Below are 230,686 nucleotides of genomic sequence, written 5' to 3'. Positions count from 1 at the left end.
AGGTAACGAGAAACCACATCGAAAGAAACGAAAGTACGACCGTGACCGATATGACAGAGATCGTAGATGGTAACTCCACAGACATACATGCCAACTTTGCCGGCTGTAATTGGTTTGAATTCCTCTTTCTGTCTTGTGAGTGTGTTATATATCTTTAACATGATCTCTATCTATGATTGTGAGTGGATAACAAGAACGCCGAGTATAACAACTCAGACCTTATTAGGTAATAGCATTTCACGGATAAAACGATAATCGGCTAAACTTCAAGCACAAAACGTTTATTTTCATTGTCCTGAGTTTTCCATGCGTATTAACTTAGGCTAGAATCCCAGTTTCAATACAACACAGTAAAGGAAAGTAGCATGATCACCCTTCACACTAATTTTGGTGACATCAAGATTCAACTAAACGAAGAGAAAGCGCCAGAGACAAGCGCAAACTTTCTTCAGTACTGCCGAGACGGTTTCTACGACAACACTCTTTTCCACCGTGTTATTGACGGCTTCATGATCCAAGGTGGTGGTATGGAGTCTGGTCTACGTGAAAAAGCATCACGTGCGCCAATCAAGAACGAAGCAAACAACGGCCTTAGCAACAAAGTGGGTACACTTGCTATGGCTCGTACTATGGAGCCGCATTCAGCAAGCTCTCAGTTCTTCATCAACGTAAACAACAACACATTCCTAGACTTCCGTAGCGAAAGCCTAGACGGTTGGGGTTACTGTGTATTCGGTGAAGTAGTAGAAGGCATGGACATCGTTAACAAGATCAAAGGCGTTAGCACTGGTTCTTACGGCATGCACCAAGACGTACCTCTAGAAGACGTACTGATCACTGGTACGACAATCGAAGAGTAATTCTTTAGAATTACAATCAAGAGATAAGCTAGTGGGGAGGCATTGCTTCCCCTTATTTCTATGACAACATTATTTATATCTGATCTTCATCTTGCCCCGTCACGACCGGACATCACTGAATGTTTCGTGACTTTTATGCGAACAGAAGCGATTCAATCTGAGGCTCTTTATGTACTCGGCGATCTCTTCGAATTCTGGATTGGCGATGATGATGACACCCCTTTTGCTGACCAAATCCGCGCAGAATTTAAAACTCTCACGGATGCTGGTATCCCCGTATTTTTCATCCAAGGCAATCGAGATTTTCTACTTGGCAAACGCTTTTGCAAAGAAACTGGCGTAACACTACTCGATGACGTTTGCACTATTGATCTCTATGGCCAAAAAGCCGTAATACTTCATGGTGATACACTTTGTATCGATGATGTGAAGTATCAAGAGTTTCGCAAAACGGTTCATCAGCCTTGGCTTCAGTGGTTATTTAATCGTATTCCTTGGTTCGTTAAGAAACGAATTGTTACGAAGGTTCAATCTGACATTAGAGACGACAAAAAAAATAAGTCACTCGATATCATGGACGTAAACCAAAGCGAAGTTGAACGAGTCATGTCTCAAAATTGCGTCAATCTTATGATTCATGGTCACACTCATCGCCCAAACACACATATTTTTGACCTAAATGGTGTTAAAAACACTCGTATAGTTCTTGGGGACTGGTATACGCAAGGCTCGGTTTTATCAATAAATTCTGAAGAATTCACCCTACAAAATCGGCCTTTTCGCACGTAATTTCAACAATGTGCCAGTTTGATGTTTAAGATTGACGTATAACCCATAGATCTTTTGTGAAAACTCGTTATTATCATTACTAATAGATTTAACAGAATAAAGTACCGCATTGAAGTATTCGTATGTAGCTCGCCAACCTATTCTTGATAGAGAAAAGAAAACTATCGGTTATGAACTTCTCTTTCGTGATGGGCCAAAAAATACCTTTCCAGAAGTAGAACCAGAGCTGGCTACTAGTCGTTTACTGTCTGATCATTTCTTATCAACTCATTACAGCACTTTAGGCGACAAACTTGGCTTTGTGAACTTCCCTTATCAAAGTCTAGTGAACCTTGTTCCGACTCTTTTCCCGAAAGAATCTTTAGTTGTTGAAGTCCTTGAAGATTGCGAACCAAGTGACGAGCTACTAAAAGCGATAAAGCATTTGCACTCTTCTGGATATCGCGTTGCTTTAGACGATTTTGTTCCCACTAAAGCTTGGAAGCGCTTCTTACCTTTTGTTTCGATCATTAAATTTGATATCAGGGTTGTACCTATTGAAAAAGCATCGATATTTATTCGTGCGCTCAATCACCTAGATATTGAGTTTCTCGCTGAAAAAGTAGAAACCTACGAGGAATTTGAACAAGCGCTAGATGCCGGATTCAATTACTTTCAAGGCTACTTCTTTAGCAAACCGGAAATGATTCAGAAAAAGCGTTTGAATCCTGCTTTTTTGACGGTAATTCAACTGTGTAAAGAGATTGCTGATAAGCCAATTGATTTCAATGAAGTGGAGCGACTGTTTTCTATCGATGTGACCTTGTCCTACAAGCTAATGACTTACGTCAACTCAGGCTACACACTGACGACTAAATTGAAGTCGTTTAGACAAGCGTTAGTGTATTTAGGAGAAGACCGTTTAAGACGATTTATATCGCTCGTCGCCATTGCTTCTGTACATGAAGACAAACCAGATTCCCTCTACTCTTTAGCCATTCAGCGTGCACGTATGTGCGAGATACTGCTGAGCCAAATGAACACTAAGTACGATCCCGGTCAAGCATTCCTAACTGGTATGTTTTCATTGCTGGACTCGTTACTAGACCAACCTCTAGTGGATGTAATTGAAGACATTCCTGTCGATGAGGACATCAAAACGGCTTTGACAAGTAGAAAAGGCATACTTGGCTATCTGCTGTCGATGATCATCGCCTACGAAAAAGCGGATTGGGAAACGACAGAGAAATACTGTAGCGCACTCAAACTGACGGAACCCCAGTTAGCCAAAGCGTTCAACCAATCAACAGCATGGGCTCAAGAACTGCTGTCTCAAACGCCCTAAATAGCTATAATACCCCACCAGCCTCACTCATGTGAGGCTGTTTGTTTTTACCGCTTAATTAATCGAGATTTCATTCTATGGCTTCTTCTTGTCCTTGCGGCTCTAACCGCACCTACCAACAGTGTTGTGAAATTGCCCACAACAACCATGCAGACGTCACCACACCAGAGCAGTTGATGCGCTCTCGCTACAGTGCGCATGTATTAGGTTTAGTGGATTACGTGGTAAACACGTATCACCCAAGCTGTAACGCAGAAGAGCAACGCGAGGGTATTGCCCAGTCCATCGACAGTGATTGGTGCAAACTTGAAGTAGTAAAAGCAGAGTCTGGCACTAACGAGAATGAAGGCTTTGTCGAGTTTAGCGCTTACTTTGATGAAGACGGCAAACGCTACTGTATGACAGAACGTTCTCGTTTCCTGAAAGAAGACGGGCTTTGGTACTATATTGACGGCACATTCCCAGAAGAAGAACCGGAACAAGATCCACGCTTAAGCCAACCAGTGAGCAGTCTAAAGGTCGGTCGTAACGATCCGTGTATCTGTGGAAGCGGTAAGAAGTTTAAGAAGTGTTGTGGGTAGAGCATCCACACCTAGCTTGTTGAGCTCGCTTTAATAAGGTTCCTGATCTCACCTAAGCTCGTCGGAATAACGTGAATATGTACTTTCGTTTGAAATAGATAACTCTACTTCAAATACCGTTAGAAAATATACCGTCATTCTCAACAGCGAGGGACGAGCGTGATTCAGAATCTAATCGCCACTAGCACCGTTTTCGGGTTTTCCCTCGAATCAAGAACACTAAATTAAAAAAGCCCCTAGACTCGAGAGCATAGGGGCTTTCATTTATCTATAACAGGCTTATTTATGACGCTCTTTCAACTTGTTCACCACGTCATTCATCGATAGCCCTTGGTCTTGAAGCAATACCATTAAGTGGTAAATCAAATCTGCTGATTCACACACTAACTCCGCCTTATCGCCCGACGTCGCCGCAAGCGCGACTTCAACGCCTTCTTCGCCCACTTTTTGCGAAATACGCTTGGTGCCACGGGCATAAAGACTGGCAGTATAAGAGGAATCTGGGTCGGCACTCTTGCGGGCAGCCAGTAGCTGCTCAAGTTGATGAAGCCACACCATTTGCGACTCCTCTTTCGGATCTCCATCCCAACAAGTTGTTGTTCCAGTATGGCAAGTTGGACCAATTGGATTCACCTTAACTAGCAGTGTGTCATTGTCGCAATCGAGCTGCATGTTCACCAATTGTAATACATTGCCTGAGGTTTCCCCCTTGGTCCAAAGGCGCTCTTTGGTACGAGAAAAAAACGTCACTTGACCAGTCTCGCCCGTTTTTACCAACGCATCTTGGTTCATGTAACCCATCATCAGCACTTGGCTTGATTGGAAATCTTGTACGATGGCAGGTACCAGACCGTCCACCTTTTCCCAGTTGATTCGCTCAGCTAGCGAACTTACTTCGGCGGCTTTCACACTCATAGTCGTACCTCAATGCCTTGTTGTTTCAAATACTGCTTTAACTCACCAATATTGATGACTTGTTTGTGGAACACCGAGGCGGCAAGCGCCCCGTCCACATTTGCTTTTTGGTAGGCTTCTGCAAAGTGCTCCATGGCACCTGCACCACCCGATGCAATCAATGGTACGTTACATACTTCGCGCACCATATTCAGTTGTTCGATGTCGTAGCCATTACGCACGCCGTCTTGGTTCATCATGTTCAGTACGATTTCACCAGCGCCGCGTTTTTGTACTTCTTGCACCCAATCACGCGTTTCCCATTGGGTCGCTTTGGTGCGTTCTTCATCACCAGTAAACTGGTAAACCTGATACTTGCCCGTCTCTTTGTCGTAGTATGAATCGATACCAACGACAATACATTGCACACCAAATTTATCAGCAAGGTCAGTAATCAACTGAGGGTTCGCCAGTGCAGGTGAGTTGATAGACACCTTGTCTGCACCAAACTCAAGAATGCGTGCTGCGTCTTCCGCTGATTTAATACCACCAGCGACACAAAAAGGAATATCAATCACTTCAGCAACGCGAGCGACCCAGCTTTTATCGACAACACGCCCATCACTTGAAGCGGTAATATCGTAAAACACAAGCTCGTCAGCGCCTTCTTCCGCATAACGCTGTGCCAGAGGAACAATGTCGCCAATGATTTCGTGGTTACGGAACTGAACGCCCTTCACCACTTGCCCATCACGAACATCAAGACATGGAATTATTCGCTTTGCCAACATGCAAATGCCTCCTCTGCTGTGAACTTACCATCTAACAGTGCACGACCGACAATCACGCCAGCAACACCGCTACCTTTTAGTGCTTCGATATCCGCTAACGAGCCGATGCCACCTGAAGATTGGAATTGCACTTGTGGGTATTGTTTACATAGGTCGACGTAAAGCTCAACGTTTGAACCTTCTAGCGTACCGTCACGAGAAATGTCCGTGCACAGCACGTGCTGTAGACCTACCGTTAGATAATCGTTGATCAGAGCTTCGATAGTCACGCCTGAATCTTCTTGCCAACCAGAGATCGCTACCTTACGCGTGCCGTCTTGATCGATGTTGATGTCTAGCGCTAAAACGATTTTTTCAGCACCGTATTTTTCCATCCAACCTTTCACAAGCTCTGGCTGTTTTACTGCTGTAGAACCAACGACAACACGTTGAGCACCGGCTTCTAACAGATCAATCACGTCTTGCTCTGTACGCACACCACCACCGATTTGGATGTTAGCTGGCGTACTTGCTAATAGCTTTGCTATCAAATCAAGCTGGCGTGCTGTCGTGTCTTTCGCGCCAGTTAAATCCACTAAGTGTAGCCAGTTGGCACCTGCTTGGTGGTACAAGTTGAACTGCTCTGCTGGGTCAACTTTGTATTCGGTTACTTGGCCGTAATCACCTTGATAAAGGCGAACCACCTGTCCTTCAATTAAATCAAGAGCTGGAATAATCACACTAAATCCCTTTTATAATTCTAAGAAGTTTTGAATAAGCTTCGCGCCCGCTTTTGAAGAACGCTCAGGGTGGAACTGCACACCGTAGTAGTTGCCGCTTTGTACTGCTGCTGTGAACGGGGTGCCGTATTCACATTCAGCAATCGTGTAATCCCCAACTGGCATTGCAAAGCTGTGTACGAAGTAGAAGTACTCACCTTCTTCAATACCTTTGAACAGTGGGTCACCTGCTTTTGCTGACACCGTGTTCCAACCCATATGCGGCAGCGGCAAATCACCAGTTTGTAGCAACTTCACTTCACCGTCACAAAGTCCAAGACACTCGACTAACTCGTCTGCTTTCTGCCCTTTCTCTTGAGACATTTTGCCTAACAGTTGCATACCTAAACAGATACCTAGCAGCGGCTTCTCTACTTGTTTTACCAAGCTGATCAGATCACGCTCTTCTAGATTCTTCATCGCTTCGCTGGCGGTGCCCACGCCAGGAAGGAATAACTTGTCAGCCGACAATACCACTTGTGGATCTTTTGAAATAGTTACGTCATAGCCTAGGCGTTCAATGGCAAACTTCACCGAAGAGACGTTGGCACAGCCAGTATCGATAATGACAACTTTCTGTTCTGTCACTGTTTTTCTCCTTGCTAACGTTAGCCTTAAAGCACGCCTTTACTACTTGGTAGCTCAGTGCCTTCTACTTTGATTGCTTGGCGCAGAGTACGACCAAACGCTTTAAACAAACTTTCAATGATGTGGTGATCATTGTTGCCCGCAGAAGAAAGATGCAGCGTACACGCTAGAGTGTCAGTCAGAGAACGGAAGAAGTGAACCACCATCTCTGTTGAAAGGTCACCCACTTGCTCACGGCTGAACTGCGCGTCGAACTTAAGGTAAGGACGACCAGATAGGTCTAGTGCACATTGTGCCAAACACTCATCCATAGGAAGACTGAAGCCAAAGCGACCAATACCACGTTTGTCACCCAGTGCTTCTTTCAATGCTTGACCCAAAGCAAGAGCGGTATCTTCTACCGTATGGTGGTCATCAATGTGAAGATCACCTTCCACTTTGCACACCATCTGGAATCCGCCGTGCGTCGCGATTTGATCCAGCATGTGGTCAAAGAAGCCAAGACCTGTAGAGATGTCATTGCCGCCTTGCTCATCAAGGTTCACCGCAACTTTGATGTCCGTTTCTTTCGTGGTACGAATCACTTCAGCAACGCGTGCCTTCACAGTTAGATCTTTCAAGATCTGTTTCCAACCCATGGTTTCTGGGTTGTATTGAATGCCACGAATTGCCATGTTTTCTGCAAGTTGAAGATCGGTTTGACGGTCACCAATCACAACAGAGTTTTGGAAATCAACCTTGCCACCTTGAAGATACTCTTTCACCATCCCCAACTTAGGTTTACGGCAAGAACAGTTATCTTCATCGAAGTGAGGACAAATCAGCACGTCATCAAACTTCACACCTTGAGATTCAAAGATCTCCATCATCATGTTGTGTGGTGCATCAAAGTCTGCTTGTGGGTAGCTGTCGGTACCTAAACCATCTTGGTTAGTGACCATCACTAGGCGGTATCCTGCATCCTGCAACGACAACAGGCTTGGGATAACAAATGGCTCTAGTTTTAGCTTATCTAATCGGTCTACTTGAAAATCAACTGGCGGCTCAACAATTAAGGTGCCATCACGGTCGATAAAAAGGATTTTTTGTTGTTTGCTCACTCGAACTTCCTTATTGCTATTCTTTTTGGCGCTCCCGCTATTGAGCGAGAGCGATAAATACTTTTTATACTTATGAGTAGTAGTTTCTGATAAACCCGAGTGTTTTTTCGCACTCGTCGCGGTTACCCACACTGATACGCACACAGTTTTCGATTGGCGAGTTACGCAAAATAATACCCGTCTCCCAAGCGGCTTTGAAAAGCCCATCGCCATCTGGGAATTTCACCAATAGGTAGTTGCCCCATCCTTCAAAGACTTCCAAACCCGGAATCATTGACAAACCAACTTGTAAGTAAGCTCGGTTTGCATTCAAGTCGAGAACTTGGAATTTCGCTCGCGCTAGACCTGCTTCAGACAGCGCTTGAGTAGCAATTTCTGCCACTGGAACCGGTACTGGATATGGTGCGATAACTTTAAGAAGTACATTAATCAGCTCTTCGTTCGCAAGCGTAAATCCACAACGCAGACCAGCAAGCGCAAAAGCTTTCGACAGAGTACGAAGAATTGCGAGATTCGGATACTGCGCCAGTAAATCTACCGTTGACGCTTCTGGACAAAAATCAATGTACGCTTCATCCATCACCACGATTGCTCGGTCTTTTGTCATCTCAAGTAGAGAGACAATATCTTCACGCTTAACCAAATTCCCTGTTGGATTGTTTGGCGAACATACAAAAACCAGTTTCACGTTATCCAGATTGGCTTCGATGCCTGCAAGGTCTAGTTGCCAATCTGACGTTAACGGCACGGTTTTACGCTCTACACCAATGGTTTCTGCGCTGATGGCGTACATACCGTAAGTCGGTGGACAGTATAGAATCGCATCTTCACCCGGCTCACAGAAAGCACGAATCAGTAGCTCAATACCTTCATCTGCGCCGCGAGAAGTCAGCGTTTGTTCTGGTTCCACACCCGCATAGGCTGCATAAGCAGAAATCAGTTCTTTTGGCTGGCATTCGCTGTAACGATTAAGACGAGCAAAGTCTGTTTTGTATTCATTGTTGAATGGTGATTCGTTGGCATTTAGCCATACGTCACCGGTACCACCAATTCGGCGAGCCGATAAATAAGGGGTAAGTTGTTGGACTTGTTTACGCGCTAGCTTTTCCATCTCATTGTCCTCTTACTTAGCGGCCAGTTTTTCTACACGGGTTAATTTCTCAGTACGAATTGTCACTGCACGTTTGTGTGCATCCAAGCCCTCCGCTTCAGCCATGGTTACCACTGTAGGTGCAAGGTTCTTTAGACCATCAGCAGACAGCTCTTGAACCGTCATACGCTTAGAAAAGTCCGCTAAACCTAAGCTTGAATAAGTACGAGTGTAACCATAAGTAGGAAGAACGTGGTTCGTACCCGATGCGTAATCACCGGCTGATTCAGGCGACCAATCACCGAGGAAGATAGAACCTGCGTTATCTAATAGAGGTAGAAGCTCGCGTGGGTTCTTAGTCTGAACAATCAAGTGCTCAGGACCGTAGTAATTTGAAATCGAAATAGATTGAGTGAGAGACTCAGCAATGATGATCAAGCTTGACGCCAATGCTTGTTCAGCGATGTCCGCACGAGATAACTCTTTAAGCTGACGTTGAACCGCATCCGTCACTTGATCCGCAATCACCGGAGAAGGGGTCACCAAAACCACTTGAGAGTCTGGTCCGTGCTCTGCTTGGCTTAGAAGATCTGCTGCAATGAAATCTGGGTCTGCCGTTTCATCGGCAATCACTAGCACTTCCGATGGGCCTGCTGGCATATCAATCGCTGCGCCACGAAAATCGTTGCTTACCTGACGCTTCGCTTCTGTTACGTAAGCATTACCAGGGCCAAAGATCTTATCAACTTTAGATACGGTTTCTGTTCCATAAGCCATTGCAGCAACGGCTTGACCACCACCGACGTTGTACACTTCATCAATGCCACACAGTTTTGCTACATAAAGGATCTCGTCAGCTATTGGTGGTGGAGAACAAAGCACCACTTTACGACAGCCTGCAATTTTTGCAGGGACACCAAGCATCAAAACAGTCGATGGCAATGGCGCACTACCGCCGGGAATGTACAAACCCACTTTTTGAATTGGGCGTGTTACCTGCTCACACACTACACCCGGTTGAGTTTCAACTTTGATTGGTTGTGGCTTCTGCGCTTTGTGAAACTTAGTGATGTTTTCATACGCTTGCTCTAATGCGCTCTTCATATTTTCTGAAAGGCGCGATGACGCTTCATCGATTTCTTGAGCCGATACACGAATGGACTCCGGCTTCACACGGTCAAACTTCTCAGTCAGCTCCAATAACGCAGCATCACCCTCTTTGCGGACTTTTGCGATTACTTCAGAAACCGCAGCAGTGATGTTAGCACCTTCTGCGATTGCAGGACGTTCTAGAATCGAGTCTTGTTGAGTTTCACTCAGCGATTGCCATACAACTGTTCTCATTGCGATTACTCCATCATTTTTTCAATTGGTAGTACTAGAATTGAGCTTGCACCCAGTTCTTTTAGTTGTTCCATGGTTTCCCAGAACAGGTTTTCAGTACTTACCAAATGAACCGCAACTTTTTGCTTGTCAGCAGACAGAGGTAATACAGTCGGGTCTTCCGCACCAGGAAGCAGAGATTTAATTTGGTCTAGCTTCTCAGCTGGTGCATGTAGCATGATGTATTTAGACTCTTTCGCTTGCTGCACGCCTTGCATACGCGTCAGCAGCTTTTCGATTAGCGCGACTTTGTCTGCATCAAACTCGCCTTTGCGTTGAATTAGAGTCGCTTTGGATTTGAAAATAACTTCAGCTTCCTTCAACCCATTCGCCTCTAATGTTGCCCCCGTAGAAACCAAGTCAGCGATAGCATCAGCCAGACCCGCACGAGGTGCGACTTCTACAGAGCCTGTCAGCATACAAGTTGAAAATGGAACACCTACTTCATCCATGTAAGCTTTTAAAAGTTGAGGATAAGTAGTGGCGATACGTTTGCCAGCTAAGTCTTGAGGACCGTTGTACTCTTCGTCTTTGTCAATCGCGATAGACAAACGGCAACCACCGAAATCAAGACGTCGAAGTTGAACAAATTCATATGGTTCACCCAACGCTTTACGATCTAAACGAACTTCTTCTAATTCATTTTCACCGATAAAGCCTAGGTCAACTACGCCATCCATAATCAGACCAGGGATGTCGTCGTCACGAACCAAAAGCAAATCAATTGGCATGTTCTCTGAGTGAACCACTAGACGCTCACCCATTACGTTGAATTTCACGCCACACTTCTTCAGTAGAGCTTGGCTCTCTTTACTTAGGCGGCCTTTTTTCTGAATTGCGATTCTTAAGCGTTGTGTTTGCATTGCTTTGTCCCTGTGCAAGATTCGATAATTTGAATAATTTATAAATCAGTAAAACTAAAAAACCCTCGGAAGAATCTGGTCTCCCGAGGGTTTGAAATCTGTTTTCACTTTGATTTTCACCTCCGGGAGTTTCCTATCTCCCGGGTATGCGTGCATCTCCCGAAAGACTAGGCTGGGTGATGATGGTGATGAATGTTCATTACAAAATTACGCATACTTATTTAAACTCGATTGAATTGCTTCGTTAACAACCACACTAACTAAGCTTCCTATATTTTTCAATACATAAATTACACTTTTGGTAAAATACATTTTAAAGCACTGTTTTTAAAGCAATTAATTTCAACATAACTTTTAGAGTGATATCAAATTACGTCATAACACTACGAACTTATGGAATCATGTAGGCCTGCGCCCCAAAAGCCAGCATTCTAAATTTGAACCGAAGAACCACACATCAATCTCACATTTGAGAACAAGAATCATCCCTGAGACAGTTAATCCTGACTATCCTTCTTATGGGGCATCGGAAGAAATAATATTAATGAAAATTCGCAAAGTGGGAGTTAAGCAGACCACTGCTGACCAGCATCCACAACTTCAGCTTTTGATCGGAGAAAGCTCATGCATTAACGAGTTACGCACCAACATCGCTAAATACGCCAAAAGCGATGCTGAGGTGCTGATTCACGGCGAGACAGGCGTCGGTAAAGGACTCTGTGCGCACATAATTCACGAACTTTCGTCACGACATAAACACCCTTTTGTCTCGGTCAACTGCGGGGCTATACCTTCAGGTCTTGTAGCTTCGGAGCTGTTCGGACACACGAAAGGCGCCTTCACTGGCGCAATCCATGATCGCACTGGATTTGTCGAAAGAGCAAATAAGGGAACGCTTTTTCTAGACGAAATAGGCGATATGCCACCTGATTCGCAAATACATTTATTGCACTTTTTGGAAAGTAAGCAAATTCAAAAGTTAGGTGGGGACAAATGCTTAAACGTTGATTGTCGTATTATCGCTGCTAGCCACGTGGATTTAAAAAGTGAAGTGGTAAGGGGGAACTTTCGAGAGGATCTCTTTTATCGTCTAAACATCCTTCCGCTCTCCGTCCCTCCTGTCAGACGTCGTGGTCATGACATTTTGTTATTAGCACAGCATTTTTTAAATCAGCTGCAAAATGGAGAAGAATTCGAGATATCAAAAAAAGCTGAAGATAAATTAATGGCGCATTCATGGCCAGGTAATGTACGCGAACTGAGAAATGTCATTCAGCGAGCTATTGTAATGAGTGAAGATGGCACAATCTTAGAAGCTGATCTGGGATTAAATAGCAAAGATAGAGAAATCCTGCCGAATAGCGAACAAATTGACTTAGAGTTCCTGCTTCAAGCTATTGAAGATAACAAACATAATATGAGCGCTGCTGCAAGGCAACTTGGTATTTCCAGAACCACCTTATATCGTCTCATCAAGAAATATAACTTACACGTATAAAGTGTAACGTAACACTGTGTAACACACGTAATCCACACTTTCAGTTACTTAGCAAAAAGCCAAGATAACTGCCATTCTAGCTATAATAAAATCATAGACTTAAATCCGGCATAGCCCTTGCTTAATAACCAATATTGTTTAAGTAAGTTGAGGTGTATTTTACAGCACTACTTTTCTCTAACTGTTACCCCAAAAACGCGATAGCCCCCCTCACCTATATATCGCGTTAAAAAAAAGCTCCGCCTGACCTCGGCGGAGCTTCCTCTTTTAATAAGCTACATTCAATGCGCTAAGCGTTTTGGCATGACGCCATTTTAGACTTAGAGATCCAAGATAGTACTGCACATACAATCACAAACGTAATTGATGCTGCAATAAACGAGAACGCAATAGACGCTGTCATACCCAGAACAATAAAGCCCACACATGAAACAAGTGCTACCGAAAGCGCATAAGGCAACTGCGTTGATACGTGATCAATGTGGTTACAACGTGCGCCAGTCGATGACAGAATTGTGGTATCTGAGATAGGTGAACAGTGGTCACCGAATACAGCACCAGCCAGAACAGCACTTAACATTGGCAGCATTAGTGCTACGTCTGTTGCGCCAGCCATATCACCCGCAATTGGAAGCATGATCCCGAACGTACCCCATGAAGTACCTGTTGAGAATGCCATTAGACCAGAAAGCAAGAATAGGATAACCGGCAGCCAATGAGGGTTAATGTTACCTTGCGCCATTGTCGATAGGTAAGAACCCGTCTTCATGTCACCGATAACAGAGCCGATAGTCCATGCGAATACAAGAATTAGGATCGCACCAAACATCGATTTAGCACCAATCCAAAGTGTGCGACCAATCTCTACCATTGGAATGCCTTGTTTAAACACAGTAAACAGTGCTACAGCCAGGCCAAGCAAGCTACCGTAGATTAAAGACATACCAACATCGGTGTTCTCAAACGCACCTAGAAGAGCAAACTCTTTACCGTCCGCAGCTAGTGCTTGACCACCGGTGTAAAGCATAGATGCGATAGTAGCAACGATAAGCGTTACGATTGGAAGCACTAGATCAGAAACTTTGCCCTTCTCGCTTTCACGAATATCTAGCTCTTCGTTAAGCTCGTGAGCTTCTTGAGTATCGTTTTCTTTATCTTTGTCAAAACCACGGCCTTGAGATGCTGCGATTTCATGGTCACGCATCTTGCCAATATCAAGACCAAACCACGCAACTGCAAATACCATTAGTAGCGCAAAGACAGCGTAGAAGTTCATTGGGATAAGGCGTACATAAGCACCAAGCGCTGAGTACTCCGTGATACCGTGTGACACCAAGATACCACCGATAATCGTAATAATGTACGCACCCCAGCTAGAAGCTGGCATGATCACACACATTGGTGCAGCGGTTGAGTCAAGGATGTACGCAAGCTTGGCGCGAGAGACGTAGAAACGGTCGGTCACTGGGCGAGAGATCGCACCAACGGCAAGACTATTAAAGTAATCGTCGACAAAAATGAATACGCCAAGGAAGGCTGCAAGAAGTTTAGAGCCGCGTTTACTTTTTACTCGAGTTTGCGCCCATTCCGCAAAAGCGCGCGTACCACCAGAAAGTGTTAACAGTGCTGTTGTCATACCTAAAAGGATTAGGAAGCCAACAATGCTCATGTTCCAAGTATTAATACCACCGTCTTCAATAAAGACAGAAGAAACTTGAGAGCTAACATAACCTACCGTGTTACCGATAGACCAATCATTAAGTAGAATCGCACCAAGTACGATACCTACACCAAGAGAAACTAATACGCGTCGAGTTAGAATCGCCAGTGTCAAAGCAACAATAGGCGGTAATAACGAAACAGGAGAATGTGCAAAATCTATTAAATTCATGATCTTCAAAAACCAAAGTTTGGCTAGAGATCTACTGCAGACAAGTCACGTAGCATACGGTACGTGCTCATGTTGAACTTAGCGACAGGGAAGCGAACACTCCACCCAACCCTACAGTAGCGCTCCATAGTTTAATGTTTATATACTATGGCAGTGTTGTTCCTTTCGGATACAACCCCAGCAAGTGGTTTCGATAGGCCACTTACTTCGGCAATCTTCGCCTTCCACTATTATTCATTGGTATCACCCCAATAATAGCTACTCTTCGAGACTGCGCCTCTACGGCAACAACAAACAATTAACCATTAATTGTACAAATTAACAACATATTGTCTGCAATATTGCATCAGGTAATTGCCATTGTACTCATGAAGACCACCAATGCAACACATCAAACTAAATTAAATCGATAAATAATCGTCACAATGATTTATAAATGAAATGTAACTGAAACATGGATTACGCAACTGCAATCACATTAATTAAATAAATTAAAGTTAGCCTATACAGACTAGCCTCTACGCTCTGCATTTAAGTTCATAATATTTATCAGTAAGCAAGATCCCAAATAAGAGTAACTCTCATATCCCATATTTAAATTCTATCGGTCATATAGCGCACCTTCACCCAAGGAATAGATACACGACTTTAAGATTAGAGCCATTTCTGCTTAGTATTACAGCCAATAATGCTTACCTGACCAAATAAGTTTGAACTTATATTAAACAGTACGCTCCAATATTGAACTTTGATTGAAAAAAACTATTTATTGTTTGCCAACGTCGGTAAGATGACGTTAAATATTAGAGTTTAATATTTCTATTATTTTGTTTGTTTTAATTAATCACTAGCATTATTATTACCAAACACCCTACTTAAAGAATAGGAACAGTTATGTCTGAGCTGACAAAAACACTTCTAAATATTCGTAGCCTTCGTGCATTTTCACGTGAGCTAACTCTAGAGCAACTTGAAGAAGCACTAGATAAACTAACTACCGTAGTTCAAGAACGCAAAGAAGCAGAAGAAGCTGATCGCGCTGCACAAGCAGAGCAAGAAGCAAAACTAGCAGCAATTGCAGAACAAATTGCCCAAGATGGTATCGACGTTAATGCACTAATTAGCGCGCTATCAGGCGAAACAAAAACAAAAACTAAATCTAAGCGCGCTCCTCGCCCAGCTAAATACAAATATGTAGATACAACTGGCGAAGAGAAAACTTGGACAGGCCAAGGTCGTACACCTTCTGCAATTCAAGAGCAATTAGACGCTGGTAAATCACTAGATGATTTCCTAATCTAATCTAGACATTAAGTCATACTTAAAAGGCTCCATTCAGGAGCCTTTTTTTTATCTCGTATACATCAGATCTCTTCGATAGGCTCAAATAAAAAAGACGCATAAAAACATGCGCCTTTATAAATTCACCGTGAAATGCCTGGGTTAACGCTCCCAGTAAGCCTCTTCAAGACTGTCTTCTCGCTCAGGTAGTCCGCGAGATAAACGAGGAGAATGCTGTACTAGCACTTCATAGCTTGCTCGGTTAGCGTATTTACACACTTGAGAAAACGAAGAATATGTTAAAAACTGATGAGCATGCTTGCTTGAGTTTGGCACATTCTCTTTGTGGTACTTATTTGCCGCCATATCATGAAGCACAGCAGACAATGCAGCATCACCAGCACCATTGGTGTTTTTAATTTTCTCAGGACCGCCCATATAAGGGGAAATATGAGAATAAACTTTAATTGGGTTTACACTCGCATCCTTTTTCGCTGGGCGACTAAATTCGTAACGGTTAAATTCAGCAATAGAACCCGGAAGTAATGGCAAAGAAGTTTCTCGCTTAGCGTCATCTTCTGTATAACCCGCCATAAATAACCCAACTGGACCTGCTGTACATAATACTAGATCTGCCCAATCCAACGTTTTATCAGACGCTGCCAATGGATCAGATTCACCAGTTAGAGCTTCTGCTTCATCTTCATTCATTGCTACAACAGATACGTTATCGCGAATAAACTCTTGCCAGAATGTTGGGTCATCTTGAATTACGAACTTAGTACCTAGTGTTAATACCACTGGTACATCATGTTTCTTCGCGTATTCAATAGCACGCATGGTTGCTTCAGGCATTGGATCACCTTCTTTGCAACGAACTAGATACGCAGTAAGAACAAGCGCTGAGGCACTCTTGAAGATCTTCTCTGGAATATTATCTGGATGAAGTTGGTTCATCTGACCTTCGCTAATTGCGAAAGTACGCTCACCGTCTTCAGTAATAAGAGCAAAACAACGGCCAATTGCACCTTCTACCCCTTGTAGGTAGTTTAAGTCCATGCGGCTAGATGTATTACATAGGTAGCGGTAACCATAGCTACCAATTTTAATATCCTGACTCATCACGCCTAAAAGTGTAGAACGGTCATCCGCTAACACAGAATAGTTGTGTAGTGTGTTGCCGATCGTGCCACCTGCATACTCATTAGTAATCAGGTTCTCTTCTTTTAGTTGCTGGTAAAGCGCTTCTGCAGTTGCATCATCAATTACCAGTGAGTGTCCCTTACTCAAACCATATTTTTCGATTACATCCGTGGTAACTTTAGCTTCGATATCTACCAACGTCTGATCAATACCGATAATGTGAGTACGCGTCATTTTCTTGCTTTCTTGTGCTTGACTGACCAAAGGGTCGCGAGCATGAACCGGAAAATAATGCTTCGATTTGCGTTGTCCAGGAAATTTCATATTGTTTGTCTGAATAAGGGATGAAAAGGAGAACGGATTCTATACCGCTGTTATAAAAGCAGCAATAAAAGCAATTATAGCAAACGTTTGCAGTCTATTTTTTTCTTTCAGGCTACTTATTCACCTTCCATAAAGCTTAGATCCGGTAATTGATCCAGATGCTCACTATAACGCTTTAAGTTGAACTCCCCTTCATTTTTCATCACGTCAAAAATCTCAATCGACATTGCGCACGCCATCATTGCAATCGCGTCTTCACGTGGTGTGCCTGTCATCATTAAGCGCATAAGCGTTTCTTTTACTTTAAGTGGGTTACCATCTTCGAGTTGATTTTCAACAATCTCAATCAACTCAGGTTCTTGCATAAATTGGTTTTCTTCGGTCATTTGATTTTTCCTCTTGGATTTTTGCCAACTATGCCATATATAACTTCTCTATACTTATGAAATTACCGACTTGCGATTTTGTTGGAGAAAAGTGCAGCAAATCGAAGTGTGATTTCGATCTCGGATCTGTCACCGGCCTGTGGATTCTGGTAGAATCTGCGTCCCGTTTATTTAAGTGGTGTTTAGTAATGTCTGATAACAGCCAAAAGAAAGTCATCGTCGGTATGTCCGGCGGCGTTGATTCATCTGTTTCTGCGTATCTTCTCAAGCAACAAGGCTATCAAGTAGAAGGCCTGTTCATGAAGAACTGGGAAGAAGATGACAACGAAGAATATTGTACAGCAGCAGAAGATCTTGCTGATGCTCAGGCAGTATGTGACAAGCTAGGCATTCACCTACACACCATCAACTTTGCTGCTGAGTACTGGGATAATGTATTTGAGTACTTCCTTGCTGAATACAAAGCAGGCCGTACACCAAACCCAGACATTCTTTGTAACAAAGAAATCAAGTTCAAAGCATTCCTAGAATTCGCTGATGAAGTACTTGATGCTGACTACATTGCAATGGGTCACTACGTGCGTCGATCTTTTCCAGAAAACGGTGAAAAGCCACAGATGCTACGCGGCCTAGATGGCAATAAAGACCAAAGCTACTTCTTATACACGTTAAGCCACGAGCAAGTTGCGCGTAGCCTATTCCCTGTAGGTGATCTAGAGAAACCTGAAGTGCGCCGCATCGCGGAAGAGCAAGATCTGATCACAGCTAAGAAGAAAGACTCAACCGGTATCTGTTTCATCGGTGAACGCAAGTTCACAGAGTTCCTTGGTAAATATCTTCCGGCTCAACCAGGTGATATTGAAACACCTGAAGGCGAAGTGATTGGTCAGCACCAAGGCCTTATGTACCACACACTAGGTCAGCGTAAAGGTCTACACATCGGTGGCCGTAAAGGCGGCGGTGGTAACGAAGACCCATGGTTCGTTGGCGAGAAAGATCTTAAACGTAACGTTTTGATAGCGGTACAAGGTAAAGACCACCCAATGCTGAAATCAGAAGGTCTACTTGCATCACAACTTCACTGGGTAGATCGTGAGCCAATTCGCGATGTTATGAAGTGCACAGTGAAAACTCGTTACCGTCAGGAAGATATTCCTTGTACAATCATCCCTATCGATGATGAAAACATTAAAGTGATCTTTGACGAGCCACAAATTGCTGTAACCCCAGGTCAATCAGCTGTGTTCTACAAAGATGACGTATGCCTAGGTGGCGGCATCATCGAGCAACGCATTAAATATTCTCAAGCTTAGGAGTCGTTACGTGGCGAATACACTTTATGACCGTACTATCGCTTTTGCAGGTATCTGCCAAGCTGTTGCTTTGGTTCAACAGGTAGCGAGAGACGGGCATTGTGATCAAGATGCCTTTGAAACGTCAATTAACGCCATTTTGAATACGAGCCCAGCCAACACCATTGGTGTTTTCGGTCGTGAAGCTGATCTTAAGCTGGGTCTTGAATGCTTGGTGAAAGGGATTGATAGCACTCCATCCGGAAGTGAAGTCACTCGCTACATCATCAGCCTAATGGCATTAGAGCGCAAGCTATCGAGCCGCAATGATGCAATGTCACAACTTGGTGACCGCATCCAAATGGCTCAGCGTCAAACGGAACATTTTGAATTGCTAGATGATCAAATGATCAGCAACCTAGCAAGCATTTACTTGGACGTTGTGAGCCCAATTGGCCCTCGCATTCAAGTAACTGGTACTCCATCTGTACTGCAACAGACCTCTAACCAGCACAAAGTTCGTGCGCTGTTGTTATCCGGTATTCGTAGTGCGGTACTCTGGCGTCAAGTTGGCGGTAAACGTCGTCATCTAATCTTCGGACGCAAGAAGATGATCGAGCAAGCACAAATCCTTCTTGCTCGCATGTAATAAGGTATAACATAAGCAGCTCGCGTTTATCGCGAGCTCATTTTTTTGAACAAAACAAATCTCGCGCAAACGTTTGCGCAATATTCGTGACAATTGCCACAGTTATTGGTATAAAGCTCACGAAATTTAGAAACCCAATTCAGGAGAACATCATGGAACTGTCAGCATTGACTGCTGTTTCACCAGTAGACGGTCGTTACGGAAGCAAGACAATTGCGTTACGCGAAATTTTCAGTGAATACGGTCTACTAAAATACCGTACTATCGTTGAAATCCGCTGGCTTCAAAAGCTTGCTGCTACTGCTGAAATTGCAGAAGTGCCAGCGTTTAGCGCAGAAGCAAACCAATTCCTAGACGACCTTGCTGCAAACTTCTCTGAAGAAGATGCACGCCGTATCAAAGAGATCGAGCGTACAACTAACCACGACGTTAAAGCCGTTGAGTACTTCCTAAAAGAGAAAGTAGCAGACGTTCCTGAGCTGCACGCAGTAAACGAGTTCTTCCACTTTGCATGTACTTCTGAAGATATCAACAACACGTCACACGCTCTAATGCTTAAAGAAGCGCGTGAGACTGTGATTCTTCCAGAAATTCGCAACCTAATCGACGCAATCAAAGCGCTTGCTGTTGAATACCGCGATATTCCTCTCCTATCTCGTACACACGGTCAGCCGGCTTCTCCATCAACAATGGGTAAAGAAATGGCAAACGTGGCGTACCGTATGGAGCGTCAATTCAAGCAAATCGAAAACGTTGAGATCCTAGCGAAAATCAACGGTGCAGTAGGTAACTACAACGCACACCTTTCTGCTTACCCAGAGCTAGATTGGCACAAGTTCTCTGAAGAGTTCATCACTGAGTCTCTTGGTGTTACTTGGAACCCTTACACTACGCAAATCGAGCCACACGATTACATTGCTGAACTATTCGATGCAGTAGCTCGTTTCAACACTATCCTGATCGACTTCGACCGTGATGTTTGGGGTTACATTGCACTAGGCCACTTCAAGCAAAAGACCATTGCCGGTGAAATTGGCTCTTCAACAATGCCTCACAAAGTTAACCCAATCGACTTTGAAAACTCTGAAGGTAACCTAGGCCTTGCGAACGCTGTGTTCGGCCACCTAGCACAGAAACTGCCTGTTTCTCGCTGGCAACGTGACCTAACTGACTCAACGGTTCTTCGTAACCTTGGTGTTGGTGTTGGCTACGCAATCATCGCTTACACTTCTACGCTTAAAGGCATCAGCAAGCTAGAAGTAAACCGTGAAGCACTTCTTGCTGAACTAGACAAGAACTGGGAAGTACTAGCAGAGCCAGTACAAACAGTAATGCGTCGTTACGGCATCGAGAAGCCATACGAGAAGCTAAAAGAGCTAACTCGTGGTAAACGTGTAGACGGCGAAGCAATGCGTAACTTCATTGACGGTCTTGAGCTTCCTGACCACGAGAAAGCACGTCTGAAAGAGATGACGCCAGCGAACTACATCGGTCAAGCAATCGAGCTAACAGATAAGCTGTAAGAGAATCGAGAATCGGATAATTTTGAGGGTTGACGTGAGAGCGTCAACCCTTTCTTTTTAGGGGAACGGGCTTCGCCCGATGGAACACTGCCCTTTAGGATAACGCTCTTTTATATCAATCTGGATGGCAAGTGCATTCAATACTTTCTCAATTCAACTTCCCTTTGCTAAACTTACAGCTCCCCACTCTCGACTCCTATAGCGAAGCGCTCTCGAATCTCGAATCTCGAAGCGTTCTAAACTCTTTTATTGCCTCTGAAAGAAAAGAGTAATCGTCCCTACTTCGACACCAAACTTCTTAATCTTGGTGAGATTAAACGCGTGCATGTCATCTTGGCGGTAGAGCCAGTCATCAAATGAGACCGTGATGGTTGAGCCATCCATTTTTAGCTCAAAATCGTATTGCCATTGCAGCGTATTACCCATCTCTTTACCGGTGGCAACACCAATAATGTCATCCGCTTTACCTTGATAAGTACCGTCTTCGAGTTTAGTAATGACCCATATACGCTGGTCGAGCTCGCCATCATCAAAGACAAAGTCTTCCACCAGAGTTAGTTCATTGCCTTCCACTGTGCCGACGATGTCGACTTCAAATCGACGGGTCTGTTTCTCGGTGTAGTCTTGCACCATCCCCCACGCCTTTACATCACCTTCAAAATAGCCAAATAAATCAAAGGCAGGCGATGCCGCTTGATAGTTATCGATGTCCGCAGAGCACGCACTGAGTAGCGTTACCGCTGCAATCACTGGTGCTTTGAGCATTCGTTGTAATAATTTCACTACCTTACCTGCCCTATCAGTTGTTTACGGAGTTTAGGAAACGCCGTTTGAGGTGATAACCAAATAGAAAGAAACGCGTCATTGAGATGCTCATCCCTCACATAACCCACGGTTTGATAAGGCTCTCTCCCAGCTTTGCGATAAATAAGCTGACCGTTTGTACCATCAGTGAGATAAGTCAACTCATCGCCTTTCTTAATATCAGGGAACATCGTGTTCAATTCAGAAATCCACTGCTGACGATAGGCCTGAGTAAACCCCAATTTCTGCCACTGTTCATCCGTCACATCGAGCAGCTGCTCTTTGCTAATATCACGCTGATAGTTAATCTCTAAAGCAAAGGGATGGGGAGAGACGTCACTAGACACCAAGTACTGCCCACCGGGCGCTTTGAGGCGAGACTTGTAGATATCAAAAACAAACCAAGTGAGTTGAGCCTCACCGACCGTTTGCCATTGTAGCCAGTTGCCTGTGGTCGTTGCCGCACTCGAACCCACCACGTTTTGAGCTTGCAAAGGCAACGCATAGAATAAAGAGACTGCCATAACACTACTAGTCAGTTTCCGTTTCCAATTTCTCTTCAAGCCTTTCATTTCCGTACACCTTGAGTATCAAAAGCATCATTGCGCACCATTCGACAAATAAGATCGTGAGTGTGGTGCCAACGCTAAATCCAAATTCAACGGCTTGGAATTTGTAGCCAGCAAAATAGCTCGCTGTTCCTCCGAGACCGCCTACTATTGATACGTAGGTTTTTGGGAAACGGTACAAAATTGACTTGAGTTGGTAGGCATACCATGAGAATAAAACCCACAAGCAAACAAGCCAGATCGGCAACCAAGTGGATGGGAATATAAAGACGGAAAATTGCTTATTGAAAGTATCTAGCACCAAACCAATGGATACAATCATAGTGATATTCTTGAGAGAGGTAGGCTCTACTCTCCAGCAGTACACCAAGGTAAGTAACGTTAGTATTAACGTCAGCCACTGCCATTGTTCGGTCCCAAGCACCGCTACAAACCAGCAGAGTTGGAACCATGTAGAAGCGATAAATACTCTCATAACGAACTACGGACGCTGAAACGTCATGTGAATGGCACTGATCGTGCGAGCTAAGAAGCCCCCCTCACAGTAGCTCATGTAGTAACGCCACATGCGTACGAAGCGATCGTCGTAACCAAACGATCGCACTTCACTCTCGGCTTGATTAAAGCGATGATGCCACTCATTAAGCGTTTTGGCGTAATCAAGCCCAATATCAAACAGGTCTCTGGTAACCAAGTCACTGTACTTTGTGGTCGCTTGAGTAAGCGATGTGACCGAAGGTAAAAATCCTCCCGGGAAAATGTACTTCTGAATAAAATCGACATTGTTGCTGTAGTAATCGTAGCGCTGGTCGGCAATCGTAATCGCTTGAATCGCCATCAAGCCTCCCGACTTCAACAAGGATTCGCACTTCTTGATGTAAGAAGGCAGAAACTGCTTACCCACCGCTTCAATCATCTCTATAGAAACAAGCTTGTCGTAAGTTCCGGTTAGGTTGCGGTAATCTTCTTTGAGCAGTGTAATTTTTCCCTCTAATCCATGCTCTTTAATCTTCTGTTCCGCGTAAGCATGCTGCTCTTCAGAAATGGTTGTCGTCGTCACCTGACAGCCATATTGTTCTGCCATATAAATCGCCATTGCCCCCCACCCAGTACCAATTTCGATAACATGGTCGCTGGGTTTGAGCTCAAGTTGCTGGCACAGCCGATCCATTTTGTTGATTTGAGCTTGCTCTAAAGAGTCATCAGGTTGGTTATACAATGCTGACGAATACAGCATGTTGGTATCAAGAAAAGCTTGGTAAAGGTTATTGCCCAAGTCATAGTGGGCATGGATATTCTTACGAGAGTTTTCCTGCGAGTTACGGTTTGTCCAATGGCTGAATTTATAAAGCAGCCTTGTTAGCCAACTGCCCTGCTCTTCAAGTTTGTCCAATGCACGCATGTTGAGAGCCATCAACTTCATCAATGCCGTCAAATCTGGGCTATCCCACCAGCCATCCATGTAAGCTTCACCTGCGGCAATGCTGCCGCCTTGTAAAATACGTGAATAAAAGCCCGGATGTTTGACCTCAATCGTCGCCGCAACTGGCTCACCATTATATTCCCCATTCGGAGTTGAGAATCTCTCACTGCGCTCCGTCGTTTCTGTTTTGAAGCTCTCAATTACCGTTAAGCATCCGATCTCCATCTTTTGCAGACACTGAAATAGAACTCCACGAGCCGCTTTTTGCGTCGTCGTTAATTCACGCGGCATTGCCATAGAAGTTGTGTTTAACATGCAGAGTTCTCCTTGTGCTTATTATTCTTTTCGTCTTTACTCACCGGCTCGGTTTCCGTCTTTTTTGGTTGAGCATATTTAGGGTGTGAGTAAAAAGGCGCACCTTTAATCCAAAGTTTTAGGGCATGCCAGTAAATACCAGCAATGACTTTTACCGTTTGAATAGGCGTAACGATCAAGCACTTCAATAAGGTTTTACTTGAAAGTGGCTGCGCTTTCATCGCCATGGTGGCATCAAAATGTTTTTCACCTTTGTGGCATTCAAGATGGATATTTAACTTGTCTGTCAAAGGTTTGATCTTCCAATGGTAGCGTTGGTCGATTGGGTTAAAAGGCGAGACATGGAACGCTTTGTCTTGCTCCCAACCAAAATTTTCATCCTGCGCGTTTGCCGCTATCGCATAATAATGACGTTCATTCCAAGGGGTGTTGCTGACTTCTGCCAGCAGGTACTTCCACTCGCCCTCCTTGTTATAAACGTAGTAGAAATTGACCGGACTGAAATAGAGCCCTAAGTAACGCAGGTGACAAACGGCAATCACTTTACCCGTCAAACGAACGCCAGTTAACGATTCCAATTTATCTTGAACGGCTGATTTAATGCATCCGTCACCACCAATATAGTCACTGCGCTTAAAGCGTGCCCAATGCCACCAGCGCAGTCCAAAACCCCAGACATTTTTTTCCAGCGCCTCAAGTTCGTCTACGTCGATGGCAGGCATAAATAGTGAGTAATTCAACTCATGACTCACAGGCGTGAATCGACGGTGGCGAACATTGCCTATAAACAATCGGCTGTTCATCTGGCTACTCATATCACGCCGCGCCTTTTTCAAAAGGCACCACATTTTGCTCGCGGTATTTTTCTTCTAGACCTTGAACAACATCAAGCGCGCTACGAACACCATCTTCATGGAAGCCGTTGTACCAATAAGCACCACAGAACCATGTACTCTGTTTGTCTTGGACTTCGTCTTTACGTTGCTGTGCGGCAATAGACTCCGTGGTAAATACAGGATGATGGTAAGTGAATGAGCGTAGAATCTTGTTTGGGTTGATTTTTTTTGCACTGTTCAACGTGACACAGAAAGTATGCTCAGACTGAATGTGTTGCAATATGTTCATGTTATAAGTCAAAGAAGGAAGACGCTCTTGCTCTTCTTGACTGCCATCGAGTAGGTAGTTCCACGCCGCCCATGCCGCCTTGCGTTTAGGCAACAGGCCAATATCCGTATGCAACACGACTTCGTTTGCTTGGTACGCCATATCGCCTAAGATTTCTTGCTCGGTGGAGCTTATGTCGCCCAGCATTCGCATTGCTTGATCACTGTGGCAAGCGAAGATAACGTCATCAAACCAGTGCGTCTCACCATGAACTTCAATACCAACACCGTTATCAGTACGGATGACTTTTTCAACCGGACTATTAAGGTGTATACGCTCGGCAAAGCCTTTAGTTAATGGTGAAATATAAGAGCGAGAGCCACCTTTAATCACATACCACTGTGGACGATTGGTGATATCTAACAGACCATGATTAAGGAAGAAACGTAAGAAGAACATTAACGGGAATGCGCGCATGTCCGCCAAAGTCGACGACCAAATCGCAGCGCCCATCGGCAAGACGTAGTTATCGGTGAAGAACGCACTGAAGTTGTGATCATCGAGAAAGTCACCTAGCGTTTGTGAATTGCTCGACTGCTCATTAGCAAAGCGCTTCGCCAGTTTGTTGAAGCGAAGAATCTCGAAGATAAAGCGGTAGAATTTGGGATTCGCCCAATTTCGTTTTTGAGCAAATAGCGTCGACACTGTATGACCGTTGTACTCCAAGCTATTACCGTCATTTCTGACACTAAAGCTCATTTGAGTCGGAATACCTTCAACACCAACCTCTTTCATCATCTTGATGAAGTTTGGATACGTGCGGTCGTTGTAGACAATAAAACCGGTATCAATGGCGTACGCTTTGCCGTTTAAGCTCACGTCGACGGTCGCCGTATGCCCACCAATGTAGTCGTTCGCTTCAAACAATGTTACGTCATGTTCTTTATGCAAGTAATAGCCACAAGTGAGGCCAGAAATCCCGGTACCAACGATGGCGACTTTCTTTTTTCCTGCAATGTTCATGCTTCTTCCTTCTTATGATACGAGTTTTGCGGTCAGCCGAGCTTGCCAGCTGTAGGGAAGCAGCGAGATAAAGCGTAAAATGCCAGTGAATCTCGCTGGGAAATAGATATGGCTTTTGTTTGCATCCAACTGTTTTCGGATCGCAGCAGAAGCCTGATTCACCGAAACAATCATCGGCATATCAAAGGTGTTTTTGTCAGTGAGAGGCGTGTCGACAAAGCCAGGAAAGACCGTGACGACTTTGATACCTTTCTTCTTCAAGTCGACCGCCAGCGTGCGCGCGAAATAACTCACGGCCGCTTTTGATGCGCCATAGGCTTCAGCTCTTGGGAGTGCAACTTCAGAGGCAATTGATCCAACAATGACAACTCGATGTCCACGTTCAAATCGAGGCTGACAAGCTTCAATACAATTGGCTACTCCAACCACATTAACGCTCATGACTCGTGCCATAAGCTTCGCATCCACAACGCCATCGTCCATGTATTCACAATCGCCTGCGTTGAAAATCCAGGTTTCAGGAACAAAAGGCAATTCAGTCAGTGTTTGAAGGGTTTCCTCATACTGCGTTACATCAAAGCGTAAGGTTGAGATGTTCTTAGACGCGTCCTCAAGCTCTGCCAACACCGCCTCATTGCGTCCGCAGGCAATCACCTTCCAACCTGCATTTGCGTAGTCCAAAGCGAGTTGTCTACCGATACCTGAGGTCGCACCTGTAATCAGTACCGAGCCGCTCATTGTCCTAGCCTCTGTTTGATGGTTTTAACCACAGAGCCAAGCAGTGGCAGATTTTCGTAGAGCATTTCACCCAAATCGAAATAGTCTCGATGATAAATAACCTGCCCATCGCGGAACTTAAGGTGCGAGACGCCATTCACTGAGATAGGCGCGCCTTTCTGAAGTTTTGGGTGCTGTAAGTCCATCGTCCAAGTGAGGAACCCGGTTTCCCCAACTTGTTGATGGTCATGAATGATGAAGTCACAACGAATAACATTGGTGTAAAGCGATTGAAAATAATCCGACAGCGCAGGCCACCCTTCTAAGCGATGAGCGGCATCTTCAAACACCACATCTTGGTGGTAAACCTCTTCAAGCAAGTGCAAATTTGCCTTGCTCAACTTTTGATAAATGTTGCCAACTGACTGAATGTCCATTCTCTCGCTCCCATATCACTTTCAACAGTTGTACAAAATTATTATATGTACAAGATAGACCAATCATAAAAAGTTGTACAAAAATATTTTTGTATAACTTTGTTTCTGTAAAGTGATACGTGACGAGTTCCACTAGCGATCAATAGACACAAAAAAAGGCTTGGTTAAAAAACCAAGCCTTTTCAGAATATTAACTAGCAGCTAATTCAACTGTTAGCGGAATTAGTATTGTTGACTACGTAGCGCTGCAATACGTTTATCTAATGGTGGGTGGCTCATTAGAAGCTCAGTCATAGAGCGCTTACCGTTGATACCAAACGCCATCATAGTACCATCCAGTTGAGATTCGTGGCTCATTTTCAAACGCTCAAGCGCAGCGATCATCTTCTCTTTTCCCACTAGCTGTGCCGCACCTGCGTCAGCATGAAATTCACGATGACGACTGTACCACATGGTTAGGAAGCTTGCTAAGAAGCCGAACACCAGCTCCAGTACCATAGACACACCGAAGTAAACCATCATGTTTGAGCCTTGACCTTCTTCATCGTCATTCGAAGCAACGATGTTGGCAATAAAGCGAGATAAGAAGATAACAAATGTGTTCACCACACCTTGCATTAGCGTCATGGTTACCATGTCACCATTCTCAATATGGCTCACCTCGTGCGCAAGTACCGCTTCCGCTTCATCACGCGTCATGTTGTGCAGAAGACCCGTTGATACCGCAACCAGTGAATCATCACGTTTCGCACCCGTTGCGAACGCGTTAATGTCAGCCGCATCATAAATCGCTACCGTTGGCATGCCAATACCAGCTTGTTGAGCCTGACGGCTAACGGTTTCTAGAAGCCAATGCTCTGTCTCATTACGTGGGCTTTCGATGACCATACCGCCAACAGAACGCAGCGCCATGCCTTTCGACATCATTAGTGAGATAAATGCACCACCAAAGCCAAACACAGCAGCCATAATAAGTAGACCAGATAGACTACCTGGCTGCATTCCAGTTACAGCGTAAACAATATTCAGAACAATACTAAGCACCAGCACGACTGCTAGGTTAGTTGCTAGGAATAACATAATTCGCTTCATTACTTTTCTCCGAGGAAGCTTATTGTTTTAAATAAAACTATTCTAAAGCTGATTATTATAAAAGCCGATTCCGCTTGGTTTCTGGCTTCGTTGCGTTATAGATATAGTCTATCGCCATTAAAAACAAGGTTAAGCAATAAATTGCAACATTTGTTTTCGAGATTGAAATATTTACACAAACTGTAAAATTTAACTCCCCAAGAAACAGGGTCTTAGCCTAGGTATAGACTTTGGTCTTATTGTACGACTACCTGAGCGTGCTAGATTCGAGTTAGATGAACAAAAACGGGGTAAGCTTTAAACACAACTAAGCACCCTAAACTTCCATGTCTTGAGGGAAAAATCATGGTAGAAACTAACGACTATCAAATGGCTATCGATCTACTTTGTTGTCATCTAGGTATCTCAGAGGATGAGGCAAAACAACAACTTGGTATTTCAACTGACGCTCACATGTCAAAGCGCGTTGCTGAAACACAGCAAGCTTTGATGGGGCTTAGCCAAGAGAAATAAACTGAGCGTCGGATCTTACGATTAGACACAAAAGTTTACATGAGAAAAGGGCTGCATTGTGCAGCCCTTTTTGTATTTATCGAATCGCGAAGCCTTTATGCGTTTAGCAACGGCTCAACGTTAATGTATTTGCCTAGATCTTTACGCTTCGCACTTGGAATGTATGGGATCTCACCAAGTTTTGGAGCATCTAAACGATCTTCCAGCATATCGATGATCTCTGCATAGTGCTCTGTGCCTGGGTTAACACGGTTCGCTACCCAGCCAACGAGATTCAAACCATCCGCTTTGATGATCTCTGCCGTTAACAGCGCGTGGCTCAAACAACCCAGCTTGATACCGACAACCAGAACTACCGGAAGCTGCTCTTGCTGTACCCATGTCGACAGGCTGTCTGTATCAGATACAGGCACACGCCAACCACCAGCACCTTCCACAAGAACAATGTCAGATTGTTCTTTATGGTGAGCCAATTTTTCGCTCAGTACTTCGTATTTAATTTCTACATGTTCGTGCTTAGCGGCGATGTGAGGAGAAGCGGGTAATTCCAAAGCGTATGGGTTTACATCGTCGTACGCGATATCTAGTGTTGCCGCTTTCTGCAGATGCAATGCATCCGAGTTACGCCAACCTTCCGCCGTCTTGTCGCTTCCCGCAGCCACTGGCTTGTAACCAATGGTGTCAAGCCCTTTCGCGCCAAGTGCTTGTAAAATAGCTTTAGACGCTACCGTTTTTCCTACATCAGTATCCGTACCAGCAATAAAAAATGCATCAATCATTTAACTATGACTCCAAAACAAACCTGATAACTTGCAGGTAGAAGACCTTGATCGTTTCTAAATGCTTGGTACTCGCGCTCAACTTGCAACAAGGTGCGACGACTCGTCAGACCATGTGAGCGCCCGCTTACGTGATTTGCACCAATGCCTTTGAGATCACGCATGACAGAAAACGCTGAATCGTACCAAACTGTGATGGGGGTCAAGTCTAGATGATGGTTGTGGCACCAAGATTGCGCTAACGCAATTTTTACCTGATTGTGGGTAATAAAGTTATTCACGTGTTGATATGTATCAATTTTTGACCACGCCTCTCGCAACTCATAAAGTGAGCCATCGGCTAATGTTGAGAACCCCCCCGTCCCTCCTACCTTTAAGACGCGACGAATCTCTCTTAACGGGTAACTTAAATCCACACACCATTGCAAAGCCAAACTTGAAAAAACGTAATCGAAGCTCTCATCATCAAATGGCAAGTTTTCGGCATCAGCTATTTGGTACTGCATTTGCTGTGTACCACAACGCTGCTGCGCTTTATCTAACATCGCTTGAGAGATATCGCCGCAAACCACTTCTGCACCACGTTGTTGGAGAAGTTGAGAGAAGTAGCCTGTACCACACCCCAAATCTAAGACGCGTTTTCCCGTTAAGTTTTCAGGAAGTTTATCAAGCAAGCGATGTCCAACATCACGCTGAAACGCCGCGTGTTTGTCGTACGTTTCTGCTGCTTTTCCAAACGAAGAGGCAATCGCTTCTTTGTCTTGGTAAAAGCTTTCCAATGTCATATTTTCTGCATTATCCATTACAGCGCTCCTAATGCTTGCTTCAATGCCATTGAAAGCGTTTTAACTTGCTCATTGGTGTGATTGGCTGTGAGCGTAATTCGAAGACGAGATGTTCCTTTAGGTACCGTCGGTGGACGAATAGCAGTCACCCAAATGCCGTTCTGTCGACAAGCATTTGCAACCTGCAAAGCCAGTTCAGATTCACCAATCATAAAGGGCTTAATCGAGGTTTGGGTTTCGACAAAACCGTCGAGATCTTGAAGACCATCTCGATATACTTCATTTAATTCCGTAAGCTTTTCGCGTCGCCAAGACTGCTCTTGAATCATCGAGACTGCATGAGTCAACGCATACGCTTGTGCTGGCGGTATCGCTGTGGAATACACATGGTGACGAGCAAACTGAGTTAAAAAGTCCCCCGTTGCGTGGTCACATAAGATAGCCGCGCCAGACATACCAAAAGCTTTGCCAAAAGTAACGATCAACAACTCAGGCTTAACTGTTGCCAGCTCGCAAGAACCACCACCGGATTCACCAAGAACGCCAATACCGTGTGCATCATCGACGGCGAACCAAGCATCGTGGCTTCTTGTAACTTCAGCGATATCAGCAAGCGGTGCACAATCCCCGTCCATACTGAATACCCCTTCAGTTACGACCAGATGATTGTCTTCGCTACTCAGCAGCGATTTTAGATGCGCGATGTCGTTGTGCTTGAAGCGCTTCATTTTAGCTGGCGACAACATCCCTGCCTCCATCAAAGAAGCATGGTTCAAACGGTCTTGAATGAGTACATCTGATTTTTCTAGCAAGGTGAATAACAACGCTTGATTGGCACTGAATCCAGAACCAAACAGGATTGCCCGTTCATAACCCAGCCATTCGGTCAATGCAGCTTCTAAATTACTGTGCGCCGCACTAAAGCCTGTCACCATTGGAGAGGCGCCGCTACCACTGCCGTATACACTCAAGCCTTGTTGCCAAGCACGAACAAGCGCTTGGTCATTGGCCAAGCCTAAGTAGTCGTTACTTGAGAAGTTGATGTAGCGTCTGCCTTCGTATTCCAAAATCGATTGGTTGCCGGAAAACACCACATTCATCGAACGATTCAGCCCCTGCGCTTTACGGTCGGCAAGGGCGGACTCGATACGAGATTTAAACGCTGGCATCGTAGAAAAGGTCGTCTTTTGTTGGACGAGCAGCAACACGCTCTACAACGCGATCCAGCAACTCGTTTTCTTCGATTTCATCGGGTTTTTGAGACACTTCTTGGCTGTTAATGCCGAGCTTATTGAACAGCATCATGTCTTTATCTTCAGAAGGGTTTGGAGTCGTCAGAAGTTTGCAGCCATAGAAGACTGAGTTCGCACCCGCCATAAAACACAGCGCTTGCATTTGTTCGTTCATGTTTTCACGGCCAGCCGATAGACGAACCGCTGATTGAGGCATCATGATGCGTGCAATCGCAATCAAGCGAATGAAATCGAATGGCTCAACATCGTCTACCTCTTCCAGTGGTGTACCTTTCACCTTAACCAGCATATTGATTGGCACGCTTTCAGGGTGCACTGGCAAGTTAGCTAATTCAACCAACAAGCCCGCTCGGTCATTGGCACTCTCACCCATGCCAATGATGCCACCAGAACAAATCTTCATGCCGGCATCACGAACGTGAGAAAGCGTATCTAAACGGTCTTGATAAGTACGTGTGGTAATGATGTTGCCGTAGAACTCAGGTGAAGTATCTAGATTGTGGTTGTAGTAATCCAGACCTGCAGTTGCCAGTTGCTTTGCTTGATCTGGCGTCAGCATGCCTAATGTCATACACGTTTCTAAACCCATGTCTTTCACGCCTTTGATCATGTCGGTCAAGTGCGGCATATCACGCTCTTTAGGGTTCTTCCACGCTGCGCCCATACAGAATCGAGTAGAACCCGCGTTTTTTGCTTTTTGCGCAGCGTCGAGTACGCGTTCTACTTCCATCAGACGCTCTTTTTCTATGTCTGTGGTGTAACGAGCACTCTGAGGACAGTACTTACAATCTTCCGGACAAGCACCTGTCTTAATCGAAAGAAGCGTGCTTACTTGAACATGATTGGTTTGTTGGTATTGACGATGAACAAGCTGTGCTTCGAATAGCAGATCCATGAACGGTTTTTCCATGAGATCGCGCACTTCAGCATGCGTCCAGTTATGACGAACTTCCACGTGTATTCCTTTAGTCACTTTTTTTGTTGTGTTGACAGTCTACTGAGTCTCGATAAACTGTCAACACAACACTAAACCACAAAGTTTACACCTGTTTATTTTTTAAACTCAATTACTATTGGAATAGCACATGGATCTCGCCTTCGACCGCCAGCACATCTGGCATCCCTACACTTCGACGTTGACACCTCTGACCTGCTACCCAGTGGCATCAGCAAGTGGTGTCCACATTAAATTGGAAGACGGGACAGAGCTTGTCGATGGTATGTCTTCTTGGTGGTCAACGATCCACGGCTACAACCACCCGCACTTAAATCAAGCGGCTCACCAGCAAATCGACCAAGTCTCTCACGTAATGTTTGGCGGAATTACCCACCAGCCAGCAATCAGTTTATGTAAGAAGTTGCTATCCCTAGCCCCAAGTAATCTTGAACATGTATTCCTTGCCGATTCAGGTTCCGTTGCCGTAGAAGTCAGCTTAAAAATGGCACTGCAATATTGGCATGCAAAAGGCGAACGCCGACCAAAGTTTCTTACTTTGCGACACGGTTATCACGGCGATACGTTTGCGGCGATGTCGGTCACCGATCCTGATAATTCCATGCACTCTCTCTACAAAGGTTTTTTGCCTGAGCATATCTTTGCCCAGTCACCTACTTGTGGGTATTGGGATGAATGGAAGCCGGAAGATCTTGCAGACTTTGAGCGCAAGATTGAAACGCATCACCAAGAACTCGCTGCGGTGATCCTAGAGCCTATCGTTCAGGGTGCGGGCGGTATGCGTATCTACCATCCAGAATTTCTCAAAGGTGTGCGTAGGCTTTGCGACAAATACGGTTTGTTATTGATTGCAGATGAAATCGCAACCGGATTTGGGCGTACCGGTAAACTGTTTGCTTGCGAACACGCAGATATTCAGCCAGACATTTTGTGTGTCGGTAAAGCACTCACCGGCGGCTACATGACACTCTCTGCGACCCTAGCGAGCAAACACGTCGCGGATACTGTTTGTGGTGGTGATGCTGGTTGTTTCATGCATGGCCCAACCTTTATGGGTAACCCGCTCGCCTGCGCCGTTGCCACCGCAAGTTTAGAATTGATAGAACAAGGCAACTGGCAGCAGCAAACCCAACAAATCGAAACACTGTTTTCTGAGTTACTACCAAAACTTGAAAAATACGACTTGGTGAAAAACACCCGTTGGTTGGGTGCCATTGGCGTAGTGGAGACGCATCGCCCTGTTAATATGGAAACCATCCAGGCTCTCTTTGTTGAGCACGGTGTTTGGATTCGTCCATTTGGTAAACTGATTTATATGATGCCGCCATTCATCAGCAAGCCGGAAGATATTGAGAAGCTAGTTAACGCGATTGATGCTGCTTTGCAACGTAAAGATTGCTTCGCTTCATAGTTCAACTCAACACGAAAACGGTTTGAGTATGAGGCTCAAACCGTCTCTTTATTTGCCTGAACAGTAAAGCTATCGAAGTTGACTGTCTTTACTGGCTCGTCGATTAAATAATGCTTGGCGTTGAGACATCAATTCGATTGTTGACTGACATTCGATACACAAACGAACGCCTTTCATCGCAAGACGACGCGCTTCCGGAATCTCATCGCCACACTCATCGCAGTAATGGGCGCTTTCACCCTTTGTGATACTGCCACGAACACGGGAAATCTCGTCGTCTATTGTGTTTTGAATTTGTTGGCTGACGCTATCGTCGTTTGCCCACCCTACGGCCATAAGCCCTCCTCGTTACTTGAATGAGAAAATCTACTTACCGTGGTAAGGTGGATGATTATATCGGTTACAAATAACAAGATAATTAGGGCGTATAAGAAAACACTATTACGTATTGGTAATAATTGTTATATCATCGGTTAATCGCTACTCTCTTGAAAAAGCAATGCAAGGTTACTCATACTCCCTTCCTCACACTCATAATATTGCGTTTGCTCTGGCTCTCTCAAAGTAACACTGAGTATCTTCTCTACCTCATTAAACTCCTCGCTAAAGTACTCACTGACTAATATGAAGCGCTCACCAATACTAAATTCCAGTGACTTCTCATCTACCAACGCTCGATGGTAATGTTCGACACGATAATCTTGAGGTTTTATCCGCTGAAAAACTGGGCTTTGATTCACAATGGACTTATTAAAGAGAAGCTCGCCTTTGCCTTGTTCTATCGAAATACTAAAGTTCATAGTTTGGTTTACTGAACATTCAAAGACTTTTCTAGGCGAGGTATCAGCGACAGCAAACGTACTCACCATGGCAACACCTAAAAAACAAATAACCACCAATCGTTTCATTACCATTCAGCCAACACAGTAAATAGCGCTTGCTCAGACATGCGAGTTAATACATAGCCGTGTGAAGAAGAATACGAGCCACTGAGTACACTATTCTCTTTCTCAATAACGATATCCTCGATTCCGTCAGCGTTGTAATCCCCTTTTGCCACAATCGTAATGACTTGAAAACCATCGGTCGCGTCGAAGTACTCTGCTCTCACTGGACTGGCGACCTGAGTTCTTTGGATACGATCCGCTTCATCCCACGTTGATAGTGTTTTTGCTTTCTCAGCGCTTTCGTTAGAAATAACAAAAGCAAGCGTACTTGGGGCTAAACTAGGAAAGCTATTATCTAACTTAAATTTCGATATATATGAGCGCTTAGAGGCCGCTAACTTTGCCATCTCACTCCATGTTTGGCACTGCGTTAAATACGCCTTAAACGCACCGTATTCATAAGCTTTAGCCGCAGTAAAACCCGCCGAGCTTGCATTAGCTAAGTCTTGGCAATTAGATACCAATTTTTCTTTGTCAGGCGCACGTCTCAATTCAAGTTCATAGCCCCAATCGAGCGAGTTACGAAGTTGCATATTTTCTTTGGAAGGTTTCGCGACTTCACGTGCGAAAAAGCGGTTGGTTCGCTCACTATCTAAGTATTGAGGCTGGATAAGTTCGCTTGCGACAACCCTACCGAAAACGAGCAAGGTAAGCGCAAAAATAACACGTAATAAAAGATGATTTACTGGCATAACATTTCACAACAAAGACAGATGAGGGCGTTAGCTTGTCACGTGAAAAACCGCTAAGAAAAATATCATTTATCTCGTACTACCAGATTCTGGGCGAGCTCGTCACTAATGCGTGTGCTAATTACATAACAACGTATTTTCACTCGACGCAGATAACAAAAAACCCAGCACTAAGGCTGGGTTTGGGTGTTCTAGTGGTTAATGCATTAACCGATGTGCGTTGCGCCCGCCATGTACTTCTGAAGTACTGTAGGGATTGCAATGCGGCCGTCTGCTTCTTGGTTGTTTTCTAGGATAGCAACCATGGTACGACCTACCGCTAGACCAGAACCGTTTAGCGTGTGCACAAGTTCAGGTTTCTTCTCGCCTTTACGACGGAAACGCGCTTGCATACGACGAGCTTGGAAGTCCCACATGTTAGAACATGAAGAGATTTCACGGTAAGTTTCTTGAGCAGGAACCCAAACTTCTAAGTCGTAAGTTTTACGAGCGCCGAAGCCCATGTCACCTGTACAAAGAACCACTTTACGGTAAGGAAGCTCTAGAAGTTGTAGAACTTTCTCAGCGTGACCTGTTAGCTCTTCTAGCGCGTTCATTGAATCTTCTGGCTTAGTGATTTGTACTAGCTCAACTTTGTCGAACTGGTGCATACGAATCAGACCACGAGTATCACGACCATAAGAACCTGCTTCTGAACGGAAACATGGCGTGTGAGCTGTCATCTTAAGCGGTAGATCCGCTTCGTCAGAAATTGTGTCACGAACTAGGTTCGTTACCGGTACTTCTGCCGTAGGGATTAGAGACAGTTTACGTGGCTCTTCGTCGTTTACTTTTTCTACTAGCGGCTCAGTGTGGAAAAGATCTTTACCGAACTTAGGAAGCTGACCAGTGCCAAATAGGCTGTCAGAGTTTACTAGGTAAGGTACGTACATTTCTGTATAGCCGTGCTCTTCAGTGTGAAGATCCAGCATGAACTGAGCGATTGCACGGTGTAGACGAGCAAATTGGCCTTTCATCACGATGAAACGCGCGCCAGTGATCTTAACTGCGCTTGCGAAATCTAGACCGTCACCCATTTCGCCTAGGTCAACGTGGTCTTTCAGTTCGAAGTCGTAAGTCTTTGGCTCACCCCAACGTGAGATTTCTACGTTGTCGTTCTCGTCTTTGCCATCTGGCACTTCATCCGCTGGGATGTTTGGAACAGAAAGCGTGAATTCGTCTAGTTGAGCCATTACTTGCTCAAGTTCAACTTTCTTCGCATCAAGATCGCTACCTAGAGTACCGATTTGTTTCTTGATCTCTTCTGCACCTTCTTTGTCGCCAGCTGCCATTTTTTGGCCGATTTGCTTGGAGATGGAGTTACGCGTGGATTGTAAATTTTCTACTTCTACTTGAATGGACTTACGTTGTTCTTCAAGTTTACGAATAGTATCTACGTCTAGCTTAAAGCCACGACGCGCCAGTTTAGCAGCTGTTTCATCCAGCTCTGTACGAAGTAATTTAGAATCCAGCATTGTTAATCCTATGCTTTGTGTTGTGAAATCACGCGCACTTTCCAAGCGTACGCGTTAAAAAAATTTACTGAACAAATGTATCCAAAAACGCCTACTTTTCATAGCGCTTTTGTGGGCTATTTGCGTCTAAAGTAGCCAAGTAATCTAACTTTTCGCCGATTTTGGTCTCTAGACCACGGTTTGTAGGCTGATAGTACCTACGATCGCCCATTTCAGGTGGCAAATATTGCTCACCCGCGGCGTAAGCGCCAGGCTCATCGTGAGCATAACGATACTCTGCACCGTAACCCATGTCTTTCATCAAACTGGTAGGTGCATTTCGAAGGTGATGCGGCACTTCATATTCAGGTAAGTTATGAGCATCAGTCAGCGCTTGTTTCCATGCTACGTACACCGCATTACTTTTTGGCGCGCATGCTAAATACACAATTGCCTGTGCTATCGCACGTTCACCTTCTGCCGGACCAACACGGGTGAAGCAATCCCAAGCGGACAGTGCTACTTGCATTGCACGTGGATCCGCGTTACCCACATCTTCAGAAGCAATCGCCAGCAATCGACGGGCAATATACAAAGGATCACAACCTGCTGCGATCATACGTGCAGCCCAGTAAAGTGCGGCATCAGGGTTTGAGCCACGAATCGACTTGTGTACCGCAGAGATTAAGTCGTACCAGATATCGCCTTTGTTATCGAAGCGAGAGACCTTCTCGCCTGCTACTTCAGCAAGCAGCCTCAAGGTTATCTCTTTTTCGCCTTGCTCGTTGTCCTCTGCCATATCGTAAAGCAGCTCAAGATAGTTGAGCGACATGCGAGCATCACCGTTTACCAGTTCCGCTAGGCGATCTAATACGTTATCAGCGAAGTGTGCGGGTGTATTTCCCAAGCCACGCTCTTTGTCACTGATCGCTTGATTCAGCGCCAATGAAATTTCATCTTTGTCGAGAGACGTTAGCTTGTACACACGTGCACGTGACAGTAGTGCGTTGTTTAACTCAAACGATGGGTTTTCTGTCGTCGCACCAATAAAGGTAACGGTGCCATCTTCAATATGCGGTAAAAACGCGTCTTGTTGAGATTTGTTGAAGCGATGCACCTCGTCCACAAATAAGATGGTGCGGCGACCGGCCATTTTGTTCTCACGCGCTTTCTCAATAGCAGCTCGGATTTCCTTCACGCCAGATGTTACCGCAGAGACACGTTCAACTTCAGCGTTGGCGTAGTTTGCTGCCACTTCCGCTAACGTTGTCTTACCAGTGCCTGGTGGTCCCCAAAGAATCATCGAGTGAATATGACCCGCCTCCAGCGCGCGGCGTAGTGGCTTACCGGGACCTAAAATATGCTGCTGACCGATGTATTGTTCGATCGTTTCTGGTCTCATACGAGCAGCAAGGGGACGAAAATCTTCGTCCCCCGAGAAATCTAATGTGTAATTGCTCACTGCCAATTAATTCCTTTGGTCATCCACTTCCACGCCATCTGGAATTGTGAATGTGAATCTATCTGCCTTAGGTTTACCAAGCTTCACGTTGTTAAAGGTAAACAAGCCTTTCTGACCGTCTTGCTCAACCACATTAAAGCCTTTCACCACACCTTTAGCATCAATATTAATCTGGAATTGGCCTTGTGTGGAGTCTACCGCAGTAGGAATAAGAGTGAACTGATCACCTTTTTGAGAGATCTGGTAGTTATCCCAATCACTTGCGCGGTTCCGCGTTAACAAAACAAATGGTGTCTGCTCGGTTGCTTGCTCTTGCCAGTAGATACTCACTTGTTCAATGAACGGGCTGTAGTACCAAAGTGTCTTACCATCAGAAACCAACAAGTTCTCATCAGGGAATGTTGTGCTCCAACGGAACAGACTTGGACGAGCGATCTCAACCGTGCCTTCTCCTTCCATTACCGTTTCACCCTCAGGGCTGATCACTTGCTGAGAGAAGTCCGCACTAAAGCCATCATTCATAGAAAGGCGTTTGTTTAGTTCATCTTTAGGAGACGCTGCATGTGCAGTAGAGAAGAGAGAAAAGCTTAAAACAAGCGCAGAGAAAAGTTTCGCTGAAAATAGTTTTTTCATTCAAATACCTATCAGAGGGTCAAAGACCTAAAATTACTCACCTCAGTTTGACTGAGGTGAGTAACACAAGTTCATTAATCTTTTGGTGGTGCAGGAGCCAGTACTTCACGGTTACCGTTGTGGCCCGGAGCACTCACGATGCCTTGCGCTTCAAGCTGCTCAACGATTCGAGCTGCTCGGTTGTAACCGATCTTGAATCGACGCTGTACGCCAGAAACCGAACCACGTCGCGACTGAACCACGTGCTCTACCACTTGGTCAAACAATGGATCGACTTCTTCATCCGAGTCCATCTGCTCGCCTGGAAGTAAGCTTTCTGGGCCTTGGTCGCCACTGATGATTTCATCGATGTAGTTTGGTTTACCACGCGCTTTCCAGTTGTTCACAACAGCATGAACATCATCATCTGATGCAAACGCACCATGAACGCGGGTCGTATGGCTTGAGCCCGGAGGAAGGTAAAGCATGTCACCCATACCTAGAAGCGATTCAGCACCACCTTGGTCAAGGATAGTTCGTGAGTCCGTCTTAGTTGATACCGTGAACGCCACACGTGTTGGAATGTTCGCTTTAATTAGGCCGGTGATAACGTCAACCGATGGACGCTGCGTCGCGAGGATCAAGTGAATACCTGCCGCACGCGCTTTTTGCGCCAAGCGAGCAATCAGTTCTTCAACCTTCTTACCAACGACCATCATTAGGTCGGCAAATTCATCGACAACCACAACAATGTACGGCAATTTCTCTAGCAATGGCGGCTCAGTGTCCATGCTGTCGCCTTCCTGCCAGAATGGATCGTGAATTGGATGCCCTGCTTCTGCTGCCATCTTCAGCTTCTCGTTGAAGCCTTTCACGTTACGTACACCCAATGCCGACATCAGTTTGTAACGACGTTCCATCTCGCCCACACACCAACGTAGTGCGTTAGACGCGTCTTTCATGTCCGTTACAACTTCTGAAAGAAGATGAGGAATACCTTCGTAAATAGAAAGCTCCAACATTTTCGGGTCGATCATGATGAAACGCAGATCTTCTGGCGATGCTTTGTAAAGCATACTCAAGATCATCACGTTCACACCTACTGACTTACCAGAACCGGTTGTACCCGCTACTAACACGTGAGGCATTTTCGCAATGTCAGCAATAACCGCTTCACCAGCGATATCTTGACCAAGAACTACCGTTGTCGGTGAGGTTGCTTGTTCAAATTGAGGGCTGTTGATTACATCAGATAGGAACACCGTTTGGCGGCTCATGTTAGGCAACTCTAGACCCACATACGGTTTGCCAGGAATCACTTCAACAACACGAACTGCCATTGCTGACAATGCACGAGCCAAGTCCATTGACAGACCAGAGATTCGGCTTACTTTTACGCCCGGAGCCAAATCAAGTTCGAATCGAGTAATAACAGGACCTGGGTAAATGCCTACTACGTCCGCTTTGATCTTGTAATCTGCAAGTTTAGTTTCAACCAGACGAGCCACCTCTTCCAAAGCATCACGATCAATAAAGTTGTCGCGCTTCTCTGGGTGATAAAGCAGCTCTAATGTTGGTAGTGGCTCTGCTGGTACTGGCAAGTTTTGCTCTTGCTGTACCAAGAATGGGTTTTGCTGAGCAACCACTTTCGCCTGAGCGCTCGATACCATATTTTGGAACGCGGCCACATCTTGATCGCCTTCTTGAACTTCTTCTACCTCAACCTCTTGAGGTACAGGTTCAAACGTAGCTGAAGGTTCTGGCGATGCCGATTGTGGTTGAGACGCAACGTGTTGCTGCACAGGTTGCTCTTGAACAGCCTGCATAGTCACTTGTGGCTGAACAGCGGCTTGTTGCGGCTCCATATGAGTTGGTTGAGCCTGCTGCTCTTGGTACTCATCTTCTTCATCCAAAACATCGAGGTTCGAAATCGTTGGTTCGATGTGATGGTTTAGCTCAGTTTGGTCAACGATGCTATCCAGCGCTACTGTGTTAATGACAGGCTCCTCGTGTTGAGGCTGCTCTGTGTTTTCATGCTCAAACGATGCGTGAGTTGGAGGCTGTTCTTGCTGAGTTTGCTCTGCTGCAAACTGAGCGTATTCCTCATAGCTTGGCTCGTTATCGTACTGTTCTGATACAGCCGGTTCAGGCTGAACAAAGGGTTCTTGCGGTGTTCCTTGTTGATGAATAGCTTGTTGATGAACAGCTTGCTGCAGAACTGAATCTTGAGAAACAGGTTGTGAGACTTCAGGCTGAGTAACAACGGTATCAATAACTGGCTGTTGAACTTGTGCCACTTCGTCAGCCCAGTCGTCGGCTTGTTGCGCCGCCGCTTCTAACTCTTCAATGGTGACATTTAGCTGCTTAGTTCGCTCAACTTCTGGATCAACATTATCCGTGCTGACCATTACCGCCGGCGTAGCAGGAGTTGGTGCCTCTTCTGACGGTTGAGACGGTTTTGCTACCGATTGAGGCATGTAGATTGGATATTCATGTACAGGCTCTGGCTCTTTACTGTCATCAATATCATAAGCAGTAAGATGCGGAAGTACTTCGTCCTCAGTCTCTTGTTCATTGCGGCGTTGAGGTACACTATCAGCAACAACTTCATCTAGCTGAGGCTCGATAGTTTCTTTTTCTGTTCCGCGCACTTTGTTCAAAATAGCAGAAAGTAAACTTAGAGACTTATCTCCAAGCCATTCAACTATCGAAAGCCATGAAATACCAGTAAACAAGGTAAAACCAGCACCCCATAAGAACAATAGAACCAGAGTGGTACCTAACACATTCAGAGTGGGCAGCGATAAGCTTGTCAGAACATCACCGACCACACCACCTGATGAAAAGTACCAAATATCATCGAAGTTAATATCCGCAAGGCCGCTACTGGTTAAGATCAAGATAACCAAACCAAGCAGGCGGGTTCCCCATAACATTAAATCTATAGGGTCATCCTCGCCGCGTTTACGAAAAGCAATCCACGCGCCAATGATCAATAGAAAAGGAATAGGGTAAGCGAGGGATCCAAACGTAAAAAATAAGGTATCAGCAAGCCAAGCTCCAAACACACCACCAGCATTATTAATCTCCCCTCCCCAAGCCGTTTGTGACCATGAAGGATCGGCAGGACTAAAAGTAAATAGTGCTACAGCGAGTAAAACTGAACTGAGAACGCCAACAATCAGGCAGCATTCTTTTAAGCGTTGGAAGCCATTGAGTCGTGAAGACTGAGGCTCTTCACTGGTTTTGATAATAGTTTCGACTTTCTTAGCGTTCTCTTTGAACATAAATCAACTTGAATACGATATGAATAATAAATAAGCAAAACAATCCGAGCGGCAAAAGCCGCTCGGTAAATTGATTTAACCATATCAAAGAGAAAAACCCAATTATTCAATGGTGAAAGCGGAAGCATATACCGCTTTCTTTGCAATAATTTAACGAGTTTTAATCACTAGCTGGTTAGTTTGTTTCACTTCTTCCATAACTACATAGGTACGAGTGTCATTTACGCCAGGAAGACGCAGTAACGTATCGCCTAGTAGTCGACGGTATGCACCCATGTCAGATACACGGGTTTTTAGAAGATAGTCGAAATCACCTGATACTAGATGACACTCTTGAATGTCGTCTAGTTTTTGAACAGCGGCATTAAACTGCTCAAATACATCTGGTGCACCACGGTTTAGAGTGATTTCTACAAATACAAGTAGAGATGCATCTAGATACTGCGGGTTTAGCAACGCAGTGTAACCTGTGATGTAGCCTTGACGCTCCAATCGACGTACACGCTCCAGACATGGAGTCGGAGAAAGTCCTACACGTTTTGAAAGCTCTACGTTTGAAATACGACCGTCTTTCTGCAATTCATTAAGAATGTTGCGGTCGATACGGTCTAGTTCCTTGGACGGCTTTTTATAGTTGTCTGCCATTTTTTATTCCACCTTATTACTTCCTTGCAAAAAAATATACTACAACTTTTTAATATTTAGGGCCAAATTTTGTAAAACAATATCTATACTAGATATTAATTCGACAATAACACCCTACAAACAGTTAATACAACCATTATAGAAAGAGGACACAGGATGATCATTGGCGTACCTAAGGAAATCAAGAACCACGAATACCGTGTGGGCATGATCCCAGCTAGCGTGAGAGAACTCATCTCACATGGTCACCAAGTTTTTGTTGAGACCAATGCAGGTGCCGGCATCGGTTTTTCAGACGATGACTACATCGCTGTAGGCGCATCCATTCTTCCTACTGCTGCTGACGTGTTTGCGAAAGCAGACATGATTGTCAAAGTAAAAGAACCCCAAGCTATCGAGAGAGCAATGCTCCGCGAAGGGCAGATTTTATTTACTTATTTACACCTAGCACCAGATTTTCCACAAACTGATGAGCTAATCAAGAGCAAAGCTGTCTGTATAGCCTATGAGACTGTAACAGATAATATGGGTCGTTTGCCACTATTAGCACCAATGTCAGAAGTTGCTGGTCGTATGTCTATCCAAGCTGGAGCCCAAACTCTAGAAAAATCACACGGGGGTCGTGGTTTACTTCTAGGTGGCGTTCCTGGTGTTGAACCAGCGAAAGTCGTTGTTGTGGGCGGTGGTGTCGTTGGCGCAAACGCAGCTCGTATGGCTGTTGGTCTTCGCGCAGACGTCACAATCCTAGACCGTAACGTAGATACACTACGTAAACTAGACGAGGAATTCCAAGGTCGCGCTAAAGTGGTTTATTCTACAGAAGACGCTATTGAGAAGCATGTTCTAGAAGCAGACTTAGTTATCGGTGCGGTTCTTATCCCTGGTGCAGCAGCGCCTAAACTGGTAACAAAAGAGCACATTGCTAAGATGAAGCCAGGCGCAGCGGTCGTTGACGTAGCAATCGATCAAGGCGGTTGTTTTGAGACTTCTCACGCAACAACACACGCAGACCCAACTTACATCGTTGACGAGGTGGTTCACTACTGCGTTGCAAACATGCCAGGTGCAGTTGCCCGCACTTCAACATTCGCACTGAATAATGCAACGCTTCCATACATCGTGAAGCTAGCAAACAAAGGCTACCGTGAAGCACTCCTAGAAGACAAAGGCTTCCTTGAAGGTCTAAACGTTATCCACGGTAAAGTAACTTGTAAAGAAGTTGCTGAGAGCTTTGACCTAGAATACGTTGAACCAACGCAAGCTATCGCAATGTTTAACTAATGACAAAATAACGCATAAGTTGTCACGTTTTATTTACAAAAGCCCACTCTAAAGTGGGCTTTTTCGTATAGAGCATTTAATTATAAAAAATAACTAAACCTTATAAGCACAAATTAAAATGTTTCTAGGTGTGACTGACTTAGCGCAAAACTCTGCCAATCTAACACGATAACCACGTTCTTCAAGATAAAGTGCTTTGTCCAAAGCAAGCCAAATTTCCAACGGTCGTTGAAACACCAACTGAACCAGACTCAAACGCTCCATTTGCCAAAAGCGTTGCTCGCCTAACTTTTCAAAATAATCGAAGTTGATTTCTTGAGAAAGATCGATGCCCTTCTGGTCCGCCGCCCAGCGACACAAAGCCTCAAAACCATCACTTAATTGCGACTTCCGCACGCTCGGCACTGGCTGATACTCCGACATACCTAAAGCTTGTTTCGTGATCAAATCAAACCCGAGCCTAAAGACCATTTCTTGCTGACGATGGCGACGAACACGTTCACCACCAGTGACGGTCTGCTGTAAAGGGATACGCAATTCTTGCCTAGATAAAGAAAGCGAAGAAGCCCTGCCCTGTTCCGACATTGGCTGATATTGCTCGGACTGAATCAAATGGTAACAGCAAGGCGAAATAGTCATTGCTGCAACACCATTTTCGCTGCCGTACTGCATTAATCGAACATGGAGATCGCCACACGCATGCAGCGCCACTGCGTGTTGCGTTGGCTTAAATACCGCTTTAGCTTGGCAATTGAAAGCATCACCTTGAATAAACGTCATCTTCCAATGGTGTTCATTCGCTGATTGTTGCCCCGAATCACACAGCGCTTGTTGGTATTCGAAACTGGTGACAGGCTGATCGGTTTGCGTGGTCAGAATTCGTCCCAAGTAGCCTTTGCCGGAGCACCACTCTAGCCATTCTTCACCGTGATGATGTTGAATCGCCGCTTCCCCCATCGAGCTAATTTGCTCTAATTTACGACCGGGAATGCCGCTGTCTAATCCGCGAGTAAGTTCTAATCCGTTTAACGCAAGAGGTTCTAAATGAGTAAGTTCAGCGAGACTTTCAAGTTCTGGCAAAAAAGAACTAAGCGCCTTTAAAGCGAGTTCAGGTTCTGCTTTGTATTCTTCGATTTGAGAGGGACTAAGAGACGCTAACCACTGGCACAGCTGAGGATGTTCTGCTTGCCATGATAATGATGTGTGAATGCTGCTTTTAAATGGCTCGAATCGCCACAACGATTGGTTTTCGATTAAACAGTCATTAATAAATTGAAATTGCGTTTTCATAGCTCCCCCTACAACGAGCGCATTGTAGAGGGAATCGAAACAGCAATGAAGTGTTATCTGACCGGAAGTTCGATGTCTTTAAACATCTCTTCAATTTCTGAGTTCGACTTCAGTGAAATCGCTTGTTCAACCACAGGACGCGTTAAGTGCGGTGCAAAACGCTCCATAAAATCGAACATGTAAGAACGTAGGAAGGTACCTCGACGGAAGCCGATGCTTGTAGTACTTGCACCAAATAAGTGGCTTGCATCAATCGCAACCAAATCGCCGTCTTGGTCCTCATCCACCGCCATGCTCGCAATCACACCAACCCCGATACCCATACGAACGTAAGTTTTGATTACGTCTGCATCCGTTGCCGTAAACACAACGCGTGGCGTTAAACCTTCACGGTTAAATGCGGTATCCAGCTCAGAACGACCAGTAAAGCCAAACACGTAAGTCACTAGCGGGTAAGCGGCCAAATCATGAATAGTGACAACGTCTTTCTTCGCCAATGGGTGATCTTTTGGTACCACGATAGAACGATTCCAGTGGTAACAAGGCAGCATGATGGCATCTTGGTAGAGATGAAGCGCTTCCGTTGCAATCGCAAAGTTCGCCGTGCCCTTCGCAATCGCTTCAGACATTTGTGATGGCGTACCTTGGTGCATGTGTAGCGATACTTTCGGGTAACGTGCCGTAAAACCTTTGATCACGTCAGGAAGTGCGTAACGTGCTTGAGTGTGAGTGGTAGAAATGTTCAGCGTGCCCATTTCTGGGTGGGTGTGCTCACCCGCCACCGCTTTAATGCTTTCCACGCGAGCAAGAATCTCTTGAGAAATTCGAATGATTTCCTCGCCTGCCGGCGTCACTTGAGTGAGATGTTTTCCGCTACGCTCAAATATTTGAATACCAAGCTCATCCTCAAGCAAACGAACTTGCTTACTGATGCCAGGCTGGGACGTATATAGGCTTTCCGCCGTCGCAGAAACATTTAAATTATGGTTAACAACCTCAACAATGTACTTCAGTTGCTGCAGTTTCATAGTAATCCCTTACTCAAATGGAAATGAACATTGCACATCGTGTCACCCTGTCGAGCGCATAAGCGCATCAAGCTATTCACTGGCACGATATAATCTTTAGTTATAACGTGTTAACCATTAAATTAACAGATCTTTCTAACTTATACCCATATATACCCAAGTAACCTCGAGATGCTAGGTTCAGCGAGAATGACTTGGTTTGTAGACGCACGGCGATTTAAAGGTCTAGTGGGTCTAAATCAAGAATCGACAACAAAGTATACAAGCCAAGACCCTTACTATTTGCAAAGAGTGCCGCAAGTACATCCTCCAAGTACTACTATTTAAGGCTACAAGGCCGTACAACGGCGCATTCAAGTTTCATAAACCCTTGCGTATAGAACGCTTTATTTGTTCTTTAGGCCGCATTCTTTGTTCAATTCATCATCAAAATGTGCCTAATGCAAAATAATCAAACAAATGGGGTGCCGAGTAAGATAAGATTCATGTATTCTTGAACGCTAGCCATCAAAAAAATATAAGCAGACACAGAAGATATGAATATTGGTTTAATCATTGCCTTAGTTGCCATCTTATTGGTGTTGGTGCTCGGCTATAACATCATGCTGCAGTATAAAGTTAAAGTTGAAACTGCGAGAAGACAGGAGTCTGCTCGATATGTGGCACTCATCGATGGGACTGAAGAACTCATTGGGCATGCGCACCATATTCCTTTTAGTAAAGAGCTTTTAGTGTGTCTTAATAACCGCATTCTCGATGCACTTGAAAGCATGCGAGATCTAGATCCCAAGAATAAACAGCTTGTTCAACGAATCGAAAATATGAAACAACAAATCGAGCAGTTGAAAGCTAATTATAACGGCGGAGAAAGCACAAGCTTCAAACTACCAACAAGTGATAAGCAAGCAATTGTAATGCTTAAATTGGTCAAACGCCTACGTGATACGATCCGTAATGAGCACAACAAAGGTCGCTTAGACACTCAGACGTACGTGACTGAAAATGCGCGCCTAGAAACTATGCAAATCCGCATCAACATCGAAAACGTGATTAAACGTGCAAATGATTCTATTGCTCGTGGTCAGCCAGGCACTGCACTGCAATTGCTTCGTAAAGGCATTGATGCGCTAAGCACAAAAAATGATGCTTACTCTGTTCAAGCTAAGCAAAAACTTGAAGAAATGCTTGGTGACCTAGATAAGAAACGCCAAGATAAGAACGATGCTGAAGTCCAGCAAATTGCCGATAAAGAGCGCGACAACGATATGGAAGCACTCTTCGGTGAAAAGAAAAAGTGGTAAACTCCACAATAGCTTTCCACCCTATTCGATTAAAGGCTGCGTTTGCAGCCTTTTTTACGTCTTGTCGTTTTGAATAGGTAAAGCCGGATAAATAAAATTTGAATGTAAAGTGCTAAAAATTAAAATGATTAATCTCGACGCCTATCAGGACCTTCTTGCTCCAATTAACCAGTTCTTACAATGCAACACACCAGATGAATGGGTTGAGGAAGCAAAAAAGCCAGAAAACCTTCAAACTATTTTGTTGGATCATCTACTGTGTGAGCTTAAGGCTGGCCAGTCAGCGATGTTCTTGATCCGTAAATACGCAGTAGACCAAACTAGTTCCCACACCCTACTCGATTGGTTCAAACCCTACGAAGACTTCGCTTATCGCAAAACGGGCTCACTTGCGACATTGAAGGGTAAAAGTAATATCTCTAAAGCGATCATCGCAAAATCAGATTCACCATATAGCCAAGATCTAATTGATAAGATGGTTTTGCTGATCAAAGAAGAATTGCACCACTTCTATCAAGTATTGGAAATCATGGAGAGCCGTGGGGTGGAATACAAAAACATTCCAGCTAGTCGCTATGCAAAAACACTAATTTCGCACATGAAAACACACGAACCAGAAACTTTGATTGATAAGCTAATCATTGGTGCGTACATCGAAGCTCGCTCTTGTGAACGTTTTGCAAAACTAGCTCCACACATGGATGACGATATCGCAAAATTCTACGTCTCTCTACTACGTTCAGAAGCGCGTCACTATCAAGATTACTTGATACTCGCAGAGCAAATTGCTGGTAAAGATATTAGTGAGCGTGTGGCGTATTTTGGCCAAATCGAAGCGGAACTAATTAGCACTCTAGACGACGACTTTAAGTTTCATAGTGGAGTGCCTAGCTCCAAAGTTGCTTAAAATACAAAGCCCACCTTATGGTGGGCTCTTTATTTTCTGGCCAATTACAGCTTGTATCGCTCATCAATGAAAGTGACTTCTGGGAAGGCTTTCCCCTCTTTCATTGCTTTTTCTGTTTCTTTCTTCGCCGTCTTATCAATCCAGAAGTTACCGACATCCATTGGGTGGAACATCCACTCTGTACTCTTCGTCATACCATCTTTTGGTACTTTAACCCAACGCCAGTGTGCTTCACGCGTGTAAGGAACCATGTATCCAGGAACAATGATATTCGCTTCAGATACATACTTTTGGATCTGGCGTGATAAGTCGTAGCGTTTCTGCTGCTCAAACTCATTGTCATACGCTTCAATCAATTTATCTAGCTCAGGACTGCTGTAATTCGTATGCGCGTTAGTTTGTGGTTTGTTCGCGTTATCAGAGTGCAAGTATTCCCAGTACGCAGGAATCTCACCAGAGCCCATATTCAAGAAGGCTAATTGGTGTTTCTTTTCAAGGATATACTTAAATGCCGATGAACCATCAACAAGGTTCAGTGTGTATTCCAAGCCAGCCAGTTTTGCTTGCTCTTTCAAATAAGCGATACGTGGAGTCCATGAGTTGTAACCATAGGTAATTGCAAAGCTTAAGCGCTGTCCCTTATCGTTAACGCGCACGCCATCAGAACCAACTTCATCAAAACCTGCTTTTTCAAAGTGCTTAATTGCAGCCGCTGCATCAAACTTTGGCGGTGTGTTGTTAGGGTCATCATAGTTACCATGACCAAAGCCAAGACCATGAGGCTTACGTGAGTAGTCTCCACGCATGATGTTTTCAATCATACCGTCATAATCGGTGGCAGCCATAACACCTTTACGTACTTCTAAGTTGTCTAGCATTGGCATTGCAGTATTCATCCATAGGCCACCAGCGCCTTGAGGTGCTTGGTTGAATCCCCAATACTTCTGCACGTAACCATTCTTGTAGACATCGCCGCTTGTTTTGTCATGCCAAAGATTTGGTAATACCATATCAAAGTAATCTAGATTACCTTTTTCAAAGTGCTTCATCGCAATGTCTTGATCACGAATCACTGTGATACGTACTTTATCTACATTGTAACGATTCTTGTAATAACGGTTGTTGTAGCCCCACCAATCGTCACCAACATGCTTGAACGTTACGCTCTTGCCTTTCTTAACTTTATCTAAGTAGTATGGCGCAGCCGTAGGTTCAGCCTTAAAGTTAAACTTACGGACAAAGTTGTCCGGCATACCATCATTATTTTCATCTTTTTCTTTAGCAAAGAAATGCTCTGGACGAGGTTGAAAACCATTACTTGGCATGTTGATCATTACCATCAATGAGTCATGGCTTTGCGCAACGGCGAGATCAACTTTAATGGTATACTCGTCGATCTTTTCGACGCTCAGGATGCTGTTTTTGAAGAAGTCGTTATACCAAGGGTCAATAATGTCTTTAGATGTGTAGTATTTCATCATAAACACGTAATCGTCCGCGGTGATTTTTTCACCATCCGACCATTTCGCTGTGTCATCAAGCTTGAAGTAAACGGTTTTATTGTCATCACCAAACGCCCACTCTTTAGCAAGCTGAGGAATCCATTTACCCGTATTTGGGTGACGCTGAGCCAGTTTTGGAGCACCATCCATAAAGTACTGACGAAGACCAGAGTTAGCATCAGGACCAACACTACGAAGAGTCTGAGGAAAACTCAGCATATAAGTACGCAGCGTCCCACCTCTTACTGCTTCTTCTGAAGCAAATAATGGTTCGTTATTATTTGAAATCCATTCGATATCAGCTGGCAATTCCGTCGCATTAATTTGAAAGCTCGTAGCGACCAAGGTTGCCAGTGCCGTAAGTGGCAGGTTTCTTATCATTGTATTCTTCCTTGTTGTGTTTACGTCGTAAACTAGGAAAAAACAAGTGAACCCCAAAGAAAATGCGGTGAACGCAGTTCAAGAAATCATGAAGGAGATAATACTAAGCAAGTTCCAATCTATTTCAGTATTAAAATCAGAGAGTTTCACTAGGTCATCCTAGACCTTACAACGCAGTGAATGCATCTATTGCATAGTATTCGTTACGTATTTGTAACGCAACCCATCAATAACACATGGTTGCACATTTCCCTCATCACAACCAATTATGTTACTAAAGTGTGATCGTTATAGTTAGAAGCCCTAGCTTCTTCGTGAATATCAAGACTCTAGCCTTTCGACTTTTTGAGGAAAGCAGTAAACAAAAAAGCGAAGTGTTACCACCCCGCCCTCTTAATTCTGTGTTGTTCAAACTTACATGTTTAATAAGCTTGCATTGATTGTAGCTAGTACTGCTGAAGGGTCAGCAGCTTGAGTAATAGGACGACCAATCACTAGGTAATCAGAACCCGCTTGGATTGCATCTACTGGCGTCATGATGCGGCGTTGATCACCTTGCTCTGAGCCTGCTGGACGAATACCCGGAGTCACTAACTTAAACTCTTTGCCAAGTTCATTCTTCAGTAGCGATGATTCTTGCGCAGAACATACTACGCCATCAAGACCTGAATTCTTTGTCAGCGTTGCTAGGCGAATCACTTGCTCTTGAGGCGCAATGTTCAAGCCAATACCTGCCAAATCACTTTGCTCCATGCTTGTAAGCACAGTCACGCCGATCAGCAGTGGACGGTCTTTACCGTAAGGTTCAAGAATCTCACGAGATGCCGTCATCATACGTTCACCACCACTCGCATGAACGTTCACCATCCATACACCTAGCTCAGCCGCAGCGCGAACTGCTTTTGAACACGTATTCGGGATATCGTGAAACTTCAGGTCTAGGAACACAGAGAAACCACGTTTATGAAGCTCACGTACGAAATCAGGACCAAATAGCGTAAACATTTCCTTGCCTACTTTTAGGCGACATGACGCAGGATCAATTCTATCTATGAACGCAAGTGCATCTGCTTGGTTGTCATAATCCAGTGCGACAATAACTTTTTGGTCGATCATTTCATCTCCTAACTAGTTTTGGTTCTTATTAAATAAAAGGTTAAAAAAATGCAGCGGACAGAAACTCTGCCAGCTGCATTAAAATTATTCACCGTCCAATCCTCGGATTGGCTTGATCGTCCCCCATCCTTTACAAGATGGACAATGCCAGTAAAGGGAATGAGTGGAGAAACCACATTTCCTGCATCGGTAATGTGGTTTAACTTTTAACTGTTCACCAACCATTGCTTGAAGCGTCGACAAACTGTCTTTTGCACGGCCATCCTCCGCCTCTGCAATATGGTAGTCGATAAGGCGATAAAAGCCCTTCATGGTAGGATTTTTCAATAACTGTTTAGTCAACAGTTCTTGAGCAGCACCGACACTGTCATGATGAGCAACAAGCTGAGCCAACATTAACTCGGCCGACACGCCCGCTTTTTTACCTATACAGGTACGCAGAAATTCAACCAACTCTTCTTCTTGACCAAGATGATGGTAACACTCCGCAATGGTAGGCAGTACATCACTGACGAAGTCTTTGTCTTGCTCTAGTACACCAGTCAAATACTTAATAGTGTGCTTATAGTCTTCAGACTCTAAATACAGTCGTCCCAGCGAAATACTGGCGCGGACGCATTTCGGATCTTCCGAGAGTGCTTTCTTGAAGTGTTGAATGGCTTTATTGGTATTACCGTCAGCTTGGTCAAGCATGGCAAGCTCACACCAGAAATGGGCGATATTGGCACGAATTCGAGTGCGCTTTTTACCCAGTTTGGAGAGTTGATTGGCATAGAAAATTGCTTTATCCCACTCTCGGGTCTGTTGATAAATGGTGACAAGCTGCTGCAAAGCGCCTTCTTTATGATCGGGTTCTTCAACTAACTGCTCGAATATCTTTTCAGCACGGTCGAGAAAGCCCGAAGCCATATAATCTTTAGCTAGCTGCTGAAGAGCGAGATTTTTCTGATCCAAGGTCAGGCCAGAACGTGAGATGAGATTTTGGTGAATACGAATTGCGCGATCCACCTCACCTCGAGAACGGAAAAGATTACCCAGCGCTAGATGGGTATCTATCGTTTCATTATCGACTTGGAGCAATTCAATAAAGTGATCAACCGCTTTGTCTGACTGGTCAGACAAAAGCAGGTTTAAACCCGTCACGTATTGACGGGATATTTGATGAGATTGCTTCTGCTTGTCTTGCTGAGCGCTGCGATGCCCCATGTACCAGCCATACGCGGCGGCTATCGGCAATAACAAGAAGAGTAGTTCAAGCATTAAAGTTGGGCCTTATCCTTATGCCTGTTTTTCTACTGCAGGTTTTGCAGGTTTCGCTGTTTCTGTCGGCTCGTATTTTTTCAGTTTCTTTTTCAAACGACGAACTTGAAGCTGCGTCTTAAACTGAATGCTAGCAAAGATTAACCATGCCAACGCAAAGCCAGCCACAAATACAACACCTAACAATGTTGAAAGGTGGAAGTCACCTTTTGCAATTAAGTAGTTGAAAGCGACTATCTCTTGGTTTTGAGAACCTAAAGCCAGTGCGATTAAAAAGAGAGCTAGTACAGCGATAATTTTTATAATTTTCATATTACATCACCCTTAGAGGAGTAAGTAGGTAAGATTATGCAGGAAAATGTTTCTTCAGACCACGTATATTATACCGAAGTCACTTCTAGGTGCTAGATTCAACTCTACTTGCTCACTTTTTGGCTATAAAAAAGCGGCATACTGTAGAGTATGCCGCTTTTTCAAACCGTTAGTTGACAATTAACTGCCAATATTTACGCGTTCCCGCAATTCTTTACCTGGTTTAAAGTGAGGAACGTACTTACCCTCTAATTCCACTTTGTCGCCAGTTTTAGGGTTGCGACCTACGCGAGGCTCGCGGTAATGAAGAGAAAAACTACCAAAGCCACGGATCTCAATACGGTCACCGGTCTCTAGTGTAGAGGCCATATGCTCCAAAATATCTTTTACAGCATCTTCTACCTCTTTCGCTGACAAGTGTGTTTGCTCAGCGCAGAGTCTTTCAATCAGTTCTGACTTAGTCATAGTTGCCCTCTTAGAGTATTTTTATCACTCATTATAGTAAGTAATACTAATTCCAACAAACACTTGCTATCAATTCTAGACAAATTTTATGCAAAATGCGTAATGAAAAAATGCCTTTTACCAAGATAGTTTATCGACATTAGTATTACTACTTAGTTTATAACAAGCATAAAAAAGGAGCCTTGCGGCTCCTTTTTAGCTTAAGCGAGTAAATTATTCGCCTTTAGCAGCTTTGAAAGCGTCAGCCATTGCATTACCAAAAGCAGCTTCGTCTTGCTTGTTGATAGATGCCATTGCTTCTTGCTCATCAGCTTCATCTTTAGCTTTGATAGATAGGTTGATTACGCGGTTCTTACGGTCAACACCTGTGAACTTCGCTTCAACAACATCACCAGCGCTTAGGATTAGAGAAGCATCTTCTACGCGATCGCGAGATACTTCAGAAGCACGGATGTAGCCTTCAACGCCTTCTGCGATTTCAACTGTAGCGCCTTTAGCGTCAACAGCAGTTACAGTAGCGTTAACTAGAACACCTTTCTTGTTATCAGCAACGTAAGCATTGAATGGGTCGTTTTCCATTTGCTTAACGCCTAGAGAGATGCGCTCACGCTCAGCGTCTACTGCTAGAACAACTGCAGAGATCTCGTCGCCTTTCTTGTACTCACGTACAGCTTCTTCGCCAGCAACATTCCAAGAAATGTCAGATAGGTGAACTAGACCGTCGATGCCGCCTTCTAGACCGATGAAGATACCGAAGTCAGTGATAGACTTGATCTTACCAGTAACTTTGTCGCCTTTAGCTTGTGCTTCAGCGAATGACTGCCATGGGTTAGCTTTACACTGTTTCAGACCTAGAGAGATACGACGACGTTCTTCGTCGATCTCAAGAACCATAACCTCAACTTCGTCGCCAACATTAACAACTTTAGATGGGTGGATGTTCTTGTTAGTCCAATCCATTTCTGAAACGTGTACTAGACCTTCAACGCCTTCTTCGATTTCAACGAAGCAGCCGTAGTCAGTTAGGTTAGTTACGCGACCAGTTAGTTTGTGACCTTCTGGGTAACGCTTAGCGATTGCTACCCATGGATCTTCGCCTAGTTGCTTAAGACCTAGTGATACGCGAGTACGCTCACGGTCGAACTTAAGAACTTTAACTTGGATCTCGTCACCAACGTTAACGATTTCAGATGGGTGCTTAACGCGCTTCCAAGCCATATCAGTGATATGTAGAAGACCGTCAACGCCACCTAGGTCAACGAACGCACCGTAGTCAGTAAGGTTCTTAACGATACCTTTAACTTCAGAACCTTCTTGTAGAGTTTCTAGAAGCTCGTCACGTTCAACGCTGTTCTCAGATTCGATAACTGCACGACGTGAAACAACTACGTTGTTACGTTTTTGGTCAAGTTTGATAACTTTGAACTCTAGCTCTTTGTTTTCTAGGTGAGCAGTGTCGCGGATTGGACGTACGTCTACTAGAGAGCCAGGAAGGAAAGCACGGATACCGTTTAGTTCAACAGTGAAACCGCCTTTAACTTTACCGTTGATGATACCAACAACAGTTTCAGCTTCTTCGTAAGCTTTCTCAAGAACGATCCAAGCTTCGTGACGCTTAGCTTTCTCACGAGAAAGTTGAGTTTCACCGAAACCATCTTCAACAGCGTCTAGAGCTACGTCTACTTCAGCGCCAACTTCAACTTCAAGTTCGCCAGCAGCGTTCTTGAACTGTTCAGCAGGGATAGCAGATTCAGACTTAAGACCAGCGTCAACAAGAACGTAACCGTTCTCGATAGCTACTACAGTACCTTTAACGATGCTGCCTTGTTGGAATTCTGTTTCGTTTAGAAACTCTTCAAAGAGTTGAGCAAAAGATTCAGTCATTTATTTAATCTTCAATAAATTAAACGTCCACGGGTATCCTACCGCATGGGGTTATTAAATTCGCCAGTCATCATCCTTGCGACCAACGCTCTTAGTCTAGCCGAGTATCATTACTCAGCTAGCTTCGATTCGATATATTGTAGTGCCTTTTCTACCACTTCGTCGATAGTCATCGACGTAGAATCTAGCACAAGCGCATCCTCTGCAGGGCGTAGTGGCGCCACTGGGCGGTTACGATCTCGATCGTCACGCTCTTGGATCTCGCTCAAAAGGTCAGCAAATCTAACATCTAACCCTTTATCTTGCAACTGTTTAAGGCGTCGATTTGCACGCTCTTCTGCACTTGCATCAAGGAAAATTTTCGCTTGCGCACCCGTGAATACAACCGTACCCATGTCACGACCATCAGCAACAAGACCCGGAGCGGCCTCAAATGCACGCTGACGACGCAATAATGCTTCACGAACGCGTGGCAGTGCTGCCACTTTAGACGCAGCCATACCGGTTTCTTCTTTACGAAGTTCACCAGAAACGTCTTCGCCTTCTAGAATCACTTTTACTAGATCACCTTCAGCAACAAACTGAACGTCTAGGTGAGTAGCTAGTGGGACAAGCGCATCTTCTGACTCTGTGTCTACACCGTGGTGAATCGCTGCAAGTGCAAGTACACGATAAATTGCGCCAGAATCAAGAAGGTGAAAGCCCAACTTCTTTGCTAGCAACATACATAAAGTGCCTTTACCTGCACCACTAGGTCCATCTACGGTAACAACCGGAGTTTGAGAGGACATGTTCTTCTCCACCTATAATTTCTTTTTCAGCAATTTGCTCGGTTTTCGAGGCGCGTATTATACGGGTAATTGCCCTCTTGGGCGAGGAAAAATGTCGTGTAAAGCATTACACCCAATGCGCATTTGGATTCTCCCTACGGGGGAAAGTTCCAATAAAAACGGCAAGAGTTTTCACCCTCGCCGTTTTTATTTTAAATAGCCGTATTATTGATTAAACAATCGGCTTTTGGCCGCGTTCTGCAAGTTTAAGCACGACACTGTCTGCTACTTTACCTGCAACACCAGCAAGCTTGTCTGCCAGTTTCTTCTTCTGCACGTAATGCACCTCTAATACGGTTTTCTCTTTGCATGCTGCAACTACCAGATCGTCGGAAGTGCTGATTTCATCCACCAGCCCTAACTCTTTCGCTTGCGTACCAAACCAGTGCTCACCCGTTGCCACTTTTTCAAGCTCTAGCGCTGGACGACGCTCACGGATAAAGTCTTTAAACAGTACGTGTGTTTCTTCAAGCTCTTGCTTGAACTTATCACGCGCCTTGTCGGTATTCTCACCAAACATGGTCAGTGTGCGTTTGTACTCACCTGCCGTTAGTTGCTCGTACTCAATATCATGCTTTTTCAACAACTTGTTGAAGTTAGGAATCTGCGCGATAACGCCGATAGAGCCAACAATCGCAAACGGCGCAGACACAATCTTGTCTGCCACACACGCCATCATGTAGCCACCACTTGCTGCAACTTTGTCGACCGAAATCGTCAGAGGCAGACCGGCTGCTTTGATTCGATCAAGTTGAGAAGATGCCAAGCCATAGCCATGAACCATGCCACCGCCTGACTCTAGGCGGAGAAGGACTTCATCTCCTTCGCGAGCAACGGCTAATACTGCTGTCACCTCTTCACGTAGTGACGCGACTTCTTTAGCATCGATACTGCCGTTAAAGTCCAGAACGAACAGGTGTGGTTCACGTTTGCTATCGAGAGAACCTTCTTTGCTCGCTTGTTTGATTTCCTTCTCGCGAGATTTGTTCTTTTCTTTTTCTTCTTTCTTAACCGCTTTATCACGCGCTTTGATGAAAGCGTCATCATGCAAATAATGCTCTAGTTGTTCTACCGCATCTTTGTGGCGCTCGGAAAGATTGGTGACTTCCAATTCGCCTTTCGCAGCACCCGATTTACCACCCGCCGATTTTGCAATAATCAGCAACAGAACTACTGCCGCAACAACAGTGACGATCTTGGCTAAAAACAGACCGTAATCTAATAAAAATTCCAATGAGAGTTCCTCTATCTCATACCAGTAATGGTCATCTGCATGTTACATAGAAAAATCAGAAGGAAGGCAAGAAAATCGGTAACCTCTCGTTCTGATTGATAGCGTTCAAATAACATACCTAACAACCGTTCTGGAATTGGTATAACACATGAATTGGTGTATTGTAACCAACTTGTCACGATTACCAAGATTTTCCATTGAGAAACAGGCGCATTTCTCCACGAACATGATGTCTGTACATAGGAACTAGATACAATAATAAGGATTAAACACCGTGAACTACTCTGTTTCATCAGATGCCCTAAAAGATAAAGTCATTCTTGTCACAGGCGCTGGCAATGGTATTGGCCGCCAAGCTGCACTTTCTTATGCTCAGCACGGTGCGACTGTGATTCTACTTGGTCGAAATGTTCAGAACCTTGAATCCATTTACGATGAAATCGAATCTGCGGGCTATCCTCAGCCAGCGATCATCCCACTTGACCTGAAAGGTGCGACAAAGCAGCACTACATTGATATGGCAGAAACCATTGAAGGCCAGTTCGGTCGTTTGGATGGCCTGCTACACAACGCAGGCGTTCTCAGCACGCTATGCCCGTTTGAGCAAATCAATGAAGAAGATTTCGACGACATCATGCAGATCAACGTGAAATCCGAAGTGCTGATGACTCAAGCTCTGCTACCTATCATGCGAAAATCAGACGCGGGGCGTATTGTTTTTACCTCTTCAACTGTGGGTCACTCTGGTCGTGCTTTCTGGGGTTCATACGCTATTTCTAAGTTTGCCGTAGAAGGCATGATGCAGGTATTGGCAGATGAGTTGAGCGACACGCCAATGCGTGTTAATGCGATTAACCCTGGTGCAACTCGTACTCGTATGCGTGAAAAAGCCTACCCAGGTGAAGATGCGAATACACTAAAAACACCACTGGATATCATGCCGCTGTACCTTCATTTAATGGACCCTGCAGTCACTGATGTAAACGGCCAATGTATCAACGCGCAACCAAAGCGTAAGTAACCAACTCAGGTTAGCTCACATAATCGATTGAAAAGGCAGCAAACGCTGCCTTTTTTCGTATTTCTTCCTATAAAAATCTTGCGACTTTTTCCTACAGAAATATACTGTATATACATACAGGTATTTTATTTATGCAAGACATCATCCAACACTTAAAAAGCCAACATCTTGTTTGGCAAGCAAATTTAACCAAAGCAGACGACCATCAGTTCCTCCATAGTTCTGGTTTTCCTGAGCTAGATGCCCTGCTTGGCGGCGGCTTTCCTCCTCACGGTGTGGTAGAAATGGAATCCGTAGGCAGCATTGGTGAGCTGCGTTTGCTTGCGCCTTACTTAAAAGCATCTCTTTCGAGAGGGGTAACAGCATTCATTCAGCCACCAGCGTTGATAAATTCATTGTTCCTCCACTGCATTGGCTTGGACATCAACCAGGTGTGGGTGATCACACCTGAACATCAGCGTGATGCATTATGGGCAGCGGAGCAATGCCTCAAGAGCGGTGTGTGTACCAACGTTTTGCTATGGCAAGATGAGCTAGAGATCCACCAAGTAAAACGCCTGCAAGTGGCGAGCGAGCAAGGTTCTTGCCCTCTGTTTATGCTCAAACCCAACATGACCAATCGTTTGTCTTTACCTGTTTCATTGAGTCTGAAATTGCAAGGCCATGAACAAGGCGTCAGCGTGGAGGTTCTCAAACGAAAAGGCGGCTGGAGTAAAGGCAGTGTCAATATCAACTTCCAGCACCACTACCCGCAATTAGTAATGCCAAGTACAACTCATATTCCATCGACCGTGGTCAATTTCCCATTAGCGAGCCAAGGTTAGCGATATGGCTTTGTGGATTTACTTGCACTTCCCTCGCCTACAGTTAGATGCCCTCTTTGGTGATAACCAAGAGCAAGCAGTGGTAATTGTAGAAAGCCAACGTTGTCGGATCATTCAATACAATGAGATTGCTGAGCAACAAGGTATTAAGACCAACATGGGTTTAGGCAGTGCCGCGTCCTTGTGCCGAGATTTGCAAGTGCATCCTTATCATCCGCAAACCGAACTGAGCAAGTTACAAGAAATTGCTCAATGGCTGTATTTGATCACGTCTGACGTTGTGTTGATGCCAAGCCAAGGCATTTTGCTACGCGCAACCCCGATGCTTAATCTGTATGAAGGGCTACAAAACTATTGGACTAAAGTCAGTGCTCATTTATCGGAGCTGAGACTGAGTTTTCAATTCGGGTGTGGCTTTTCGCCTTTTTCTGCCAAATTGATGGCATTAGCAGGAGCGAATTTCATCAGTGAAGATAAATCTGTCATGCAGCAAGCCTTATCACCGCAGCCGCTCACATTAACGGATTTATCAAGCACTACCGTAGAGAAGCTACAACGTGTAGGTGTCACCACACTACAAGGGTTACTTGAACTGCCACTGCAAGACATCGCGCGTCGATTCGACATTGATTTGGTGAACTATGTTGGTCGCCTGACAGGGCAATTTAAACATCCTGTCGACTTTTATCATCCAACCGAATCTTTCCAAGTCTATTTGGAACTGTTGTTTGAGATTGAAAACGTCCAATGGGTGGAGAAGCCACTCGCTAAATTGCTTCGTCAACTCGAAACCTTTCTCAAACTGCGCGATAAAGTCGCGTTTGAGCTGTGTTTAACCCTGCATCAGCGGGACAAACAAGCGCAACATCTTCAGCTCACATCCGCACAAGGCGATTACTTGTGTCAACGTTGGCAACAATTGGCGAGTTTGAGTTTGGAATCCGTCACGTTAAACGGTCCTGTTATCGGCCTGACGTTAAAAGTAGAGCGCCAAGGTGAACCTTTAAGCTCTGCACGCGATTTCTTTGCTGGGCAAAAAGGGCAAATGAACGCGTTAGAGCTGCTCTCTTTACTGCAAGCTAAATTAGGCAAAAGCGCGGTACTCAAACCCAATATAGCCTGCGATCCAAGGCCAGAAAAAGCCAGTCAATATCGCCCAGCCGATGAGCCGGATGTGCCGATTAACACCATCCCTGCTCTGCTGCGCCCAGCGATGCAATTACCCGCCCCAATCGCGCTACAAGAGCAAGTTTCTCTAGTGCATGGGCCTGAACGGATTGTCTCTGGATGGTGGGATGGTGACGAGATCATGCGTGATTACTACATTGCACACACCAAGCAAGGTCGATGGCTATGGGTGTTTCGCGATCAGCACAAGCATTGGTTTCTTCATGGCTATTTTTGTTAGGTCGGTATGAGTTACGCAGAACTGTTTTGTCAGTCCAATTTCTCCTTTCTCACCGGCGCTTCTCATGCAGAAGAGCTGGTGTTGCAGGCGGCGTTTTATCGCTATCAAGCCATTGCGATCACGGACGAGTGCTCGGTTGCGGGCGTAGTGAAAGCGCACGCGACCATCGAGCAACATAAACTCGACATCAAACAAATTGTCGGCAGCATGTTTTGGCTCAATGACGAATGCCAAGTGGTACTACTTTGCCCCTGCCGTAAAGCTTACGCTGAGCTGTGCCGGATAATCACCAATGCGAGACGCCGCAGCGAGAAAGGCAGCTATCAGTTATCTGAATGGGACTTAATGTCAATTCGTCACTGCTTCGTACTATGGCTTCCGACTCATAAGGAGAATGACCATTATTGGGGACGTTGGCTCCAGCAGCATCACGCTCATCGCTTGTGGGTCGCGATTCAACGCCATTTAGGTGGCGGTGATGATGCCTACACCACACACTGTGAGTTACTGGCAAACGAGTTTCAATTGCCGATTACCGCTTGTGGTGGCGTCTTGATGCATGCTGTTGAGCGTTTACCATTGCAACATGTCCTGACAGCAGTTAAGCATGGTTGTAGCGTCGACAAGTTGGGCTTTGGCCGTTTATCCAATGCCGAACGAGCATTGCGTCCATTGAACAAACTCTCTCGAATTTACAAATCCGAATGGTTAGTTGAAAGCGCCCACATTGCGGACTTGTGCGACTTCAACCTCTCAGATCTAAAATACGAATACCCAACAGAACTGATTCCAAACGGTTACACCCCTACCTCTTATCTGCGAATGTTGGTCGAGCATGGTAAAAAACTGCGCTTTCCTGAAGGCGTACCCGCAGATATTCATCAAACCATCGAGAATGAATTAGCCCTTATTGAAGAGCTGCAATATCACTATTACTTTCTCACCATTCACGACATTGTAATGTTCGCTAAGCAGCAAGGCATTCTCTATCAAGGACGAGGCTCTGCGGCAAACTCGGTGGTGTGTTACTGCTTAGAAATCACCGCCGTCGATCCTAGACAAATCTCAGTTCTGTTCGAACGCTTTATTAGCCGGGAGCGAAAAGAGCCGCCAGACATTGATGTCGACTTTGAACACGAGCGCCGTGAAGAAGTCATTCAATATATCTACAAAAAGTACGGGCGCGAGCGTGCCGCTTTGGCAGCCACCGTGATCAGCTATCGCTTTAAAAGTGCTGTGCGTGAAGTGGGCAAAGCGTTGGGGATTGAAGAAACGCAACTGGACTTCTTCATCAAAAACGTTAATCGCCGGGATCGCAGCCAAGGTTGGCAAGCACAAATCATCGAATTAGGACTGCAACCAGAGTCATTAAAAGGTCAGCAGTTTATCCAGCTAGTGAACGAGATCATCGGCTTTCCGCGCCATTTATCTCAACACGTAGGTGGCTTTGTGATTTCGTCTGGCCCTTTGTATGAGCTGGTGCCTGTCGAGAATGCCTCAATGGAAGATCGTACGATTATTCAATGGGATAAAGATGATTTAGAAAGCTTAAAGCTACTGAAAGTCGATGTGCTGGCACTGGGCATGTTGAACGCGATCCGTAAATGCTTTCAATTGGTCGAAAAGCACCACCAGCGATCACTGTCGATTGCCGAGATCACGCGCTTACAAGACGATCCACACGTATACCGCATGATCCAAAAAGCCGATACCGTTGGCGTGTTCCAAATTGAGTCTCGCGCGCAAATGAGCATGCTGCCACGCTTAAAGCCTGCACGTTACTATGACTTAGTGGTTCAGATTGCCATTGTTCGCCCAGGACCAATTCAAGGAGATATGGTGCATCCGTTTCTAAAACGGCGAAATGGTGAAGAACCAATCAGCTACCCATCAGAAGAAGTAAAAGGCGTACTAGAGCGCACTATGGGTGTGCCGATTTTCCAAGAACAAGTGATCAAACTCGCGATGGTTGCGGCAGGGTTTAGTGGTGGAGAAGCCGATCAGTTACGCCGTGCGATGGCAGCGTGGAAAAAGAACGGCGATCTTGCCAAGTTCAAACCGAAGTTAATCGACGGGATGCATGAGCGCGGTTATAACTTGGAATTTGCTGAACGAGTCTTCGATCAAATCTGTGGCTTTGGTGAGTATGGCTTCCCAGAAAGTCACTCAGCCTCTTTTGCGGTGCTGGCTTACTGCTCTGCATGGTTAAAGTTCTATTACCCTGCTGAGTTCTATACAGCCCTACTTAATAGCCAACCGATGGGGTTTTATAGCCCTTCGCAACTGGTTCAAGATGCGCGCCGACACGGTGTCGAAGTGCTGCCTGTTTGCATCAATCACTCTTCGTATCAGCACCATTTGGTTAAACGGCCGAATGGTCGCTTTGGTGTTCAACTGGGGTTTCGCTTAGTGAAAGGTTTTAATCAAGAGAACGCTTCTCGGCTGGTGGAGCGACGGACAAGCACTGGCTATCGCTCTATTCAAGAGGTGAAACAGATCTTAAGAAACCGACGCGATATTGAATTACTTGCTTCTGCCAACGCGTTTCAAATTCTTTCTGGAAATCGTTATAACGCGCGCTGGGCAGCAATGGACTCACTATCCGACTTACCCTTGTTCAACCACATGGAAGAGCCAATGGCGAATTACCAAGCTCAGCCTTCTGAATACGAAAACTTGATTGAAGATTATGCCAGTACTGGGCTATCGCTTAACCGCCACCCAATTACTTTACTTGAAGAAGCAGGCAAGTTACCGCGCTTTACTCGGATGAAGCAGCTGGTAGAAAAAGAGCATAAATCCTTGGTGACGGTTGTGGGCGTCGTCACAGGTAGGCAATCTCCTGGTACCGCGGCGGGCGTGACCTTTTTCACTTTAGAAGACGATACTGGCAACATTAATGTGGTGGTCTGGCGAGCAACAGCTCGTGCTCAAAAACAAGCTTATCTCACATCAAAGGTACTGATGGTAAAAGGAATTTTAGAGAGAGAAGGAGAAGTCACGCACATCATTGCGGGCAGACTGATTGACTGCACTTCGCACCTTACCGAGCTACAAAGTAAATCGCGCGATTTTCGTTAGGGGGAAAAATTGGTTGGAACAGCAAATTCCGAATAAAACAAAGGGAGGTAACCCCTCCCTTCTAAAATCCACTGAATTACTTATCAGCTTCCGCTTCCGTACGCTTTTTCTTGTATTCCCTATACAGTAACAAAGATAAAGTCATGACGACTTTAGATGTCAGCCATATCATGAAAAGGAACACCCCTATGTTAGTAGGTGAAAAGTGACGTGATATAACTTACATATTTAACTGTAGAAAATATGTAACTAAAGCATAGCAAAGGCTGAGTAATTAATCATTACAACCTATACGGTAAAAATGTAAATATAAGTTATCCTTCTGGATAAACGACCTGACGCAAACGCTCCTGGGCAACTTCTACCAACAAATCAGGCTGAAACTTTGAAATGAAACGATCACAGCCTACTTTTTGTACCATTGCTTCATTAAAGCTACCGCTCAATGACGTATTCAAGGTTACATATAGATCGGACATGCGCGGATCGGTACGAACTTCGTGTGTTAATTTGTATCCATCCATTTCTGGCATTTCGGCGTCCGTAATCATCATCAGTAACTCTTTAGAGACTTCTTTTCCTTCATCACACCAGCGCTTTAGCAAGGTTAATGCTTCGAGACCATCGCAACATTCAATGATATTTAAGCCTAGTTGAGACAAAGTATCTCTAACTTGGTTTCGAGCTGTCGACGAGTCATCCACTATAAGAATATTACGACCCACCATTTCCTGAACAAGATTTTGATCCAAAATACCTTCAGAGATAGTCACATCATAATGAATGATTTCAGCCAAAACTTTTTCAACATCGATGATTTCAACGATCTGAGAACCATCCCCTTCTTTCACTTGCGTGATTGCTGTTAGGTAGTTCGAACGTCCAGAAGTCTTAGGCGGTGGTTGAATTTCAGTCCAAGCAGTATTGATGATGTTACGTACAGGACCAACTAAAAAGCCCTGAATAGAACGGTTGTACTCAGTAATAATCAAGTTCTCTTCCTCAACGTCACCACGTAAAGGAGGAAAACCAATAGATTGGCGTAAATCGATAACCGGTACCGCCTCTCCACGTAAAGAAGCAACACCACGAATGTTGTAATGTGAACCAGGAAGCTTAGTGAGTGGAGGCAGCTTAATCACTTCTTTTACTTTAAAGACGTTAATAGCAAACAATTGTCGACTGTTTAAAGTAAACAATAATAACTCCAGTCGGTTTTCACCTACTAAATTTGTACGCTGATCAACGGTATTTAAAACTCCAGACATACGACTTCCTACAACCTTAAAAAATGACAAGCAACTTTCTTACGATATCGGCTCAAATGAGCAAAAGTTAAGTTGCCTTAATGATTAGAGGAAATTACATGAATGGAGGGAATATAGCAATGAACACGGTTTCGTAGGTGTAGATATCTCACTAAACCTACGAAAAAAGGATTAACCTTCAATCACCTTCATCAGTAATTGACCGTCATATAGCGCTTGTTTGATTAGCGCAGCACCAGGCATTGTTGCCTGTTTGTAGAAGCGAGACTCAACCAATTCAAGATCTTGGTGGTAAACGGGAAGGCTTTGCTCTTCAATACAGCGACGAACTGAAGGGTAAAGTACGTCTTTTGCTTGGTTGATTACCCCACCAATCAAAATTTTCTCTGGGTTGAACAGGTTAATCACAATCGCGATGGCAGAGCCTAAGTAACGGCCAAGCTTCTCTATAACATCAACGGCTAGCGGATCTCCGTTTGCTGCCGCCTCACAGATACTTTCTATACTCATCTCTTCCTGCTCGGCAAGAATAGAAGCTTCACCGTTAGCAATACGAGTAACCACCTCTTCGCGGATTGCCTGCGAGCTCGCCACCGTCTCAAGACAACCAATGTTGCCACAATGACAGCGCTTGCCGTTTGGATCGATTTGGATATGGCCAAGTTCGCCGATGTTACCGTGACGACCTTGCAGCACGCGACCATCTAAGATGATACCCGCGCCTAAACCGTGGTGGATGGAGATAAGAACCGAGTTATCGTTCTCTTGCGAGTGACCAAACAGCTTTTCTGCCAGCGCCCAAGCTCGCGTATCGTTAGCAATAAAGACGGGTAAGCCCGTTGCTTTGTAGATTTCTGGGCCTAGCGCCAAGTTCTCAACATTGTAATGCGGCATTTGCAATACGATACCCTGCTCTGAGTTCACCAGACCGGGCAAAGTAATAGCAATACTGGTAACACGATCGAGTTGATCAGCGTAGGTTTGGAAGAATTCATCAATTTCGTAGAGTAAGCGTTCAAGCACATCGTCTTGGTCGCGTTCATGGATATCGATTTTGGTATCGATAAGAACGTCACCACCGAGTTCGTGCAGCGCAATCGTCAGATAGCCGCGTCCTAAACGCATCGACAAGAACTGCCAACCTTCGTTATTAACCTGCAAACCTACCGCTGGACGTCCACGGCTTGTTGCTTCTTGTACCGTCGTCTCATGGATAAGGTGGGCTTCAATTAGCTCTCGAGTGATCTTTGTGATACTCGCAGGCGCAAGCTCACTTTGCTTGGATAAATCGATTCGAGAAATTGGACCCTTTAGGTCAATTAGTTTGTATACACGACCAGCATTGACCTGTTTGATATGATCAATATGGCCCGGTTGAGCCATGTACATCTTGCACTCCGAAATTCTATAACTTGGTAATTTTTTTACTTTGCGAAGTAATTGTGAAGTGAATTGATAGATCCCCGTGACAAGCGTCACGTATAAACATGTTTGTTTGTGTATTCAATCAAATAACAGAAAATCAACTGCTGATAAATTGGATGGCAAGACACTTATTTTTTTCCTCAAACTAGGAATCAAAGTCTGAAGTATCGTGTTTATACCTAAGTAAGCTCGAGATGCTTGGGTACTCATAGTGCTTTGCGCTAAAAATGAACAATAGCTAAAGACTGTGCATATACTTATCTCGTCCCTACATCGCATTCCTCGGAGAATTTATGACTTCAACACTAAGAAGAACGAAAATCGTCACAACACTTGGCCCTTCTACAGATAAAGACAACGTCCTTGAGGAAATCATCAAAGCTGGTGCAAACGTCGTCCGTATGAACTTTTCTCATGGCACCAGTGAGGACCACAAACTCAGAGCAGAAAAAGTAAGAGCAATAGCAGCAAGACTGGGGAGACAAGTTGCTATTTTAGGAGATCTTCAAGGCCCTAAGATTCGGGTATCCACATTCAAAGACGGGAAAATTACCCTCGCAATTGGCGACAAATTTACCTTAGATAGCGATCTCCCTAGAGGAGAAGGTAATCATGAGGCAGTTGGACTCGACTATAAAGAACTTCCACAGGACGTCACAACCAACGACATTCTGCTACTCGACGACGGACGAGTTCAGCTCCAAGTAACAAAGGTTGAAGGTAATAAAGTCCATACTCGAGTGACCGTAGGTGGCCCTCTTTCGAATAACAAGGGAATCAACAAAAAAGGCGGTGGTTTATCTGCAGATGCTCTCACCGAGAAAGATAAAGCCGATATTTTGACCGCTGCAGAAATCAAAGTCGATTACTTGGCAATATCTTTCCCTCGTAACGGAGAGGATATGCACTATGCTCGTCGACTTGCCCGAGACGCAGGTTTGGAAGCAAAATTGGTCGCTAAGGTAGAGCGTGCCGAGACCGTTGCTAGCAACGACTCTATTGATGACATCATAAATGCTTCCGATGTCGTCATGGTGGCACGTGGTGACCTAGGGGTAGAAATCGGCGACCCAGAGCTAATTGGCGTTCAGAAAAAACTGATTCGCCGTGCTCGTAGTCTCAACCGAGTGGTCATAACAGCAACCCAAATGATGGAATCGATGATGGCAAACCCAATGCCAACACGTGCTGAGGTTATGGACGTCGCAAACGCAGTATTGGATGGAACAGACGCTGTGATGCTATCTGGTGAGACAGCGGCAGGTCTCTACCCGGTAGAAACTGTTAAATCAATGGCAGAAGTGTGTATTGGTGCAGAAAAAATGTCAGAAGCCAACCACTCTAGTTACCGTCTAGATAGAACTTTTGAGACAGCAGAAGAAACCATTTCAATGTCGACTATGTACGCCGCTAACCACATGGAAGGCATCAAAGCCATGATCGCACTAACTGAGTCTGGCCGAACAGCATTGATGATGTCACGATTAAGCTCCGGTCTACCGATTTTTGCCTTATCACGCAATGAATCGACTCTGAATAGAGCCGCACTATACCGTGGTGTAACACCTGTATACTTTGATTCAAAAGGCGGTGCTGGCTTAACAACCGCACATGCCGCGATTGAAACGCTCAAAGAGCAAGGTCTGCTACACGAAGGGGACTTAGTAATAATAACCCAGGGTGATGTGATGGACGTGGTAGGTTCGACAAACTGTATGAGAATCTTATCTGCTTAGGGCCTAACAAGCCTTCAGCTAGGCTCAATACCCCTCGCGAGTGTTGAGCCTATTTTAAGCTCTTTCTAGACCATCCGATTTGAGTTCATCATAGAGGCTAATTAAATTAAAACCAGCTTGCAGGCCTAGTTGGTAATCGTGTTCCAGATCATCAGGCTCACTTAACAGTGAAGAAGCCCTCAACTCCTCTTTTGGCGCAACTTGTAAGATAAACGTATCATCAGGTGGACTCGTTAAAAATTCTTGAGTCAACTCGTATGTCTGATAATGAATCATCAGCATGTCTGCGAGGCCAGAGTCAAAGTGTTCACCAATCAAGTGGCTAAGACGGTATAGATTATCCGCACCGAACAACCAACGCCCACCATTTAATAACTGATGCCCCGACATTTTAGTTTGATGGGCAGCTGCTACTTTCTGTTGTAAAAAGCTGCTCCAATCTTCTTTCCATTGTTCCACTCGCTGCTGCCAACTATCTTGAACGGAGTTGAGTGATTCTCGATACCACTCAACATGCTGGCTTTTTGCAATATCTTTATCTTGAATCGGAGAGAATGGCTCAGTCCTGATCACAATAATATTACGAGCATTTTGCCTCCAAGCCTCTTGCACAGGGATGGAAGCGGAGACTCCACCGTCCACATACTGTGAGCCATCAATATTAACGATGCCTTGATATAGCTTTGGAATCGCACAAGTGGCAATCATGGTTTCAAACCACCGATTTCCTAGCATGGGCAAATAACAGTCAGATAAGGAATGCGTATCCGTCACTGCAGCGAATGCCTTTCGATGGCCAAGGGAACGATGCCCCAAATCGAGGTCAAGTTTATACGGGTATTCTTGGATGCGCTCTAAGGCCCATTCAAGCCCTAGATACTGTTTCTTGCGGATATAGCCAAATAAGTTGAAGAACTCTGTTGAAGTCGTAAGCTCGGTAATAAACGCTTTCCCCATGCCGTGCTGGCGACATAAAAACGCACACAAGTTAAGGGCACCCGCGGAAGTACCATAAAATTCATCGAAAGGGTCGAAATTGGAAAGTAGAAATGCATCCAACACACCAGCGGTAAAAATCCCTCTCTGGCCGCCACCTTGAGCGACCAAAGCTGTTTTCCCTTGCCAATAGTGCTCATAAACTGAGAATTCAAGCTCTATATGGCTGTCTGTGATAATACCGCTGTTGCGTATCATAGGCTCAACCTCTTAGGCTAAGCTGTCGTAATCGCTATGATGCCAAATGTAAGTAAGACAGCAAAGACTGTTACGACAATGAGTAGGGCAGATTTGAGATCGTGTTCCATAGACGCCTCCTGTTGTTGTAACAAATTAATAACACCGGTGTGAATTATGTTCAAGAAATGGCTAATTTAGTCGCACAATTTTGGCTAAGGCATCACAATTAATCTAGTTACTATAGGGAGATAGCAAGATGAAGAACAATATCAAGTGGCTAATTGGGAGTGCATTATTGCTGGGCAGTATTAGCAGCCATGCAGAAGTTATCATTACTCCCTATATAGGTTTTACCGGCGGCGGAAATGTTGAAGATGAGGATGGCGCAAAATTTGACATTGAACCATCGCCAAACTACGCACTTGCTGTTGAAACGCCATTTGAGAGCGGGCGATTGGGCCTATTCTACTCTTACCAGTCTACAGAATTAGAGCGAGTCAATAATAATTCTGATTTTCACTATCTCCATTTTCAGAGCAGCATCTTGTACCCTATCAGCCAGGGTTGGTCTTCACAGCTAGGTATTGGTTTAGGCGCCGCTTATACCGATGTTGACTGGGCAGATACGAAATATGGGTTTTCTGCCACGGCTTTTGTAGGCATGGAATACGCGATATCACCGGACTTCGCACTGACAGCACAAGTTCGCTGGCTTGGCACTGTCGTCGATAACGATACGTCCGGAGCGTGCGTGTTGCCAGATGATGGTTCCAACTGTGTGATAAAATTTGAAACAGATTGGATGAACCAATTTCAATCTAATATTGGTTTTACCTTCCGCTTCTAGTTAGTGGTTTTGGCGAAAAATCCTCTATCGGGTGTATCAAACATAGCGATACGCCCTAATATTTAAAAACAGATTATTTGACCAAAATCACACCTAGTAAACATGATTTTGTTTCAAACCTACCCTTCCTCTTCGTTCTAATAGCCTACCAAACGACTTATTAACAACATTTAAACCATATAAAATATCGCCATTAACATTTAGAATCTATTGCGATAAATAATGTAAAAAGTTAGTCTGAAGATAGAAAGCAGAAGAATATTTCAGCTTTTGCAAATACACATCGAAATATAAAGCATTTAATTCTAATTCTTTTTGGCACACACAAAATAAAGCACCAGAATTTTATAGCGATACCGAATATCGGGCAGAAAACTGATGGATAACAGTTGGCCTTTATTCTTTTGGTTTGCGCCTTGCCAAGAAGAGCTTCATTCCTTAGGGAGTAGTACAGGAGTCAAATATGAAGCGAGAACAATGGGGATCCCGTGCGGGATTCATCTTAGCCGCAGTCGGTTCAGCCATCGGTTTGGGTAACATCTGGCGTTTCCCATACATGGCTTATGAAAATGGTGGCGGTGCCTTTTTTATTCCTTATCTTTTCGCCATGATTACCGCAGGTATTCCATTCATGATCCTAGAGTTCAGCATGGGTCAAAAATACCGTGGTTCTGCGCCTAAAACACTGGCAAAAATCCATTCTAAGTTTGAATGGCTTGGCTGGTTCCAAGTTGGTGTAGCCGCTGTGATCGCCGTTTATTACGTGGCAGTTATTGGCTGGGCAATCTCTTACTTTGGCATGTCGTTTACCCAAAGTTGGGGTTCAGATACTAACGCTTTCTTCTTCAGTGAATACCTAAAGCTTGGCGATAACTCCCCTACCGACTTAGGTAGTATTCAATGGAAGATCGCACTGTCTATGCTGATTGCATGGGCTATTACCTACACCGCTATTGTTAGTGGTGTAAAATCAGGAATAGAACGCGCATCTAAGATTATGATGCCTGTTCTGTTTCTCATGGTGCTCTTCCTGATCGGCCGAATGATTTTCCTTCCAGGTGCACTAGATGGTGTGAACTACATGTTCGAGCCTGATTTCAGTAAGATTTGGGACGTGAAGGTATGGGCAGCTGCGTATGGACAGATTTTCTTTACGCTAAGTATCGGCTTTGCAATCATGCTGGCTTACTCAAGCTATTTGCCTGAGAAGTCAGATATCACCAATAATGCATTCATGACAGTTTTGATTAACTGCGGCTTCTCTATCCTTGCCGGTATCATGATTTTCTCTGTTTTAGGCTATATGGCCCAAGAGCAAGGTAAACCGCTTACAGAAGTGGTATCAGCAGGCGTAGGCTTAGCGTTTGTAACGTTACCTGCGGCAATTAATCTGTTACCTGCACCTTATATCCTTGGCCCATTGTTTTTCTTTGCTTTGGTTATTGCCGGCTTGAGTTCGCATATTTCGATTATGGAAGCGGTAACATCTGCGGTTATTGACAAACTGAAGTGGAGCCGCAAGAAAGCCGCGAACGTGGTCATTGGCAGCGGTTTTATTGTCTCAATGGCATTTGCAACCAATGGTGGCCTGCTTCTATTAGACTTAGTCGACCACTTTGCCAACAACATCGGCATCATGGCGGGTGGTCTAGTCGAAATCGTGTTAATGACTTGGCTACTAAAACGAGTACCTGAAGTTCACAACTATGTGAATGAGCGCTCTGATTTCTCAGTTGGTCAATGGTTTGAGATCTGTCTACGCTTCATCACCCCAATCATGTTGGCGGTTATTTTAACAACGAAGCTGTATGCACTACTAACAGAAGGCTATGGTGGCTATGACCTAACACTAGGCTGGGCAATAATTGCCGCACTGTTTGTGTTTGGAGTACTGATTAACGTAGTAAGCAAGGAGAAGGCATAATGACAACAAGTGCAATTATCATGATGATCATTGGCCTTGGCATCACTTGGGGTGGCGCCGCGGTATGTATTAAACGAGCGATGGACAAGCAGCGATAGAGCTAATGATTAATTAATCCAAGTTCAGGTGAATCAAGTAAAATGCCGGCTCAAATGCCGGCATTTTTGTATAAAGTCAGAAGCTATATTTGATCCCTAGCGCCCCACCGATTTGTAAGTCTGGCCCTTTGTAAAAATCTACCTCTGGATGAACTTGGGCGTAAAGATCCCAGCCTTTTGAGAGATCCCAGTTCAAACCAAGTGGAACACGAACGCCGAATTCATCATTCCACTCATACCAACCACCAATACCAACGTACCAAGTTACGGGCACATTCTGCTCAAAAGAACCCCGCTTAGCAATGTAGTCAAACGCCATACCATCGTTACCGATAATGCCGCGGTACGTATCATCAATTTCAACGACGACACTCAGTTGTTGGTCCACTGCCATCCCGACCGAAAAGTTAGTCGGTTGACTCGCCGCCATACTAATACTTGGAAGCAATACGCCTGCCAATATTATTTTCTTCTTCATACACGTCATAACTCTTAAAAAACAGTGTACACAATTCAATCATCATTCGATGCTTTTTTGTCAATGTACGGTAAGGAGAACGTATAAAATAAGCGATAAACGTAAGGCTGGGAACAAGATCACACAGAGGAGTATGGGCTGGTAGAGAGCAAATGAAGTATGTATGAGTTGGGATAGGGGGAAGTGGTTCAGAAAATAAAAAAGGAGGCCGAAGCCTCCTTTTCTCATGAATGACTGAGATTAGCCGTGGTTACGAATCCACTCATCCATTTCAGTTTTTAGGTTGTCAGACTTAGTACCGAAGATAGCCTGTACACCACCTGCTACAACTACAACACCAGCAGCGCCAAGTTGTTTCAGTTTGTCTTGGTCTACTGCAGCTGTATCAGCTACTGCTACACGTAGACGAGTGATACATGCGTCTAGGCCAGTGATGTTTGCTTTACCGCCAAATGCTGCAACAAGCTCACCTGCCATGTCAGAACCAGTAGCTGTTACTGTATCTTCAGACTCATCTTCACGACCAGGAGTTTTCAGGTCAAGAGCTGTAATTACAGTACGGAACACTACGTAGTAGATTACTGCGTAAACTAGACCTACAGCAATCATTAGACCCATCTTCTGAGCGTGACCAGATAGAACTAGGAAGTCGATCAGACCGTGTGAGAATGAAGTACCGTGTACGAAGCCTAGAGTGTTAGCAACAACGTATGCAGAACCAGCTAGTAGAGCGTGGATACCGTATAGTAGTGGAGCAACGAATAGGAATGAGAATTCGATTGGCTCTGTAATACCAGTTAGGAATGAAGTCAGAGCAGCTGACGCCATGATACCCATTACTTTCGCGCGGTTTTCTGGTTTAGCACAGTGAGCAATAGCAATTGCTGCAGCTGGTAGACCGAACATCTTGAACATGTAACCACCCGCTAGCTGACCGAAGCCATTACCAGCAGCACGAGATGCTTCATCAGCAACTAGGTAACAAGTTAGTACGCCGTTTTGAGTTTCACCAGCAGCGTTCACACAAGTACCAGCTTCGAAGAAGAATGGTACGTTCCAAACGTGGTGTAGACCGAACGGAATTAGAGAACGCTCAACAACGCCGTAGATACCGAACGCTAGTTGTGGGTTTTGGTGTGCAGCCCAGTCAGAGAATGCAGAGATTGCACCGCCGATTGGTGGCCATACAACAGAAAGTACAACCGCTAGGATAATCGCAGCAAAACCAGTGATGATTGGCACTGCGCGTTTGCCAGCGAAGAAGCCAAGGTACTCTGGAAGTTGGATTTTGAAGAAACGGTTGAATGCCCAAGCAGCAACACCACCGACAAGGATACCACCTAGTACACCTGTATCGATTTTCTCAACACCCATGATGCCAGCCATAACACCTAGTGTCGCTGTCATGATGCCGTAACCAACGATTGCAGCAAGACCTGCTACACCGTCGTTGTTTGTGAAGCCAAGTGCCACACCAACAGCAAATAGAAGTGCCATTTGGCCGAATACTGAACCACCGGCTTGTTCCATTAAGTTCGAAACGATCTCTGGAATGAAGCTTAGGTGGGCAGCACCAACACCTAGTAGGATACCTGCGACTGGTAACACTGATACTGGTAGCATCAGAGCTTTACCAACTTTTTGCAGGTTTGCAAAAAGGTTCTTAAACATGTTTATGCTCCTGATAAATTATAAGTATTATTTGGGCACTAACGGCACACCCCCGTAGCCTAAATGTTAGCACCCAATGAAAATGTAACCACACGTTGCATTATATTTTCCGGCTCTAAATATATATTGATGACCCTCAAACTTTCCACACAGTTACGAAATTTAGTTTCAAAACAAGTCTTAGATCACATGGAAAACCAGCTAGTGAAAAGGTTTGCATCGAAAGTAAATTATTGTTTTAAAAGAATTTTTATATCTATAAAATTAATTTTAGTGCGTAAATAAAATAAACACCGATGTTATTTTTAGTAACAAAATTACATTTGTGGCTTTTGAGCACTAGTGAATCAACATTTTTAGTAAACATTAAACTAATTGGTGTTTTTGTTGCTTTAATCAACAAAAAAGGGGCTTTCGCCCCTTTTTTAAACCATTTTATTATTTCTACCGCAAAAAAAGATTTTGGAAATTTTCGGTTGTTTTTCGTCCAACCTCGGATAAAGCACACCCTTTTAGCTGCGCAATGTAGGCTGCAACTTCGACAACATAAGCCGGTTGATTCTCTTTTCCACGGTGTGGCACAGGAGCTAGATAAGGTGAATCCGTCTCTATAAGTAACTTTTCTAGAGGCAGAGCTTTCACTACTTCTTTCAATTCTGTCGCCTGACGGAAGGTCACAATACCCGAAATTGAGATGTAGAAACCTAAATCTAAAGCAGCTTCTGCAAATGCTACATCTTCAGTAAAGCAGTGGATTACGCCACCACATTTTTCAGCCCTACCGTTACGTAGAATTTCTAATGTATCCTCACGTGCATTACGTGTGTGGATGATCAACGGTTTGTTCAACCCTACAGCTAAATCAACTTGCTGCTCAAAACGCTCTTTTTGTAGTGCTGCTGTCTCTGGTTTGTAGTGATAATCCAAACCTGTCTCACCGATCGCAACCACCTTTTCATGAGACGCATGTTGGTATAACGTTTCGAGTGAAAATGCACTTTCTACATCTAATGGGTGTACACCACAAGATGCGTAAACATTCTCATACGGCGTGATCAACTCCAGCATTTTAGGGAAGGAGTCCAACGTAACACCTACTGACAATAATTCGGTGACGTTAGCTTGTTTTGCATTGTTAATAACGTCTTCAACATTCAGATGAAGATCGTCGTAATTCAACTTGTCTAAATGACAATGCGAATCTACGAACATAATGCCTCTCGTGATTCAATTAACCAATTCATAGATAGTAGCTCAAGGTTTAAACCTGGGAAGGTTTGTACCTGAGCTTTCAACGCCAGCAGCGTTTGAGCTGCATGGTATAAACCGTTGTAGTTATTTGGCTGAAACTTAACAGCCCCAGGAAGTTGATCAGCTTCCGCCACACCAAACTGTGCTTTTTGAGCATCAGTCAACAGATACCATGCCCAATCGAATGCTTTATCGGGGGTCTTCGCCATCAAAGATGCGCATTGGAACACATCCGATATAGGCGAAGACAAGGTCTCGATAAAGCAGCGTTCAAACACTTGATACTCATCAAGCTCACCACTTTTTACCGATTCTAGCGTTCTAATTGGTGAACCCATGTTCAGTTTTAGAGCATATGCTGGCACTTGCGAAGCACCTCGTTCGCTCATCCAACTCATCGCTTGCTCTGCCGTTGGCGGTGTTACCACCCATTGTTGGCAACGACTCTGAATCGTTGGCAATAGTCGCTCTTGATTATGGGTAACCAATAAGAACAAACATTTCTGTCCCGGTTCTTCTAGTGTTTTTAGCAACGCATTAGACGCCGACTCGTTCATCGCATCCGCGGGCTCAATGATAAACACTCGATAGCCATTTAGCTGGGAGGATTCATGAGCAAGGCGGTTACACGCACGAATCTGATCTACCGAGATTGATTTACCTTCTTTCTCTGGCTTAACCCAGTGTAAATCAGGGTGGCTGTTTGACTGGGTAAGCTGACAACTATGGCAGAATCCGCATGCTTCACTGGTGTAGTTTTGGCACAGCAATGAATGACTGAAGAGCTCAACCAGCTTATCAACCGCGAGTCCTTTTTCACTTTGCAGTAATAGTGCGCCCGGCACTCGCTCTGAATCTAAGCTTGTTTTGAGGTTATCCCAAACGGGTTGTAACCATGGAAAGTCATTTAACATGAGTTACCTCAATCCACGTTTTGCTTACAATGATGCTAGCCACTCGTTAAGAGCAACTTTAATGTCTTGTGCTACTTCTTCTATCGTTTGATCTGCATTGATCACTACGATTGAATCATCAGAATTTGCAAGTTCTAAGTAACGCTCACGAGTACGCTCAAAGAAGCTGATGTCCATCTTTTCGATTCTGTCTAGCTCACCACGGCCACGAGCACGTTCAAGACCGACGCGCGGATCAATATCCATGTACAGTGTGAAAGCAGGCTTGAACTCACCTAACGTAGTATCACGTAGGTTCTTCATCAGCGATGCGTCGATTTGGCGACCACCACCTTGGTAAGCTTGAGAAGACAAATCATGGCGATCACCCACAACCCATTGGTTGCTTGCAAGTGCGGGCTTGATGACGTTCTCAACCAACTGAACACGTGCTGCGTAAAGCAAAAGCAGCTCAGTCATATCTTTAAGATCTTCGCCTTCGTGCTCTTCTTTTACTAATGCTCGCATCTTTTCAGCAAGAGGGGTTCCGCCAGGCTCACGCGTGTTGACGATATCTTCGATACCTGCAGCTTTCAGCGTATCTAAAACCGTTTTAATGGCAGTACTTTTACCAGCGCCTTCTAGGCCCTCAACGACAATAAAGTTTGCTTTCATCATTTGTTCTTTCTTAGTTCTCTTAAATAGGCACGCACAGCACGGTTGTGCTCAGCAAGGGATTTCGAAAATACATGTCCGCCCTTTCCACTTGCTACGAAATATAGATAGTTACTGTTTTCTGGGTTTAACGCGGCTTCAATAGAAGCTTCACCCGCCATAGCAATCGGCGTTGGTGGCAAACCGTTGATTGTATATGTGTTGTATGGTGTTGGAGTACGTAAATCCTTCTTACGAATATTACCATCGTACGCATCGCCCATACCGTAGATAACGGTCGGGTCGGTTTGTAGGCGCATGCGTTTATTTAGACGGTTAACAAATACCGATGCAACGCGCTCACGCTCCGAGTCAATCGCCGTCTCTTTTTCGATAATAGAGGCAAGAATCAGCGCTTCATATTTATCTTTTATTGGCAGTTTTTCTTGACGCTGTTCCCATTGTGCATCAAGAATCTTGTTTAACTTGCTATGAGCACGCTCTAAGATCTGACTTTCGCTTGTACCAGCAGTGTAATGGTAGGTCTCGGCAAGGAATAGACCTTCAAGCTTTTCACGCTCAATACCTAGCTTTTCAGCCATCTCTTTTTCAGATAATCCGGTTAAGTCATGCTTTACATAAGGCGCGGTGCTGAGTTGTTCTACCCATTCCGAGAAGCGACTACCTTCCACAAACGTAATTGCAAACTGATGCTCTTTGCCCGTATTAAGCTGTTCTAACGTTTGATAGAGCGAAAGCTTTGGCTCTAGTTGGTAAGTGCCTGCTCGCACTTCAAGAAGCTCTGGGTAAAGATGAGGCATCAAACGAGTGTAGTCAGAAGCTTCGATAATGTTATCTTTCACCAAGTCACGCATTACTCGGTGAAAGCTGGTGCCATTATCTACTGTAAACAGCTGCGGCTGTTCTATAAGAATTGGCGAGTTAACGTATTGCTTAGTCTGTGAAACAACGTAAAAAACACCTGCTGCACCAATAACGGCAATCAGTACAACAAACGCAAACAGTTTTTTAATCACGTATTTAGATTCCCTTGAAGTCGTCGAGTCAGTTTTCCAATTGGAAATTCAATCTTGTTATCTGGTGTTGAAATACCGGAAACCGGCACTACACCCAATAGTGAGTTACACATCCACACCTCTTCTGCTTTAAGCAAATCCGTCAGTGTGAATTCGGCTACCTGTACCGGGTAACCTTCGGCTTGGAAAAATTCCAACACCTTACGGCGCATTACGCCAGCCACACCAGACAAACTCAAATCAGGTGTGTATATCCTTTTATCATTAACCCAAAAAAGGTTTGCCATTGTAGTTTCTATGACATGATTTTGCACATTTAACGTCACAGCATCCGCAAATTCAGAGCCATCAATTTCAGCCTTTGCGAGAACCTGCTCTATTCGGTTGTTGTGCTTGTGACCCGCCAGTAATGGTTGAATACCGAGCCGAGTTTCACAAACGCCTAACTGCACGCCATTTTCTTGCCACAAAGCATAATGAGAGGGATACCCAAAATTCGAAATAGTCACAACCGGGCCATCTATACCGCTTGGGCTGTATCCTCGCCCACCAGCGCCACGGCTGATATGTATTTTGATTCCTGCAGACTCACCTTCTAAGACCGCCAGCCTTGCCCAATCAAAAACCGTATTCCAATCAGGGAAAGGGATTTGCAATGTTTTTAGACACGCCTCCATACGTTCAATATGCGCTTGCCAGTGCTCCAGTTGACCGTACTTAGTCTTAATGGTGGTGAAACAGCCATCACCGTACTGAAATGAGCGGTCACCGAGAGAAACATGCGTTTGTGGAAGTCCATTTACCCAGAACATTCAGATACCCTTTCTTTCTGATCGACAAATAAAACAAAACGGCTCAATGCTATGCATCGAGCCGTTAGAATACAAGTATCGCTACTCTAAAACAGTGTTAGAGATTTTTACTCAGCGAATTTTTTGAATACAAGTGAACCGTTTGTACCACCAAAGCCAAACGAGTTACAGATAGCGTATTCCATATCAACTTTGCGCGCAGTGTGCGGTACAAGGTCTATATCTAGGCCTTCTTCAGGATCATCTAGGTTAATCGTTGGTGGAACGATTTGGTCAACCAGCGAAAGAACCGTAATGATTGCTTCAACCGAACCTGCTGCACCTAGTAGATGACCAGTCATCGACTTAGTAGAAGATACGAGTACTTGCTTTGAGCCTTCTTCACCAAGAGCGCGTTTCACACCCTTGATTTCTGCAACGTCGCCAGCTGGTGTTGATGTACCGTGAGCATTCACGTAACCAACTTGCGTACCCGTGATGTTTGCATCACGCATCGCCGCTTCCATTGCTAGTGCACCACCTGAACCATCTTCACTTGGAGAGGTCATGTGGTACGCGTCACCAGACATACCAAAGCCAACAAGCTCTGCATAAATCTTAGCGCCACGAGCTTTTGCATGCTCATACTCTTCAAGAACCATCATACCCGCACCATCACCAAGAACGAAGCCATCACGGCCTTTATCCCATGGACGAGACGCTTTTTGAGGCTCATCATTACGAGTCGACAATGCTTTAGCAGCACCGAAACCAGCCATGCCAAGTGGTGTTGATGCTTTCTCTGCACCACCAGCAACCATCGCTTCTGCATCGCCGTATGCAATCATACGAGCAGCATGGCCGATGTTGTGAAGGCCTGTAGTACATGCAGTAGAAATCGCGATGTTTGGACCACGAAGACCACGCATGATAGATAGGTTACCTGCAACCATGTTTACGATGGTCGAAGGAACAAAAAATGGGCTAACTTTACGCGGGCCTTTCTCAACAAGTGCTGAGTGACCTTTTTCGATCAGGTCTAGACCGCCAATACCAGAGCCGATTGCGACACCAACTCGAGCTGCGTTTTCTTCGGTAATTTCTAAGCCAGAGTCATCCAACGCTTGGATACCCGCTGCAATGCCGTACTGGATGAATAGATCCATTTTACGAGCATCTTTTTTAGACATGTACTCTGTGCAATCAAAATCTTTCACAAGACCTGCAAAACGAGTCGAGAAGTTCGTTGCATCGAAATGATCGATGTTCACGATACCGCTTTGACCTTCTAGCAGGGCTTTCCAAGATGATTCTACTGTGTTGCCTACCGGTGACAACATACCCATGCCTGTGACAACTACACGACGCTTGGACACGATATAATTCTCCGGGAATTGAATGTTTCTATGAGAGGATAGAAGAAGTTAGAAAGAACACAGGCGGTCTAGGAGACCGCCTGGGAGAGATAATTACTGAGCGCTGTTTACGTAGTCGATTGCAGCTTGAACAGTAGTGATTTTCTCAGCTTCTTCGTCAGGAATCTCAGTGTCGAATTCCTCTTCTAGAGCCATAACTAGCTCTACTGTGTCTAGAGAATCAGCACCTAGATCGTCAACGAAAGAAGCTTCATTCTTAACTTCTGCTTCGTCTACACCTAGCTGTTCAACAATGATTTTCTTTACGCGTTCTTCGATGTTGCTCATTTTTCTTTTCCTTTACAGATTTCGCCTAATGCGATGATTCCGTAGTTTATTCGAACTATGGAAAGTTGCAAGGGGGTCCTTGCTGGTCAAACCACAAAATTAGCGAATTTAACCGAATTTCAATACATTTTTGACTTAAATCATGCACAAATCTTGTGCACGACCATCACAACTTAATGACAGTTAACAGCAACTATAGGCTATTTTTCATAAAGTAAAATAGCTTATTTTGCACGAACTGTGCATTAAACCATGTACATGCCGCCATTTACATGCAAAGTTTCACCAGTAATGTAAGCTGCTTCAGGTGAAGCAAGGAATACTACTGCTGATGCAATTTCACGTGGGTCACCTAGACGACCTGCAGGCACGTTCGACAACGTTGCTGCACGTTGGTCATCATTTAGCGCCTTAGTCATATCAGTTTCGATGAAACCAGGAGCGACTGTGTTAACCGTTACACCACGAGAAGCGACTTCACGAGCCATTGATTTAGTGAAACCAATTACGCCTGCTTTCGCTGCTGCGTAGTTCGTTTGACCAGCATTACCCATAGTACCAACAACAGAACCGACGTTGATGATGCGACCAGCGCGTTTTTTCATCATGCCACGTAGAACCGCCTTAGACATGCGGTAGATTGGCGTTAGGTTTGTGTTGATGATGTCGTTCCACTCGTCATCTTTCATACGCATTAGTAGGTTATCGCGAGTGATACCAGCGTTGTTAACTAGAATATCGATCACACCGAACTCATCGTTGATGGTTTTTAATGTTGCTTCGATAGACTCAACGTCAGTCACGTTAAGTGCTAGACCTTTGCCGTTTTCACCTAGGTACTCGCTGATCGCCGCAGCGCCGCCTTCAGATGTCGCAGTACCGATTACCGTTGCACCGCGCTCAACAAGAAGTTCAGCAATCGCACGACCAATGCCACGGCTTGCGCCTGTCACTAGAGCGATCTTACCTTCTAGATTCATCATGTTGTGTTTTCCTTTTCTTATCGTGAACAGATTACTTAGCAGCTTCTAGCGACGCTACGTCGTTAACTGCTGCTGCGCTTAGTGTTTTCACGATACGTTTAGTCAGACCTGTCAGTACTTTGCCAGGACCAAGCTCAAGAAGATTTTCTACGCCTTGCTCGCTCATTAGTTGCACGCTCTCAGTCCAACGAACTGGGCTGTGTAGCTGACGAACAAGTGCGTCTTTGATTTTTGCAGGATCCGTTTCTGCTACCACATCAACGTTGTTGATTACTGGAAGTTGTGGTGCGTTGAATTCAATAGACTCTAGCGCAACCGCTAGTTTCTCTGCTGCTGGTTTCATTAGTGCACAGTGTGAAGGCACTGAAACAGGAAGAGGAAGTGCACGCTTAGCACCTGCTTCTTTACATAGTGCGCCCGCGCGCTCTACGGCATCTTTGCTACCTGCGATAACAACTTGACCAGGCGAGTTGAAGTTTACTGGTGAAACTACTTCACCTTGCGCTGCTTCTTCACAAGCTTTTGCAATCGCTTCATCATCTAGGCCGATGATTGCGTACATTGCACCAGTACCTGCTGGTACTGCTTCTTGCATTAGTTGACCACGTAGCTCAACCAGTTTGATTGCTTCTTTAAAATCAATCACACCAGCACATACCAGTGCCGAGTACTCACCTAGGCTATGGCCTGCTAGGTTTGCTGGTTGCTCAAGACCAAGATCTTGCCATACGCGCCAGATAGCAACGGACGAAGCTAGCAAAGCAGGTTGTGTACGAAAAGTTTGGTTTAGATCTTCTGCAGGTCCATTTTGAACAAGCGCCCATAGGTCGTAACCTAGTGCGTCAGATGCTTCTGCAAATGTTTGTTTTACTACGTCATATTGTTCACCTAGATCTGCAAGCATACCAACTGCTTGAGAACCTTGGCCTGGGAATACGATAGCAAACTTGCTCATGTTGTTTTCCTTTAAGCAAAGTAAAAAGAAATAAGATGCACCGTAGCGCACCTTAAATTTTAAATTCTTGTGAAACTTAGAACTTCACCAGGGCAGAGCCCCAAGTGAATCCGCCGCCAAACGCTTCAAGAAGTAGAGTTTGACCACGCTTAATACGACCATCTCGTACCGCTTCATCCAGCGCAGTCGGCACTGTCGCTGCAGACGTGTTGCCGTGCTTATCTAGCGTAATCACGACTTGATCTAGTGACATCGAAAGTTTCTTCGCTGTCGCTGAAATAATGCGGTAGTTCGCTTGATGCGGCACAAGCCAGTCTAATTCAGACTTATGCATATCGTTCGCTTCAAGTGTGTCCTTTACTAGCCTTGAAAGCTGAGTAACCGCTACTTTGAATACTTCGTTACCTGCCATGTGCAGCCACTTGTCAGCATCTTTACCACGTTCAGGGACAGGTAGGCTCAGCAGATCGCCGAATTGACCGTCCGAATAGATGTGCGTAGAAATAATACCTGGCTCTTCGCTAGCACCGATCACAACCGCGCCCGCTGCATCACCAAATAGAATGATGGTTGAGCGATCAGTTGGATCACACGTTTTTGACAGTGCATCTGCACCAATCACAAGTACGTTTTTACACATACCAGATTTGATGTGCTGATCAGCAACAGACAAAGCATATACAAAGCCTGAACAAGCAGCGGCCAAGTCAAATGCTGGACAACCTTTAATGCCAAGCTTTCCCTGCACCTGACACGCAGATGAAGGGAAAGTATGGCTACTGCTAGTAGTAGCAACGATAATTAGGTCGATATCATTCTTATCAATGCCGGCCATATCGATAGCGTTTTCAGCTGCGTAGAATGCCATGTCTGCAACAGTTTCGTTTTCTGCTGCAATTCGACGCTCTTTAATACCAGTGCGAGCAACAATCCACTCATCACTTGTATCTACCATTTTCTCTAGGTCTGCGTTAGTACGCACCTGAGATGGCAGGTAGCTGCCAGTACCTAAAATTTTGCTATGCATGAAGACTAATAATGCCTCTCGAGTAAAACCGCTTCCAAACGATCGCTAATACGGCTTGGTACCTGTCGTTTGACCTCGTGTACTGCCTCGCCAAGTGCATTGACAATCGCAGATACATCCGCACTTCCATGGCTTTTTATGACAATGCCGCGCAATCCTAGCAAACTTGCGCCGTTATACTGGTCGGGGTTCAGTGTTTTTAGTTCATTAAATAGCCGAGAAAACAACTTTCTAGCAATCCATCCCTTTATCGTTGATGCCATCATGCTAGTTTTGATTTTTTCGATAAAGAGTTGTGCTGTTCCCTCGCTGGCTTTTAAGCATACGTTACCGACAAAGCCATCACAAACAATGACATCGGCTACGTCATGCAAAATTTGATTACCTTCAATATAACCCACAAAATTAATTGCGTCGGTTTGAGAAAGCATTTCTGCACAACGTTTAACTAAATCGTTTCCTTTAATTTCTTCAGCACCAATATTCAGCACAGCCACACGAGGTGGATAACCGAGGTGTTCCTCAGCTAATGCACTGCCCATCACTGCAAACTGGAATAAACTGTCGGCATCGCACGACACGTTTGCACCGAGATCTAACATCCAGGTACGTTTGCCACTAATGGTTGGTAAGGCGGAAACTAAAGCAGGACGCTCAATACCAGGAAGCAGTTTAAGAATAAAGCGTGAAAGCGCCATTAGCGCCCCGGTGTTACCACCACTCACACAAGCATCTGCTTCATTTTCAGAGACGAGATCGATGGCCATACGCATAGAACTATTTTGACTATTACGTAATGCTAAAGAAGGCTTTTCTGAATTTGAAATCACTTTCTCGCTATGAAGAATACTCAAGCGAGAACTGGTTGAGGTACCTAGTTGAGATAATTGAGACGTGATCAGAGATTGATCACCTATAAGAATCACTTTCAGCTCTGGGAAATGAGACAGTGCCTGCACGGCGGCAGGCACTGTTACGCGTGGACCGAAATCCCCGCCCATTGCATCAAGTGCAACGGTAATACTTTGCAAAGGTTCAACCTTACTTGTTGATAACCTTTTGACCACGGTAGTAACCTTCAGCAGTTACGTTGTGGCGTAGGTGAGTTTCACCAGAAGTCGCGTCTACAGATAGTGCAGCTGTAGTTAGCGCATCGTGTGAACGACGCATACCGCGCTTAGAACGAGTTTTACGGTTTTTCTGTACGGCCATTGACCCTACTCCTATACTATTGGGTTAAAAACCTAAAGAAGAAGCGGCTACCACACCAGTTACTTTTTCAGATTTTTCAAAACGTCGAATGGATTCGGTTTTTCTTCCTCAATTTCTTCAGGAATCTCACCAAAAACCATGTTATTTGAATCAACGCTACAATCCGCTTCATCGTGCATTGCGATTTGAGGTAATGTTAAGATGAACTCGTCTTCAACTAGTTGTATAAGGTCTAATTCACCGTACTCATTTAGATCTACCAAATCATAAATTTCTGGTGCTTCCTCTTCTGTCTTCTCACCGTAGTAAGGAGTGTAAAGGAATTCAACTTCACACAAATGTGTGAATACCTCATTACAACGCTGACACTCTAAATCGACTTCGATGTTAGCTTTACCAGAGATAACAACAAGTCGCTGTTCATCAATATCAAATGACAATGAGACTTCTGCGTCGCGTTTTACGCCTTCAGTTGTTTCCGCTAAGCGCTTGAAAAGACTAGCTTGGATGATGCCATCGTAATCTAATCGTTTCTGTGCGGACTTCGCCGGATCAACCGTTCGCGGTATTTTTACCTTTTGCATAGGGCGCGAATATTATCTTCCAAATCAAAATTAGTCAAAGAAAAAGGCAAAAAAGTTGTACTTTTTTACGCTTATCATACAGAGCATTAGCCAGAATCGATTTTGATCGATTATCCTAGTGAAAATGCTTGTGCGAATTGTAATTCAAAATGAAAAATTACCAACTGGTTTTAGCCTCAACCTCTCCTTTTCGTAAACAACTGCTGGAAAAATTAGCAGTCTCTTTTACTTGCCTATCACCAAACTGCGACGAAACACCTTTGCCGAACGAAACGCCTCTAGAATTGGTACAAAGGCTAGCAATCGATAAAGCGACGTCTTGTGATACAAACCAAGACAGTTTGGTCATAGGTAGCGATCAAGTATGTGTCATTGACGGTAGAATTGTCGGCAAGCCCCTTACACGTGAAAATGCCATTAACCAGTTATTGGCTCAAAGCGGTAAAACCATCACTTTTTATACCGGGCTTGCAGTACATAACACAGCCACGAGCCATACTGAAGTCGGCTTCGATACCTTTGAAGTACATTTTAGAGATTTGGCTCGCGAGCAAATCGAGCGTTACGTTGACAGAGAAGAACCGTTTTACTGCGCTGGCAGTTTTAAAAGCGAGGGTATGGGGATTTGTCTGTTTAAGAAGTTAGTCGGCAAAGATCCGAATACGTTAGTCGGACTGCCACTTATTGATTTGATCGACATGCTGCAAAAACAAGGGTTAGAGGTTTTGTAGGGAATACAGAAGACTCCAAAGGGCTTATATGGACGGTTTAAGCAGTAACATCAAGCTAATGACTTTGCATCTCAACCAGAGATTCCCGACATCGCTCCTTCGTCGCTTTCGGGAATGACGCCGTATAACCTCATCCATCAAAAAGTAAGTCATAACCCACTTAAATTCAGAATTCACTGCACGTCATCCTCAAGAGTGAGGAACGAGCGAGTTGGGGATCTCTTTCAACGGTACTGCTGAGCACAAAGTTCTCATAACTCAACAGACAAAGCTGCCGCCACTCTCTAAAAAGCTTTCTACGATCAAAAAAGCCGATGTATTAACATCGGCTTTTACATAGGTCTTTGCGATCCCGAAGGATGTCGGCGCTCTTGCCTCTACTTTTTACGCAAACCCACTAAGACCTTCTCTAATTTTGCTTCCATCGGCGCGTTGATTTCCATCCACTCATCATTCGATGGGTGCTGGAACTTGATGTTCGCTGCGTGTAGGAACAGACGATCCAAGCCAACTTGGCCTGTATAAGCATCAAAGCGACGGTCGCCATATCGATCATCCCAAGCAATTGGGTGGCCCGTGTATTGGGTATGAACACGAATTTGGTGAGTACGTCCCGTAATTGGGCTCGCTTGTATCAGCGTCGCTTGCTCGAACTTTTCCAATACTTTAAAGCGCGTCTCAGACGGTTTACCGTTTGGGTTCACTCGTACAATACTGTTCACTTCATTCTTAAGCAGCGGCGCGTTAACCACTTTACAGCTGTTTTTCCACTCGCCCATCACGAGGGCGAAGTAGAATTTCTTCACCGTCTTTTCACGAAACTGTGCCTGCAAATGACGCAGTGCAGAACGCTTCTTCGCAACAAGTAATATACCTGAGGTGTCACGGTCGATACGGTGAACTAATTCAAGAAAGCGAGCCTGTGGGCGTAAAGCACGAAGTGCTTCGATCGCACCAAACTTAAGCCCACTGCCACCATGAACTGCCGTTCCAGAAGGCTTGTTAAGAATCAGCATATGGTCATCTTCAAAAATGATCATATGTTCCAATTCTGCCACTTTGTTTAATTTCGTGCTTGGCGCAACGTCTTCTTCTTTCTTCTCCACTGTTACCGGAGGAATACGAACCAGATCGCCTGCTTTTAGCTTGTATTCTGCTTTAACACGCTTTTTGTTTACGCGCACTTCTCCCTTACGCACGATTCGGTAAATCATGCTCTTTGGGATGTCTTTTAATTGGTTACGCAAGAAATTATCAATGCGTTGACCCGCCATATCTTCGTCTATATCAACGAACTGGACTTTTGTTCTTATTTCGCTCATGTGCGGTATTGTAAACCCAAATCTGTACGACTTCACATTATTCTTGCTGCGAAAGAAATACTTGTTGCCATAAATCGTTCTAAAACACGTCAACCTTTTGTTTCGATTATCAAAAGTCTTGGCCAACTTCTCGATTTGTTTTGCTTCTTTCTCAGTTTTTAAGACTCAACTGCTTATGAAACAGCCAGTTATAAATTACAAAATTTGAATTTAGCGCCAAATTTTCCAACGTTTGCGTGAAAGCAGATTGCTGATATCCACGTGCACTGCTATAGTTCACAGCTGCTAAGGAAGGTTTGGTTACATTTTGTTCATTACCAATCATTTATCCCCAAGCAATGTGAGTAGATTGTTGAAGCTCAGGTGCTGCATTGGCGTAAGACATGCTGAATTCAACACACTTGTTACTCTACTCCTCGCATATTCACGTTGAGTATCTACCGCACCGTATAGCGGGTCACAAGCCTGCGTTTCCAACGAAACCCAAACTAGACTTGTGATGACTGAAGTGCCCTAGAGCATCCCCTTCCAGCCGGGAGGCTGCAAAATATAGCCATGGGATCAGGCACCGTGAAAGAGCGAAAAAACAGTGACAAGTTGACTAGAAAGATAAAAGAAAAGACAACGAGAAATTTTCAATGAAAAGAATGTTAATTAACGCAACTCAAAAAGAAGAGTTGCGTGTCGCTCTGGTTGATGGCCAGCGACTTTTCGATCTTGATATCGAGAGTCCAGGTCATGAGTCCAAAAAAGCGAATATCTACAAAGGACGTATCACACGTATCGAACCAAGCTTAGAAGCCGCATTTGTTGATTACGGTGCTGAGCGTCATGGTTTCCTTCCTCTTAAAGAAATTGCCCGCGAATATTTCCCTGAAGGTTACACTTACCAAGGTCGTCCAAGCATTAAAGAAGTGCTGACCGAAGGCCAAGAAGTGATCGTACAAGTGGAAAAAGAAGAGCGTGGTAGTAAGGGCGCTGCTCTAACTACTTTCATCTCTTTAGCAGGTAGTTATCTAGTTCTGATGCCAAACAACCCTAGAGCAGGCGGTATTTCTCGCCGAATCGAAGGTGATGAGCGTACTCAACTAAAAGCTGCATTAAGCACTCTTGAACTACCGCAAGGTATGGGTCTGATTGTTCGTACAGCTGGTGTTGGTAAAAGTGCAGAAGAACTAGAGTGGGACTTGAACGTACTCCTAAATCATTGGGGTGCAATCAAAAGTGCAGCAGATTCTAACCCTGCTCCATTCTTAATCCACCAAGAAAGTAACGTTATTGTTCGTGCAATTCGTGACTACCTACGTCGTGATATCGGTGAAATTCTAATTGATAGCAACACTATCTACGAACGTGCTAAAGAACATATTCAACTAGTGCGTCCAGATTTCATCAACCGCGTTAAAAAATACGATGGTGAAGTACCACTGTTCAGTCACTACCAAATCGAAAGTCAAATTGAATCAGCTTTCCAACGTGAAGTGCGCCTGCCATCTGGTGGTTCTATCGTTATCGACCCAACAGAAGCGCTAACTTCTATCGACATCAACTCTGCTCGCGCAACAAAGGGCGGTGATATCGAAGAAACAGCACTGAACACCAACCTAGAAGCTGCTGACGAAATCGCTCGTCAGTTGCGACTGCGTGACCTTGGTGGTCTGGTAGTTATCGACTTTATCGATATGACACCGGTACGCCACCAGCGTGAAGTAGAAAACCGTCTACGTGAAGCCGTTCGTCTAGATCGCGCTCGCGTTCAAATTGGTCGTATTTCTCGCTTTGGTTTATTGGAGATGTCTCGTCAACGTTTGAGCCCATCTCTAGCAGAAGCAAGCCACCATATCTGTCCTCGCTGTACAGGTACTGGTGTTGTTCGTGACAACGAGTCTCTAGCGCTTTCTGTACTTCGTCTAATCGAAGAAGAGGCGTTAAAAGACAATACAGCTCAAGTGCTGGCAGTTGTCCCTGTTCCAATCGCATCATACCTTCTAAACGAAAAGCGTCGCTCTGTGAACCACATTGAGCGTACACAAGAAGTGAAGATCACGGTTGTTCCTAACTCAGACATGGAAACACCGCACTTTGAAGTGATTCGTGTTCGTGAAGGCGAAGAGTTCGACCTGCTTTCTTACCTACTTCCAAAGAAACTGGAAGCAATGAAAGAAGCAGAAGGCAAAGAAGTACCAGAGACTGAATTAAAGCCTAAGAAGATCGAAGAACCTGTACTAAAAGGCTTTGCTTCTTCAACTCAATCAGCTCCAACACCAGCAGCGAAACCTGCTGCTGCGGCTACCGCGCCTAAGAAGAAAGACGTAGAGCAAGAAGAAAAACCTGGTTTGTTTAGTCGTTTGTTCAAAGCATTAAGCAGCTTCCTATTTGGTTCTAATGAAGAAAAAGAAGAACCTAAGCAAGAAGAAACTAAGCCTGCACGCGACAACAAACGAAACAACAGACGTGATCGTAACGACCGTCGCCGTAACCCACGTGACAACAGAGATAACCGCGATAACAAACGTCGTCGCAAGCCACGTGATGAGCAGGCAACAGAGCAAAACGAAACACAGCAGCCTAATAAACAGCAAAACCGTAACCAAAAACGCAAACCAAAAGCTCAGCAAGCAGATAAAGCTCAAGAGCAGAAAGCAAACGCTAAGGTAGCGGAAAAAGGTCTACAGCTTGCGGCTGAAGCTCGTACTGGCTCTGAAGCTAAACCTGAAGAGAGCAAAGCGAAGTCAAATGCGAAAGCAGAAAAAGTTAAAGAGCGCCGTCAACGTCGCAAACTTAACAAATCTGTACGCGTTAAAGATCAGCAAGCTTCAGAACAGGCAGCTGAGGCTCCAGTAAAAGCGATTGAAACTCCTGTAGAGAAGCCAGTAGAGGCAGTGGCTGAGACTCAACAGGATAAGGATAACAAAGCAGAATCAAAACAACGTCGTAACCGTCGTTCACCGCGTCACCTACGTGCAAGCGGTCAACGTCGTCGTCGTGGTCGCGATCGTCGCCCTAACCCATTCCGCCTACGTAAAGGTGGTGTAGCATCTCCTGAGATGGCAATGGGCAAAGTGATGCCACGCTACATTCCAAAACCAGCGCCTAAGAAGGAAGAGCGAGTGAAGGAAGAAGCAGCGGTAGTAGCGACAGCAGTACCTGCAATCCAAGGTGGTTTTGCTTGCCCTGAAATGGCGATGGGTAAAGTGATCATTCGCCGTGAACAACCTGCAGTCGTTGAAACGCCAGTGGTTGAACCAAAAGTTCAACAACCTGTAGAAACGAAAGTAGAAGCTCCAGTTGTAGAAACACCTATTACAGCAGCACCAGTGGCTGAACCAGCAGTGGTAGAGCAAGCTGAAACCACTACAGAAGCAGCTCAAGAGCCAGTAGTTGAAGTGGTAGAAGACACTGTAGAGCAAGTTGCAGTAGAAGCACCAATCGCTGCACCAGCTCCTAAAGCTGAAGTTATCAAAGTAGCAGCTAAGCCACGCGCTAGTGCTCCGATGACTAAAGCACCAGGTCCTCAAGAGCTTCGCGAGATTACTGTTTCAGCAGCACCGTTTAAAGCTGAGCGCTACGCACCAAAAGGTGCAGGTAGCCAAGTAGCGACTAACCGTGCATCTTCAGGAATGACAAAGCCTAACTTTAACTAAGGTTTTAGCTTGTCATCGCATTAAGCGAAATAAGAAGCAAAAGGCTGCCAATTGGCAGCTTTTTTGTTGAAGTAAGTGTTAACTCTAATTAGCCATATTAATATCAATGACGGATCACATTTGTGCGTCAATATCCCCTTCATTCTTGAACTTAATCACACTTTTCGGTAGCATTCGCCGACTCAAGTTTTCGACACCATTCTGATGCTGCTCTTTTTTACTACGGTTTGCGCTGATACGAAGTAACATCTTCGACCACCAGTGCTTGTGCAAATACGAATATGTGTCGAGAGAAATTCATCGCCAAGAGAACTCAATACAAAACATGTTCGAATTCCCTCAATTTTCTAAGCACTCCGTAAAAAACGACGTGCTATCAGGCCTAACTGTTGCATTAGCACTGGTCCCTGAAGCCGTTGCATTTGCATTCGTTGCCGGTGTTGACCCTATGGTTGGCCTGTACGCAGCCTTTATTGTTGGCCTTATCACCTCTATCTTTGGTGGTCGCCCAGGTATGATTTCTGGTGCAACAGGCGCAATGGCCGTTGTTATGGTATCGCTGGTCGCGACTCACGGCGTTCAATACCTATTTGCTGCTATTATGCTGGCGGGTATTCTTCAGATCGCAGCTGGTCTATTCAAGCTAGGTAAATTCATCCGAATCGTACCTCACCCGGTAATGATTGGTTTCGTAAACGGTCTTGCTATTGTTATCTTCTTAGCACAATTGGGCCAGTTTAAAGCACCAGACATCAACGGCATGCTGACTTGGCTACCACAAGACCAAATGCTGCTAATGCTGGGGCTCGTTGCGCTAACAATGGCGATCATTCACTTCCTACCAAAGCTCACAACTGCGGTACCGTCTTCTCTAGTAGCAATCGTGACGGTGACGGCTCTTGTGGTTGGCTTGGATCTAGAAACGCGTACCGTTGTTGACTTCCTACGTACTATGTCTGGTGACGAAGCAGCGACTTTGGCGGGCTCTCTTCCGACCTTCTCTATTCCAGCTGTACCTTTCACTCTTGAAACACTGCAAATCATCTTGCCTTACGCAATCATTCTTGCGGCTATCGGCCTGATTGAGTCTCTACTGACGCTAACGGTGCTAGATGAAATGACCAACACACGTGGTCAATCTAACCGTGAATGTGTTGGTCAAGGTATGGCGAACATGACTTGTTCAGTGTTTGGTGCAATGGGTGGTTGTGCGATGATCGGCCAGTCAATGATCAACGTGAACTCAGGTGGTCGTGGCCGTCTATCAGGTATCGTTGCTGCAATCGCTCTACTGATGTTCATCCTATTTGCTTCTTCGCTGATTGAGATGATCCCTCTAGCCGCGCTCGTTGGTGTAATGTTCATGGTGGTTATCGGCACATTTGAATGGGCGACATTCAAACTGGCACGTCGTGTACCTAAACAAGATTTCTTCGTTATTGTTCTAGTAACAGTTGTGACGGTTCTAACTGACCTAGCGGTTGCAGTTGCAGTGGGCGTTGTAGCATCTGCTCTCATGTTTGCATGGCAACATGCGAAGCATATCTATGCGGATACTCGACTAAATGATGAAGGCTCAAAAGAGTACAAGATTCACGGCCCTATCTTCTTCGGCTCAGCGGCAAACTTCCTAGAACTGTTTAACGCGCACGGCGATCCAAAAGATATTATCGTTGACTTCGCAGACTCTCGCGTAACAGATCACTCCGCAATCGAAGCGATTGAAACTTTGGCAGAGCGCTACGCTGCACTAGGTAAAACACTTCACCTACGCCACTTGAGCCCAGACTGCCGCAAGCTTCTAGATAAAGCTGGTAGCTTGGTAGAAATCAACGTAAAAGAAGACCCAAGCTATAAAGTTGCAACTGACATTCTGGCTGGCTAAGCCAACATAAATTGCAGTTTTTAGCTTTATGAATAATGCAAAAAGGGATGAGTAATACTCATCCCTTTTGGTATCTGGCACGTTGTAAATGCTTAGAGCTTGTTCAAAATCGCTTCTGACGCCTCTTCAATCAAATCAAGTACCAACTCAAAGCCTGCATCACCACCATAATATGGGTCTGGGATTTCATTGTAATCAGAACTTGAGTGACTCAAAAACAGTGATACTTTATGGCGATGCTCTCTAGGACAAAGATCGAGAAGATCAGCCAAGTTCGCTTTATCCGCGGCTAGCACCATATCAAACTCCTCAAAGTCCTCTAATGTTACCTTTCGAGAACGCATCCCTTTAAACGAATAACCTCGTTGCTTACCAGCTTGCATCGAACGCGCATCAGGCTGGTTACCGGCGTGGTAGCCAATTGTCCCAGCAGAGTCCACTTCTACAACCACACCCAGCTCCTGCGCTTTTGCTCTTAGCACTGCCTCCCCGGTTGGCGAGCGGCAGATATTTCCCATACAAACAACGAGTAGTTTCTTCATTTTATTCCCTGAATTATCGATGGTTTTTCTTCACGGTATGTTGGTCTATCATAGCGAGATAATTCAATGAACCCAAGTCACCCCGTACAAGGTACAAAAAGGAATTGAGGAAGCCGCATGTCTATCGAAGAAAACAAAGAAGCTCGCCATAAGGCTCGCCAACAAAAAGTAAAACAACAGGTAGACGCCAAGATCGCTGCCGCCCAAGAAGAAAAAGGTTTATTGCTGATCATTACAGGTAATGGCAAAGGTAAATCAACTTCAGGCTTCGGTACTATTGCGCGAGCGGTAGGCCACGGTTTGAAGTGTTCTGTTGCTCAGTTTATCAAGGGCACATGGGACAACGGAGAGCGTAACCTACTTGAAAAGCTCGGTGTTGAGTTCCAAGTCATGGCGACGGGTTTTACATGGGAGACACAAAACAAAACCTCCGATACTGAAGCAGCGCAACTGGTTTGGCAAGAGTGTAAGCGTATGCTCACCGACGAATCGATTGATGTAATTCTGTTTGACGAACTGACGTACATGGTGAGCTATGGCTATATCGACCTAGATGAAGTGGTCGAAGCGCTGAATAACCGTCCTAAGATGCAATCGGTCGTCATTACTGGCCGAGGAGCACACCGTACTTTGATTGAAATGGCTGATACTGTATCTGAAGTGAAGAACGTAAAGCACGCTTTTGAATCTGGTGTAAAAGCCTTGAAAGGTGTGGATTGGTAAGTGTTTACTATTGCTCTTCGCGAGACAACAGAAATCGCAAACAAAAAGGGTTGGCTCAATGCCAACCCTTTTACTTTTCATGTTTGAGCATTAGTTGAATAGATTCTTCAACAAACCATCTACGGCTTCTTTGGTTTTCTCGTCTTTGATCTTGTCCGTTAGCTTCTCTACACCACGGTCAATTTCTTTCTGTGCTTTTTGCTTCAATACATCATCAAAAACAAGCTTGAACTTAGGATCTGCCCACTTGCCAGACACGTTAATAGGGATTGTGATGTCTTTTAACTCATCAATGTTCTTACCCCCTTGCCCTTCAAGCGAGCCGACAATCGAGGTGCTGATGGTGAAATCGACAGTTTCATTTAGGTAATTCGCTTTGCCTTTACCACGAACGCGAAGAAGTGGAGATTGCGCTTTCATGTTATCGGTAGAAACCACACCTTTGTTCAACTTCAACGTCGCGGTCATGGCACTGAAGTCTGTTTTCTTAACTTCGTCCGTGCCCTCTAGGCTTTGACCTTTAAATCGCGCATAGTTTTCACGAATTAGTTGAGCAACGTTAATACCGTTTACCGCACCATCCGTAAAGTTGATATCAATAGTACCGACAAGGTTTTTCTTCATCCCCGTCGGTGTCAGGCTCTTACCACTGATATTCACATCGATATTACCTGTACCTTCCAACATATCATTACCTGCTACATCGATAAGCAACGGTTGAACATGTACACCTTTAATCGATTTCTTCGCTGAGTAAGTTGCAGGTGATTTACGTGCGTCTAGTTTAGCGGTTGCAGTAATCGTGCCTTGGTACAACTTAGAGCTGAATGAAGTTAGGTCAAAGACACCACGATTGATAGAGAAGCTTGCTTTAACCGCTTCCATCTTCGCGTTAGCCGCTTTGAACTTATCAATCGTAATATCGCCTTTCACATCCAGAGTCTTTAATGCAGACAAATCTGGTTCAACTTCCGGCCCTGCTGGCGCACTTTCACCACCGGATGCTGGCTTGTCGCTAGCTGGTGCTGGTTGATTCAAGCCAAGGAATTCATCCAAGTCGATGTTAGGGCTATGTACGGCAAAGCGAACTTTCGGAATATCCCCTAGAGTCACATCCGCTTTACCATCCAGTGAAATGGCATTTGCAGTTAGCTTTTCTAGAACAAAGCTCAAATGGCTCTTAGCCAAATCGAATGAAAGGTCTGAAGCCATGCCGAGTTTCATTGGCGATTGCGGTAACGCTTCACCTTCAAAAGTCGCATTCAGCGTCAGCTTATTCAATTGCACTTTGCTGATCGCCTTATCGACATTCAGCTCACCACCGCCTTGCATGTCTAACTTCATGCCACCTGCTTCGCCTTTTAATGCGTAGCTTAGGTTGTTTGCTTTATCGAACTCAAACGTGTCTAAGCCAATGGTCGCAGACTCGATTTTGTTTACAGGATCAGTGTAAGTCGCATCAAAATTGATGTTTTTCAGAGCGTAACTTGTTAAACCTTTCGCCAGTTTGAAATCCGCTTTACCTTTCGCTGTGAACGTCTGATCGTTCATTTCACCCTTCACGCCGAAATCAGCGGTTGTCCAGCTATCGAAGGCAAATTGAGAAAGATTTAAAGAGATATCAGAAAGCTTGGTGTAGCTACCCGCTTGCTTGTCTTGGATCTCAACATAGCCATTTGAAATGGTGACACCAGCCAGATTGATCGTCCAGTCAGAGGCTGCACTTTTAGAGTCTGCTACTTGTTCAGATACAGCACCTGTTGTTTGCTGTGCTTGTTGGGTTTGTGCTTTGGTTAAAGCATCAATGTTCTTAGTGCCATCTTTTAGTGTTTCAAGATAGAACTCTGCACCATCAAGAGTGACGTTACCAATTTCCAGTTGTTTGCTGAATAGAGGAGTGACTGAGACATCCACACCCACCGTCTCCACTTTAAATAGATTTGGTTGGCTAAAGCCATCTGGATTTCTTAGTTCGGTACGTCCTAACTCAAAACCTATTGATGGGAAAAACTGCCAATTGATGTCGCCTTCAATCGCCAATTCTAATCCTGTTTGTTTTTGGACTTGTTCCACAATAAGCGGTTTGAACTGGTTTGGGTTAACAAGAATCACTAACGCCAAAATGACAGCCAAAATCGCCACAATTGGAATGGCAATGATTAAGAGCAGTTTCTTCATTCGTATTTTCCTTGCTCGAGTGTTTTTACAATTATAAGCACAGACTGGTTTTATCGCCGACAGTTCCACAACAGCGTGAAGATCATCCGATTTTTTATTGCAACTGGCTAATTTAAAAACAAAAAAAAGAAGTGGCACCTAAGGTGCCACTTCTTTATGCAAAAATAAAGCGATATAGCCGTATAAAGACTTAAGCTTTCAGAAGTTTTGCAATATGCGCTTTAAGAACATCGATTGCAATACGGTTTTTACCACCACGAGGAACGATGATGTCCGCGTATTGCTTAGAAGGTTCGATAAATTGCATGAACATCGGACGAACAGTCTGTTGGTATTGCTTAAGAACAGATTCCATTGTACGACCACGTTCTTCAACGTCACGCTTAACACGACGAAGCAGACAAATGTCTAGCGGCGTGTCCATGAATACTGTCGCGTGCATTAAATTTCGAAGACGCGGATCTGTTAGCAGCAAGATACCTTCCAAAATGATTACCTTTTTAGGGGTCATTGGTGTGGTGTTACTTGTACGAGTGTGCTCTGTGTAGCTGTATTCCGGAACTTCTACAGCCTCGCCACGCACCAATTTCTCTAGGTGTTCACAGAGAAGGTCGTGGTCCAACGCGCTCGGGTGGTCGTAGTTAGTCTTTACACGCTCTTCCATGCTTAGTTGGCTTTGGTCGTTGTAGTAGCAATCTTCCGTGATGACACCGATTTGATGATCGCCCACTTTCTCGCGAAGCTCATTGTAAATTGTGCTCGCGATCAGACTTTTTCCAGAAGCAGAAGCGCCAGCAATACCTACGATGACGCATTGATTATTATCAGACATTAGTTTGCACCCGATGATGATTTTCTAGTCACATAAAAAGATAAACTGCCTGATTATAGGGAGTTCCCCCCTTCGTGACTAGTTGGAATTAGGGTTTAGTTATAAGTTTCTGTCGACTCAGAGGATTAACCTCCAAGCAAACGTTTAAATGTGTAACATTCAACCAGCGTTGATATTAAACTCAGTTCACCATAGTAAAACTGATTGCATCCGGTTTGGCTTTACCTTGCCAATACATTGTGCCACAAACTCGATCTGCGAGTTGTTTATAGTAACCCGCATGCTCGCTATCTGGCCGTCTTGCCACCGTTGGGATACCCGCATCAATATCTTCTCGCATTGAGATATGTAGTGGGATCTGTCCTAGCAACGCCAAACCAAACTCTTGCGACATTTTTTCCGCACCGCCGGTACCGAAAATGTGCTCAACCGCCCCGCACTGGCTACAAATGTGGTAGCTCATGTTCTCCACGACGCCCACCACTGGCACATTCACCTTATGGAACATAGCTGCCCCTTTTCGAGCATCTGCCAACGCTAAGTCTTGCGGTGTTGTCACAAGTACGGTACCCGTCACCGGAATTTGCTGTGACAAAGTAAGCTGAATGTCCCCTGTGCCCGGCGGCATATCAATAACCAAGTAATCAAGTTCCGGCCATTCAGTCTCTGTCAACAATTGCGATAACGCCTTAGAAGCCATAGGGCCGCGCCATATTGCCGCTTCCGACTTATCTACCAAGTAACCAATAGAATGAGTATAGATGCCATGAGCAAAAATAGGCTCCATCCATTTTGCGTCTCGCACTTCAGGCTTTGCGTCTTCTTGACCCAGCATCATCGGCACAGACGGTCCATAAATGTCTGCATCCAACAGACCCACTTTCGCGCCAGATTGTGCTATTGCTAGAGCAAGGTTCACGGCCGTGGTTGATTTCCCCACCCCACCTTTCGCAGAACTGACTGCAATGATGTTCTTAACCCCCTTTACCGCATTGGTAACTTGAGTTTCAAGTGCTTTAACACCTAACTCAATTTGGAAATCAAACGCAGGAACGTCACCTGATGCTTGCTGTTCTCTAATCCAATCGCACAATGCCGCTTGAAGGTCATTACTCGCAAATGGCAAGGTAATTTGAATACCTCCTTGCGCAGGGATCGAGACCATCCCATAAATATCAGCCCAGTTTTCCACCAACTGTGGATGTTGGAACTGGTTTAGCCAATGACAAAAATCTTGTTTCGAAGTGAACTGATGCATGACGCCTCCTTTATACCTAAATAACCTCAAAGTGCTTAGGTCTTGCGCATCTTGAAGTCACTTGGGTATAACACTCTAATCGTAGCACTCAGAGACAAGATTCAGAACCCCAAAAAAACTAAGGCAATCCATGGTTTGATGCCTTGGCGTTAGGGTGCTCATGGGGTAGTATTACTCTCTATTTTTTTATACCTATCAAAAAGCGATTATTAAGTATGGCAAACGATCCAAGAAAACTGCTGGTAACTTGTGCCCTTCCGTACGCTAATGGTTCGATTCACCTAGGTCATATGCTTGAGCACATTCAAGCTGACATCTGGGTTCGCTACCAACGCCTACGTGGCAACACTGTAAACTTCATCTGTGCTGACGATGCTCACGGCACGCCAATCATGCTAAAAGCACAACAGATGGGTATTACGCCAGAAGAGATGATCGCAGCTGTTAGCGAAGAGCATCAAAAAGACTTCGCTGGCTTTGATATTAGCTTTGATAACTACCACAGCACACACTCAGAAGAGAACCGTGAGCTAGCTTCTCATATCTACCTTGAGCTGAAGAAAAACGGTTTTATCTCTAGCCGTACTATCTCTCAGCTGTTCGATCCTGAGAAAGAAATGTTCCTACCAGACCGTTTCGTAAAAGGTACTTGTCCTAAGTGTAAGTCAGAAGACCAATACGGTGACAACTGTGATAACTGTGGTGAGACGTACAGTCCAACTGAACTGATTGATCCTAAATCAGCAGTTTCTGGCGCAACTCCAGTAATGAAAGACTCTGAGCACTTCTTCTTCGACCTGCCTCAGTTCGAAAGCATGCTAAAAGAGTGGACACGTTCTGGTTCACTGCAAGCTGAAACTGCTAACAAAATGCAAGAGTGGTTTGAGTCTGGTCTTCAGCAGTGGGATATCTCACGTGATGCGCCTTACTTCGGCTTTGAAATCCCAGGCGAAAAGAACAAGTTCTTCTACGTATGGCTAGACGCACCGGTTGGCTACATGGCTTCATTCAAGAACCTATGTAACAAAACTGAAGGCCTGGACTTTGATGAGTACTGGAAGAAAGACAGCACAACTGAGCTTTACCACTTCATTGGTAAAGACATTGTTTACTTCCACTCTCTATTCTGGCCAGCAATGCTTGAAGGCTCTGGTTTCCGCAAGCCAAACAACGTATTCGTACACGGCTACGTAACGGTAAATGGCGCGAAGATGTCTAAGTCTAAAGGTACGTTCATCAAAGCAGCAACGTACCTAGATCACCTAGACCCAGAGTGTCTACGTTACTACTACGCAGCGAAGCTAAACAGCCGTATTGATGATCTAGATCTTAACCTTGAAGACTTCACTCAGCGTGTTAATGCTGACGTAGTAAACAAGATTGTTAACCTAGCATCACGTAACGCTGGCTTCATCTCTAAGCGTTTTGAAGGCAAGCTATCTGCTAACTTTGCTGAAACTGAGCTATACAACGAGTTCACAGCAGCTTCTGACCGTATCGCCGAGCTTTACGAGACTCGCGAGTTTGGCCGTGCTATCCGTGAAATCACAGCACTAGCAGACAAAGCAAACCAATACGTTGATGAGAAAGCACCGTGGGTTGTGGCGAAAGAGGAAGGTAAAGACCAAGAACTACAAGACATCTGTTCTGTTGGTATCAACCTATTCCGCGTTCTGATGACTTACCTGAAACCAGTCATGCCAGAACTTGCTGCACGTACTGAAGCGTTCCTAAACGAGACGCTAACTTGGGAAGGCATCGCAGCACCACTGACTGATCACGAGATCACTAAGTTCAAAGCACTATTCAATCGTATCGACCCTAAGAAGGTTGAAGCGATGATTGAAGCTTCTAAAGAAGACGCGGCAGCAGAAGTTGCAGCAAAAGAAGCGGCAGAAGCAGCAAAGAACAAAGCAAGCCAAACTGAACTAGACAAAGATCCAATCGCAGAAGAGATTGAATTTGACGCTTTCGCTGCAGTAGATATGCGTATCGCACGTATCATCTCTTGTGAAGAAGTGCCAAAAGCAAACAAACTGCTTAAGTTCCAGCTAGACATCGGCGGTGAAACTCGTCAGGTATTCTCTGGCATTAAATCTGCGTACAAACCTGAAGAGTTAGAAGGCAAGCTAACCGTAATGGTAGCAAACCTAAAACCTCGTAAGATGAAGTTTGGTATGTCTGAAGGCATGATCCTAGCAGCGGGCCCTGGTGGCAGCGACCTATGGATCCTTGAGCCGCACGAAGGTGCTCAACCAGGTATGCGTGTAATGTAATGCTCTTCGCATAATAGAAAGGCTTAACTAGTTCAGTTAAGCCTTTTTTACAACAAGATAAAATTACTTAATGCAACCTATACTCTTCCGGTCCCCAAGTAATGATCGCGCCACACACAAGGAAAAGCACAAAACTGATGCTTACAATATACGCAAGTACTCTATCAAGCGTTGTTGCGTATTTTAGTATTAGTTGATCATCCAAAAGTGATACTTTAGCTGGCTTTCCTCGCATCAATACTGATGTGTACATAGGAAATCTAAAACCCCACCCATTTCTGTCCCAATCAATAGGGTCATGACCATCCCGCAACATTTTTTTCTCAATCCGCTTTACCGATATACGAATAAAAAGCAAGGTACTCACTAGCCAAGTGCATCCAATAATCATGTTTATAATATCAAAAAAAGACATATGCCCCCATTAAAACCAATTGATATCGGAACTAACTTCATAAGCGCTTTTAGCTAGGCTTTGTGCAGCACTATCAGCAACCTTAGCTGCTGTATAACCAGCCCCTAACCCAACACCAATAAGTACTACAATGCCCAGTGGCCCCGCTGCTAACGCAATCCCCATACCTGCCGTTACAACTTTTGCGGTCGTCCAAGCCCCTGCAGCATTACTCGCTCCGAAGCCTGCGACTTCCATCACCGCTTTTTTTTGCCAATCTTTACCATTACTCTTCGCATTGCGTACGTTGTTGAATCTAACACCTGCATCTATGGCAATAATCTTTTTTCCAATAACATCAGAGCCAACCTCTAGTGCTCTAACAGAACGTATATTGGCCAGAGATGTGAGTTGAAGCTTACTTGAGTTCCTGCCGCTTTTGGCAATATTTATTCCTCGTCCAGGGTTACTCCAAATATTGCCTTTACTACTCTTAACTCGCCCTGAGTAATGAGTCAGTTCTTTTAGAAACTGCTTGTTTAAAGAGTCATGTGCGAACTTAACTTTGTTGCCTAGCTTCAGAAGTTCAGTTTTCTTGGCTCCACTTTTAGCAGCAAGTCGTACATTGATCAGCGCATTCTGATAGCTGAGCAACGCTTTACCAAAGTTACTCATCCTAGCCTGTTTTTCATTGATCGCTGTTGCCGCAGCTCCAGCTGCGGTGTATTCATCCAACTTTCCGCCCATAACGGTATTAGTTGCATCTAAGAACGGCTTAATTTCTTTTTCATAGATGTATGCTATTGCCTGTAAGTTTTCATCGCCAAATTCGCTAGAAAGGTGGGCCACATTTCTTTTCGTTTCTTGAGACCAACTCTTCACTGTGTCAAGAGCACATGCAATATCTGGCCTATCATTCCTAATTTTCTCTACGGAATTAGACGAATTATTACTTAGAATGAACGGAGTCCCAGCAGGGATAAAGGTGCCGAGTATATGCGGATTGTCTTTTCTAAACTGGCTGTAGGCTGTTTTGTTTTTGACATCTACAGGTAACTTTGACTTTGGTGTTGTACTAAAGCAAATTTCAAGCGCGTTGGACAAAGTAATTCCCTCTGTTATTTACATAAACAACCCATAGCATATACAAATAGATCATCAGTTAGCCTACCAGCACCGTGACTTGAATCGAGGGTTCCTGCGCAATTAAATGCAATTAGAAAACTTTACGACTTTAGAACTAGCACTAATTTCATCCAATCAGGAAAGGTATACACAACTACGATGTAATTTGAGCAAATTCACACTTTTGGTGAAATCGCGCACCAAACTAATCCCCTCCCTTACCACTAATAATCGTAACTCATTGTTTTAAAATAATTTATCTATTGGCATCAAAACTGCTCCTCTTAATTGCTAGATCAATAGTACTAACAAGGAGTTGGTTATGTTTGTTTTGATTTCTACTTTAATCTCGATTGCCATTCTGGCTGGGATCTATCATTTGGCTGCGAAACGGGAAAAACAACACACTCGCAAGTATCAATTACTCACGTTATTGCGCGATGTCGTCCACCTGTTGCGTCGCCATCGAGCAGTAACCCACTATTCTATTCAACACCGACAAAATCACGAAAAAGAGATAGAGCAAATTCATCAGGAACTAGGCTATAAATTACACCAATTAGTGGAAACCTCTCGGTTTGAGAACAAACCCATGTATCGCGTGCTGCAAATCAAAGTCGACAAGTTGATGGAGCAATGGCAAGACAACACTGTGGCGCGTAATCAGATGGAACATGGCAAATCAATTCGTCATTGTTTGTTTTTGATGGATGAAGTCACCATCGCATGGCTCGCAACCGCCCAGAGAGACGAGTTATATGATGAGTACCATATGAACTGGCAAACTGTGATTGATAGTTTAGAGACACTGACACAACTACGTATCAGTATTCAGGACATGGAAGACAAAGGTGGCTCCGAACGAATGAGAAACTACGCATCGGTGATGATTAGAAGACTTAACCAATTGGCAGTCATTAGTCCTTTGAGCCTTGCATCGCCAACATCGACCAGATCGATTCAGTCACTGAACGAGTACATTGGAGGTGAAGTAGCCACCTTAACTGAAGAAGAACTCTATGATATTAGTTCAGACTTATCCCTATCCGTGTTTAATACCTACGACCAAATGCTTTCAGACATCATAGAAACCCTCTACTTACCTTTACCCAGACTGTCCTTAGCTTAATCATCGGATTGATCGCTTGAACGATTTTCAACACCAATAAAAAACCGCAGGTATAGGCCTGCGGTTTTGTTTTGAGATTGTTGAATTCAAGAATTGATTAGCTGTCGTCTTCTGTGAAGTTCGTTGGCAACTCTTGCTTCATTTCGTTCCAGATCTGTGCGCTTTCCATACCGTAGTGGCGAATCACTACTGGTAGTTGGTCACGCTGACCTGTTGCACACGTTTCTAGGAGCTGACGGTAGAAGCGTAGCGCCAAGTCACGTGATGCAGGATTGGAGAAGTAGTAGCTGCCCACTCGATCATAAAGCTTTCTCAAGCCGTTGAAAATCAGACCGTAAATCTGGTTGCCAGAATGGAATGCTAGGCGTTGGAACAGCATGTAATCGTAGAAGTTGAACGTCTTCGCGATCAAGATTTCTTGGCGTTTCGCTTCATCTTTCTCGTTGTCTTCTTTTACGCTTTGCAGGATCTTGTCTGCGTATGGCGAAGCTGTGATAAATTCATCCCAAGAAGAGGCACTAACAAGCGCTTCACACGACTCAATCACGTTCTGAATAGTGCGCTCAGATGCTTCTTTGTTTGCCTTGAACGCATAACGCATAAAAATTGGACTGATGTTAGTACGTGCTGCAAGCAGGTCTTCAACGATATTCGTTGCATTATCCACATCTAGCGTCATCAGCGTATCCAAGATATGCAGACCCGACGTCTCCATGAATTGGTTAACTTTGGTTGGTTTACCATGCTGGATAGTTAGCCAGCCATCTCGCGCAAGACGCTGTAGCACTTCACGTAGAGTTGTACGGGTAACACCAATTAGTTCAGATAGCTCACGTTCAGCGGGTAAAATTGAGCCAGGTGGAAAACGGCCGTTCCAAATGCTCTCGATAATGTATTTTTCTGCGAAACCCGCAGGGCTTTTAGCCTTAATGACCATTCTGTTTTTATCCAATATTGATTTCTAAGGGTCGATAGGACTCATCATACCACTAGTTAACGATTTGAGAAAATTAACGATCAATAAATGAAACGAAGTTTAAATATAGAGTTAATACTCTATTTGCTTCAGTAAATTGCTACCGGTTATTAATGGAACCAAAGACGTGAAATCCATATTTTAATTCCCCGACATAGGGCACAAAGCAAGCTGTAATAAAGCATTATTGATCACATTTTTTAGATCAAAATATGCAAAATAAAATTGTGCCTAATGGTTAATGTTCTTTATTAATTTATCTTTTCTCGTCATTGAACGTAAATTAAAATCCAAGGTGAATTTTTATAAGCTTTTCATGATATAGTAACGCCGTTTTGATCGCGTTATTACAATTAAAAAGCCGTTTTAGTCGGTAGCATTAAGTTTTGTTGTTGACTATTGATTGACTGAGTGTAGAGTTGCGGTCGAAAGTGAGCGGTGCTTGAGTTTCAGGGGAAGTAACTTGGCAAGACTACAAGAGAACAAAGGATTGTTGTTTTTCTAAGTTATTGTTTAAAAAGGCTAACTAATAAGCCTAATAAACAGAAGCTGAAGCACTATTGTAGTGTCTATTCATAATTTTGTTATAAAGAGAATTATCATGCCGATATCGCTCGGAAACGCCTTTATCAAGAACTTTCTTGGTAAGGCGCCTGATTGGTACAAAGTTGCCATTATAGCCTTCCTAATTGTTAACCCAATTGTATTCTTTCTAATTGATCCATTCGTAGCTGGTTGGTTGTTAGTTGCTGAATTTATTTTCACTCTAGCAATGGCTCTAAAATGCTACCCACTGCAACCGGGCGGTCTTCTAGCAATAGAAGCGGTTGCGATTGGAATGACAAGCCCTGCACAGGTGAAGCATGAGCTTGTAGCCAATATAGAGGTGCTCCTACTACTTGTATTTATGGTAGCGGGTATCTACTTCATGAAGCACCTTTTGCTATTCATCTTTACGAAGATATTGCTTGGTATTCGTTCAAAAACTTTACTTTCACTCGCATTTTGTTTTGCAGCTGCATTTCTTTCAGCTTTCTTAGATGCTTTGACAGTAATTGCCGTTGTTATCAGCGTTGCGGTTGGTTTCTACTCGATTTACCACAAAGTTGCTTCTGGTAACCCAATTGGAGACCACGACCATACTCAAGATGACACCATCACAGAACTAACCCGTGATGACCTAGAAAACTATCGTGCATTTCTACGTTCGTTACTAATGCATGCTGGTGTTGGTACCGCGCTAGGTGGTGTGACTACTATGGTTGGTGAACCACAAAACCTGATTATTGCCGATCAAGCAGGTTGGTTATTTGGCGAGTTTCTAATTCGCATGTCACCTGTGACACTACCTGTATTTATCTGTGGTTTGATCACTTGTGCGGTTGTTGAAAAGCTAAAAGTATTTGGCTATGGAGTAAAACTTCCTGACAACGTCCGTCAAATCCTCGTTGATTTCGATCGTGAAGAACGTAAGACGCGTACAAACCAAGACGTGGCTAAGCTTTGGGTTCAAGGCCTTATTGCAGTTTGGTTAATCGCGGCATTAGCACTCCACTTAGCGGCGGTAGGTCTAATCGGTCTATCAGTAATCATTCTAGCGACATCGTTTACCGGAGTTATCGAAGAGCACTCTATGGGTAAAGCGTTTGAAGAGGCTCTGCCATTTACCGCACTTTTAGCAGTATTCTTTGCTGTCGTTGCCGTTATCATTGACCAAGAGCTGTTCAAGCCTGTTATTGACGCAGTACTTGCTGTCGAGGACAAAGGCGCTCAGCTTGCTTTGTTCTACGTAGCAAACGGACTATTATCTATGGTTTCGGATAACGTATTCGTTGGTACGGTATACATCAATGAAGTGAAAACGGCTCTCATGGAAGGCCTAATTACACGTGAACAATTTGATCTACTAGCAGTGGCAATTAACACTGGTACTAACCTACCTTCAGTTGCGACTCCAAACGGTCAAGCTGCTTTCCTATTCTTGCTAACTTCAGCACTGGCACCGTTGATTCGTCTATCTTACGGTCGCATGGTAGTAATGGCACTGCCATACACCGTTGTACTGGCTTTGGTTGGTTTGATGGGAATTATGTTCTTCCTAGAACCAGCAACAGCTTCTTTCTACGACGCGGGCTGGATCGTTCCGCACAGTGGTGATATCGCTCCGGCAGTATCTAGCGGCCATTAAAATTTGGTTGATTAAGAAACTTATCCACGTTAAAAAGCTCTGAGTATTCAGAGCTTTTTAATTTCATCAATAGGATATAACTTGTGACTATTTTTGCATCACTGAATGACTTCTCGAAGGGACGCTTGTCTTGGCTTCTTCTTCTTATCGCAATCGTTTTTTTCGAAGCCTGTGCTTTATTCTTCCAACACGTGATGATGCTTGCACCTTGCGTTATGTGCATTTATGAGCGTGTCGCCATGATGGGAATCGGCGCAGCTGCAATGATTGGTCTTATTGCACCCAATAACCCTCTTGTGCGTTGGGTGGCATTGGCAGCATGGGGAGCAAGTGCTTATAAAGGTTTGATGCTGGCGATGCAGCATGTCGACTACCAGTTCAATCCATCACCATTTGCAACTTGTGATCTGTTTGTTACCTTCCCTAGCTGGGCACCTTTAAATCAGTGGGTTCCGTGGATGTTTGAAGCATATGGTGACTGTGCGAAGATCGTGTGGCAGTTCCTTGGCCTTTCTATGCCTCAGTGGCTTGTAGTGATTTTCGCGGGTAACCTAATTGCTTTTGCCTTTATCGTGATCGCTCAATTCTTTGGTGGTAAGCGCAAAAACCCAATTCAATAATTGATGAGCCTTAAACTCTAATTTCTAACGACATTACACAAAAAAGCCGACTACAAGTCGGCTTTTCTTTTTATCTGTATATCTGTTATTTACCGCAGCATTGCTTAAATTTCCTACCGCTTTCACATGGGCAAAGATCGTTACGACCCACCCCTTTGAATGGGTTTAAGCTCTTTGATTTTTTTCCTACCATCAACTCATCAGCACCAAGTGCGACTTCGTTGATCATAAGATCAAACTGCTCGATGAAATCCGTTAGCGCAGGCGGGGTTTCAATACCCGCATCACGCATCTGCTGTTGCGTTTGCTCTTCATCAATTACCAACATCATCGTTGTTAACAATGCCTGTAGCATGCGCTCAAGGCCATCGTTCAGCACCACATCATGCCACTGCTCTTCAATCATCGGCCAAACGGACATAAAGCCTTCAGCAAAATCAGCTAACTGCTCTGGTTTGTTTTCCGTAAGTGCAAGAATAGAGTACTCGTTACGCAATATGTAGTTGTGCTGCTTGTGAATCTGCTCTTCAACGACTGGCTGAATCGCTTTAAAACCCTCACCTAGAAGAGGCTCTAGCCATGATTCAGGTGCTAAGGGTTTCGTGGTCAGGTTAGCAGCCAGTACCGCGCCTTCCATAAACAGTGAAGATTCGTCGATTTGAACTTCACCTTTCTCAATTAATGTGTATTGCATGACATCTGGTTTCCCATGAATTTGGCGGCATTATACCCTAGAGGTTATAAGATGCTAGTTGATGTCACTCGATGCTGATGAGTCTTTTAATGACAAACTTCACGCACATCGCTACAATCGCCCTCCTTTTTACCACCAAACTGTATTAGGCAAGCTATGCGAGTTGTATTAGGCCCGATGGAAGGCGTTTTGGACCATTTGATGCGCCAAATCCTAACCGAGATAAACGACTATGATCTTTGTGTGACAGAGTTTGTTCGAGTCATCGACCAACTGTTACCTGATCACGTATTCCATCGTCTGTGCCCTGAGCTTCTGCAAGACTCGCAAACCGCATCTGGCGTACCCGTTCACGTGCAACTTCTTGGCCAAGAGCCAAACTGGATGGCAGAGAACGCGATCAAAGCAGCTGAACTTGGCGCTCGCGGTATTGATTTGAACTTTGGTTGTCCCGCTAGATTGGTCAACAGAAGTAAAGGTGGTGCAGCCCTACTCCAGCATCCTGACCTAATTCACAACGTTGTAAAAGCATGTCGCGACGCGGTGCCTGCTGATATCCCTGTTACCGCGAAAATTCGCCTAGGCTGGGAAAATCCAGAGGACTGCTTTGAGATCGTTGATGCGATTCAATCAGCTGGCGCGAATGAACTGACTGTCCACGCACGTACGAAAGAGGGTGGTTACAAGGCCTCTGAGATCAAATGGGAATACATAACTAAAATTCGTGAACGTTTTGATATCCCGTTAATTGCCAATGGCGAGATTTGGAACTACGAAGATGGACAACGCTGTATTGCAACGACAGGAGTTGACTCTTTAATGGTATGCCGTGGTGCATTTAATATTCCAAACCTTGGCAATATGGTGAAATACAACCACCAGCCGATGGCTTGGAATGAAGTGGTAGATTTGTTGATTTACTACTCACAGTTTGAAATGAAAGGCGATAAAGGTTTGTATTATCCAAACCGCGTAAAACAATGGTTTGCGTACTTACGCCAATCTTACCCTGAAGCGAACGAACTATTCCGAGAGATCCGAACGTTTAATAAAGCAGCACCAATCGTTGAACATATCCAACGATACCGTGATGAGCTACAAGCACGCCTCAATGTAGCTTAAAAACTTGACCTCTCTGTGTGTTAAAAAGGGCGATTAGATCGCCCTTTTCAATACTAAGATTTGTTGCGCTAGTAACAGATTTTGTTCTTTCCTGTTGTTTTCGCTTCGTACAGTTTTTCATCAGCAACTTTGAAAAGCTCATCAAAGCTCGCTAACTGAGTCGAGCCTTTCACAACAACCCCACCAGAAACCGTAAATCCTTCCTTTATTACTTTCTTTGAGCTTGCTGCAATTGAATCCGCAACTCGTTGAAGAATGAGCTTCATACATTCAATATCTTCATCGTAGATTGCTAGAACAAACTCTTCACCACCGAACCGAGAAGCGACATCAGTGTGGCGAATATTTTCTTTAATGGCTCTCGCGACAGCCTTAATCGCATCATCGCCAACATCGTGACCATAAGTATCATTAATAGATTTAAAGTTATCGATATCAAATACAGCTAAGGCAATATTCTTTTTCGTGATTTTATTGCGCCAGACCGCTTCCATTCCGCGACGGTTCAATAAACCTGTCATTGGATCTTTCGCTGCAAGCTCTTCAAAATAACGACTTTCTGTACGAGCATTGACTAAAAATAGGGCGACGGTACTCAGAACATAAATAAAGAACGCAACGGCGACACTGTACTTCTCAAATACAAGTAAGTTCTTAAGCTCGTCCCAAAGATTGTATTCATAGAAGATTTTATGATTTGAGCTTAAACGTTCTAGCTCTACCGTTTCAACTCTCAAAATGTTGTCTGGCATGTTCATTACATTAGAAATGACATGCAACTTGCCCGCTAAGTTGTCCGTCGTTTTGAGTAAGGCGTCGACATCAAAATCAATCGACAACACACCTTGATGTTCTCCTTTCTCATAAATTGGCACGGTTAGGCTAATAACCTGACCGTCATGTCGGTCCAACATAGGTGCGGGGCCAGACATAGTCACTTTCACGGTATCCTGAGCTGTTTTCTGCCAAAACGGTCTTGCTTTCAACGTACTCCAAAGCTCTTGAGTAAAGTACTTTGCGTACGTTTCTGGAGAGGAAATAACGTAGCCTCTCTGATCGATATAGTGGATACCAAGAATGTGCGATTCGATATCATGAAGGAATGAAAGGGAAGGAGCAAAACCCGCTTTTTTTTCAGCCACCTTGAACAGTTCACTTCCCGGTTCACACAGTTCTTTTTGACCAACAATCATGTAGTCCAGCTCAACAGCCGGCAGTCCACCTGAATGGGTATTCTCTAGAAGCAAGACATCAATAGGCCATACATAACACAAGTCATTTTCTAGCATATGATTGTGTTCTTTAAATAATGGATGGGCAGGATTTGAATAATTGACGAAGCTATAATCTAGAGCTGTCAGAACTTTAACTGCACGATTGACCGCTCGGTCGATTTTAGCGTATTCCAAGTCGATGTAGCGATTCATCGCATCATAGTAGTTTTTGGCTGTCACTAGCATGACAACACAGAGCAAAAACAGAGGGAAGAAGATGACAAACTTGAGGCTGAATCGCCTTTGATTACCCATTGAATACCACGACTGATTATTATTTACCCTGAATAGCTTAAGCCATTCAGGGGCTGTTTATAGTTTTTAATTTAAGTATTCATAAATTTTAATAAATTAGGTGCTAAGTGTCACTTCACTTGCCATAAACTAGACGTCAAAGGTGTGATCTTGACAGAAAAATGACGCCTATAATCAACTTTATCGCCAGTTTCGCAAAGTTGAAGCAAGTGTTTAGCATTTAAGCCAAGTTTCCATAACGGAATATCAATCAATTGCACATCTTCACTAAAATTCAATGCAACAATTACAGCTTCACTCCCCAGCTGTCTTGCAAAGACCAATACATCATCAGACGCATATAACCACTGAAGACTACCTGATTGTAAACATGGGTAGTTCCTACGTATGGCAATCCAACGCTTATAGATTGGCAACCATTTCGATTTTGCAACCTCTCCCCAAGGGAAACAACGTCTGTTATCTGGATCCAAACCGCCTTCTAGGCCAACTTCACTGCCATAATAAACACATGGTACTCCTACGTACGTCATCAGCATGATTAATGCTAATTCCATCCGTTTGTTGTCCCCTTTAATCAGAGAAAGAAAGCGCGCAGTATCGTGGCTGTCCAACTGATTCAGTTGGGATAGTTGGTTGTGCCAAGGAATTTTTGCTCTTGCTTCATCTAACCATTCTTTAAAATCCAGTCCACCAATCATGATCGGGTCATAAGCAATATCTTTTTTAGCTACAAATGCTCGCACTGGATGGGCAAAACCATAGTAGTTCATCGCTCCATCCTCTTGGCCGCCTTGCAGCCATTGCGTCGCCTCAAAGAAGTGTTCACCTAACACATACGCATTAGGGTTGGTTGATTTGGTTGCTTGACGGAAAGCTTCCACATAGTGCGCGTTGTTTTTTGCACCATCGCCTTCACCCAACATATGAATGACATCAAAACGCCAACCATCAACAGAATATGGTGGTTTGAGCCAATATTTGATTACGGCCTCTTCACTTTGATAGATGTAATCGCGCACCTGCTCATTTTCAAAGTTCAGAACGGGTAGGCTAGCAATACCTTTCCAGCCAATGTAATTATTGGTTTCTCCCTCGAAGAAGTAATAGTCACGAAAATCTGAATTTGGGTTTCCATACGCCCCAAGACCTTCTTGTTTTATATCGAACCAAGGGTGCTCCACTGAGGTGTGATTAAATACCGCATCCAAAACTACCTTCATTTGCTTGCCATGAATTCGTTCACACAAATCTGCAAACCGTTCATTGCTTCCAAACATTGGGTCGATCGTGAAATAATCCGTAGTGTCATATTTATGATTACTTGGTGCAGTAAAAATTGGGTTGAAATACAACGCTGTCACACCCAACTCATCCAAGTAATCAAGCTTCTGTTCAACACCTTTTAAATCGCCGCCGAAAAACTCTCTTGCACCCGTATTTTGGTGAGTTCCAACCGCCTCTCCCCAAGGTTTTACTAAAATTTCTGGGTCGTATTGAGCGTAAGCATTTCGAATCGATTGCTCATCTTGGCTAGCCGCAAAGCGATCAGGAAATATCTGGTAGAAGACCTGTTCTTGCACCCAGCGAGGAGGTTGAGACTGCGTGTTCAACTTAAAGTGGAACTCTTTCGGCGGCATACGCTTATGCACGCCTCTGCCATCAAGCCAAAGCTGGTGGTTGCCTTTGATCAGCTTGAACACATAATGGGTGACGTCACGGTCTCGGTTCGCTGCAAATTGTGCTTTCCACAACTGAAGCTCACCAGCATTACCACTAGGCGTCATCTCTATGAGGTATTCTTCGTTGTCTGGTTCACAGCGCACGTGCACGCTATCAAACTCGATGTTTTCGGTTTTCAAAATGACGGTAAGCCGTTCACCATCAAGAACAAGGCCATCTTCAGTCTGGCTATGGAAGATAAATGGAAGGGTCATGGTAAGCGCTCTTAGTATTGGAATATTCCACTATTTTAATAAAGAGCACCCATCTAAAAATCCTCCTTTTAAAAATACCGTACGGGTTATTTTCTCAAGGAGGATCACATTTGGTAGGCGTAGTCGACAAACACTCTAAGCTAGTTCAACAACAAGCTGTCATCTGCCAACTCCTCTCCACGCACTTTAGAAAACATTTCCAATAAGTCTGGTACTTGCATATTCGCTCGCTGCTCACCCGCTACATCAAGAACAATTTCTCCTTGGTGCAACATTACTGTCCTGTCACCACAGGCCAGAGCATCCTTCATCGAGTGTGTCACCATCATTACCGTAAGATTAAACTCGGTGACAATGCGCTTAGTCAGGTCAATAACAAAAGCCGCCATACGAGGGTCTAACGCAGCCGTATGTTCATCAAGCAGTAGTAGCTTACTGTCTGATAGTGTTGCCATAACTAGACTAACCGCTTGACGCTGACCACCAGAAAGCAGCCCAATGCTGTCACCAAGGCGATCTTCAAGCCCTAAACCCAGAATGCTGATGCGCTCTTGAAACAGCTTGCGACGTTTCGCTGAGAGCGCCATCCCCCACCCGCGACGCTGACCCCGCATGTAAGCAAGCGCCATGTTTTCTTCAATGGACAAATCCCCACAAGTACCAGCTAGTGGGTCTTGGAATACGCGAGCACATTGAGTGGCGCGTTGTGCAACCGTCTTACGCGTTACATCTTGCCCCCCTATGATCACTTGCCCACCAATCATTGGCGTTTCGCCCGTCACCGCACCAAGTAGCGTTGATTTACCCGCGCCGTTGGATCCAATCACGGTGAGGAACTCATGCTCAGGTACTTCTAAAGACACCCCTTTTAACGCTCTATTTTCCAAAATAGTGCCGGGATTGAAGGTCACTTGAATATCATTGAGTTCAATCATAGTGCCTCTCCTGATCCATTTTTCGATGCCGCTTGTTTTGCATTCGACACTCGTTGTTTGGCTTTCATTCTCTGTTTCAATTTCGGCGCTATCAAAGCTACCGCGACGAGTACGGCTGTAACCAAATTTAGATCCGATGCTTGTAGGCCAAACATTCCCGAACTCAGGGCAAACGCGACTGCTAGGCGATAAAGCACCGAACCAATAATCACCGCACAAACTGCAACCCAGATTTTCCGCCCTGGAATAAGGGTTTGTCCAAGAATAACCGCCGCAAGACCAACTACGATGGTACCCACACCAGAGGTGACATCGGCAAAGCTGTTGGTCTGAGCAAATAACGCCCCAGCAAAACCAACAAATCCGTTAGAGAGCGCTAAGCCAAAGTAAGTGTAAAAGCCAGTACTCGCCCCTTGCGCTGCCACCATTCGGGCGTTTACCCCTGTCGCTCTTAACCCTAAACCGAAATCGCTGTTAAGAAGACGCACGACAAATAGCGCGGAAAGTAATACCAGCACACCGACAATCAAAGGGCGGATGTACATAGCATCGCCGATCGATTCAAAAGGGGTAAGAATAGTGTCTTCTCCAAGCAGCGCCATGTTCGGCTTGCCCATGATGCGAATGTTGATAGAAAACGCCGCAATCATGGTAAGAATGGAAGCGAGTAGATGAAGAATGCCACAACGAACCGCTAGAAAGGCGGTCACCCACCCTGTCATGCCACCAGCAATGACTGCCATTCCTGTGGCAATCCAAGGATTGATACCCGCCACAATAGCGGTTGCGGCAACGGCAGCACCCATAGGAAAGCTACCATCAACACTTAAATCAGGGAAATCTAGTACTCGAAACGTAAGGTAGACGCCCAAGGCAACTAAACCGTAGATAAGGCCTATCTCGAGGGCACCAAAAAAAGCAAATGCAGACATAACTGCTCCTTTCTGCACAAGTCAGGTCGACGTTAAACCGACCTGAACACGACTATTACTGAATGCTAGTCGCTCGTTTCACAACAGAGCTCGGTAGTTGAATACCCAGCTTAGTTGCCGCACCTTCATTCACAACCAGATCAGAGCCTGTTGCTACTTTGACATCTAACTTGCCCGGCTCTTGCCCTTCCAAAATCGCAGCAACATAGTCAGCAGTTTGAACACCAACCTGATAGTAATCAAAACCTAAACTGGCAATCGCTCCTTTTTCTACATAAGAAGTCGCCCCACCAAAGACGGGTTTCTTTGCCTGATTCGCTGCGACGATCATACCTTCAATCGCGCTAGCTACTGTGTTATCTGTCGGTGCATAAATCACATCTGACTTAGCTGCAATAGCTTGAGTCGCAGATTGTACATCTGCGCTCTTCAGTGCTGTCGCTTCTACCACTTCAAGGCCATTTGCTTCCGCGCTCTCTTTTAACAGCTGCACCAGTGTCACTGCATTCGCCTCACCAGGGTTGTAGACCACGCCAATGGATTTAGCTTTCGGCAAAATTTCTTGAATCAGTGCAACGTGCTGCGCCACAGGAGACAAATCAGAAAGACCGGTGACGTTTTTACCCGGCTGATGCATGGATTTAACTAACTTAGCGCCCACCGGATCCGTTACTGCAGTAAACACAACTGGAATAGAACGAGTAGCAGAAACCAAAGCCTGTGCTGATGGTGTTGCTATGCCCACAAGCACATCTGGGCTTTCACCCACATATTGACGTGCAATCTGTACCGCTATAGCTGGGTTACCTTGTGCCGTTTTGTAGTCAAACTCCAAATTCTTCCCTTGCTCATAGCCTTTTGCTTTCAAGCCATCTATCAAGCCCTGACGAGTCGCATCGAGTGCAGGGTGTTCTACGATTTGTGAAACCGCAACAGTGGCAGTGTTAGCAAGCACGTTGGCAGAGGAAAAAACCGTGGTCGCGGTAAGAATGGCAGTAGCTAATAAATGTTTCGTTTTCATCATGACTCCTTGATGTCTCTTCGTCCTTGAACTGAAAGCCTCTTCGAAAATGAATGCTGAACAGAAATAATGAGGAAGATGGGATGTTGTGTTTAAAACTGTGCACTTTTTGTTCATCTGTTTTTCATTATTAACGCTAAGTCTCGGTAAAGAAAAGTAAGATTTAACAACAAAGTAACATTTGTGATCTCGCAATCGATGTGAGAGCGGCTATTGCAAGCAAAGAAAGGAGGGACAACCTATATAGGAGGCATAAAAAATGGAGTGGCAATTGCACACTCCATCTCAGTAATAATGGTTTGTCTTGATGTTTAGAACCAACGTTCCAGTGCTGTCTTGTCTAGTTGGCGAAATGCTCGGTTTAGGATCACCGCTAATTCTTTGTATCTTGGGCGTGCTTTTGCAGGTTCTAATGCGAAACCTGTCTCCGTAATTTTTTGGTGTAGCTCTCGATACCAAGAAGCTAGCGCAGGAGGAAGTTTAGTATTCGAACGGCTGCCCAACCACCACATACCTTGCAAAGGCATACTGATGGCAAACAATGCAACCACAATGGCTTGCGGTAATGCGTTGTAGTTATTAAAAGCCATTTGAGTGAGCACACTGATCGCCGCAACTGCAGGCATCACTTTTATGCCGAAGCGCGTTGCTTTGATAATGCGTTGTTCGGGAAAAATGGCGTTCAGCTCTTTACGAACCGGCCAGATCTCCATGTAGCGTTGACCGTCTTTCAGGCTATGGATCAATCCGACTTGTTTGCTCATACCGCTCTCTCACTAAAAAATAGTTGAACATTTCAACTGAAGGCGCAAAAAATTGATGAAAGTTAATATTCTTTCAAAATTTTTTTGTTATCATTGCCTATTATCGCTATCCTTTGCAGACCCTCAATCTCATTGTTGCCGTTATTTACAATTTAAGCAACTCCGAGATTCCTATCTGCACGGATCGCATCATAGTGATGGATGGGTTCATCACTATTCTTTTATATGGAATTAGAACAATTTTTGACCAAGATTAGTGCGCAGCCTTGCTGGTATCGTCTATTCTTGTGATTGATTTTCATCCTTAACTGATTTTTTTGTCAGACGAATAAACAGGTAGTCATACATGTCTAAGCTAGTTTTAGTTTTAAACTGTGGTAGTTCTTCTCTTAAATTTGCTGTTGTTGATGCAGAAACAGGTGCAGAGCACCTAACAGGTCTTGCAGAGTGTCTTGGTCTTCCAGAAGCTCGTATGAAATGGAAACTTGACGGCAAGCACGAAGCTCAACTTGGTGCAGGCGCAGCTCACGTAGAAGCACTATCATTCATGGTAGAAACTATTCTTGCTTCTAAGCCAGAGCTTAAAGCTAACCTAGGCGCTATCGGTCACCGTATCGTACACGGTGGTGAGCAGTTCACTCAATCTGCACTGATCACTGATGAAGTTCTAAAGGGTATTCAAGACGCTGCAACTTTCGCACCTCTTCACAACCCAGCACACCTAATCGGTATCGAAGCTGCTAAAGTAAACTTCCCAGAGCTTAAAAACGTTGCTGTATTTGACACTGCGTTCCACCAAACTATGCCTGAAGAGTCTTTCCTATACGCTCTTCCATACAAACTATACAAAGAGCACGGCATCCGTCGTTACGGCATGCACGGTACTTCACACCTATTCATCACTCGTGAAGTTGCAAACCTACTAAACAAGCCAGTTGAAGAAGTAAACATCATCAACTGTCACCTAGGTAACGGTGCTTCTGTGTGTGCAATCAAGAACGGTAAATCTGTAGACACTTCTATGGGTCTAACTCCTCTTGAAGGTCTAGTAATGGGAACTCGTTGTGGTGACATCGACCCAGCTATCGTATTCCACCTACACGACGCTCTAGGTTACTCTGTTGAAGAAATCAACAACATGCTAACTAAAGAGTCTGGTCTTGCTGGTCTAACTGAAGTGACTTCTGACTGTCGTTTCGTTGAAGACAACTACGGTGAGAAAGAAGAAGCAACTCGCGCAATGGACGTGTTCTGTCACCGTCTAGCTAAATACGTAGCGGGTTACACTGCTTCAATGGAAGGCCGTCTAGACGCAATCACTTTCACTGGCGGTATCGGCGAGAACTCTGGCCCTATCCGTGAAATGGTTCTTAACCGTCTAGCTATCTTCGGCATCGAAGTAGACAGCGAAGCAAACCTTAAAGCACGTTTCGGTGGTGAAGGTACTATCACTACTGCAAACAGCCGTATCCCAGCAATGGTTATCTCTACTAACGAAGAGCTAGTTATCGCTGAAGACACTGCACGTCTAGCAGGTCTTTAATGATTAAACTGGCTAGCCAATCGGCTAGCCAGTTTTTCTTCCAAAGAATTTATTAGGGGCTTAACTCCTATTCTCTGAATCTTCATGGAATAAGAGTTGAGCTTTTATCCCCCCAATAGCTAAAGGTACTCTACGAATGTCTCGTACTATTATGCTTATCCCTGCAAGTGCTGGTGTTGGTCTAACTAGCGTAAGCATGGGTGTTCTTCGCGCAATGGAGCGCAAAGGCGTTAAAGTTTCTTTCTACAAACCAATTTCACAGCCACGTTCTGGCGGTGATCAACCAGATCTAACTTCAACTATCGTTGGCTACAACAGCGATATGAAGATTGGTCAACCTGTAGCGATGTCTGTTGCTGAAAGCCTAATCGGTAACGACAACATGGACGAACTGCTAGAAACTGTTGTTGAGCGTTACAACCAAATCAACAAAGATGCAGACGTAACACTTATCGAAGGTCTAGTACCAACTCGTAAGCACCCATTCGCTAACCAAGTGAACGCGGAAATCGCAGCAACACTAGGTGCGGAAATCGTTCTTGTTGCAACTCCTGGTACAGATAACCCAGCTCAACTTAAAGAGCGCATTGAAGTAGCATGTTCTAACTTCGGTGGTACTAAGAACAAGAACATCTCTGGCGTAATCATCAACAAGCTAAATGCACCTGTTGACGAAGCTGGCCGTACTCGCCCTGACCTATCTGAAATCTTTGATGATGCAGACAGCGCGAAGCAAAACGAAATGAAAGTGATGGAAATCTTCAACACTTCTCCAATTCGTGTACTAGGTTGCGTGCCATGGAGTATCGATCTGATCGCTACTCGCGCAGTTGATATGGCTCAGCACCTAAACGCTGACATCATCAACGCTGGTGACATCAACACTCGTCGTATTAAGAGCATCACTTTCTGTGCACGTTCTCTGCCAAACATGATTGAGCACTTCAAACCAGGCTCTCTACTTGTGACTTCTGCAGACCGTCCAGACGTTATCGTTGCAGCTGCACTTGCAGCAATGAACGGCGTTGATATCGGTGCAGTACTTCTAACTGGCGGTTACGACATCCCAGAAGAAATCGTGGGTCTATGTAAGCCAGCATTCGAAACTGGTCTACCGATCTTCAAAGCACAAGGCAACACTTGGCAAACTTCTCTGAACCTACAGAGCTTCTCTATCGAAGTTCCTGCAGACGATAAAGAGCGTATCGAGTTCATCAACGAGCACGTTGCTGGTCACATCGACGGTAACTGGATCGAGTCTATGACTGAAGGTACTCAAAAGTCTCGTCGTCTAAGCCCACCAGCATTCCGTTACCAGCTAACTGAGTTCGCTCGTAAAGCTGGCAAGCGTATCGTTCTTCCTGAAGGTGACGAGCCACGTACAGTTAAAGCTGCGGCTATCTGTGCTGAGCGCGGCATTGCAGAATGTGTGCTTCTAGGTAACCCAGACGAAATCCGTCGCGTTGCTGAACAGCAAGGCGTAACACTAGGTGCTGGCGTAACTATCATCAACTCTGATGAAGTTCGTGAAAACTACGTTGCTCGTCTAGTTGAACTACGTGGCGCGAAAGGCATGACTGAAGTTGTTGCTCGTGAGAAACTACAAGATTCAGTATTCCTTGGCACAATGATGCTTGAGAACGACGAAGTAGACGGTCTAGTTTCTGGTGCGGTTCACACCACAGCAAACACTATCGTTCCTCCGTTCCAAATCATCAAGACTGCACCTGATGCGTCTATCGTATCTTCTGTATTCTTCATGCTGCTACCTGACCAAGTATTGGTTTACGGTGACTGTGCGATCAACCCAGATCCAACAGCTGAACAGCTTGCTGAAATCGCTATCCAATCTGCTGATTCTGCAGCAGCATTCGGTATCGACCCTCGCGTTGCTATGATCTCTTACTCTACTGGTGAATCTGGTAAGGGTGCAGACGTAGATAAAGTACGTGAAGCAACTAAGATTGCTCAAGAGAAACGTCCAGATCTAGTGATCGACGGTCCTCTACAGTACGACGCAGCGATCATGGAAAACGTGGCAGCGTCTAAAGCGCCTAACTCTCCAGTAGCAGGTAAAGCGACAGTATTCGTATTCCCAGACCTAAACACTGGTAACACGACTTACAAAGCGGTACAACGTTCAGCAGACCTAGTATCTATCGGTCCAATGCTGCAAGGTATGCGCAAGCCTGTAAACGATCTATCTCGCGGTGCACTAGTAGACGATATCGTGTACACAGTTGCTCTAACTGCGATTCAGGCAGATCAAGCTGACCAAGCAAAAGAGAAAGCAGTTAACTAATAACTGCGCTTCTTGCAAGATAACAAAACCTCGCCTCGGCGAGGTTTTTTTTTGCCTTTTGGTTTGATCAATCAATAAATCACCAAAAACAAAGCTGCCCCAGAAAGCACGCAGCCAATCATTACCGGTGCCACTTTTGCCCACAGCGCTTTATCCCCTATCGCAACAACCATCCCCATCTTAACGATGGTATTTACAGACGCAGCAATCAAAATACCAAGTGCGGCAGTCGTCACACTCAAGGTTTGGGTACTTTGTCGTCCAAGAGCCAACGAGATAGCATCGACATCGGTGATGCCTGAAAGCGCAGATAATATCAATACCCCGGCATTACCAAACCAGTCTGACAGCGCATGGGACAACAGCATAATGGCTGCCAACACTACGCCAAAGAACAGTGCCGATTGAAGTGCTAAAGGGTTACGCTGTTTATTAGATTGCTCCACTTTCCCGATCTCGCTCCGACGCCATATCCACCAAGCAGGCAGATAAAGAGCGACCATCATGATGAGCACTATTGGCCACAATAAAGCGACTAATTGCGGGTTAATCACCGAGAGGACGATTAACAAACGAGGGAACATAGTCCCACAACTCAGTAGTATGCCACTGGCAAGCAAAGGGCTTATATTGGCTTGCTCACGAGAGAGGTGAGAAAACTGTAGCGTAAGTGCGGTAGAAGAACTTAACCCAGCAAAGACAGACGTAAACAAAATGCCCCGCTTCGCGCCACCAATCTTAATCGCGAAGTAACCCACAAATGAAATACTGGCAATTAGTACGACCATCCACCAGATTTCATAAGGGTTGAGCGCATTCCAAGGACCATAAGCTTGATTCGGAAGAAGTGGTAATAAAACGATGGAAATGAGTAGCAGACGTAAAGCTGCGTCAAGCTCATACTCTTGCAGCCTTTGCAGGGCATGGTGAAGCTCTTTCTTATTATCGAGTACAACCGCGGTAATGACCGCTGCTGCAGCTGCCAAAACAGGTTCGCCAGAAACGGTCAAACAGCCAAGAACAAAAGTAATCACTAAGCTAACCACACCTGTGATGCTAATGTCCTCACTCTTTCGTTGTTGAATGACAAATGCGATACAAGCAAGGATAACCAGTGCGATTAGAGCAAAGCCAATCAGTAAAGGGGTATAGATATTGGCAAGAATCCCAACCAAACCACCAAGTAATCCAACTAAGGAAAAGGTTCGAATACCTGCCACACGGCTACCTTCGACACTATTGCGCATCACCCAGCCGCGCTGTGTTCCTACTATCGCGCCTAAAAGCAGAGCAATAAATAGATTCCAAATCAAATGCTCGCCACTGACAAACTCATTGATATCCATTCCCCACCTCAGTAAAAAATCGCGCGTTATATCATCAGTTTATGTGATTTCTGGGAATTAGTTGTGATGTTGGGAGGAAATTGAGAAAAAAGAAAAACGCCAGATTAAATGGCGTTTGTTCCGGAGAGCTTAAACTTAAATTAAGTCTCGACCATGAGGTGAATCCAAATCTAACTCAGGGCCTTTCGGCACTACTTGCGTAGGGTTGATACCAGTATGGCTGAAATAGTAGTGACGCTTAATATGATAGAAGTCGGTAGTTTCTGCCACGCCTTCTACTTGATATAGCTCTTTCAAGTAACCCTGAATGTTTGGATAGTCAGCAATGCGCTGTTTATTACACTTAAAGTGGCCTACATACACGGCGTCAAAACGCACCAAAGTGGTAAACAATCGCCAGTCGGCTTCGGTGATTTTATTGCCTGCTAGATAACGATGCGTCGCAAGGTGTGCATCAATTTTATCCAGTGCAGCAAACAATGAATCAAATGCCTCTTCGTAAGCTTCTTGCGTTGTCGCAAATCCGCAGCGGTACACACCGTTATTCACGTTTGGATAGATGTAGTCGTTCCATTCATCAATCACGCTTTGAAGTTGCTCTGGGTAATAATCATCTTGGTTACCCGTTAATTCATTGAACTCGGAGTTAAACATACGGATGATTTCAGAAGACTCATTGGACACGATGGTATTGGTCTTTTTATCCCACAAAACTGGAACAGTAACGCGGCCTGTATAATCGGATTTAGCTTGAGTATAGAGTTGGTGCATTCGGGTGTGGCCGAATAATGGTTCTGGTAACCCCATCTGCCAGCCTTCACTTAGCATATCTGGACACACAACGGTGACGTCAATGTGCTTTTCCAGACCTTTAAGTTGACGGAAGATCAGTGTACGATGCGCCCAAGGACAAGCAAGTGAAACATACAGATGGTAGCGACCCGACTCTGGCTGAAACGTCACATCGGGCTTGTTTTTTATCCAGTTGCGAAAGCCTGCATCTTCACGAACGAACTTACCACCGCTTGATTTCGTTTCGTACCATACGTCGTGCCAAACGCCTTCAACTAACTTACCCATGACTGCTCTCCTCATTCTTTGTTTTCTACTATATTAGCGATTCTCGCTCAGCTTAGAATCCGGTCACTTAGTACAACTTGTTCAAGAATTTAGAATGTTCCAAATCTAGAATAGCGTCAGTCGATGGAACATGAAGAAAAATTGCAGGCATAAAAAAAGCGCGACCCTATAAAAGGCGCCGCGCTTAAGCCCGTCACAGGCCGAATTTAATTACACACTTACATGCAAACAAGATACTGCGTGAACGTCAGAACCTTCGATATGTGGCTTAGTCTTCGCACACTCTTCTGTTGCTTGTGGGCAACGGGTACGGAACACACAACCTGATGGCGGACTGATTGGCGATGGTAGATCACCCTCCAGCATCTGAATGGTTTTGTTGCGCTCTAATTCAGGATCTGGGATCGGAACTGCCGACATCAATGCACGTGTGTATGGGTGTTTTGGATCCGCAAACAGAGCTTCAGCTTCACCCAGTTCAACCGCGTTACCAAGGTACATAACCAGTACGCGGTCAGAGATGTGCTTCACAACTGATAAATCGTGCGCGATGAATACCAATGAAAGACCAAGCTCTTTTTGCAGCTCTTTCAGTAGGTTAACCACCTGAGCCTGAATCGATACGTCCAGAGCCGATACCGGTTCGTCACAGATGATCATCTTAGGCTTTAGGATAAGTGCACGCGCGATACCAATACGCTGACACTGGCCACCAGAGAACTCATGTGGGTAACGGTTGATCACGTTTGGCAGTAGACCTACCTTCGCCATCATCTCTTTAACGCGGTCTTTCACTTCTTGCTTAGTCAGTTCTGGGTAGAACGTCTCTAGCGGCTCAGCGATGATGTCGCCGACAGTCATACGCGGGTTCAAAGAAGCCAAAGGATCTTGGAAAATCATTTGGATTTCTTTGCGCGTTTCACGGCGTTGTACTTCTTTCATCTTCGTTAGGTCTTGGCCTAACCAAACTACTTCGCCGTCCGTTGCTTCAACCAAACCAATGATCGCGCGAGCAAACGTCGATTTACCACAACCAGACTCACCTACCACACCAAGAGTCTCACCTTCATATAGACGAACGTTTACGCCGTCTACTGCTTTTAGGCTTGAAGGTTTTGACCAAGGCCATGCAGATTTTGATGCAATGCTGAAGTGAACTTTCAGATCAGATACATCCAGAATTAGCTTTTTATCTGTACTCATTTGTTCCAAGCCTCCCATTCAGAAAAACATGCACGCTGACGGCCATCACCAAACGGCGTCAAAATTGGTGCTTCACGCTTACAACGATCCATCACACGGTGGCAGCGATCTTGGTAAGGACAGCCAGGTGGTAGACGAAGCAAGTTTGGCGGGTTGCCTGGGATCGTTGGCAGAATCTCGCCTTCAGTATCAAGACGAGGAATTGCCTTCAATAGACCTTCCGCATAAGGGTGGCTTGGGTTGTAGAAGATTTCGTTCACCGTGCCGTACTCCATGGTACGACCCGCGTACATAACCAGTACTTTGTCACAAGAACCCGCTACGACACCAAGGTCGTGCGTGATCATGATGATTGCAGTGTTGAACTCAGATTTCAGTTCGTTAAGCAGGTCCATGATCTGCGCTTGAACCGTAACGTCCAATGCCGTAGTCGGCTCATCCGCAATAAGCAGTTTTGGACGACACAGTAGTGCCATTGCGATCATTACACGCTGACGCATACCGCCTGAGAACTCGTGTGGGTACATGGTGATACGCTTACGAGCTTCTGGGATTTTAACTGCTTCAAGCATGCGAACCGACTCTTCGAACGCTTCTGCTTTACCCATACCTTTGTGCAGCATCAGTACTTCCATCAGCTGATCACTAACTTTCATGTATGGGTTAAGAGAGGTCATTGGGTCTTGGAAGATCATCGCGATCTGTTCCGCACGAACCTTGTTCAGTTCTTTTTCTGGAAGGTTAAGAATCTCATTACCTTCGAACTTCGCACTACCAGAAATAATACCGTTTTTCGCTAGCAAACCCATGATAGCGAATACAGTTTGTGACTTACCTGAACCAGACTCACCTACGATACCTAGGGTTTCACCTTGATTCAGAGAGAAGTTCAAATCGTTTACTGCGGTTACGATACCATCTTGCGTGGTAAATTCGACGCGCAGATCTTTGACATCTAATAAACTCATCATTGCTTCCTTTATTCTTTCTATTTTTAATTATCTGTCTTTTGGATCCAGCGCATCGCGCAGACCGTCACCAACGTAGTTGAAGCAGAATAGAGTCACAACCATGAATGCTGCTGGGAACGCCAGCTGCCAGATTGCCACTTCCATTGTTTGCGAACCTTCTTGTAGAAGTGCGCCCCAACTTGTCATTGGTTCCTGTACACCAAGACCAAGGAATGAAAGGAATGATTCAGTCAGAATCATGCTTGGGATAAGCAGCGTTGAGTAAACCGCTACGATACCCAGTACGTTTGGCACGATATGGCGAGTGATAATCTTCCAATTGCTCACACCACAAACGTGTGCCGCTTCAATGAACTCTTTGCTGCGTAGGCTTAGCGTTTGACCACGTACGATACGAGCCATATCCAGCCATGCAATCGCACCGATAGCGACGAAGATAAGAACGATGTTACGACCGAAGAATGTTACCAGTACGATCACTAGGAACATGAACGGAACCGCGTATAGGATTTCAAGAATACGCATCATGATACGGTCAACTTTACCGCCGATGAAGCCAGAAGCCGCACCGTAAAGCGTACCAATCACAACCGCAACCAATGCACCTAGAACACCCACCATCAGAGAGATACGACCACCAATTAGCGTGCGCACGTAAAGGTCACGACCTAAGCTGTCAGTACCGAACCAGTGCTCAGCACTAGGGCCAACGTGCATCGCATACCAATCAGTATCATCGAATGCGTAAGGTGCCATCATAGGCAAGAAGATCACCGCAAGGGTCATCAATGTAAGAATGAACAAGCTCACCATCGCCGCTTTGTTACGCATAAAGCGGATGCGGGCGTCTTGCCACAAACTACGGCCTTCAACTTCCAGGTTCTCTGCAAATTTCTCGACCGCTTGAAGATTATCTTTTTTCGTTAACATAACCATACTTCCCTGTTAGTAGCGAATTTTCGGGTCAATCATTGCTAGCAGAATATCAACGATAGCGTTGAACAAAATGAATAGGAAACCAATCAGAATGGTTACACCCATTACTAGCGAGTAGTCACGGTTGAAGGCTGCGTTTACGAACAGCTTACCGATACCAGGCAGACCAAAGATGGTCTCAACAACCACCGAGCCGGTAATAATGCCGACAAACGCTGGTCCCATGTAGGACACAACTGGAAGTAACGCTGGTTTTAATGCGTGTTTCAGGATGATGTAACGGTAACTTAGACCTTTCGCACGAGCAGTACGAATAAAGTTACTGTTCAATGTCTCGATCATAGAACCACGAGTGATACGAGCAAACGTGGCAACATAAAGCAGTGACATAGCAATGACTGGCAGCACTAAGTATTGCCATGATCCATCATGCCAACCACCCGCAGGGAATAAATTCCAGTGGAGTGAGAACAAGTAAATCAGAGCAGGCGCTAGTACGAAGGATGGCATTACGACCCCAAGCATCGCCGTCGACATAATGGTGTAATCAAGCCACGAGTTTTGTTTGAGCGCGGCTATGGTCCCGATCGTTACCCCCAGAATCACCGTGAAGATAAAGGCAATAAAGCCTACCTTCGCCGATACTGGGAGTGCTACCGAGATTAGCTCGTTTACTGTGTAATCTAAGTATTTGAATGAAGGACCAAAGTCACCTTGGATTACGTTAGTCAAATACGTGGTGTATTGCTCAAATACTGGCTTATCTAGGCCGTATTTGGCTTCAATGTTCGCCATAACTTCTGGCGGTAATGGACGCTCGCTCGAGAATGGGTTACCCGGTGCGAAACGCATGAGAAAGAAAGATACGGTGATCAAAACCAACATTGTTGGGATCGCCTCAAATATCCTTTTTGCGATGAATTTAAGCATAAACTCACTCTTTCAGTCTGTGACAGTTAAAAAATTGATGATAGGCAACACACGCAGCCTAAAGGATGCGCGTGTGCCTTATTCTTATAGTTTTGAAGCTAAACGATTAGTTAGCTTTGATGTAAAGATCTTTTGAGTAGATCTTCTCTTCCGCGTTGTTAGCAGGGAAACCACCAACGTGCGGGTTTAGTAGACGTGAACGCACGTACTGGTAAATTGGTGCGATTGGCATTTCTTTCGCCATCAGCTTTTCAGCATCTAGGTAAATTTGAGTACGCTCTTCTTCTGAAGTCGACTTAAGTGCTTTGTCGATCAGTGCGTCGTACTCTTTACTACCCCAGTGCTGACCACCAGTAGTGTTCGAGCTAACCATAAGGGTTAGGAATGAAGATGCTTCGTTGTAGTCGCCACACCAACCAGCGCGTGCAACTTCGAAATCACCTTGATCTTTAGTAGATAGGTATGTTTTCCACTCTTGGTTTTCTAGTGTAACGTCTAGACCAAGCGTTTTCTTCCACATTGAACCTAGAGCAACAGCTAGCTTCTTGTGGTTCTCGTTCGTGTTGTAAAGAAGAGAGAACTTAAGTGGGTTGCCTTTACCGTAACCCGCTTCTTCAAGAAGGCGTGCAGCTTCTGCGTTACGCTCTTTTTGCGTCATCTTACCGTAAACTGGTAGCTCAGGGTCGAAGTGCGCTGTAATTTCAGGCGTTAGGAAGTATGCTGGTTTTTGGCCTTGAGCAAGTATTGCTTTTGCAACGATATCACGGTCAATCGCGTAAGAAATCGCTTTACGAACACGAACGTCGTTAAATGGTTCTTTCTTCGTGTTGAATGAGTAGTAGTAAGTACACAGGCTACCCTCAACCGATACTGACTCAGGATGCTCTTTTTGCAGACGCTTAAAGTGCTCAGTCGGTAGCGTTGATGTGAAATCGATCTCGCCAGATAGGAAACGGTTCATTTCCGCTACTGCGTTTTCGATAGGTAGGAAAGTAACCTTGTTGATGACTGTTTTGCTGTTATCCCAGTACTGCTCGTTACGAGTCAGCTCTAGACGCTCGTTCACAACCCAGTTATTTACTACGTATGCACCGTTACCTACGAAGTTTGCTGGTTTCGTCCATTGATCACCGAACTTCTCAACTGTTCCTTTGTGAACTGGTTTCATTGTTGTGTGGCCAGTCATCATTACAAAGTAAGGAACCGCAGTATCTAGTTCAACGACTAGAGTGTGATCATCAGTCGCCTTAACACCTAGCTCGCTTTTGTCTTTTTTACCCGCAACGATATCTTTCGCATTCTTCATCTTGGTGTATTCCATGTACCAAGAATAAGGAGAAGCAGTTGCAGGATCGACAGCACGCTGCCAGCTGAACACGAAGTCTTGTGCTGTTACAGGCTCGCCATTAGACCATTTTGCGTCTTTACGTAGGTGAAAAGTGAAGGTTTTGTTGTCTGAGGTTTCCCAGCTTTCAGCAACACCAGGGATAGTGTCACCATCTGCATTCTGATTCACCAAGCCTTCAAGAAGATCACGAATCACGTGTGATTCAGGAACACCTTGAGATTTATGCGGGTCAATTGTCGCAACTTCAGTACCGTTACCACGAACAATTTCTTGCTTATCAGCTAGTTTAGTACCTGCTGGAACATCAGCAGCAAAAGCGGTAGTAGAAGCGGCAGCCACTGCCAGACCAGCACCTAGAAGAAGGGCTTGAGTGATTTTGTTCTTATACATGCGTAAAACTCCGAGTTTTTCATTAGCATCCATGACTTCTCTGCAAGGGACTGGAACGGTCAGCATTTTAGAACTTTTTAGCGCACTTTCTGAGCACAAAACTCTAAAACCTTACAAAGACTGCGGCACACATTAGCAATCATTGAAGTAATTTGCCATAAAAATGTAGCAAAAAAACTAATAATTCTGTAAATACCATTCATATTCAGCAATAAATACTAGTTAATAAGCATTCGCTAGCAAAATGGAGATATGAGATATCATTTAACAGGCGAAACTTTCGATAAATCTAAATTTAAACGATTTGATAGCATCTTATGCTGGATATACACATATTAATTAACATTTGCCATGGTACAAGTCTAACAAATTATTGTTTATATCTTGTCCAAGATTTTTTATTGTGAACAGGATCACCGTTCTGTAAACAAGTAAAATACGCGCGATTTGTAGAAGAAATATCGCGTTAGTTTGTGAGGGATTATTTTGAAGAAAGGAAGACTTGAAATAGAAAAGGCCAAGTCATTCTAGTAACTTGGCCTATGAGTAATTACTCGTCACAGAAGTGGCGTCATTTATCCCAGCGCTGTGCAGCTTGATGATCAGTATCTCGTGATTCAATCCAGCGGTTTTCACTGGTGGTGCGCTCTTTTTTCCAGAATGGCGCTTTGGTCTTTAAATAGTCCATAATGAACTCGCAAGCATCAAATGCCGCACCACGGTGAGCGCTTGAGACACCAACAAACACAATCTGGTCTCCAGTATCTAGATCACCAACACGATGAATCACGCGGACACCCAATAACGGCCAGCGAGATTCCGCTTCGTCACAGATGTCTATTAGGCTTTTTTCTGTCATGCCCGGATAATGTTCTAAGTGAAGACCAATGACGTTGTCGCCAAGGTTCATATCACGGACTTTACCGATGAAGGTTACGACCGCACCAGAGGCTGTACCTTCTGATAGACGTTGGTATTCTTGATCAACCGAAAAATCTTCTGCTTGTACAGAAACACGAGGATCCATCTTACCCCCCTGTTACTGGCGGGAAGAAGGCAACTTCATCGCCCGCTTTCACTTCAGTGTCCAAAGGTACGATAGATTGGTTTACCGCAGCCAGCAATTTACCTGGCTCTAGCGCTAAATCCCATTTACCTTCTTTATTTGCACCGGTTTCGACCAGATGGGCACGAATTGCTTCAACACTGTTGAATTGCTCTTCGAGCTCTAGGCCATCGATACCAACAAGCTCACGCGTTTGAGCAAAGAAAAGTACTTTAATCATTATTCCGCCTTGAAGTGACCCGATTTTCCGCCAGTCTTCTCAAGAAGACGAACTTGACCAATAACCATGTCTTTTTGCACGGCTTTACACATATCGTAAATCGTCAGAGCCGCAACAGAAGCCGCCGTTAGTGCTTCCATTTCCACGCCTGTTTTACCAGCTAGCTTACATACAGATTCGATGCGTACTTTGTTTTCCGCTTCGATAGCTTCCAGTTGAACTTCAACCTTAGAAAGCAACAGAGGATGACAAAGAGGAATCAAATCCCAAGTTTTCTTCGCGGCTTGAATACCAGCGATGCGAGCTGTCGCGAACACATCACCTTTGTGGTGTTGGCCTGAAACAATAAGTTGTAGTGTTTCTGGCGCCATGTGCACGAACGCTTCGACACGCGCTTCACGAACGGTTTCTGCTTTTGCTGACACGTCGACCATGTTAGCTTCGCCAGACGCGTTGATATGTGTAAATTGGGTCATTGTTTTTCCTTCGCTTTTAGGAAAAGTTATACAGATAGGTGAGGCATGAAGTTACAAGGACGGTGGCTTGCATCTAACTGTTGCTTGATGATCTTCGTCCAACCCGTACGACACGCACCAGTAGAACCCGGCATTGCGAAGATAACCGTATGGTTAGCAAAACCTGCAATCGCACGAGATTGAATGGTTGAAGTACCGATCTCTTCGTAAGAAACTAAGCGGAACAACTCACCAAAACCTTCTACTTCTTTATCAAATAGTGGCTTAAGTGCTTCCGGCGTGCTGTCACGTGAAGTGAAACCTGTACCGCCAGTGATCATGATTGCTTGTACGTTTTCGTCAGCAATCCACTGAGAAACGATCGCACGAATCTTGTACATGTCATCGATAACGATTTGTTTGTCGACTACGTTGTGGCCCGCTTCTTTTGCGTGCTCAACTAGGTAACCACCAGAAGTGTCGTTTTCTTCAGTACGAGTGTCAGATACCGTTAGAACGGCAATGTTTGCAGGTTGAAATTTGCTTTCAGCGTGACCCATTTGTTCACCTATTCTCTAATTTGCTCTTGATACGCAGGGTATCGATTCTGGAAAAATCATCAGAAGCCACGTCTGCTCCCGATGTAAAATCTGATTGGAATTAACCGCCGATAGACGCGAGATGGGGCGTCATACCTGTGTTGCCATCTTGCAAGAAGTGACTAACGGATTTCGTTTGCAGCTGCGTTTGAATACGTTCAATCAATTCTTCCTCTTGCTCGTCACGTTCTAATAGGTCACGTAATTCCACACCATGCTCACCGAACAGACATAAATGCAGTTTACCCATAGCTGAGACACGGAGTCGGTTACAGCTCTCACAGAAGTCTTTTTCATACGGCATGATCAGGCCAATTTCACCCTTATAATCTGGATGAACGAATACCTGAGCAGGGCCATCGTTATGAGAACGGACTTTAAGTAACCAACCGTTAGCAATTAATTGATTGCGGATTGCAACACCAGAGACATGGTGCTTAGCAAACAGATCATCCATTTCTCCCGTCTGCATTAGTTCAATAAAACGCAGTTGGATCGGACGATCTTTAATCCAGTTAAGAAAAGCAGGCAGCTCATTGTGGTTGAGGTCTTTCATCAGCACCACGTTGACTTTGACTTGCTCATAACCTACTTCGAACGCACGTTCGATACCATTCATCACCTCTGTGAACTTATTTTCACCAGTGATTTGATGGAACATACGCGGGTCAAGGCTATCTACACTCACGTTAATGTGCGTAAGGCCAGCTTCATGCCAGTCTGCTACTTGTTTTGCCATGCGGTAGCCATTAGTCGTTGTCGCGACTTTTTTGATACCCGGCGTGGTTGCGACGGAGTGAATAATGTCAGTAAAGTCTTTGCGTAAACTCGGCTCGCCCCCTGTGATGCGTACCTTTGAGGTACCACAATCTGCAAACGCTTTGACGACACGTTTGATCTCAGGGAGAGATAAAAAAGACGAGTTTTTATTGCCCGATGGCTTGTAGCCGTCAGGAAGGCAATAGGTACATTTGAAATTACATACGTCGGTCACAGACAGACGCAAGTAATAGAACTTACGATGAAATTTGTCTTCGAATTGTTGCGCCACGGAACACCTTTCCAAACACGGGAGGCATAATCATTTCCAATTATGCCCTTGTGACAGAATGTCACTGGCTCAAAATGCTTATCCTTGGACTTAGCATAGTAAGCTCGGAGTTATGGCAACCAGCACTATAATATAAGCACTTGGTAGCTTTGCCGTGTAAAATACTTAATATTCGTAATGGAATCTAGCCTTAATCGGTAAAAATCTCTGTAGAAACACAATTTACTTCCTAGTGAGTACACGGCTATTACTCAATAAGATAAATTGTAGTCGGTTATGACAAAAAATATTAGAAGAACACGATGAAAATCTATAACGACAAAAAGGTTGCCGCCGTTGGCGGAGGCCACGGTCTAGGTCGAATGCTATCGGCTTTGAAAGACTTTGGCGAAAACGCGACTGGAATTGTAGCAACAACGGATAACGGCGGCTCAACTGGGCGAATTCGTCATTGCCAAGGTGGGATTGCTTGGGGAGATACACGTAATTGTATCAACCAGCTCATCACCGAGCCTTCTATCAGTTCAATGATGTTTGAATATCGTTTTCGTGGTGCGGGTGAACTTGACGGACATAACCTAGGTAATCTCATGTTGACTGCTTTAGATCATCTATCGGTGCGACCTCTTGATGCTATCAACTTGATCCGCAACATGCTGAAAGTGGACGTTAATATCTTACCGATGTCAGAGCACCCCTCAGATCTGACAGCTCTTGCCGTTGATGGTCAATTAGTAACTGGTGAAACCAATGTAGACGAGATGGACAAAGAATTACGTCGACTCGATCTTTCTCCAGAAGTCCCCGCGACGAAAGAAGCGATCACCACCCTAGAACAGGCTGACGCAATCATCTTAGGGCCAGGCAGTTTTTTAACCAGCATAATGCCGCCGCTATTACTTCCTGAACTCGGGAAAGCCATTGCAAGCAATCTTGATGCTAAGCTTATATTCGTTGCTAACTTGAGCCCTGAATATGGTCCTGCTGGGTTGATGTCCTTAAAACAAAAACTCGAATGGTGTGAACGCGCCTGCCAAGGAAGGACGATTGATGTCGTTTTGGCAGAAAACGCCGACGATGAGGTAAAAGCACACTGGAACGTTGTCACCCAATCACTTGCATCCACCAATCGAGATTGGCGTCACGATCGTGATAAATTAAAACAAGCGATTGTTGACCAATTAACAATATAAGAGAGATAAGAAAAAAGAGGCACTTAGCCTCTTTTCTATATGCCTCTACTATTGACCCCAGTTCAAATAAGCCTTTTGTGTAACCTTCAGTGTATCAAGCATCATGGATACATCACCATCGTGGCTTAATGACTCTCCTCGCTTCACTTTATGATCAATTTGAATCGCCAAGTCACATAAGCGATCGGCCCCAAAACTCGCCGCACTACTCTTTAATGCATGGCTAATTTCTTTCAAGTACACAAGTTGACCATCACTTGAATCAGCGTTTAGATTGTCGACATATGAGCGCATCTCTCCGAGGAAAATATCCAAAAGAATAGGAACATTTTCACTGCCTATTTCATCAGACAACTCATCAATTTTTTGCTGATTTAACACTTCCTTGTTCATGCCTTTTTCTGCTCTTCAGTTTGATTCCAAGTTTGGAGCTTACGATAAATAGTAGAAGGGCTTACATCCAAATAACCAGCGGCCCTTGGTATATTGCCATCGCAAGCCTCTATTGCCTGTTCAATAGCGGATTTCTCTGTCATCCACAGCGGTATAATATCGGATGCAGAAAAACTCTCGATTTCGACTGCTCTTGGCACTGCTGTCTTAATCATTGGTGTATTCAATGGCGGAGGCAACATGTCTAATGAAATCTCTTTACCGCTGTTCAAGACAACAATATTGCGCAATACGTTTTGCAACTGACGAACGTTTCCGGGCCATTCGTAATCATTGAATCGCTCTATTACCTCTGGAGAGAAACGTACAAAGCTTTTCCCTTCCTCATGCGACATGTAGCCAAGCAATGAATAAGCAATCTCAATCACATCCTCACCACGCTCACGCAATGGTGGCAGATGCAATGGAATAACGTACAAACGGTAGTACAAGTCTTCGCGAAAACGGCCTTCTTGAACCTCTTTCCAAGGGTCACGGTTGGTTGCACACACAAAGCGCACATCAACACTCTTCATTTTAGAAGAACCCACTTTTTGGAAAGTACCGGTCTGAATAAAGCGCAGTAACTTGGTTTGCAGATCCAAGTCCATTTCACACAGCTCATCAAGGAAAAGAGTGCCTCCGTCAGCCAGTTCTGCCGCACCTTGGCGATCATTAGCCGCCCCGGTAAAAGCACCTTTTACGTGACCAAACAGCTCACTTTCAATGAGATCTTTCGGGATTGCGGCACAGTTGATGGCGATAAACGGCTTATCTCCACGCTTACTTGCTGCGTGAATCGCCTCCGCACACACTTCTTTACCCGTGCCACTTTCACCAGTAATGAAAATACTCGCCTTACTGCTCGCTGCCGAGTCAATGGTACGGTAAACCTGCTGCATGGTTTGGCTACTGCCAATAAAGCCTTGATAATTTTGATTACCAGGATTATCCGCTTCATTTTTCAGCTTCGTCGCCTTGCGAATGGCATTGTTAACCGTAACGCGTAATCGGTCAGCTTCGCAGGGTTTAATTAAGAAATCCTGAGATCCATGACGCATTGCTTCAACTGCAGTATCAATAGAGCCGTGTGCCGTCATAAAAATGATCGGAACATCAGGATGACTCTCTTTGACTGCATGAAGAACATCCATCCCTGTCATATCGGGAAGACGCAGGTCCAGCAGAATTAAATCTGGGATTCGATGCTTTAAGCTGTCAATAGCATCACGCCCAGTCCCGACGATATTAATATCAATGCCAAGAGGAGTTAGATAGGAGCGATATAACGCCGCGACAGATGCGGTGTCTTCAACCATCAATAGATAGCGAGACTTTTGACCTTCTGTATTTGATTGCATAACCTAGCCGATTTATCGTTGTGTTTTAAATAATAATCGCATTACGCTTTGCATTTTGCAAACAAACAATCGACATAGAATGAAATGCTAAATTAGGAAAGCATACAGATCAATGAGATGGAGAGTGGCACGATGTATGCGTTAATCAGTGCGACCCCTCGGGTCACCTAGCCAACTGACGTTGTTTGTGAATTCTATATTCACGCAATGAGCCAATAGACCCGACTGCCTATTGGCTTTTTTTTTTGCTGTTTACTGAGTGACTAGCAACACACACATGCTACTTACTTGGCTCATTAGTCAATGAGCTCTAGCTATTGGCAATGAACTGAGCACGCAACTTCTCTATTTCATCACGCTTTTGTGCAGCGAGTTCAAATTCAAGATCCTGCGCATGCTGGTACATTGCAGCTTCCAAGCGACTGATCTCTTTCTCTAGTTGCTGTGGTGACATTACCTCGTATGTCTGAGAAGGCTCAGCCACTTTCGATAACGGTACTTGCTTATTGTTACGCTGACGCTTCGACTTAGTGATGTCCCCTAACTCCATAATATCTTTAATATTACGTTTCAGAGCTTGTGGTTCAATACCCATCTTCTCATTGTAGGCGCGCTGTTTTTCGCGACGGCGATCGGTTTCATCCATCGCTTTTTTCATCGACTTAGTAATCGAATCCGCATACAAAATTGCTTTACCATGGAGGTTACGCGCTGCTCGACCAATCGTCTGAATTAGTGAACGTTCAGATCGTAAGAAGCCCTCTTTATCCGCATCAAGAATCGCTACCAGCGAAACTTCCGGCATATCCAAACCTTCTCGCAATAAGTTGATTCCCACCAGCACATCAAACTCACCTAAACGAAGGTCACGGATAATCTCTACACGCTCCACCGTATCGATATCAGAGTGCAGATAGCGAACCCTGACATCATGCTCGTGCAGATATTCGGTTAAGTCTTCAGCCATTCGCTTAGTTAACGTCGTTACCAGAACACGCTCCTCTTTCGCTGAACGGATTCGAATCTCAGAGAGCAAATCATCCACCTGAGTCGCCACTGGGCGCACTTCTAGCTCAGGATCCAGAAGACCTGTTGGACGCACAACCTGATCAGCTATCTCGTCGCCTGATTTCTCTAGCTCATAGTTACCTGGTGTGGCCGAGACAAATATCGTCTGCGGAGAAATTGCTTCAAACTCTTCGAACTTCATCGGACGGTTATCCAATGCAGAAGGCAGGCGGAAACCAAACTCAACCAGTGTTTCTTTACGTGAGCGGTCACCTTTATACATCGCACCAATTTGAGGCACAGTAACGTGTGATTCGTCGATAATCAGCAAACCATCGTGAGGCAAGTAGTCAAATAGTGTCGGTGGCGGCTCACCCTCTGCACGCCCACTTAAGTATCGAGAATAGTTTTCGATACCGGAACAAAAGCCCAGCTCGTTCATCATTTCAATATCGAATTGGGTACGTTGGCTGATACGCTGCTCTTCTAAGAGCTTGTTGTTATCCAGAAGCTGCTTCTTACGTACTTCGAGCTCGCCTTTAATGCTCTCAATCGCATCAAGAATACGCTCGCGTGGGGTAACATAGTGAGTTTTCGGATAAATCGTATAACGTGGTAAATCGCGTTGCTTGACGACACCAGTTAGTGGGTCAAATACACTGATGCAATCCACTTCATCGTCAAACATTTCAATTCGTACGGCATCTTGGTCGGATTCTGCTGGGAAGATATCAATCACTTCACCACGAACTCGAAACTGTCCACGCTCAAATGCCACATCGTTACGTGAATATTGCAGTTCAGCAAGGCGGCGTAGCATATCGCGCTGATCAATCACGTCTCCACGGCGAAGATGCAACATCATTTGCAAATAAGACTCAGGGTCACCTAAGCCATAAATAGCCGATACAGATGCAATAATAATCGCATCTTTTCGCTCTAGTAGAGCTTTGGTAGCAGACAAACGCATTTGCTCAATATGAGCATTCACCGATGCGTCTTTCTCAATGAAGGTATCTGTAGTAGGGACGTACGCTTCTGGTTGGTAGTAGTCATAATAAGATACGAAATATTCAACCGCGTTATTTGGGAAGAAAGCTTTCATTTCCCCATACAACTGCGCTGCCAAGGTTTTATTAGGAGCAAGAAGAATAGCCGGGCGCTGTGCTTCAGCGATCACATTAGCGAGTGTGAATGTTTTACCTGAGCCCGTCACCCCCAGCAAAGTCTGATGAGCTAGACCTGAATCTAACCCTTCTAATAGCTGCTTTATTGCGGTTGGCTGATCACCAGATGGTTGATATTCAGAGACCAGTTCATAAACTTTACTCATACCCTTCCTCGAATTTACTACACTTCAGCTGTATATATATACACCTTAGTAGTTTAAATCTATGCCTAATTGAATTTTATAGCGCATTGTTATGAAATTTTAAACGATGCGGCCTTTACTATAGCCTTCTGAACACGACTCTGTTATAGTCTTTCGCCCTGCTTGATGAACCCCATTAATCATCATTTATTAGTTTCCACAACTTTTCCCCAAAATGTCGCTCTAAAACATTTTATCCCCAAAAGTCCAAATTTTATCCACCATAACAGTTTTAGTTAAAAAATAAGCGAACCCCCTGTTTTATATAGATTTAAACTAAAAATTTTTAACCGACACTTCACTCAAAACTTAAGCTGTTTCATATAAAATACCTTTACTCAGATCTCATCAACATAGTTATCCACAATTTTGGTGGATAAGTAACTCCAGCCCTTAACTGGCAAGGAGTACAAAAAAGTAAAGAAAAAAAATCACTATTTTTTGCTAAAAAACTATTTTTAAGTGTTGACAGAAACATAGGTGCTCGGTAAGATTCGCCCCGATTTCAAGCAAAGCAATTCCTCCTTAGCTCAGTTGGTAGAGCGACGGACTGTTAATCCGCAGGTCGCTGGTTCAAGTCCAGCAGGAGGAGCCAAATTCAGAAAAGCCGCGTCCAAGACGCGGCTTTTTCGTATCTAGCGATCTACTGCTACGAAATCACCACCTCATTTAGGGCATGAGCTCTTCCCATAAATACGCTTTTGTTGTTCTCCTGATGTTAGTTGAACCACCAGCAAAGTCACGTTAAATCAGCAGCACTAATTGCGTTTCACTTTGTTAACAACCATTCACCAAACTTTTCAATTTCTTATTAATTCATCCGCTCACATCACATACACGTATAATTTTCCATCGGGTGCATAAAACCACACCGTTCTCTGGTTGTTATTGGTGTCACAAAACACGATAATATTGGGATCGGATTTTAAGAACGTAATAACTATGACCGAATATATTTTGTTGTTGGTCGGCACTGTGCTGGTGAACAACTTTGTACTGGTAAAGTTTTTGGGCTTGTGTCCTTTTATGGGCGTGTCTAAAAAACTGGAAACTGCAATTGGCATGGGTTTAGCTACAACTTTTGTACTAACGCTCGCGTCTGTGTGTGCCTACTTGGTGGAAAGCTATGTCTTACGTCCACTAGGCATCGAATATTTACGAACCATGAGTTTTATTTTGGTGATCGCTGTTGTTGTACAGTTCACCGAAATGGTCGTGCACAAAACCAGCCCAACGCTTTACCGTCTGTTGGGTATCTTCCTACCTCTGATCACAACGAACTGTGCGGTTCTGGGTGTTGCTCTGCTTAACATCAATGAGAACCACAACTTTATCGAATCGATCATTTACGGTTTTGGTGCTGCGGTTGGCTTCTCTTTGGTACTGATCCTATTTGCGTCGATGCGTGAGCGTATTGCTGCTGCAGACGTACCAGTACCATTTAAAGGCGCATCGATTGCGATGATCACCGCTGGCCTTATGTCTCTTGCCTTTATGGGCTTTACAGGTTTGGTGAAGTAGACGATGAGTACGATTTTAATTGCGATCATCGCTCTTGCTGCCCTCGCCGCTGTCTTCGGGGCTATACTCGGTTTTGCATCGATTCGCTTCAAAGTCGAAGCGGATCCAATTGTCGATCAAATCGATTCTATCCTACCGCAAACTCAGTGTGGCCAATGTGGCTACCCTGGTTGTCGTCCATACGCAGAAGCAATCGCGAATGGCGATAAAATCAATAAATGTCCTCCTGGTGGTCAAGCGACCATTGAAAAACTGGCGGATCTAATGGGCGTCGAAGCGGAAGAGTCGGCACACGATCTCGACAGCAAAGTCAAAACCGTTGCTTTCATCCATGAAGATATGTGTATCGGTTGTACCAAGTGTATTCAAGCGTGTCCTGTGGATGCGATTGTTGGTGGTACTAAAGCCCTTCATACCGTTATCAAAGACGAGTGTACCGGTTGTGACTTGTGTGTTGCTCCTTGTCCAACTGACTGTATTGAAATGATTCCTGTGGAAACCACCACAGAGAGCTGGAAGTGGAAGCTTAACGCTATTCCAGTAGTTAACATTACGGATGCTGCCAACGCAGCGAACGTGACTGATTCAATTAAATAAGGTTTCGTATGTTGTCTTTGATTGAACAAATTCGTACTGGTTCGCTATGGGATTTCCCAGGCGGCGTGCATCCGGCAGAAAACAAAAAGCAATCCAACAAAACTGAATTGGTTCATGCAGCCATTCCGTCGGAAATCGTCCTACCTCTGAAACAACACATCGGTAAAGCAGGTAATCTATTGATTGCTGTTGGTGACACAGTGTTGAAAGGTCAACAGCTAACGGCGTCAGACAGTGGTTTCACCGTTCCTGTTCATGCACCAACTTCTGGGCAAGTGACGGCTATTGAACCACGCACCGTTGCTCACCCATCGGGGTTAAGTGAACTGTGCGCAGTGATTACACCTGATGGTAACGATACTTGGTGTGAGAAAACGCCAGTAGCCGATTACACCCAAGAATCCGCTGATGCACTGATCGACGTGATTCGCCTTGCTGGTATCTCTGGCATGGGTGGCGCAGGCTTCCCTACCGCTAAGAAGATCCAATCGGGTATTGCGCGTACCGAAATTCTTATTGTTAACGCGGCAGAATGTGAACCTTACATCACCGCCGATGACAAGCTAATGCAGGAGCATGCGGACGAACTGATCCAAGGTATCGAGATCGTCGAGCATATCCTCAAGCCAAAACTGACCATCATCGGTATTGAAGATAACAAGCCAGCAGCAATCAAGGCGCTGGAACAAGCGGCGATGAACAAAGACATCGTGATCCGCGTTATCCCAACCAAATACCCTTCTGGTGGTGAGAAGCAACTCATCAAGATTTTGACCAACAAAGAAGTTCCTAGCGGCGCTATCCCTGCTGATATTGGCATCCTGGTTCAAAACGTTGGTTCTCTCTACTCAATTAAACGTGCAGTGATCGATGGCGAACCTGTAGTAAATCGCATCGTGACTCTGACGGGTAAGACCTTCAAGCAACCACGTAACGTTTGGACGCTACTTGGTACGCCAGTACAAGCACTTTTAGACGAGTTTGGCTACAAAGCAGATAAGAAACTGCAGCGCCTGATCATGGGTGGTCCAATGATGGGCTTTACCCTACCCCACGCTCAGGTTCCCATCACTAAAACATCAAACTGTATTCTGGCACCGAAGCGTCGTGAGATCGCTTCTGACCAATATGAAATGGAATGTATCCGTTGTAGCCAATGTGCGGAAGCGTGCCCTGCATCGCTATTACCACAGCAGCTCCAATGGTATGCAAAAAGCCAAGAATACGAAAAGCTGGAAGAACTGAACCTTAAAGATTGTATTGAATGTGGCGCGTGTGCATTTGTGTGCCCTAGTGAAATTCCACTGGTTCAATACTATCGTCAAGCGAAAGCTGAAATCCGTACACGCGCTCAAGAAGCGGCAGCAGCTGAACGAGCTAAGCTGCGCTTTGAAGAGAAGAAAGCGCGTATGGAACGCGAAAAAGCAGAACGTGAAAATCGCTTTAAGAAAGCCGCGGATGATCGTCGTAAAGACATGAAAGCCTCTGGCGGTGACGATGCGATTGCTGCAGCCATCGCTCGTGTGAAAGCACAAAAAGACAATGCCGAAGCAAAAGCAGAACCGACAGTGAAACCAGCGGTTGCAGCAGCAATTGCCAAAGCAAAAGCGAAACAAGCGGCAGCGGCTCAATCTGGTGCAGCCGAGCCTGATAACTCAGAAATGGCGAAGCTACGCGAAGAACGCAAACGTCTTGCTCGCGAACGCAAAGCGCAAAAAGAGCAAGGTGACACATCTACGGATAATGCTGACGATAAGAAGTCGGCGGTTGCAGCAGCAATTGCCCGTGCTAAGGCGAAGAAAGCTCAACAAGAAGACGCATCAACACCTGCTGAATCTGGTGACAAGAAAGCAGCCGTCGCGGCAGCTATCGCCAGAGCTAAAGCGAAAAAACCACAACAAGCAGATTCAACCGAATCTGTAGAAGCTGAAGCACCTGCTGAGCAAAATGAAGATCCAAAGAAAGCTGCTGTTGCTGCAGCGATTGCCCGTGCAAAAGCGCGCAAAGCTAAGCAAGAAGACCCTACAGAATCTGCAGAAGCGGAAGCTCCTGCTGAACAAGCTGAAGATCCAAAGAAAGCTGCAGTTGCCGCAGCCATTGCTCGTGCCAAAGCGCGTAAAGCTCAGCAAGAAGGTTCTACTGAATCTGTAGAAACGGAAGCGCCTGCAGAACAAGCTGAAGATCCGAAGAAAGCAGCAGTTGCCGCTGCCATTGCTCGTGCTAAAGCGCGTAAAGCCCAGCAAGGAGCACAAACAGAAACTGTTGAAGCGGAAGCTCCTTCTGAAGAACCAGAAGTGGATCCGAAGAAAGCTGCAGTTGCCGCAGCCATTGCTCGTGCTAAAGCACGTAAAGCGCAGCAAGAGGCACAAACAGAATCTGTTGAAGAAACGCCTTCTGAAGAGCCAGAAGTGGATCCAAAGAAAGCCGCTGTTGCCGCTGCCATTGCTCGTGCCAAAGCACGTAAAGCTCAGCAAGAAGCGAATAAGAACAATACTGAGGAGAACGAGTAATGTCGTTTTTTATTGCCAGTTCACCACACGCTCACAGCCGTCGCAGCACGCCTGATTTGATGAAATGGGTAGCACTGTGCGCTATTCCTGGCTTAGTGGCTCAAACCTACTTCTTTGGTTGGGGCACCATCATTCAACTTGTGTTCGCTATTGCGGTCGCAGTGTCACTTGAAGCATTAGTCATGCTTGTGCGTAAGCGTTCTCCAATACGCGCACTACGTGATAACAGTGCCATCGTGACAGCATGGCTATTAGCCGTAGCAATCCCACCATGGTCCCCTTGGTGGATCATGGTTATCGGTTTGATTTTTGCCATCGTTATTGCAAAGCACTTATACGGTGGTATTGGTCAAAACCTATTTAACCCAGCAATGGTCGCTTACGTTGTATTGCTTATCTCCTTCCCTGTCCAAATGACAAGTTGGAGCGCGCCTGTTTCATTAATGTCTGAGCATGTGACTTTTGCAGACGCATTGTCTCTGATCTTCACTGGCTATGACTTTGATGGCTTATCGCTGCAACAAGTTCGCGCTGGTGTGGATGGCGTAACAATGGCAACCCCATTAGATGCATTCAAAACCGGAATTCATACTGGTGCAACGCCAAATGAGGTGCTATCACAGCCAATGTTTGATGGTCTTGCGGGTATCGGCTGGCAATGGGTAAACCTAGCTTACTTGGTTGGTGGCCTTGTGATGATCAAGAAACGCATCATCCAATGGTACATTCCTGTTGGTTTCCTAGGTAGCTTGGCACTGTTTAGTACCGTGTTTAGCTTGATCATGCCGGGAGAAACCGCGTCACCAGTCTTCCACCTACTTTCAGGTGCAACGATGTTAGGCGCGTTCTTTATCGCTACCGACCCTGTTTCAGCATCAACGACAGTGAAAGGTCGCTTGATTTTCGGCGCTCTGATCGGTGCGTTGGTATTTATTATTCGTAGTTGGGGGGGCTTCCCAGATGGCGTTGCGTTCGCCGTTCTGCTTGCCAATATGTGTGTACCGTTGATCGACTACTACACCAAACCAAGAACTTACGGTCACTGAGGTAAACATGTTAACCGCTATTAGAAAAAATGGTCTGACACTGGCGATCTTTGCCTGTGCAACAACCGGTCTTGTGGCACTGACTCAGTACCTAACAAAAGATCAAATTAAGCTTCAGGAACAAAAGCAATTGCTGTCGGTTCTTAACCAAGTGATTCCAGAAGAAATGCATGACAACAACCTTGTCGCGGCATGTACTACGGTATCTGCGCCCGATCTAGGCACGGTTCGCTCGATGCCAACTTACATTGCGACCAAAGATGGTCAACCAACGGCAATGGCAATTGAGTCCATCGCACCAGATGGTTACAACGGTGAAATCAAAATCATCACCGGCATCGATAACCAAGGCAAGATCCTTGGTACTCGTATCCTAAGCCATCAAGAAACACCTGGATTGGGTGATAAGATTGATTTACGCGTGACGGATTGGATTCTAAGTTTCACTGATAAGCAAGTTACCGAAGATAACTGGAATTCTTGGCGCGTACGCAAAGATGGTGGCGATTTCGATCAGTTCACTGGCGCAACCATTACTCCTCGTGCGGTAGTGAAAGCGGTAAGAAATACAGTAAACTACGTAAATAAGTCTCGAGAAGAGATTCTGAATCAGCCCCTAGACTGCGCAGGAGGCAACCATGAGTGAAAATAAACTGCTAATGAAAAACGGCATGTGGAGCAACAACCCTGCCCTAGTACAACTTCTGGGTTTATGTCCTCTACTTGCGGTTTCTTCTACCATTACCAACGCCCTTGGTTTGGGTATTGCTACCTTATTGGTGCTTGTCGGTTCGAACGTGACGGTTTCACTGATTCGTAACTACGTACCAAAAGAAATCCGTATTCCCGTTTTCGTTATGATCATTGCTTCATTAGTAACTTGTGTTCAACTGTTGATGAATGCTTATGCCTACGGACTGTATCTATCTCTGGGTATCTTCATCCCACTGATCGTAACCAACTGTATTATCATCGGCCGTGCGGAAGCTTATGCCTCGAAGAATGATCCATTGCCAGCAGCATTGGATGGTTTCTGGATGGGTCTTGGTATGACAACAGTATTGGTTGTACTTGGTGCTATGCGTGAACTTATCGGTAACGGCACCTTGTTCGATGGTGCAGACCTATTATTGGGTGACTGGGCTGCGGCACTGCGTATTCAAGTTTTCCACTTCGATAGCTGCTTCCTACTGGCATTGTTACCACCGGGTGCTTTCATCGGCGTAGGACTTTTGATTGCGTTGAAAAATGTTATCGACAGCTCAATTCAGGCACGTCAGCCAAAAGAAGAAAAACCAGCCATTGAGCGTGCTCGGGTAACTAACGCATAATATAAGAATTCTAAAATCAAGGCTCTACCACTCGTAGGGCCTTTTTCATAAACCGCTAAGACGGGTTTGGAAGTCAGCAATGAACAAAGTCAAAAGAATTGAAATTCTCGAACGATTACGAGAAAACAATCCCAACCCTCAGACGGAGCTTAACTGGAGCACACCGTTTGAGTTGCTTATCGCCGTACTGCTTTCTGCGCAGGCGACAGACGTAAGTGTAAACAAAGCAACAGACAAGCTTTACCCTGTTGCAAACACGCCACAAGGCATTCTTGATTTGGGTGTCGATGGTTTAAAGGAATACATCAAAACCATCGGTCTGTTTAATTCAAAAGCCGAAAACACCATTAAGACTTGTAAGATCCTGCTCGAAAAACACAACGGTGAAGTGCCAGAAGATCGTGCAGCGTTAGAAGCGTTACCCGGTGTGGGTCGTAAAACCGCTAATGTTGTACTGAACACCGCATTCGGTTGGCCAACAATTGCGGTAGATACGCATATCTATCGTGTTTCGAACCGTACAAAGTTTGCGATGGGTAAAACTGTCGACGATGTGGAAGAAAAACTTCTTAAAGTGGTGCCAAAAGAGTTTAAGCTTGATGTACACCATTGGCTGATCCTTCATGGTCGCTACACCTGTGTTGCACGAAAGCCGCGTTGTGGTAGTTGTATCATCGAAGACCTGTGTGAATTCAAAGATAAAGTGTATCCAGACGAATAACCCTGTCTGAAACAATCGCTAGGAGCAAAAAAATGTCAAACGGTCGAATTCTTCACACCATGCTGCGCGTGGGTGACTTAGACAAATCTATCAAGTTCTACACTGAAGTAATGGGCATGCAATTGCTTCGTACCAATGAAAATAAAGAGTACGAATACACCCTTGCATTTCTTGGCTACGGAGATGAGTCGCAAGGTGCTGTCATTGAACTAACGTACAACTGGGGCACAACTGAGTATGACCTAGGCTCTGCATTTGGTCACATTGCGATCGGTGTAGACGATATTTACTCAACGTGTGACGCGATCAAAGCGGCAGGTGGGAACGTAACTCGTGAGCCGGGTCCAGTTAAAGGCGGTACAACCCACATCGCTTTTGTCAAAGACCCCGATGGTTACATGATAGAACTGATTCAAAATAAACAAGCTTCGGCAGGTTTAGAAGGTTAATACCAGTTCCGTTAATTAGATGTTCAAAAAATTGCGCCGGTAAAATCACTTAAAACAAGGCAAAGATTGAAGCTAGCTAGTTACTCTACCTACAAAATCTTTAACACCGTTATAAGTGATTTTAACCAGCAAGAATGAGCAGATAATTGATGGAATTGGTATAACTAAGACGCCTCTACTGAAACACGCTATTAATTGCAGGCAGGTCTGAGACCTGCCTTTCTTTTATCAACAAATCACTTTACTTGATAATGGTTATCGTTTAGATTTATCCACAATATTGATATGTGGGACAACGATAATGATCAGTGAATGGGAAAAACACACACTTCTCGCCGATACTGCACTTCAACTAGATGATCCTGTTCGCAGCATTCTTCATTACCAGCAAGCCCTTAGCCTGAGTGAAGATATTAGCGAATGTGTGGAAATAGAAGCCGATGAGAGACTATTGATTTCGGTGATTTCATGCCACAACCTAGCTCAGTTTTGGCGTTGGGCAGGTGATACAGAGTACGAGCTCAAATACCTTCAGTTAGCGTCTGAAAAAGTACTGACACTGATCCCTCAGTGTCCAAACAAAGATTGCGCAAGCTTTATTGATTCAATTGGGTGCTGTACAAAAGCCTTGATTGACTTTATGAAACGCCATCCAAATCCAACGATTGCCAAACAAGTTGAGAAGATTGATACCGCGACGAATTGTGAGATTATCGCCAAGTTTAAGCTGAACTAACTAGCTCACTAATTATATAATTAACAACGTCTTAGCTAAAAAAACACCAGAACAATGTGCTCTGGTGTTTTATTGATACTAGATCTGTGTCCGCCCTAGAGAAATCACTACCCGTCGGTTCTTATCTTTTCCAATCGGGCTACTATTATCAGCAATAGGCCTACGCTTGCCATAGCCTTGAACTTGGATTCGGTCCTCCGGTAAGCCAAGAGACTCAAAATAATCCCTTAACGACTCCGCTCTACGCTCAGATAAGTTTTGGCTCTCACTTTTGCCGTTAGTGGTATCTGTGTAAGTAGCTACAAGCACTAAATCAATATCTTGATTGTGGCGCACATAGTCAGCAATTTGAGAAAGGCGTTTTTTTGATGCTTTGGTTAGCTGATCGCCCTGGCGTTCATAATGCAAAATAGTGAAAGCAATATCTTCAAAGCTATATTTCAGCAAATTGGCAATGCAGTCACTAAACGCGTTGTACTTACTTTGGAACAATACCGATGACAAAGCCACTTCGATGCGTTGATCACGGCTTTGCCAGTCTTGATAGCTAAACGTAGGATAGCGACCTTTCTCTAGCTCAGACAAAATACCCCAAGCCGTTTGCCCTCCAACATAACCATCAAACTGTTTGAAAAACTTGAGGTTAGTAATGCGGTCCGCATTCTCTCCCGGTCGCCAAGGAGGCGGCATTGAAATCAGACTCACATTACGAGTCTCACCCATTGGGCGGCGCATCTTGAGTTCAAAATCTAAGTTGATTTTTTTGCTCGCATGAGATGAAAACACAGCATCACCAAAGTTTGGGATAGGATGAACAAGCTGACATTGTAGCGGCGTATTGATCACCATTTCCCATTGAGACTGCTGCGGTGTGGCTAAATAACGCTTACCCATAGCCAATGCATTGCTTGCACTTAGCATAGAGATTACTGCACCACTTGTTATTAGCCATTTCTTCATTTAGATATAATCTCTTAAACGGCAGGTAATTGCCGTTAATCTGGTTCCATTAAAAACTATCGAAATAATGCAAAATTCTCGCCAACTATAATAGCTTACGACCAAATAGAGAGCGCCTTCTGCGTACCTTCTGCATAAAAAGAAAAATTACTTCGCCAGATTAGAGAGTTACACGCCTGCTAATTCAGAGTATAAGTCTTGTTTGATATAGCCATTGTTGAATTAGATAATTATGAGAAATTGCGGTTTTTCTCATCGGTAGAATCTGCAATAATGCAGCCTTCGTCACACAAAAATAAGCCGACATGACAATAGAAAATGAAGCTCTAACCCTGAAAAAACGTTTTCGTGGTTATTTCCCAGTGGTAGTTGACGTTGAGACCGCAGGTTTCAATGCTCAAACTGATGCACTTTTAGAAATTTGCGCCGTCACCCTAAGCATGGATGAAAATGGCGATCTGCATCCTGCCTCAACCATTCATTTTCATATCGAACCTTTTGAAGGTGCAAATTTAGAAAAAGAAGCGCTGGAATTTAACGGTATTCGTGACCCTTTTAGCCCGCTGCGTGGCGCTGTTTCTGAACAAGAAGCACTAAAAGAGATTTACAAGTTGATCCGTAAAGAGCAAAAAGCAGCAGATTGTTCACGAGCGATCATGGTTGCACATAATGCGGCTTTCGACTTAGGTTTTGTTAATGCAGCTAATGAGCGCTGCAAACTAAAAAGAGTCCCTTTCCATCCATTTGCCACTTTTGATACCGCAACATTAAGTGGACTTGCTTATGGTCAAACTGTTCTAGCCAAAGCATGCAAAACAGCAGGGATGGATTTTGACAATCGTGAGGCTCACTCAGCCCTTTACGATACACAAAAAACTGCAGAGTTATTCTGTGGCATCGTCAACAAATGGAAGGCCCTCGGCGGTTGGCCGCTTGTTGACGAAGAATAATAAATAAACACAACATATTAGGAAAAGTATGAATCCTGTCGTTATATCTGTGTGCGTCATGCTCGCGTTAGCATTGATGCGCGTAAACGTGGTGGTAGCCCTCACGTTCAGTGCCATCGTTGGTGGCCTTGTTGCAGGCATGAGCCTTGGGGATACGGTTGCCGCATTTGAAAGTGGCCTAGGTGGCGGTGCGACTATCGCACTGAGCTACGCAATGCTAGGTACTTTCGCTGTTGCGATTTCTCGTTCTGGCATCACTGACCTTCTGGCAAAAAGCGTTATTAAGCGTCTAAACGGTAAAGAGAGCTCTGCGTCGACTACTGGTCTAAAGTACGCAGTATTGGTTGCTCTTATACTTGTTACCATGTCCTCTCAAAACGTGATTCCGGTACATATCGCCTTCATTCCAATTTTGATTCCACCTCTATTAGGCGTATTCGCAAAGCTTAAGCTGGATCGTCGTTTAGTCGCTTGTGTTTTGACTTTTGGTTTGATCACACCATATATGGTTCTACCTATTGGCTTCGGTGGTATCTTCCTAAACAACATCCTACTGAAGAACCTGCATGACAACGGTTTAACCGATGTGGTGGCAAGCCAAGTACCTACCGCAATGCTACTGCCTGGTGCGGGTATGATTTTTGGCCTTCTTACCGCGATTTTTGTTAGCTACCGTAAACCTCGTGAATACAAAGAAACAGAGCTAACTGTTGTTCATGAAACGGGTGAGAAGATTAATAAGCAACACATCATGGTTGCTGGTCTAGGCATTATCGCAGCACTAAGCATGCAGCTTTACACTGGTTCAATGATCATTGGTGCATTGGCTGGCTTCATGGTATTCACTTTCGGCGGCGTTATCGCGTGGAAAGAAACCCACGATGTGTTCACTAAAGGTGTACACATGATGGCTATGATTGGCTTCATCATGATTGCGGCGGCAGGTTTTGCGGCAGTAATGAAGCAAACTGGTGGTGTAGAAACGCTAGTTCAATCGCTATCAACGAGCATTGGTGACAATAAACCGCTTGCAGCGCTACTTATGCTAGTTGTTGGTCTGTTAGTTACTATGGGTATCGGTTCATCGTTCTCTACGATCCCAATCCTTGCGACTATCTATGTGCCGCTTGCGCTAGCATTTGGCTTCTCACCAATGGCGACTATCGCACTAGTGGGTACCGCTGCTGCGCTAGGTGATGCAGGCTCTCCAGCGTCTGACTCCACCTTAGGTCCAACGTCGGGTCTTAATGCAGATGGTCAGCACGAGCATATTTGGGAAACAGTGGTACCGACGTTTATCCACTACAACATCCCGCTGATTATCTTCGGTTGGATTGCCGCAATGGTGCTGTAATCACACCATTTAATGGATAAAATTCGTTACGAAAAAGCCGCTCATTGAGCGGCTTTTTGTTGTTTGGGCTTTGAAAACTGGTTTCGGCTTATTGCGCTGGCATGTTTTCAATAATACGCTCGCGAATTAACTTCAGCGTCGTTTCCGTCGATAAATAGTCGACTTCTATCGGGAAGTAAGCGTCGTTGATCTGCAATACCAAACTTGGATAAGAATTAACCCCAAGGCTCTTCGCTAGACTTAATTGATCTTGGAATACACCTTCTAACAGAGTGCCATCCATATCGTTCTTAAACTGCTGCACGTTCAAGCCAATTTCTTTCGCTAATTGCAGATGTGTCGCTTCTTCATGAGGTGGCATCGCACGTAAGTAGTAGGCATGCTGAATCGCTTCTAACATCTGTTCATAAGAATCTTGGAAACCGGCTGCAATAACCGCTCGGCAAGATTGGTAAGTGCTACGTACAGGTGTACATAACGTCCAGAAATCATAATTGAACTTGGTACCAAGCTGACCTTCGATTTGCTTCCAAACTTGTTCAATTTTCTGCTGCATCTCTGGTGGCATAGGCAGATTAGTATCTGGCGCAAGCCCACCCACCACATACTCAAACTGAATCACACCTGGCAGTTGTTGTTTCAATTTTTCGATGGTTGGTTTGTAGCCCCAACACCAACTGCACATTGGATCATGTACGTAGTAAAGCTTTATGTTCATTCCACTAACCTAAAAAAGAAAAAGGAGCCAATGCGGCTCCTTTGTATTCTATCGCCAAATGTGAGTATTTACGAATTACTCCGCGTCACCTTCAATACGTGCTGCCGCTTCTTTGATTAGAGGCTGAAGTTCACCTTTTTGGAACATTTCCAAAATGATGTCACAACCACCGATCAACTCACCTTCAATCCAAAGTTGTGGGAATGTTGGCCATTGAGCGTACTTTGGTAGTTCTGCGCGGATGTCTGGGTTTTGTAGAATGTCTACGTAAGCGAACTTCTCACCACAAGCCATTAGCGCTTGTGCTGCTTGAGAAGAGAAACCACAGCTAGGTAGTTTCGGTGATCCTTTCATGTACAGCAGGATTGAGTTTTCTGAAATCTGCTGTTTGATTTTATCGATAGTTTCCATCGCTTCCTCATTCATGGATGTGAACTGTAATTATTGCCACATTCTACTCAATAAACACAGAATAAAAACCATATAATTAGTAAGCTTTTGTACCGAAGTGACTTCAAGATGCAGGATTCCGAGCGCAGTCACTGATTCGGACATAAGAAAATAAACACCTTAAGAAGCGAATGCTTTCTATAAAGGTCAAAACGGGCAAGCAACACTTTGATGTAAACCCTAAGGCGAGTAGCTTTAGCATGTACGCTTGAAATTCAACTCACTTATCAAACTGTTCTCTTACATACAAAACAAGACATTTCGGTCGAACCAACTGACCTGACGTTATCTTGTTCACCCTCTTTTCTGTCAAAATATTTTCATATCGGGCTTTTAATAAAGTAAAAACTTGCTAAAATACTTTTCAAGTCAGTCGTAAAGACTACATATAAATAAAAACACTGGAAGCAATCGAAAGGTAACCCTTTCATATCTATGGAGAATCGAGTAATGGCATTTGAACTACCAGCTCTTCCTTACGCGAAAGACGCACTAGAACCACACATCTCTGCAGAGACTCTAGATTTTCACCACGGTAAGCACCACAACACTTACGTTGTTAAGCTAAACGGTCTTATCCCAGGTACTGAGTTCGAAGGCAAAACACTAGAAGAAATCATCAAGACTTCTACTGGTGGCGTATTCAACAACGCAGCACAGATCTGGAACCACACGTTCTACTGGCACTGTCTTGCTCCAAATGCAGGCGGCGAGCCAACTGGCGCAGTTGCTGACGCAATCAATGCTGCGTTCGGTTCTTTCGAAGAATTCAAAGCGAAGTTCACAGATTCAGCAATCAACAACTTCGGTTCTTCATGGACTTGGCTAGTTAAGAAAGCTGACGGTTCTCTAGAAATCGTTAACACTTCTAACGCAGCGACTCCTCTAACAGAAGAAGGTACTACTCCACTTCTAACTGTAGACTTATGGGAACACGCATACTACATCGACTACCGCAACGTACGTCCTGATTACATGAACGGCTTCTGGGCTCTTGTAAACTGGGACTTCGTAGCAGAAAACCTAGCGAAGTAATTCACTTCCCTTAAGTTCAATTTAGTCTTATTTAAAAGCTCGCATCATCGCGGGCTTTTTTATTGCTTCACCAACCTATTTCTTCAATTAATCCCCTCTTTTTCCTAAAGTTCTTTCTGCTGTTGCCGTTAAAAGTGCATCAAACGAGGAACATCATGCAAATCCATACTTTAGACAAAGCAGCAATCATCAATGAACTTCAGTTCGGCAATGGTATCAACCACGCCGTACACGAAGGGCGTCGTGCTGACTTCGCGCTAATTTTGTCTATGTTCTCGAATGATGTGCGCGATGTAGTACCTGTAGAAGAAGTACAAGAAGTCATTACCAGCGATGGCATCCTTCGCAAACAGTTTGGCTTATCGGAGCCTCAGGCTCTACGATCAGATAGTAGTAGCTACGAACTTGCCGCTGAGCAAGCGAAGCAGTTCCACGATGCAGGACTGCCCTCCGCAAAACTGAGCCACTACTTAAAACCAGACGCGCTTACTTATCTTCCTGAAGATACCTTCAACCTACCGGAAGAGGTTTACCATAACCTTTCCGGCCATGAACGTCGTAGCCTTGGTGAGCGCAACAAAACACTGATTCCTGAAGCTGGATTGTATAACCAACTAGTTACAGCTCAACGTCAATATCAAATCCAAGCACAAGCATAAAGACCTACCTTTTGAGCTTCGGTTTCATTCGACGCTCGTCAGAAATGTGACTCCTTGCAAAGAACCTAACATTGACCGCAAGGTTAAACCGTTAGTTTGAGGCTTTTCACACTGCCACTCATATTTTTGATCCATGCTAAAAGCACAAACTTCTGGTTATTATGCCTAAATAGTGAAGGTGCTATGGATATCAAAGATTCAATCATACTCGTTACTGCAGCAGGCTCTGTATTGGGACGAACTTGTTCCAATCACTTTGCTCATTTAGGCGCAACACTAATTTTGTGCGACAGTAACCCACAAAGCCTCACTGCGACCTACAAGCAAATCAAGTCATTTACCGAAAGGGTTTATGCAATTAATGTCTGCGGCGATACCCCAACCTCCATCAACCTTCTGTTTGACCAAATTGAGTCTCAACTTAATGCATCACCGGACGTCATCGTTAATTGCTGGACAAGTTCCCCAATGCCGAGCTTGATGGACCCTGAGCCGATGAATACATACATCGATCACCTCTCTAGTGCAGCACGATTTCTCTATACTTACGGCCAGGTTGGAGCGGAGCGCTTTCGCAATAAAAACAAAAAGGGCGTCATTGTAAACGTCATATCTCATGATGATCATCAAGATCTAACAGGGGTAGAAAGCATGGCTGCCCTTGTTTCGGGCTTTACACTAAGTTGGGCCAAAGAGCTCGACCCGTTCAATATTCGCGTAGGAGGTGTCATTCCATCACTAAGTCACATGAAAGAAGACCTAGACGAGAGGCATTGGGCTGAAATCCAGGACGAATTGGTTAGAAATACCGCTTACATTGTCTCAAACGAGTACTTTAGCGGCCGAGTTGTCACAACTGAAGTCTGATACTTCCTTTACCCTACAGCGGCCTCAAGCACAGTTTTGTTATATAAAAAAAGCCCCAGTCATGTGACTGGGGCTTTAACCTTTTCCCGATTAAGGTTTCGTGCTAGCGAAAACCTTTTCTCATAAGCGAATCTTAATTACGTTTCCGCTTATTATTTTTTAGCTTTAGGAGCTGCTTTCGCTGCTTCTTGGTCTGCTTTTTTCTTGATTACTGTAGTACCTTCGAAAGTTTCACCTTCAACGAAAGCTTTACCGTAGTAAGAAGCCATTAGAACTTCTTTTAACTCAGTGATTAGAGGGTAACGTGGGTTCGCACCTGTACACTGGTCATCGAACGCATCTACAGACAGCTCATCTAGCTTCGCTACGAAATCCGCTTCAGAAACACCTGCAGCTTGGATAGACATTGGGATGTCTAGGTCGCCTTTCAGCTCATCCAACCATGCTAGTAGACGTTCAATCTTCTGTGCAGTGCGGTCACCAGCTTGGCTTAGGCCTAGGTGGTCAGCTACTTCAGCGTAACGACGACGCGCTTGTGGGCGGTCGTACTGAGAGAACGCTGTTTGTTTAGTTGGGTTATCGTTCGCGTTGTAACGTACAACGTTAGAAATTAGTAGTGCGTTCGCCAGACCGTGTGGTAGGTGGAATGCATTACCAATTTTGTGCGCCATTGAGTGACAAACACCTAGGAATGCGTTCGCGAATGCTACACCAGCAATAGTTGCTGCGTTATGTACTTTTTCACGAGCGATTGGGTCGTTTGCACCGTTCGCGTAGCTTGATGGTAGGTACTCTTTCAGCATCTTAAGAGCTTGTAGAGCTTGGCCATCTGAGTATTCGTTCGCTAGAACAGATACGTAAGCTTCTAGAGCGTGAGTTACTGCATCGTAACCACCAAATGCTGTTAGAGACTTAGGCATGTTCATTACTAGGTTAGCATCAACGATTGCCATGTTTGGCGTTAGTTCGTAGTCAGCTAGTGGGTACTTAGCACCAGTCTTGTCGTCAGTAACAACCGCGAATGGAGTAACTTCTGAACCCGTACCTGAAGTTGTAGTGATACATACAAGCTCAGCTTTTTGACCCATTTTAGGGAACTTGTAGATACGTTTACGGATGTCCATAAAGCGCATTGCTAGTTCTTCAAATGCTGTTTCTGGGTGCTCGTACATTACCCACATAATCTTCGCAGCATCCATTGGTGAACCACCACCTAGAGCCAGGATTACGTCAGGCTGGAAGCTTTGCATTGCTGCTGCACCTTTCTCTACAATAGATAACGTTGGATCCGCTTCTACGTCAAAGAATGTATGCACTTCCATACCTTGCGCTTTAAGTAGGCTAACGACTTCGTCCGCGTAACCGTTGTTGAATAGGAAACGGTCAGTTACTAGGAATGCACGTTTCTTGCCTTCTAGGTCGCCGAGTGCAACTGGTAGGCTACCACGACGGAAGTAGATAGACTTAGGTAGTTTGTGCCACAACATATTTTCAGCTCGCTTCGCTACAGTTTTCTTGTTGATTAGGTGCTTAGGACCTACGTTCTCAGAGATAGAGTTACCACCCCATGAACCACAACCTAGAGTTAGAGAAGGTGCAACGTTGAAGTTGTAAAGGTCACCGATACCACCGTGAGTAGTAGGGATGTTTACAAGAATACGTGCAGTCTTCATCTTGTCGCCGAAGTAACGGATACGGTCTGCGTTAACGTCTTGGTTAGTGTAAAGACCAGATGTGTGACCGATACCGCCGATTTCAACCATCGTTACTGCTTGAGCAACCGCGTCTTCGAAGTTGTCAGCACGGAATAGACCTAGCGTTGGAGACAGTTTCTCATGAGCAAATGCATCGTCGTAAGAAACTTTGCCTAGACCTTCACCAACTAGTACTTTAGTATCAGCTGGAACTTTAACGCCTGCCATTTCAGCGATTGCTGGAGCTGGTTGACCAACGATTTTCGCGTTTAGTGCGCCATCGATTAGAAGAACTTTACGTACCTTCTCTGCTTCAGCTTTGCTTAATACGTAAGCTTTGTGAGAATTGAAACGCTCTTTTACTTCGTCGTATACTTCATTAACAACGATTGCAGCCTGCTCAGAAGCACATACTACGCCGTTATCGAAAGTTTTAGACATAAGGATAGAAGCTACAGCACGCTTGATGTCAGCAGTTTCATCGATAACTACAGGAACGTTACCCGCACCTACACCGATTGCTGGCTTACCAGAAGAGTAAGCTGCTTTAACCATGCCTGGACCACCAGTTGCAAGGATAAGAGCGATGTCATCGTGCTTCATAAGAGCATTAGAAAGCTCTACAGATGGCTGGTCAATCCAACCGATGATGTCTTTTGGAGCACCTGCTGCTACTGCTGCGTCTAGTACTAGTTTAGCTGCGTCGTTAGTAGAATTTTTCGCACGTGGGTGTGGCGAGAAGATGATACCGTTACGAGTCTTCAAAGAGATTAGAGATTTGAAGATTGCAGTAGAAGTAGGGTTAGTTGTTGGTACGATACCGCAAATGATACCTACAGGCTCAGCGATAGTCATAGTGCCCATGCTATCGTCTTCTTCAAGGATGCCACACGTTTGTTCGTCTTTGTACTTATTGTAAATGTACTCAGAAGCAAAGTGGTTCTTGATTACCTTATCTTCTACGATACCCATACCAGATTCTTCAACCGCTTGTTGAGCTAGCGGGATACGAGCTTGGTTAGCTGCAAGAGACGCAGCGCGGAAGATTGCATCTACCTGCTCTTGAGAGTAAGTAGCGAACTCTTCTTGCGCTTTCTTAACGCGAGCAATCATTGCATCTAGTTCAGCCATATTAGTTACAGGCATAGGGATTCTCCTAAAATTAACAAATATTAAAAACTTTTTATTAAGGCCACTGCTTGTCGTTTCTACTGTTTATCAGCTACTTAACCAACAACCGTCTTAGTAAATTGCTTTCAGGGCTGAGTATAATATTTCAGAGTGTGAAAAAAATTGACTTGGATCAGGTCTCACTCTCGAAATACCCCAAAAGTAGTGGTTTACCACAACAAATCACCATAAATCACTGATAAACAAGTAAATAAAACTTAACTTTTCATTGAACAAAAAAGAAGCAATCAAACCCAAAAACAAAAGAAACTACAATAAGCTGTAAAAAAGTTTCATTTTTAGCCCACAAAATTACATGTAAGCCCAAATTTTTGTGCTACTGAGAGTATATCCAACTCGTTATATCTCTCTACAAACAATGTTTTTTTTTATCAAAAATGTGCGAATGTTAACGTTTGTATAATTCCACCTACATTCACGTCAACTTTAGTCGGTAACAAAACGTTTCCAGTTTGGACACATTTTCTTCAATAATTAGTTTTTCTCACAAATAGGCTAGGCAATACGTTAGTTTTTTTCATTTTGTCTCTCTCCTCTTTTGCCTTACATTACGCGCTAAAGTTACCTCCCCTCCTTTTCACTAATGTGAACATAGACGAGAACACCTTATGCAAACTCTAGAGTTAGCGATTTTCCTACAGTTTTTCTTAGGTTTGGTTGCCGCTGTAAACCCAGTGGGTATCATGCCTGTGTTTGTCTCTTTAACTGGGCATATGACACCAGAAGAGAAGAGCAAAACGGCAACAACAGCGAATGTCGCTGTTGCGGTTATTCTGATCACCTCATTGTTTGCTGGTCAGCTGCTATTAGATATGTTCAGCATTTCACTTGATTCGTTTCGCGTGGCGGGTGGTTTACTACTGCTAAGCATCGCGTTTTCTATGATGAGTGGTAAGTTGGGTGAAGATAAGCAAAACAAGCAAGAGAAATCGGAATACGTAAGCCGTGAGCAAATCGGTGTTGTGCCTCTTGCTATGCCATTAATGGCTGGCCCCGGTGCGATAAGTTCGACCATCGTTTATGGCGCACGCTACCCAAGTGCCTTCGATACAGTAGGCATTAGTATTACCATTGTACTGTTCTGTCTGTGCTCTTGGTTGTTATTCCGTTCCGCACCTTTGATCGTACGCTTTCTAGGGCAAACTGGCATTAACGTGATCACTCGTATCATGGGTCTGATCCTTGGTGCATTAGGCATCGAGTTTATTGCCAACGGGTTAAGAAACCTGTTCCCTGGCTTAGCCTAAATTTCCTAACTTCTGGTATGATGTTGCAATCCGTTTCATTTTAACGCTGACAGTGCAACATCATGCCTCGCAAGTCTTTCAAGCATCATTTATACGTTATTATCTTCGGTACTCACACTCGTGCCGGACGTGCCTTCGATATCGCGCTTATTATTGCGATCATTACTTCTCTTGTGGTTCTGATTCTAGAGTCGCTGCCATCGGTAATGACGGAATGGTCGCGAGAGCTGCGTTACATCGAATACACCTTCACTGCCCTATTCACAGTCGAGTACCTATTACGACTGTACTGCTCTCCAAAACCCAAGTCTTATGCCACCAGCTTCTATGGTGTTGTAGATTTACTCGCGATTCTGCCAACCTATTTGGCGATATTCTTCCCCGGCGCATCCTTTATGGGTGTGGTGCGATTACTTCGTGTTATGAGGATTTTCCGTATCCTTAAACTCGTTCGCTACCTGCAAGACTCCAATATTTTGCTACGCTCGCTATTAATGGCGCGTCGTAAAATCCTGATCTTCTTTAGTACGGTCGGCATTCTTGTCACCATTTTCGGCGCGTTGATTTTTGTTATTGAGGGTCCGCACAACGGCTTTACCAGCATTCCAAAAAGCATCTATTGGGCGATCGTAACCATTACTACAGTTGGTTATGGTGATATGGTTCCACAAACTCACTTGGGTAAAGCCATTGCATCACTCACGATGCTGCTAGGTTATTCAATACTTGCTGTCCCGACTGGCATTATTACTGCTGAACTGAGCAACGAAATGAATGCTCATAAACAATTAGTGAAATGCCCAAACTGCAATCGCTCTGGTCACGATTCTGACGCGATGCACTGCAAGCACTGTGGTAGCGAACTTGCTGATCCAGATAGTCGAGTCGTGAGTGCGGATGAGGAAGATTGAATCGGGAATCCAGAATTGGCTTTATTTTGTCTTTCTAGATGCAAGTTCTGCCAGGTCCGTTTAGAACCGCGTTTTTTAACCGACCTTCCAACGAACACCTCTCGACTCGTACAGCGAAGCGCTCCCGAATCTCGGAGCGTAGCGTTCCCCACGTTCCTATACTCCAGATCTACGATCAAAAAAGCCGATGAACTAACATCGGCTTATACATAGCTGTAGGCTTTCAGGAAACAAACTTCCTTATGAAGAGGTTTAACAACCGTCAGTGAACACTTCCACTTTGTACTCCGCCCCCGGTTCCATGGCAGCTGTATACTTAACATAGCATTGTGTATCTTCAATTGTTTTGTTGTACGCACTTTCTTCACCAGGAGCAGCGTCAATATATTCAGAGCGAGTAACAATCCAAGTGTCAGGATTACTTACTGACCCATGGTTGTGCGCACCCCATACCCACTCTTTTGTTAGATCGTGGTATCCAGACTCAATATCTAGGAAGTTTTCCATCCCACCTCTTTGAACCGCTGGATAACCATATTGAACGTAGCCATAGCCTTCAATACTATATGACTCCTCATGTTCCATTCCCTCTACCGCAGTTTTGCCAAAAGCCATTTCTGCTGCATTATGAACAGAGCCTCCAAGCCCTTTAATAACAGCTTCTCTCGCGTCATGTTGAAGATTTAGAAACTTTGGCGCTGCAACAACTGCAAGAATGCCTAAAATAACAATGACAACAACGAGTTCAATAAGGGTGAAACCTTTAGGTGTTTGTTTCATAACAGCGCTCCGATTTGTAAGAGCGGCTAACCTAAAGGTCAAAAGTCAATTTTTTGTCACGTTAATATCAAAAAAGCGCCACTTGGACGCTTTATAATCAATGTCTCACAAATGAAACAGACTTATGCTTTTTCTGATAAGATGATTCTCAGTGTGCGGCGCAGCGGCTCTGCAGCACCCCATAATAGCTGATCACCTACTGTGAATGCGTTTAGGAAGTCATCACCCATTGCCATTTTACGTAGACGACCTACAGGAATAGACAATGTACCAGTAACCTTAGCTGGGGTAAGTTCTTGAGCCGTGATATCACGCTCGTTTGGAGTCACTTTAACCCAATCATTGTGAGTCGCGATAATTTCTTCGATTTCATCCATTGGCACGTTTTGCTTGAGCTTGATAGTCAATGCTTGCGAGTGACAACGCATCGCACCAATACGCACACACGTACCATCGATTGGCACTGGCGCATCTTGGAAGCCCAAGATCTTGTTCGCTTCAACACCCGCTTTCCATTCTTCTTTACTCTGGCCATTGTCGCGCTTCACATCGATCCAAGGAATCAATGAGCCCGCTAATGGCACACCGAATTTATCCGTTGGGAAAGAGGAGCCGCGCATTGTGTCCGCCACTTTCTTATCGATATCTAAAATAGAGCTTGCTGGGTTCGCCAACTCAGAACTTACAGAATCGTTGATCACACCCATTTGAGAAATCAGCTCACGCATGTTTTGCGCACCAGCACCCGATGCAGCTTGGTACGTCATTGCGCTTGTCCACTCAACCAAACCTTTCTCGAATAGACCACCAAGTCCCATAAGCATTAAGCTTACTGTACAGTTACCGCCAACAAACGTATTAGTGCCACCGTGAATGCCTTGTTGAATCTGCGCTAAGTTCACAGGGTCTAGGGTAATGATGGAGTCTTCTGCCATACGCAACGTAGACGCGGCATCAATCCAATAACCTTTCCAGCCCGCTTGACGCAGAGCCGGGTAAACTTTCTCTGTGTAACCACCACCTTGACACGTAATTACCGCATCAAGCTGTTTTAAACTGTCAATATCGAACGCATCCTGAAGTAGGCCCGCATCTTTGCCAAGGTTAGGCGCAGGAATACCTACTTGAGACGTGCTGTAGAAAACTGGCTCAATCAAGTCAAAGTCTTTCTCTTCAACCATACGCTGCATCAGAACTGAACCGACCATGCCGCGCCAACCAACTAAACCTACTCTCATCGCATTAACTCTCCATGTATATTTTTTAAAACTTTCTCCATAGTTCAATTTTCAACACAAAATCTCAAGCCCTAATTTGAAAATAAGCGCAACTTTTTTAACCTTTAGCTAGAAAGTTTCTTACCGAAGCTATTTTCTTTCCTTTTCTCATAAGCTAACCACCAAAATTTGCCCACTAAACTGCCAACGCATCCATACATGGTCTTACCACTCAGTGAGAAAATAACATTTGAAGCACATGCTTTTTACACCACAAAACATTTCAAACCATTAACTTTAATAATTTTCAGTTATTAATTTTACAAGCAAACGTTTTTGCGGACTAAAGTCAAGATAAAGCACCAAATGTTCGAAATATAATTTTTGTTAATGTATGTTATGCCCGATTAAAACAGGGAGCGGCCTTCCTCTATTGCTCCATGAACGACAGAGGCACATATGAAGCAAGTTACAACACGTCTTCCTAGTCTGATACAGGTATTTATCTCGCTAGGTTTGTTTCTTCTTTTGGCATTTTCATTTACTGCCAAACTAGACCTTCCAATTCAGCTCGCACTGTATATTGGTTGGTTCATTATTATGCTATTGGGCCTAAGATTAGGTCACCAATACAAAGATCTTGAAAAAGCAGCGCTAAATGGCATTTCTAATGGCTTAGGTGCAGTGCTTATACTTCTTGCTGTAGGTGCCTTAGTCGGTACTTGGATCGCTGGCGGTATCGTACCGACCATCATCTACTACGGTTTAAAGGCGATTCATCCGTCTATCTTCTTGCTAGCAACTATGATCATCTGTTCGTTGACGGCACTGGCAACAGGCACTTCTTGGGGTGCAGCAGGTACCGCGGGCATCGCAATGATGGGGATCGGTCAAGGTCTTGGCGTTCCCGCTCCAATTACAGCGGGTGCAGTGCTATCAGGTTGTTACTTTGGTGACAAAATGTCGCCACTTTCAGACTCTGTAATTCTTGCGTCTTCAATGTCGAATGTAGAAGTCGTTGAGCATATTAAAGGTATGCTACCTATCGCGCTGATCAGCTACATCATCACAGGCATTATGTTCACTGCATTTGGCTTCCACTTTGCAGGCAAAGTTGACATGAGCCAAGTAGACTCTGTCATTCAGGCAATGGAACAGCAATTCTTCATTACGCCTTATTCTTTTGTTCCTGTGATCATCGTGTTGGCACTATTGGCAATGCGTATGCCTTCTTTCCCTGTGATCAGCTTCGGCTCTCTTCTAGGTATTATTTGGGCAGTAATGATCCAAGATGTGGACTTCTTAACAGCGTTCAACACAGCTTGGGCACCATTTGCGATTTCTTCAGGTGTGGATTTCATTGATTCCATCTTGAACCGTGGTGGTATGTCTTCGATGCTTGGTTCTGTAGCGGTTATCGTATTTGGTCTTGGTTTTGGTGGCTTGCTTGATAAAGTGGGCGTACTAGAAACGATTGCTAAGTTGTTTGAAAAACGTGTACAAAGCGCAGGCTCACTAGCAACCAGTACTATCGGCACTGCGTTTATGGGTAACGTCTTTGGCTCAGCAATGTACGTATCACTGATTCTTACGCCAAAGATTTGTGCAAAGAACTACGACCGCCTTGGCTACAAACGTAAGAATCTATCTCGTAACGCTGAGTTTGGCGGCACGCTAACATCAGGTATGGTTCCATGGAGTGATAACGGCATCTACATGGCGAGTATTCTTGGCGTCGCAACGCTTTCTTACGCACCATTCATGTGGTTAAGCTTCGTATGTATCATCGTTACTATCTTTACTTCTTACATGGGCTGGTTTGTTGATAAATGCGAGCCAACCGCACCAGCAACAGAAGAAGCGGAAGGCGAACTAAAACAGCAAACGGCTTAAATCGTTTTAGTTATAGATAGAAAAAAGGACCGATGATTCGGTCCTTTTTTTCGTTTGTCATTTAAGTTCTGGTCAATCAAGCAGATTTGGTGTTAGTTCTTACCGCCGAACGTTTACCTAACACATAGCCCAATACTAGAGGGGCAAAGAAGATCACCAAGATAAACAAAATAAAGTAGATGATGGTGCTCTTCACTAGTTCGATCAGTTTATCCATTGCAAGATTCACAACCTCTTGTGAAACATGGTCGAGATCTTGAGCGAACTTCTCCCGCTCATTTGTAATGATTTGTGCGATCTCCTGACGCTCTCTCGCCACCATTTTCTCTAGCGCTTGGCGTTCTTCACTCAGTTGAGACAAACGCTCTTCTGTTTTTTGGTCGATATCTTCCACAAGAGGTTGTAGCTGTACGGCCATTTGCTGAGCTAAGTTACGCATATATTCTGGGTTGTTATCGATAAAATCTTTCAGCGACTCTGAAGTCACTTTAAGACTGTTCAGTGCTGCGTTGACTTGCTCAATACTTGCCGAGCTATTCAGTGCCAATAGCTGTGCTTTCCACGTCATGATCTTTGGCGTTTGTTCAGAAACCAAACTTAAACGATCAGAAACATCACCAATAGCTTCAGGCATCGTTCCCAACGTTGTCACCGCTTCTTCTTCACTGATTTGGTTCGCAGCTAGCCATGCACGATAAGCAGGAGTTCGGATCATGCTTAAATCAGCAAACGGGTACTTCTCAACAAAATCAGCGACAAACAGCTTAGTTTTTACGTACACATCCTTCTTCAATAAAGCTTGTGCCAGCTTATCAACCTCTTTCGCTAAGTGAGCCGATACTTGCGTCGCTTCGTCCGTTACAAATAAGTCTTTACCCACTCCTTCACTATAAAACTGGTTCATTTGTTGAGTAAAAACCCATGTATCGATCAGTGCTGCCATTGGAGACACTTGATAAGCCGCAGCTTGAAGCCCCTCTTCCGCATTAATTTTCCAGAGTAGAATGTAAGATTGATTCACTTTGTCCGTAGACTCATAACCTTCATGAAGCACGTCTGCAGCTTGCTCTACTTGGGCAAAGAACTGCTGAGCATATTCACGGGTCATAATACGCATATTTAACTCTTGCTTTGTCAACGGTACTGTCTGGCTATCAATCTTTACTTCCAATAAAGAACAACCAGAAAGAACTGAAGATAAACAAATAACCACGGTTAAGGCTAACCAACGAAAAGACATGATAGATACCTATATTCATTAGAATAAGAACAGGATACGCACTTCGTTTAAGAACGAAGCAGCTTCAGGCAAAGCTTTTTACCTCATAGCAACCTATTTTAAGTCAGAGGAATATCAATCCGTTAGCGATTCTTGCAGCGTTTCAGTTTCAAGAATGCCTCTTGCAAAAACTATTGTCTCTTCAAGTATTGTAGCCAGTTTAAGCAGTACACTTTCCGGTACTTGATTTCCTTGTTTGAGTAAATTCTCTATCTCGGCGGAGATATAGTGCAGAGGCATGGCTCCTAGGCTACCTGAGACCCCTTTTAGACTATGCGCAACTCGCTGAGCATATTCGAGGTCTTCGCTAAGTAATTGTCGCAACTTATCCGAATCACCAGCATGATCTTGGATAAACACATCCAAAAGCATTCTGACTGATTCCTCATCTCCCGAGAGTGCGTCGAGCATCTTATCAATATCAATAAACTTACTCTCCGCCATTTCTATTGGTTCATGTTCAAAAACAAGTTCATGAACGTGCTTGGCTTTCTGATTTGAACGCTGGCTAAAATCATTAACTCGTTCAATCGGCTCTTGAATGTGCTGTTCAGAATAAGAAACTTGATCTAAAGGTTGGGGTTCAGATAAGCGAGGCTCTTGCTCAGGATTAACCTGTTTGACTTCATAAGCTATATAAGCGAAAGCAATTAAGAAACTACCGCTTAACAGTGTCATCATAAGTACAAGGTGCTCTAATCGGAGATGAACCTCTTCTTCAAACTTCCGTAGTTGATGCGTAAAGTCAGGGTTAGAAAGGTGAGTGACGAGATATTTCCCCTGTGCATGGCGAGACAAGACGCCAGACGCTTGAGCTAACAAACGCTGAAAATCTTCTCTTTGTCCTTGTGGTAAGCTCATCGACTCAATAAACAGTTGATCAAGCTCTTGATAAGAGGTTTGGCTATTAGTTCGGTTAGTAAACAGCGCATCTAATACATGCGCCCCAAGGCGAGTAATCATTGCCTGTAACGCTTCACTGCCATCGTTTGCTAACCGTGTTTCTTGCAACGCTTCAGCAAGAGATAATAACTCTAGATCACTAGTAACAAACTTATTCGCACTTTCTAAAAATCGATCCGTTGTATAAAGCAATTGAGTAATATCTGGAGCCCAGAACGCATTTTTCGACTGACTTTCAAGTTGCAACCTTACTGCGTAGATCAACTGTAGGGTCAGTGAAATATCATCAGCACGTTGAACTCGATAAGGTAGCTCAAAACGAAATGAATTCCGCACCTCATCGATTTTTGTGCCAAGCTCATCCACAGCTTTTACGGACTGCTCCGTAGAGCGGTAACTGGTCCACAGTACAACCGAAACAATACTCCAGAGCACAAACAGCAACCAAGAAAATCGTCTTAAAACACTTCTAGCTTGAATCAATCCCTAGCCCTCAAGTGAAATCCATTAATAACAAGCATATAACATCAAATGCTGGTTTACTGGGCTTACCTCACATAAAAAAAGAGAGCCACTCTAGCTCTCTTTTTAAAATGATTAATTTCGACTCAACTGGTCTTTTAGATTTGGCGGTGTGCCTTTAATCGTCAAAGTATCGGTTTCTGGATCGTAAAAAATTCGCTCACCAAGTAGCAAACTATCAAAACTGATGTTCAAGCCACCACCGGCACCAACGTACTTAGTTAGCTTACGCACGGTTGAGCGATCACCAGGGAATGACTCTTCTAACTCGTACCCTTGCTCTTTAGTGAAGTCCATAAAGCTCGTGCCGTCTTGGCTTGGAGGCAACTCACCTGACAGTTCAGAAATTTGTACTTCATCTCCTGATTTGATCTGCTCATTGCAGTAGTTGTACACCTGCTTTTTGTACTCATTGGCTTCTTGCTTCTCTAGTTTAGAGTCAGCACAGAAGTCTTCTACCGCTTGCATCAAGACTTGGTTTTGTTGCTTAGTATCTAAGCCCACATCAGCTTGTAGGAAATCTAAAAAGAAATCCGCCACTTTACGACCTACACGGCCTTTAATGTAAGAAAGATAACGGTTTGATTCACGGTCAGTGTCGTAACTTGATAGATCAATACGTGCCGCAATGTCCATCTTCGTGATATCTAAATAGTCGGTTGCACTGATATCTAAACCTTCCGTAACTTTTAAGCTTTGGTTTAGCGGCAAGATACCAATAAAGAGATAGTCAGTGGCTAAGCTTTGGTACTCAGCAAACACTAAAATACCTTCGTCCGCAAAAGGGTATTTAATCAGCTCATCTTTCAGGCGATTTGCACTAATTTGTGAGAAGTCATAAAAATTTCGTTCTCCTTTGCGCATTTCTTGAAGCCAAAACTGAAATTCGCTGTCTGACTGAAAGCAGCCAAAGCCTTTTCCTGCTTTAGAATGAAATACTCGATGCAGTTCTGCGACTAAATTTTCAGTGGATGCGTCATTTTGAAGTGCGTCTGAACGATAGGTAACAACCAGTTCGTCCTGATCATTTTTGCTCAACTGATGCAATATTACGTTTGAAAGATGAAGGCTCATAGTGATTTTATCTTGCGACAAGGTTTAAGTTGCTAGGCATTGTAGGGTATCATAAGCCGCTTTTACTATCATTATTAGAGTCTTTATGCCGATTACATCTAAATATACTGACGACCAAGTAGAGAAAATTCTTGCTGAAGTGGGTGCAGTTCTTGAAAAACATGCCGCAACGCCAGAGTTGACACTAATGATTGCCGGGAATATCGCAACCAATGTCTTAAATCAACGAGTTGCTGCTTCACAACGCAAGATTATTGCTGAAAAATTTGCTCAGGCACTAATGTCTTCTCTTGAAGCACCAAAAACACACTAATAACGGATAATAGAACAAGTACATGGTAGACAGCGGAAACTCATACGGCGAACGCGTATCTCGACTGGTTGGTTGGGGTCACTGGTTCGCATTCTTCAACATCATAGCTTCGATGTTGATAGGTACGCGCTATATCGTCCAGTCACCTTGGCCCGAAACTCTGTTAGGGCAATTTTATCTGGCGGTATCTTGGGTGGGCCACTTTGGCTTCCTAGTATTTGCTCTCTACTTACTGGTTCTCTTTCCGCTAACGTTTATCCTGCCATCACGAAAACTTTTTCGTTTGGTGGCAGTGGTATTCGCGACCGTTGGTCAAACCGTTTTATTGATTGATACTCAAGCCTATCAATCCATTAATCTTCACTTAAACCCCGTTGTTTGGGAGCTATTGTTTAGTGAAGATAAAAGCGCCATTAGCGCCGACTTACAGCATCTTTTTGTTGTTATGCCACTTATTTTTTTAATCCAACTCGGCTTATCCGAATGGGTGTGGCGTAAACAACGCAAACTATCTCATAAACACGTTGGTCGACCACTCGCTGCAGTGTTCTTTTTAAGCTTTATGGCAAGCCATCTTGTTTATATATGGGCGGACGCCTACTTCTATAGCCCAATTACAAGTCAACGTTCAAACTTCCCTCTGTCGTACCCAATGACAGCGAAGAGCTTTATGGAAAAACATGGTCTACTTGATCGTGAAGAGTACCTAAAACGCTTAGAAGAAAACCGTGACAATATTGATCTCGTGAGTTACCCGTTAGAAAAGTTAGAATTTAATCGCCGCGGTAACAAACTCAATGTCCTGATGATCAGTGTAAATAACTTGCGAGCAGATGCGCTGAATGCTTCTGAAATGCCAAGTACCTATCAATTTGCGCAAGACAATCAAAACTTCACCAATCATTACAGTTCTAGCAATGATGCTTTCGGTGCATTTGGTTTGTTTTACGGTTTACCTACTAGCTACGCAAGCAGTATCAAGGCCCAAGGCTCATCGCCAGTGATGCTTAACGTATTGCAAGATCAAGGTTACTCATTCGGGCTATTCAGTGGCAACGGATTTGAAGATGATTTATACCCTGAGGTGATCTTCCGAGGTTTAGAGCTTGCCCCGACGCTAGATGGTACTCAAGCGCATACTGAGGCACAGTCGCTAACGGCTTGGAATACTTGGCTAACAGAACAAGCAAGTACACCTTGGTTTAGCTACATTGAAGTGACTACTGTTGATAACTTCGAATCAGAGCCCGCTTCTATTAATAATAAGCTGAGCGCGAGTGAACGATTCAAACAGGCGTATGAACAGGCTGTACAGTCAGCGGATATGACCGTTAAAAATATCCTGACCACACTGGAAGAGCAACAGTTATTAGGCAACACCATCGTTGTTATCACGTCAAATCATGGCAGTGAATTTAACGAGACGAAGACAAATAGCTGGGGCGCAAACAGTAATTACAGCCGCTATCAACTGCAAGTACCTATGGTCGTTCATTGGCCAGGAATGCTACCTGCTAAGTTTAGCCATAGTACTAGCCACCTTGATCTATCAGTAACCTTACTTCAAGACATGCTAGGCGTATCATCAAACCCAAATGAATACAGTAGTGGCCGTAATCTTTTTGATGAAAGTCGTCGCCGCTGGATTTTGGCCGGAGATACTAAAGAGCTCGCGCTTATTACAGAGAACCAGACCACCGTGATCGATAAGTTTGGTAATTACAAACTGTATAACAAAGACTATCAGCGCCTACGTGATACGAGCCCTAAACTGCCAGTATTGATGCAAGGCCTGACTGAGCTACAGCGTTTCTATACAAAGAGCAACTAACTCACCTTAAACGGCTTTCATTTTGAAAGCCGTTTTTGTTTAAATAAACACCAAACAACACAATTGTGATCACGAAATAACCAAACGAACAATTTTGGGGTTTACAAGATTTTCAAAGCCTTATATTATTCGCCTCAACAACGGAGAGATGGCTGAGTGGTTGAAAGCACCGGTCTTGAAAACCGGCATACGTTAATAGCGTATCTAGGGTTCAAATCCCTATCTCTCCGCCACATTCTAGTAAAAAGCCCGCTAAGAAATTAGCGGGCTTTTTCGTATTTCAGCGATTTAATGGGATTAACCCAAATCCCTCCTTGAATGCAAGCTCAGCACTTCGCCACATTTAGAAAGCTCGTTGAGCAATCAACGGGCTTTCGTCGTTTTAACGCTTGGAAAATTGCGGGACTTCTAAATCCCTAGTTGAGCGTAACCCCAGCTAGGCATCCCTACTCTCAGATGCACTTAGTAAGGTTGAACACATATCTAGCTAAAGGTGTTACCGTCACCATCAAAATGCCAATTATTTACTGATTGCATTTCCACTTAGGGGTTTCGGGGCCGAGTCCGTTACCTCAAACTCTTCTTGCCTTTGCTTCTCATGCATCTCTTCAATAAGCTGGCGATCAACTTCAGCAAAATATAGGTCTTCAATAGCTTTTTCTCGCAAACGAAGCTTTTCTGTAAAGTTCATATGCAGCAACCTCTTCGTCATCAATACTTACTCTAAGTATAGATGCCAAGACGATAACTTCTTATTTATGGATCAACACGCTTCCTGCCGCCTCAATCAGCTGCATGTGGATAGACACCAAATTCGCGTGCTCACTTCGATACCCACCGCCAACCACAGCAGCAATGGGAATACCTTTGTCTTTCATTAACTGCATTAAGAAGCGGTCTCGCTCAAATATACCTTCTGTCGACACGTCAAAATAACCCAGTTCATCGTCGGTATGAATATCCACACCAGCATCGTAAATCACCATGTCTGGACGATGTAAGTTAATCGCCATTTCAACCACTTCTTTGAACGTCATTAAGAACGTTTCATCGTTGGTATCACGACTCAAAGGGACATCAAGGTCGGAATCTGGTTTTCTCGCTGGGAAGTTTTTATCGCAATGGAAAGACAACGTGACGATGTCTGGTTCGTCCTCGCACAGAGTGGCCGTTCCATCACCATGGTGCACGTCGCTGTCAATGATCATCACTTTGTCGACATGGTCATTATCTAGCATATGCTTAGCAGCGATCGCAAGGTCATTGAAAAGACAGAAGCCACTACCAAAGTCTTTGTGCGCATGATGATAACCGCCGCTGAGATGGATAGCGACGCCATGCTCTAATGCCTTCTCTGCTGTCAACACCGTACCTGCTGTCGATGTGAGTGTCCGTGCTATCAACGCCTCACTCCAAGGAAACCCAATCCGACGCATTTTGACTGCAGGCATGGTGCCAGATACCAACAAATCAACGTACTCTTCACTATGCACGCGTTTGACATCGTCCGCACTCAAAGGAGTTGGTTGGAAGAATTCAACGTGTTCTCCCCACCCGTTGGTCGCTAGCGTCTCCATTATTGTTTGATAGAGATAGCGATATTTCATTATCGGATAGCGATGACCTTCTGGCAGCTCAAGTTGTGAGTAAATAGGATGATAGATCAGGGGTAGCATGAAACATTCTTTTCATAAGTTGTAGTGAAATAGTACCAACTCCAAGCATTGATTCAAAAGAAAATTAATTGATAATGATTTGCAATATCAATTAATATCTATCTGCTATGAATAAAACTTTATATACAATTCTCGGTGCGTTCTTTGGCTCGTTCTGTGCGCTCTCTCTGTTTATGTCAATAATGTTCAGCGCTTGGTGGTTAGTTGATTTTATCGCCTTAAGCTAACACAATGATTCTATCTCCACGTAACCTCATTGAATCAGACAGATAGGTGTTCCCATGAGTCAGACGGTCTTTATTACAGGGGCAAATCGCGGTATTGGCTTAAGTTTAACTGAGCTGTATTTACAGCAAGGTGCTCAAGTACACGCGACCAGTCGTAACCTAGCAGAGAGCAAAGAGCTACAAGAACTAGCATCAAGCTACGCCACATTAACTTTGCATCAATTGGACGTCACCAATTACCAACAAGTCGCGGAGTTAGCTAGCAAACTACCAGCTATCGACTTATTGATTAATAATGCCGGTTATTATGGGCCGAAAGGCTATGGCTTTGGTAACACTGATATCGAAGAGTGGCGCAAAGTCTTCGAAATAAATACCATTGCGCCATTAAAGCTAGTGGAAACCTTATACCCGCTTCTGCTAAAAAGTGAGTCGAAGAAAATTGCTTGTATATCTTCTAAAGTCGGCAGCATGACAGAAAACACCTCTGGTGGTGGCTATATCTATCGCTCTTCTAAAGCAGCACTCAACTCGGTTGTTAAAAGCCTAAGTAATGACTTAACCGATGAGGGCTTCACTGTACTTGCACTCCACCCAGGTTGGGTACGCACTGCAATGGGCGGACCAAATGCGCTTATCGACACTAAAACATCCGCTGCAGGTTTGGCAAAAGTGATTAAACAAAGTACCCAAGAAAATTCTGGTCAGTTCATTAACTACGACGGTACCCAACTGCCTTGGTGATCCAAACATATCAATAAGTTAGAGTAAGGTGACGAATAAGTTTTGTTTCGTCGCTTTTCTCTCCCTTTATCAATCTCATTACTTAACTTGAATTTTTCCATTTCCTATCCAGACTTAGTGAGAATGTTGAACCCACTAAGGGGAGTAACCATGGCTGCAGATAAAGATCTGGTCAATTTCAGTGAAGATCATGAGCTCAATTACTGTTTAAGAAGTGCAGGTAAACGCCAAACCCAAGCGAACCGAGATACGCTGATCGATTTGGGACGACAAGTTAAACAGGATTTAGGAAAGCGCGTATTAACGCAAGACGATGTACGCGGGGCTATCCACAGCAACAACGATTTGTTTGATTAGAAATGTTCGGTTCGGTAGAAATATAAAGCGGCGCTCATCAGTGCCGCTTTTGTTTATTTGAGTCGTTAGGAAGACTTTCGTTTACCGCTACCCGATTTCGACGCGCTACCTTTAGAGTAACTGCGCTTTTTACGTTTAAATGCAGGGCGCTCAACTTTCGGTAAATGACGTAAAGATTCAGGGATTGGTCCTGACTTCACCTCTCCCATCAACCCGTCAATGCGCTGTTCTAGTGCCTGCATAAAAGGCTGATAAGCTTGGTTTCGCTCTGCCATTCCTTGCAATTGGTGCTCCCAGTGCGCCGTCATATCGGGGTAAGTCGAATCCATTGGTAGCGCATGAATCAAACCTCGCCCCGCTGGTGAGCTCAATATCGATTTGCCCTGACGTGTAAGTAGCTGGCGTTTGAACAGCGTATCCAGAATTCCGGCTCTCGTCGCTTCCGTTCCCAAGCCATCGGTATCACGCAGTATCTTCTTCAGTTCTTTATCAGCCACATATCGAGCAATACCCGTCATAGCTTGCAGCAACGTTGCTTCAGTAAAGTGCTTTGGTGGTTCCGTCCTACGGTCTTTGATTTCGCCCTCACGACAGGTCAGCACGGTTCCTTCTGCTAGTGGCGGAACAGCATCAATACCATCATCTTCTTTATCCGTTTTCCCCATTAAAGCTTTCCAGCCCGGTGATACAAGCTGACGACCTTTGGCGATAAACGTACCACCAGCGATATCAAACACCAGCTTCGCCTCCGCATAAACCGCTGCCGGATAAAACTGCATTAGATATTGGCGTGCAATAAGTTGATATACCTTCATCTCATTGCCAGATAACGCGTTCACATTTGCCTGCTTAGGGGTTGGAATAATCGCATGGTGAGCATCGACTTTTTTGTCGTTCCACGCTTTGGATTTAATCGATAAATCCGCACCTTTCACCGCGCTTTGCAGCTCTTTGGCATTGTTAGCAATCGCTGACGTCACCGAGCCCGCTTGCGAGTAATGTTCCATTGGCAAGTAACGACAATCCGAACGCGGATACGTGATCAGCTTGTGTTTCTCATACAATGCCTGACAGGTGTCCAGTACTTGCTGAGCGCTCATGCCATAACGTTTGGCAGCATCAATCTGCAATGCTGATAGTGAATAAGGAAGTGGCGCAGATTGTTTGGTTTGCTTTTGCTCTGATTCAACGACTTTCGCTGGCTGATTGGCGATGCGGTTGGCTACGTTCTCAACCAACTTTCTGCTTAGAACACGCCCTTCTTCGTCTTGCCAAGGCTTACAAGCTTCACTTGGTTTCCAACGAGCACGAATATCAAACGAACCGTTTTGATCTTGATAAGGGATCAAAGCATGCAAAGTAAAATAGTCTTTGGGTATAAAGTTTTCGATTTCTTCGTCACGACGGACCACCAAACCGAGAACTGGAGTTTGCACGCGCCCCACCGATAGAACGCCCTGATAACCAGCTTTTTGCCCTAACAAAGTGTAAGCACGAGACATATTCATTCCGTAAAGCCAATCAGCACGAGAACGGGCCAGAGCAGACACAGACAGAGGAATGAAATCGCGATTGCTGCGCATCGAGCTCAAGGCTCGCTTTACCGCAGGTAGGTTTAAGTCTGAGATAAGAAGTCGTTGTGTCGCTTCTTTTTTGGTTTTGGCAAGCTTGCAGTAATCCAACACCTCATCCACCAGCAATTGACCTTCTCGGTCTGGGTCTCCTGCGTGGATAACCTCTGTGGCATCTTTGAGGAGTTTACGAATCACCGTTAATTGCTTACTGGCGCTTTTTCTTGGCCTCAATTGCCATTGCTGCGGAACGATTGGCAAATCTGCCATATTCCATTTTTTATAACGCTCGTCATAAGCATCAGGCTCCACCTGCTCTAACAAGTGTCCGATACACCAAGTAACCACATCACCATTACCACAGCGGATAAAGCCTTGGTCTTTCTTTTGAGGATTTGGCAGAGCAGCCGCAATCGCGCGACCTAAGCTTGGTTTTTCAGCAATAAACAGACGAGACATAAGGATTTGGAAATCAAAACAATTAGGACAACATTATCCAATGTCGCCCTAACAAATCAAGAAAAACTGTACAGATAAACAGTAAATATCACGTTCTAGTTAAAGAAACTCGACATAATCAGATAGGTTTCTTTGAGGCACTTTCATAGGAGTACAACCTGGCGTCCCCAAGTATAAGAAGCCAACAATTTGATCATCCCCCTCAAGTTCAAATGCTTGATGAACTTCCGGATGGAACATCCACTTACCTGAACGCCAAAAACCTTGAAATCCCTGTGCGACTGCCGCCATCTGCATTGCTTGGGCAGCGCAACCTGCCGACAAGTACTGCTCAAGTACTGGTACTTTTTCATGCTCTGTTACTTTAGCAATGATCGTGATAACCATCGGAGCACGGAAAGGGGCATTTCTCACTTTCTCAACAACCGCGTCGTCACTATTTTCCGCCTCTGCGGCTTTAACCAGAATGTCAGAAAGTCGCTTAAGACCTTCACCCTGCGCAATTACAAAACGCCAAGGTGTTAGCGCTGCATGATCAGGGGCTCGTAGACCTGCTCGAATGATGTTTTCAAGCGCTTTACCTTCTGGTGCAGGCTCAGACAACTTGGCAATAGAACGACGGTTGAGCAAAAGTTCGAGAGCTTCCATGAGCAAATCCTTATTTGATTAAGTTATTATTTTTACGCTACTCACTTTAGCATAATCCACTTATTCAAATAACACTCTGTTTTATAGGGACTTAGAAACAAAAAAAGCTGCGCACTTGGCGCAGCAAAGTCGTTAAGAAAGAATTAAGTTTACAGTTTGACAGCCAGTTTCACACCTTGACGAATAGCACGAACCGCATCCAGTTCACCAGCGTGGTCTGCACCACCAATAATGTGTAATTTCTCACCCAGTTCATGCCATTTATCTTCGAATGGGCGAACCGACTCTTGTCCTGCGCAAATCACCACTTTGTCGGCTTCTAACAACTGCTGTTTACCATTCACATGAATGTGCAAGCCTGCATCATCAATTTTGTCGTACGATACGCCACCAAACAGATGAACGCCGCGCTTCTCTAATGTACGTTTATGAATCCAGCCAGTCGTTTTACCCGGGCCTTTGCCTACACGTCCTTTACGACGTTGGAGTACCCACACTTCTTTATCACTCACCGCATCTGGATAAGGATATAAACCACCCGGTTGAGACATCTCTTTATCAATGCCCCACTCGTGCAGCCAGTCATCAAGTGTTTGGCCGACAGGCTCTGTGATCATGGTGGCAACATCCACACCAATACCACCAGCACCAACAATCGCAACTTTCTCGCCAACCGGGGTTTTATCTCGAATCAAGGTTTGGTAGTCGACTACTTTGTCCTGATTATCAATACCATCAATTTTAACTTTACGTGGTTCAACGCCCGATGCCATGACCACTTCATCATATTCAGTAAGCAGGTCGTAATTTGCTTCGGTTTCTAGATGCAGGTTCACACCAGTTTCATCGATGCGGTTTGCAAAGTAACGAATTGTTTCACGAAATTCTTCTTTGCCCGGGATCTGCATCGCTAGACGGAACTGACCACCAATGCGATCGTTCTTCTCAAACAAATCGACTTTATGTCCACGCTCAGCCAATGTCGTCGCACAAGCCAAGCCAGCAGGCCCAGCGCCCACTACTGCAATGTTTTTCTTCTCGAATGCCGGTTCAACTACAATTTCTGTTTCATAACATGCTAGTGGATTCACTAAACAACTTGCGCGCTTACCTTTAAACACGTTATCCAAGCACGCTTGATTACAGCCGATACAAGTATTTATCAACTGAGATTTCTCTTGCTCTGCTTTGGCAACAAAATAAGGATCAGCTAAGAAAGGACGCGCCATCGAGACCATATCTGCTTGCCCAGAAGAGAGAATACGTTCGGCATCATCTGGCGTATTGATTCGGTTACAAGTGATGATTGGTACCGAAACATGAGGCTTCACTTTCTCTGTTACCCAAGTGAACGCGCCGCGAGGCACTTGAGTGGCAATGGTCGGAATACGCGCTTCATGCCAACCAATACCTGTATTAATAATCGTCACCCCTGCTTCTTCTAGTGCTTTGGCTAATTCAATTACGTCCTCGAACGTACTCCCTTGCTCTACAAGATCCAGCATTGATAGACGGAAAATGATAATAAATTCTTCGCCGACGGCTTTGCGTACTGCCTTTACAATTTCGACAGGGAAACGCATACGTTTCTTGTAGCTACCACCCCATTCGTCGTAGCGCATATTGGTACGCTTACATAGAAACTGGTTGATCAAATAACCTTCAGAGCCCATTAACTCAACGCCATCATAACCAGCTAACTGAGCCAGCTCTGCACTATTAGCAAATGCTTCTATGGTGTTTTTAATTTGACGAGGACTCATTTCACTTGGAGCAAACTTAGCGATTGGTGCTTTCATTCCCGATGCGCTTTGTGCAAACGGGTGCATTGCATAGCGGCCAGCATGGAGAATTTGTAGTGCGATTTTGCCACCATGTTTATGTACCGCTTCGGTCACAACCTTGTGGGCTTTGGCGTGCTTGGGCTTACTGAACTCCGCACTCAAAGGGTGTAACCGACCACGTAGATTGGGAGAGAAACCACCCGTTACAATCAAGCCTACACCGCCTTTAGCACGCTCTTCGTAGAACGCGGCAAGCTTTTGAAGCCCTTCCTTGTGTTCTTCTAGACCTGTGTGCATTGATCCCATCAATACGCGGTTTCGTAGTTGTGTAAAACCTAAGTCCAATGGCTTTAACAAATTTGGGTACATGGCAGACATCACTAAACATCCATTTTTATTTTTGTGGTCTGACCACAGTACGCCGCTAAAATCAAAAAATCAAACAGCCGTTTACATTTTTGCAACACGCATCAATCTCACGTTAAACTATGCCAATTGTCGCATTCGCGTGATAAGCTAAAAAAATTGTTATCTTTTGAGATCTTAGAGATAAGAACCCATACTTTGTAAGATGAGGGAAAGACTATCTCGTTATGGAGACAAGATGAAAAAAATCTTCCAATTTATTGGTCTGATATTTAAAGGGATATGGAAAACAATCACCTTTATCAGACTTGCGTTAGTAAACCTGATCTTCTTAGTGATGATTGCCGTCTTCTACTTTGCTTTTACTTACACTGGTGAAGGTCAGCCTGCTATTGAGAAAGAATCTGCTCTGGTCATGAACCTATCTGGTCCTATCGTAGAACAACGCCGTTATGTAAACCCAATGGACTCTTTGGCAGGTTCGGTTCTTGGCAACGAGATCCCTAAAGAGAATGTGCTGTTCGATATTGTCGATACGATTCGTTACGCGAAAGATGACCCGAAAGTTTCCGGTTTGGTGCTCGCACTGCGCGATATGCCAGAAACTAACCTAACTAAACTTCGTTACATTGCAAAAGCACTCAACGAGTTCAAGGCTTCGGGTAAGCCTATTTATGCGGTCGGCGACTTTTATAATCAAAGCCAATATTACCTAGCAAGTTATGCCGACAAGGTTTATCTCGCTCCCGATGGCGGCGTACTCATTAAAGGTTACAGTTCATACTCAATGTACTACAAAACGCTGCTTGAAAAACTAGATGTTTCAACGCATGTGTTCCGCGTAGGTACATACAAATCAGCGATTGAACCATTCATCCGCGACGATATGTCAGATGCAGCAAAAGAATCAGCCACACGCTGGATCACGCAACTTTGGAGCGCTTTTGTAGATGATGTCGCCACTAACCGTAATATCGACGTTAAAGTTCTGAACCCAACAATGGATGAGTTGCTAGCTCAAATGAAATCCGTTGATGGTGATATTGCACAACTGGCGAAAAAGCTTGGCTTAGTCGATGAACTCGCTACCCGTCAAGATATTCGTAAGTTATTCGCTGAACAGTTTGGCAGTGACGGCAAAGACAGCTACAACGCGATAAGTTACTACGACTACCTTGCGACTATGCGTCCTGACCTATCAATGCCAGAAAGTGATGTTGCTGTCGTTGTCGCTAGCGGCACAATTATGGATGGTCAGCAACCTCGTGGCACTATTGGTGGTGACACCGTTGCAAGTTTGCTTCGCCAAGCGCGTAACGATGACAAAGTAAAAGCGGTTGTCCTTCGTGTTAATAGCCCTGGGGGTAGCGCATTTGCTTCTGAAGTCATTCGAAATGAAATAGAAGCACTGAAAGAATCAGGCAAACCTGTTGTTGTATCTATGTCCAGTCTTGCGGCTTCAGGTGGTTACTGGATCTCTATGAGTGCCGATAAAATTGTAGCTCAACCAACAACGCTAACAGGCTCAATTGGTATCTTCAGTGTTATTACGACATTCGAGAAAGGCTTCAACAAAATTGGCATCAGCACCGATGGAGTTGGCACCTCCCCATTCTCTGGCGAAGGTTTTACTACAGGTCTTTCAAAAGGCGCATCGGACGCATTCCAGCTTGGCATCGAGCATGGCTATAAGCGTTTCATTTCTTTAGTCGGTACAAATCGTGATATGTCACTAGAGGAAGTAGATAAAGTGGCGCAAGGTAGAGTGTGGACTGGGCAAGATGCGATGTCATTCGGTTTGGTTGATCAAATGGGTGATTTCGATGATGCCGTTGAACTGGCAGCGCAACTTGCCAACATCACAGACTACGGAATTTACTGGGTGGAAGAGCCGTTATCGCCGACTGAGCAGTTCATTCAAGAGTTCATGAATCAGGTAAAAGTTTCGCTAGGTATCGATGCGATTAGCTTCTTACCGAAAAGTCTTCAGCCTATTGCACAGCAGTTCGAACAAGACGCTAGCATGCTGCAAAGCTTTAATGATCCCAAAGGGCAATACGCATTCTGTTTAACTTGCCAAGTGCAATAGTACTCTAAATCATGGTTCAAAAGGGGCAGCTCTGTGCGAGATGCCCCTTTTTATTAGGTTTCATTTCGCTATAATCCCCGCCACTGTTCCCCTACATGAAAGTTAAAAACAACGATGACTAGAAAACACATCTACATCGCTTACACTGGCGGTACCATCGGTATGCAAAAATCCGATGACCATGGTTACGTGCCAGTAGCTGGTTTTATGGAAAAACAACTCGCGAGTATGCCAGAGTTTCACCGACCAGAGATGCCAGAATACACAATTCACGAGTACGAGCCTCTGATCGATTCGTCTGATATGACTCCAGCAGACTGGCAGCAAATCGCCGACGACATTCGTGATAACTATGAAAAGTACGATGGTTTCGTGATTCTTCACGGTACCGATACTATGGCGTACACAGCATCGGCGCTCTCTTTCATGTTAGAGAACCTTGGTAAGCCAGTTATCGTGACAGGCTCACAAATCCCATTGGCAGAACTACGCTCTGATGGTCAAGCAAACCTGCTTAATGCTCTACACATTGCAGCAAATTACCCAATCAACGAAGTAACGTTATTCTTTAATAACCAGTTGATGCGTGGTAACCGCAGTACCAAATCTCACGCTGATGGCTTTAATGCTTTTACTTCACCAAACCTACCTCCATTACTAGAGGCTGGCATCAATATCCAAATCAGTAACAACATTGCTGTAGGTGCAAAGCCAGAAGGTGATTTCAAAGTACACAACATCACGCCACAACCAATTGGCGTGATCACTATGTACCCTGGCATTTCACACGAAGTGATCCGCAACACGCTACTTCAGCCTGTAAACGCGATGATCTTACTGACGTTTGGCGTAGGCAATGCACCACAAAATCCTGAACTACTTGGCCACTTAAAAGAAGCATCTGAGCGTGGAGTCATCGTCGTGAACCTCACTCAATGTCTAGCGGGCAAAGTAAACATGGGTGGCTATGCAACAGGCTGTGCCCTCGCGGAGTCAGGCGTTATCAGCGGGTTTGATATGACGCCAGAAGCAGCGCTAGCAAAACTGCACTACTTGTTAAGCCAAGATTTGTCTTACGAACAAATTAAAGACAAGATGCAGGAAGTACTAAGAGGCGAAATGAGCCTGTAAACTCACTTCAAATATTAAGCCCAACTTCTCAGTTGGGCTTTTTTGCGCGAATTTCAGTCTAAGTTCGGGTTCACTCGAACAATATCAGACTCTTCTTGGCGAAACTGCTTCTTAAGTTCTTGCTTCGATTTAAAACTTATTTCCCCACCAGCAGCAACCGTCATATGCTGTGCATCAGTATTGTGTTTAGATTGATACAACATCACAGCTTGCATACATGAATCTCGCTGCTCTTGAGAAAGTGGTGTACCCTCAGGCCATCTACCCGTTTCGACCGCATAAACCAAGCGATCATAGACTTCTGGGGTTATCGCGTTTAGTAATTGTTCTGCGTTCATCATGTACCTTTTTATTACATTTTCATCACAGAAAATAACCGGATACTAAACAGAGTCAAGACAACTCAAATAAATTGGTGTAACGGATCACAAGCAAAATGATGAAACGTACAAATTGGCTAGTCGCAACCACCTTTTCTCTATTACTCAGTGGTTGCTTTGAAGGAAACCAGACAACCGAAGAACTGTGTGAAAAGAACCCTGAGCTTCGTTGCGAACAGCTCAATATGAGTGATGGGCAGTGCCGTATTCCGCGCACTAATCTGGTATGGCATCGTTTCGAAGTTATGAAGTCACCAACAGAAGCGAATAAAGTACAAGAATACAAACTGGTTGCTGAATACCGAAAATGTCTAGAACTCGCTTCTCAAATCACCCCTATCGACCAAAGTGCACTTAAGAGGCAACGCTTTAATGCTTTAGTTAATAGCATTGATGAGCTAGACCGTATTGTTGGAGATTTGCAATCGACATCAGATCCATCGACGCTGTACTTTCTTTGGTCTCAAACTGGTGACAACAACGCGAGAAGACGATTCTTACAGATGGAAGGAACAACGGCTTTAGATACCGCCGAATTGCAGTTTGCTTTAGCGACTTTCTACACTACCCGCGATCAAGAAAAGACAATCACTATTCTCGATAAAGCGTTGTCTCTGACACATGACGGTAAAGTAAACCCTGAGATCCTCAAATCTATGGCGAGCCTTCATCAAGGTCTGAATAAAAAAGAGCGAGCTTACATTTGGACGATGGTAGCCAAGCGTTTCGAAGTGCAGGTCGCCTCAGAAAAAAATCTCAAAGTGATGTTTAACTTTCCCGATGCAAGTAAATATGACGCACTTGACGATATAGCGAGTAATGTAGCAAAAGCGATTGATAAAGGCCGATACCAACCAAGGCTGATTCCGGCAAACCTTGAGTAAGCAAAGGCCCGCTAAAGAAAAGTAATACAGAACACCCTCTTTAGGGTGTTCTTGCATTTGGGTAAGCAACTACTCACTTGTTATGAATGAAAAATGAAAGGATGAAACATTCTTACATTATTTAGTGCGACTATTATTCTGATTTGTTGAAAATTAACGACACTGAGTTGACACAATAGCGTTCACCGGTAGATACCGGGCCGTCCTCAAAAACGTGACCTAGATGGCTATCACATGCCGCACAACGTATCTCAGTTCGAACCATTCCGTGACTCAGATCCTTCAAATAACGAATCGCATCGTTATCGATTGGTGCATCAAAGCTAGGCCATCCACAACCGGAATCATACTTGTTGTCAGAGACAAACAGAGGTGCGTGACAGCAGGTACATGCATACACTCCGGTATCTTTGTTATGGAGCAGTTTGCCGCTAAATGGAGGTTCAGTACCTTGCTCACGACAGACATGATATTCCTCTACAGACAACTGCTCACGCCAGTACTCATCGGACTTCGTTACTTTTATTCCATCTTTCTTCACAGCATTCATTTCCTTCTTTCTTATTTTTGGCAATGACTTTTTGAGCAAAAAACTTGCTTCTCGTAACAGTTGTAGCACATACTTTCTCACCAGGACACCATGTGTAATTAATTTGATACGAGTACTTATCTCAAAAGTTATATTACGCCAACTGGAATGTAGAATAACTAGATAAAAGTTTAAAAAACGAGCATTTGCGAAGAATTGTTAAAAAAAGCGTCGCTTTTTTTTGACTTTAAACAAGTTAAGTCCGATTATCTGTTGCAGACGTTTACTGGATTCTGTAATTTTACTACCAGTTATCTTTAATCAGAAATTAAGTTGTGGAGCAACTATAATGACTATCAAAGTAGGTATTAACGGTTTTGGCCGTATCGGTCGTTTCGTATTCCGTGCAGCGCAAGAGCGCAACGACATCGAAGTTGTAGGTATTAACGACCTTATCGACGTAGATTACATGGCATACATGCTTAAGTACGACTCAACTCACGGCCGTTTCAACGGTACTGTTGAAGTTGAAGGCGGTAACCTAATCGTTAACGGTAAAACTGTACGTGTAACTGCAGAGCGTAACCCAGAAGATCTAAAATGGGATGCTATCGACGTTGACGTAGTAGCTGAAGCAACAGGTCTTTTCCTAACTGACGAGACTGCACGTAAGCACATCACTGCTGGTGCTAAGAAAGTTGTTCTAACTGGTCCTTCAAAAGACGCGACTCCAATGATCGTTATGGGTGTTAACCAAGACACTTACGCTGGTCAAGACATCGTTTCTAACGCTTCTTGTACTACTAACTGCCTAGCGCCTATCGCTAAAGTTCTTAACGACAAGTTTGGTATCGTATCTGGTCTTATGACTACAGTTCACGCTACTACAGCAACTCAAAAAACTGTTGACGGTCCTTCTGCGAAAGACTGGCGCGGTGGTCGTGGTGCTTCTCAGAACATCATCCCATCTTCAACTGGTGCTGCTAAAGCTGTAGGCGTTGTTCTTCCAGAACTAAACGGCAAACTAACTGGTATGGCTTTCCGCGTACCAACAGCTAACGTTTCGGTAGTTGACCTAACAGTTAACCTAGAGAAAGGCGCATCTTACGAAGCTATCTGTGCAGCAATGAAAGAAGCTTCTGAAGGCGAACTAAAAGGCGTTCTAGGCTACACTGAAGACCAAGTTGTTTCTCAAGACTTCATCGGCGAAGTTCAAACTTCAGTATTCGATGCTAAAGCTGGTATCGCTCTAACTGAAAACTTCGTTAAAGTTGTATCTTGGTACGACAACGAAATCGGTTACTCAAACAAAGTTCTAGACCTAATCGCTCACATCTCTAAGTAATTAGAAAGTTAGCAATTAGCGAATAACTTCGTTAAAGAAAAGGCGGCTCTAGAGTCGCCTTTTTTGTATCTGGAATTTGAGAGAAGACAGACATAGTTTTACATTTGATGTACGAAGTGTGTCGAGTAATTTCTCCCCCAGCTATAGGAAACAGCACATGGATTTAAAAACTCTCCCTGCCCTAACAGTTCTATCTGATAATGTGACAATCGTAGAAATTGATCAGGTTAAAGTCGTCCGCGTTATTCATGAGAAAGCCACTGCAGGCATCGCACTACACGGCGGTCATGTCGTATCGTTTACACCTGCAGGTCAAGAAGACCTTATCTGGATGAGCGAGAAAGCTATCTTTGATGGTAAAGCGGCACTACGTGGTGGCATCCCTGTTTGTTGGCCTTGGTTTGGCCGCGTTGCAGCGCCAGCACATGGCTTTGCACGCACTGCAGAATGGGAATTAGTTGAACACCGTGAGAACGACAATGGCGTGATCGTTGAACTGGCTCTGTTCCCAACTGAAGAGATTCACGATATCTGGCCACACATGTTCGATGCTCGCCTAGTTGTTGAAATCAGCGACGAGCTAAAAGTGACATTAAAAGTCATGAACATCGATGACGAAGAGTGGACATTCTCAGGTGCGCTACACACTTACCTAAACGTCGGTGACATCAAGCAAGCTCAGACAACAGGTATGGGCCCTGAATACATAGATAGTCTAAAAGCAGGTGAAATCTGCCAAGGTGGCGAAGTTCTTCAGCTAACCGATACTATCGACCGTGTTTACACTCAACCAGAAGCGCAGATTTTGGTTAAAGATCCAGTATTGGGTCGCACACTGAACGTAGAGAACCAAGGTCATAACTCAGCAGTATTGTGGAACCCTTGGGCAGAGGGCGCACAAGGCATGGGTGACATGGCTGACAATGGCTACCAAACCATGATGTGTGTTGAGTCGACAGTTCACGCTCCAAGTATCGAGCAAGGCAAGACGCTTCAGCCTGGCGAGATGCACGAGCTTATCACAGTGATTTCTGCGCAGTAATCCAATTTAAAGGCCGGATCATCCGGCCTTTTTACAATTCCCAAGCACAACACACGAACCACTCATGTAATACTGTGACCAATCAAAACGAATCAAGACAATGGCACAATAATGAAATACCGTATTTATTCAATATCACTCGTTACAAGCTTATTGTTTGGCTGCGCTAGCTCTGAGGTTTTATTACAAGCAGAGAAAAACGTCTCCGATTACAAGCAGTTGTCGCCAACCCGATATCAAGTCTATTGTCCAACCGGAATTTGCCGCTTCCAAGTTTCCGTAAACCAGAAAACGACCGTAACCATTGAAATGTTCTACGATAAGAACAAACCGTTTAAGAAAATTGAAGGGCTAACCTTCGACAATCAAAATCAATATCCGACGTCGAACTCTTTTACTCTTCCCACAGAGCAAGACAACGAATGGATTTCAGTCCAAGTTATCGACTATTACCGATAAGCTCATCTCCGTTATTGCGTGGCATAACGAATAATCGACTCTCTATAAAGCGAAAGTAGCGCATCACTCTTCACTCCGACACCAACATTTTGAGCAGAGAAAGTACTCCACTCATCATGCATATATTTGCGTTGGTCGATTTTCTGAATCGTCATTCCTTCTGCTGGCCCATCAGTGACCACTCTCACTGCACCACTACGTAACGTGAATAATTCAGGTTCAATCACATACGCAATAGCGGAAGGATCATGAACATGACAACCATCCATCCCCACCTTCTCAGAGTAAAACTTCAAGTAATAACGGCTGACATCCCAGATAAACTGCCCTATTTCTCCTGCGTCTTCTCGCAGTTGGTCGAGATATTGCCCTGTAAAGAAGCTCTCTTCTGTCACATCTAAACCGATGATCACTACAGGCCACGAAGCAGTGAATACTTTGTCTGCTGCATGAGGATCATCATGGATATTCGCTTCAGCGTATGGCGTGACATTGCCTCGATGGTCGTTTTCACCAAAAGCCCCTCCCATCACAACCACTTCTTTCACCAAATTTACGATTTCTGGGTCCGCTTCGAGTGCAAGCGCAAGGTTGGTAAGTGGGCCAACCGCCACCAAAGTGATTTCTCCCGGCTCCGCTCTAACGCTATCGATGATGTACTGATAGGCTGGCGTATCAATGGCGCTCACATCCAATGAGCTCGGCGCTTTCACATCACCAAAACCGGCTTCACCGTGAACAACAACCGTGGCCCCAACAGGTGCTTTCACTAAAGGCTTATCGGCCCCTTTAGCAACCAGTGCATTCATACCAAACTTCTGTTTTAGGTAAAGGGCATTCTGAGTCGCATTATCTATCGTCGCATTGCCATAAACCGTCGTGATGCCCATTAGATCTATCTCTGGGTGCGCTTCAGCAAAAAGAATCGCCATCGCATCATCGATACCTGGATCTGTGTCTAGAATGATTTTTTTCGTCATATCGGCTTCTATTAAACGCAAGGAAAGAAGCCACAATACCTAGAAAAAACATGGATTAACGTGACCTAAACCGAAGGTATGAGTTTTCTTTTCCTTATCCTCTAACAAACAAATAGCATGAATCAAAAGGACGACTATCCACAGTGCCGATCATTTGCTCTTTGTGAAATAAACTGAGCAATCAAGCGGTCATTTCCTACCTAAGCTATTGGTTGCTCATTCTTTTGACAAATAACTTAATAAATATCAAAAAAACTCATCATATAAATCGTTAGCATGCCGATACGGAAATTATAAATTTAACCAATATTAGGAAAGACACTACATGCTAGACAATTATCGAAATCAAAGTGTCGGTTTCCAGCTCAAGCTGGTGATCACGCTGTGTCTACTCATCGCATTTTCAAGCATTGCTGCGCTTGTTTATCAAAACGCTTCAAGTGTGTTACTAGAAAGCACTCTGAAAGAACATCAATCTAAAGTTGAATCTATGGCCAAAACCATAGCCGGGCAATTCAATGCTTACTTACATACTGCCGAAGTACTGGAGTCAACCTTTCGAAATGGTTACTTAGCTGGTGTTTATGTCGAAAACTACACTGTTGATTTTATGGGTAAGCAAGTGCCAAACATTACTCAATACAGTGAAAGCCTAATCAATGACACTAAGTTAGTTGATAGCTTTACTCGTGATACCGGCGCTATTGCGACGATCTTCGCCCCTCTTGGAAATGACTTTATTCGCGTATCGACGTCTTTAAAGGACCCGCAAGGAAACCGTGCGGTTGGCACAACACTAGGTTCTGATCATCCCGGCTACCAAAAACTTAGAAGTGGCCAACCATATTACGCTCAGATCAAGTTATATGGCAAACGCTACATCACTTACTATGCGCCACTAAAAGATGCGAATGGTAAGGTAAACGGCATTTCATTTATTGGCCTTCCCGTTGAAAAAGCGACACAAAATCTTTTTGCATCACTACAAACGGTTAGCTGGGGTGACACGGGTTACACCATCCTTGTTGATAATGAAAAAGACAGTCAAGGTCGTTACCTTCTTCATCCAAGCCATGAAGAAACCGATCCACCAATCACTGATGTGGCAGACTACAACGGCAATAAACCTTTCCATCAAATTTTTGAGCAGGACAGTGGTCTGATTCGCTACCCATTTGAGTACCAGGGCAACATTGGTGAGAAATACTTAGTATTTACCGAAGTTCCGGGATGGAACTGGAAGCTACTTGGCGGCACCTTTATCAACGAGGTAACCAAGGGAAGCCAAGCATTACTAAAGCTGATCATCATTATTTCGGTGATTGTTGGTGCGGCGACCTTCATCGTGTTAACTATCGTGCTGAATCGAACATTGAAGCCGCTCACTGTACTAAATGGCTTCATGGCTCGACTAGCCAAAGGTGAAGTCAGCATCGATATCCCTGCGACGGGTCAGCCGTCAAACAACGAAATCATCAATTTGAACAATGGTGTAGCCAATATGGCAAACCAGCTCGATGATCTAGTTGGGGAAATTCGTACCACCAGCGATCAAGTAGAAACTAACTCAACCAGTGTTGTTGACGATGCCAATCGCAACCTAACTCAATCAGATCTTCAACAAGAGCAGGTTGAGCAAGTTGTCACGGCCATTGAGGAAATGGCATCCTCAGCTCAGTCTGTGGCACAACAAGTAGAGCAGATTGCAGAAAATGTTCGCTCGGCAAATACGGACAGTCAGTCAGGTCTTGCCGTAGTCGAAGGGGTCTGCATCGATGTAGCGCACCTGAATGACCAACTTGATCAATCGGCAGCAGCCATCGAACAAGTAAACAATGACAGTGAAAGCATTCAAACCGTTACCAAGATGATCGATGAAATTGCAGAGCAAACCAACCTGCTCGCGCTCAACGCAGCAATTGAAGCCGCGCGTGCAGGCGAACAAGGTCGTGGTTTCGCCGTAGTGGCAGATGAAGTTCGCACCCTTGCCCACCGTACGCAGACTTCTGTTAAAGACGTGGTTGAGATCATTGAAAAGCTTAAAGGCTCGACCAGTAACGCTGTTTCTATGATGAACGAAAGCCAGCAAAATGCGAATAAAGTACTCGATAAAGCGCAAGAAGCTGGTACAGCACTTGAAGCGATTGCAGGACAAGTTCAATCCATCGCCTCTCAAGCCGATGCCATTGCGGCGACCTCAGAAGAACAGGCTCAAGTATCACAAGAAATCGCTGCGAACGCCCATTCGATCAGTGAGCTTAACCGCGAAAGCCGTGATACGAGTGCGAAAACATCTCAAAGCGCAACAGAATTGCAGCAGCAAGCTCAGAGCTTGAAGCAGCAAGTCGATTTCTTCCACTAAGCAATAATCAATTGCTACCGTTCAAAAGAGCCGATGTTTTCGGCTCTTTTTTCTTTCGCTTGCCGAATCCCTTTTTGATAGAATCAGCCGCCCTACTACCTGTCCAGAGATCGTCATGAACTATCAATGCCCTCTATGTCATCAACCTCTTACGCTCACAGCAAAGACGTTTAAATGTGAGAACAACCATCAATTTGATCTAGCCAAAGAAGGCTACGTGAATCTGATGCCTGCTCATCATAAACGCTCAAAAGATCCTGGTGACAACAAAGAGATGATGCAAGCACGTCGTCGCTTTTTAGAAGGCAATCATTACGATCCAATGCGCCAAGAAATCGCTCGCTTATGTGCAAAATACACTGAAGGCACTAACCACCAATTGTTGGACATTGGTTGTGGTGAAGGCTACTACACTGACCAAGTCCAGCAATCTCTGCAAGCGCAAGATGAACAGGCGGGTGTTTATGGTCTAGACATCTCAAAGATAGCCATTCGCTACGCATCTAAGCGTTACCCAAACTGTGATTTCAGCGTGGCATCCAGCCACCGTCTACCATTTGCGGAGCAATCTCTCGATGCGATTTTACGTATCTATGCACCATGTAAAGCAGAAGAGTTGCAACGTGTTATAAAAGACAATGGCGTAGTAATTACCGTAACACCTGCTGGTCGCCACCTATACCAGTTCCGCGAGCGCATTTACCAAGAAGTTCTCTTACACAATGAAGAGCCAGAGAACATTGACGGCTTTGAATTAGAACATCAACAAAAGCTCAACTACACCATGGACTTAGAAAATGGTGTAGCGTTCGATCTGCTACAAATGACGCCATTTGCATGGAAAGCCAACGATGAACTTCGCGAAGAGTTAAAGTCATCTACACTTTTCCAATGTGAGGCTGACTTTATGCTACGTGTTTACCGTAAGAAAGCAGCTCAATCTAGCAGTGAAGAATAGCACGTAACGCAAATTATTCTCATTAGCATTGATTCATCTGCCAGCCTCCATTAATATCATTCGGACATTTTTGGAGGCTTTTTAATGCGCTTTACTACATTAAGTCTGATTTTTGCAGGCTTGCTTACTGGCTGTGTGTCTAACACACCGACCACCCCCAACGTTACTGTAAGTGACGTAACCAGTTTCTATGACTACCAACTGTATGATCCTTCAGGCGAGCCAATTGCCATTAATCAGTTAACCTCAGAGCTACAGCAAGCAGATGTAATTCTAATTGGAGAGTGGCATACGCATGCAGGTATTCACCGATTTCAGACTGAAATGCTAAAACAGCTGTCTTCAACTAACCGCCCTGTCGTCCTCTCCATGGAACAAGTAACTCGTGATAAACAAGCAATCTTGGACTCTTATCTCAAAGGCGAAATTGGCGAACAGTACTTTATGAAACAAAGTAATGCCTGGCCAAATTACGAGAGCGATTACCGTCCATTGATAGAATTTGCTAAGCAAATGGACATTCCAGTGATTGCGGCAAATGCACCGAAGGACATTGTCCGTTGTATTGGTCGTCAAGGTGTCGACTACATAGATAAGCTCGATAGTGATGAACGTAGCTTTGTTGCTGATGAAGTCAACACGGCAAACAGCCCGTACAAAGAAAAGTTCATGGCATCCATGCACCATGGCAAGCCAGAGCAGACCGAGAAGCAATATGCAGCTCAGGTTACATGGGATGAAACCATGGCAGAATCCATCGTAAAATACCTAGAGAAAACGCCTGGCTCACAGATCATTCACATTGCTGGGAAGTTTCACACTGAAGGTGGTTTAGGTACGGCAGCTTCTATTTTGAACCGTCACCCAAATTTAAACGTCGTGGTGGTCACTCCGACTGATGATATTTCCAATGAAAGTTCTGACTACCAACTTAATGTTATTGCTCCTCCTGCGCGCTACGTACAAGACGTTAATCGCATGGCTGCATACAAACACCTCACAAAGCGCAATAACGACCTTCAATGTAAGTAACAACAATTAAATTTCGGTCTAGTTTTTGCTTTAACCTAACGATGTATGGTTAGGCGGCAAAAGCAGACCGATTTTTTTGTCTGAATGATTCAAGATATGACATCTGCCGTCGATATAAAGTTAATGCTTTTTACCTCAGTCAGTAATTGAGTGTCGATGTTCCAAGGAGTATCAAATGAATCCAGTAGGAAGCAATTCAGTCAATACCTACTCTGCTCAACAAGCCAAGGGGCAAACCATTCCTACCACGGAGGGACACCCAGCGTCCGCACCTTTACAAGTTGAGCAAAACAAAGTGACCTTGTCGGCAGAAGGTAAAGCCCTACTTGCTGCGTTGCAAGATATTGACAAAAATGGCCACGAAGTAGCTATCGAAAATAAAACGGTGGGTGAAAAAGTAGAATCGTTTGCCCATGGCGCGCTAGGCATGGATCATCCTGACAAAATTAAAGAAGAGGAAGACGACTCATACTCTGCAGGGCAATATCTATCTGCAGCGCTGACGGTCGGGGGCATTATTCTTGCCTTAGTTTAACCTTTACGCCGATTAGTTTTCGTAACGATAACTTATCTCATTTGAATGCATTTTCCACTCCAGTCCATAATAGTACCGTTATATCATTGGACTATGGTGGTTGATAAAGCTGTCTATATTTAACGCTGCATCCCCCTCACTTAACAAGTCCTAAACGGCACTCCCCACCAATCTCATTTCAAAAGAAATCGTGTATTTGTGCCTAACTGCATTATTAAGACCGTTTTTGTATTTCATCACCTATTTTGAAGGCGCAACTTCTGTTACTAATTCTAATACCAGTTCCGTTAATTAGATGTTCAAAAAATTGCGCCGGTAAAATCACTTAAAACAAGGCAAAGATTGCAGCTAGCTAGTTACTCTACCTACAAAATCTTTAACACCGTTATAAGTGATTTTAACCAGCAAGAATGAACAGCAATTTTCTACGGTTGGTATAAGTGATGAAAGCAAGAGATAGAGCTCAAACAAGTGAATACTTGCTGTACTCCTTATCGAGCTTTATCAAATCATGGCCCTAAGTACTGCCTGAAAGGTTTTAACTTTAGCCCATGACTTTCAACTCCTAAACTTAAATCAAAGCCCGCTTCGGTGGGCTTTTCTTATCGCTAGACCTCTTAGATGACAACTCAATGAACATTTCATTACGGTAGTAATTTTGTCATAAACCCTTGTTTTAATTGCATTGCTTTTATAAATAAGGAAATAAACAATGAAGCATATCGTAACTCCAATAATTACCGTATTCGCTGCCTCGACACTCTCCTTTAATGCTCTCTCGGCAGAAATTAAAAACGTTATCTTAATGATTGGTGATGGCATGGGCCCACAGCAAGTTGGCTTGTTAGAGACCTACGCAAACCACGCACCAAACTCCATTTACAAAGGCAGAACTACTGCACTCTATAAGCTAGCGCAAGAAGGTGTGATTGGTTCTTCTCTGACTAACCCTGAAGATGCTATTGTGGTCGATTCCGCTTGTTCAGCGACCATGTTAGCAACGGGTATTCCTACCGCATCTGAAGTCATAGGCATTGATAGCCAAGGCAACCATGTTGAAACTATTTTGGAAAAAGCGAAAGCAAAAGGTAAAGCGACGGGCTTAGTATCTGATACTCGAATGACCCACGCCACACCAGCCACTTTTGCCTCACATCAACCGCATCGTTCACTTGAGAACAGCATTGCGGTCGACATGCTAGAAACTGGCGTTGATGTCATGCTTTCTGGTGGTCTTCGTCATTGGATTCCAAAATCAACTAACGACAAAGGCGATACCTACAAGCAACTTGAGAAGCTCACTCAAGGTGATGTGTATCTAAAATCAAAGCGTAAAGATGAGCGTAACTTGCTAACCGAAGCGCAGCAGCAGGGTTACAGCTTAGCATTCAACCGTAATATGCTTGAAGAGGTGAAAGGCAATAAAGTACTTGGCCTATTTGCTTACTCTGGTATGAGCGATGGTATCGCCTACAGCCAGAGTAAAAACGATCCACAACGAACTCAGCCATCACTCAAAGAAATGACCGAGAAAGCGTTAGATGTGCTCTCAAAAGACAAAGATGGCTTCTTCTTGATGGTAGAAGGTGGACAAATTGACTGGGCAGGCCACAGCAACGATGCGGGCACCATGCTGCATGAACTGATCAAATTTGACGAAGCCGTTAACGCTGTTTACGACTGGGCAAAAGGTCGTGAAGATACGCTTGTTATTGTAACCGCAGACCACGAGACAGGTTCCTTCGGCTTTAGCTACTCTTCAGCAAACCTTCCTAAGCCTGAAAAACGTAGTGGTGAAGCCTTTGCTAAGCGTGATTACGCACCAAACTTCAACTTTGGTCAGTTTGATATTCTCGATGGCCTCTACAATCAAAAGCAAAGCTACTACGGCATGATCAGCGAGTTCCAAAAGCTCGATAAAGCACAGCAAACACCGGAAAAACTCGCTGAGATTGTGAATTCAAGCAGTGAGTTTTCTATCACCCCAAAGCAAGCAGAACGCGTATTGGCAAGCAAACCAAACCCTTACCGCTTAGCTAGCCACAAGTACTTGAGTGAAGAAGCAGTCCCAGCTGTCAATGACTTTGATGCGTTCTTCCCATACAACGACAGAGGTAACTTACTCGCTCGAGAACAAGCCACCAAGCAAAATACCGTTTGGGGAACAGGCACACACACACATACACCAGTCAATGTGTTCGCTTGGGGACCAGCGGGTACCATTCTGCCAGTATCGAAGATAATGCATCACTCACAACTTGGTGAATACCTTATCCAGCAAATCAAATAATCCATGCTCCGCACTGATTACATTGGTGCACTTCCACGCCCTCACTTGAGGGCGTTTTTTACATTGAAACGGTTGACGCCCTGCTCTTCAACATCCAATATTTGCGGATTATTGAAAATAATGAACCGTATTATGTGTGAAATATTTGCCAAACAGCCCCAGGATAATTATCAGTTTATCACTCGCTCTATCCGCATTGATGGCCATGCCACCAGCGTGAAATTAGAATCGAGCTTTTGGTTGATTCTTGAAGAGATCGCTTCCGCTCAAGATATGACGGTGCCTAAGTTCATCAGCACCGTTTACCAAGAAGCATTAGAGCACAATGGTGAAGTCAACAATTTCGCTTCTCTATTACGTTGTGCTTGCCTCACCTACGCTCGCCAACCTCAAACAACGATTGAGAGCGCACTCTGCGAACTTAACTAATTCCAATTTGATTGTCGTACTTGAGTACTACCTATTGCTACCCAAAACTGACTAGTCTGGGCGCACTAATAAGGAGTACTCATGACAAAAATGATTCATACCATGATCCGCGTAAGTGATCTGGAGCGTTCTCTTAAGTTTTACCGCAATGCACTTGAGCTAGAAATCAAAGACCAATATATCTTCGACGGGTTTTCTCTTACCTATTTAGCTAACCCAGAAACAGGCTTCGAACTGGAGCTTACCCACAATCATGATCAGAGCGAGCCGTATACTCATGGTACTGGTTACGGCCACCTTGCTGTCAGTGTCGAAGATATCGAGGCCACTCATCAGCACATCAAAAACTTAGACATTGAGGCGAGTGACATTAAAGCGTTTGATCACCAACAAAAGCACCTTGCTACCTTCTTCTTTATTACCGATCCAGACGGCTACAAGATTGAGTTCTTGCAACGTCAAGGTCGTTATCTATAAAACGATATCTTTCATAACAACAAAGAAGTAAACACAACTATGATTCATTTAACAGCTGCATTTCACGCTAAACCAGAACATGCGTTACAACTAAAGCAAGCTTTAGAGGCAATGTTAGAACCGACTCGCAATGAAGCAGGCTGCCTGCGCTACCAACTGTTCCAAGATAAAAACGACTCAACCCAGTTCTTGTTCCAAGAGCAGTTTGCTGACCAAGCGGCGTTTGATCAACACTGTAAAACAGAACATTTTCAAACCTTACTCGCTTCACTAGACGGTTTGTTGTTAAGCGAGCCGAAGCTAACCTTCTACGAAGAGTTGTAATAGTTCAGTAGCACTAAGAATAAAAAGGCACTCAATTGAGTGCCTTTGTTTTGTTTGTTCGGTATGTCTAAGCTTCTTTCTTATCCACCATGTGTAAGTGCACATCTTGTTGTGGGAAAGGAATAGAAATACCTTCGCGATCGAAGCGCAGTTTCACTTCCTTGGTTACATCCCAATATACATCCCAGTAATCATCGGTTTTTACCCAAGGGCGAACAATGAAATCTACTGAAGATGTATTTAACGTGTGTACCTTGATATTAGGTTCAGGAGAACGAAGGACCGAAGGGTGCGACGTAACAATATCGTTTAGCACTTCTTCTGCTTTAAGCAGATCATCGGCATAGCCGATGCCAAAAATCATATCAACACGACGAATACGCTCATGGGTGACGTTTTTAATTACATCCCCCCAAATTTTGCTGTTTGGTACGATAATAATTTGGTTATCGAAGGTACGAATTGTGGTATTTACTAAGCTCATATGGCTTACCTTACCATCTACTCCACCAGCATAAACAAAATCGCCAACATCAAACGGTCGGTAAATCAATAACATCATACCTGCCGCAAAGTTCGACAACGTATCTTGCAACGCAAAACCGATAATCACACCAGCGATACCAAAACCCGTCAAAATTGGCGCTAGGTTCAAACCGATTTGAGACAAACCAACCATGATACCAATCACCCAAACCGCTTTACCTGACATTGAGATAAAGAAGTCTTGCATTAGGTGAGAGAGTTTTAGGTTTTTTGAAGCCACTGTTTTACTCACAACTTTGCGAGTTAGCTTGGCTAAGGCACGTGCAATAATAAGAATTAGCACAAATACGAACAGCTGGAAGATATGTTGAGGCGCGTTCTCCGCGAACCAATCTACCGCAGAGTTCGACCAATGGCTCAGGATAGACAGAATGACTTTTGAATTAAGAAGATCATGGGTGATGCTCCCTGTCACTTCGAAAATCTGACGCTTATATTCAGAGGTTTCTAAACCAACTTTATCACCAATGGAAATCAGTTTTCGCAAGCTGTCCGTTGCAATACCGAGTCTCTGTTTAAGGATTAACTGGCTTAGTTGGAGCGATGCTTTTTCTGACTCTGGGCTTGAAGACAGCTGAGAGGCAACGACACCACTTTGTTGATTCAAGTATTCAATCGAAGCCGAAAGTAAGCGCATTCGTTTGTCGATACTTTCCTTAAGCTCTAACTCCGCATCTTGATCTTGGATATCGAGTTTTTTCAACCAAGTCAGGTTTTGCCAGCTTGAGTCATAGCTTGCATCAAGATATTGCTGCAACTCTCGATAGCTATTAATCAGAGATAGCTTATCTTCGTCCTTAGCTTTATTAATTTCCGCCAATAGCACTTTGATTTTTTCATCTAAATAGGCCGTTGCGCCCACAGAGTACTTTTCTTGAGTTCTAACCAAATCAAGTAATTGGCTATGAGGAATTGATTTGTGATCGATGGCGGTGGCTAATCGGCTTCTTAACTCTTCATTTTTCTGAAAAAGCTGAAGTTGCAGCGCATCACGCTCATCACCGCTAGCTTGTTTCAGAGTTTCAGACAAGTCGATGATGTCTGTGTTGATGCTATCAATCGCTTGTTCCGCAGCTGATACCGTCGGGGCTTCGGTCTCACTTTCTGTTGCTTGCACAATAAAGGTGCTCATAGAAGCCATAACAATGGTCAAAATAAATAACAAGGAAGCGAAACGCATTTTTAGGGGGGATAGAAACGCCATTATTACCTCATTCAAAAAAGTGATTCCGTTCTAAGAGTTCAATAGTTACTCAAAGAGACTTAAACACCTGAAATTATAGTTCTTAAGTTTACAACACGACTTTAAATGTCGAACAGCATTTCGTTACACATATGTCAAAGTTCATAGCGCAGCTTCAAAATATTCCCCATCCCGCTTAAATGGAATGAACTATGATTTAGTCGTATACGTGTAACTTCAACTTATGTAAGGGAAAATTATGGGCGTTATATCGTGGATTATTCTTGGCTTGATTGCTGGTGCGTTAGCAAAATGGTTAATGCCAGGTAAAGATGGTGGCGGCTGGATTGCAACAATGCTACTTGGTATCGCAGGGGCATTCGTTGGCGGTTTTTTAGGTAGTTTTGTCGGCCTTGGTGGTGCAGATGGAATCAATATCGGCAGTATCATTACAGCGACACTGGGGGCTTTTGTCCTATTGTTTGTCTACAATCGCTTCTTGAGAGGCTAAGCCCCTTTTACCTTACCCGATAACAACAAGCCTCTCATTTTGTTGAGAGGCTCGTTTAAGTTTGGTTACGAACGATTTGGGTGGTTCAAAATGTGGTCTTCCCAGTCCACCACATCAATCTCATACACCACTTTATTTCTCACACTTTCCCCAGCAGCATGCATCTCGGACTTAGAACCAGTGATCAGTGGGTGCCACTCTGGCAGTGGTTGGTTTTCTGCCAACAAGCGGTACGCACAAGTGTGTGGTAGCCATGTGAAATCATCAATGTCTTCACGGGTTAGCTTGGTGCACTCTTCACCCGAAGTGAAGCGATTCGGGTAATCTTTGCACGAACAAGTTTTGCTGTTTAGCCAGCTACACGCCACGTTGGTGTAGTAGATTTCATCCGTATCTTCATCCATTAGCTTGTGCAGGCAACACTTGCCGCATCCATCACAGAGAGATTCCCATTCTTCTTCTGTCATGTGTTCTAACGATTTACTTTGCCAAAATGGAGTGCTCATACGCTTACTACTTATTACTGAATGGGATTGAATTGGGAGCGTTTTATACCCCTCTGAACGGCAAAATTCAAGTTTTACGGCCTTACTGGAGTGATAGGATCATTGAGTAAGATTTGTTCGTATTTAGCCAGGTGACCTTATGGATAGGAATTTACGCACACCTCTTCCAATCTGGCGAGAAATGTCCATAATGCCCCCTTATTTTTACGAGGGCTTATAAATGGAATGTCGATTGGGTTGTGGAGCGTGTTGTATCGCACCAAGTATCTCTTCTCCTATTCCGGGGATGCCAAAAGGCAAACCTGCGGGAGAGCGTTGTATTCAATTGAATGACGACAACCTATGTAAGCTGTTTGGGAAACCAGAACGCCCAAAAGTTTGCCATGACTTTAAACCTTGCCCAGTCGTGTGTGGCAAAACCAATCAGGAAGCGATCTGCAATATTACAGAGCTCGAGCAACTGACTTAATCATTACTGCCAAGTTCTCTAAGGTAAAGGTAAATCGTATCGCGTGAAATCCCGAGATGATTTGCCACCATCAATACCGCATCTTTGTATTTGAAAATTCCCAAGCCCTGTAAACGCGTCACCAACTCACGGTTACGTTTTGACGGGGAGATCGCCTCATTCGCCCACACTTCCGATTGCACTGTGTCAATAGTACTGATGATGGTTTCATCAATGTTGCGCGCAAAAGTTTCTGGTGAACGAGCATTCCCTGCACAACAATCATTTTGTTGAGTAGGCATGATCGATCTTAAAAAATCCTGCATAGGCACATCCATGTCCACGTTAATACACAACAATCCTATTGGTTTGTTTTTTGGGTTGCGGACGATGGTGGTGATTGAATGCAGGGTTTTTCCACTCGCAGTTTTGGTGACGTACGAATCTGAAACATCGTTGCCTTCAAGTAGTTTCATTCTTGCTAAGTTAGTAATCGGAGCTCCTTCTCCACGTTCGGTAACATGGCCATTGGCGATTTTGATGATCTCCGGCGCTTCCGAATCTAGGCTGTGAAGAACGACTTCAGTATGCTCACCGTACATGCGTGCAATACCGTCGACAACGTTCTTCATTGAATTCAAAATATCTAAATCACTTTTGGTGAGTTTCTTAAGCTGCAATGTTACTTCCCTTAGCAAAACGTTGAGGCTAGGCCGACATGATATCGATAATAGATTTATCAGTATACGGCATACCAAGTCTAACCATTGAACCGACGTTTCTTATTGTTTGTTCAACTTCGTCGCCTACTATACCTTGATTCTTCACGCTGTGGTTACCCATCGCCATCAAATATGAGCGCACCGCTGTGGTTGAAGAAGTGCAGACTTTCATCGCGCATGATGATTTAGCACCATCGCACACCATGCCTGAACTATCACTGATAACGTTCTGAATCGCGTAGCAAGATTGTTCAAACGAACCACCCGACAAATACACTAACGCCATGGATGCCGCCGCGCTGGTTACGGTGTTACCACAGAAAGCAGACAACGGTGGGTAGTAGGATTTAATATAAATCGCACCCAAATGACTCATGATCAGCGCACGTGCTAATTGCTCGTCATTACTTTGGAACGCTTCTGCTGCAATCACTACGGGAACCGTCGCGGCGATCCCTTGGTTTCCACTACCAAAATTGCTCATCGCTGGTAATGTTGCCCCACCCATTCGTGCATCCGATGCCGCAGAAGTCATCATCTGAATTCGGCTCATCAAGTCATTCCCAAGCAAACCTTGCTCGATATTGCCTTTAAGCGTTCTTCCAATTTCCAAACCGTAACCACGATCAATCCCTTCTTGTGCTAAAGAGCTATTCAACTCTGCGGCTTGTAAGATGAACTTGATGTCATCAAAAGGCGCTTGAAGCGCAAAGTCATAAATTTGCTGAATGGAAATATCAACACCTTCACACACAGAACCCGTCGCGATGCGTTGCTGCGGCGGTGTATCAAATGTCACTTCACCATTTCGTGAGATCTGAATAATGTTAGTGTGTCCGCCACTGATGGTCACAGAAACAGTATCGTCTCCAGCGGCCATGGTCACGCTACAAAAAATAAATTCTTGTGTATCGATACGAGCAACACTGACTCGTTCCTCGTCGATCAGTTGCTGGGCAGCAGTGACATCGTCTTGATTGATTTTGGCAAGTACCTCAAGTTCTGCATTAGGGTCACCTGCCAATGCACCAACTGACGCTGCGATCTTGAGACCAATTTTCCCGGTTCCGGGAACATAAACTCCCATCGAGTTTTTAAATAAATTGTCAGAGACACGGACTTCAATCCTCTCTGGGGTCTGGTTTCCAAGCTCACGCTTTGCAACTGCTGCCGCATATGCAGCAGCAATGGGTTCGGTACATCCGAGAGCAGGCTTCACAACTTGCTTAATGATCTGGATATATTGGTTCCATTGCTGATTCATGCTTCTTTCTCCGTACTACTTTTTGCAAGCAATCGCTTCAACTTCAATCAAGACGCCTAGCGGAAGGTCTTTTACCGCAAAGCAGCTACGCGCAGGGCAATCTTTATGAAAGAACTCTGCATAAACTTTATTGAATTCAGCAAAGTCACTGATGTTCGCTAGGTAACACGTCGTTTTCAAAACAGTGTCAATGCTGCCACCACCTGCTTCTAGTACGTGTTTCAAGTTAGTCAGAGATTGATGACTCTGCGCGGTAATGCCACCTTCAACAACGTTGCTGGTTGTACTATCAACCGGGAGCTGACCTGAAGTAAAAATCAGGTCACCGTAAGCGGTGCCATGTGAATAAGGGCCAATAGCAGCGGGAGCGTGCTCTGAAGCAATCAATTCTTTCATCTCAATCCTCACATAATTTTTAGTTTTATCTAGAAAACTCAACGTTAGCTTTCATTTCATCGTCATTCTTTCAACTAAATATGAGCAAAACAACCACCCAAGATCACACAAATCGATCTTAATTCAGATTTTATTGAGTATTTTTGCCGAGATCTCAAAATCATCTGAATATTCCACAAAAAATTTGTTGTTAAAGTTTTTCTCAAATAGATTTGAGAAAAATTCATACTAACAAAGAGAAAACGACAATGAGCGTTACTGTACCTACACAAACTCTTCCAATAACTAAAGAGCCACCTCACGTTAAAGCTGGCATGACTCTAGAGCAATGGAAAGCGGCAACCAAATTTGATAGCACTGACTGGGGTTGGGTAATCATGAGTATCGGCATGGCAATCGGTGCTGGTATTGTTTTTCTTCCAGTAAAGGTGGGCGTACTCGGTATTTGGGTATTCCTTGCCTCAGCGGTGATTGGTTATCCCGCGATGTACTTATTCCAACGTCTTTTTATTAACACACTTTCTACGTCTCCGAAATGCCAAGACTATGCAGGTGTTATCTCTGGCTACCTTGGTAATAAATGGGGCGCATTATTAGGGGTGCTCTACTTCATCATGTTGGTGATCTGGGTATTCGTATACTCGACGGCAATCAATAATGACTCAGCCTCTTTCCTACACAGCTTTGGTATCACAGAGGGGCTGTTGTCGGAAAACCCGTTGTATGGTCTAGCATTGGTTTGCGCTTTGGTGGCGATCGCGTCTCGTGGAGAAAAGATCCTATTCAAAGTCAGTACTGGATTGGTGTTGATCAAGCTATGTACTGTTGCCCTGCTTGGCTTCATGATGGTAGAAAAATGGGATGTAGCGAATTTAGGTAGCGTCCCTACAGCGGGTGCTGGATTGAAAGACGCCATTGAGCTACTGCCTTTCACCCTAACCTCTATTCTGTTCATTCAAAGTTTAAGCCCAATGGTAATTTCTTACCGTTCGAAAGAAAAATCCATTGAAGTTGCCCGTTTTAAAGCGATGCGTGCCATGAATATCGCTTTTGGCATTTTGTTTGTTACTGTGTTTTTCTACGCGATTTCGTTCACGTTAGCGATGTCTCATGAACAAGCAGTTCGTGCAGCAAATGAGAATATCTCTGCACTTGCGATGGTAGCTCAAGGAATGGACGGCACGACGTTGAAACTTCTTAGCCTGATGTTGAACATCTTCTCTGTGATGACAGCATTCTTTGGTGTCTACCTTGGTTTCCGTGATTCTTGCCAAGGCCTAGCAATGCTCGCACTAAAAAAAGTGATGCCTGAAGAACAAATCAACAAAGAACTTGTGACAAAAGGCATCATCTTATTCGCAATTCTGATGGCATGGGGCGCTATTGTACTGAACTTACCTGTATTGAGTTTTACTTCAGTATGTAGCCCTATCTTCGGTCTGATTGGTTGTTTAATCCCAGCTTACCTAGTGTATCAAGTACCTTCTCTACACAAGTACAAGGGCGCTTCGTTATACCTAATCATTGCAACGGGTATTTTGCTGTGTATCTCACCGTTTATCGCTTTTAGCTAACGACTCCTCTCACCTCGGTTATCATTTTATCTATGTGGTAGCCGAGGTTTTCATCTCAATTTTCGCACCTCCCCTTTCGCAATTATTCTGTTTCATATCTGAGACGATTTTATGCAAATCGCGCAATTCGCTTAATTTCCGTGTTTCAACTCACACTTTTCTGACAATTCTCGACTATGTTCAGCGGGTAATCTCAATCCGACATAGGAAACAATATGAATAAATACATGGCAGAGGTGTTTGGTTCTTTTTGGTTGGTGCTTGGTGGTTGTGGCAGCGCTGTGCTGGCCGCAGGCTTTCCTGACGTGGGCATCGGCCTATTAGGTGTTTCTTTTGCTTTCGGCTTGACCGTCCTTACGATGGCATTTGCTATCGGCCATATCTCTGGTTGCCACTTAAACCCTGCGGTTACTATTGGTTTATGGGCTGGTGGTCGCTTCGATACGAAAGACGTTGTACCTTACATCATTGCTCAAGTTGTCGGTGGTGTTATTGCAGGTGGCGTACTTTATGTTATCGCAACAGGCCAAGCAGGATTTGATGTTGTCGGTTCTGGTTTTGCCGCCAATGGTTACGGGACGCATTCCCCTGGTCAGTATTCTATGGTTGCTGCGTTGGTAACAGAAGTTGTAATGACGATGATGTTCCTGATCGTGATCATGGGTGCAACTGACAAACGTGCACCTCAAGGGTTTGCGCCTATTGCTATCGGTCTATGTTTAACGCTGATTCACCTAATCAGCATTCCTGTGACAAACACATCGGTTAACCCAGCACGTAGTACTGCTGTTGCGGTGTTTGTTGGTGACTGGGCTGTGTCTCAACTATGGCTATTCTGGGTAGCACCAATCGTTGGTGGTATTCTAGGTGCTCTTATCTACAAGAATCTTCTTGGTAAAGAATCAAACGATTAATTGGTTCTCTAACCGCAAGATCAAAAAAGCCGCTGAACTCAGCGGCTTTTTTATTAAATCTTATGTCGACCCAACAATGAGTGTGACAAGGTTGTCCCGTCCACGAGCTCAAGCTCGCCACCCACTGGCACACCATGTGCAATACGGCTTGCATCCACTTGGTGTTCTTTACACAACTCTGCAATGTAATGTGCTGTTGCTTCCCCTTCCACCGTAGGGTTGGTGGCAAGAATCACTTCAGAAACATCACCACGACGCAGGCGGTAATCCAATACATCAAGACCAATATCACTTGGACCAATACCATCCAGTGGTGATAAATGCCCCATCAGTACGAAGTATCGACCCGAGTATTGCCCTGTAGCTTCTACTGCGGCGATGTCTGCTGGGCTCTCTACTACACAAATTTGGCCGTTTTCTTGGCGTTTTGGGTTAGTACAGATATGACAAACTTCTTCTTCAGTAAAAGTGCGGCACTCGGTGCAATGACCAATTTCTGTCATTGACTGACTCAGCGCGTCTGCGAGCTGCAAACCGCCTTTTCTATCACGCTGTAACAAATGAAAGGCCATACGTTGTGCCGACTTAGGGCCAACCCCAGGTAGACAACGTAAGGCCTCCATCAATTGTTCCAGCATATGGCTGGTACGCATTAAAAATCCGCTTAATTAAAATTCAGCAGATTAGAATGGCATTTTCATGCCTGGTGGTAGTTGCATACCGCCAGTTACAGAAGCCATTTTCTCTTTTTGAGTCTCTTCAACGCGACGTGCTGCATCGTTGAATGCTGCAGCAATAAGATCTTCTAGCATCTCTTTGTCGTCTTCCATCAAACTTTCGTCAATATCTACACGACGCACACTGTGACTACCAGTGATCGTAACTTTAACTAGACCAGCACCAGACTCGCCAGTTACTTCCATATTCGCGATTTCTTCTTGAAGCTTTTGCATGCGATCTTGCATTTGCTGGGCTTGCTTCATTAGGTTGCCCATACCGCCTTTACCAAACATGTTTATCTCTCTGGTTTAATTAGGTGTTGCATCTGTTAATGGGGTTTTCACATCACGTTTTCAACCCCATTCCGTTCAAATTTTAGATAGGTCTAACACTATCTTTATCAAGCTCTGCAGCAAATCGACGTTCGATGAACTGGACATGCGGATCGTTTTCTAAGCTGATCAGAGCTTGTTGTAATTTTTCTTGGTAGAGTCTGTCTCTCAACTCAAGAGGGGTCTCGCCATTGTCACTTACATCAATACTTAAATGACACTCTTCGCCTAACACATCGTTTAGCGCCTTAAGAAGCTCACTCTGTGATCTGTCAGTGTTCAAGTGCGCCTGACTATCTCTTAATTGTAGCGAAACTGTCGAGCCTTCTTTGTTGAAATGCGAGTTTAATGCCAATTGTTCTACCAATTTCGGTGTATCCATTTGGCTAATTAAGCTCGCCCATTCGCTTTTCTCTAGCGATTCATCAACCAGTTTCTGCGCCATCTCTGGCGTCTTTTCATGTTCTAGCGCTTGCTTGAGCTGCGTAGGTGTCAACTGCGTGTTGGCTTTCTTCTCAACGGGTTTCGTTGGACGCCAACGGTACGCGTCATCCTCTGGTGCTTGTTTTTCAGCTTGAGGATCTGATTTAGGCGACACCGGCGCGGAATTGCCATGCAATTGCGCTAGACGATCAATGACCGATTCTTTTTGTGCAGATGTCGCGTTAGACTTTTTTGGGCCACCACTTTGTCCAGGCGCTTGTTGCTGCTGTCCTTGACGCTGTGAACGCAATTGATGGCGCAGGCCACTCAAGTTGCCACGAGCTGGTGCCGGTGCACTCTCTTGAGGCTGTTGAGGAGCTTGCTGCGTTGGTGCAGGGTTCTCACTCACTGGCGGAGCCATATCATATTGTGGTGGTACCATGTCGTAACCACCCTGATATTCAGGCTGGTACTGTGGCGCTTCGTTCATCGCATTTGGATTGTGTGGCGCAGGCTGGCTCGTTGGCTGAGATACCGCTTGTTGCTGCGGTGCCGATGTCATCGGGCGGCTTTGCGTTTGCTGCACGGGCGCTTGAGCGACTGACGCTTGTTGGTGCGATGGTGGCTGTTGAGAGGACTGCTGCAGAGCTCCTTTTGGCTGACTCGTACTCGCAGCTGGCACAACTTGTGGCTGTGATGATGTAGAAATCACGTTTGCGCCATTACTCGCTGATGGGCGAAATGCCATCATGCGCAATACAATCATTTCCATACCGACGCGACCATTTGGTGACAACGTCAGATCTTCACGGCCTTTCAACGCAATTTGGTAGTAAAGCTGCACATCTTGCGGTGTCAGAGCTTTACTTAATAATTCGATTTTTTCGGCATCAGGTTGAGCCTGATCCAAGGTCGATGGCAGGGCTTGATACATCGCGACACGATGAAGCTGCGATGCCAGTTGTTGTAACAATCCATCCCACTCCACACCGTTTGATGCAAGTTGTTGGATTTTATCCATCGCCTGTTGAGGTTGCTTACTGCTGATCGACTCAAGTAAGTGAATCGCTTGGTCAGTATCAATTGTCCCAAGCATGTGGCTCACGATATCGGTCTCAATCGTACCGTTACCGAGGGCAATCGCTTGATCAGTTAAGCTTAATGCATCGCGCATACTGCCATCTGCAGCGTGCGAGATCATGCCAAGTGCTCTTGCTTCTGCAGAGACTTGTTCTTTTTCCAGAATATGGTCAAGTTGCTGATGAATCTCATCAACACTGATTGGCTTTAGGTGGAACTGCAAACAACGCGACAAAATCGTCACTGGCAGTTTTTGAGGATCCGTTGTCGCCAACAAGAACTTCACATACTCAGGCGGCTCTTCCAACGTTTTTAACAGCGCATTGAAAGAGTGACGCGAAAGCATGTGTACCTCATCGATGAGGTACACTTTAAAACGTCCGCGAGCGGGTTTGTATTGAACGTTGTCTAATAGTTCACGAGTGTCTTCAACTTTAGTGCGAGAAGCTGCGTCAATCTCTAATAGGTCAACAAAACGACCTTCATCAATCTCACGACAAGTATCACACTCTCCACACGGGTTAGCGGTAATACCTGTCTCACAGTTCAGACCCTTAGCAAACAGTCGGCCAATTGACGTTTTACCAACGCCTCGTGTGCCGCTAAATAAGTACGCATGGTGTAAGCGATTTTGCGCTAACGCGTTCTCCAAAGCCGTCAGGACATGGTTCTGGCCTACGACTTGGTCAAACTTATTAGGACGCCATTTTCGCGCTAAAGCTAAATAACTCATTGAATGTATTAGTGTCCTTCAAACTCACAAATGCTGTAAACGTTTAGACCTAGGCCTTCAAGACGCTTGTCACCACCGATTTCTGGTAGGTTGATAACGAATGCAGCATGCTCTAACTCACCGCCTAGCTGACGGATAAGTTTCGTTGTTGCTTCAATTGTGCCACCAGTCGCTAGCAGATCGTCAACAACCAGTACTTTGTCGCCTTCTACGATTGCATCAGTATGAATCTCTAGCGTATCGACACCGTACTCAAGCTCATAAGATTGAGCTACCGTTGGGCGAGGCAGTTTGCCAGGCTTACGCACAGGAACAAAACCCACGCCTAACTCTAGCGCTAAAGGAGCGCCGAATAGGAAACCACGAGCTTCTGTACCCACAACTTTAGTAAAGCCCATGTCTTTGTAACGCTCAACCAATAGGTTAATCGTTGCTTGGTACGCTGTTGCGTCTTCAAGAAGGCTAGTTACGTCGCGGAAAAGGATACCTGGTTTTGGGTAGTCTTGAATGCTTTTGATGCTAGATTTGATCAGTGAAATTGTTTCTGTAGTCATAATACCGGTTTACTTAGATTGGCTCATCACCCTCTGTTCTAATCACAATATTATGAGGGCAATCAACAATAGGTTTTCATCGCTGTGTGTTTATTTTCTAAAAAACACAAGCGCTGAAAATACAAACGCCCACTCGAAGAGCGGGCACACTATTCCCTACAATCTTAGTGATTTTCTTCTCTGTCAGCAACAAGCTCAGTCACAGGTAGACGCATAAACCAACTCAGTAAAACGATTAGCATCACTAAAAGCGCAATTTTTACCCAGATGATGGGAGCAACCAGAATTGATACGGTAAAGCTGAGTACGATAAATAACGCACCACGTTGCTTAACTTTCCGAGTTACCGCTCTGTGTTTATGCCAGTTTTCTAACATTGTACCGAAGGTTTTATGCTCGTGGAGCCAATGATGAAATGCAGGGCTACCACGTAAAAAGCAGGCACTCGCTAAAAGGATAAAAGGTGTGGTCGGGAGTAAGGGGAGAACGATACCAGCAATGCCAAGTATCATGCAGAGTCCACCTGCAATATTGAATAAGTAACGCTTAATACGAATGGTGGACTCCGATAAACAATCGTTTAATTAAAAACCTGCGTAACCGTTCATTACGCGCAGCCAGGTTAACGTTGCAGGTAGAGTTGGGATCAAAAGGACTGCAATGAAACCTAAAAAGTAAAAAACATTATAAGGCTCTTTAAATTCTTTGTCTGCCATGGGCTTCTTCTCACTAGTTGACTTTACTTCTCCCAATTACGCCTCGTTAAATTATCGTTGCGCAAATGGGTCATTATTGTTTTAAGCGCTGACTATACCTTAAACAGCAAACGCTAAACACCGACAAAAAGTAAGGGTTTAAAGTATGAGAAGCCGGATACGAACCAACAAAAAACGGCGCAATGCGCCGCTTCAGTATAAATACACTGCCACAACTAAATAAGCCGACTCATCTGAATGATGCTAAGACTAAAACTAGAAGAGCCAATACAACCAATGGACAGCTGACCATTGGTATTAATAGCTAAATCTCTGGTAATAAAGTTCTTCACGCTTCCTTCACCTAAACTTAATCCAGCTGGCACATGATGATTCATATTGCCATTGATCCATTGGCTATCTAAGCCTGCTGGTAGTATCGATATTGAAGAAGAGGCCAGATCCGCCACACCAAATACCGCATTGACTGGAGCGGCACAATCTGAGCACTGAATGCCCTTCTCAATAATCTCGACAAGGTCTTTGAGATCAGCACTAAAGCTCTTCAGATTCCTCAGGTAATCATCAAACAAAGCTCGAATAAGCAAGGTTGTTGCAACCCCTCTCTCAGTCTGAGAAGCAGAATCCACCAGATAGAACGCAAACTGACCATTCATCAACCATCGATAATCAAATACCAAAGGCATAACGTCTGTGGATTGCAGTAATCGGTAAGAACACTTCCAATCGCCTTGGGTGGTATCTTTTTCTGGCAACAATGCATGCAACAGATCACGAGCTGCACTTGGATTGTTTTGTAGATACTCTAAGTGCCAATGCAACTCCTGTTCATCGGGCATCTCACCGCCATCATCGACTCGGAACCATTGGCTTGAAAAATCACGCTGCTCTGAAAAATGACAATCAGAATCCTCTAAAGTATTTTCAACGGCTTGAAAGAGGTGTTCATAATTACTAATAGGTTTAGGTAGAAAATCTTTAATACCAAACCTTAGTGCCTTCGCAACATCTGACATCTCGTTGGTAGCTGACACAACTATCAGGGGCAGCGATGGATACTCTAAACTAACCTCTTCGACGAACTCAATACCATCGAGCACTGGCATCGACAAATCACATAATATGACGTCGGGATCGTTACTTCGAAGTTGTTGCAGTGCATCTAGTCCGTTTTCAGCTTCTACTACCTTGAATCCCTGACTTTCCAAATAAGCACTAGTCACTTTGCGAAAAATCGGATCGTCGTCCACTAACATGATCAGTTTCTGAGTAACCGCTTCTTGCGCCGAGGCTATTGCTGTTTGACTGTGAGTCTTATACATACCTTTACACCTCACAAAGCTCAGTCAAAAAACAAATTAATAAGTCATTATTTTTGTTATATTTACGTCTTACGAAACGTTGCGCAGCAAGACATCAGGCCCTTTCACCTTGTTATAAACCGTAGCCTTAAAATGAGTTTTATACAAATATTGCATGTTTTATCAGTATTTACTCAGCTATGTCTCCTGTGTTGAAATGATGCAACATGTTGACTTGAAGCAAACTTTGATCACAAAGTTAATTATAAATTAGCCAAAAACGGTAATTTAAAGTGTCTGGAAATATGAAATTAGATGATTTGAACTTGTTTCGATTAGTTGTCGAAAATGGGAGCTATACCGCAACTTCGCGTAAAACCATGATTCCGGTGGCAACCATCACCCGACGTATTCAGGCGCTAGAAGATTCGGTTAACTTGCGACTGTTAAACCGCCATGCGCGAAAGCTCTCTCTAACAGAAGCTGGAGAGCGTTTTTATCATGAGTGTTCTCCCCTTCTTCAACGCCTCACTTCTGCTGCTGAAGAGATCACCGACGAATGTCGTGGTGCGTCTGGAAAGATAAAAATATCTGCACCTTATAATCTGACCAAGCGTATGATGATGCCGATGTTCAATGGTTTTATGCGCCAGTATCCAGATATCAATATTGAACTAACGACTGAAAGTAACGCCGATCAACTTGATCCGACGGAATGGGATGTCATTTTCCGCGTAGGTCCTCAACGTGATTCAAGTTTAATTGCACGTAAGATCGGCGAAGTTAAAGACATTTTAGTTGCTAGCCCTGATTATTTATCTGCAAACCCAGCTCCAACTCATGCAGAAGAACTCAGTAATCATTCACTACTTAAGGGACACCCTCTTCTTAAGTGGACGCTGATCAACAGCAAGGGTGAATCTGTCGTTAATATCGAGCGAGGTCGCTTCCAAGCTAACGCTCTAAATGTTGTTCGTAGCGCTTGTTCAGACAGTCTTGGGATTACCCTAATGCCTGACGTGATGATCAAAGAATTTATTGAACGTGGTGATTTGGTTCGTGTATTGCCAGATTGGAGCGCAAACCCACGTGACATCTACATGCTTTACAACCACAAAGATCACCTGCCTGAAAAGGTGCGTCTGTTCATTGATTTCGTGATTGCTTACAACATTCACTAAGTTAAAAACCATAAAAAAACCAGAGCCTTAGCTCTGGTTTTTTATTTCTTAAGAAGTCGCTAATTATGCGCCTTCATTATGCAGTTCAAGGTTTGCCAAATCTTGTTGAATTTCGCGTTCTGTCTTCGCATCGTCATTACGCATACCATCTAAGAAATCCAAATATTGCTGGTCGATGTCACCGGTAACGTATTCGCCATTAAATACTGAGGTATCGAACTGAGCAATATCTTGGTTACCTAAACCAACCGCCTCAACTAAATCATCAAGACGCTGGTAGATAAGCGCATCCGCACCAATTTGCTTACAGATAGTTTCGTTATCACGACCATGAGCAATCAGTTCAGTCGCACTTGGCATGTCAATACCATAGACGTTAGGGAAGCGCACTTCAGGAGCCGCTGAAACCATAAACACTTTGTTTGCCCCTGAGTCACGAGCCATCTCGATGATCTGCTCAGACGTAGTACCACGGACGATAGAGTCGTCAACTAGCAGCACGTTTTTGCCTTTAAACTCAGAGCGAATCGCATTCAGTTTACGGCGCACTGATTTCTTACGTTGCTGTTGGCCCGGCATGATGAAAGTACGGCCGACATAACGGTTTTTCACGAAACCTTGACGGTATGGCTTGTCGATCGCTTGAGCAATTTGCAGCGCAATATCGCAAGACGTTTCTGGAATTGGGATAACCACATCGATATCGAGATCCGCGTAGTCTTCACTAATTCGTTCACCTAATTTTTTACCCATTTCAACGCGTGCGCTGTAAACAGAAATTTTATCGATAAATGAATCTGGACGAGCGAAATAAACAAACTCAAAAATACATGGGTTAAGCTTTGGATTATCAGCACACTGCTTAGTAAACAATTCACCATCGAAGGTCGCATAAATTGCTTCACCTGGCGCTACGTCGCGTACAAAATCAAAACCAACCGCATCTAACGCGACTGACTCTGATGCCACCATGTATTCTGTTTTGCCATTATCTTCGCGCTTACCGAGACAAAGCGGACGAATCCCATGTGGGTCACGAAAAGCAATCATACCATGACCAATAATCATGGCCGCTACCGCATATGCGCCTCGGATAGTACGATGTACGTTAGTTACAGCGCGGAACACGTCTTCTGAAGTGACGTTACCTTTCACTGTGTCGATTTCATGAGCAAGCACATTCAGTAACACTTCTGAATCTGAAGTGGTGTTGATGTGGCGGCGATCTTTTTCAAACAGTTTCTGACGAACTTCGTGCGCGTTAGTCAGGTTCCCGTTGTGGGCAAGTGTAATACCGAAAGGAGAGTTTACGTAGAAAGGTTGAGCTTCTGAGGCACTTGAACTGCCTGCGGTTGGGTAACGCACATGTCCAATACCCACCTCACCTTGCAAGCGTTGCATGTGTTTTGCTTCAAACACATCCTTCACTAAACCGTTCGCCTTACGCAGACGAAAACGATTGCTTTCTATGGTACAAATACCAGCGGCATCTTGGCCACGATGCTGTAACACCGTTAACGCGTCATAAATAGACTGGTTTACAGGCGTTGTGCCCACGATTCCAACAATACCACACATGTCCTAATCCTCGATTTGCGACAGTAGCTGGCACTACTAGATAGTGCCAGACAAAAAACTTGATGTTGCTTGTAAGTGCTCGAAGAATGGGGCGATGATACGGCTGAACTCAGGGACCAACTGTGACTCTTTCCACCAATCCGAGCTTGGGAATGCAGTAAACGCATCCATAAAAAACAGCACCGCAGAAACAATCAGTACTCCACGTAAACCACCAAACACTACACCGAGAATTCGATCGGTGCCGGATAGTCCTGTTTTTTGTACCAGTTGACCAATGACGTAATTCACCACTGCACCAACCACTAAGGTTGCGACGAATAACGCCGCAATTGCGGCTCCGTTTCGAAACATTTCATCTTCGATGTTGGTGAAATACACCGCCAATTTGGCGTAGTAGTTACTGGAGATAAAAAATGCTCCGAACCAAATCACCAAAGACAAAGCTTCTTTAGCAAAACCGCGAACTAAACTGATCAGAGCTGAAAACCCGATCACACCTAAAATGACAAAATCTAACCAATTCATGTTTTCTTCATCTTAAGTTGGCGCGCATTTTAACAGAAAAAATGCTGACGCAAACGTTTTCTTATGGATTTAATGGCTTAAATTTAAGCAATTGACCTTTTGAGCCTGTAATTTTTTGCAATTCCTTGACCTGTCGTTCAAGTTTACTTTTTGATACATCAGGACCAACAATCACTCGAGTAAAGGTATTCTCTTTTTTCACATGAGCCTGGTAACCACGCTTCTGTAAATCTTCTACTAGCGCAACTGCATTCTCATGATTTTTCAGAGCCATCAACTGAATGATCCAAGCTGAATCTTCATATTGATTTTTTTCTTCAATCGGACGAACCGCGACTTCAACCTGTTCAGGTTGTTTCGTTTCTTCTGACTGCTTTACTGTCTGTTGCTTGGGCTCAGTGACAACGACTTCAACTGCTTCTGAATCATTCACGGTTGCCGTCACTGGGGAGTCAGGCAGCGAAATATCATCTTCAACAGGTTTCAATATTTCGAAGTTTTCCACATCGCTATCAAGTTCAGGCTTAATAGGAATGCTGGCAAACTCCTCTTTATAGTGGAGTTTCTTCCCATCTAGTACGTCAGGAAGAACGATAACCCCTACTGCGACTAGAATGATGGTGCCGACTAAACGACTCTGGAATTTACTTGCCATCAAATTACCTTTGATTACTCATTATTTGATTGCCAATGCTCCAATACTTCACCCACGGTATGGAATGAGCCAACCACCAAAATGACATCGTCTTGAGCCGCGTGAGTTTTTGCACTCTCAAAAGCCTCTACTGGTGTTTGGAACTGGACTTGACCTTGGGGTAAGTATTGGCACAGTTCATCTGCTGTTGCCGCACGTGGGCCAGTTAGCGATGCTGGATACCATTGCGTTGCAATTGAGCTTAACGCTTCGATTGTTGCCTTGATGTCTTTATCATGCAGCATAGCAACCACAACGTGGATGTTTTTATTTGCATATTTGCGTTTCACCTTCTCAACTAAGTATTCCGCTGAATGAGGGTTATGCGCAACATCAAGTACGATTTCAGGACTGGTCTGCAGAACCTGCATTCGGCCAGCTAAGCGCGCATTATTCAAGCCATTAACAATGTTAATGTCAGTGATTTGCAATTCTGAAGCACCAAGCGCCATTAAAGCAGTGGCTGCGTTTGGCAAAGGTAGAGAAGGAACAGGAAGATCATCAAGACCGAATGCGCCACTACTCCACTTCCAGCCATTCTCTGTCAGCTGGTAATCGAACTGAATACCAACTTGGAAGAAATCTGCACCAATGTCATCTGCATGTGCAGCAACAGATGCTGGTGGCGTTGGTTGACCACAAATAGCAGGTTTACCTGGACGGTAAATACCCGCTTTCTCGAAACCAATCACATTAATGTCATCACCCAACCAGTCGACATGGTCAATGGCCAAGCTAGTAATAACAGAAACATCATGATCAACCACGTTGGTCGCATCCAAGCGGCCACCAAGGCCAACTTCTAGTAAAACCACATCCACCTTCTCTACTTGAAAAATTCGAAGAGCGGCTAACGTACCGAATTCAAACAAGCTTAGGCTAATGTCGCCACGTTGTTGCTCAACGTAGTCAAACGCTGCACAGTGCTTGCTGTCTTCTGCATCGACTCCGTTAATACGAACACGTTCGTTGTAGCGAATAAGGTGTGGCGAGCTGTACACACCGACTGAGTAGCCTGCATCTAATAGAATAGCTTCCATCAACGCACAGGTTGAACCCTTGCCATTCGTGCCGGCAACAGTAATTACAGTAGGAGCTGGTTTAGTAAGGTTGGCTTTTTGTGCTACCGCTTGAACGCGGTCTAAGCCAAGGTCGATTGCTGAAGTGTGGAGTTTTGTTAAATAATCAAGCCACACCGCTAGAGGGGATGTGGCTTGAGGAATAGAGTTTTGGGTCATCTAACTTTAACCATTAATTTCTTTGGTTTTTATGTTAGTTGATACTTTACCCTTTTTCGTCCGCTTCTGGTACAGAATATGGCTCTTCATTTGGAGATTCGTTAACCGAAACCACCATAGGAGATTTGTGGTTAGTTAGCTTAGCCACTAGACCACCCACACGCTGACGCATTTCACGGCGGTCAACGATCATATCAATCGCACCGTGCTCCAGAAGGAACTCACTGCGTTGGAAGCCTTCAGGAAGATCTTCACGAACTGTCTGTTCGATTACACGACGTCCTGCAAAGCCGATAAGTGCTTTAGGCTCACCAATGTTAATATCACCTAGCATCGCCAAACTTGCTGATACACCACCCATTGTTGGATCTGTAAGTACAGAGATGAATGGCAGACCTTTCTCAGAAAGGCGCTCAAGTGCTGCACTGGTTTTCGCCATTTGCATTAGAGACATCAGCGCCTCTTGCATACGCGCACCACCACTTGCAGAGAAACAAACAAGTGCACAGTTGTTTTCAATTGCAGCATCTACCGCTTTTACAAAGCGAGCGCCAACAACTGAACCCATTGAACCACCCATGAAGGAGAATTCAAACGCACACGCTACTAATGGCATGCCAAGCAGTTCACCCTGCATAACAACTAAAGCATCTTTCTCACCACTGTTCTTTTGAGCGGCAGAGATGCGTTCTTTGTAGCGCTTTGAATCTTTAAACTTCAGTTTATCTTGTGGCTCGAACTCTGTACCTAGTTCAACGCGTTCACCTTCGTCTAGGAAAGTTTCCAAACGACGACGCGCTTTCATGCGCATATGGTGGTTACACTTAGGACAAACTTCTAGGTTACGTTCTAGTTCAGCATGGTATAGCACCTGCTCACAAGATGTACATTTAGTCCACACGCCTTCAGGGATAGAAGCTTTACGTGAACTTACAAGGTTGCTTTTCTCTAAAATCTTTTCAAGCCAACTCATGGAAGACCTTTTCTCTCAACTCTTCCGCTTCATTGCGAAAGATATAAATTCGGAATATTACGGACGGATTAAAACATATCTTGCCGCGACTGTAGATAAAAAACTGGTTGTACCTATTTTTGATACAGGTAACGCAACAATCGTTATCGCTATTATCTCTTCTAAAGTACCGATATTTTGAATTAAGTTCGTGAATTTAGTTCAAATTATCTGGCAAAAATAACGGACCGATCGGCACTCTTGGTAATCCAAACTCTTCTGGATAGTCCACATCTACCAAATACAAGCCTTCTGCTTTCGCCGTTGCTCCAGCTAACTTGCGATCTTTCGCTTCTAAAAGTGACTTGATCCACTCTGGCTTTTCTTCGCCACGGCCCACTTTAATCAAGCTACCCGTTATGTTGCGAACCATGTGATGAACAAAAGCATTCGCTTTAATGTCGATAACAACATAATCACCATGGCGAGTCACATTGAGGTGCATCATGTTGCGGCAAGGGCTTAGTGATTGACAGTGTGCAGCACGGAACGAACTGAAGTCATTCTCACCGAGCAAGTACTGCCCTGCTTCATGCATTTTTTTCTCATCTAACTCACCATGATAATGGCTCACACCTGAATTTAAGATGCCTGGACGCAATGCGTGATTGAAGATGATGTAACGGTAACGACGCGCAGTCGCTGAGAATCGTGCATGGAAGTCGTCAGGTACTTCTACCGCCCAGCGGACAGCAATATCACTTGGCATGTTCGCATTTGCGCCCATTGTCCAAGCAACCATTTTTCGACTTACGTTGGTGTCAAAGTGAACAACTTGACCAGTGCCGTGCACACCAGCATCTGTGCGACCAGCACACTGCACTTCTACAGGGTGGTTCGCGACAACAGAGAGTGCTTTTTCTAGCTCTTCTTGGACACTTTTCACTTCTCTTTGGCGTTGCCAACCAAAGTAATTTGTACCGTTATATTCGATACCTAATGCGATTCTCATTTTAACCTTCGAACTCTAAAATGGGGCGGGAAGTATATACGTAAGTCCTTCCAGATACAAAAATGGGCAGCGTTTGCTACCCATTTTTTGTTTATCGACCGTTGATGGCGTCAATGAGCCCTTTCGCTTCGCGGCGAATATCATCTTCACCGTAAACAATGGCTTCCTCTAACAGTTTCACCGCACCTTGCGGGTCATTCATCTCTAGGTAGATTTTTGCAAGGTCAAGCTTACCTGCCGCCTCTGCGTTACTATCTACGTCGACATCACCATTATCACCAATCACATCAGGGAATTCGTTCAGACCAACATCAAGTTTGAGATCTTGTTCTTCAAATTCACCACCATCTTTATCCACTTGAGCCATCAATTCATCAATCGTCATGAACTGATTATTCTTAGGGTCAAAATCGGTAAGGTCTTCTTGCTCACCCCAGTTTTCTTCTGTGATTTTTGGTTGTGTAAGAGCCTCTGATGAACTCCAAACTTCGCGTTCATCTTCTGGAACATCCTCTCCCCGAGGACTGTTCTCAGTTTCAGGAGAAAGTTTAAAGCCATCCCAATCATCACCGACGTCAAGCATCGCTTCAATATCCATACCAGCGCTTGCTATGGTGTCACTGTCCAAATCAGTATCGAAGGTTTCCGAATCCGTACTGTCTTCAGAAAGTAAATTCGCCATTGCGGCTTCATCAAAATCAGAAATTTCTGGTTCGGATGACGCTGAGTACTCCGGCATTATTGTTTCGCTTGGCTGAGCAAACATATCAAATAATGCATCCTGTTCGGATTGCTCTTCGACTTCACTAACTGGTTGTTCTGGTTGAGCAGCAACTTCTGGCTCTGATGGTTCTTCAGCCACTGAGGCCAATGCGTCTTCTTCACCAAACTCTGGGAGATCTAGCTCATCGAAGTTGAACTCTTCTGCTTCCGCAACTGTTTGTTCTAGTTGAGACGCCGCTTCTGGCTCTGATGGCTCATCAGCCATTGACGCCAATGCATCTTCTTCACCAAACTCTGGGAGTTCTAACTCATCGAAGTTGAACTCTTCTGCTTCCGCAACTGGTTGTTCTGGTTGAGACGCCGCTTCTGGCTCTGATGGCTCCTCAGCCATTGATGCCATCGCGTCTTCTTCACCAAACTCTGGGAAATCTAGCTCATCGAAGTTGAACTCTTCTGCTTGCGCAACTGGTTGTTCTGGTTGAGATGCCGCTTCTGGCTCTGATGGCTCATCAGCCACCGATGCCATCGCGTCTTCTTCGCCAAATTCTGGGAGTTCTAGCTCATCGAAGTTGAACTCTTCTGCTTCCGCAGCTGGTTGTTCTGGTTGAGATGCCGCTTCTGGCTCTGATGGCTCATCAGCCATTGATGCCAATGCGTCTTCTTCACCAAACTCTGGGAGTTCTAGCTCATCGAAGTTGAACTCTTCTGCTTCCGCAATAGGCTGTTCTGGTTTAGACACAGCTTCTGGCTCTGATGGCTCTTCAGCCATTGACGCCAATGCATCTTCTTCACCAAACTCTGGGAGTTCTAGCTCATCAAAGTTGAACACCTCTGCTTCCGCAACTGGTTGTTCTGGTTGAGACGCCGCTTCTGGCTCTGATGGCTCTTCAACCATTGATGCCAATGCATCTTCTTCACCAAACTCTGGGAGATCTAGCTCATCGAAGTTGAACTCTTCATCTTCGACAACTGGCTGCTCTGGTTGAGCTGCCACTTCCGGCTCTGCTGGCTCTTCAGCCATTGATGCCATCGCGTCTTCTTCACCAAACTCTGGGAGATCTAGCTCATCAAAGTTGAACTCTTCTGCTTCCGCAACTGGTTGTTCTGGTTGAGCAGCAACTTCTGGCTCTGATGGTTCTTCCTCAAAAAGCCAATCTTCCTCCTGAGGAACACCGAACTCATTCGGAGATGTATTTGGTGTTGGCGTTGCTGTAGGTTCTTCAAATTCAGAATCAATAGCTTCATCAACTACAGATTCTGGCAAATCTAATGGCGATGGCCCAGCTTCAAGAGTTGGTTCAACGTCAACGGCAGTTTCCGCGTCTTCTTGTGACTCAAGATCCGTCACCCCTTCCTGAACTGATTCGTTATTCGATTCAGTATCCAGCAGAGAATCAAGCTCCCTAGCAAAATCAACTTGATCTTGCTCAGGTTCATCTTGAGCTTCTACTTCAGCCAACTCGTTAAGTAAAGCATCACCTTTAGGTGAAATCTCTTCCAAATCACCAACAAACTGATTGCGGTCAAAACTGCGCTCTTCCTCAACCTGTATTGATGGTTCATCTTCAGCTTGAGAAGCTTGCTCTTGCTGCTCTGCAACTAGTGCATCAATATCAAAATCAGTATCTAGATGAGAAGAGTTTTCTTCAACCGCTGGCGACTGCTCTGCCAGAAGTTCCTCAAAGCCAAGTGACGACAATAGTTCATCTTCATTGTCCTCTACATCATCTTGACCGATAAGCTCATCAAATGCGTCTTTATCTGATTCTAAGCCTTCCTCAAGAAGTTCATCAGCATCCGAATCTAATAACTCATCGAGCAATTCGGTACTATTTTCATCCAACTCCAAAGCATCTGAATCATTATCAAAACCTGACAGTTGCTCTAATTCATTCAGAGGATCGAAGTCTTCACTATCATCCTCGTCTAAATCAATCAGTTCATCGAGGAGATCAGTGCTACTTTCATCAATATGTTCTTCATCGTAGCCCGCAAGTTCTTCGAGCTCTTCAAGCGGATCTAGTTCTGAAAGTGAACTGCCATCATCTTCACCAAGCAACTCATCAAGTAAAGCAGATGCATCGCTGTCTTCACTCAAATCAAACTCATCGTTCGCTGTTGATTTAGCTTCTTCAACGTCTTCTGCTGGTTGCTCATACTGTGCTAATAGCTGATCGATGTCATCATCAGAAGCCATTCCAGCGCCAAACGCATTTTCGTTTACTTCACTTGGAGAACTGTCTTCAATCGGAGCGTCATCTTCTTCTGCAAGTCCAGAGAACAAGTCATCTAGCATTGACTGATCTAACGCCCCAGCTTCGAGTTCTTCTGTAGGCTCATCAGCAGATAGTAGCTCTGAGAACTCATCTTCAGACATCGATAAACCTGTCTCTAACGGTTCATCAGATAAATCGAAGGCAGAGTCATCATCTGAACTGCTATCATCTAAATCTAACTCTGGAGAGACCTCATCCAGAGCACGCTCCATCTCTTCAAGACCAAGAGCTTTTTCTTCACCATTAACGCTGATTCCATTGGCCGACGAATCAAAGTCATCTAAGCCAACATCAAGGTCGCCATCATCACCAATACCAGCGAATGGATCTTCTCCATCTTCCCCTTCCAGGTTGAAGTCAAGATCGTCATCGTCCAAACTTGCAAAGACGTCATCTTCTTGATCGCTGTCATCAGAGAACAGCTCATCATGGTCACTATCATCACCAAAGAGATCATCATCTAGGCTTAGCTCTTCATCAAGCTCATCAATGGAGTCACCAATAGCCAGTGGTGCGGCTGCCATTTCTGGTGTAGGCGTTTCAGTTTCAGCCGCTTCTTCTTTAGCAGCAGAACGACGTCCCAACAACATAACAATCAACAAGGCAATCAGTGCACCCGGAATCAATGCAGCAAGGCCAACTAACCAACCATTAGATAAGATTTTGTCTAATGTGCTCGGCTGCATTCTTTGTTGTTCGGCAACTCGTTGGCGTTCTTCAGCGAGTAACTTTTCAACTTCTGAGCGAATACGCTCTTCATCGTTTAATTCAGTTTTTAAAGAATCTACTTCAGTTTGAACTTCAGAAAGCATCAATCTCAAATGGTGATTCTTTTCTTCGAGCGACTCTAGCTCGCCTTGAGATACTTGCAGCTTCTCTTTTAATGCCGATACCTGTTGCTCTCCCTGAGGTGAAGTTTCCACTTTAGGAAGCGGTTTCTCTGCAACCTGCACTTCCGCAGGTTGAACCACGTTAATCTTCGGCGCAGTAGTTTGAGGTTCTGGCTTTGCTTGAACTTGGCGTACAGGTTCAGGCTTAGGTTCAACAGGTTTAGGTTGTGTCGCTTGATTTAGCTTTGCCTGATGCGCCTTCATTACAGCCGCTGCTTGTGCGGTTGTCGCAATCCGAGTTTGCTCAAGTGATGGCACTCTTAAACGGCTACCAGGTTCCAAGAGGTGAATATTCTGGTTCTCAAACGCTTGAGGGTTGATACGATAAATGGCAAGTAGCGTTTGCTGAACAGAAACTGAGTTTGATGGCCTTAACTTAGTCGCAATAGACCATAACGTCTCATTTTGACCTGTAGGGCCGTAAAAACGTGAAGGCTGTAAATTTTCTGGAGTCGCTGGAAGCGCTCTTTCTATCTGCTCTGCGTAGCTCGGAGCAGCTTGCACTTCACCAGAGGGGCCGACAAGTCGAATTGCTTCAGCCTGTACCACTGACGATGTCTGAGTCACGCCCATCAGCATTAGTGCAGCTAATAGACGCTTATAGTTTTGATGCATAAAAAGCTCAGTCTGTGTGCTAAAAATAATTTAAATGGTGATCGGTTAAATATATCGGATATAGCGAGCAAAACTATAGGTTTGAGGATAAAAAATGTGGGGCTCGCAAAATATTCGTACTAATCTCACACAATTTTTTTCAGATAGAACAAAAAAGCCTCGCACAAAGCGAGGCTTTAAGATTCTTAATCAAAGCAACCAAGTACCACTTAGTAGTAGTCGCGGATCAGAACTTCTGCGATTTGTACTGCATTCGTTGCCGCGCCTTTGCGAACGTTATCAGCAACTACCCACAAGTTTACACCACTGTGGTGACTGATATCGTTACGGATTCGGCCGACCATTACGTGGTCTTTACCACCTGCATCGCGAACTTGTGTTGGGAAGTCTTCACCGTGGAATACTTCAATACCATCCGTTTGCTCAAGTAGATTAATCACTTCTTGTGCATCGATTGGTGAACGAGTCTCAACATGAAGCGCTTCTGCATGGCCGTAGAACACTGGAACACGTACACAAGTTGGGTTTACCGTGATCGATGAATCGTTAAAGATTTTTTGCGTCTCCCACACCATTTTCATTTCTTCTTTGGTGTAGCCGTTTTCCATCATCTGGTCGATTTGTGGAATACAGTTAAACGCAATCTGCTGAGAGAATTGCTTCTTGTCAGCTGGTAGACCATTTAGCAGTTTCGCTGTTTGACCTGCTAGCTCATCAATACCCGCTTTGCCTGCGCCCGATACAGACTGGTAAGTTGATACGTTAATACGCTCAATACCCACTGCATCGTGAATTGGCTTCAACGCCACCAGCATTTGAATGGTTGAACAGTTCGGGTTCGCAATGATGTTGCGGTTACGGAATTCTGCAATCGCTTCTGGGTTCACTTCTGGCACGACCAGAGGAATGTCGTATTCGTAGCGGAAGTGAGACGTGTTGTCGATCACGATAACACCTTCGTCAGCCGCAATGGGTGCCCATTTGGCAGACAGTTCACCGCCCGCTGAGAACAACGCAATGTGCGCTTGAGACCAATCAAACTCTTCCACGTTTTGTACGCGAATTGTTTTACCATTGAAGCGGTAAGTCTTGCCTTCACTACGCTCACTCGCTAGCAGGAAGATTTCGCCTACTGGGAATTTGCGCTCTTGAAGCACTTCCAAAATTGTTTCACCGACCGCACCGGTCGCACCTAATACGGCAACATTGTATTGCTGGCTCATTGACTTACCTCAACCTGAAAACCTAATTCTGCTAATGGAGCAAGATTGCATGTTTCATTACCCATTAGCGTGACAGCGCTGTACTCACGGCGATCCCAGTAGTTTTTACGCATCAGGTCAAAAGAACCTGGCTTACTGATTTCACGACGGAAAAGAGCGTCATCTTTACGCACATCATAGATTAACTGCGTGATGTTGTGCAGCGTTGCTTCATCCCATGCTCTGTCCAATACCATAGTAGGAACAGGCGCGGTTGGCAGTAAATCGCTGGCATGCGCACGTAATTCGTTATTTAAGAACTCGCAGTAGCTATTGAAAATCATCGTTGTACCGCGAGCTTTCCCTTCCAGACCGTAGCCTGCAACGTGAGGGGTTGCGAATGCTAGCAGAGGCAGAAGCTCCATATCAACCTCTGGTTCAAATTCAAATACATCAAGCGCAGCTGTAAAGCCGTCGTTTTTCAGTAAACGTTGCTTCAGCGCTTGGTTATCTACGACCGGACCACGCGCGGCATTGATAAGAATTTGCTCGCTACGAAGGCCATTTAGCACCGTGTTATCAATCAGATGATGCGTTGGGTGCGGGCCATCTTTGGTGATAGGTGTGTGTAGCGTGATGATGTCGGAGTTTTCGATCAGCTCTGTCAAAGGAGTGAAGCTGCGAGAATCACCCTCTTCTTGTTTGAATGGGTCATTGATAAGAACGTTAATACCCATACCTTTCAAACATTTTTCAAGGTAGCTGCCGACTTGGCCAGCACCGATGATACCAACGGTTTTATCAAAAACTGAGAAACCTTTTTGTTGTGCTAGCACCATCATGACACTGAACACATACTCAGCAACGCCAACTTTGTTACAACCTGGTGCTGAGGTGAATAAAATGCCTTTCTCTTGCAATAGTGCTTGATCGACATGATCCATGCCCGCCGTTGCAGTACCAACGAACTTCAGTTTGTTCGCTTTGCTGATCAGCTCTGCATTTACTTTGGTTACCGAGCGAATCATTAACGCATCAACATCAACTAAGTCATCTGCTGTCAGTGTACGGCCAGGTTTTAGAATCACTTCACCGAGTTGGCTGAATAGCTCTTCAGCGTACGGCATATTTTCATCAACAATAATTTTCATAGCGCCAGCGTTTTAACATCCATTTGTATGAGTTCGGTTATTCGCAAGAAGCGAAGCTAAACGGATTGTGCCCTTTTCCATAGAAATCTCAAGAACTATACCCAAAGAAACCTCAACGAGTTTAGTTTTGAGAGGACGCCTTGGAACAATGACACCAAAGGAAGAGCTAGAAAAGAAAAAGCCCGGCTAAGTTAGCCGGGCAAAGTTCCAGAACAAAAGGATCCTATCCCGCTCTCCTTGGGATAGAGTCTGCGTCTGTTCGATCAGTTGAACTGATCAAGCTCTGGAAACTGGTTTGTAGGTCTGTTCAAATCACTAAAGGAATCACAGTCCAACAAATTCAGTTAGCTCTGGGTCGCTTACGCTTGGTATTTTTTGATTACTAGCGTTGCGTTTGTACCACCAAAGCCGAAGCTGTTTGACATTACGGTAGTCAGCTCTGCTTCGCGAGCTTCTGTTACGATGTCTAGACCTTGTGCTGCTTCATCCAAGTTAGAGATGTTCACACTTGGTGCAATGAAGCTATTGTCTAGCATTAGCGTTGAGTAAATTGCTTCGTGAACGCCAGCAGCACCTAGTGCGTGACCAGTCATCGCTTTAGTTGCAGAGATAGCAGGGCTGTTGTCACCAAATAGCTCTTGGATAGCACCTAGCTCTTTCACATCACCTACTGGAGTAGAAGTGCCGTGCGTGTTGATGTAGTCGATGCGGTCAACGTCTTGCATTGCCATCTTCATACAACGAACCGCGCCTTCACCTGATGGTGCTACCATGTCGTAGCCATCAGAAGTCGCGCCATAACCTACAATCTCACCGTAAATTTTCGCGCCACGAGCTAGAGCGTGCTCAAGCTCTTCGATAACCAGCATGCCGCCGCCACCAGAGATAACGAAACCATCACGGTCTGCATCGTAAGTGCGAGATGCTTTGTCTGGCGTTTCGTTGTACTTAGTAGATAGTGCACCCATCGCGTCAAACATCATAGTTTGAGACCAGTCTAGCTCTTCACCACCACCAGCGAATACAATGTCTTGTTTGCCAAGCTGGATAAGTTCCATCGCGTGGCCGATACAGTGTGCAGACGTTGCACAAGCTGAACTCATTGAGTAGTTCACACCACGAATCTTAAATGGTGTTGCAAGACACGCAGATACGGTTGAAGACATTGTACGTGGAACCATGTAAGGACCAACACGTTTTACGCCTTTTGCACGCATCGTATCTGTTGCAACTGTTTGGTTGAATGCAGAAGCACCACCAGAACCAGCAACGATACCAGTACGATCGTTTGAAACTTGTTCTTCAGATAGACCAGCGTCTTCAATTGCCTGCTGCATGGATAGGTATGCATAAGCAGCCGCATCACCCATAAAGCGCATCTGCTTACGATCAATGTGCTCTGCCGGGTTGATTTTCAGATCACCCCAAACCTGCGAGCGCAGACCGTTTTCTTTAAACTGCTCAGACGCAGTGATGCCAGATTTGCCCGCTTTAAGAGACGCTAGAACTTCTTCGACGTTGTTACCGATACTTGAAACAATACCCATACCGGTGATTACGACTCGTTTCATTATGACATTCCTATAATTCAAAAATCAGCTAGATAATAACTAAGATAGTCAACAAAAGTGGTCAGCTTTCCCATAAATTCGTACAATTGACGAATTCTAACCGCGCCAAATCACATATTTGCACCATTATGACTTCAATTAAAAATGCAGAACTTGGTTGGAACGAAGCTGGGACACCAGTTTCTGACCAATTTGATGATGTCTATTTCTCCAACGTAAACGGTCTTGAAGAGACGCGCTACGTGTTCCTCAAACAAAATCATCTACCAGAAAGATGGCAGGAATTTGACCAAAGACGTTTTGTTATTGGTGAAACAGGATTTGGCACAGGGTTGAACTTCTTAGCTGTGTGGCAATGGTTTACCGAATTTCGTCGTGAATATCCAGAGGCAGCACTAAAAGAATTGCATTTTGTCAGCTTTGAGAAGTACCCACTTAGCAAAGATGACTTAGAAAAAGCACATCAATCTTGGCCAGAACTGGCAGAATTTGCTGAGAAATTACAGCAACACTATCCTGCTGCCGTCCCTGAGTGCCATCGCATTGTGTTAGACGATGGAGCTATTACACTCGACCTGTGGTTCGGAGACATCAAAGACTGCATGCCGCTGGTACCTTATGGTGAACAAGGCCTAATTGACGCGTGGTTCCTAGACGGCTTCGCACCAAGTAAAAACCCTGAAATGTGGAACCAAAACCTGTTCAACGGTATGGCGAAACTGGCGAAACAAGATTGTACGGTAGCAACCTTTACGGCAGCTGGTTTTGTACGTCGCGGCTTAAACGAAGCGGGCTTTGCAATGAAGAAAGTCAAAGGCTTCGGCACCAAGCGTGAAATGATCGCAGGTTCGATGGAAGAGCGTGAAGCGCATTCAAACCATCAGCCTTGGTTCAACCGCACAGCTTCAACCAATCATGATTCCATTGCGATCATTGGCGGAGGCATTGCGAGTGCTGCGCTGGCTAAAACGCTGGTTCGCCGCGGTCAAAATGTCACACTCTACTGCAAAGATGCTCAACCTGCTGAAGGTGCGTCGGGCAACCGACAAGGTGCTGTGTACCCATTATTAAATGGTCCACACAAAGGCGTTTCTCGCGTATTCGCTCCGGGCTTTTTGTTTGCCCGTCAGTTTGTTGACCAGGCTGCGCAAGATATCCAATTCGATCACGATTGGTGTGGCATCACGCAACTAATGTGGGATGACAAATCTGCCGAAAAGTTGGAAAAAATGCTCGCTGGCAACTTCACGCCAGATTTGATTCATAAGCTATCTGCCGAAGAAACAGCAGAAAAAATTGGCTTACCGATTGATATGGCGTCTGTTCACTACCCTCTAGGTGGTTGGTTATGCCCTGCTGAACTTACGCGCGGTTTGATCACTCAACTCGAGAAAAACGAACTTTTTGAAGCGAAGTTCGGGCACCAAGTCGAGTCACTAGATTGGGATAAAGCGCGTCAGCTTTGGACATTGAAAGCGAGCGGTCAAAGCTTTGAGCACTCAACCGTAGTGGTTGCTAACGGCAGTGAATTCCAAACACTAAGCCAAACTGCTGATCTACCGATGGGTCTGGTAAAAGGTCAAGTTAGCCACGCACCTGCGACTGAAGCGCTGTCTAAGCTGAAAACAGTATTGTGTTACGACGGCTACATGACGCCTGTTAACCCGAACAACCAACATCTATGTATCGGCGCAAGTTACGACCGCAGCCACCTAGATTACAAATTTGACGAAGACGCACAAAAAGACAACGCCGAGAAATTGGTGAAGTGTCTGCCGAATCAAGCTTGGACGAAAGAAGTAGATACCTCTGGTAACTTGTCACGCCAAGGTATTCGCTGTGTTAGCCGTGATCACCTGCCGTTTGTAGGTAACGTAGGCGACTTTGAAACCATCAAAACGCAATATGCGGATCTGCAAAATCAACAAGAACAAGACGTTGAAGCGATTCACCAGTTCCCTAACCTATTCTGTTTCCTAGGTTTAGGTTCTCGTGGTTTAAGCTCAGCACCTTTAATGGCCGAGGTGTTGGCATCGCAAATCTGTGGCGACCCGTTGCCACTGCCTGTTGATGTGCTGACTGAGCTGCACCCAAGCCGTATGTGGGTAAGAAAACTGCGTAAAGGTAAGGCGATTACTGAGTTGTAAGTCGACTCAATTACTCTTCCCGTCCTACCATTGGCGCAAATAACCCCTCCTAGCCTCCCCTTAAAAAGGGGAGGAACAAGTTCTTAGCTTCACTTAGTCCGTCCATCTTTCCAAGAAGGAGTCAAGGGGACTGCTCCGAAAACAAACAACCACTCCTTGCCTCATCTTAAAAAGTGGAGGAGCAAGTTGCAAACTCGACATTAGTCCTCCCCCTTTCTAAGGGGGAGTTAGAGGGGGTTACAAGTTTTTAGCTCAGTGCCACCACTGCCGCTTTCACTTGCTCGGCAATTTCCGCATTACGGAACTCACCCGTTTCTAAATCAAAGTTATCGTAGAAGCTTGGGATAGATTGCGATGCTTTTACTTCTGCGCCGAAATACGGGGCAGAGCCTGTCGCCGCAGCCAAAACTGTTTGTGCACCACCAGGACCTGGTGATGTCGCTAAGTACACTGCTGGTTTATTTTGGAATACGTTGCGCTCGATGCGTGTCGCCCAATCGAATAGATTTTTGTACGCCGCAGGGTAAGAACCATTGTGCTCTGCAAAAGAAACCACCAAAGCGTCAGCCGTAGCGATATCAGCAAGAAACGCCTTTGCACCTTCCGCCTGCCCGATTTCTTTCTCTTTGTCTTCACTGAACAAAGGAACATCGTAGCGGTTGAGGTCTAACACTTGCACGTCTGCACCTTCAACAAGGTTAGCAGCGTAAGTCGCAAGGGTTTTATTGATAGAGGTAGAGCTAGTAGAAGCGCCGAATGCGATAATTTTCATGGTTGTAATCCTTTGTTCACGTTTTGTACTCACTAGAGTAAAAGGGGAACCTAGGTGCCACAACCACAAAAATTTTAAGGAGAGATTCGAAATTTTCGAAGGAGTGTATTTCAACACTCTTTTTGTTTTAACTAGAAGCTTATCGTGCCCAATCGAGAATTAAGCTTGTGCTTGAAGCTCTTGCCATAGGTCGCTCACGATTACACGATCGGCTGGCGTTAGTTCTGAGCGAGCTGCTTCAAGGCTATTTTCGATGCGAGATTTCAACTCAGTCACATCGTTAATGCCCTCTTCTTCACACGCCGCTGCTGACAGAGAAATGTGACCACGTAAATAACCACCAGCAAACAGTTCATCATCCGATGCAGTTTCAATTCGAGCATCAATCAGTTCTAGTAGTTTTTCTTCAAATTCAATAATCATGGAGCTTCTCTGAGGTTATTTAATAGACTCGAATCAGTAACATTACCCTGAACCCGTAACTTGAAATTACTTAGCTACAAAGTCAGACGTTTCCAGCGGCTTGGTTTGGTAAAAGGCACGCAACGCATCCGATAGCATTTTCACGCGAGGCGGAAGGCCGTTTTCTAGAATACCCATTACTTCATTGTGCACTTTGTGCATAAAACCAAGACGATCTGGTTCAAAATCGCCGTGTAGATTGTCACAACTGACGTTAAAAGGGAAGTCAGCACTTTTCGCTAAAATCCATTCATAAGCTTGAGGACGAATTTCAACTTTTTCGAACTCCGCTTGAACCTCTGCAGTGCGACCGTCTGGCTCGTACCAGTAACCAAAATCTTCAAGCAAACGACGCTCTGGCCCTGCTACGCACCAATGGGCAATTTCGTGCAGCGCTGACGCATAGAAACCACGAGCAAAAATAATCCGATGATGGGGATGCTCTTGGTCTGCTGGTAAGTAAATCGGCTCATCACCACCGAGTTCTAGCTTAGTATTAAAAGACTCGAGAAATGTATTATTGAAAATGGTGATAAGGTCTTGATATTCGTGGTTCATGATCGATTCTGTACTTCAAATTGATATGCGGTGCGCATTGTCGCTGTTTTTGTTACGCAGGTAAAGCCACACAACAAGTTTGGTTATTAGCTGAGTTTATCTGAAAACGGCTTTCTCCATACAATTTCTCATTCGTCACAGATCACATTTCCCACTACACTCACGCCTTATTTTTAAGCTTAATGATGGCAACTTCAACGCCACTTAAAGCGAGATTCTTTTTGGGTTTAAGCCCCTTCCCAAGGCTTAAATCTTGTTGGTAAGTTTTGCTGCTGTTTTCCTTAATCTCAAGGATCATGACAGAGCCCTTTTATTTGAGTGTCCCCTTATGCTGCTAAGTGTGTTGTACATCATTGGTATCACGGCTGAAGCCATGACTGGTGCATTGAGCGCTGGTCGAAGAAAAATGGATTGGTTTGGCGTTATGTTGGTAGCCAGTGCGACGGCAATTGGCGGTGGCACGGTGCGCGACATTCTACTAGGTCACTACCCACTAGGTTGGGTAAAGAATCCAGAATTTTTGGCAATCACTTGTGTAGCTGGCGTCCTGACGACTGGCTTGGCTAAGTGGGTGATTAAACTGAAAGGCCTGTTCATCCGTTTAGATGCGCTAGGCTTGATCGTATTTAGCATCATCGGCACCAAAGTAGCGATCGGCATGGGCTTGCACCCTGGAATCTGTATGGTATCGGCCTTGGTAACTGGTGTATTCGGTGGTCTGCTACGTGATTTAATTTGTCGCCAAACCCCGCTTGTATTGCATGAAGAGCTATACGCTTCGGTCGCACTTATTGCATCTGGTTTGTACCTAGCTCTTCTTGAGTTCAACGTACCAGACGTAACCGCAACGATTGTGACTCTGATTACTGGCTACATGCTGCGTATGGCGGCAGTACGCTTCAAATGGCGCTTGCCTTCATTCCACTTGGAAACAGAAGGTTCGATTCATTAATTCGAATCAAAACCGATTGAAAAGAAATGAAAAAAGGCTGCTCGGTGAGCAGCCTTTTGTTTTTCTATCGAGATAAGCTTCCAACTTAAATCTTTGGAGTCTCGGTTTGTACGCCATGGTTTTGGCCACGGTGACGTAACAAGTGGTCCATGACGACAATAGCCATCATCGCTTCTGCGATAGGCACTGCGCGGATACCCACACATGGATCGTGACGCCCTTTGGTGATCAGCTGAGTTGGCTCACCTTCTTTAGTGATGGTCTCACCCGGAACCGTAATGCTTGACGTTGGCTTAAGCGCGATGTTTGCAACAACATCTTGACCAGTAGAGATACCACCAAGAATACCGCCCGCATGGTTGCTGCCGAAGCCTTCTGGAGAAAGCGTATCACGGTGCTCGCTGCCTTTTTGGTTTACCACGTCAAAACCATCACCGATTTCCACGCCTTTCACCGCATTGATGCTCATTAGCGCATGGGCAATGTCTGCATCCAGACGATCAAATACAGGCTCACCAAGACCAACTGGCACGTTGGTTGCCACAACCTGAATCTTAGCGCCAATAGAGTCGCCTTCTTTTTTCAGGTCACGGATAAGCTGATCAAACGCTTCGACTTTGTCTGCATCTGGGCAGAAGAACGCGTTATTCTCGATTTCATTCCAATCCACTTTATCGATGGAAACGTCACCCATTTGTGACAAGTAAGCACGAATCTCTACACCGAACTCATCTTTCAGGTATTTCTTCGCGATTGCACCAGCCGCCACACGCATTGCAGTTTCACGTGCAGACGAACGACCGCCGCCACGATAGTCGCGGATGCCATATTTTTGGTGGTAAGTGTAATCAGCGTGTCCTGGGCGGAACTTGTCTTTGATGTCTGAGTAGTCTTTAGAACGTTGATCGGTGTTTTCGATCAACAGACCAATTGAAGTACCTGTGGTTTTACCTTCAAATACGCCAGAAAGTATTTTTACTTCGTCCGGTTCACGACGTTGGGTGGTGTAACGTGACGTGCCAGGACGGCGACGGTCGAGATCCGTTTGTAGGTCCGCTTCTGTAATTTCTAGACCTGGAGGGCATCCGTCTACGATACATCCTAGTGCGATACCGTGACTTTCTCCGAATGTAGTCACTCGAAAATGTTGTCCGATACTGTTTCCTGCCATTACTTCCTCAAATTATTGTCGCCACGCTCTCCTTGAGCGCAACTGCTTTCCAGTTCTTCGTAGAATCATAGTGGCTTTATTATGTTTTGATGTAAAGAGTAAATATTCACTTAATCGAGAGGAAAAGCGCATAAAAAAACACCGAGCAAAAGGCTCGGTGTTCTCATCATTTATTAGTGATTCAATTAGTCTTTGTACAGTTTGAACTCTTCTGCACATTCAACCAGCTGGTCACGCGTTAGCATGAAGACGCCATGACCGCCATTCTCGAACTCAATCCAAGTGAATGGAATTTGTGGGTACTGTTCCATCATGTGAACCATTGAGTTACCAACTTCACATACAAGAATACCGCTATCCGTTAGGTAGTCTGGCGCGTTTGCTAGAATACGACGAACCAGTTTTAGACCGTCAGTACCAGCTGCTAGACCTAGCTCAGGCTCGTGCGTGAATTCGTCTGGTAGGCTGTTCATGTCTTCTTCGTCCACGTAAGGTGGGTTAGACACGATCAGGTTGTACTTCTCTTTTGGAAGGTCGCGGAACAAGTCAGAACGGATTGGGAACACTTGCTGCTCCATACCGTGGTCTTGTACGTTTTGCTCAGCAACTTGAAGAGCATCGGTTGAGATATCGATCGCGTCTACTTCTGCGTCAGGGAATGCGTGTGCACAAGCAATTGCGATACAACCAGAACCCGTACATAGGTCCATGATGCGCGTAGGCTCTTCCACCAACCAAGGTTGGAATTCGGCTTGAATCAATTCACCGATTGGAGAACGTGGTACAAGTACACGCTCGTCAACAAAGAATTCAAGACCGCAGAACCATGCTTTGTTCGTTAGGTATGCAGTTGGTGTACGCTCATTAATGCGTTTTACTACGCGCTCAACAATACGTAGGCGCTCGCTTGTCGTTAGGCGAGAGTTTAATACGTGCGGAGGCACATCAATCGGCAAGTATAATGTTGGCAGGATAAGCTGAACCGCTTCATCCCACGCATTATCAGTGCCATGACCGTAAAACAGGTTAGCTGCGTTAAAGCGGCTTACCGTCCAACGAATCATATCTTGAAGGGTATGCAGCTCCGATACCGCCTCTTCTACAAAAATCTTATCCAAAATTGCCTCCGAAAAGCGCTACAATACTGCCATAAATTGTAAAAATGAAATTGTTAACCTAATGAGCAAAAAAGACACCGAACACGATGACGATTTCGCCTTATTTCAGGATGCAGTACAGGGCGTAAAAAAGTTGCGACAGGATACCATAATCCAGCAACCAAAAAAAAATACTAAGCAAAAAGAAATCAAACGCTCAAATCGTGAAGCGAGTGATTCCGAGTTTTACTTTTCTGATGAGTTTGTCCCGCTTCTCAATGAAGATGGCCCTACTCGTTATGCCCGCGACGACGTATCCACTTATGAAGTGAAACGTCTGCGTCGTGGCGTATACGTGCCTGATGTTTTCTTAGATATGCATGGCATGACACAACAAGAAGCCAAGCGTGAACTTGGTGCCATGATCGC

Annotated in this window: 215 protein-coding genes, 2 tRNA genes, 2 riboswitches and 1 other annotated feature (2 of these 220 only partly in view); of the genes, 79 read left to right on the top strand and 138 right to left on the bottom strand. The window is 44.7% G+C overall.

From position 1 onward, the window contains the following. On the bottom strand, positions 1-161 hold the 5' end (the start) of the coding sequence (gene cysS, locus ACTS60_RS22055) for a cysteine--tRNA ligase (protein ID WP_440889984.1). It extends 1,222 nt beyond the left edge of the window; 161 of the gene's 1,383 nt are visible here — the first part of the coding sequence; its start codon is at positions 159-161; its stop codon lies off the left edge, out of view. Positions 162-365: 204 nt separating this feature from the next. On the opposite strand from cysS, the gene ACTS60_RS22050 reads away from it, so the two are divergent. The 4 genes from ACTS60_RS22050 (at position 366) to ACTS60_RS22035 (ending at position 3,554) form a co-directional block, all read left to right on the top strand. After that, entirely contained in the window at positions 366-860 is a 495-nt protein-coding gene (locus ACTS60_RS22050; protein ID WP_162046758.1) for a peptidylprolyl isomerase, read from the top strand. 60 nt (positions 861-920) lie between these two features. Then, positions 921-1,649, top strand: coding sequence for a UDP-2,3-diacylglucosamine diphosphatase (gene lpxH, locus ACTS60_RS22045; RefSeq protein ID WP_440889983.1), 729 nt, complete (start codon positions 921-923; stop codon positions 1,647-1,649). A 109-nt stretch (positions 1,650-1,758) separates the two neighbouring features. After that, positions 1,759-2,973 (top strand): EAL and HDOD domain-containing protein, encoded by a 1,215-nt coding sequence (locus ACTS60_RS22040; protein WP_440889982.1) that lies wholly within the window; start codon positions 1,759-1,761, stop codon positions 2,971-2,973. A 77-nt stretch (positions 2,974-3,050) separates the two neighbouring features. Next, on the top strand, positions 3,051-3,554 hold the full coding sequence (locus ACTS60_RS22035) for a YchJ family protein (protein ID WP_440889981.1): 504 nt from the start codon (positions 3,051-3,053) through the stop codon (positions 3,552-3,554). 279 nt (positions 3,555-3,833) lie between these two features. Here the strand turns inward: ACTS60_RS22035 and hisIE are convergent, their stop codons facing one another. The 8 genes from hisIE to hisG form a co-directional block, all read right to left on the bottom strand. Continuing rightward, positions 3,834-4,469: a bifunctional phosphoribosyl-AMP cyclohydrolase/phosphoribosyl-ATP diphosphatase HisIE gene (hisIE, locus tag ACTS60_RS22030; RefSeq protein ID WP_440889980.1), complete on the bottom strand. Its 636-nt coding sequence runs from the start codon at positions 4,467-4,469 to the stop codon at positions 3,834-3,836. After that, positions 4,466-5,239, bottom strand: coding sequence for an imidazole glycerol phosphate synthase subunit HisF (hisF, locus tag ACTS60_RS22025; protein ID WP_004749837.1), 774 nt, complete (start codon positions 5,237-5,239; stop codon positions 4,466-4,468). Before hisF ends, hisIE begins: the two co-directional genes overlap by 4 nt. Then, positions 5,221-5,958 carry a 1-(5-phosphoribosyl)-5-[(5-phosphoribosylamino)methylideneamino]imidazole-4-carboxamide isomerase gene (gene hisA, locus ACTS60_RS22020; RefSeq protein WP_005390889.1) on the bottom strand — a complete coding sequence of 246 codons (738 nt, stop codon included), beginning with the start codon at positions 5,956-5,958 and terminating at the stop codon, positions 5,221-5,223. The genes hisF and hisA overlap by 19 nt, the downstream gene beginning before the upstream one ends. 12 nt (positions 5,959-5,970) lie before the next feature. After that, on the bottom strand, positions 5,971-6,585 hold the full coding sequence (gene hisH / locus ACTS60_RS22015; protein WP_440889979.1) for an imidazole glycerol phosphate synthase subunit HisH: 615 nt from the start codon (positions 6,583-6,585) through the stop codon (positions 5,971-5,973). Between the two features lie 26 nt (positions 6,586-6,611). Beyond that, entirely contained in the window at positions 6,612-7,685 is a 1,074-nt protein-coding gene (hisB, locus tag ACTS60_RS22010) for a bifunctional histidinol-phosphatase/imidazoleglycerol-phosphate dehydratase HisB (RefSeq protein WP_440889978.1), read from the bottom strand. Positions 7,686-7,755: 70 nt separating this feature from the next. Beyond that, positions 7,756-8,796, bottom strand: coding sequence for a histidinol-phosphate transaminase (gene hisC, locus ACTS60_RS22005; RefSeq protein WP_263257917.1), 1,041 nt, complete (start codon positions 8,794-8,796; stop codon positions 7,756-7,758). A 12-nt stretch (positions 8,797-8,808) separates the two neighbouring features. Continuing rightward, positions 8,809-10,119, bottom strand: a complete 1,311-nt coding sequence (hisD, locus tag ACTS60_RS22000; protein WP_263257918.1) for a histidinol dehydrogenase — start codon at positions 10,117-10,119, stop codon at positions 8,809-8,811. Between the two features lie 5 nt (positions 10,120-10,124). Next, complete coding sequence (gene hisG, locus ACTS60_RS21995) at positions 10,125-11,021, bottom strand: ATP phosphoribosyltransferase (RefSeq protein ID WP_440889977.1); 897 nt, start codon at positions 11,019-11,021, stop codon at positions 10,125-10,127. A gap of 53 nt (positions 11,022-11,074) precedes the next feature. Continuing rightward, positions 11,075-11,213, bottom strand: a sequence feature (His leader region). 352 nt (positions 11,214-11,565) lie between these two features. Here hisG and ACTS60_RS21990 point away from each other — a divergent pair. Next, positions 11,566-12,519, top strand: a complete 954-nt coding sequence (locus tag ACTS60_RS21990; protein WP_071234804.1) for a sigma-54 interaction domain-containing protein — start codon at positions 11,566-11,568, stop codon at positions 12,517-12,519. A 289-nt stretch (positions 12,520-12,808) separates the two neighbouring features. Here ACTS60_RS21990 and tet(35) read toward each other — a convergent pair whose 3' ends face one another. Then, positions 12,809-14,410 carry a tetracycline efflux Na+/H+ antiporter family transporter Tet(35) gene (gene tet(35), locus ACTS60_RS21985; protein ID WP_409576164.1) on the bottom strand — a complete coding sequence of 534 codons (1,602 nt, stop codon included), beginning with the start codon at positions 14,408-14,410 and terminating at the stop codon, positions 12,809-12,811. A 109-nt stretch (positions 14,411-14,519) separates the two neighbouring features. Beyond that, a riboswitch (Lysine riboswitch) is annotated at positions 14,520-14,700 on the bottom strand. Between the two features lie 604 nt (positions 14,701-15,304). On the opposite strand from tet(35), the gene ACTS60_RS21980 reads away from it, so the two are divergent. Next, positions 15,305-15,712 (top strand): H-NS family histone-like protein, encoded by a 408-nt coding sequence (locus ACTS60_RS21980; RefSeq protein WP_440889976.1) that lies wholly within the window; start codon positions 15,305-15,307, stop codon positions 15,710-15,712. A gap of 141 nt (positions 15,713-15,853) precedes the next feature. On the opposite strand, the gene ACTS60_RS21975 is transcribed toward ACTS60_RS21980, so the two are convergent. Next, positions 15,854-17,158 (bottom strand): inosine/guanosine kinase, encoded by a 1,305-nt coding sequence (locus tag ACTS60_RS21975; protein ID WP_440889975.1) that lies wholly within the window; start codon positions 17,156-17,158, stop codon positions 15,854-15,856. Between the two features lie 116 nt (positions 17,159-17,274). After that, positions 17,275-17,544, bottom strand: coding sequence for a hypothetical protein (locus ACTS60_RS21970; protein ID WP_440889974.1), 270 nt, complete (start codon positions 17,542-17,544; stop codon positions 17,275-17,277). Positions 17,545-17,732: 188 nt separating this feature from the next. Between ACTS60_RS21970 and mnmA the strand changes: the two genes are divergently transcribed. From mnmA to purB, 3 genes are all read left to right on the top strand, one after another. Then, positions 17,733-18,857 (top strand): tRNA 2-thiouridine(34) synthase MnmA, encoded by a 1,125-nt coding sequence (mnmA, locus tag ACTS60_RS21965; protein WP_038882799.1) that lies wholly within the window; start codon positions 17,733-17,735, stop codon positions 18,855-18,857. 10 nt (positions 18,858-18,867) lie between these two features. Then, complete coding sequence (gene hflD / locus ACTS60_RS21960; RefSeq protein WP_440889973.1) at positions 18,868-19,485, top strand: high frequency lysogenization protein HflD; 618 nt, start codon at positions 18,868-18,870, stop codon at positions 19,483-19,485. A 152-nt stretch (positions 19,486-19,637) separates the two neighbouring features. Next, positions 19,638-21,008, top strand: a complete 1,371-nt coding sequence (gene purB, locus ACTS60_RS21955; RefSeq protein WP_440889972.1) for an adenylosuccinate lyase — start codon at positions 19,638-19,640, stop codon at positions 21,006-21,008. A 246-nt stretch (positions 21,009-21,254) separates the two neighbouring features. Here the strand turns inward: purB and ACTS60_RS21950 are convergent, their stop codons facing one another. From ACTS60_RS21950 to htpX, 9 genes are all read right to left on the bottom strand, one after another. After that, positions 21,255-21,773 carry a DUF3833 domain-containing protein gene (locus ACTS60_RS21950; protein ID WP_440890155.1) on the bottom strand — a complete coding sequence of 173 codons (519 nt, stop codon included), beginning with the start codon at positions 21,771-21,773 and terminating at the stop codon, positions 21,255-21,257. A gap of 17 nt (positions 21,774-21,790) precedes the next feature. Then, positions 21,791-22,384: a chalcone isomerase family protein gene (locus ACTS60_RS21945; protein WP_411065502.1), complete on the bottom strand. Its 594-nt coding sequence runs from the start codon at positions 22,382-22,384 to the stop codon at positions 21,791-21,793. Further along, the gene (locus tag ACTS60_RS21940; RefSeq protein WP_440889971.1) at positions 22,344-22,856 is read right to left on the bottom strand and encodes a DUF2878 domain-containing protein; all 513 of its coding nucleotides are present in this window, start codon (positions 22,854-22,856) and stop codon (positions 22,344-22,346) included. The genes ACTS60_RS21945 and ACTS60_RS21940 overlap by 41 nt, the downstream gene beginning before the upstream one ends. Positions 22,857-22,862: 6 nt before the next feature. Next, positions 22,863-24,119 (bottom strand): class I SAM-dependent methyltransferase, encoded by a 1,257-nt coding sequence (locus tag ACTS60_RS21935; protein ID WP_440889970.1) that lies wholly within the window; start codon positions 24,117-24,119, stop codon positions 22,863-22,865. Continuing rightward, positions 24,113-24,934 carry a DUF1365 domain-containing protein gene (locus ACTS60_RS21930; protein WP_440889969.1) on the bottom strand — a complete coding sequence of 274 codons (822 nt, stop codon included), beginning with the start codon at positions 24,932-24,934 and terminating at the stop codon, positions 24,113-24,115. The genes ACTS60_RS21935 and ACTS60_RS21930 overlap by 7 nt, the downstream gene beginning before the upstream one ends. A gap of 1 nt (position 24,935) precedes the next feature. Next, a complete protein-coding gene (locus ACTS60_RS21925) occupies positions 24,936-26,246 on the bottom strand; it encodes an NAD(P)/FAD-dependent oxidoreductase (protein WP_440889968.1) in 1,311 nt (436 codons plus the stop codon). Between the two features lie 12 nt (positions 26,247-26,258). Next, positions 26,259-26,984 (bottom strand): SDR family oxidoreductase, encoded by a 726-nt coding sequence (locus ACTS60_RS21920; RefSeq protein WP_440889967.1) that lies wholly within the window; start codon positions 26,982-26,984, stop codon positions 26,259-26,261. After that, on the bottom strand, positions 26,981-27,400 hold the full coding sequence (locus ACTS60_RS21915; protein ID WP_440889966.1) for a nuclear transport factor 2 family protein: 420 nt from the start codon (positions 27,398-27,400) through the stop codon (positions 26,981-26,983). The genes ACTS60_RS21920 and ACTS60_RS21915 overlap by 4 nt, the downstream gene beginning before the upstream one ends. 222 nt (positions 27,401-27,622) lie before the next feature. Next, positions 27,623-28,492, bottom strand: coding sequence for a protease HtpX (htpX, locus tag ACTS60_RS21910; protein ID WP_440889965.1), 870 nt, complete (start codon positions 28,490-28,492; stop codon positions 27,623-27,625). Between the two features lie 345 nt (positions 28,493-28,837). Here htpX and ACTS60_RS21905 point away from each other — a divergent pair, with 345 nt between their 5' ends. Next, positions 28,838-29,005 (top strand): hypothetical protein, encoded by a 168-nt coding sequence (locus tag ACTS60_RS21905; RefSeq protein ID WP_010449198.1) that lies wholly within the window; start codon positions 28,838-28,840, stop codon positions 29,003-29,005. A 95-nt stretch (positions 29,006-29,100) separates the two neighbouring features. Here the strand turns inward: ACTS60_RS21905 and bioD are convergent, their stop codons facing one another. Genes bioD through bioB form a run of 4 tightly spaced genes read right to left on the bottom strand, consistent with a single transcriptional unit; the run spans position 29,101 to position 32,777 of the window. Further along, positions 29,101-29,784 carry a dethiobiotin synthase gene (gene bioD, locus ACTS60_RS21900; protein ID WP_050910476.1) on the bottom strand — a complete coding sequence of 228 codons (684 nt, stop codon included), beginning with the start codon at positions 29,782-29,784 and terminating at the stop codon, positions 29,101-29,103. Further along, complete coding sequence (gene bioC / locus ACTS60_RS21895) at positions 29,781-30,587, bottom strand: malonyl-ACP O-methyltransferase BioC (protein ID WP_050910477.1); 807 nt, start codon at positions 30,585-30,587, stop codon at positions 29,781-29,783. Before bioC ends, bioD begins: the two co-directional genes overlap by 4 nt. Continuing rightward, positions 30,587-31,738 (bottom strand): 8-amino-7-oxononanoate synthase, encoded by a 1,152-nt coding sequence (gene bioF / locus ACTS60_RS21890; RefSeq protein ID WP_440889964.1) that lies wholly within the window; start codon positions 31,736-31,738, stop codon positions 30,587-30,589. Before bioF ends, bioC begins: the two co-directional genes overlap by 1 nt. After that, the gene (gene bioB / locus ACTS60_RS21885; protein WP_086369529.1) at positions 31,725-32,777 is read right to left on the bottom strand and encodes a biotin synthase BioB; all 1,053 of its coding nucleotides are present in this window, start codon (positions 32,775-32,777) and stop codon (positions 31,725-31,727) included. The genes bioF and bioB overlap by 14 nt, the downstream gene beginning before the upstream one ends. Positions 32,778-32,907: 130 nt before the next feature. Here bioB and bioA point away from each other — a divergent pair, with 130 nt between their 5' ends. Further along, positions 32,908-34,188, top strand: a complete 1,281-nt coding sequence (gene bioA, locus ACTS60_RS21880) for an adenosylmethionine--8-amino-7-oxononanoate transaminase (protein WP_440889963.1) — start codon at positions 32,908-32,910, stop codon at positions 34,186-34,188. Positions 34,189-34,257: 69 nt separating this feature from the next. Here bioA and ACTS60_RS21875 read toward each other — a convergent pair whose 3' ends face one another. The 8 genes from ACTS60_RS21875 to lrp all read right to left on the bottom strand — a co-directional run bounded on the left by ACTS60_RS21875 (position 34,258) and on the right by lrp (position 43,326). Beyond that, entirely contained in the window at positions 34,258-34,524 is a 267-nt protein-coding gene (locus ACTS60_RS21875) for a DksA/TraR family C4-type zinc finger protein (RefSeq protein ID WP_045394326.1), read from the bottom strand. Between the two features lie 137 nt (positions 34,525-34,661). Beyond that, entirely contained in the window at positions 34,662-35,102 is a 441-nt protein-coding gene (locus ACTS60_RS21870) for a hypothetical protein (protein WP_409576153.1), read from the bottom strand. Next, entirely contained in the window at positions 35,096-35,827 is a 732-nt protein-coding gene (locus tag ACTS60_RS21865; protein WP_440889962.1) for an ATPase, read from the bottom strand. Before ACTS60_RS21865 ends, ACTS60_RS21870 begins: the two co-directional genes overlap by 7 nt. 206 nt (positions 35,828-36,033) lie before the next feature. After that, the gene (serS, locus tag ACTS60_RS21860) at positions 36,034-37,341 is read right to left on the bottom strand and encodes a serine--tRNA ligase (RefSeq protein ID WP_010449217.1); all 1,308 of its coding nucleotides are present in this window, start codon (positions 37,339-37,341) and stop codon (positions 36,034-36,036) included. A 91-nt stretch (positions 37,342-37,432) separates the two neighbouring features. Next, on the bottom strand, positions 37,433-38,788 hold the full coding sequence (locus tag ACTS60_RS21855; RefSeq protein ID WP_440889961.1) for a replication-associated recombination protein A: 1,356 nt from the start codon (positions 38,786-38,788) through the stop codon (positions 37,433-37,435). Further along, positions 38,789-39,415 (bottom strand): outer membrane lipoprotein chaperone LolA, encoded by a 627-nt coding sequence (gene lolA / locus ACTS60_RS21850; protein ID WP_440889960.1) that lies wholly within the window; start codon positions 39,413-39,415, stop codon positions 38,789-38,791. 74 nt (positions 39,416-39,489) lie between these two features. Further along, on the bottom strand, positions 39,490-42,681 hold the full coding sequence (locus tag ACTS60_RS21845) for a DNA translocase FtsK 4TM domain-containing protein (protein ID WP_440889959.1): 3,192 nt from the start codon (positions 42,679-42,681) through the stop codon (positions 39,490-39,492). A gap of 150 nt (positions 42,682-42,831) precedes the next feature. Then, positions 42,832-43,326 (bottom strand): leucine-responsive transcriptional regulator Lrp, encoded by a 495-nt coding sequence (lrp, locus tag ACTS60_RS21840; protein ID WP_038882782.1) that lies wholly within the window; start codon positions 43,324-43,326, stop codon positions 42,832-42,834. A 156-nt stretch (positions 43,327-43,482) separates the two neighbouring features. Here lrp and ald point away from each other — a divergent pair, with 156 nt between their 5' ends. Further along, positions 43,483-44,607, top strand: a complete 1,125-nt coding sequence (ald, locus tag ACTS60_RS21835) for an alanine dehydrogenase (protein ID WP_440889958.1) — start codon at positions 43,483-43,485, stop codon at positions 44,605-44,607. 93 nt (positions 44,608-44,700) lie between these two features. On the opposite strand, the gene ACTS60_RS21830 is transcribed toward ald, so the two are convergent. Both ACTS60_RS21830 and cysB read right to left on the bottom strand, forming a co-directional pair. After that, entirely contained in the window at positions 44,701-45,897 is a 1,197-nt protein-coding gene (locus tag ACTS60_RS21830) for a methyltransferase (protein ID WP_440889957.1), read from the bottom strand. 53 nt (positions 45,898-45,950) lie between these two features. Beyond that, positions 45,951-46,925, bottom strand: a complete 975-nt coding sequence (cysB, locus tag ACTS60_RS21825; RefSeq protein WP_440889956.1) for an HTH-type transcriptional regulator CysB — start codon at positions 46,923-46,925, stop codon at positions 45,951-45,953. A gap of 536 nt (positions 46,926-47,461) precedes the next feature. On the opposite strand from cysB, the gene ACTS60_RS21820 reads away from it, so the two are divergent. Together ACTS60_RS21820 and miaE are read left to right on the top strand one after the other, a co-directional pair. Continuing rightward, entirely contained in the window at positions 47,462-48,226 is a 765-nt protein-coding gene (locus tag ACTS60_RS21820; protein WP_440889955.1) for a DNA repair protein, read from the top strand. 124 nt (positions 48,227-48,350) lie between these two features. Beyond that, positions 48,351-49,133, top strand: a complete 783-nt coding sequence (gene miaE, locus ACTS60_RS21815) for a tRNA isopentenyl-2-thiomethyl-A-37 hydroxylase MiaE (protein ID WP_440890154.1) — start codon at positions 48,351-48,353, stop codon at positions 49,131-49,133. A gap of 44 nt (positions 49,134-49,177) precedes the next feature. On the opposite strand, the gene ACTS60_RS21810 is transcribed toward miaE, so the two are convergent. The 8 genes from ACTS60_RS21810 to sohB all read right to left on the bottom strand — a co-directional run bounded on the left by ACTS60_RS21810 (position 49,178) and on the right by sohB (position 58,117). After that, complete coding sequence (locus ACTS60_RS21810; protein WP_440889954.1) at positions 49,178-51,016, bottom strand: extracellular solute-binding protein; 1,839 nt, start codon at positions 51,014-51,016, stop codon at positions 49,178-49,180. 414 nt (positions 51,017-51,430) lie between these two features. Further along, positions 51,431-52,132: an orotidine-5'-phosphate decarboxylase gene (gene pyrF / locus ACTS60_RS21805; RefSeq protein WP_440889953.1), complete on the bottom strand. Its 702-nt coding sequence runs from the start codon at positions 52,130-52,132 to the stop codon at positions 51,431-51,433. A gap of 84 nt (positions 52,133-52,216) precedes the next feature. After that, a complete protein-coding gene (lapB, locus tag ACTS60_RS21800; protein WP_010449237.1) occupies positions 52,217-53,392 on the bottom strand; it encodes a lipopolysaccharide assembly protein LapB in 1,176 nt (391 codons plus the stop codon). An 18-nt stretch (positions 53,393-53,410) separates the two neighbouring features. Continuing rightward, positions 53,411-53,704 carry a lipopolysaccharide assembly protein LapA domain-containing protein gene (locus ACTS60_RS21795; RefSeq protein ID WP_411064151.1) on the bottom strand — a complete coding sequence of 98 codons (294 nt, stop codon included), beginning with the start codon at positions 53,702-53,704 and terminating at the stop codon, positions 53,411-53,413. 180 nt (positions 53,705-53,884) lie between these two features. Continuing rightward, positions 53,885-54,169: an integration host factor subunit beta gene (ihfB, locus tag ACTS60_RS21790; RefSeq protein ID WP_010449239.1), complete on the bottom strand. Its 285-nt coding sequence runs from the start codon at positions 54,167-54,169 to the stop codon at positions 53,885-53,887. 213 nt (positions 54,170-54,382) lie between these two features. Next, positions 54,383-56,053, bottom strand: a complete 1,671-nt coding sequence (rpsA, locus tag ACTS60_RS21785) for a 30S ribosomal protein S1 (protein ID WP_010449240.1) — start codon at positions 56,051-56,053, stop codon at positions 54,383-54,385. 110 nt (positions 56,054-56,163) lie between these two features. After that, on the bottom strand, positions 56,164-56,844 hold the full coding sequence (cmk, locus tag ACTS60_RS21780) for a (d)CMP kinase (RefSeq protein ID WP_005444854.1): 681 nt from the start codon (positions 56,842-56,844) through the stop codon (positions 56,164-56,166). Between the two features lie 211 nt (positions 56,845-57,055). After that, positions 57,056-58,117: a protease SohB gene (sohB, locus tag ACTS60_RS21775; RefSeq protein WP_440889952.1), complete on the bottom strand. Its 1,062-nt coding sequence runs from the start codon at positions 58,115-58,117 to the stop codon at positions 57,056-57,058. 274 nt (positions 58,118-58,391) lie between these two features. Here sohB and ACTS60_RS21770 point away from each other — a divergent pair, with 274 nt between their 5' ends. From ACTS60_RS21770 to ACTS60_RS21755, 4 genes are all read left to right on the top strand, one after another. Beyond that, the gene (locus tag ACTS60_RS21770; protein WP_440889951.1) at positions 58,392-59,138 is read left to right on the top strand and encodes a YciK family oxidoreductase; all 747 of its coding nucleotides are present in this window, start codon (positions 58,392-58,394) and stop codon (positions 59,136-59,138) included. A 131-nt stretch (positions 59,139-59,269) separates the two neighbouring features. Beyond that, entirely contained in the window at positions 59,270-59,962 is a 693-nt protein-coding gene (gene imuA, locus ACTS60_RS21765; protein ID WP_440889950.1) for a translesion DNA synthesis-associated protein ImuA, read from the top strand. Positions 59,963-59,966: 4 nt separating this feature from the next. After that, on the top strand, positions 59,967-61,370 hold the full coding sequence (locus ACTS60_RS21760) for a Y-family DNA polymerase (RefSeq protein ID WP_440889949.1): 1,404 nt from the start codon (positions 59,967-59,969) through the stop codon (positions 61,368-61,370). A 6-nt stretch (positions 61,371-61,376) separates the two neighbouring features. Continuing rightward, positions 61,377-64,451, top strand: coding sequence for an error-prone DNA polymerase (locus tag ACTS60_RS21755; RefSeq protein WP_440889948.1), 3,075 nt, complete (start codon positions 61,377-61,379; stop codon positions 64,449-64,451). 314 nt (positions 64,452-64,765) lie between these two features. Here the strand turns inward: ACTS60_RS21755 and ACTS60_RS21750 are convergent, their stop codons facing one another. Both ACTS60_RS21750 and mlc read right to left on the bottom strand, forming a co-directional pair. Then, a complete protein-coding gene (locus ACTS60_RS21750) occupies positions 64,766-65,719 on the bottom strand; it encodes a chemotaxis protein CheV (RefSeq protein WP_440889947.1) in 954 nt (317 codons plus the stop codon). Between the two features lie 171 nt (positions 65,720-65,890). Continuing rightward, positions 65,891-67,108, bottom strand: coding sequence for a sugar metabolism global transcriptional regulator Mlc (gene mlc / locus ACTS60_RS21745; protein WP_440889946.1), 1,218 nt, complete (start codon positions 67,106-67,108; stop codon positions 65,891-65,893). A gap of 329 nt (positions 67,109-67,437) precedes the next feature. Here mlc and pyk point away from each other — a divergent pair, with 329 nt between their 5' ends. Beyond that, a complete protein-coding gene (gene pyk / locus ACTS60_RS21740; protein ID WP_440889945.1) occupies positions 67,438-68,880 on the top strand; it encodes a pyruvate kinase in 1,443 nt (480 codons plus the stop codon). A gap of 54 nt (positions 68,881-68,934) precedes the next feature. On the opposite strand, the gene ACTS60_RS21735 is transcribed toward pyk, so the two are convergent. Together ACTS60_RS21735 and cydH are read right to left on the bottom strand one after the other, a co-directional pair. Continuing rightward, positions 68,935-70,074: a patatin-like phospholipase family protein gene (locus ACTS60_RS21735; RefSeq protein WP_440889944.1), complete on the bottom strand. Its 1,140-nt coding sequence runs from the start codon at positions 70,072-70,074 to the stop codon at positions 68,935-68,937. A 17-nt stretch (positions 70,075-70,091) separates the two neighbouring features. Continuing rightward, positions 70,092-70,184, bottom strand: a complete 93-nt coding sequence (cydH, locus tag ACTS60_RS21730) for a cytochrome bd-I oxidase subunit CydH (protein WP_010449255.1) — start codon at positions 70,182-70,184, stop codon at positions 70,092-70,094. Positions 70,185-70,312: 128 nt separating this feature from the next. On the opposite strand from cydH, the gene ACTS60_RS21725 reads away from it, so the two are divergent. From ACTS60_RS21725 to ACTS60_RS21715, 3 genes are all read left to right on the top strand, one after another. After that, positions 70,313-70,903, top strand: coding sequence for a porin family protein (locus ACTS60_RS21725; protein ID WP_440889943.1), 591 nt, complete (start codon positions 70,313-70,315; stop codon positions 70,901-70,903). A 463-nt stretch (positions 70,904-71,366) separates the two neighbouring features. After that, positions 71,367-72,827: a sodium-dependent transporter gene (locus tag ACTS60_RS21720; RefSeq protein ID WP_440889942.1), complete on the top strand. Its 1,461-nt coding sequence runs from the start codon at positions 71,367-71,369 to the stop codon at positions 72,825-72,827. Beyond that, a complete protein-coding gene (locus ACTS60_RS21715) occupies positions 72,827-72,925 on the top strand; it encodes a MetS family NSS transporter small subunit (protein ID WP_440889941.1) in 99 nt (32 codons plus the stop codon). The genes ACTS60_RS21720 and ACTS60_RS21715 overlap by 1 nt, the downstream gene beginning before the upstream one ends. Before the next feature lie 76 nt (positions 72,926-73,001). Here ACTS60_RS21715 and ACTS60_RS21710 read toward each other — a convergent pair whose 3' ends face one another. The 15 genes from ACTS60_RS21710 to yceD form a co-directional block, all read right to left on the bottom strand. Continuing rightward, a complete protein-coding gene (locus ACTS60_RS21710) occupies positions 73,002-73,403 on the bottom strand; it encodes a hypothetical protein (RefSeq protein ID WP_440889940.1) in 402 nt (133 codons plus the stop codon). A 240-nt stretch (positions 73,404-73,643) separates the two neighbouring features. Beyond that, on the bottom strand, positions 73,644-75,074 hold the full coding sequence (gene ptsG / locus ACTS60_RS21705; protein ID WP_440889939.1) for a PTS glucose transporter subunit IIBC: 1,431 nt from the start codon (positions 75,072-75,074) through the stop codon (positions 73,644-73,646). Between the two features lie 444 nt (positions 75,075-75,518). After that, a complete protein-coding gene (locus ACTS60_RS21700; RefSeq protein ID WP_440889938.1) occupies positions 75,519-76,286 on the bottom strand; it encodes a TatD family hydrolase in 768 nt (255 codons plus the stop codon). Then, positions 76,277-77,239: a DNA polymerase III subunit delta' gene (locus ACTS60_RS21695; RefSeq protein WP_440889937.1), complete on the bottom strand. Its 963-nt coding sequence runs from the start codon at positions 77,237-77,239 to the stop codon at positions 76,277-76,279. Before ACTS60_RS21695 ends, ACTS60_RS21700 begins: the two co-directional genes overlap by 10 nt. A 24-nt stretch (positions 77,240-77,263) precedes the next feature. Further along, complete coding sequence (gene tmk / locus ACTS60_RS21690) at positions 77,264-77,896, bottom strand: dTMP kinase (RefSeq protein WP_440889936.1); 633 nt, start codon at positions 77,894-77,896, stop codon at positions 77,264-77,266. Continuing rightward, on the bottom strand, positions 77,893-78,909 hold the full coding sequence (gene mltG, locus ACTS60_RS21685) for an endolytic transglycosylase MltG (protein WP_440889935.1): 1,017 nt from the start codon (positions 78,907-78,909) through the stop codon (positions 77,893-77,895). Before mltG ends, tmk begins: the two co-directional genes overlap by 4 nt. Beyond that, entirely contained in the window at positions 78,906-79,721 is an 816-nt protein-coding gene (pabC, locus tag ACTS60_RS21680; protein ID WP_440889934.1) for an aminodeoxychorismate lyase, read from the bottom strand. The genes mltG and pabC overlap by 4 nt, the downstream gene beginning before the upstream one ends. A 107-nt stretch (positions 79,722-79,828) precedes the next feature. Then, positions 79,829-81,076, bottom strand: coding sequence for a beta-ketoacyl-ACP synthase II (gene fabF / locus ACTS60_RS21675; RefSeq protein WP_440889933.1), 1,248 nt, complete (start codon positions 81,074-81,076; stop codon positions 79,829-79,831). 93 nt (positions 81,077-81,169) lie between these two features. Then, entirely contained in the window at positions 81,170-81,403 is a 234-nt protein-coding gene (gene acpP / locus ACTS60_RS21670; RefSeq protein WP_004406112.1) for an acyl carrier protein, read from the bottom strand. Between the two features lie 245 nt (positions 81,404-81,648). Continuing rightward, positions 81,649-82,383 (bottom strand): 3-oxoacyl-ACP reductase FabG, encoded by a 735-nt coding sequence (gene fabG / locus ACTS60_RS21665; RefSeq protein ID WP_010449297.1) that lies wholly within the window; start codon positions 82,381-82,383, stop codon positions 81,649-81,651. A 34-nt stretch (positions 82,384-82,417) separates the two neighbouring features. Then, positions 82,418-83,341: an ACP S-malonyltransferase gene (fabD, locus tag ACTS60_RS21660; protein ID WP_440889932.1), complete on the bottom strand. Its 924-nt coding sequence runs from the start codon at positions 83,339-83,341 to the stop codon at positions 82,418-82,420. A 76-nt stretch (positions 83,342-83,417) separates the two neighbouring features. After that, positions 83,418-84,368, bottom strand: a complete 951-nt coding sequence (locus ACTS60_RS21655) for a beta-ketoacyl-ACP synthase III (protein WP_440889931.1) — start codon at positions 84,366-84,368, stop codon at positions 83,418-83,420. A gap of 5 nt (positions 84,369-84,373) precedes the next feature. Then, positions 84,374-85,399 (bottom strand): phosphate acyltransferase PlsX, encoded by a 1,026-nt coding sequence (gene plsX, locus ACTS60_RS21650; RefSeq protein WP_440889930.1) that lies wholly within the window; start codon positions 85,397-85,399, stop codon positions 84,374-84,376. A gap of 10 nt (positions 85,400-85,409) precedes the next feature. Continuing rightward, positions 85,410-85,580, bottom strand: a complete 171-nt coding sequence (gene rpmF, locus ACTS60_RS21645; RefSeq protein WP_005396978.1) for a 50S ribosomal protein L32 — start codon at positions 85,578-85,580, stop codon at positions 85,410-85,412. Between the two features lie 59 nt (positions 85,581-85,639). Then, complete coding sequence (gene yceD, locus ACTS60_RS21640; RefSeq protein ID WP_010449311.1) at positions 85,640-86,164, bottom strand: 23S rRNA accumulation protein YceD; 525 nt, start codon at positions 86,162-86,164, stop codon at positions 85,640-85,642. Positions 86,165-86,313: 149 nt separating this feature from the next. Between yceD and ACTS60_RS21635 the strand changes: the two genes are divergently transcribed. Continuing rightward, positions 86,314-86,895 (top strand): Maf family protein, encoded by a 582-nt coding sequence (locus ACTS60_RS21635; protein WP_440889929.1) that lies wholly within the window; start codon positions 86,314-86,316, stop codon positions 86,893-86,895. Positions 86,896-87,272: 377 nt separating this feature from the next. On the opposite strand, the gene rluC is transcribed toward ACTS60_RS21635, so the two are convergent. Then, positions 87,273-88,217 (bottom strand): 23S rRNA pseudouridine(955/2504/2580) synthase RluC, encoded by a 945-nt coding sequence (gene rluC, locus ACTS60_RS21630; protein ID WP_440889928.1) that lies wholly within the window; start codon positions 88,215-88,217, stop codon positions 87,273-87,275. Between the two features lie 638 nt (positions 88,218-88,855). Here rluC and rne point away from each other — a divergent pair. Beyond that, the gene (gene rne, locus ACTS60_RS21625) at positions 88,856-91,861 is read left to right on the top strand and encodes a ribonuclease E (protein ID WP_440889927.1); all 3,006 of its coding nucleotides are present in this window, start codon (positions 88,856-88,858) and stop codon (positions 91,859-91,861) included. Between the two features lie 114 nt (positions 91,862-91,975). On the opposite strand, the gene ACTS60_RS21620 is transcribed toward rne, so the two are convergent. After that, on the bottom strand, positions 91,976-92,110 hold the full coding sequence (locus ACTS60_RS21620) for a hypothetical protein (RefSeq protein WP_010449319.1): 135 nt from the start codon (positions 92,108-92,110) through the stop codon (positions 91,976-91,978). Between the two features lie 76 nt (positions 92,111-92,186). Here ACTS60_RS21620 and ACTS60_RS21615 point away from each other — a divergent pair, with 76 nt between their 5' ends. Then, positions 92,187-93,746, top strand: coding sequence for a SulP family inorganic anion transporter (locus ACTS60_RS21615; RefSeq protein ID WP_440890153.1), 1,560 nt, complete (start codon positions 92,187-92,189; stop codon positions 93,744-93,746). A 92-nt stretch (positions 93,747-93,838) separates the two neighbouring features. Here the strand turns inward: ACTS60_RS21615 and ACTS60_RS21610 are convergent, their stop codons facing one another. Then, a complete protein-coding gene (locus ACTS60_RS21610; RefSeq protein WP_440889926.1) occupies positions 93,839-94,288 on the bottom strand; it encodes a low molecular weight protein-tyrosine-phosphatase in 450 nt (149 codons plus the stop codon). A gap of 117 nt (positions 94,289-94,405) precedes the next feature. On the opposite strand from ACTS60_RS21610, the gene cobO reads away from it, so the two are divergent. Further along, complete coding sequence (cobO, locus tag ACTS60_RS21605) at positions 94,406-95,011, top strand: cob(I)yrinic acid a,c-diamide adenosyltransferase (protein WP_171306260.1); 606 nt, start codon at positions 94,406-94,408, stop codon at positions 95,009-95,011. Positions 95,012-95,101: 90 nt separating this feature from the next. Here the strand turns inward: cobO and ACTS60_RS21600 are convergent, their stop codons facing one another. The 3 genes from ACTS60_RS21600 to apbC all read right to left on the bottom strand — a co-directional run bounded on the left by ACTS60_RS21600 (position 95,102) and on the right by apbC (position 99,279). Next, positions 95,102-97,189, bottom strand: coding sequence for an AsmA family protein (locus tag ACTS60_RS21600; RefSeq protein ID WP_440889925.1), 2,088 nt, complete (start codon positions 97,187-97,189; stop codon positions 95,102-95,104). A gap of 190 nt (positions 97,190-97,379) precedes the next feature. Then, complete coding sequence (gene udk / locus ACTS60_RS21595) at positions 97,380-98,021, bottom strand: uridine kinase (RefSeq protein WP_010449330.1); 642 nt, start codon at positions 98,019-98,021, stop codon at positions 97,380-97,382. A 181-nt stretch (positions 98,022-98,202) separates the two neighbouring features. Beyond that, positions 98,203-99,279 carry an iron-sulfur cluster carrier protein ApbC gene (gene apbC, locus ACTS60_RS21590; RefSeq protein WP_440889924.1) on the bottom strand — a complete coding sequence of 359 codons (1,077 nt, stop codon included), beginning with the start codon at positions 99,277-99,279 and terminating at the stop codon, positions 98,203-98,205. 215 nt (positions 99,280-99,494) lie between these two features. On the opposite strand from apbC, the gene metG reads away from it, so the two are divergent. Continuing rightward, positions 99,495-101,555 carry a methionine--tRNA ligase gene (metG, locus tag ACTS60_RS21585; protein WP_440889923.1) on the top strand — a complete coding sequence of 687 codons (2,061 nt, stop codon included), beginning with the start codon at positions 99,495-99,497 and terminating at the stop codon, positions 101,553-101,555. A 67-nt stretch (positions 101,556-101,622) separates the two neighbouring features. Here metG and ACTS60_RS21580 read toward each other — a convergent pair whose 3' ends face one another. Both ACTS60_RS21580 and ACTS60_RS21575 read right to left on the bottom strand, forming a co-directional pair. After that, entirely contained in the window at positions 101,623-101,970 is a 348-nt protein-coding gene (locus ACTS60_RS21580) for a hypothetical protein (RefSeq protein ID WP_440889922.1), read from the bottom strand. Positions 101,971-101,979: 9 nt separating this feature from the next. Next, positions 101,980-103,053 carry a hypothetical protein gene (locus ACTS60_RS21575; RefSeq protein WP_440889921.1) on the bottom strand — a complete coding sequence of 358 codons (1,074 nt, stop codon included), beginning with the start codon at positions 103,051-103,053 and terminating at the stop codon, positions 101,980-101,982. A gap of 343 nt (positions 103,054-103,396) precedes the next feature. Here ACTS60_RS21575 and ACTS60_RS21570 point away from each other — a divergent pair, with 343 nt between their 5' ends. Further along, positions 103,397-104,203, top strand: coding sequence for a hypothetical protein (locus ACTS60_RS21570; RefSeq protein WP_440889920.1), 807 nt, complete (start codon positions 103,397-103,399; stop codon positions 104,201-104,203). Positions 104,204-104,300: 97 nt separating this feature from the next. Here ACTS60_RS21570 and fadR read toward each other — a convergent pair whose 3' ends face one another. Beyond that, complete coding sequence (gene fadR / locus ACTS60_RS21565; protein ID WP_440889919.1) at positions 104,301-105,140, bottom strand: fatty acid metabolism transcriptional regulator FadR; 840 nt, start codon at positions 105,138-105,140, stop codon at positions 104,301-104,303. 640 nt (positions 105,141-105,780) lie between these two features. On the opposite strand from fadR, the gene nhaB reads away from it, so the two are divergent. After that, a complete protein-coding gene (gene nhaB / locus ACTS60_RS21560; protein WP_010449340.1) occupies positions 105,781-107,367 on the top strand; it encodes a Na(+)/H(+) antiporter NhaB in 1,587 nt (528 codons plus the stop codon). 83 nt (positions 107,368-107,450) lie between these two features. Further along, positions 107,451-107,987, top strand: a complete 537-nt coding sequence (gene dsbB, locus ACTS60_RS21555) for a disulfide bond formation protein DsbB (protein WP_071234659.1) — start codon at positions 107,451-107,453, stop codon at positions 107,985-107,987. A gap of 85 nt (positions 107,988-108,072) precedes the next feature. Here dsbB and ACTS60_RS21550 read toward each other — a convergent pair whose 3' ends face one another. Then, complete coding sequence (locus ACTS60_RS21550) at positions 108,073-108,681, bottom strand: YecA family protein (RefSeq protein WP_440889918.1); 609 nt, start codon at positions 108,679-108,681, stop codon at positions 108,073-108,075. A gap of 156 nt (positions 108,682-108,837) precedes the next feature. Between ACTS60_RS21550 and dusC the strand changes: the two genes are divergently transcribed. Further along, complete coding sequence (dusC, locus tag ACTS60_RS21545; protein ID WP_045394264.1) at positions 108,838-109,803, top strand: tRNA dihydrouridine(16) synthase DusC; 966 nt, start codon at positions 108,838-108,840, stop codon at positions 109,801-109,803. 68 nt (positions 109,804-109,871) lie between these two features. Here dusC and ACTS60_RS21540 read toward each other — a convergent pair whose 3' ends face one another. From ACTS60_RS21540 to yfbV, 6 genes are all read right to left on the bottom strand, one after another. Next, positions 109,872-111,332, bottom strand: coding sequence for a sensor domain-containing diguanylate cyclase (locus ACTS60_RS21540; protein WP_440889917.1), 1,461 nt, complete (start codon positions 111,330-111,332; stop codon positions 109,872-109,874). Positions 111,333-111,442: 110 nt separating this feature from the next. Continuing rightward, entirely contained in the window at positions 111,443-113,269 is a 1,827-nt protein-coding gene (gene malZ / locus ACTS60_RS21535) for a maltodextrin glucosidase (protein WP_440889916.1), read from the bottom strand. A gap of 140 nt (positions 113,270-113,409) precedes the next feature. Then, positions 113,410-114,204 carry an ABC transporter ATP-binding protein gene (locus ACTS60_RS21530; protein ID WP_182026198.1) on the bottom strand — a complete coding sequence of 265 codons (795 nt, stop codon included), beginning with the start codon at positions 114,202-114,204 and terminating at the stop codon, positions 113,410-113,412. After that, positions 114,201-115,136: an ABC transporter permease gene (locus ACTS60_RS21525; protein ID WP_071234653.1), complete on the bottom strand. Its 936-nt coding sequence runs from the start codon at positions 115,134-115,136 to the stop codon at positions 114,201-114,203. The genes ACTS60_RS21530 and ACTS60_RS21525 overlap by 4 nt, the downstream gene beginning before the upstream one ends. Before the next feature lie 55 nt (positions 115,137-115,191). Beyond that, entirely contained in the window at positions 115,192-116,157 is a 966-nt protein-coding gene (locus ACTS60_RS21520; RefSeq protein WP_010449354.1) for an ABC transporter substrate-binding protein, read from the bottom strand. A gap of 311 nt (positions 116,158-116,468) precedes the next feature. Continuing rightward, a complete protein-coding gene (yfbV, locus tag ACTS60_RS21515; RefSeq protein WP_440889915.1) occupies positions 116,469-116,921 on the bottom strand; it encodes a terminus macrodomain insulation protein YfbV in 453 nt (150 codons plus the stop codon). Between the two features lie 346 nt (positions 116,922-117,267). Here yfbV and ACTS60_RS21510 point away from each other — a divergent pair, with 346 nt between their 5' ends. Both ACTS60_RS21510 and pta read left to right on the top strand, forming a co-directional pair. Continuing rightward, positions 117,268-118,464, top strand: a complete 1,197-nt coding sequence (locus ACTS60_RS21510) for an acetate kinase (protein WP_440889914.1) — start codon at positions 117,268-117,270, stop codon at positions 118,462-118,464. 136 nt (positions 118,465-118,600) lie between these two features. Continuing rightward, the gene (pta, locus tag ACTS60_RS21505) at positions 118,601-120,766 is read left to right on the top strand and encodes a phosphate acetyltransferase (protein ID WP_143692736.1); all 2,166 of its coding nucleotides are present in this window, start codon (positions 118,601-118,603) and stop codon (positions 120,764-120,766) included. A 71-nt stretch (positions 120,767-120,837) separates the two neighbouring features. On the opposite strand, the gene ACTS60_RS21500 is transcribed toward pta, so the two are convergent. The 12 genes from ACTS60_RS21500 to moaA all read right to left on the bottom strand — a co-directional run bounded on the left by ACTS60_RS21500 (position 120,838) and on the right by moaA (position 132,361). After that, positions 120,838-122,112, bottom strand: a complete 1,275-nt coding sequence (locus ACTS60_RS21500; RefSeq protein ID WP_440889913.1) for an MgtC/SapB family protein — start codon at positions 122,110-122,112, stop codon at positions 120,838-120,840. 135 nt (positions 122,113-122,247) lie between these two features. Further along, positions 122,248-123,192: a glutathione S-transferase family protein gene (locus ACTS60_RS21495; protein WP_440889912.1), complete on the bottom strand. Its 945-nt coding sequence runs from the start codon at positions 123,190-123,192 to the stop codon at positions 122,248-122,250. Positions 123,193-123,402: 210 nt separating this feature from the next. After that, entirely contained in the window at positions 123,403-124,395 is a 993-nt protein-coding gene (oppF, locus tag ACTS60_RS21490) for a murein tripeptide/oligopeptide ABC transporter ATP binding protein OppF (protein WP_440889911.1), read from the bottom strand. Further along, the gene (locus ACTS60_RS21485) at positions 124,392-125,363 is read right to left on the bottom strand and encodes an ABC transporter ATP-binding protein (RefSeq protein ID WP_221069725.1); all 972 of its coding nucleotides are present in this window, start codon (positions 125,361-125,363) and stop codon (positions 124,392-124,394) included. Before ACTS60_RS21485 ends, oppF begins: the two co-directional genes overlap by 4 nt. A gap of 30 nt (positions 125,364-125,393) precedes the next feature. Beyond that, entirely contained in the window at positions 125,394-126,296 is a 903-nt protein-coding gene (gene oppC / locus ACTS60_RS21480; RefSeq protein ID WP_440889910.1) for an oligopeptide ABC transporter permease OppC, read from the bottom strand. Between the two features lie 15 nt (positions 126,297-126,311). Next, positions 126,312-127,232, bottom strand: a complete 921-nt coding sequence (gene oppB / locus ACTS60_RS21475) for an oligopeptide ABC transporter permease OppB (RefSeq protein ID WP_010449365.1) — start codon at positions 127,230-127,232, stop codon at positions 126,312-126,314. 106 nt (positions 127,233-127,338) lie between these two features. Continuing rightward, the gene (locus tag ACTS60_RS21470; protein WP_440889909.1) at positions 127,339-128,970 is read right to left on the bottom strand and encodes an ABC transporter substrate-binding protein; all 1,632 of its coding nucleotides are present in this window, start codon (positions 128,968-128,970) and stop codon (positions 127,339-127,341) included. Positions 128,971-129,541: 571 nt separating this feature from the next. After that, positions 129,542-129,997, bottom strand: a complete 456-nt coding sequence (gene moaE, locus ACTS60_RS21465) for a molybdopterin synthase catalytic subunit MoaE (RefSeq protein WP_440889908.1) — start codon at positions 129,995-129,997, stop codon at positions 129,542-129,544. 1 nt (position 129,998) lies between these two features. Beyond that, the gene (gene moaD, locus ACTS60_RS21460; protein WP_440889907.1) at positions 129,999-130,256 is read right to left on the bottom strand and encodes a molybdopterin synthase sulfur carrier subunit; all 258 of its coding nucleotides are present in this window, start codon (positions 130,254-130,256) and stop codon (positions 129,999-130,001) included. Continuing rightward, positions 130,256-130,732 carry a cyclic pyranopterin monophosphate synthase MoaC gene (gene moaC, locus ACTS60_RS21455; protein WP_440889906.1) on the bottom strand — a complete coding sequence of 159 codons (477 nt, stop codon included), beginning with the start codon at positions 130,730-130,732 and terminating at the stop codon, positions 130,256-130,258. Before moaC ends, moaD begins: the two co-directional genes overlap by 1 nt. Positions 130,733-130,758: 26 nt before the next feature. Beyond that, positions 130,759-131,271: a molybdenum cofactor biosynthesis protein B gene (gene moaB / locus ACTS60_RS21450; RefSeq protein ID WP_005433210.1), complete on the bottom strand. Its 513-nt coding sequence runs from the start codon at positions 131,269-131,271 to the stop codon at positions 130,759-130,761. A 100-nt stretch (positions 131,272-131,371) separates the two neighbouring features. Continuing rightward, positions 131,372-132,361 (bottom strand): GTP 3',8-cyclase MoaA, encoded by a 990-nt coding sequence (gene moaA / locus ACTS60_RS21445; RefSeq protein WP_440889905.1) that lies wholly within the window; start codon positions 132,359-132,361, stop codon positions 131,372-131,374. Beyond that, a riboswitch (molybdenum cofactor riboswitch) is annotated at positions 132,350-132,483 on the bottom strand. (Overlaps the previous gene by 12 nt.) A 180-nt stretch (positions 132,484-132,663) precedes the next feature. Between moaA and ACTS60_RS21440 the strand changes: the two genes are divergently transcribed. After that, positions 132,664-133,554: a YvcK family protein gene (locus tag ACTS60_RS21440; RefSeq protein WP_440889904.1), complete on the top strand. Its 891-nt coding sequence runs from the start codon at positions 132,664-132,666 to the stop codon at positions 133,552-133,554. Between the two features lie 48 nt (positions 133,555-133,602). Here the strand turns inward: ACTS60_RS21440 and luxU are convergent, their stop codons facing one another. The 3 genes from luxU to uvrB all read right to left on the bottom strand — a co-directional run bounded on the left by luxU (position 133,603) and on the right by uvrB (position 137,688). Further along, complete coding sequence (gene luxU / locus ACTS60_RS21435) at positions 133,603-133,947, bottom strand: quorum-sensing phosphorelay protein LuxU (RefSeq protein WP_440889903.1); 345 nt, start codon at positions 133,945-133,947, stop codon at positions 133,603-133,605. Next, complete coding sequence (gene luxO, locus ACTS60_RS21430) at positions 133,944-135,347, bottom strand: quorum-sensing sigma-54 dependent transcriptional regulator LuxO (RefSeq protein WP_440889902.1); 1,404 nt, start codon at positions 135,345-135,347, stop codon at positions 133,944-133,946. Before luxO ends, luxU begins: the two co-directional genes overlap by 4 nt. 310 nt (positions 135,348-135,657) lie before the next feature. Further along, positions 135,658-137,688, bottom strand: coding sequence for an excinuclease ABC subunit UvrB (gene uvrB, locus ACTS60_RS21425; protein WP_440889901.1), 2,031 nt, complete (start codon positions 137,686-137,688; stop codon positions 135,658-135,660). Positions 137,689-138,246: 558 nt separating this feature from the next. Between uvrB and ACTS60_RS21420 the strand changes: the two genes are divergently transcribed. From ACTS60_RS21420 to ACTS60_RS21375, 10 genes are all read left to right on the top strand, one after another. Continuing rightward, positions 138,247-138,322: transfer RNA gene (locus ACTS60_RS21420), tRNA-Asn, on the top strand. Between the two features lie 347 nt (positions 138,323-138,669). Then, a complete protein-coding gene (rsxA, locus tag ACTS60_RS21415; RefSeq protein ID WP_005425202.1) occupies positions 138,670-139,248 on the top strand; it encodes an electron transport complex subunit RsxA in 579 nt (192 codons plus the stop codon). A gap of 3 nt (positions 139,249-139,251) precedes the next feature. Then, positions 139,252-139,845 (top strand): electron transport complex subunit RsxB, encoded by a 594-nt coding sequence (gene rsxB / locus ACTS60_RS21410; RefSeq protein WP_005439677.1) that lies wholly within the window; start codon positions 139,252-139,254, stop codon positions 139,843-139,845. Positions 139,846-139,853: 8 nt separating this feature from the next. Further along, on the top strand, positions 139,854-142,355 hold the full coding sequence (gene rsxC, locus ACTS60_RS21405) for an electron transport complex subunit RsxC (protein ID WP_440889900.1): 2,502 nt from the start codon (positions 139,854-139,856) through the stop codon (positions 142,353-142,355). Then, positions 142,355-143,401, top strand: coding sequence for an electron transport complex subunit RsxD (gene rsxD / locus ACTS60_RS21400; protein ID WP_440889899.1), 1,047 nt, complete (start codon positions 142,355-142,357; stop codon positions 143,399-143,401). The genes rsxC and rsxD overlap by 1 nt, the downstream gene beginning before the upstream one ends. Before the next feature lie 7 nt (positions 143,402-143,408). Next, complete coding sequence (gene rsxG / locus ACTS60_RS21395) at positions 143,409-144,047, top strand: electron transport complex subunit RsxG (protein ID WP_440889898.1); 639 nt, start codon at positions 143,409-143,411, stop codon at positions 144,045-144,047. Then, complete coding sequence (locus ACTS60_RS21390; protein ID WP_440889897.1) at positions 144,040-144,732, top strand: electron transport complex subunit E; 693 nt, start codon at positions 144,040-144,042, stop codon at positions 144,730-144,732. The genes rsxG and ACTS60_RS21390 overlap by 8 nt, the downstream gene beginning before the upstream one ends. Positions 144,733-144,811: 79 nt before the next feature. Continuing rightward, the gene (gene nth, locus ACTS60_RS21385; RefSeq protein ID WP_005444675.1) at positions 144,812-145,453 is read left to right on the top strand and encodes an endonuclease III; all 642 of its coding nucleotides are present in this window, start codon (positions 144,812-144,814) and stop codon (positions 145,451-145,453) included. A gap of 32 nt (positions 145,454-145,485) precedes the next feature. Continuing rightward, positions 145,486-145,902 (top strand): lactoylglutathione lyase, encoded by a 417-nt coding sequence (gloA, locus tag ACTS60_RS21380; RefSeq protein ID WP_440889896.1) that lies wholly within the window; start codon positions 145,486-145,488, stop codon positions 145,900-145,902. 301 nt (positions 145,903-146,203) lie between these two features. Further along, entirely contained in the window at positions 146,204-146,638 is a 435-nt protein-coding gene (locus tag ACTS60_RS21375; protein WP_440889895.1) for a DUF2753 domain-containing protein, read from the top strand. Positions 146,639-146,716: 78 nt separating this feature from the next. On the opposite strand, the gene motY is transcribed toward ACTS60_RS21375, so the two are convergent. Beyond that, entirely contained in the window at positions 146,717-147,598 is an 882-nt protein-coding gene (gene motY, locus ACTS60_RS21370) for a flagellar protein MotY (protein ID WP_440889894.1), read from the bottom strand. Positions 147,599-147,903: 305 nt separating this feature from the next. Here motY and rnt point away from each other — a divergent pair, with 305 nt between their 5' ends. Together rnt and ACTS60_RS21360 are read left to right on the top strand one after the other, a co-directional pair. Next, positions 147,904-148,548 (top strand): ribonuclease T, encoded by a 645-nt coding sequence (gene rnt, locus ACTS60_RS21365; protein WP_010449419.1) that lies wholly within the window; start codon positions 147,904-147,906, stop codon positions 148,546-148,548. Between the two features lie 28 nt (positions 148,549-148,576). Continuing rightward, a complete protein-coding gene (locus tag ACTS60_RS21360; RefSeq protein WP_440889893.1) occupies positions 148,577-149,902 on the top strand; it encodes a Na+/H+ antiporter family protein in 1,326 nt (441 codons plus the stop codon). An 88-nt stretch (positions 149,903-149,990) separates the two neighbouring features. Here ACTS60_RS21360 and ACTS60_RS21355 read toward each other — a convergent pair whose 3' ends face one another. Both ACTS60_RS21355 and ACTS60_RS21350 read right to left on the bottom strand, forming a co-directional pair. Next, complete coding sequence (locus ACTS60_RS21355) at positions 149,991-150,620, bottom strand: DsbA family protein (RefSeq protein WP_440889892.1); 630 nt, start codon at positions 150,618-150,620, stop codon at positions 149,991-149,993. A 75-nt stretch (positions 150,621-150,695) separates the two neighbouring features. Then, positions 150,696-151,031 carry a Grx4 family monothiol glutaredoxin gene (locus tag ACTS60_RS21350; protein WP_440889891.1) on the bottom strand — a complete coding sequence of 112 codons (336 nt, stop codon included), beginning with the start codon at positions 151,029-151,031 and terminating at the stop codon, positions 150,696-150,698. Positions 151,032-151,520: 489 nt separating this feature from the next. On the opposite strand from ACTS60_RS21350, the gene sodB reads away from it, so the two are divergent. The 3 genes from sodB to ACTS60_RS21335 all read left to right on the top strand — a co-directional run bounded on the left by sodB (position 151,521) and on the right by ACTS60_RS21335 (position 153,631). Further along, the gene (sodB, locus tag ACTS60_RS21345; RefSeq protein WP_005439697.1) at positions 151,521-152,105 is read left to right on the top strand and encodes a superoxide dismutase [Fe]; all 585 of its coding nucleotides are present in this window, start codon (positions 151,521-151,523) and stop codon (positions 152,103-152,105) included. Positions 152,106-152,260: 155 nt separating this feature from the next. After that, positions 152,261-152,764, top strand: coding sequence for a VC2046/SO_2500 family protein (locus ACTS60_RS21340; protein ID WP_440889890.1), 504 nt, complete (start codon positions 152,261-152,263; stop codon positions 152,762-152,764). Between the two features lie 183 nt (positions 152,765-152,947). Next, positions 152,948-153,631 carry an SDR family oxidoreductase gene (locus ACTS60_RS21335; protein ID WP_440889889.1) on the top strand — a complete coding sequence of 228 codons (684 nt, stop codon included), beginning with the start codon at positions 152,948-152,950 and terminating at the stop codon, positions 153,629-153,631. Between the two features lie 152 nt (positions 153,632-153,783). Here ACTS60_RS21335 and adhE read toward each other — a convergent pair whose 3' ends face one another. Next, complete coding sequence (gene adhE / locus ACTS60_RS21330; protein WP_440889888.1) at positions 153,784-156,471, bottom strand: bifunctional acetaldehyde-CoA/alcohol dehydrogenase; 2,688 nt, start codon at positions 156,469-156,471, stop codon at positions 153,784-153,786. Positions 156,472-157,124: 653 nt separating this feature from the next. On the opposite strand from adhE, the gene ACTS60_RS21325 reads away from it, so the two are divergent. Both ACTS60_RS21325 and ACTS60_RS21320 read left to right on the top strand, forming a co-directional pair. Beyond that, positions 157,125-157,763 (top strand): YchE family NAAT transporter, encoded by a 639-nt coding sequence (locus ACTS60_RS21325; RefSeq protein ID WP_440889887.1) that lies wholly within the window; start codon positions 157,125-157,127, stop codon positions 157,761-157,763. 62 nt (positions 157,764-157,825) lie between these two features. Continuing rightward, a complete protein-coding gene (locus ACTS60_RS21320; protein ID WP_440889886.1) occupies positions 157,826-158,674 on the top strand; it encodes an ion transporter in 849 nt (282 codons plus the stop codon). A 252-nt stretch (positions 158,675-158,926) separates the two neighbouring features. On the opposite strand, the gene ACTS60_RS21315 is transcribed toward ACTS60_RS21320, so the two are convergent. Both ACTS60_RS21315 and asd read right to left on the bottom strand, forming a co-directional pair. Further along, positions 158,927-159,454 (bottom strand): type II secretion system protein, encoded by a 528-nt coding sequence (locus ACTS60_RS21315; protein ID WP_440889885.1) that lies wholly within the window; start codon positions 159,452-159,454, stop codon positions 158,927-158,929. Between the two features lie 122 nt (positions 159,455-159,576). After that, positions 159,577-160,692, bottom strand: coding sequence for an aspartate-semialdehyde dehydrogenase (asd, locus tag ACTS60_RS21310; RefSeq protein WP_440889884.1), 1,116 nt, complete (start codon positions 160,690-160,692; stop codon positions 159,577-159,579). Positions 160,693-161,130: 438 nt separating this feature from the next. Between asd and nhaC the strand changes: the two genes are divergently transcribed. Continuing rightward, entirely contained in the window at positions 161,131-162,564 is a 1,434-nt protein-coding gene (nhaC, locus tag ACTS60_RS21305; RefSeq protein WP_440889883.1) for a Na+/H+ antiporter NhaC, read from the top strand. Positions 162,565-162,640: 76 nt separating this feature from the next. Here nhaC and ACTS60_RS21300 read toward each other — a convergent pair whose 3' ends face one another. The 3 genes from ACTS60_RS21300 to yejK all read right to left on the bottom strand — a co-directional run bounded on the left by ACTS60_RS21300 (position 162,641) and on the right by yejK (position 166,342). After that, entirely contained in the window at positions 162,641-163,804 is a 1,164-nt protein-coding gene (locus ACTS60_RS21300; protein WP_440889882.1) for a chemotaxis protein, read from the bottom strand. 114 nt (positions 163,805-163,918) lie between these two features. Further along, a complete protein-coding gene (locus tag ACTS60_RS21295; RefSeq protein WP_440889881.1) occupies positions 163,919-165,181 on the bottom strand; it encodes an Hpt domain-containing protein in 1,263 nt (420 codons plus the stop codon). 162 nt (positions 165,182-165,343) lie between these two features. Next, the gene (gene yejK / locus ACTS60_RS21290) at positions 165,344-166,342 is read right to left on the bottom strand and encodes a nucleoid-associated protein YejK (protein WP_440889880.1); all 999 of its coding nucleotides are present in this window, start codon (positions 166,340-166,342) and stop codon (positions 165,344-165,346) included. 85 nt (positions 166,343-166,427) lie between these two features. Between yejK and ACTS60_RS21285 the strand changes: the two genes are divergently transcribed. The 3 genes from ACTS60_RS21285 to ACTS60_RS21275 all read left to right on the top strand — a co-directional run bounded on the left by ACTS60_RS21285 (position 166,428) and on the right by ACTS60_RS21275 (position 168,719). Further along, positions 166,428-166,655, top strand: coding sequence for a YejL family protein (locus tag ACTS60_RS21285; protein ID WP_440889879.1), 228 nt, complete (start codon positions 166,428-166,430; stop codon positions 166,653-166,655). 22 nt (positions 166,656-166,677) lie between these two features. Continuing rightward, positions 166,678-168,486 carry a DUF3413 domain-containing protein gene (locus ACTS60_RS21280; RefSeq protein WP_440889878.1) on the top strand — a complete coding sequence of 603 codons (1,809 nt, stop codon included), beginning with the start codon at positions 166,678-166,680 and terminating at the stop codon, positions 168,484-168,486. A 142-nt stretch (positions 168,487-168,628) separates the two neighbouring features. Next, a tRNA-Ser gene (locus tag ACTS60_RS21275) sits at positions 168,629-168,719 on the top strand. Positions 168,720-169,006: 287 nt separating this feature from the next. On the opposite strand, the gene ACTS60_RS21270 is transcribed toward ACTS60_RS21275, so the two are convergent. Together ACTS60_RS21270 and ACTS60_RS21265 are read right to left on the bottom strand one after the other, a co-directional pair. After that, positions 169,007-169,177 (bottom strand): hypothetical protein, encoded by a 171-nt coding sequence (locus tag ACTS60_RS21270; RefSeq protein WP_440889877.1) that lies wholly within the window; start codon positions 169,175-169,177, stop codon positions 169,007-169,009. A gap of 61 nt (positions 169,178-169,238) precedes the next feature. Next, positions 169,239-170,162 carry a histone deacetylase family protein gene (locus tag ACTS60_RS21265; RefSeq protein ID WP_440889876.1) on the bottom strand — a complete coding sequence of 308 codons (924 nt, stop codon included), beginning with the start codon at positions 170,160-170,162 and terminating at the stop codon, positions 169,239-169,241. A gap of 281 nt (positions 170,163-170,443) precedes the next feature. On the opposite strand from ACTS60_RS21265, the gene ACTS60_RS21260 reads away from it, so the two are divergent. Together ACTS60_RS21260 and ACTS60_RS21255 are read left to right on the top strand one after the other, a co-directional pair. Next, positions 170,444-171,133 (top strand): SDR family oxidoreductase, encoded by a 690-nt coding sequence (locus tag ACTS60_RS21260; RefSeq protein ID WP_440889875.1) that lies wholly within the window; start codon positions 170,444-170,446, stop codon positions 171,131-171,133. Between the two features lie 150 nt (positions 171,134-171,283). Next, positions 171,284-171,490, top strand: a complete 207-nt coding sequence (locus tag ACTS60_RS21255) for a hypothetical protein (RefSeq protein WP_143692756.1) — start codon at positions 171,284-171,286, stop codon at positions 171,488-171,490. A gap of 65 nt (positions 171,491-171,555) precedes the next feature. On the opposite strand, the gene ACTS60_RS21250 is transcribed toward ACTS60_RS21255, so the two are convergent. From ACTS60_RS21250 to ACTS60_RS21240, 3 genes are all read right to left on the bottom strand, one after another. Continuing rightward, positions 171,556-173,520 carry a DNA topoisomerase III gene (locus ACTS60_RS21250; RefSeq protein ID WP_440889874.1) on the bottom strand — a complete coding sequence of 655 codons (1,965 nt, stop codon included), beginning with the start codon at positions 173,518-173,520 and terminating at the stop codon, positions 171,556-171,558. A 99-nt stretch (positions 173,521-173,619) separates the two neighbouring features. Next, a complete protein-coding gene (locus ACTS60_RS21245) occupies positions 173,620-174,168 on the bottom strand; it encodes an NAD(P)H nitroreductase (RefSeq protein WP_440889873.1) in 549 nt (182 codons plus the stop codon). 149 nt (positions 174,169-174,317) lie between these two features. Then, positions 174,318-176,330 (bottom strand): FAD-dependent oxidoreductase, encoded by a 2,013-nt coding sequence (locus ACTS60_RS21240; RefSeq protein ID WP_440889872.1) that lies wholly within the window; start codon positions 176,328-176,330, stop codon positions 174,318-174,320. A 226-nt stretch (positions 176,331-176,556) separates the two neighbouring features. Between ACTS60_RS21240 and sppA the strand changes: the two genes are divergently transcribed. Together sppA and ansA are read left to right on the top strand one after the other, a co-directional pair. After that, entirely contained in the window at positions 176,557-178,407 is a 1,851-nt protein-coding gene (gene sppA, locus ACTS60_RS21235) for a signal peptide peptidase SppA (protein WP_440889871.1), read from the top strand. A gap of 114 nt (positions 178,408-178,521) precedes the next feature. After that, a complete protein-coding gene (gene ansA / locus ACTS60_RS21230) occupies positions 178,522-179,538 on the top strand; it encodes an asparaginase (protein WP_440889870.1) in 1,017 nt (338 codons plus the stop codon). A gap of 53 nt (positions 179,539-179,591) precedes the next feature. Here the strand turns inward: ansA and ACTS60_RS21225 are convergent, their stop codons facing one another. Then, the gene (locus ACTS60_RS21225; protein WP_440890152.1) at positions 179,592-179,876 is read right to left on the bottom strand and encodes a YeaC family protein; all 285 of its coding nucleotides are present in this window, start codon (positions 179,874-179,876) and stop codon (positions 179,592-179,594) included. Positions 179,877-179,977: 101 nt separating this feature from the next. On the opposite strand from ACTS60_RS21225, the gene ACTS60_RS21220 reads away from it, so the two are divergent. Further along, complete coding sequence (locus ACTS60_RS21220) at positions 179,978-180,802, top strand: DUF2989 domain-containing protein (RefSeq protein ID WP_440890151.1); 825 nt, start codon at positions 179,978-179,980, stop codon at positions 180,800-180,802. 133 nt (positions 180,803-180,935) lie between these two features. Here ACTS60_RS21220 and msrB read toward each other — a convergent pair whose 3' ends face one another. Continuing rightward, positions 180,936-181,352: a peptide-methionine (R)-S-oxide reductase MsrB gene (gene msrB, locus ACTS60_RS21215; protein ID WP_440889869.1), complete on the bottom strand. Its 417-nt coding sequence runs from the start codon at positions 181,350-181,352 to the stop codon at positions 180,936-180,938. Positions 181,353-181,680: 328 nt separating this feature from the next. Between msrB and gap the strand changes: the two genes are divergently transcribed. The 3 genes from gap (at position 181,681) to ACTS60_RS21200 (ending at position 184,177) form a co-directional block, all read left to right on the top strand. Then, positions 181,681-182,676: a type I glyceraldehyde-3-phosphate dehydrogenase gene (gap, locus tag ACTS60_RS21210; RefSeq protein ID WP_010449472.1), complete on the top strand. Its 996-nt coding sequence runs from the start codon at positions 181,681-181,683 to the stop codon at positions 182,674-182,676. 157 nt (positions 182,677-182,833) lie between these two features. Continuing rightward, positions 182,834-183,718, top strand: a complete 885-nt coding sequence (locus ACTS60_RS21205) for a D-hexose-6-phosphate mutarotase (RefSeq protein WP_440889868.1) — start codon at positions 182,834-182,836, stop codon at positions 183,716-183,718. 111 nt (positions 183,719-183,829) lie between these two features. After that, positions 183,830-184,177, top strand: a complete 348-nt coding sequence (locus ACTS60_RS21200; protein ID WP_440889867.1) for a spore gernimation protein — start codon at positions 183,830-183,832, stop codon at positions 184,175-184,177. 11 nt (positions 184,178-184,188) lie between these two features. Here ACTS60_RS21200 and ACTS60_RS21195 read toward each other — a convergent pair whose 3' ends face one another. After that, on the bottom strand, positions 184,189-185,157 hold the full coding sequence (locus ACTS60_RS21195) for a nucleoside hydrolase (protein WP_440889866.1): 969 nt from the start codon (positions 185,155-185,157) through the stop codon (positions 184,189-184,191). Between the two features lie 325 nt (positions 185,158-185,482). Between ACTS60_RS21195 and ACTS60_RS21190 the strand changes: the two genes are divergently transcribed. The 8 genes from ACTS60_RS21190 to ACTS60_RS21155 all read left to right on the top strand — a co-directional run bounded on the left by ACTS60_RS21190 (position 185,483) and on the right by ACTS60_RS21155 (position 193,564). After that, positions 185,483-187,519: a methyl-accepting chemotaxis protein gene (locus tag ACTS60_RS21190; protein ID WP_440889865.1), complete on the top strand. Its 2,037-nt coding sequence runs from the start codon at positions 185,483-185,485 to the stop codon at positions 187,517-187,519. A gap of 115 nt (positions 187,520-187,634) precedes the next feature. Then, positions 187,635-188,477 carry a 23S rRNA (guanine(745)-N(1))-methyltransferase gene (rlmA, locus tag ACTS60_RS21185; RefSeq protein WP_440889864.1) on the top strand — a complete coding sequence of 281 codons (843 nt, stop codon included), beginning with the start codon at positions 187,635-187,637 and terminating at the stop codon, positions 188,475-188,477. An 84-nt stretch (positions 188,478-188,561) separates the two neighbouring features. Then, positions 188,562-189,509 (top strand): ChaN family lipoprotein, encoded by a 948-nt coding sequence (locus ACTS60_RS21180; protein WP_440889863.1) that lies wholly within the window; start codon positions 188,562-188,564, stop codon positions 189,507-189,509. Between the two features lie 175 nt (positions 189,510-189,684). Continuing rightward, positions 189,685-190,044 (top strand): hypothetical protein, encoded by a 360-nt coding sequence (locus ACTS60_RS21175; protein WP_440889862.1) that lies wholly within the window; start codon positions 189,685-189,687, stop codon positions 190,042-190,044. 712 nt (positions 190,045-190,756) lie between these two features. Further along, positions 190,757-192,334, top strand: coding sequence for an alkaline phosphatase (locus ACTS60_RS21170; RefSeq protein WP_440889861.1), 1,578 nt, complete (start codon positions 190,757-190,759; stop codon positions 192,332-192,334). 132 nt (positions 192,335-192,466) lie between these two features. After that, on the top strand, positions 192,467-192,763 hold the full coding sequence (locus ACTS60_RS21165) for a ribbon-helix-helix domain-containing protein (protein ID WP_143692763.1): 297 nt from the start codon (positions 192,467-192,469) through the stop codon (positions 192,761-192,763). Positions 192,764-192,844: 81 nt separating this feature from the next. Continuing rightward, positions 192,845-193,240 carry a VOC family protein gene (locus ACTS60_RS21160; RefSeq protein WP_440889860.1) on the top strand — a complete coding sequence of 132 codons (396 nt, stop codon included), beginning with the start codon at positions 192,845-192,847 and terminating at the stop codon, positions 193,238-193,240. A gap of 39 nt (positions 193,241-193,279) precedes the next feature. Further along, positions 193,280-193,564, top strand: a complete 285-nt coding sequence (locus ACTS60_RS21155; RefSeq protein ID WP_440889859.1) for a putative quinol monooxygenase — start codon at positions 193,280-193,282, stop codon at positions 193,562-193,564. 67 nt (positions 193,565-193,631) lie between these two features. On the opposite strand, the gene ACTS60_RS21150 is transcribed toward ACTS60_RS21155, so the two are convergent. Then, positions 193,632-195,314, bottom strand: coding sequence for a mechanosensitive ion channel domain-containing protein (locus ACTS60_RS21150; RefSeq protein WP_440889858.1), 1,683 nt, complete (start codon positions 195,312-195,314; stop codon positions 193,632-193,634). Between the two features lie 238 nt (positions 195,315-195,552). On the opposite strand from ACTS60_RS21150, the gene ACTS60_RS21145 reads away from it, so the two are divergent. Next, entirely contained in the window at positions 195,553-195,804 is a 252-nt protein-coding gene (locus tag ACTS60_RS21145; protein WP_440889857.1) for a GlsB/YeaQ/YmgE family stress response membrane protein, read from the top strand. A 65-nt stretch (positions 195,805-195,869) separates the two neighbouring features. Here the strand turns inward: ACTS60_RS21145 and ACTS60_RS21140 are convergent, their stop codons facing one another. Next, positions 195,870-196,310, bottom strand: a complete 441-nt coding sequence (locus ACTS60_RS21140; protein WP_440889856.1) for a YcgN family cysteine cluster protein — start codon at positions 196,308-196,310, stop codon at positions 195,870-195,872. 220 nt (positions 196,311-196,530) lie between these two features. Here ACTS60_RS21140 and ACTS60_RS21135 point away from each other — a divergent pair, with 220 nt between their 5' ends. Continuing rightward, positions 196,531-196,779: a YkgJ family cysteine cluster protein gene (locus ACTS60_RS21135; protein ID WP_440889855.1), complete on the top strand. Its 249-nt coding sequence runs from the start codon at positions 196,531-196,533 to the stop codon at positions 196,777-196,779. Here the strand turns inward: ACTS60_RS21135 and ACTS60_RS21130 are convergent. From ACTS60_RS21130 to ACTS60_RS21120, 3 genes are read right to left on the bottom strand one after another with little or no spacing between them, the layout of a single operon-like run. Beyond that, a complete protein-coding gene (locus tag ACTS60_RS21130; RefSeq protein WP_440889854.1) occupies positions 196,776-197,438 on the bottom strand; it encodes a helix-turn-helix transcriptional regulator in 663 nt (220 codons plus the stop codon). The two genes, ACTS60_RS21135 and ACTS60_RS21130, sit on opposite strands and share 4 nt — an antisense overlap. 28 nt (positions 197,439-197,466) lie before the next feature. Next, the gene (locus tag ACTS60_RS21125) at positions 197,467-198,744 is read right to left on the bottom strand and encodes an L-cysteine desulfidase family protein (protein ID WP_440889853.1); all 1,278 of its coding nucleotides are present in this window, start codon (positions 198,742-198,744) and stop codon (positions 197,467-197,469) included. A 15-nt stretch (positions 198,745-198,759) separates the two neighbouring features. Beyond that, positions 198,760-199,140: a RidA family protein gene (locus ACTS60_RS21120; RefSeq protein WP_440889852.1), complete on the bottom strand. Its 381-nt coding sequence runs from the start codon at positions 199,138-199,140 to the stop codon at positions 198,760-198,762. A 314-nt stretch (positions 199,141-199,454) separates the two neighbouring features. Here ACTS60_RS21120 and ACTS60_RS21115 point away from each other — a divergent pair, with 314 nt between their 5' ends. Next, the gene (locus tag ACTS60_RS21115; protein ID WP_440890150.1) at positions 199,455-200,714 is read left to right on the top strand and encodes an amino acid permease; all 1,260 of its coding nucleotides are present in this window, start codon (positions 199,455-199,457) and stop codon (positions 200,712-200,714) included. A 215-nt stretch (positions 200,715-200,929) separates the two neighbouring features. Continuing rightward, a complete protein-coding gene (gene aqpZ, locus ACTS60_RS21110) occupies positions 200,930-201,628 on the top strand; it encodes an aquaporin Z (protein WP_440889851.1) in 699 nt (232 codons plus the stop codon). A 53-nt stretch (positions 201,629-201,681) separates the two neighbouring features. On the opposite strand, the gene recR is transcribed toward aqpZ, so the two are convergent. The 7 genes from recR to ACTS60_RS21075 form a co-directional block, all read right to left on the bottom strand. Then, on the bottom strand, positions 201,682-202,281 hold the full coding sequence (gene recR, locus ACTS60_RS21105) for a recombination mediator RecR (protein WP_010449502.1): 600 nt from the start codon (positions 202,279-202,281) through the stop codon (positions 201,682-201,684). 30 nt (positions 202,282-202,311) lie between these two features. After that, positions 202,312-202,641 (bottom strand): YbaB/EbfC family nucleoid-associated protein, encoded by a 330-nt coding sequence (locus ACTS60_RS21100; RefSeq protein ID WP_005380618.1) that lies wholly within the window; start codon positions 202,639-202,641, stop codon positions 202,312-202,314. An 82-nt stretch (positions 202,642-202,723) separates the two neighbouring features. Next, complete coding sequence (gene dnaX / locus ACTS60_RS21095) at positions 202,724-204,916, bottom strand: DNA polymerase III subunit gamma/tau (protein ID WP_440889850.1); 2,193 nt, start codon at positions 204,914-204,916, stop codon at positions 202,724-202,726. A gap of 8 nt (positions 204,917-204,924) precedes the next feature. Further along, the gene (gene apt / locus ACTS60_RS21090) at positions 204,925-205,470 is read right to left on the bottom strand and encodes an adenine phosphoribosyltransferase (protein ID WP_045385826.1); all 546 of its coding nucleotides are present in this window, start codon (positions 205,468-205,470) and stop codon (positions 204,925-204,927) included. Positions 205,471-205,634: 164 nt separating this feature from the next. Continuing rightward, entirely contained in the window at positions 205,635-206,021 is a 387-nt protein-coding gene (locus ACTS60_RS21085) for a YbaN family protein (RefSeq protein WP_440890149.1), read from the bottom strand. A 33-nt stretch (positions 206,022-206,054) separates the two neighbouring features. After that, the gene (locus ACTS60_RS21080; protein ID WP_010449509.1) at positions 206,055-206,186 is read right to left on the bottom strand and encodes a hypothetical protein; all 132 of its coding nucleotides are present in this window, start codon (positions 206,184-206,186) and stop codon (positions 206,055-206,057) included. A gap of 215 nt (positions 206,187-206,401) precedes the next feature. Then, entirely contained in the window at positions 206,402-207,508 is a 1,107-nt protein-coding gene (locus ACTS60_RS21075) for a response regulator (protein ID WP_440889849.1), read from the bottom strand. 284 nt (positions 207,509-207,792) lie between these two features. Here ACTS60_RS21075 and ACTS60_RS21070 point away from each other — a divergent pair, with 284 nt between their 5' ends. After that, positions 207,793-208,668, top strand: coding sequence for a LysR family transcriptional regulator (locus tag ACTS60_RS21070; protein WP_440889848.1), 876 nt, complete (start codon positions 207,793-207,795; stop codon positions 208,666-208,668). Positions 208,669-208,731: 63 nt separating this feature from the next. Here ACTS60_RS21070 and purF read toward each other — a convergent pair whose 3' ends face one another. The 10 genes from purF to fabB all read right to left on the bottom strand — a co-directional run bounded on the left by purF (position 208,732) and on the right by fabB (position 223,098). Next, on the bottom strand, positions 208,732-210,246 hold the full coding sequence (gene purF / locus ACTS60_RS21065; RefSeq protein WP_440889847.1) for an amidophosphoribosyltransferase: 1,515 nt from the start codon (positions 210,244-210,246) through the stop codon (positions 208,732-208,734). 36 nt (positions 210,247-210,282) lie between these two features. Further along, positions 210,283-210,774, bottom strand: coding sequence for a CvpA family protein (locus ACTS60_RS21060; protein ID WP_009842584.1), 492 nt, complete (start codon positions 210,772-210,774; stop codon positions 210,283-210,285). Positions 210,775-210,835: 61 nt separating this feature from the next. Then, positions 210,836-211,429: an SPOR domain-containing protein gene (locus tag ACTS60_RS21055; RefSeq protein ID WP_440889846.1), complete on the bottom strand. Its 594-nt coding sequence runs from the start codon at positions 211,427-211,429 to the stop codon at positions 210,836-210,838. 14 nt (positions 211,430-211,443) lie between these two features. Next, positions 211,444-212,706 carry a bifunctional tetrahydrofolate synthase/dihydrofolate synthase gene (folC, locus tag ACTS60_RS21050; RefSeq protein WP_440889845.1) on the bottom strand — a complete coding sequence of 421 codons (1,263 nt, stop codon included), beginning with the start codon at positions 212,704-212,706 and terminating at the stop codon, positions 211,444-211,446. A gap of 46 nt (positions 212,707-212,752) precedes the next feature. After that, positions 212,753-213,679, bottom strand: a complete 927-nt coding sequence (gene accD, locus ACTS60_RS21045; RefSeq protein WP_038887054.1) for an acetyl-CoA carboxylase, carboxyltransferase subunit beta — start codon at positions 213,677-213,679, stop codon at positions 212,753-212,755. A 196-nt stretch (positions 213,680-213,875) separates the two neighbouring features. Continuing rightward, positions 213,876-214,670 carry a tRNA pseudouridine(38-40) synthase TruA gene (truA, locus tag ACTS60_RS21040; RefSeq protein WP_440889844.1) on the bottom strand — a complete coding sequence of 265 codons (795 nt, stop codon included), beginning with the start codon at positions 214,668-214,670 and terminating at the stop codon, positions 213,876-213,878. 91 nt (positions 214,671-214,761) lie between these two features. Then, complete coding sequence (locus tag ACTS60_RS21035; protein ID WP_440889843.1) at positions 214,762-219,174, bottom strand: FimV/HubP family polar landmark protein; 4,413 nt, start codon at positions 219,172-219,174, stop codon at positions 214,762-214,764. A 209-nt stretch (positions 219,175-219,383) separates the two neighbouring features. Then, the gene (locus tag ACTS60_RS21030) at positions 219,384-220,397 is read right to left on the bottom strand and encodes an aspartate-semialdehyde dehydrogenase (RefSeq protein WP_050912816.1); all 1,014 of its coding nucleotides are present in this window, start codon (positions 220,395-220,397) and stop codon (positions 219,384-219,386) included. Continuing rightward, a complete protein-coding gene (locus tag ACTS60_RS21025) occupies positions 220,394-221,527 on the bottom strand; it encodes a 4-phosphoerythronate dehydrogenase (protein WP_440889842.1) in 1,134 nt (377 codons plus the stop codon). Before ACTS60_RS21025 ends, ACTS60_RS21030 begins: the two co-directional genes overlap by 4 nt. Positions 221,528-221,886: 359 nt before the next feature. Further along, positions 221,887-223,098 carry a beta-ketoacyl-ACP synthase I gene (gene fabB / locus ACTS60_RS21020; RefSeq protein ID WP_440889841.1) on the bottom strand — a complete coding sequence of 404 codons (1,212 nt, stop codon included), beginning with the start codon at positions 223,096-223,098 and terminating at the stop codon, positions 221,887-221,889. A gap of 128 nt (positions 223,099-223,226) precedes the next feature. Between fabB and mnmC the strand changes: the two genes are divergently transcribed. After that, the gene (gene mnmC / locus ACTS60_RS21015) at positions 223,227-225,245 is read left to right on the top strand and encodes a bifunctional tRNA (5-methylaminomethyl-2-thiouridine)(34)-methyltransferase MnmD/FAD-dependent 5-carboxymethylaminomethyl-2-thiouridine(34) oxidoreductase MnmC (RefSeq protein WP_440889840.1); all 2,019 of its coding nucleotides are present in this window, start codon (positions 223,227-223,229) and stop codon (positions 225,243-225,245) included. A gap of 247 nt (positions 225,246-225,492) precedes the next feature. On the opposite strand, the gene ACTS60_RS21010 is transcribed toward mnmC, so the two are convergent. The 4 genes from ACTS60_RS21010 to ACTS60_RS20995 all read right to left on the bottom strand — a co-directional run bounded on the left by ACTS60_RS21010 (position 225,493) and on the right by ACTS60_RS20995 (position 227,335). After that, entirely contained in the window at positions 225,493-226,017 is a 525-nt protein-coding gene (locus tag ACTS60_RS21010) for an NADPH-dependent FMN reductase (RefSeq protein ID WP_440889839.1), read from the bottom strand. A 159-nt stretch (positions 226,018-226,176) separates the two neighbouring features. Further along, positions 226,177-226,440, bottom strand: coding sequence for a YfcL family protein (locus tag ACTS60_RS21005; protein WP_010449546.1), 264 nt, complete (start codon positions 226,438-226,440; stop codon positions 226,177-226,179). Between the two features lie 66 nt (positions 226,441-226,506). Next, positions 226,507-227,037, bottom strand: coding sequence for an elongation factor P hydroxylase (locus ACTS60_RS21000; RefSeq protein WP_440889838.1), 531 nt, complete (start codon positions 227,035-227,037; stop codon positions 226,507-226,509). 160 nt (positions 227,038-227,197) lie between these two features. Beyond that, positions 227,198-227,335, bottom strand: coding sequence for a hypothetical protein (locus tag ACTS60_RS20995; RefSeq protein WP_440889837.1), 138 nt, complete (start codon positions 227,333-227,335; stop codon positions 227,198-227,200). Between the two features lie 30 nt (positions 227,336-227,365). Here ACTS60_RS20995 and ACTS60_RS20990 point away from each other — a divergent pair, with 30 nt between their 5' ends. Next, entirely contained in the window at positions 227,366-227,989 is a 624-nt protein-coding gene (locus ACTS60_RS20990; RefSeq protein WP_005433103.1) for a trimeric intracellular cation channel family protein, read from the top strand. Between the two features lie 85 nt (positions 227,990-228,074). Here the strand turns inward: ACTS60_RS20990 and aroC are convergent, their stop codons facing one another. Both aroC and prmB read right to left on the bottom strand, forming a co-directional pair. Then, positions 228,075-229,160 (bottom strand): chorismate synthase, encoded by a 1,086-nt coding sequence (gene aroC / locus ACTS60_RS20985; protein WP_440889836.1) that lies wholly within the window; start codon positions 229,158-229,160, stop codon positions 228,075-228,077. A gap of 185 nt (positions 229,161-229,345) precedes the next feature. After that, a complete protein-coding gene (gene prmB, locus ACTS60_RS20980; protein ID WP_010449553.1) occupies positions 229,346-230,278 on the bottom strand; it encodes a 50S ribosomal protein L3 N(5)-glutamine methyltransferase in 933 nt (310 codons plus the stop codon). Positions 230,279-230,339: 61 nt separating this feature from the next. Between prmB and smrB the strand changes: the two genes are divergently transcribed. Beyond that, positions 230,340-230,686: the 5' portion of an endonuclease SmrB gene (gene smrB / locus ACTS60_RS20975; RefSeq protein ID WP_440889835.1), read on the top strand. 184 nt of this gene lie beyond the right edge of the window; 347 of the gene's 531 nt are visible here — the first part of the coding sequence; its start codon is at positions 230,340-230,342; its stop codon lies beyond the right edge, outside the window.

Origin of the sequence: Vibrio sp. WZ-1, assembly GCF_052037695.1 — a bacterium.
Classification (GTDB): Bacteria; Pseudomonadota; Gammaproteobacteria; order Enterobacterales; family Vibrionaceae; genus Vibrio.
Note: the sequence above shows the minus strand (reverse complement) of the source record. Positions and strands in the feature narration are given on the sequence as shown.

Bases quoted from the DNA above. Each gene is read 5' to 3' on its own strand.
- ACTS60_RS22050 (WP_162046758.1), top strand. From the start codon at position 366: ATGATCACCCTTCACACTAATTTTGGTGACATCAAGATTCAACTAAAC.
- lpxH (WP_440889983.1), top strand. From the start codon at position 921: ATGACAACATTATTTATATCTGATCTTCATCTTGCCCCGTCACGACCG.
- ACTS60_RS22035 (WP_440889981.1), top strand. From the start codon at position 3,051: ATGGCTTCTTCTTGTCCTTGCGGCTCTAACCGCACCTACCAACAGTGT.
- hisIE (WP_440889980.1), bottom strand. From the start codon at position 4,469: ATGAGTGTGAAAGCCGCCGAAGTAAGTTCGCTAGCTGAGCGAATCAAC.
- hisF (WP_004749837.1), bottom strand. From the start codon at position 5,239: ATGTTGGCAAAGCGAATAATTCCATGTCTTGATGTTCGTGATGGGCAA.
- hisC (WP_263257917.1), bottom strand. From the start codon at position 8,796: ATGGAAAAGCTAGCGCGTAAACAAGTCCAACAACTTACCCCTTATTTA.
- hisD (WP_263257918.1), bottom strand. From the start codon at position 10,119: ATGAGAACAGTTGTATGGCAATCGCTGAGTGAAACTCAACAAGACTCG.
- hisG (WP_440889977.1), bottom strand. From the start codon at position 11,021: ATGCAAACACAACGCTTAAGAATCGCAATTCAGAAAAAAGGCCGCCTA.
- ACTS60_RS21990 (WP_071234804.1), top strand. From the start codon at position 11,566: ATGAAAATTCGCAAAGTGGGAGTTAAGCAGACCACTGCTGACCAGCAT.
- ACTS60_RS21980 (WP_440889976.1), top strand. From the start codon at position 15,305: ATGTCTGAGCTGACAAAAACACTTCTAAATATTCGTAGCCTTCGTGCA.
- ACTS60_RS21975 (WP_440889975.1), bottom strand. From the start codon at position 17,158: ATGAAATTTCCTGGACAACGCAAATCGAAGCATTATTTTCCGGTTCAT.
- ACTS60_RS21970 (WP_440889974.1), bottom strand. From the start codon at position 17,544: ATGACCGAAGAAAACCAATTTATGCAAGAACCTGAGTTGATTGAGATT.
- mnmA (WP_038882799.1), top strand. From the start codon at position 17,733: ATGTCTGATAACAGCCAAAAGAAAGTCATCGTCGGTATGTCCGGCGGC.
- purB (WP_440889972.1), top strand. From the start codon at position 19,638: ATGGAACTGTCAGCATTGACTGCTGTTTCACCAGTAGACGGTCGTTAC.
- ACTS60_RS21950 (WP_440890155.1), bottom strand. From the start codon at position 21,773: ATGCTCAAAGCACCAGTGATTGCAGCGGTAACGCTACTCAGTGCGTGC.
- ACTS60_RS21945 (WP_411065502.1), bottom strand. From the start codon at position 22,384: ATGAAAGGCTTGAAGAGAAATTGGAAACGGAAACTGACTAGTAGTGTT.
- ACTS60_RS21940 (WP_440889971.1), bottom strand. From the start codon at position 22,856: ATGAGAGTATTTATCGCTTCTACATGGTTCCAACTCTGCTGGTTTGTA.
- ACTS60_RS21935 (WP_440889970.1), bottom strand. From the start codon at position 24,119: ATGTTAAACACAACTTCTATGGCAATGCCGCGTGAATTAACGACGACG.
- ACTS60_RS21930 (WP_440889969.1), bottom strand. From the start codon at position 24,934: ATGAGTAGCCAGATGAACAGCCGATTGTTTATAGGCAATGTTCGCCAC.
- ACTS60_RS21925 (WP_440889968.1), bottom strand. From the start codon at position 26,246: ATGAACATTGCAGGAAAAAAGAAAGTCGCCATCGTTGGTACCGGGATT.
- ACTS60_RS21920 (WP_440889967.1), bottom strand. From the start codon at position 26,984: ATGAGCGGCTCGGTACTGATTACAGGTGCGACCTCAGGTATCGGTAGA.
- ACTS60_RS21915 (WP_440889966.1), bottom strand. From the start codon at position 27,400: ATGGACATTCAGTCAGTTGGCAACATTTATCAAAAGTTGAGCAAGGCA.
- htpX (WP_440889965.1), bottom strand. From the start codon at position 28,492: ATGAAGCGAATTATGTTATTCCTAGCAACTAACCTAGCAGTCGTGCTG.
- ACTS60_RS21905 (WP_010449198.1), top strand. From the start codon at position 28,838: ATGGTAGAAACTAACGACTATCAAATGGCTATCGATCTACTTTGTTGT.
- bioD (WP_050910476.1), bottom strand. From the start codon at position 29,784: ATGATTGATGCATTTTTTATTGCTGGTACGGATACTGATGTAGGAAAA.
- bioC (WP_050910477.1), bottom strand. From the start codon at position 30,587: ATGGATAATGCAGAAAATATGACATTGGAAAGCTTTTACCAAGACAAA.
- bioF (WP_440889964.1), bottom strand. From the start codon at position 31,738: ATGCCAGCGTTTAAATCTCGTATCGAGTCCGCCCTTGCCGACCGTAAA.
- bioA (WP_440889963.1), top strand. From the start codon at position 32,908: ATGGATCTCGCCTTCGACCGCCAGCACATCTGGCATCCCTACACTTCG.
- ACTS60_RS21875 (WP_045394326.1), bottom strand. From the start codon at position 34,524: ATGGCCGTAGGGTGGGCAAACGACGATAGCGTCAGCCAACAAATTCAA.
- ACTS60_RS21870 (WP_409576153.1), bottom strand. From the start codon at position 35,102: ATGGTAATGAAACGATTGGTGGTTATTTGTTTTTTAGGTGTTGCCATG.
- ACTS60_RS21865 (WP_440889962.1), bottom strand. From the start codon at position 35,827: ATGCCAGTAAATCATCTTTTATTACGTGTTATTTTTGCGCTTACCTTG.
- serS (WP_010449217.1), bottom strand. From the start codon at position 37,341: ATGCTGGATTCTAAATTACTTCGTACAGAGCTGGATGAAACAGCTGCT.
- lolA (WP_440889960.1), bottom strand. From the start codon at position 39,415: ATGAAAAAACTATTTTCAGCGAAACTTTTCTCTGCGCTTGTTTTAAGC.
- ACTS60_RS21845 (WP_440889959.1), bottom strand. From the start codon at position 42,681: ATGTTCAAAGAGAACGCTAAGAAAGTCGAAACTATTATCAAAACCAGT.
- lrp (WP_038882782.1), bottom strand. From the start codon at position 43,326: ATGGCAGACAACTATAAAAAGCCGTCCAAGGAACTAGACCGTATCGAC.
- ald (WP_440889958.1), top strand. From the start codon at position 43,483: ATGATCATTGGCGTACCTAAGGAAATCAAGAACCACGAATACCGTGTG.
- ACTS60_RS21830 (WP_440889957.1), bottom strand. From the start codon at position 45,897: ATGAAAACGCAATTTCAATTTATTAATGACTGTTTAATCGAAAACCAA.
- cysB (WP_440889956.1), bottom strand. From the start codon at position 46,925: ATGAAACTGCAGCAACTGAAGTACATTGTTGAGGTTGTTAACCATAAT.
- ACTS60_RS21820 (WP_440889955.1), top strand. From the start codon at position 47,462: ATGAATATTGGTTTAATCATTGCCTTAGTTGCCATCTTATTGGTGTTG.
- miaE (WP_440890154.1), top strand. From the start codon at position 48,351: ATGATTAATCTCGACGCCTATCAGGACCTTCTTGCTCCAATTAACCAG.
- ACTS60_RS21810 (WP_440889954.1), bottom strand. From the start codon at position 51,016: ATGATAAGAAACCTGCCACTTACGGCACTGGCAACCTTGGTCGCTACG.
- pyrF (WP_440889953.1), bottom strand. From the start codon at position 52,132: ATGATCGACCAAAAAGTTATTGTCGCACTGGATTATGACAACCAAGCA.
- lapB (WP_010449237.1), bottom strand. From the start codon at position 53,392: ATGCTTGAACTACTCTTCTTGTTATTGCCGATAGCCGCCGCGTATGGC.
- ACTS60_RS21795 (WP_411064151.1), bottom strand. From the start codon at position 53,704: ATGAAAATTATAAAAATTATCGCTGTACTAGCTCTCTTTTTAATCGCA.
- ihfB (WP_010449239.1), bottom strand. From the start codon at position 54,169: ATGACTAAGTCAGAACTGATTGAAAGACTCTGCGCTGAGCAAACACAC.
- rpsA (WP_010449240.1), bottom strand. From the start codon at position 56,053: ATGACTGAATCTTTTGCTCAACTCTTTGAAGAGTTTCTAAACGAAACA.
- cmk (WP_005444854.1), bottom strand. From the start codon at position 56,844: ATGTCCTCTCAAACTCCGGTTGTTACCGTAGATGGACCTAGTGGTGCA.
- imuA (WP_440889950.1), top strand. From the start codon at position 59,270: ATGCAAGACATCATCCAACACTTAAAAAGCCAACATCTTGTTTGGCAA.
- ACTS60_RS21760 (WP_440889949.1), top strand. From the start codon at position 59,967: ATGGCTTTGTGGATTTACTTGCACTTCCCTCGCCTACAGTTAGATGCC.
- ACTS60_RS21755 (WP_440889948.1), top strand. From the start codon at position 61,377: ATGAGTTACGCAGAACTGTTTTGTCAGTCCAATTTCTCCTTTCTCACC.
- ACTS60_RS21750 (WP_440889947.1), bottom strand. From the start codon at position 65,719: ATGTCTGGAGTTTTAAATACCGTTGATCAGCGTACAAATTTAGTAGGT.
- mlc (WP_440889946.1), bottom strand. From the start codon at position 67,108: ATGTACATGGCTCAACCGGGCCATATTGATCATATCAAACAGGTCAAT.
- pyk (WP_440889945.1), top strand. From the start codon at position 67,438: ATGACTTCAACACTAAGAAGAACGAAAATCGTCACAACACTTGGCCCT.
- ACTS60_RS21735 (WP_440889944.1), bottom strand. From the start codon at position 70,074: ATGATACGCAACAGCGGTATTATCACAGACAGCCATATAGAGCTTGAA.
- cydH (WP_010449255.1), bottom strand. From the start codon at position 70,184: ATGGAACACGATCTCAAATCTGCCCTACTCATTGTCGTAACAGTCTTT.
- ACTS60_RS21725 (WP_440889943.1), top strand. From the start codon at position 70,313: ATGAAGAACAATATCAAGTGGCTAATTGGGAGTGCATTATTGCTGGGC.
- ACTS60_RS21720 (WP_440889942.1), top strand. From the start codon at position 71,367: ATGAAGCGAGAACAATGGGGATCCCGTGCGGGATTCATCTTAGCCGCA.
- ACTS60_RS21715 (WP_440889941.1), top strand. From the start codon at position 72,827: ATGACAACAAGTGCAATTATCATGATGATCATTGGCCTTGGCATCACT.
- ACTS60_RS21710 (WP_440889940.1), bottom strand. From the start codon at position 73,403: ATGAAGAAGAAAATAATATTGGCAGGCGTATTGCTTCCAAGTATTAGT.
- ptsG (WP_440889939.1), bottom strand. From the start codon at position 75,074: ATGTTTAAGAACCTTTTTGCAAACCTGCAAAAAGTTGGTAAAGCTCTG.
- ACTS60_RS21700 (WP_440889938.1), bottom strand. From the start codon at position 76,286: ATGTTCGTAGATTCGCATTGTCATTTAGACAAGTTGAATTACGACGAT.
- ACTS60_RS21695 (WP_440889937.1), bottom strand. From the start codon at position 77,239: ATGTTAAATGACTTTCCATGGTTACAACCCGTTTGGGATAACCTCAAA.
- tmk (WP_440889936.1), bottom strand. From the start codon at position 77,896: ATGATGAAAGCAAACTTTATTGTCGTTGAGGGCCTAGAAGGCGCTGGT.
- pabC (WP_440889934.1), bottom strand. From the start codon at position 79,721: ATGTTCTGGGTAAATGGACTTCCACAAACGCATGTTTCTCTCGGTGAC.
- acpP (WP_004406112.1), bottom strand. From the start codon at position 81,403: ATGAGCAACATCGAAGAACGCGTAAAGAAAATCATTGTTGAACAGCTA.
- fabG (WP_010449297.1), bottom strand. From the start codon at position 82,383: ATGAATCTAGAAGGTAAGATCGCTCTAGTGACAGGCGCAAGCCGTGGC.
- fabD (WP_440889932.1), bottom strand. From the start codon at position 83,341: ATGAGCAAGTTTGCTATCGTATTCCCAGGCCAAGGTTCTCAAGCAGTT.
- ACTS60_RS21655 (WP_440889931.1), bottom strand. From the start codon at position 84,368: ATGCATAGCAAAATTTTAGGTACTGGCAGCTACCTGCCATCTCAGGTG.
- rpmF (WP_005396978.1), bottom strand. From the start codon at position 85,580: ATGGCCGTACAGAAAAACCGTAAAACTCGTTCTAAGCGCGGTATGCGT.
- yceD (WP_010449311.1), bottom strand. From the start codon at position 86,164: ATGCAAAAGGTAAAAATACCGCGAACGGTTGATCCGGCGAAGTCCGCA.
- ACTS60_RS21635 (WP_440889929.1), top strand. From the start codon at position 86,314: ATGAAAAATTACCAACTGGTTTTAGCCTCAACCTCTCCTTTTCGTAAA.
- rluC (WP_440889928.1), bottom strand. From the start codon at position 88,217: ATGAGCGAAATAAGAACAAAAGTCCAGTTCGTTGATATAGACGAAGAT.
- rne (WP_440889927.1), top strand. From the start codon at position 88,856: ATGAAAAGAATGTTAATTAACGCAACTCAAAAAGAAGAGTTGCGTGTC.
- ACTS60_RS21620 (WP_010449319.1), bottom strand. From the start codon at position 92,110: ATGTTACTTCGTATCAGCGCAAACCGTAGTAAAAAAGAGCAGCATCAG.
- ACTS60_RS21615 (WP_440890153.1), top strand. From the start codon at position 92,187: ATGTTCGAATTCCCTCAATTTTCTAAGCACTCCGTAAAAAACGACGTG.
- ACTS60_RS21610 (WP_440889926.1), bottom strand. From the start codon at position 94,288: ATGAAGAAACTACTCGTTGTTTGTATGGGAAATATCTGCCGCTCGCCA.
- cobO (WP_171306260.1), top strand. From the start codon at position 94,406: ATGTCTATCGAAGAAAACAAAGAAGCTCGCCATAAGGCTCGCCAACAA.
- ACTS60_RS21600 (WP_440889925.1), bottom strand. From the start codon at position 97,189: ATGAAGAAACTGCTCTTAATCATTGCCATTCCAATTGTGGCGATTTTG.
- udk (WP_010449330.1), bottom strand. From the start codon at position 98,021: ATGTCTGATAATAATCAATGCGTCATCGTAGGTATTGCTGGCGCTTCT.
- apbC (WP_440889924.1), bottom strand. From the start codon at position 99,279: ATGCATCAGTTCACTTCGAAACAAGATTTTTGTCATTGGCTAAACCAG.
- metG (WP_440889923.1), top strand. From the start codon at position 99,495: ATGGCAAACGATCCAAGAAAACTGCTGGTAACTTGTGCCCTTCCGTAC.
- ACTS60_RS21580 (WP_440889922.1), bottom strand. From the start codon at position 101,970: ATGTCTTTTTTTGATATTATAAACATGATTATTGGATGCACTTGGCTA.
- ACTS60_RS21570 (WP_440889920.1), top strand. From the start codon at position 103,397: ATGTTTGTTTTGATTTCTACTTTAATCTCGATTGCCATTCTGGCTGGG.
- fadR (WP_440889919.1), bottom strand. From the start codon at position 105,140: ATGGTCATTAAGGCTAAAAGCCCTGCGGGTTTCGCAGAAAAATACATT.
- nhaB (WP_010449340.1), top strand. From the start codon at position 105,781: ATGCCGATATCGCTCGGAAACGCCTTTATCAAGAACTTTCTTGGTAAG.
- ACTS60_RS21550 (WP_440889918.1), bottom strand. From the start codon at position 108,681: ATGCAATACACATTAATTGAGAAAGGTGAAGTTCAAATCGACGAATCT.
- dusC (WP_045394264.1), top strand. From the start codon at position 108,838: ATGCGAGTTGTATTAGGCCCGATGGAAGGCGTTTTGGACCATTTGATG.
- ACTS60_RS21540 (WP_440889917.1), bottom strand. From the start codon at position 111,332: ATGGGTAATCAAAGGCGATTCAGCCTCAAGTTTGTCATCTTCTTCCCT.
- malZ (WP_440889916.1), bottom strand. From the start codon at position 113,269: ATGACCCTTCCATTTATCTTCCATAGCCAGACTGAAGATGGCCTTGTT.
- ACTS60_RS21530 (WP_182026198.1), bottom strand. From the start codon at position 114,204: ATGATTGAACTCAATGATATTCAAGTGACCTTCAATCCCGGCACTATT.
- ACTS60_RS21525 (WP_071234653.1), bottom strand. From the start codon at position 115,136: ATGTCTGCATTTGCTTTTTTTGGTGCCCTCGAGATAGGCCTTATCTAC.
- ACTS60_RS21520 (WP_010449354.1), bottom strand. From the start codon at position 116,157: ATGAAAACGAAACATTTATTAGCTACTGCCATTCTTACCGCGACCACG.
- yfbV (WP_440889915.1), bottom strand. From the start codon at position 116,921: ATGAGCAAACAAGTCGGATTGATCCATAGCCTGAAAGACGGTCAACGC.
- ACTS60_RS21510 (WP_440889914.1), top strand. From the start codon at position 117,268: ATGTCTAAGCTAGTTTTAGTTTTAAACTGTGGTAGTTCTTCTCTTAAA.
- pta (WP_143692736.1), top strand. From the start codon at position 118,601: ATGTCTCGTACTATTATGCTTATCCCTGCAAGTGCTGGTGTTGGTCTA.
- ACTS60_RS21500 (WP_440889913.1), bottom strand. From the start codon at position 122,112: ATGGATATCAATGAGTTTGTCAGTGGCGAGCATTTGATTTGGAATCTA.
- ACTS60_RS21495 (WP_440889912.1), bottom strand. From the start codon at position 123,192: ATGGGTAAGTTAGTTGAAGGCGTTTGGCACGACGTATGGTACGAAACG.
- oppF (WP_440889911.1), bottom strand. From the start codon at position 124,395: ATGAGTACAGATAAAAAGCTAATTCTGGATGTATCTGATCTGAAAGTT.
- ACTS60_RS21485 (WP_221069725.1), bottom strand. From the start codon at position 125,363: ATGAGTTTATTAGATGTCAAAGATCTGCGCGTCGAATTTACCACGCAA.
- oppC (WP_440889910.1), bottom strand. From the start codon at position 126,296: ATGTTAACGAAAAAAGATAATCTTCAAGCGGTCGAGAAATTTGCAGAG.
- oppB (WP_010449365.1), bottom strand. From the start codon at position 127,232: ATGCTTAAATTCATCGCAAAAAGGATATTTGAGGCGATCCCAACAATG.
- ACTS60_RS21470 (WP_440889909.1), bottom strand. From the start codon at position 128,970: ATGTATAAGAACAAAATCACTCAAGCCCTTCTTCTAGGTGCTGGTCTG.
- moaE (WP_440889908.1), bottom strand. From the start codon at position 129,997: ATGGATCCTCGTGTTTCTGTACAAGCAGAAGATTTTTCGGTTGATCAA.
- moaD (WP_440889907.1), bottom strand. From the start codon at position 130,256: ATGATTAAAGTACTTTTCTTTGCTCAAACGCGTGAGCTTGTTGGTATC.
- moaC (WP_440889906.1), bottom strand. From the start codon at position 130,732: ATGACCCAATTTACACATATCAACGCGTCTGGCGAAGCTAACATGGTC.
- moaB (WP_005433210.1), bottom strand. From the start codon at position 131,271: ATGGGTCACGCTGAAAGCAAATTTCAACCTGCAAACATTGCCGTTCTA.
- ACTS60_RS21440 (WP_440889904.1), top strand. From the start codon at position 132,664: ATGAAAATCTATAACGACAAAAAGGTTGCCGCCGTTGGCGGAGGCCAC.
- luxU (WP_440889903.1), bottom strand. From the start codon at position 133,947: ATGAACAAGGAAGTGTTAAATCAGCAAAAAATTGATGAGTTGTCTGAT.
- luxO (WP_440889902.1), bottom strand. From the start codon at position 135,347: ATGCAATCAAATACAGAAGGTCAAAAGTCTCGCTATCTATTGATGGTT.
- uvrB (WP_440889901.1), bottom strand. From the start codon at position 137,688: ATGAGTAAAGTTTATGAACTGGTCTCTGAATATCAACCATCTGGTGAT.
- rsxA (WP_005425202.1), top strand. From the start codon at position 138,670: ATGACCGAATATATTTTGTTGTTGGTCGGCACTGTGCTGGTGAACAAC.
- rsxB (WP_005439677.1), top strand. From the start codon at position 139,252: ATGAGTACGATTTTAATTGCGATCATCGCTCTTGCTGCCCTCGCCGCT.
- rsxC (WP_440889900.1), top strand. From the start codon at position 139,854: ATGTTGTCTTTGATTGAACAAATTCGTACTGGTTCGCTATGGGATTTC.
- rsxD (WP_440889899.1), top strand. From the start codon at position 142,355: ATGTCGTTTTTTATTGCCAGTTCACCACACGCTCACAGCCGTCGCAGC.
- rsxG (WP_440889898.1), top strand. From the start codon at position 143,409: ATGTTAACCGCTATTAGAAAAAATGGTCTGACACTGGCGATCTTTGCC.
- ACTS60_RS21390 (WP_440889897.1), top strand. From the start codon at position 144,040: ATGAGTGAAAATAAACTGCTAATGAAAAACGGCATGTGGAGCAACAAC.
- nth (WP_005444675.1), top strand. From the start codon at position 144,812: ATGAACAAAGTCAAAAGAATTGAAATTCTCGAACGATTACGAGAAAAC.
- gloA (WP_440889896.1), top strand. From the start codon at position 145,486: ATGTCAAACGGTCGAATTCTTCACACCATGCTGCGCGTGGGTGACTTA.
- ACTS60_RS21375 (WP_440889895.1), top strand. From the start codon at position 146,204: ATGATCAGTGAATGGGAAAAACACACACTTCTCGCCGATACTGCACTT.
- motY (WP_440889894.1), bottom strand. From the start codon at position 147,598: ATGAAGAAATGGCTAATAACAAGTGGTGCAGTAATCTCTATGCTAAGT.
- rnt (WP_010449419.1), top strand. From the start codon at position 147,904: ATGACAATAGAAAATGAAGCTCTAACCCTGAAAAAACGTTTTCGTGGT.
- ACTS60_RS21360 (WP_440889893.1), top strand. From the start codon at position 148,577: ATGAATCCTGTCGTTATATCTGTGTGCGTCATGCTCGCGTTAGCATTG.
- ACTS60_RS21355 (WP_440889892.1), bottom strand. From the start codon at position 150,620: ATGAACATAAAGCTTTACTACGTACATGATCCAATGTGCAGTTGGTGT.
- ACTS60_RS21350 (WP_440889891.1), bottom strand. From the start codon at position 151,031: ATGGAAACTATCGATAAAATCAAACAGCAGATTTCAGAAAACTCAATC.
- sodB (WP_005439697.1), top strand. From the start codon at position 151,521: ATGGCATTTGAACTACCAGCTCTTCCTTACGCGAAAGACGCACTAGAA.
- ACTS60_RS21340 (WP_440889890.1), top strand. From the start codon at position 152,261: ATGCAAATCCATACTTTAGACAAAGCAGCAATCATCAATGAACTTCAG.
- ACTS60_RS21335 (WP_440889889.1), top strand. From the start codon at position 152,948: ATGGATATCAAAGATTCAATCATACTCGTTACTGCAGCAGGCTCTGTA.
- adhE (WP_440889888.1), bottom strand. From the start codon at position 156,471: ATGCCTGTAACTAATATGGCTGAACTAGATGCAATGATTGCTCGCGTT.
- ACTS60_RS21325 (WP_440889887.1), top strand. From the start codon at position 157,125: ATGCAAACTCTAGAGTTAGCGATTTTCCTACAGTTTTTCTTAGGTTTG.
- ACTS60_RS21320 (WP_440889886.1), top strand. From the start codon at position 157,826: ATGCCTCGCAAGTCTTTCAAGCATCATTTATACGTTATTATCTTCGGT.
- ACTS60_RS21315 (WP_440889885.1), bottom strand. From the start codon at position 159,454: ATGAAACAAACACCTAAAGGTTTCACCCTTATTGAACTCGTTGTTGTC.
- asd (WP_440889884.1), bottom strand. From the start codon at position 160,692: ATGAGAGTAGGTTTAGTTGGTTGGCGCGGCATGGTCGGTTCAGTTCTG.
- nhaC (WP_440889883.1), top strand. From the start codon at position 161,131: ATGAAGCAAGTTACAACACGTCTTCCTAGTCTGATACAGGTATTTATC.
- ACTS60_RS21300 (WP_440889882.1), bottom strand. From the start codon at position 163,804: ATGTCTTTTCGTTGGTTAGCCTTAACCGTGGTTATTTGTTTATCTTCA.
- yejK (WP_440889880.1), bottom strand. From the start codon at position 166,342: ATGAGCCTTCATCTTTCAAACGTAATATTGCATCAGTTGAGCAAAAAT.
- ACTS60_RS21285 (WP_440889879.1), top strand. From the start codon at position 166,428: ATGCCGATTACATCTAAATATACTGACGACCAAGTAGAGAAAATTCTT.
- ACTS60_RS21280 (WP_440889878.1), top strand. From the start codon at position 166,678: ATGGTAGACAGCGGAAACTCATACGGCGAACGCGTATCTCGACTGGTT.
- ACTS60_RS21270 (WP_440889877.1), bottom strand. From the start codon at position 169,177: ATGAACTTTACAGAAAAGCTTCGTTTGCGAGAAAAAGCTATTGAAGAC.
- ACTS60_RS21265 (WP_440889876.1), bottom strand. From the start codon at position 170,162: ATGCTACCCCTGATCTATCATCCTATTTACTCACAACTTGAGCTGCCA.
- ACTS60_RS21260 (WP_440889875.1), top strand. From the start codon at position 170,444: ATGAGTCAGACGGTCTTTATTACAGGGGCAAATCGCGGTATTGGCTTA.
- ACTS60_RS21255 (WP_143692756.1), top strand. From the start codon at position 171,284: ATGGCTGCAGATAAAGATCTGGTCAATTTCAGTGAAGATCATGAGCTC.
- ACTS60_RS21250 (WP_440889874.1), bottom strand. From the start codon at position 173,520: ATGTCTCGTCTGTTTATTGCTGAAAAACCAAGCTTAGGTCGCGCGATT.
- ACTS60_RS21245 (WP_440889873.1), bottom strand. From the start codon at position 174,168: ATGGAAGCTCTCGAACTTTTGCTCAACCGTCGTTCTATTGCCAAGTTG.
- ACTS60_RS21240 (WP_440889872.1), bottom strand. From the start codon at position 176,330: ATGTCTGCCATGTACCCAAATTTGTTAAAGCCATTGGACTTAGGTTTT.
- sppA (WP_440889871.1), top strand. From the start codon at position 176,557: ATGAAAAAAATCTTCCAATTTATTGGTCTGATATTTAAAGGGATATGG.
- ansA (WP_440889870.1), top strand. From the start codon at position 178,522: ATGACTAGAAAACACATCTACATCGCTTACACTGGCGGTACCATCGGT.
- ACTS60_RS21225 (WP_440890152.1), bottom strand. From the start codon at position 179,876: ATGAACGCAGAACAATTACTAAACGCGATAACCCCAGAAGTCTATGAT.
- ACTS60_RS21220 (WP_440890151.1), top strand. From the start codon at position 179,978: ATGAAACGTACAAATTGGCTAGTCGCAACCACCTTTTCTCTATTACTC.
- msrB (WP_440889869.1), bottom strand. From the start codon at position 181,352: ATGAATGCTGTGAAGAAAGATGGAATAAAAGTAACGAAGTCCGATGAG.
- gap (WP_010449472.1), top strand. From the start codon at position 181,681: ATGACTATCAAAGTAGGTATTAACGGTTTTGGCCGTATCGGTCGTTTC.
- ACTS60_RS21205 (WP_440889868.1), top strand. From the start codon at position 182,834: ATGGATTTAAAAACTCTCCCTGCCCTAACAGTTCTATCTGATAATGTG.
- ACTS60_RS21200 (WP_440889867.1), top strand. From the start codon at position 183,830: ATGAAATACCGTATTTATTCAATATCACTCGTTACAAGCTTATTGTTT.
- ACTS60_RS21195 (WP_440889866.1), bottom strand. From the start codon at position 185,157: ATGACGAAAAAAATCATTCTAGACACAGATCCAGGTATCGATGATGCG.
- ACTS60_RS21190 (WP_440889865.1), top strand. From the start codon at position 185,483: ATGCTAGACAATTATCGAAATCAAAGTGTCGGTTTCCAGCTCAAGCTG.
- rlmA (WP_440889864.1), top strand. From the start codon at position 187,635: ATGAACTATCAATGCCCTCTATGTCATCAACCTCTTACGCTCACAGCA.
- ACTS60_RS21180 (WP_440889863.1), top strand. From the start codon at position 188,562: ATGCGCTTTACTACATTAAGTCTGATTTTTGCAGGCTTGCTTACTGGC.
- ACTS60_RS21175 (WP_440889862.1), top strand. From the start codon at position 189,685: ATGAATCCAGTAGGAAGCAATTCAGTCAATACCTACTCTGCTCAACAA.
- ACTS60_RS21170 (WP_440889861.1), top strand. From the start codon at position 190,757: ATGAAGCATATCGTAACTCCAATAATTACCGTATTCGCTGCCTCGACA.
- ACTS60_RS21165 (WP_143692763.1), top strand. From the start codon at position 192,467: ATGTGTGAAATATTTGCCAAACAGCCCCAGGATAATTATCAGTTTATC.
- ACTS60_RS21160 (WP_440889860.1), top strand. From the start codon at position 192,845: ATGACAAAAATGATTCATACCATGATCCGCGTAAGTGATCTGGAGCGT.
- ACTS60_RS21155 (WP_440889859.1), top strand. From the start codon at position 193,280: ATGATTCATTTAACAGCTGCATTTCACGCTAAACCAGAACATGCGTTA.
- ACTS60_RS21150 (WP_440889858.1), bottom strand. From the start codon at position 195,314: ATGGCGTTTCTATCCCCCCTAAAAATGCGTTTCGCTTCCTTGTTATTT.
- ACTS60_RS21145 (WP_440889857.1), top strand. From the start codon at position 195,553: ATGGGCGTTATATCGTGGATTATTCTTGGCTTGATTGCTGGTGCGTTA.
- ACTS60_RS21140 (WP_440889856.1), bottom strand. From the start codon at position 196,310: ATGAGCACTCCATTTTGGCAAAGTAAATCGTTAGAACACATGACAGAA.
- ACTS60_RS21135 (WP_440889855.1), top strand. From the start codon at position 196,531: ATGGAATGTCGATTGGGTTGTGGAGCGTGTTGTATCGCACCAAGTATC.
- ACTS60_RS21125 (WP_440889853.1), bottom strand. From the start codon at position 198,744: ATGAATCAGCAATGGAACCAATATATCCAGATCATTAAGCAAGTTGTG.
- ACTS60_RS21120 (WP_440889852.1), bottom strand. From the start codon at position 199,140: ATGAAAGAATTGATTGCTTCAGAGCACGCTCCCGCTGCTATTGGCCCT.
- ACTS60_RS21115 (WP_440890150.1), top strand. From the start codon at position 199,455: ATGACTCTAGAGCAATGGAAAGCGGCAACCAAATTTGATAGCACTGAC.
- aqpZ (WP_440889851.1), top strand. From the start codon at position 200,930: ATGAATAAATACATGGCAGAGGTGTTTGGTTCTTTTTGGTTGGTGCTT.
- recR (WP_010449502.1), bottom strand. From the start codon at position 202,281: ATGCGTACCAGCCATATGCTGGAACAATTGATGGAGGCCTTACGTTGT.
- ACTS60_RS21100 (WP_005380618.1), bottom strand. From the start codon at position 202,641: ATGTTTGGTAAAGGCGGTATGGGCAACCTAATGAAGCAAGCCCAGCAA.
- dnaX (WP_440889850.1), bottom strand. From the start codon at position 204,916: ATGAGTTATTTAGCTTTAGCGCGAAAATGGCGTCCTAATAAGTTTGAC.
- apt (WP_045385826.1), bottom strand. From the start codon at position 205,470: ATGACTACAGAAACAATTTCACTGATCAAATCTAGCATCAAAAGCATT.
- ACTS60_RS21080 (WP_010449509.1), bottom strand. From the start codon at position 206,186: ATGGCAGACAAAGAATTTAAAGAGCCTTATAATGTTTTTTACTTTTTA.
- ACTS60_RS21075 (WP_440889849.1), bottom strand. From the start codon at position 207,508: ATGTATAAGACTCACAGTCAAACAGCAATAGCCTCGGCGCAAGAAGCG.
- ACTS60_RS21070 (WP_440889848.1), top strand. From the start codon at position 207,793: ATGAAATTAGATGATTTGAACTTGTTTCGATTAGTTGTCGAAAATGGG.
- purF (WP_440889847.1), bottom strand. From the start codon at position 210,246: ATGTGTGGTATTGTTGGAATCGTGGGCACAACGCCTGTAAACCAGTCT.
- ACTS60_RS21060 (WP_009842584.1), bottom strand. From the start codon at position 210,774: ATGAATTGGTTAGATTTTGTCATTTTAGGTGTGATCGGGTTTTCAGCT.
- ACTS60_RS21055 (WP_440889846.1), bottom strand. From the start codon at position 211,429: ATGGCAAGTAAATTCCAGAGTCGTTTAGTCGGCACCATCATTCTAGTC.
- folC (WP_440889845.1), bottom strand. From the start codon at position 212,706: ATGACCCAAAACTCTATTCCTCAAGCCACATCCCCTCTAGCGGTGTGG.
- accD (WP_038887054.1), bottom strand. From the start codon at position 213,679: ATGAGTTGGCTTGAAAAGATTTTAGAGAAAAGCAACCTTGTAAGTTCA.
- truA (WP_440889844.1), bottom strand. From the start codon at position 214,670: ATGAGAATCGCATTAGGTATCGAATATAACGGTACAAATTACTTTGGT.
- ACTS60_RS21035 (WP_440889843.1), bottom strand. From the start codon at position 219,174: ATGCATCAAAACTATAAGCGTCTATTAGCTGCACTAATGCTGATGGGC.
- ACTS60_RS21030 (WP_050912816.1), bottom strand. From the start codon at position 220,397: ATGAGCCAGCAATACAATGTTGCCGTATTAGGTGCGACCGGTGCGGTC.
- ACTS60_RS21025 (WP_440889842.1), bottom strand. From the start codon at position 221,527: ATGAAAATTATTGTTGATGAAAATATGCCGTACGCTGAAGAGCTATTC.
- fabB (WP_440889841.1), bottom strand. From the start codon at position 223,098: ATGAAACGAGTCGTAATCACCGGTATGGGTATTGTTTCAAGTATCGGT.
- mnmC (WP_440889840.1), top strand. From the start codon at position 223,227: ATGACTTCAATTAAAAATGCAGAACTTGGTTGGAACGAAGCTGGGACA.
- ACTS60_RS21010 (WP_440889839.1), bottom strand. From the start codon at position 226,017: ATGAAAATTATCGCATTCGGCGCTTCTACTAGCTCTACCTCTATCAAT.
- ACTS60_RS21005 (WP_010449546.1), bottom strand. From the start codon at position 226,440: ATGATTATTGAATTTGAAGAAAAACTACTAGAACTGATTGATGCTCGA.
- ACTS60_RS21000 (WP_440889838.1), bottom strand. From the start codon at position 227,037: ATGAACCACGAATATCAAGACCTTATCACCATTTTCAATAATACATTT.
- ACTS60_RS20995 (WP_440889837.1), bottom strand. From the start codon at position 227,335: ATGATCCTTGAGATTAAGGAAAACAGCAGCAAAACTTACCAACAAGAT.
- ACTS60_RS20990 (WP_005433103.1), top strand. From the start codon at position 227,366: ATGCTGCTAAGTGTGTTGTACATCATTGGTATCACGGCTGAAGCCATG.
- aroC (WP_440889836.1), bottom strand. From the start codon at position 229,160: ATGGCAGGAAACAGTATCGGACAACATTTTCGAGTGACTACATTCGGA.